Source organism: Chlorogloeopsis sp. ULAP02, from assembly GCF_038404745.2.
Classification (GTDB): Bacteria; Cyanobacteriota; Cyanobacteriia; order Cyanobacteriales; family Nostocaceae; genus Chlorogloeopsis.
Genome location: NZ_JAYKTT020000044.1, coordinates 1 through 184468, shown reverse-complemented (window position 1 = coordinate 184468; position 184468 = coordinate 1). Strand labels below are relative to the sequence as shown.

The 184468-nt window shown below is 40.2% G+C and carries 176 protein-coding genes and 6 pseudogenes; 96 read left to right on the top strand and 86 right to left on the bottom strand.

Translation table 11 applies throughout. The annotated features are described in order from the left end of the window. The 9 genes from U2718_RS15785 to U2718_RS15745 form a co-directional block, all read right to left on the bottom strand. On the bottom strand, positions 1-1463 hold a 1463-nt coding region (locus U2718_RS15785; RefSeq protein ID WP_411813301.1), incomplete at its 3' end, for an ABC transporter ATP-binding protein. A gap of 47 nt (positions 1464-1510) precedes the next feature. Beyond that, complete coding sequence (locus U2718_RS15780; protein ID WP_341998747.1) at positions 1511-1669, bottom strand: hypothetical protein; 159 nt, start codon at positions 1667-1669, stop codon at positions 1511-1513. Positions 1670-1818: 149 nt separating this feature from the next. Beyond that, entirely contained in the window at positions 1819-2283 is a 465-nt protein-coding gene (locus tag U2718_RS15775) for a GNAT family N-acetyltransferase (protein WP_341998749.1), read from the bottom strand. A gap of 31 nt (positions 2284-2314) precedes the next feature. Further along, positions 2315-3313: an aldo/keto reductase gene (locus tag U2718_RS15770; protein WP_341998751.1), complete on the bottom strand. Its 999-nt coding sequence runs from the start codon at positions 3311-3313 to the stop codon at positions 2315-2317. A gap of 62 nt (positions 3314-3375) precedes the next feature. Then, complete coding sequence (locus U2718_RS15765; RefSeq protein WP_341998753.1) at positions 3376-3999, bottom strand: GDSL-type esterase/lipase family protein; 624 nt, start codon at positions 3997-3999, stop codon at positions 3376-3378. Positions 4000-4012: 13 nt separating this feature from the next. Then, complete coding sequence (locus U2718_RS15760; RefSeq protein ID WP_341998755.1) at positions 4013-4663, bottom strand: dienelactone hydrolase family protein; 651 nt, start codon at positions 4661-4663, stop codon at positions 4013-4015. A 77-nt stretch (positions 4664-4740) separates the two neighbouring features. Then, entirely contained in the window at positions 4741-6174 is a 1434-nt protein-coding gene (locus U2718_RS15755; RefSeq protein WP_341998757.1) for an NAD(P)/FAD-dependent oxidoreductase, read from the bottom strand. Positions 6175-6279: 105 nt separating this feature from the next. Next, positions 6280-7818 carry an amidohydrolase family protein gene (locus U2718_RS15750; RefSeq protein WP_341998759.1) on the bottom strand — a complete coding sequence of 513 codons (1539 nt, stop codon included), beginning with the start codon at positions 7816-7818 and terminating at the stop codon, positions 6280-6282. Between the two features lie 126 nt (positions 7819-7944). Further along, a complete protein-coding gene (locus U2718_RS15745) occupies positions 7945-9309 on the bottom strand; it encodes an LLM class flavin-dependent oxidoreductase (protein ID WP_341998761.1) in 1365 nt (454 codons plus the stop codon). Between the two features lie 669 nt (positions 9310-9978). On the opposite strand from U2718_RS15745, the gene U2718_RS15740 reads away from it, so the two are divergent. The 15 genes from U2718_RS15740 (at position 9979) to U2718_RS15670 (ending at position 23063) form a co-directional block, all read left to right on the top strand. Further along, positions 9979-11028, top strand: a complete 1050-nt coding sequence (locus tag U2718_RS15740; protein WP_341998763.1) for an LLM class flavin-dependent oxidoreductase — start codon at positions 9979-9981, stop codon at positions 11026-11028. Between the two features lie 27 nt (positions 11029-11055). After that, on the top strand, positions 11056-11220 hold the full coding sequence (locus tag U2718_RS15735; RefSeq protein ID WP_341998765.1) for a hypothetical protein: 165 nt from the start codon (positions 11056-11058) through the stop codon (positions 11218-11220). A 187-nt stretch (positions 11221-11407) separates the two neighbouring features. After that, a complete protein-coding gene (locus U2718_RS15730) occupies positions 11408-11635 on the top strand; it encodes a hypothetical protein (protein WP_341998767.1) in 228 nt (75 codons plus the stop codon). Between the two features lie 38 nt (positions 11636-11673). Next, complete coding sequence (locus tag U2718_RS15725) at positions 11674-12555, top strand: MetQ/NlpA family ABC transporter substrate-binding protein (protein WP_341998768.1); 882 nt, start codon at positions 11674-11676, stop codon at positions 12553-12555. Positions 12556-12772: 217 nt separating this feature from the next. Continuing rightward, positions 12773-13750 (top strand): methionine ABC transporter ATP-binding protein, encoded by a 978-nt coding sequence (locus U2718_RS15720; RefSeq protein ID WP_341998770.1) that lies wholly within the window; start codon positions 12773-12775, stop codon positions 13748-13750. After that, on the top strand, positions 13750-14406 hold the full coding sequence (locus tag U2718_RS15715) for a methionine ABC transporter permease (RefSeq protein ID WP_341998772.1): 657 nt from the start codon (positions 13750-13752) through the stop codon (positions 14404-14406). The genes U2718_RS15720 and U2718_RS15715 overlap by 1 nt, the downstream gene beginning before the upstream one ends. Positions 14407-14479: 73 nt before the next feature. Next, positions 14480-15337, top strand: coding sequence for a MetQ/NlpA family ABC transporter substrate-binding protein (locus U2718_RS15710; protein ID WP_341998774.1), 858 nt, complete (start codon positions 14480-14482; stop codon positions 15335-15337). Between the two features lie 21 nt (positions 15338-15358). Further along, positions 15359-16219 (top strand): MetQ/NlpA family ABC transporter substrate-binding protein, encoded by an 861-nt coding sequence (locus U2718_RS15705; protein ID WP_341998777.1) that lies wholly within the window; start codon positions 15359-15361, stop codon positions 16217-16219. Between the two features lie 329 nt (positions 16220-16548). After that, positions 16549-17622: an aliphatic sulfonate ABC transporter substrate-binding protein gene (locus U2718_RS15700; RefSeq protein ID WP_341998779.1), complete on the top strand. Its 1074-nt coding sequence runs from the start codon at positions 16549-16551 to the stop codon at positions 17620-17622. A 136-nt stretch (positions 17623-17758) separates the two neighbouring features. Further along, a complete protein-coding gene (locus U2718_RS15695; RefSeq protein ID WP_341998781.1) occupies positions 17759-18868 on the top strand; it encodes an LLM class flavin-dependent oxidoreductase in 1110 nt (369 codons plus the stop codon). Between the two features lie 92 nt (positions 18869-18960). Beyond that, positions 18961-19614 carry a cysteine dioxygenase family protein gene (locus tag U2718_RS15690; RefSeq protein ID WP_341998783.1) on the top strand — a complete coding sequence of 218 codons (654 nt, stop codon included), beginning with the start codon at positions 18961-18963 and terminating at the stop codon, positions 19612-19614. Positions 19615-19619: 5 nt separating this feature from the next. Beyond that, entirely contained in the window at positions 19620-20381 is a 762-nt protein-coding gene (locus U2718_RS15685; RefSeq protein ID WP_341998785.1) for a class II aldolase/adducin family protein, read from the top strand. A gap of 123 nt (positions 20382-20504) precedes the next feature. After that, entirely contained in the window at positions 20505-21536 is a 1032-nt protein-coding gene (locus U2718_RS15680; protein WP_341998787.1) for an ABC transporter substrate-binding protein, read from the top strand. 21 nt (positions 21537-21557) lie between these two features. Beyond that, positions 21558-22754 carry an acyl-CoA dehydrogenase family protein gene (locus tag U2718_RS15675; protein ID WP_341998789.1) on the top strand — a complete coding sequence of 399 codons (1197 nt, stop codon included), beginning with the start codon at positions 21558-21560 and terminating at the stop codon, positions 22752-22754. 63 nt (positions 22755-22817) lie between these two features. Next, positions 22818-23063 (top strand): hypothetical protein, encoded by a 246-nt coding sequence (locus U2718_RS15670; protein WP_341998791.1) that lies wholly within the window; start codon positions 22818-22820, stop codon positions 23061-23063. 74 nt (positions 23064-23137) lie between these two features. On the opposite strand, the gene U2718_RS15665 is transcribed toward U2718_RS15670, so the two are convergent. Further along, positions 23138-23398: a hypothetical protein gene (locus U2718_RS15665; RefSeq protein ID WP_341998793.1), complete on the bottom strand. Its 261-nt coding sequence runs from the start codon at positions 23396-23398 to the stop codon at positions 23138-23140. 554 nt (positions 23399-23952) lie between these two features. On the opposite strand from U2718_RS15665, the gene U2718_RS15660 reads away from it, so the two are divergent. The 10 genes and pseudogenes from U2718_RS15660 to U2718_RS15615 all read left to right on the top strand — a co-directional run. Then, the gene (locus U2718_RS15660) at positions 23953-25002 is read left to right on the top strand and encodes a sulfonate ABC transporter substrate-binding protein (protein ID WP_341998795.1); all 1050 of its coding nucleotides are present in this window, start codon (positions 23953-23955) and stop codon (positions 25000-25002) included. A 131-nt stretch (positions 25003-25133) separates the two neighbouring features. Next, positions 25134-26843: a fumarate reductase/succinate dehydrogenase flavoprotein subunit gene (locus U2718_RS15655; protein WP_341998797.1), complete on the top strand. Its 1710-nt coding sequence runs from the start codon at positions 25134-25136 to the stop codon at positions 26841-26843. Between the two features lie 44 nt (positions 26844-26887). Further along, positions 26888-27298: a VOC family protein gene (locus tag U2718_RS15650; protein WP_341998799.1), complete on the top strand. Its 411-nt coding sequence runs from the start codon at positions 26888-26890 to the stop codon at positions 27296-27298. A gap of 16 nt (positions 27299-27314) precedes the next feature. Further along, entirely contained in the window at positions 27315-28097 is a 783-nt protein-coding gene (locus tag U2718_RS15645) for a class I SAM-dependent methyltransferase (protein WP_341998801.1), read from the top strand. A 19-nt stretch (positions 28098-28116) separates the two neighbouring features. Next, positions 28117-28578, top strand: a complete 462-nt coding sequence (locus U2718_RS15640; protein ID WP_341998803.1) for a GNAT family N-acetyltransferase — start codon at positions 28117-28119, stop codon at positions 28576-28578. Between the two features lie 9 nt (positions 28579-28587). After that, positions 28588-29097: a GNAT family N-acetyltransferase gene (locus tag U2718_RS15635; protein ID WP_341998805.1), complete on the top strand. Its 510-nt coding sequence runs from the start codon at positions 28588-28590 to the stop codon at positions 29095-29097. A gap of 23 nt (positions 29098-29120) precedes the next feature. After that, a complete protein-coding gene (locus U2718_RS15630) occupies positions 29121-29348 on the top strand; it encodes a ferredoxin family protein (RefSeq protein WP_289792265.1) in 228 nt (75 codons plus the stop codon). A 105-nt stretch (positions 29349-29453) separates the two neighbouring features. Next, on the top strand, positions 29454-30428 hold the full coding sequence (locus U2718_RS15625; protein ID WP_341998809.1) for a HEAT repeat domain-containing protein: 975 nt from the start codon (positions 29454-29456) through the stop codon (positions 30426-30428). Between the two features lie 19 nt (positions 30429-30447). Continuing rightward, positions 30448-30603: a DUF4058 family protein gene (locus tag U2718_RS15620; protein WP_341998811.1), complete on the top strand. Its 156-nt coding sequence runs from the start codon at positions 30448-30450 to the stop codon at positions 30601-30603. 69 nt (positions 30604-30672) lie between these two features. Beyond that, positions 30673-30879, top strand: a pseudogene (locus tag U2718_RS15615) (Uma2 family endonuclease); the annotation flags it as partial. A gap of 34 nt (positions 30880-30913) precedes the next feature. On the opposite strand, the gene U2718_RS15610 reads toward U2718_RS15615, so the two are convergent. Next, positions 30914-31933 (bottom strand): isopenicillin N synthase family dioxygenase, encoded by a 1020-nt coding sequence (locus tag U2718_RS15610; RefSeq protein WP_341998813.1) that lies wholly within the window; start codon positions 31931-31933, stop codon positions 30914-30916. A 111-nt stretch (positions 31934-32044) separates the two neighbouring features. Between U2718_RS15610 and U2718_RS15605 the strand changes: the two genes are divergently transcribed. After that, positions 32045-33103 carry an Mrp/NBP35 family ATP-binding protein gene (locus tag U2718_RS15605; protein ID WP_341998815.1) on the top strand — a complete coding sequence of 353 codons (1059 nt, stop codon included), beginning with the start codon at positions 32045-32047 and terminating at the stop codon, positions 33101-33103. Here U2718_RS15605 and U2718_RS15600 read toward each other — a convergent pair. From U2718_RS15600 to U2718_RS15555, 10 genes and pseudogenes are all read right to left on the bottom strand, one after another. Beyond that, positions 33075-33749 carry an HAD family hydrolase gene (locus tag U2718_RS15600; protein ID WP_341998817.1) on the bottom strand — a complete coding sequence of 225 codons (675 nt, stop codon included), beginning with the start codon at positions 33747-33749 and terminating at the stop codon, positions 33075-33077. The two genes, U2718_RS15605 and U2718_RS15600, sit on opposite strands and share 29 nt — an antisense overlap. A gap of 27 nt (positions 33750-33776) precedes the next feature. After that, complete coding sequence (locus U2718_RS15595) at positions 33777-34631, bottom strand: ABC transporter permease (RefSeq protein ID WP_341998819.1); 855 nt, start codon at positions 34629-34631, stop codon at positions 33777-33779. An 86-nt stretch (positions 34632-34717) separates the two neighbouring features. Next, the gene (locus tag U2718_RS15590) at positions 34718-35536 is read right to left on the bottom strand and encodes an ABC transporter ATP-binding protein (protein ID WP_341998822.1); all 819 of its coding nucleotides are present in this window, start codon (positions 35534-35536) and stop codon (positions 34718-34720) included. After that, positions 35511-36593, bottom strand: coding sequence for an ABC transporter substrate-binding protein (locus U2718_RS15585; protein ID WP_341998824.1), 1083 nt, complete (start codon positions 36591-36593; stop codon positions 35511-35513). Before U2718_RS15585 ends, U2718_RS15590 begins: the two co-directional genes overlap by 26 nt. Positions 36594-36775: 182 nt before the next feature. Then, the gene (locus U2718_RS15580) at positions 36776-37690 is read right to left on the bottom strand and encodes a hypothetical protein (RefSeq protein ID WP_341998826.1); all 915 of its coding nucleotides are present in this window, start codon (positions 37688-37690) and stop codon (positions 36776-36778) included. Between the two features lie 322 nt (positions 37691-38012). Further along, positions 38013-38561: pseudogene (folE, locus tag U2718_RS15575) on the bottom strand (GTP cyclohydrolase I FolE); the annotation flags it as partial. A 117-nt stretch (positions 38562-38678) separates the two neighbouring features. After that, the gene (locus U2718_RS15570; RefSeq protein ID WP_341998829.1) at positions 38679-38969 is read right to left on the bottom strand and encodes an aldo/keto reductase; all 291 of its coding nucleotides are present in this window, start codon (positions 38967-38969) and stop codon (positions 38679-38681) included. Between the two features lie 2 nt (positions 38970-38971). Beyond that, a complete protein-coding gene (locus tag U2718_RS15565) occupies positions 38972-39283 on the bottom strand; it encodes a hypothetical protein (protein WP_341998831.1) in 312 nt (103 codons plus the stop codon). A gap of 150 nt (positions 39284-39433) precedes the next feature. Further along, positions 39434-41263: a vanadium-dependent haloperoxidase gene (locus tag U2718_RS15560; protein WP_341998833.1), complete on the bottom strand. Its 1830-nt coding sequence runs from the start codon at positions 41261-41263 to the stop codon at positions 39434-39436. A gap of 737 nt (positions 41264-42000) precedes the next feature. Then, a pseudogene (locus tag U2718_RS15555) lies at positions 42001-42658 on the bottom strand (dienelactone hydrolase family protein); the annotation flags it as partial. Positions 42659-42810: 152 nt separating this feature from the next. Here U2718_RS15555 and U2718_RS15550 point away from each other — a divergent pair. The 6 genes from U2718_RS15550 to U2718_RS15525 all read left to right on the top strand — a co-directional run bounded on the left by U2718_RS15550 (position 42811) and on the right by U2718_RS15525 (position 46309). Next, complete coding sequence (locus U2718_RS15550; protein WP_341998835.1) at positions 42811-44094, top strand: MFS transporter; 1284 nt, start codon at positions 42811-42813, stop codon at positions 44092-44094. 96 nt (positions 44095-44190) lie between these two features. Further along, positions 44191-44796, top strand: a complete 606-nt coding sequence (locus tag U2718_RS15545; protein WP_341998837.1) for a GNAT family N-acetyltransferase — start codon at positions 44191-44193, stop codon at positions 44794-44796. Then, entirely contained in the window at positions 44777-45049 is a 273-nt protein-coding gene (locus U2718_RS15540) for a hypothetical protein (protein ID WP_341999073.1), read from the top strand. Before U2718_RS15545 ends, U2718_RS15540 begins: the two co-directional genes overlap by 20 nt. Next, positions 44989-45150 (top strand): VOC family protein, encoded by a 162-nt coding sequence (locus U2718_RS15535; protein WP_341999061.1) that lies wholly within the window; start codon positions 44989-44991, stop codon positions 45148-45150. Before U2718_RS15540 ends, U2718_RS15535 begins: the two co-directional genes overlap by 61 nt. Before the next feature lie 14 nt (positions 45151-45164). Beyond that, positions 45165-45581, top strand: a complete 417-nt coding sequence (locus tag U2718_RS15530; protein WP_341998839.1) for a VOC family protein — start codon at positions 45165-45167, stop codon at positions 45579-45581. Between the two features lie 8 nt (positions 45582-45589). Continuing rightward, entirely contained in the window at positions 45590-46309 is a 720-nt protein-coding gene (locus U2718_RS15525) for a 2-phosphosulfolactate phosphatase (RefSeq protein ID WP_341998841.1), read from the top strand. Here U2718_RS15525 and cutA read toward each other — a convergent pair. Continuing rightward, entirely contained in the window at positions 46275-46631 is a 357-nt protein-coding gene (cutA, locus tag U2718_RS15520; RefSeq protein WP_341998843.1) for a divalent-cation tolerance protein CutA, read from the bottom strand. The genes U2718_RS15525 and cutA overlap by 35 nt on opposite strands. Positions 46632-47125: 494 nt before the next feature. Between cutA and U2718_RS15515 the strand changes: the two genes are divergently transcribed. Beyond that, positions 47126-47482: a DOPA 4,5-dioxygenase family protein gene (locus U2718_RS15515; RefSeq protein ID WP_341998845.1), complete on the top strand. Its 357-nt coding sequence runs from the start codon at positions 47126-47128 to the stop codon at positions 47480-47482. Positions 47483-47533: 51 nt separating this feature from the next. Here the strand turns inward: U2718_RS15515 and U2718_RS15510 are convergent, their stop codons facing one another. After that, positions 47534-47692 (bottom strand): hypothetical protein, encoded by a 159-nt coding sequence (locus U2718_RS15510; RefSeq protein WP_341998847.1) that lies wholly within the window; start codon positions 47690-47692, stop codon positions 47534-47536. 137 nt (positions 47693-47829) lie between these two features. Between U2718_RS15510 and U2718_RS15505 the strand changes: the two genes are divergently transcribed. The 3 genes from U2718_RS15505 to U2718_RS15495 all read left to right on the top strand — a co-directional run bounded on the left by U2718_RS15505 (position 47830) and on the right by U2718_RS15495 (position 50291). After that, entirely contained in the window at positions 47830-48612 is a 783-nt protein-coding gene (locus U2718_RS15505; protein ID WP_341998849.1) for a sulfite exporter TauE/SafE family protein, read from the top strand. Between the two features lie 382 nt (positions 48613-48994). After that, the gene (locus U2718_RS15500; protein WP_341998851.1) at positions 48995-49831 is read left to right on the top strand and encodes a sulfite exporter TauE/SafE family protein; all 837 of its coding nucleotides are present in this window, start codon (positions 48995-48997) and stop codon (positions 49829-49831) included. Position 49832: 1 nt separating this feature from the next. Beyond that, positions 49833-50291 (top strand): DUF1634 domain-containing protein, encoded by a 459-nt coding sequence (locus tag U2718_RS15495; RefSeq protein WP_341998853.1) that lies wholly within the window; start codon positions 49833-49835, stop codon positions 50289-50291. Between the two features lie 23 nt (positions 50292-50314). Here U2718_RS15495 and U2718_RS15490 read toward each other — a convergent pair whose 3' ends face one another. Then, positions 50315-50500, bottom strand: coding sequence for a hypothetical protein (locus U2718_RS15490; RefSeq protein ID WP_341998855.1), 186 nt, complete (start codon positions 50498-50500; stop codon positions 50315-50317). Positions 50501-50800: 300 nt separating this feature from the next. On the opposite strand from U2718_RS15490, the gene U2718_RS15485 reads away from it, so the two are divergent. The 8 genes from U2718_RS15485 (at position 50801) to U2718_RS15450 (ending at position 57875) form a co-directional block, all read left to right on the top strand. Then, positions 50801-51412, top strand: a complete 612-nt coding sequence (locus tag U2718_RS15485) for a hypothetical protein (RefSeq protein ID WP_341998857.1) — start codon at positions 50801-50803, stop codon at positions 51410-51412. Between the two features lie 189 nt (positions 51413-51601). Then, on the top strand, positions 51602-52348 hold the full coding sequence (locus U2718_RS15480) for a TerC family protein (protein ID WP_341998858.1): 747 nt from the start codon (positions 51602-51604) through the stop codon (positions 52346-52348). 43 nt (positions 52349-52391) lie between these two features. Next, entirely contained in the window at positions 52392-53399 is a 1008-nt protein-coding gene (locus tag U2718_RS15475; protein ID WP_341998860.1) for a prohibitin family protein, read from the top strand. A gap of 1 nt (position 53400) precedes the next feature. Then, a complete protein-coding gene (locus tag U2718_RS15470; protein ID WP_341998862.1) occupies positions 53401-54102 on the top strand; it encodes a cadmium resistance transporter in 702 nt (233 codons plus the stop codon). A gap of 461 nt (positions 54103-54563) precedes the next feature. Beyond that, positions 54564-55238 (top strand): cadmium resistance transporter, encoded by a 675-nt coding sequence (locus U2718_RS15465; protein WP_341998863.1) that lies wholly within the window; start codon positions 54564-54566, stop codon positions 55236-55238. 283 nt (positions 55239-55521) lie between these two features. Further along, on the top strand, positions 55522-55803 hold the full coding sequence (locus U2718_RS15460; RefSeq protein ID WP_341998864.1) for a hypothetical protein: 282 nt from the start codon (positions 55522-55524) through the stop codon (positions 55801-55803). 243 nt (positions 55804-56046) lie between these two features. Then, positions 56047-56682, top strand: coding sequence for a pentapeptide repeat-containing protein (locus U2718_RS15455; RefSeq protein ID WP_341998865.1), 636 nt, complete (start codon positions 56047-56049; stop codon positions 56680-56682). Between the two features lie 389 nt (positions 56683-57071). After that, on the top strand, positions 57072-57875 hold the full coding sequence (locus tag U2718_RS15450) for a prohibitin family protein (RefSeq protein WP_341998867.1): 804 nt from the start codon (positions 57072-57074) through the stop codon (positions 57873-57875). Between the two features lie 44 nt (positions 57876-57919). On the opposite strand, the gene U2718_RS15445 is transcribed toward U2718_RS15450, so the two are convergent. Further along, the gene (locus U2718_RS15445) at positions 57920-58348 is read right to left on the bottom strand and encodes a hypothetical protein (RefSeq protein ID WP_341998869.1); all 429 of its coding nucleotides are present in this window, start codon (positions 58346-58348) and stop codon (positions 57920-57922) included. A 148-nt stretch (positions 58349-58496) separates the two neighbouring features. Further along, entirely contained in the window at positions 58497-59282 is a 786-nt protein-coding gene (locus U2718_RS15440; protein ID WP_341998871.1) for a phosphatase PAP2 family protein, read from the bottom strand. Between the two features lie 350 nt (positions 59283-59632). Here U2718_RS15440 and U2718_RS15435 point away from each other — a divergent pair, with 350 nt between their 5' ends. Next, positions 59633-60424 carry a sulfite exporter TauE/SafE family protein gene (locus U2718_RS15435; RefSeq protein ID WP_341998873.1) on the top strand — a complete coding sequence of 264 codons (792 nt, stop codon included), beginning with the start codon at positions 59633-59635 and terminating at the stop codon, positions 60422-60424. A 93-nt stretch (positions 60425-60517) separates the two neighbouring features. Here the strand turns inward: U2718_RS15435 and U2718_RS15430 are convergent, their stop codons facing one another. Then, positions 60518-61168, bottom strand: coding sequence for a cadmium resistance transporter (locus U2718_RS15430; RefSeq protein WP_341998875.1), 651 nt, complete (start codon positions 61166-61168; stop codon positions 60518-60520). 65 nt (positions 61169-61233) lie between these two features. Here U2718_RS15430 and U2718_RS15425 point away from each other — a divergent pair, with 65 nt between their 5' ends. Next, the gene (locus U2718_RS15425) at positions 61234-61926 is read left to right on the top strand and encodes a cadmium resistance transporter (RefSeq protein WP_341998877.1); all 693 of its coding nucleotides are present in this window, start codon (positions 61234-61236) and stop codon (positions 61924-61926) included. 72 nt (positions 61927-61998) lie between these two features. Here the strand turns inward: U2718_RS15425 and U2718_RS15420 are convergent, their stop codons facing one another. Further along, complete coding sequence (locus U2718_RS15420; protein WP_341998879.1) at positions 61999-62934, bottom strand: LysR family transcriptional regulator; 936 nt, start codon at positions 62932-62934, stop codon at positions 61999-62001. 434 nt (positions 62935-63368) lie between these two features. On the opposite strand from U2718_RS15420, the gene U2718_RS15415 reads away from it, so the two are divergent. From U2718_RS15415 to U2718_RS15405, 3 genes are all read left to right on the top strand, one after another. Then, positions 63369-64121 carry a cadmium resistance transporter gene (locus tag U2718_RS15415; protein WP_341998881.1) on the top strand — a complete coding sequence of 251 codons (753 nt, stop codon included), beginning with the start codon at positions 63369-63371 and terminating at the stop codon, positions 64119-64121. Between the two features lie 110 nt (positions 64122-64231). After that, complete coding sequence (locus U2718_RS15410) at positions 64232-64858, top strand: hypothetical protein (protein WP_341998883.1); 627 nt, start codon at positions 64232-64234, stop codon at positions 64856-64858. Between the two features lie 401 nt (positions 64859-65259). Further along, entirely contained in the window at positions 65260-65685 is a 426-nt protein-coding gene (locus U2718_RS15405; RefSeq protein ID WP_289792198.1) for a YidH family protein, read from the top strand. 148 nt (positions 65686-65833) lie between these two features. On the opposite strand, the gene cysK is transcribed toward U2718_RS15405, so the two are convergent. The 7 genes from cysK to U2718_RS15370 all read right to left on the bottom strand — a co-directional run bounded on the left by cysK (position 65834) and on the right by U2718_RS15370 (position 72326). Then, positions 65834-66796: a cysteine synthase A gene (gene cysK, locus U2718_RS15400; RefSeq protein WP_341998886.1), complete on the bottom strand. Its 963-nt coding sequence runs from the start codon at positions 66794-66796 to the stop codon at positions 65834-65836. Positions 66797-66814: 18 nt separating this feature from the next. Further along, the gene (locus U2718_RS15395) at positions 66815-67285 is read right to left on the bottom strand and encodes an Rrf2 family transcriptional regulator (RefSeq protein WP_341998888.1); all 471 of its coding nucleotides are present in this window, start codon (positions 67283-67285) and stop codon (positions 66815-66817) included. A 338-nt stretch (positions 67286-67623) separates the two neighbouring features. Then, positions 67624-68643, bottom strand: coding sequence for a sulfate/molybdate ABC transporter ATP-binding protein (locus tag U2718_RS15390; protein ID WP_341998891.1), 1020 nt, complete (start codon positions 68641-68643; stop codon positions 67624-67626). A gap of 329 nt (positions 68644-68972) precedes the next feature. Further along, a complete protein-coding gene (locus tag U2718_RS15385) occupies positions 68973-69260 on the bottom strand; it encodes an NIL domain-containing protein (protein WP_341998893.1) in 288 nt (95 codons plus the stop codon). 72 nt (positions 69261-69332) lie between these two features. Beyond that, positions 69333-70184, bottom strand: coding sequence for a sulfate ABC transporter permease subunit CysW (cysW, locus tag U2718_RS15380; RefSeq protein WP_341998895.1), 852 nt, complete (start codon positions 70182-70184; stop codon positions 69333-69335). Further along, complete coding sequence (cysT, locus tag U2718_RS15375) at positions 70171-71073, bottom strand: sulfate ABC transporter permease subunit CysT (RefSeq protein ID WP_341998897.1); 903 nt, start codon at positions 71071-71073, stop codon at positions 70171-70173. The genes cysW and cysT overlap by 14 nt, the downstream gene beginning before the upstream one ends. Positions 71074-71222: 149 nt before the next feature. Next, positions 71223-72326 (bottom strand): sulfate ABC transporter substrate-binding protein, encoded by a 1104-nt coding sequence (locus tag U2718_RS15370; protein WP_341998900.1) that lies wholly within the window; start codon positions 72324-72326, stop codon positions 71223-71225. 274 nt (positions 72327-72600) lie between these two features. Here U2718_RS15370 and U2718_RS15365 point away from each other — a divergent pair, with 274 nt between their 5' ends. The 13 genes and pseudogenes from U2718_RS15365 (at position 72601) to U2718_RS15305 (ending at position 86062) form a co-directional block, all read left to right on the top strand. Further along, the gene (locus tag U2718_RS15365) at positions 72601-73452 is read left to right on the top strand and encodes an ABC transporter ATP-binding protein (RefSeq protein ID WP_341998901.1); all 852 of its coding nucleotides are present in this window, start codon (positions 72601-72603) and stop codon (positions 73450-73452) included. Then, positions 73409-74263 carry an ABC transporter permease gene (locus tag U2718_RS15360; protein WP_341998903.1) on the top strand — a complete coding sequence of 285 codons (855 nt, stop codon included), beginning with the start codon at positions 73409-73411 and terminating at the stop codon, positions 74261-74263. The genes U2718_RS15365 and U2718_RS15360 overlap by 44 nt, the downstream gene beginning before the upstream one ends. A 19-nt stretch (positions 74264-74282) precedes the next feature. After that, positions 74283-74744 carry a MarR family winged helix-turn-helix transcriptional regulator gene (locus tag U2718_RS15355; RefSeq protein WP_341998905.1) on the top strand — a complete coding sequence of 154 codons (462 nt, stop codon included), beginning with the start codon at positions 74283-74285 and terminating at the stop codon, positions 74742-74744. A gap of 395 nt (positions 74745-75139) precedes the next feature. Beyond that, positions 75140-76081, top strand: coding sequence for an SPFH domain-containing protein (locus U2718_RS15350; protein WP_341998907.1), 942 nt, complete (start codon positions 75140-75142; stop codon positions 76079-76081). Positions 76082-76084: 3 nt separating this feature from the next. Further along, entirely contained in the window at positions 76085-76261 is a 177-nt protein-coding gene (locus U2718_RS15345) for a hypothetical protein (RefSeq protein WP_016875675.1), read from the top strand. Between the two features lie 9 nt (positions 76262-76270). Beyond that, complete coding sequence (locus U2718_RS15340; protein WP_341998911.1) at positions 76271-76969, top strand: ATP-binding cassette domain-containing protein; 699 nt, start codon at positions 76271-76273, stop codon at positions 76967-76969. Between the two features lie 5 nt (positions 76970-76974). Next, entirely contained in the window at positions 76975-77772 is a 798-nt protein-coding gene (locus U2718_RS15335; protein ID WP_341998913.1) for an ABC transporter permease, read from the top strand. Positions 77773-77844: 72 nt separating this feature from the next. Beyond that, positions 77845-78186 (top strand): annotated as a pseudogene (locus U2718_RS15330) (DUF4351 domain-containing protein); the annotation flags it as partial. A 664-nt stretch (positions 78187-78850) separates the two neighbouring features. Then, positions 78851-79870: an AraC family transcriptional regulator gene (locus tag U2718_RS15325; RefSeq protein ID WP_341998915.1), complete on the top strand. Its 1020-nt coding sequence runs from the start codon at positions 78851-78853 to the stop codon at positions 79868-79870. 222 nt (positions 79871-80092) lie between these two features. Beyond that, positions 80093-82651, top strand: a complete 2559-nt coding sequence (locus U2718_RS15320; protein ID WP_341998917.1) for a TonB-dependent receptor — start codon at positions 80093-80095, stop codon at positions 82649-82651. A gap of 226 nt (positions 82652-82877) precedes the next feature. Next, positions 82878-83878, top strand: a pseudogene (locus U2718_RS15315) (iron-siderophore ABC transporter substrate-binding protein). Then, entirely contained in the window at positions 83856-84740 is an 885-nt protein-coding gene (locus tag U2718_RS15310) for a ferric iron reductase (protein ID WP_341998919.1), read from the top strand. Before U2718_RS15315 ends, U2718_RS15310 begins: the two are co-directional and overlap by 23 nt. Beyond that, a complete protein-coding gene (locus tag U2718_RS15305; RefSeq protein WP_341998921.1) occupies positions 84740-86062 on the top strand; it encodes an MFS transporter in 1323 nt (440 codons plus the stop codon). Before U2718_RS15310 ends, U2718_RS15305 begins: the two co-directional genes overlap by 1 nt. Positions 86063-86076: 14 nt before the next feature. On the opposite strand, the gene U2718_RS15300 is transcribed toward U2718_RS15305, so the two are convergent. Together U2718_RS15300 and U2718_RS15295 are read right to left on the bottom strand one after the other, a co-directional pair. Then, the gene (locus U2718_RS15300; protein ID WP_341999063.1) at positions 86077-87906 is read right to left on the bottom strand and encodes an ABC transporter ATP-binding protein; all 1830 of its coding nucleotides are present in this window, start codon (positions 87904-87906) and stop codon (positions 86077-86079) included. A gap of 189 nt (positions 87907-88095) precedes the next feature. Then, positions 88096-89856 (bottom strand): ABC transporter ATP-binding protein, encoded by a 1761-nt coding sequence (locus U2718_RS15295; protein WP_341998923.1) that lies wholly within the window; start codon positions 89854-89856, stop codon positions 88096-88098. Between the two features lie 266 nt (positions 89857-90122). Between U2718_RS15295 and U2718_RS15290 the strand changes: the two genes are divergently transcribed. Further along, the gene (locus tag U2718_RS15290; RefSeq protein ID WP_341998925.1) at positions 90123-91166 is read left to right on the top strand and encodes an AraC family transcriptional regulator; all 1044 of its coding nucleotides are present in this window, start codon (positions 90123-90125) and stop codon (positions 91164-91166) included. A gap of 133 nt (positions 91167-91299) precedes the next feature. Here U2718_RS15290 and U2718_RS15285 read toward each other — a convergent pair whose 3' ends face one another. Further along, positions 91300-91527 (bottom strand): hypothetical protein, encoded by a 228-nt coding sequence (locus U2718_RS15285; protein ID WP_341998927.1) that lies wholly within the window; start codon positions 91525-91527, stop codon positions 91300-91302. Positions 91528-91610: 83 nt separating this feature from the next. On the opposite strand from U2718_RS15285, the gene U2718_RS15280 reads away from it, so the two are divergent. From U2718_RS15280 to U2718_RS15265, 4 genes are all read left to right on the top strand, one after another. Continuing rightward, entirely contained in the window at positions 91611-94214 is a 2604-nt protein-coding gene (locus tag U2718_RS15280) for a TonB-dependent siderophore receptor (protein WP_341998929.1), read from the top strand. Between the two features lie 33 nt (positions 94215-94247). After that, entirely contained in the window at positions 94248-95255 is a 1008-nt protein-coding gene (locus tag U2718_RS15275; protein ID WP_341998931.1) for an iron-siderophore ABC transporter substrate-binding protein, read from the top strand. Between the two features lie 78 nt (positions 95256-95333). Further along, the gene (locus U2718_RS15270) at positions 95334-95741 is read left to right on the top strand and encodes a DUF1636 domain-containing protein (protein ID WP_341998932.1); all 408 of its coding nucleotides are present in this window, start codon (positions 95334-95336) and stop codon (positions 95739-95741) included. A 385-nt stretch (positions 95742-96126) separates the two neighbouring features. Then, complete coding sequence (locus U2718_RS15265) at positions 96127-96336, top strand: sucrase ferredoxin (protein ID WP_411813304.1); 210 nt, start codon at positions 96127-96129, stop codon at positions 96334-96336. 509 nt (positions 96337-96845) lie between these two features. On the opposite strand, the gene U2718_RS15260 is transcribed toward U2718_RS15265, so the two are convergent. Beyond that, positions 96846-99878 (bottom strand): zinc-dependent metalloprotease, encoded by a 3033-nt coding sequence (locus tag U2718_RS15260; protein ID WP_341998934.1) that lies wholly within the window; start codon positions 99876-99878, stop codon positions 96846-96848. Positions 99879-100396: 518 nt separating this feature from the next. On the opposite strand from U2718_RS15260, the gene U2718_RS15255 reads away from it, so the two are divergent. Continuing rightward, complete coding sequence (locus U2718_RS15255) at positions 100397-102037, top strand: pentapeptide repeat-containing protein (RefSeq protein WP_341998935.1); 1641 nt, start codon at positions 100397-100399, stop codon at positions 102035-102037. A 20-nt stretch (positions 102038-102057) separates the two neighbouring features. Here U2718_RS15255 and U2718_RS15250 read toward each other — a convergent pair whose 3' ends face one another. From U2718_RS15250 to U2718_RS15240, 3 genes are all read right to left on the bottom strand, one after another. After that, a complete protein-coding gene (locus tag U2718_RS15250; RefSeq protein WP_411813303.1) occupies positions 102058-102741 on the bottom strand; it encodes a Uma2 family endonuclease in 684 nt (227 codons plus the stop codon). 352 nt (positions 102742-103093) lie between these two features. Beyond that, positions 103094-103303 carry a hypothetical protein gene (locus U2718_RS15245; RefSeq protein WP_016875646.1) on the bottom strand — a complete coding sequence of 70 codons (210 nt, stop codon included), beginning with the start codon at positions 103301-103303 and terminating at the stop codon, positions 103094-103096. Positions 103304-103449: 146 nt separating this feature from the next. Further along, complete coding sequence (locus tag U2718_RS15240; protein WP_341998939.1) at positions 103450-104121, bottom strand: hypothetical protein; 672 nt, start codon at positions 104119-104121, stop codon at positions 103450-103452. Positions 104122-104346: 225 nt separating this feature from the next. On the opposite strand from U2718_RS15240, the gene U2718_RS15235 reads away from it, so the two are divergent. Continuing rightward, entirely contained in the window at positions 104347-105177 is an 831-nt protein-coding gene (locus U2718_RS15235; protein ID WP_341998941.1) for a CARDB domain-containing protein, read from the top strand. A 58-nt stretch (positions 105178-105235) separates the two neighbouring features. Here U2718_RS15235 and U2718_RS15230 read toward each other — a convergent pair whose 3' ends face one another. The 3 genes from U2718_RS15230 to U2718_RS15220 all read right to left on the bottom strand — a co-directional run bounded on the left by U2718_RS15230 (position 105236) and on the right by U2718_RS15220 (position 108402). Then, positions 105236-105676 (bottom strand): hypothetical protein, encoded by a 441-nt coding sequence (locus tag U2718_RS15230; RefSeq protein WP_341998944.1) that lies wholly within the window; start codon positions 105674-105676, stop codon positions 105236-105238. Between the two features lie 41 nt (positions 105677-105717). Continuing rightward, positions 105718-107313 (bottom strand): nickel-dependent hydrogenase large subunit, encoded by a 1596-nt coding sequence (locus U2718_RS15225; protein WP_341998946.1) that lies wholly within the window; start codon positions 107311-107313, stop codon positions 105718-105720. A 126-nt stretch (positions 107314-107439) separates the two neighbouring features. Beyond that, positions 107440-108402: a hydrogenase small subunit gene (locus tag U2718_RS15220; protein WP_341998948.1), complete on the bottom strand. Its 963-nt coding sequence runs from the start codon at positions 108400-108402 to the stop codon at positions 107440-107442. 915 nt (positions 108403-109317) lie between these two features. Here U2718_RS15220 and U2718_RS15215 point away from each other — a divergent pair. From U2718_RS15215 to hypB, 11 genes are all read left to right on the top strand, one after another. Next, positions 109318-110280 carry a hypothetical protein gene (locus U2718_RS15215; protein ID WP_341998950.1) on the top strand — a complete coding sequence of 321 codons (963 nt, stop codon included), beginning with the start codon at positions 109318-109320 and terminating at the stop codon, positions 110278-110280. Between the two features lie 65 nt (positions 110281-110345). Then, positions 110346-110585 carry a hypothetical protein gene (locus U2718_RS15210; RefSeq protein ID WP_341998952.1) on the top strand — a complete coding sequence of 80 codons (240 nt, stop codon included), beginning with the start codon at positions 110346-110348 and terminating at the stop codon, positions 110583-110585. 8 nt (positions 110586-110593) lie between these two features. Beyond that, positions 110594-110818 carry a hypothetical protein gene (locus U2718_RS15205; protein WP_276745333.1) on the top strand — a complete coding sequence of 75 codons (225 nt, stop codon included), beginning with the start codon at positions 110594-110596 and terminating at the stop codon, positions 110816-110818. Positions 110819-110990: 172 nt separating this feature from the next. After that, positions 110991-111467 (top strand): NifU family protein, encoded by a 477-nt coding sequence (locus tag U2718_RS15200; protein ID WP_341998956.1) that lies wholly within the window; start codon positions 110991-110993, stop codon positions 111465-111467. Positions 111468-111495: 28 nt separating this feature from the next. Then, positions 111496-112704 (top strand): hypothetical protein, encoded by a 1209-nt coding sequence (locus tag U2718_RS15195; protein ID WP_341998958.1) that lies wholly within the window; start codon positions 111496-111498, stop codon positions 112702-112704. A 138-nt stretch (positions 112705-112842) separates the two neighbouring features. Continuing rightward, on the top strand, positions 112843-115194 hold the full coding sequence (hypF, locus tag U2718_RS15190; RefSeq protein WP_341998960.1) for a carbamoyltransferase HypF: 2352 nt from the start codon (positions 112843-112845) through the stop codon (positions 115192-115194). A gap of 159 nt (positions 115195-115353) precedes the next feature. After that, positions 115354-115608: a HypC/HybG/HupF family hydrogenase formation chaperone gene (locus tag U2718_RS15185; RefSeq protein ID WP_016875632.1), complete on the top strand. Its 255-nt coding sequence runs from the start codon at positions 115354-115356 to the stop codon at positions 115606-115608. A 124-nt stretch (positions 115609-115732) separates the two neighbouring features. Beyond that, the gene (gene hypD / locus U2718_RS15180) at positions 115733-116878 is read left to right on the top strand and encodes a hydrogenase formation protein HypD (RefSeq protein ID WP_341998963.1); all 1146 of its coding nucleotides are present in this window, start codon (positions 115733-115735) and stop codon (positions 116876-116878) included. A gap of 218 nt (positions 116879-117096) precedes the next feature. Beyond that, positions 117097-118200 (top strand): hydrogenase expression/formation protein HypE, encoded by a 1104-nt coding sequence (hypE, locus tag U2718_RS15175; RefSeq protein WP_341998964.1) that lies wholly within the window; start codon positions 117097-117099, stop codon positions 118198-118200. Between the two features lie 64 nt (positions 118201-118264). After that, a complete protein-coding gene (gene hypA, locus U2718_RS15170) occupies positions 118265-118606 on the top strand; it encodes a hydrogenase maturation nickel metallochaperone HypA (protein WP_341998966.1) in 342 nt (113 codons plus the stop codon). After that, on the top strand, positions 118597-119457 hold the full coding sequence (hypB, locus tag U2718_RS15165; protein ID WP_341998968.1) for a hydrogenase nickel incorporation protein HypB: 861 nt from the start codon (positions 118597-118599) through the stop codon (positions 119455-119457). Before hypA ends, hypB begins: the two co-directional genes overlap by 10 nt. A gap of 301 nt (positions 119458-119758) precedes the next feature. Here the strand turns inward: hypB and U2718_RS15160 are convergent, their stop codons facing one another. The 3 genes from U2718_RS15160 to U2718_RS15150 are packed head-to-tail and all read right to left on the bottom strand — an operon-like array spanning position 119759 to position 127453. Further along, the gene (locus U2718_RS15160; protein WP_341998969.1) at positions 119759-122815 is read right to left on the bottom strand and encodes a hypothetical protein; all 3057 of its coding nucleotides are present in this window, start codon (positions 122813-122815) and stop codon (positions 119759-119761) included. 28 nt (positions 122816-122843) lie between these two features. Further along, positions 122844-125597 (bottom strand): tubulin-like doman-containing protein, encoded by a 2754-nt coding sequence (locus tag U2718_RS15155; protein WP_341998971.1) that lies wholly within the window; start codon positions 125595-125597, stop codon positions 122844-122846. A gap of 20 nt (positions 125598-125617) precedes the next feature. Next, a complete protein-coding gene (locus U2718_RS15150; protein WP_341998972.1) occupies positions 125618-127453 on the bottom strand; it encodes a vWA domain-containing protein in 1836 nt (611 codons plus the stop codon). A 464-nt stretch (positions 127454-127917) separates the two neighbouring features. On the opposite strand from U2718_RS15150, the gene U2718_RS15145 reads away from it, so the two are divergent. The 3 genes from U2718_RS15145 (at position 127918) to U2718_RS15135 (ending at position 131087) form a co-directional block, all read left to right on the top strand. Next, positions 127918-128097 (top strand): heavy-metal-associated domain-containing protein, encoded by a 180-nt coding sequence (locus U2718_RS15145; protein ID WP_341998973.1) that lies wholly within the window; start codon positions 127918-127920, stop codon positions 128095-128097. 43 nt (positions 128098-128140) lie between these two features. Beyond that, positions 128141-130402 carry a heavy metal translocating P-type ATPase gene (locus U2718_RS15140; protein WP_341998975.1) on the top strand — a complete coding sequence of 754 codons (2262 nt, stop codon included), beginning with the start codon at positions 128141-128143 and terminating at the stop codon, positions 130400-130402. Between the two features lie 145 nt (positions 130403-130547). After that, positions 130548-131087: a cupredoxin domain-containing protein gene (locus tag U2718_RS15135; RefSeq protein ID WP_341998977.1), complete on the top strand. Its 540-nt coding sequence runs from the start codon at positions 130548-130550 to the stop codon at positions 131085-131087. On the opposite strand, the gene U2718_RS15130 is transcribed toward U2718_RS15135, so the two are convergent. The 3 genes from U2718_RS15130 to U2718_RS15120 form a co-directional block, all read right to left on the bottom strand. Beyond that, positions 131088-132470: an aminopeptidase P family protein gene (locus U2718_RS15130; RefSeq protein WP_341998979.1), complete on the bottom strand. Its 1383-nt coding sequence runs from the start codon at positions 132468-132470 to the stop codon at positions 131088-131090. A 180-nt stretch (positions 132471-132650) separates the two neighbouring features. Continuing rightward, positions 132651-132998, bottom strand: a complete 348-nt coding sequence (locus tag U2718_RS15125) for a hypothetical protein (protein WP_411813300.1) — start codon at positions 132996-132998, stop codon at positions 132651-132653. Between the two features lie 71 nt (positions 132999-133069). Next, positions 133070-134050 carry a methyltransferase gene (locus tag U2718_RS15120; protein WP_341998983.1) on the bottom strand — a complete coding sequence of 327 codons (981 nt, stop codon included), beginning with the start codon at positions 134048-134050 and terminating at the stop codon, positions 133070-133072. 520 nt (positions 134051-134570) lie between these two features. Here U2718_RS15120 and U2718_RS15115 point away from each other — a divergent pair. The 3 genes from U2718_RS15115 (at position 134571) to U2718_RS15105 (ending at position 138029) form a co-directional block, all read left to right on the top strand. Beyond that, positions 134571-135866 carry a hypothetical protein gene (locus U2718_RS15115; protein WP_341998985.1) on the top strand — a complete coding sequence of 432 codons (1296 nt, stop codon included), beginning with the start codon at positions 134571-134573 and terminating at the stop codon, positions 135864-135866. A 109-nt stretch (positions 135867-135975) separates the two neighbouring features. Continuing rightward, positions 135976-137400 (top strand): FAD-binding oxidoreductase, encoded by a 1425-nt coding sequence (locus U2718_RS15110; protein ID WP_341998987.1) that lies wholly within the window; start codon positions 135976-135978, stop codon positions 137398-137400. Between the two features lie 188 nt (positions 137401-137588). Next, on the top strand, positions 137589-138029 hold the full coding sequence (locus tag U2718_RS15105) for a DUF4332 domain-containing protein (protein ID WP_341998988.1): 441 nt from the start codon (positions 137589-137591) through the stop codon (positions 138027-138029). Between the two features lie 77 nt (positions 138030-138106). On the opposite strand, the gene U2718_RS15100 is transcribed toward U2718_RS15105, so the two are convergent. Continuing rightward, positions 138107-138721 carry a TetR/AcrR family transcriptional regulator gene (locus U2718_RS15100; RefSeq protein WP_016875426.1) on the bottom strand — a complete coding sequence of 205 codons (615 nt, stop codon included), beginning with the start codon at positions 138719-138721 and terminating at the stop codon, positions 138107-138109. A 139-nt stretch (positions 138722-138860) separates the two neighbouring features. Between U2718_RS15100 and U2718_RS15095 the strand changes: the two genes are divergently transcribed. The 3 genes from U2718_RS15095 (at position 138861) to U2718_RS15085 (ending at position 144013) form a co-directional block, all read left to right on the top strand. Continuing rightward, positions 138861-140435 carry a pitrilysin family protein gene (locus U2718_RS15095; protein ID WP_341998989.1) on the top strand — a complete coding sequence of 525 codons (1575 nt, stop codon included), beginning with the start codon at positions 138861-138863 and terminating at the stop codon, positions 140433-140435. A gap of 61 nt (positions 140436-140496) precedes the next feature. Continuing rightward, positions 140497-141996, top strand: a complete 1500-nt coding sequence (locus U2718_RS15090) for a pitrilysin family protein (RefSeq protein ID WP_341999067.1) — start codon at positions 140497-140499, stop codon at positions 141994-141996. 532 nt (positions 141997-142528) lie between these two features. Continuing rightward, on the top strand, positions 142529-144013 hold the full coding sequence (locus tag U2718_RS15085) for a HAMP domain-containing sensor histidine kinase (RefSeq protein WP_341998992.1): 1485 nt from the start codon (positions 142529-142531) through the stop codon (positions 144011-144013). Between the two features lie 113 nt (positions 144014-144126). Here U2718_RS15085 and U2718_RS15080 read toward each other — a convergent pair whose 3' ends face one another. From U2718_RS15080 to U2718_RS15040, 9 genes and pseudogenes are all read right to left on the bottom strand, one after another. Beyond that, positions 144127-144630 carry an ABC transporter substrate-binding protein gene (locus tag U2718_RS15080; protein WP_341998994.1) on the bottom strand — a complete coding sequence of 168 codons (504 nt, stop codon included), beginning with the start codon at positions 144628-144630 and terminating at the stop codon, positions 144127-144129. A gap of 14 nt (positions 144631-144644) precedes the next feature. After that, the gene (locus tag U2718_RS15075) at positions 144645-145241 is read right to left on the bottom strand and encodes a TonB-dependent siderophore receptor (protein ID WP_341998996.1); all 597 of its coding nucleotides are present in this window, start codon (positions 145239-145241) and stop codon (positions 144645-144647) included. 6 nt (positions 145242-145247) lie between these two features. Then, positions 145248-145772: an IS630 family transposase gene (locus tag U2718_RS15070; protein WP_411813302.1), complete on the bottom strand. Its 525-nt coding sequence runs from the start codon at positions 145770-145772 to the stop codon at positions 145248-145250. A gap of 37 nt (positions 145773-145809) precedes the next feature. Beyond that, the gene (locus U2718_RS15065; protein WP_341998998.1) at positions 145810-146319 is read right to left on the bottom strand and encodes a helix-turn-helix domain-containing protein; all 510 of its coding nucleotides are present in this window, start codon (positions 146317-146319) and stop codon (positions 145810-145812) included. A 54-nt stretch (positions 146320-146373) separates the two neighbouring features. Continuing rightward, positions 146374-147060, bottom strand: a pseudogene (locus U2718_RS15060) (AMIN domain-containing protein); the annotation flags it as partial. A gap of 77 nt (positions 147061-147137) precedes the next feature. Continuing rightward, positions 147138-148463 carry an MFS transporter gene (locus U2718_RS15055; RefSeq protein WP_341999000.1) on the bottom strand — a complete coding sequence of 442 codons (1326 nt, stop codon included), beginning with the start codon at positions 148461-148463 and terminating at the stop codon, positions 147138-147140. Position 148464: 1 nt separating this feature from the next. Beyond that, a complete protein-coding gene (locus U2718_RS15050; protein ID WP_341999002.1) occupies positions 148465-149355 on the bottom strand; it encodes a ferric iron reductase in 891 nt (296 codons plus the stop codon). Then, positions 149352-150314 carry an iron-siderophore ABC transporter substrate-binding protein gene (locus tag U2718_RS15045; RefSeq protein ID WP_341999004.1) on the bottom strand — a complete coding sequence of 321 codons (963 nt, stop codon included), beginning with the start codon at positions 150312-150314 and terminating at the stop codon, positions 149352-149354. The genes U2718_RS15050 and U2718_RS15045 overlap by 4 nt, the downstream gene beginning before the upstream one ends. Before the next feature lie 278 nt (positions 150315-150592). Continuing rightward, positions 150593-151441 carry an iron-siderophore ABC transporter substrate-binding protein gene (locus tag U2718_RS15040; protein ID WP_341999006.1) on the bottom strand — a complete coding sequence of 283 codons (849 nt, stop codon included), beginning with the start codon at positions 151439-151441 and terminating at the stop codon, positions 150593-150595. A gap of 681 nt (positions 151442-152122) precedes the next feature. On the opposite strand from U2718_RS15040, the gene U2718_RS15035 reads away from it, so the two are divergent. Beyond that, positions 152123-152296: a hypothetical protein gene (locus U2718_RS15035; RefSeq protein ID WP_341999008.1), complete on the top strand. Its 174-nt coding sequence runs from the start codon at positions 152123-152125 to the stop codon at positions 152294-152296. Between the two features lie 55 nt (positions 152297-152351). On the opposite strand, the gene U2718_RS15030 is transcribed toward U2718_RS15035, so the two are convergent. The 12 genes from U2718_RS15030 to U2718_RS14975 form a co-directional block, all read right to left on the bottom strand. Then, a complete protein-coding gene (locus U2718_RS15030) occupies positions 152352-153368 on the bottom strand; it encodes an AraC family transcriptional regulator (protein ID WP_341999010.1) in 1017 nt (338 codons plus the stop codon). A gap of 260 nt (positions 153369-153628) precedes the next feature. Beyond that, positions 153629-155293, bottom strand: a complete 1665-nt coding sequence (locus tag U2718_RS15025; protein WP_341999012.1) for a DICT sensory domain-containing protein — start codon at positions 155291-155293, stop codon at positions 153629-153631. 171 nt (positions 155294-155464) lie between these two features. Continuing rightward, positions 155465-156955: a UDP-N-acetylmuramoyl-L-alanyl-D-glutamate--2,6-diaminopimelate ligase gene (locus tag U2718_RS15020; protein WP_341999013.1), complete on the bottom strand. Its 1491-nt coding sequence runs from the start codon at positions 156953-156955 to the stop codon at positions 155465-155467. Positions 156956-157343: 388 nt separating this feature from the next. Beyond that, on the bottom strand, positions 157344-157622 hold the full coding sequence (locus U2718_RS15015; RefSeq protein ID WP_341999015.1) for a glutaredoxin family protein: 279 nt from the start codon (positions 157620-157622) through the stop codon (positions 157344-157346). 292 nt (positions 157623-157914) lie between these two features. Continuing rightward, positions 157915-158076, bottom strand: a complete 162-nt coding sequence (locus U2718_RS15010; RefSeq protein WP_341999017.1) for a hypothetical protein — start codon at positions 158074-158076, stop codon at positions 157915-157917. 80 nt (positions 158077-158156) lie between these two features. Further along, on the bottom strand, positions 158157-158297 hold the full coding sequence (locus tag U2718_RS15005) for an AbrB/MazE/SpoVT family DNA-binding domain-containing protein (protein WP_341999019.1): 141 nt from the start codon (positions 158295-158297) through the stop codon (positions 158157-158159). A 65-nt stretch (positions 158298-158362) separates the two neighbouring features. Further along, positions 158363-159481 (bottom strand): DUF6745 domain-containing protein, encoded by a 1119-nt coding sequence (locus U2718_RS15000; protein ID WP_341999021.1) that lies wholly within the window; start codon positions 159479-159481, stop codon positions 158363-158365. A gap of 304 nt (positions 159482-159785) precedes the next feature. After that, positions 159786-160430, bottom strand: a complete 645-nt coding sequence (locus tag U2718_RS14995) for a hypothetical protein (RefSeq protein WP_341999023.1) — start codon at positions 160428-160430, stop codon at positions 159786-159788. A gap of 666 nt (positions 160431-161096) precedes the next feature. Next, positions 161097-162794 (bottom strand): NAD+ synthase, encoded by a 1698-nt coding sequence (locus U2718_RS14990; RefSeq protein ID WP_341999025.1) that lies wholly within the window; start codon positions 162792-162794, stop codon positions 161097-161099. A 156-nt stretch (positions 162795-162950) separates the two neighbouring features. Next, the gene (locus U2718_RS14985) at positions 162951-163697 is read right to left on the bottom strand and encodes an NUDIX hydrolase (protein ID WP_341999027.1); all 747 of its coding nucleotides are present in this window, start codon (positions 163695-163697) and stop codon (positions 162951-162953) included. Continuing rightward, the gene (locus tag U2718_RS14980; RefSeq protein WP_341999029.1) at positions 163658-164257 is read right to left on the bottom strand and encodes a nicotinate-nucleotide adenylyltransferase; all 600 of its coding nucleotides are present in this window, start codon (positions 164255-164257) and stop codon (positions 163658-163660) included. Before U2718_RS14980 ends, U2718_RS14985 begins: the two co-directional genes overlap by 40 nt. Before the next feature lie 194 nt (positions 164258-164451). Continuing rightward, on the bottom strand, positions 164452-165831 hold the full coding sequence (locus tag U2718_RS14975) for a nicotinate phosphoribosyltransferase (protein WP_341999031.1): 1380 nt from the start codon (positions 165829-165831) through the stop codon (positions 164452-164454). A gap of 669 nt (positions 165832-166500) precedes the next feature. Here U2718_RS14975 and U2718_RS14970 point away from each other — a divergent pair. Continuing rightward, a complete protein-coding gene (locus U2718_RS14970) occupies positions 166501-166653 on the top strand; it encodes a hypothetical protein (RefSeq protein WP_016875001.1) in 153 nt (50 codons plus the stop codon). 99 nt (positions 166654-166752) lie between these two features. On the opposite strand, the gene U2718_RS14965 is transcribed toward U2718_RS14970, so the two are convergent. The 3 genes from U2718_RS14965 to U2718_RS14955 all read right to left on the bottom strand — a co-directional run bounded on the left by U2718_RS14965 (position 166753) and on the right by U2718_RS14955 (position 170217). Next, on the bottom strand, positions 166753-168366 hold the full coding sequence (locus U2718_RS14965; protein WP_341999032.1) for a hypothetical protein: 1614 nt from the start codon (positions 168364-168366) through the stop codon (positions 166753-166755). A 180-nt stretch (positions 168367-168546) separates the two neighbouring features. After that, entirely contained in the window at positions 168547-169158 is a 612-nt protein-coding gene (locus U2718_RS14960; RefSeq protein WP_341999033.1) for a hypothetical protein, read from the bottom strand. 360 nt (positions 169159-169518) lie between these two features. Next, entirely contained in the window at positions 169519-170217 is a 699-nt protein-coding gene (locus U2718_RS14955) for a hypothetical protein (RefSeq protein ID WP_341999035.1), read from the bottom strand. Positions 170218-170534: 317 nt separating this feature from the next. Here U2718_RS14955 and U2718_RS14950 point away from each other — a divergent pair, with 317 nt between their 5' ends. After that, a complete protein-coding gene (locus tag U2718_RS14950; RefSeq protein WP_341999037.1) occupies positions 170535-171044 on the top strand; it encodes a hypothetical protein in 510 nt (169 codons plus the stop codon). Positions 171045-171058: 14 nt separating this feature from the next. Here U2718_RS14950 and U2718_RS14945 read toward each other — a convergent pair whose 3' ends face one another. Next, the gene (locus U2718_RS14945) at positions 171059-171754 is read right to left on the bottom strand and encodes a diacylglycerol/polyprenol kinase family protein (RefSeq protein ID WP_341999038.1); all 696 of its coding nucleotides are present in this window, start codon (positions 171752-171754) and stop codon (positions 171059-171061) included. Positions 171755-171827: 73 nt separating this feature from the next. On the opposite strand from U2718_RS14945, the gene yidD reads away from it, so the two are divergent. After that, positions 171828-172067 (top strand): membrane protein insertion efficiency factor YidD, encoded by a 240-nt coding sequence (yidD, locus tag U2718_RS14940; RefSeq protein WP_341999040.1) that lies wholly within the window; start codon positions 171828-171830, stop codon positions 172065-172067. A 960-nt stretch (positions 172068-173027) separates the two neighbouring features. Continuing rightward, positions 173028-173351, top strand: coding sequence for a hypothetical protein (locus tag U2718_RS14935; protein WP_341999071.1), 324 nt, complete (start codon positions 173028-173030; stop codon positions 173349-173351). A 71-nt stretch (positions 173352-173422) separates the two neighbouring features. Here U2718_RS14935 and U2718_RS14930 read toward each other — a convergent pair whose 3' ends face one another. Continuing rightward, a complete protein-coding gene (locus tag U2718_RS14930; RefSeq protein ID WP_341999042.1) occupies positions 173423-175522 on the bottom strand; it encodes a tetratricopeptide repeat protein in 2100 nt (699 codons plus the stop codon). 302 nt (positions 175523-175824) lie between these two features. Here U2718_RS14930 and U2718_RS14925 point away from each other — a divergent pair, with 302 nt between their 5' ends. Next, positions 175825-176532 carry a rhomboid family intramembrane serine protease gene (locus tag U2718_RS14925; protein ID WP_341999044.1) on the top strand — a complete coding sequence of 236 codons (708 nt, stop codon included), beginning with the start codon at positions 175825-175827 and terminating at the stop codon, positions 176530-176532. 9 nt (positions 176533-176541) lie between these two features. Here U2718_RS14925 and U2718_RS14920 read toward each other — a convergent pair whose 3' ends face one another. From U2718_RS14920 to U2718_RS14900, 5 genes are all read right to left on the bottom strand, one after another. Then, positions 176542-177348, bottom strand: a complete 807-nt coding sequence (locus tag U2718_RS14920; protein WP_341999046.1) for a methyltransferase domain-containing protein — start codon at positions 177346-177348, stop codon at positions 176542-176544. 37 nt (positions 177349-177385) lie between these two features. Beyond that, a complete protein-coding gene (locus tag U2718_RS14915) occupies positions 177386-178936 on the bottom strand; it encodes a tetratricopeptide repeat protein (RefSeq protein WP_341999047.1) in 1551 nt (516 codons plus the stop codon). Between the two features lie 456 nt (positions 178937-179392). Further along, complete coding sequence (locus U2718_RS14910; protein ID WP_289790686.1) at positions 179393-179593, bottom strand: hypothetical protein; 201 nt, start codon at positions 179591-179593, stop codon at positions 179393-179395. A gap of 140 nt (positions 179594-179733) precedes the next feature. Beyond that, complete coding sequence (locus U2718_RS14905; protein WP_341999049.1) at positions 179734-180432, bottom strand: Uma2 family endonuclease; 699 nt, start codon at positions 180430-180432, stop codon at positions 179734-179736. 86 nt (positions 180433-180518) lie between these two features. Further along, a complete protein-coding gene (locus U2718_RS14900; RefSeq protein ID WP_341999051.1) occupies positions 180519-180728 on the bottom strand; it encodes a hypothetical protein in 210 nt (69 codons plus the stop codon). Between the two features lie 135 nt (positions 180729-180863). Between U2718_RS14900 and U2718_RS14895 the strand changes: the two genes are divergently transcribed. Next, on the top strand, positions 180864-181235 hold the full coding sequence (locus U2718_RS14895; protein ID WP_341999053.1) for a hypothetical protein: 372 nt from the start codon (positions 180864-180866) through the stop codon (positions 181233-181235). A 103-nt stretch (positions 181236-181338) separates the two neighbouring features. Here the strand turns inward: U2718_RS14895 and U2718_RS14890 are convergent, their stop codons facing one another. From U2718_RS14890 to U2718_RS14880, 3 genes are all read right to left on the bottom strand, one after another. Continuing rightward, positions 181339-182124 (bottom strand): DUF4058 family protein, encoded by a 786-nt coding sequence (locus U2718_RS14890; protein WP_341999055.1) that lies wholly within the window; start codon positions 182122-182124, stop codon positions 181339-181341. Between the two features lie 104 nt (positions 182125-182228). Then, positions 182229-182756 (bottom strand): SH3 domain-containing protein, encoded by a 528-nt coding sequence (locus U2718_RS14885; RefSeq protein ID WP_341999057.1) that lies wholly within the window; start codon positions 182754-182756, stop codon positions 182229-182231. Positions 182757-182805: 49 nt separating this feature from the next. Next, positions 182806-184314: a UbiD family decarboxylase gene (locus U2718_RS14880; protein WP_341999059.1), complete on the bottom strand. Its 1509-nt coding sequence runs from the start codon at positions 184312-184314 to the stop codon at positions 182806-182808. Between the last annotated feature and the right edge of the window lie 154 nt (positions 184315-184468).

Genomic DNA, 184468 nt, shown 5'->3' with positions numbered 1-184468 from the left:
ATAAAATCGTGAGCATAGGCTTTGCGTGCTGCTTCCATCACTTCCTCATCGGTTGCTTCCAGTCGTCCATAACGAATATTTTCCAGTAACGTGCGATGGAATAAAGATGGATCTTGGGGAATCAAGCTGATCTGGGCGTGGAGGGCATCTTGAGTCATGTCTCGAATATCCATCCCATCAATGAGAATCTGTCCGGATTGGGGATCGAACAGACGCAAAATCAAATTGACAAAAGTAGATTTTCCAGAACCAGAAAAGCCTACCAATCCGACGCGCTGACCTGGTTGGATGGTAACAGAAAGATTTTGAAAGACTTTTTTCTCAGAAGAATAATTAAAATTTACTTGCCGAAATTCAATTCTGCCTTTACTGATTGGGTGAGCGATCGCGCTATCTCGATCAATTAACTCGTGGGGTTGAACAATAGTGTAAACTCCATTGGCAATATTACCGATGTGTTCAAATATTTCTAGAAACCGTCTACTTAAATTCCGGGCTTCACTGATAATTAACAACGATAAACTAGTTGCTACCACAAAGTCAGCAGCAGCGATCGCTCCTTGACTCCACAGAGAAAGCGAGTAATAAAGAGTACCTATTTTCAAAATTGCTGCCGAGATAAACTGAAACCAGCGAATTCGCTCCGAGTACCAGTTAGACTTTCTTACTTCCTTAAGTTCGCGCCTTAATCGCTCATTTAAATACCGTCGTTCAAAACCCAGACGCGCAAACAGCCGACTACTAGTAAGATTTGTAACTGCATCTACGATGATGCCAGCTGTCTCACTTCTGGCTGCTGCGGCTTTGCGGGAATAAATTCGGCAGCGAGTTGCTAGCCAGAAGGAAATACTGATAAACAGAACTGCCCATACTCCCACAAGCAAGGCTAGAGGCGGATAGGTACGATACAGTAAAACTGTAGCGACTATATAGACGATGATTACTGACATAAATTCAGAAATCAGCATTTGCATCGTCTGGGTAACACCAAAAGCGGCTTCGCTGATGCGCTGTGCCAAAGCTCCAGCAAAACTACTACTCAAGTAGCGATGGGAATGTTGTTGTAAGTAGGCATATAGGGAGCGAATGATATGCTGTCGGTGGATAGGATGGAGAATAGTCAACAATAGTCCTGACGATCGCCCAAATACCACTTCACCCACACTCAAGGCGGTAAACAGCATCAAGGGTTGGGTAATAGCATCAAGAGTGGGCTTGCTATCACCCGTCGATTGTGTTACGTTGCGGATAATCTCGCCAATGGCATAGGGCAACATAATGCCACAAGTCGCGTGCATCACCTCCAAAATCACAATTGCTATATACCACCAACGAAATTGATTGACAAAATAGCAAATAAACCTGAATGAAGTCGCTGGTAGCTTGGGTGCATCCGCAGCACGTTGGAACGATTGAGATGAACGAGGGCTTTTGATTAAAGAACGGCGATCACGTCGTATCACTTCAGCTTCTCCCTAATGGTGCTGTTCCCTTGCTAAAAACCAAATAGTCATGAGTCGCACGAATAGTCAATATAAATTTTGTCTGCTAAATATTTTCGGAGTTTCTGCCAATCTTGATTATCCATTGCATTGGCAATACCAACAATGACATCAATAATATTGCCACGCTCTATCATCCACCGAATCTCTGATATTTCAGATGCCATGAGTTAGGTTGATGTCAGTATGATTAAGAAAAATTATTATCAATAAATTATTACGATTCATCTTACGAATGACAGCAAAAAGTGTTCAATGACTTTCTTTGAACTGCTTCAGGATAGAAGGAATCTCATTGAATTCATTGATCGTTGCATCAGTCGTACTGTGCCGCGATCAATTTACGATAGGCTTGTTGTGCGGTTGGCCGCCGACGCATTAGAATGACATTCATTCCTCTAGAAGTGTAGTTATTAAATCGCTCATACAATAAGTCTGGAACCTCAATCGGTGAAACTTCTTGAAACCCTACTTGTTGATAGAACGATTTCAAATGCTGCCACGGAATACAGTAACCAACTCGCTCGACAAGTTGCTCGGTACAGGCTTGAAGTAGCTGCGTGCCAACACCCTGACGCTGAAACGGGGCTAATACCTGCATCCCCCGAAGCACAAAGAACCCAGTATTTGGACACAAACGTACTGCACCAACAATTCTCTCCTCCAATTGAGCAATGAATATTAAGGCTTCCTCACTCAGATCGCCTCCATAATCACACTGTTTGTAAAAAGCTTTAACGTTTTCAGCATGATACAATTTTGCTTGGCTAATTTTTAGCATATCGCTCTATAAAATCGCTGGGTTAGCAATCTTAGCGCACAGCATCTCCCTTACGATATTCAACGGTGATATCATCTAGCTTTTGTTTTAAATTGTCATCAAGTTTTACTTCCACCGCTTTAAGAGTGTCAGTAAGTTGTTCTGGACGGCTAGCGCCAATAATCGGGGCAGTGATAATTGGATTCGCCAAAACCCAAGCCAATGATAGGGTAGTAAGTGACAATCCTGCCAAATCTGCAACTGTGCGTAACTCCTCAACAGTATTAAACTCGCGATCGTGCCAATAACGTTCTTGATAAAGTTTAGCAGCTGCACCCAAGGTAAAACGAGTTCCGTCGGTAGGCCCTTGAGCAAAATTGTGTTTACCAGTCAGTAAACCTCCTGCCAACGGATTGTAGGGAATTACGCCCAGTCCTTCTTCTTGCGCTAGGGGTAAAAGTTCTCGCTCAATTTCGCGGAACAACAAACTATAGCGTGGCTGAATCGAGACAAAGCGAGTTAAATTGCGAACATCGGCACGACCCAAGGCACGAGCGAGTCGGTATGCTAAGAAGTTGGAAACCCCAATATAACGTACCTTCCCAGCCCATACGATTGTATCTAATGCTTCTAGTGTTTCATCGAGCGGGGTTGAGGCATCATCAGAGTGTAGTTGATAAAGGTCAATATAGTCAGTTCCTAAGCGTCTTAAGGAAGCATCGATCGCATCCAAAATATGTTTGCGTGAAGCACCTTGATCCCAAGGTGCAGGGCCAACTTTACCTACAGCTTTGGTAGCCAGGATAAAATGTTCGCGTTTACCTTTGAGCCAGCGTCCAATGATTTCTTCGGTACTTCCTGCCGTAGCTAATCCACCCCCCAAAGGATAAACATCAGCTGTATCCAGAAAGTTGATACCAGCATCGGCGGCAGTGTCGAGAATTACCCTAGAAGTTTCTTCGTCTGTCTGCAATCCAAAAGTCATGGTGCCAAGAACAAGGCGCGAAACAGTCAATCCAGTTTTACCGAGTTTAGTTGTTGGTAACGTCATGGTGATCTTGGTTGTTATTGATTGAAAGTAAAATTTTTAAATAGAATGCGTATACGCAACGATTAATCAGGCGTGAACCAATTTAACCAACCTTCCCAGTTTTGTACGATCGCTGCAAATTCTGCATAACCATCTGCTTTTGGGTGAGCACCATCATTGGCTTTTGCTTCTGTTAGCCAAATCGGTGACTTCAGCAAACCGGAAAACACGTCAAGATAAGGAACATTTAGTTCATGACAAACTAAGGCAAATTCCTGTGAGAGATTTGCGATAATTTGATTTCTTTTGTCTTGATCCACATCACCACAAGGCGGTGGCCCAATCATCAACACAGGATAGAGTTGTTTTGCTTCAGTCAAGATGCTACGAGCATTTGCGATCGATTCTGAAAGTTCGATTGCTTGATTTTTTCCCGCCCATCCTGAATCGTTTACCCCAAAGGAAAATACTACTCGACCATCGGATTCAGGAGGGAGACGATAGGAGACTTCAGAATGCCAACGTTGTTTAAGATACCGACTTGTCTCAGCCCGTACCCCTAAGTTATAGTGAGTGATTGCATATCCTTTTGACTCAGCATGACGGCAAACTCTACCTGTCCAACCGAGAAACTCAGGATCGCCTGTGCCATTGACAAACGATTCACCAATAAAACAAATTCTAATTTCTTTGCGAGAGTCTGACATTAGCTAAATTGCTTCAGATGGCTACAGAAGTGCGACGGCTTTGTGAAATCAGCCATTGTTGCAATTTCGGATCGGTGTAAACTTCATCAGCAATAAAATGATCTCCTTCAGGTAATACAGTAAAATCTGTTGTACCGCCAGCTGCTTGCAAAGTATCGACAATCTGCTGTGTATCCTCAATAGCCAGTTTTTCGTCTTTTGCTCCTTGGAATATCTGAATGGGAATTTCTTTTAGTGCTGCTAATTGGGGTTCTTCTAACGAGGTCGGTACACGACCAGACACTGCTACCAAACCAGCGAAGCGTCGAGGATGGGAAGCAGCAATGTGCCAAGCCCCAGCCGTACCTAAACTGAATCCTGATAAGATGACACGGGCAGGATCGATGGATTGAGAAACGATCAGATTATCCAACAAAGCAATCACATCTGCTTCACGTTCTACCCAAGTTTGTCCTTCAGGAAGTTGGGGCGCTGCAAAGAAATAGGGTAAGGGACTTGATTCATTCACAAAACGAGGTAGACCCCATTTCAGCAGTACATTTAAATCATTACCACGATCGCGGGCTCCATGCAAAAACAACACGAGGGGTGCGGGTTTTTTGGTATCTTCAGAGACGCGGGATAATAAATAAGGCAATAAACCAGAACGGCGTTCGATAGACATAGCGATAATTCCTCAAGTGTGTGTTTTGTTTAGGAAGCGGGGATTAGATTTTCTAATCCCCATGTACAGCAAACGTCTTAACCAACTGGTACTTTCTGCTTCCACACTGCGGCTGCGTACAGTAAGTCATCGAAGTCGGGCGCAATGTTGTCGCTGGTGATGCGTGCTTCGTGCTGCTCCCAGTCAGCAAAAAATAAGTTGTGGCTGATACGGGATACTATTGTCGGCACGTCGCGGCGAATGCTCGGTACATCACCAATTGGCAGTCCGAAACTGACAAAACCAGCAGGGTTAAATACGTGAATGTCTTTCAGGTAGGGCGCAGTACCGGGTACTTTCTCTAGGTATTCGTGGGCGTTGCCGAGGTAAGGGTGCGTTCCTAGATCGTCGTCGCGTTGATCTGCTGGTGGCTCGTAGCGATCGCGCCACAGGGCAATGTGCTGGGCAAAGTCGGCTAGTTCGGGGCGCTTTGTTGGATCGACGAAGTAGCCAGTACCTGCGATCGCAAAATCAAACTCGAAAATATCATCGTTCACCTGGGCAACAATACGTCCTCCCTTTTCCTGCGCTGTTCTCCAAGGTGCAGACAGGTGCAGGTGGAAATTGGGAAAGGCGATCGCTCGCTCAATTGCGTCGGGTGGTGGTGTGGAGCCTACTTGGCGAAAGCGCCAAGCCTGGAACCAGCGAGCGGCATCAGGCAGTTGTGGATAGTTGTAGTAAGCACCAGGATAACCCCGCACCCGAATCACTGGCAAAGATGCGAGCGCTGAACGCCGTGCGAACAGGTGTACTGTCTTCGCTCCCGATTCCAGGGCTACCCCTGCTGCATCGAAAGCTGAGGCTGCCGCACCTATCACCGCCACATTTTTACCGCGCAATACATCAAAATCGATGGCATCAGCAGTATGTGCATACAGCGTGCGTGGTAAGTCAGCTAGTACTGGTGGTATGTATGGGCCACCTGTACCAGCGACACCGTTAGCGAAAATAATCTTACGTGTAGTCTCCACCTGCGGAACACCATTTACCTCAAGGTGTAGACGAAAGAACCCTTCAGCTGGCTCAATCCGCACCAACCTCGTCTGGTAACGAACTGGAATGCCGAGAAACTGCCGATACCAGCTAAGGTACTCAGCCCACAGCAATCGGGGAATCCGGTCGATTGCTGCGTAAGCCTCAGCACCGTGCCGCGCTTCGTACCATGCTTGAAAAGACAATTCTGGGATGCCTAATTCCGGGCCGGGCAGGTTCTTCGGTGTGCGGAGCTTTTTCATCCGCGCTCGTGTCAGCCACACGCCTGCATGAGCTTCGTCCTCGGCGGCGTCAATCACTGTCACGCGGCCGATCCCGGCACGCCGTAGCGCAAATGCAAAGGTACTACCGCTGCCGCTACCACCTATGATCGTGACGTTGTGGTCGATGCCTGGGCGATCGCTCACCCAGTTTTCCGGATCGGGGCCAATTAGGCGTAGTGCCTCACGAGCGCCGAAATCAGGGTCAGTTGTTGTCATATCGATTTCCCGTTTTGGATTGAGGACTAGAAAGGAAGGGGATGAGGAAGACAAAGAGAATTGTGAACTATGCCCCATACCCCACGCCTAATATCCAACAAAGTCTTACACTCCCACTAAGCTTTTATCTACTTGTGGGGATTCGAGGTTACTTACCTTGGATTCAATCGCCGTACCCTTGAAGAAATTAGGGTTAGCTTCAGTGTAAAATTTGTAGGGATTAGTAAATACATAGGCCTTGAAGTCAGCTTCGGAAATCACGCCTTCTTTAACGAGATCCCAACTTTCCGCAAGAGGAACTGTGAGATCGGGTACATCCCAGTGACCTACATCCGAAGAATAGATGGCATTGATTTTCACACCCAAGGGATTAGCTTTGTCGTTGAATGCTGCTGCGATAGTGCGGTCATCGGACTCGGAACCAAAGAAGAAATTGTTTACCCAGCGATCGCGGATGTCCTCAATTGTTTTAATACCTGCTGCTGCAAAATCTTCCAGTTCGCTACCAACTGGTTGACGGCTATGACGGCTGAAGGAAGAACCCAGCACACTCTTAGTCAGTTCTTCTTTGCTGAGGGAATGCCCTTGAGTAATTTCGCCACCGTAGCGCTCAAACAACTCAAATAGTTCATCGGCATTGGTGAGATCGGGGTTGTAGTTTTGGAGTGCTTCCAGATTGCGCTTGGAAAAACGATCCACTAAATGAATGTAGGTGTGTGCGCCCCAATCTGCACCACCTTCGAGCATGGCTACGCGCAACTGTGGAAAACGTTTAGTTACACCACCAAAGAACAATGCTTTAGCAAATGCCTGTGAGCCATCGGCAAAGTGACCAATATGGTTGTTCATGTAGTTACTGATGGAAGAACGACCAGTCCAACCTTGACTACCGTAGTGGGTAGTAATGGGGACTCCCAATTCCACGGCTTTTGCCCAGAATGGATCGTAGTCGTATTCACTATCTAATCCATAAAAGTCAATATAGGAAGCATATTTGGCGATTTCAGGAAATTGATCTGCTGGATACTTATCAGCGATCGCCTTAATTGGCCGTTTTACGCCACCAGGAATATTTGCTACTTTTAAACCTAGTGTTTTTACAGCAAATTCTAACTCCTCAACAGCTTCTTGTGAGGTTGTCATGGGAATCCCAGCTACTACCGTCAGGCGATCGCTATATTTGCGATACAAGTCAGCATGATAGTGATTGACAGCGCGTTGCAATGCTTGGCGATTCTCAGGACTAGCCCCGGCTGGTGCAAGGACGTTATTGGGGAATAATACCGAATAATCTGAACCTTGCTCCGCCTGACGCTCATAAAACAGTTCCGGCAAAGTATAAGTTGCTAAATCTAGGGTATTACGGGTAACTCTAGCCCACCAAGGCGATCTAATTGTGCGGTAGGATTGTCGTTCTTCAGGTGTTTGTTGATACCAGTCTTTACCATTGACTTTAGAATTGAGTCGAGAGTTTTCCGCCTTGCGTAATTCGTCTACAAGTTTCGATCCACCGTAATCAGCGATGTAATCCTCAAGAGCGGGTGTAAAATCATTGGTGTGAACATCGGTGTCAATTACCGGATAATCAAGGGTTGCTTTGATTGCGGCAGAGGGCGAAGTCTTCAATCGGCTATATTCAGTCATGTTTCTTTCCTTATTTTTGGCTAATATTTTGAGGCTATATAGAATATCAGGCACACTTTAAACCGGAGGCGATCTACAAAAAGCACGCTTCAAAAGGTTTGGTTTAGCCATCTGTGAAAAACTTATTTACGCCAAAACCAATTTTTCATCCACTTGTTGAGCAGCAAAACGATTGCCCGGACGACGCAGCCCCAGGTTTTCACGCAAAGTACTACCCTCGTATTCAGTACGAAAGAGTCCGCGTTTTTGGAGGATGGGAACGACTAGATTGACAAAGTCATCCAACCCTGTAGGCAAGATTGGTGGCATGATATTAAAACCATCTGCCGCACCATTGTTGAACCATTCCTCTAATTGATCGGCAATACTTTCAGGAGTACCAATTATGGTGCGATGACCTCTTGCAGTAGCTAGAGCAAGATACAACTGACGTAGTGTCAGAGTTTTGCGAGTAGCCAAATCCCTAACTAGTTTGAGACGACTCTTGTTGGTGTTGGTGTCACTGGGTAGTTCGGGAGCTAAATCATTTAGAGAGTATTTAGACAGATCTACACCTTTGTAATAGTTTTTCAAAATACCCCAGGCGACATCGGGATGAATCAACGATTGCAGAAATTCGTATTTTTCCTGCGCTTCTGACTCGGTACGGCCAATAATTGGGAAAGCGCCAGGCATGATTTTTAGATCGTCTGGAGAGCGTCCATATCTCGCCAACCTACCTTTGACATCAGCATAGAATTCCTGTGCATCAGCTAGGGTTTGATTAGCAGTGAAGATTACCTCGGCAGTGCGTGCTGCCAAGTCCCGTCCTGCTTCGGAGGCTCCTGCCTGTACAATCACTGGGTAGCCTTGGGGCGGACGACCGACGTTCAAAGGCCCTTTGACAGAAAAATGTTTGCCCTTGTGGTTGAGTGTATGCAGTTTCTTGGGATCGAAATAGATACCAGATTCTCTGTCACGGATAAAAGCATCATCTTCCCAGCTATCCCATAGTCCTTTTACGACTTCCACAAATTCTTCAGCACGTTCATAACGCTGACTGTGTTCTGGGTGATGCTCAAGTCCGAAATTAGCTGCGGCATTATCATTGCCTGTGGTAACTACATTCCATCCTGCTCGTCCTTTACTTAAGTGATCTAGAGAGGCAAACTTACGTGCTAAATTGTAGGGTTCTTCATAGGTGGTCGAGGCAGTGGCTATGAAGCCGATATTTTGGGTCACTGAAGACAAAGCACTGAAGAGAGTAATCGGCTCAAAGTGGACAATCTTACCATTGCGAATTTGATTTTCGGGAGTACCGCCCCAAACTCCTGGGCTATCTGCTAGAAAAACTGCATCGAACAAGCCACGTTGGGCGGTCTGGGTAATTTCTTTGTAATGCTCGAAATTGAGACCAGCATCTGCTTGTGAATCGGTGTGCAGCCAAGCACAGACATGATGTCCTGTGGCTTGAATGAATGCACCTAAACGAAACTTGCGTGTTTTGTTCATATACTTTTTTCTTTTCCGTAGTGCGTTAGCGAAGCTTACAGTCGGTACGCTGATTTGCTTATGGCTAATGGCTTTTCATGTAAAGCCATAATTTATGTATTACATCTTGGTCAAAAGCCTATGGCTTTGGGGCAAGTGACTTAATTGAGATAACCTTATTAGACTTTCAACCCTCGACATCCGCCCAAAAAATACTCAGATACAGTATTGATAAAATTCTTTTTCCATAAAGCTTTGAGGTACTGGTATCAGCCTCTTAGGTATTCACCTTTTGCTAGACGCTGAAACTCATGGTGGATTTACTGTAAATCACAATATCATGAAATACTAATTATTAGGTTATCTAACATTAAGGATTGTAAAATACCCCCACTGTTCTGGCCATTCTCCTAGAGCGAAAGAACGCATACTGGAACTATCTTTAGATAATTTGCAACGCGATCGCACTGGGCAATCTCTACGTCATGTTGTGGATAAAAGAGCAGGTTATTAGATTTATTTCGCTGACCCATTGCTTTTGCTAGCTATTTGTGGAATTATTATATATTAATACTACGGTAAATCTATCAATAAATAGTATTTTGTTGATATAGTAAATCATGTGTTCAAACTCCTACTAACTTTAATTTCCAGAAGATATTAGCCTCTAGTCAAAGAGGGTATACAGATATGTCTCAGCCACGCTACGGGATCTGGATTCCAGTTTATGGTAATTGTGGCGCGATGAACCACCCCCATGAACCCCGTGATGCCACTTACAAAAGGGCAAAGCAACTTATCCAACTAGCAGAAGCATCTGGGTTTACTACTACTCTCATCGCCGAACACATTATCAATCCGAGGAATCAAGAATTAGATCAGCTAGAGACTTGGACAACCGCAGCAGCGCTTGCGGAAGCAACTGATTCTATTGAAATCATCGCCGCAGTTAAGCCTTTGTTATTTCATCCAGTAGTTTTGGCAAAGATGGCATTAAATATTGATGCCATTAGCAGCGGACGATTCGCAATTAACCTTGTTAGTGCTTGGTTTATGCCGGAATTGCAAAAATCTGGTATTCCTTTCCTACCACACGATGAGCGTTATCGCTATTCCCAGGAGTGGATTGAGGTAGTCAAGGCGCTGTGGAGTGGGGAACGAATTAACTTTCAAGGTAATTACTTTCAAATCAACGACCTTTGTTTGCATCCGCGTCCAATAGCACAACCCCATCCCCGTATATATTTGGGCGGAGAGTCAGATGCTGCAAAAAATCTAGCAATGCAAACAGCAGATGTATTTTTCCTCAATGGACGTCCTTTGGAAGCCATACGAGAAACTATTGCTGATGTCAAAAAGTGGGAACGGACGAAACCTAAACCATTACGGTTTGCTATGTCAGCTTTTGTCATTGCCCGATCTACTGACGCAGAAGCTCAAACAGAATACGAATATCTTCTGGAACTTGCTAAACAGGATGATAGAACTGAACTGATGAAAGGCGTTGAGCCAGAAGTAGTAATGTTCAAGAATATGGCGAAATATCCTGGTGTAGGAAGTAACGGTGGTACAGCAGCCGGGTTAGTTGGCAGCTATGATACTGTAGCAGCAACAATAGCAGATTTTGTTGGTACAGGCATTGATACTTTTATGCTGCAATTCCAACCTTTTGCTGTGGAGATGAAACGCTTTCATGAAGAAGTAATGCCACGAGTGCGTTCTTTAGAATTGGTAGCTTAATCTGCAATCTTAATGAAGGAAGACTTTATGACAGCAACTTTAACTCGTCCAACTTGGACAACTGAGTTTGAAATCGAAACTATTGATAAACTGATTGCCCAATACGCTCCTCATTTTCCTACCACCCGTTTACAAGAACCTCTTGATATCCCCATTGCTCAACTTTCTCGTCTTGTAAGTGTGAGTGAGTGAAGTTTCCTACTTTTAGTTTTCTTCTCTGTCGCTCCCCCCTGGGGAGCTTTTTGGAAACTAGTACGTTGAGTAAAACACAGGATTGAAATTGAAACGCAGAGGGGCGCAAAGGAAAGCGCAGAGGGGCGCAAAGTTTGTTTCTTTCTATTGTTGAGAAATGATGCTATTTAGTTTTAAGGAAAGTTTTATGAGTGCTACCTTAATTAGGACGGTAATAAGCTGGTTAGATGGAATTAACTTTAGGTATCTTCTAGAGTCATTAGGTATTCACACTTTTACTTTTTTATTCATGATTGGTTTTGGTTTAGGTTTCATTATTGCTTTTGTACAAAACAATCCTTCAAATCATTCTCTATTCAAACAAGATTTACATCCCAGTATTTTATCTATGCTGAAAAATAGAAATCATCAATAGCTGCTGCAACAAAGTCAATATTTAATAGAGGCGATCGCATGAATAAAATTAACCGCCGCTTTTTTCTCATAACGGTTGCATCATTTACCGCTACAATATTTAGCAGTTGTACTTCACTCCAAAATAATGGTACAGCTAACACAGCAAATAGTCCCACTGCGACAACGGCTGCAAATACGATTGCAACTGGAACAAAAGAAAAAATTAAAGTAGGCGTTTCACCCGTACCTGCTGGAGAGATTTTAGAATTTGTGAAAAAAAATCTTGCACCCCAAGCAGGATTAGATATTGAAATTGTCACATTTAATGATTCTGTGCAGAATAACACTGCTTTAAAGGAAGAACAAATTGATGCTAATTACTTCCAACATATCCCATTTATGGAAGATTTTGGCCAACGTAAAAATATTAAAATGTATGCTTTTACTCCACAAATTCATTTAAATCCTGTAGGAATTTTTTCTAAAAAACATAAATCGCTTGCAGAAGTTCCTCAGAATGCTTTAGTGTCAATTCCGGATGATGTCAGTAACGCTCATCGCGCATTGAAGGTATTAGAAGAAGCTAAATTAATTAAACTCAAACCAAATGTTCAACCAGCCAGTCCCAAAGATATCATTGAGAACCCTAAAAATCTACAAATTCGAGAAATACCTGGAGCGCAAGCAATTCCCACTCTCCCGGATGTAGATTTAGCCGGAATTACAGGTAATTGGGTTGTGCAATCGGGTATGAAAACAGATAAAGATGCTTTAGCAATAGAATCGGCACAAAATCCACTTTATGCGGTAACACTCACAACATTAGTAGGAAAAGAAAATGATCCCAGAATTCAAAAACTCTATAAATTGCTACGCGATGACCAAGTAAAACAGTTTATTAAAGACAAGTATCAAGGTGCTGTACTTCCTATTCCTTAATTAAATAAAAATTGCAGAAACATACTATAAAAATTTTTCTTCTTCGTGTTCTTTGTGTCTTTGTGGTTTAATAATTCTTTTCTAATCACTCAAACATAAATGTAAAAATAGATTCCAATTTTTTATTTTATTAGATTATTCATTCATCTTAATATAATTAGTTCCATTTTCTTATTTGAATTTTCTAAAAAATGTATGTTTATGGAGAAACTCATTGATGATTGAATTTATTAATGTACATAAAATATATCATCAAAGCGAGCAAAAAGTAGTAGCTTTAGATGGTGTGAATCTGCACGTCAAAGCAGGTGAAATATTTGGGGTTCTAGGACAAAGTGGGGCAGGTAAAAGTACTTTAATTCGCTGTGTCAATCAGTTAGAAAAGCCAACATTGGGTTTTGTCAAAGTCAACGGTGAAGAGATGACAAAACTTTCTGGTGCTGCTTTGCGTCAAGCACGCCAGCGTATTGGCATGATTTTTCAGCACTTTAATTTACTTAGTTCTAGAACTGTAGCAGAAAACATTGCTTTTCCCTTAGAAGTGATTGGTGATAGCAAATTGAAACGCAAAGCAAAAGTAGAGGAATTACTGGCGTTAGTGGGTTTGGAAGGTAAAGCAAATGCTTATCCAGCCCAGCTTTCGGGTGGACAAAAGCAACGGGTTGGAATTGCTAGGGCGCTAGCGGGGGAACCTAAAGTCTTACTCTCAGATGAAGCTACCTCAGCCCTTGATCCCCAAACTACCCGCTCAATTCTAGAACTGCTACGCGATCTCAATCAGCGCATGGGACTGACGATTTTGCTGATTACTCACGAAATGGGTGTAGTCAAGCAAATTTGCGATAGTGTGGCGATTCTCCATGCTGGCAAGATTGTGGAACAAGGACGTGTTAGCGATCTGGCAGCGCAACCTGATTCATTGTTAGCTCAGGAGTTTTTTCCCCGTTGTAAAGGCTATGCACCACGTTCTGGGGCTGTTTTGGCAACGGTGGCATTTGCTGGCGATGTGGCGAGAAATCCGATATTTACTACCTTGGCACGTCGCTTTGATGTGGATGTGAATATCCTCAATGGTAGCGTCGAAACTGTAGGCGATCGCCGTGTTGGTCAATTTCAAGTCGAACTTGCGGGAACTAAGGTAACACAAGCATTGGAATACTTACACAAATCAGAGTATGCAGTTGAGGTACATTGATGCAAGGATGGGAATTGCTTGATAGTTTGTGGCAAGCAACACTGGAAACTTTTTACATGGTGGGAATCTCTGCTTTAGTAGCTGTTGTCTTGGGCTTGCCTCTAGGTTTATTGTTGGTCATGACTAGTCCTGGCAACATCCTCAACTCTCCCAAATTCAACCAGGTACTAAGTGCAGTAGTAAATACCGGTCGCTCTTTCCCTTTTATTATTTTACTTGTAGTTCTCACACCGCTAACCCGATTGATAGTTGGTACTTCTATCGGTAGTACCGCCGCCCTTGTTCCTTTGACTTTGGCAGCAATTCCCTTCTTTGCTCGCATCGCTGAGACTAGTATTCTCGAAGTTGATAAAGGGTTAGTAGAAGCAGCAGAAGCTATGGGCTGCAACTATTGGCAAATTATCCTCAAAGTTCTCATTCCAGAAGCATTACCTTCCATCATTTTAGGTATCACAATTTTAATTGTCAGTCTCCTCAATTCTTCTGCTATGGCTGGGGCTGTTGGTGGTGGTGGCTTGGGTAATTTAGCTATTCAATATGGCTATCAACGCTTTGATGTTGGAGTTATGTTTGCCACAATTGTAGTGCTGATTTTTTTAGTACAATTTATCCAGCTTTTAGGCGATTTGATAGCACGGCAGTTGAGAAAAAAATAATCTTTTTCAGCATTTTAACGGCGGAGAATCTTAGATTTTTTAATATTTAATTTAAAAAGATTGTAATTTCCTTATGAATGATTACCATAATTTAGCTCCTTTAACAAAAACTGGTCGTCGTTTTGTTCTGACATCAGTAAGCATATTTATTGCATCAATCATGTTTGCTGGTTGTAGCCGAATTTCAGGAACAGTATCCTCCAATAGCCAAGAGGATATCATTAAAGTCGGAGTTACTGGCATAGTCTCTGAAGATATTTTGAATTTTGTTAATAATAATCTTGCTAGTCAAGAAAATCTAAAAATTGAAGTTGTAAAATTTAATGATTGGATACAGCCAAATACAGCATTAAGAGACAAAGTAATTGATGCTAATTTTTTTCAACACAAGCCTTTTATGAATAATGCTATTAAGGAAACTCAAATTAAATTAGTAGCATTAAATACAATTTATTTGAATACACTTGGTCTTTTTTCCAAACAGTTAAAATCGGTGAATGAAATCCCCCAGAATGCTACTGTGTCAATTGCCAACGATGTCATTAATAACGACAGAGGACTAAGGTTATTAGCAGCTAACGGACTAATTCAGTTAAAAGAAAATGCTAGAGAATTTGTTACTCAAAGAGATATTGCTGCTAACCCTAAAAATTTGCAAATCAAAGAAGTAGAAGGTGTACAAGTTGTCCGAGCTATTAATGATGTAGATTTCATTGTATCCACAGCTCAAACTGTTGCTTTAGCAGGAATAGAACCCAATTCGATGGGAGCAGAAACAGCTAAGGACAAAAAATATGCTCTGGCATTAGTGACATTACAGGGTAGAGAAAATGAGGTGAAAATTCAAAAATTAAATAAACTGCTCGTTCATCCCCAAGTCAAAGATTTTATTAATCAAGAATATAAAGGAAGAATTATTCCTGTTTTTTAAATTTAGAAATTTTAAGTTAATATGAAACGTCGATTTTTAATAATTACTGGAAGCTCATTTACAGGATCTATTATCTTTTCTGGATGTAATAATAATCAGAATCAAAATTCTGGTAATTCTCCTGCAAATACAACAGCTTCTCAAGTTCAAAATAATCAACAACAAGAGGTGATTAAAGTTGGTGTATGGGCAGTTATTTCTGAGGATATTTTAAGGTATGTCAAAGATAATCTGGCGGCAAATGAAGGTTTAGATATCCAGATAGTCAAATTTAATGACTGGATACAGCCAAATACAGCACTTCGAGATGGGGAAATAGATGCTAACTATTTTCAACATAGCCCTTTTATGAAAAATGCTTCTAAACAACTTAACCTGAATTTGGTCATGCTCAATCCTGGCTTTTTAACACCACTTGGCATTTATTCCAAACGGCTTAAATCTCTGAGTGAAGTACCACAAAAGGCAACGATCGCAATCTACCAAGACAGAAGTAATGGCGATCGCTCTCTAAGATTACTTGCAGACCAAGGTTTAATCAAGCTCAAGGACAATGTAGGAGAACTCACCACAGTTCAAGATGTTGCTGCAAATCCGAAAAATCTACAATTTCGGGAGTTAGACGGGCCTCTGCTCGTGCGATCGCTCGATGATGTAGATTTGACTGTATTCTCTGCTGGTTTGCGTTTGCAAGCTGGATTGCAACTACAACCTCTTGTCCAGGAAACATTAGCTCAAAAACATTATGCTGTGGGACTAGTCACCTTGCAGGCAAAAGAAAAAGATCCAAAAATTCAAAAGCTGAATAGACTGCTAGTTGATAGCAGAGTCAAAGATTTTATCAATCAAAAATATCAAGGTGCTGTCTTAGCTGTTTTTTAGGATTAAAAAAATAGGCGTTGCATAATTGCGGGATGATTTTGGAATTTGCATCAACCATAATCCCCGCGTTTCCGTGTCTTTGCGTCCCCGCGTCAGCCTCAATCATCCCCTTATTCAGCAAGGCCAAAAAATAATACCCCGTACCCAACGGATAGTTCAGTTAATCAGAAATAAAGAAATATTGACTTGATTTTTGTTGTCAATCAAAAAATGGTATGCTTAGTTTTGTTAACTACTGTAAATTGATAGATTTATAGTAGATTAATGTTAATACAAAAATATGGCTGCTGTTTCAACTCCTAACAATTCAGATGAAGGAGTAAATTGTGGTGAATTATTTAAAACAGCACAGCTTTCGGTACAAACAAGTGCAACCTGCTAAAAGAACTTTTCTGGTTGTGGCGTGTATTGGTTTCGTAGTGTCTGGTTGCAATCAACAAACGACAGTCAATGGTGCTGCTAACTCATCGAATTCTGCTTCAAAAGCTCTAAGTAGCAATCAAACGACACAAAAAACTAACTTGATTCGGTTAGGATACCAAAGAGGCGGGATTATTCCCATCGCACGTCAGCGCGGCGAGTTAGAACGTCAGCTATTAACTCAAAATATTAAAGTTGAGTGGAACGGAGCATTTGACCGTTGTGCAACCCTTCTGGCTGCTCTGAATGGAAATCGAGCAGATATTGGTGGGTGTGGTGATATTCCTTCCATCTCCGGAATAGCTGCTGGACAGCCTCTTTGTATTGGCTCTGTACAGCGCCCTAAACCAGATGCTTTGGGTAATGCCATTTTAGTTCGTGGTGATTCTTCCATCCGTAACCCTGCTGATTTAGTTGGTAAAAAAGTAGCTGTCAATCAAGGAGGCGCAGGTGAGTATCTGCTATTAAAAGTTTTAGAAAAAGAAAATATTCCCAAAGAAAAAGTTCAGCGAGTTTATCTCTCGCCAAATGATGCTGCACCGGCTCTCTATCAAGGTTCTGTTGATGCTTGGGCAGTTTGGGAACCTTATATTTCCATCGCTGAACTAGAGCATAAAGCTCGGAGAATCACTACCACACACCCTGCTCCTACTTACGGCATTATGGTTGTCCGCACTGATGCAGCTAAAGAAAATCCCGTAACAGTAAAAGCTGCCCTCACAGCTTTAAGCCAGGATGGTGAATGGCTTAATCAGCATACTGACGCTGCTGCAGATTTTATGGTCAAAGAGCTAAAAGTCTCTAATGCTGTAGCCAAGCAAGCGACTAAAAATCGAGGGCCAGAGTCCTACGCTTTTCCTAATACTGAAGATATCGCCAATCTCCAAAAAACTGCCGACTGGTTACTAGAGCAAAAAATTATTCCCCAACGAGTAGATATTGCTGCGGCAGTGTGTCCTTTGGAAACTACTGCTGCGAGGTAATAAACTGGGCGTTGTTCTTACAGGTAGGTTTAAAAGATAAATTATCAGTTTTACCAGCAAAATTATTAGCAAAACCCGCCCCTACCAACCACTAACCACTCACAACTAACTAATAAATGGGAGCGACATTTCAGATATGCCTGTAGAATTTATCGGCATGATTGGAACGCGAAAAGCGTCAGAATTACACGGCCCTACCGTATCACTAACGGGAGGAAGTGTAGATCCAGAATATGTCCGCAAATTTGCGAAAGTCCATGAAGATGGTGGCTTTGACCGAGTGCTAGTCGGTTATAGTTCTACTGGGCCTGATGGTTTCAGTGTAGTTAGTTACGCGGCTTCGGTGACAGAACGACTCAAGTTTTTACTAGCACATAGACCAGGGTTTGTGACTCCTACTCTCGCTGCACGTAAGCTGGCAACTCTAGATCGCTTTACTAATGGTCGTGTTGCTGTTCATATCATCACTGGTGGCAGCGATGCTGAACAACAACGAGATGGTGATTGGCTTGATCACGATACACGCTATCGCCGCACGGATGAATATCTCAACATTTTGCGGCAAGTATGGACAAGTGAGGAACCCTTCAATTATGAAGGTGAGTTTTACCGACTCAAAGGAGCATTTTCGGAGGTAAAACCGTTACAGAAACCCTATATTCCAATATATTTTGGTGGTGCTTCTGGTGCTGCTGTTGGTGTGGGCGTAAAACACAGCAATGTATACGCCTTTTGGGGTGAACCGCTAGCAGCTATTAAACAACGTATTGCCGAAGTCAAAGCCGCAGCACCACCAGGAGTTGAGTTACGGTTTAGTATTTCCTTACGTCCGATTTTGGCTGAGAAGGAAGAAAAAGCATGGGAAAAGGCGCGTTATATTCTCTCACGTATCAAAGAAACTCGTGCTAAGGCGGGAATTCAACTACCACCTGGTACTTCCGCACGACCCCAAGCTGTCGGTTCATTACGGTTACTAGAGTTTGCAAAAGAAAGCGAAATTCATGACAAACGTTTGTGGACACCGATCGCTGCTGTGACGGGAGCCTATGGTAATACTACTGCCTTAGTAGGAACTCCAGAACAAGTGGCAGAATCGTTGGTTGATTATTACAAAGCTGGGGTAACAACACTATTAATTCGCGGTTTTGATCCGGTAGAAGATGCGATCGCCTACGGTAGAGATGTGATTCCCTTGGTACGTAAACAAGTGCAACTACTAGAACAACAAACATTAACCGTCGCCTAAAATTAAAAACCGCAAATGCGGAAAATATAAAGAAAAGGGGAGAATGCGTAAGCCTTAATCCGTACTTTTTGCATCCATAACCTTAAAATCCTATGCCTTACACAAATGTTCTTGAACTTTTAGAAGCAGATCAATGGTTTATTGATAGTCCTGACTTACATGAGTTTGTTGCTATTGCTAAAGAAATTATCTCTAGCACGACTCATAACCACACAGAAACTCTCAATACCCTTGAACCCCATTTCGCTGCACTATTAAAGAAACAGAATTGGCTACCAGAGCATTTCGCCCAAGCAAATCTTGATAGTGGTTTGGGGGGAGGTATCGGACAATGGTTGCTCTATCGTTCCCAGGATCGTTCGCTTACCATCTTTAGTTTGGTGATTCCCCCTCATTCGATCACCCCTGTACATGACCATTTATCTTGGGGACTTGTAGGTTTATATAAAGGCAAACAAGAAGAAACTGTCTATCGTCGCGTAGATAGCGGTGAGTTAGAAGGACAAGCTCAGTTAGAGATTGTTGGTATCTATCAAGTCAAAAGCGGTGACATTTATCGTTTGTTACCTCCTGAAGGAGATATCCACTCTGTAAGAGCCAGCACAGTATTTACTCCTTCTATCTCAATTCATGTCATGGGAAATGACACTGGTAGCATTTGGCGAAACCAGTATAACCCAGAACAAGGAACTGTGCAGTTGTTTCGCTCTGGATATGCCAACGCACCTGTTAGCAAACAAAAGTAAAAATCATGCCGAAATTTGATAGACCTCAACCACCTGTTTTTGAAAGAGTTGAAGAAGAACGCCTTTACCGCAAACAACGCCTAGCAGCTGCATTTCGTGTGTTTGCTCGTTTTGGTTTCAGTGAAGGAACAGCAGGTCATATTACTGCCCGCGATCCAGAATTTACTGACCATTTTTGGGTCAATTCATTTGGCAAGTACTTCGGTCATATCCGCGTGTCTGACTTGATTTTAGTAGATAGAGAAGGGGAAGTTGTCAAAGGAGATGCGCCTGTAAACCGCGCTGCTTTCGCTATTCATTCCCAGATACATGAAGCGCGACCTGATATCGTTGCAGCTGCACACGCCCATTCCCTTCACGGTAAAACTTGGTCAAGTCTTGGTCGCCTTCTTGATCCGTTAACTCAAGATGCTTGTGCTTTTTATCAAGATCATGCCCTGTTTGATGACTATAAAGGTGTGGTTTTAGATACGTCGGAAGGGAAAAGAATTGCTGAAACTTTAGGTAACAAGAAAGCTGTCATCCTCAAAAATCATGGCTTTTTGACAGTAGGGCAGACAGTAGATGAAGCAGCTTGGTGGTATGTAAGTTTCGAGCGTTCAGCTCAAGCACAACTGTTAGCGGAAGCAGCAGGAAAACCCATTCCTGTTGATCGCGACATTGCTACTTTAACCCATAGCCAAGTAGGAACACACTCTGGCGGCTGGTTCAGCTTCCAACCGCTCTATGACAGAATTGTGCGGGAAGAGCCGGATTTATTGGAATAGTCATTAGTTGTTCTCCCTGCTCCTTTGCTCCCCGTGTCCCCGCATCGATCCAAACGCGAAATCTAAAAAACCTACACCTGTCATTTCTCTGCGTTCGCCTGTCCTCTATCCCTAAAAATCAACGTGTCTATCAAGTGGCGACAGCTAAATTTTCTTCTAACTGTGGGTTGCTTATCGATAGCAACAGTAGCTTGCTCACAGGTAAAATCTACCAAATCTACAACTAATACTGATAATTCTAGTCAAAATGCTATTGCAGTATCAAATAACATTGAACTACGGGTGGCAAAGTATAAAGGTGGATGGGACTTAGATTTAAAGTTAGCCGAACTGGATAATTTCCCTTACAAAATTCAGTTTACTGAGTTCACCGGGGGTAATTTGATGGTACAAGCAATTAATGCTGGTGCGATCGACCTCGCCTCTGCTAGTGAGATTCCACCCATTTTTGCTATCGAATCTAAGGCATCTGTAAAAATTATTGCTACCAGAAAAGGGCCTACTGTTGGTCAAGTTGTACTTGTACCCAAAAATTCTACAGCAAAAACGATCGCCGATCTTAAAGGTAAGAAGGTGGGTTACGTTAAAGCCACAACTGCTCACTATTTCCTGATTAAGATGCTGGAAAAAGTCGGGTTAACAATGAAGGATATCACTGCGGTTCCTTTGTCGATACCTGATGGACTTTCTGCTTTTCGTAAGGGCGATCTTGATGCTTGGGCTACCTACGGTTACTCTATCCCGCAAGCAAAAAAAGAAGGAGCATGGGTGCTTGAATCTGCAAAAGATATTTTGAGCGGTAACTTTGTGATTATCGCTGCTCCCAATGCGATCGCCGATCCCGAAAAGAAAATTGCGATCGCTGATTTCCTCTGTCGTCTGCAAAAGTCCCAAGTTTGGCGGGAAACCAATCTCAAACAATGGTCGAAGAGTTACGCAACTGCTATCAATGTTGATGAAAGCATCGTTTACGAAGATGCCCAAGAAGGACAACAACAGCGCCGCCAACAGTTGCTTCCTGTCTCTGATGAAGCTATTAATTCTCAGCAAAAAGTGGCTGATACCTTTTTCAAAGCGGGTGTCATTCCAGCAAAAGTTAATGTCAAACAACTTTGGGATAGTACTTTCAACGAAGATATCGCTAAATGCAATTAGAAAGCAGGAGTAAACAGTCAAATGTCAAAATCACCTGTTTTAGAAGCATCTGCTACCACAACAGCACAGTCTTTTTCCGATCTATTTGCATTAGTTGAATCCCTAGCAGATGACTTTGCTACTCGCGCTGCTGCTCATGATCGCGATGGCTCGTTTCCTTTTGAGAATTTCCAGGCACTCCATCAAGCACAACTATTAAATCTGACTATCCCACCGGAATTTGGCGGTCAAGGTGTAGGGTATGCTACGGCTTGTCGGGTGATTGAAAAGATAGCAAGTGGCGACGCATCTACTGCCTTAGTACTAACAATGCACTACTTACAACACGTCAACGCTGCCCGAACTCGGCGCTGGCATCCGGCTGTTTACGAAAGGCTATGTCGAGAATCAGTACAAGGTATTGCTTTACTCAATGCTGCACGTGTGGAGCCGGAATTAGGCACACCTGCTAGAGGTGGATTACCTGCAACGATCGCCAAACATACACCTGATAGTTGGCTAATTACTGGCCATAAACAATACACTACAGGCAGCCCGATTCTGCGTTATTTCGTAGTTTGGGCGCGGACAGATGACAACGATCCCCAAGTGGGCAGTTTTCTTGTGCCTCGCAATCTCCCTGGTGTCAAGATTGTAGAAACTTGGGATCATTTAGGGATGAGGGCAACAGGTAGCCACGATTTAATTTTAGAAGATGTCTGCATCCCAACAGAGTATGCCTTAGATGTCCGTCCCCTCAAAGCTTGGTCATCGCCCGATCCATTAATGCTAGCGGGTGGTAGTTTATTTTTGAGTGCATTGTATCAAGGGGTAGCGACAGCAGCGCGAGATTGGTTAGTTAAGTATTTAAATGAGCGATCGCCTACTAATTTAGGTGTAAGTCTGGCAACTTTACCCCACTTTCAAACATCTTTTGGTGAAATTGAAGCATTACTATACACCAATGATCGCCTAATCTACACTCTGGCTGCTGACATTGACGAAGGTGAACACAATCCAAATGTTCATTTGCAAGCACAAACGGTTAAATATATGGCTACAAACAATGCCATTCGTGCAGTAGAAATCGGTTTAGAACTAATTGGTAATCCAGGTTTATCTCACAAAAATCCTCTAGAAAGATATTATCGAGATGTTCTTTGTAGTCGTATCCATACACCACAAAGGGATGTGATTTGTTTGTCTTTAGGAAAAGTAGCATTGGCAATTAAAAATTAGAAATCAAATGTTAAATTCAAAGTTTTATTTTTAGAAAGTTCACTTTCTAAAAGGGGTAAAGAGATGTTCAATGGACAAATTGAAAAAGGATTGTTTGATGGAGAACCCTGGTCACCGGGACTACAGACAAAATTACCAATTCATCTTCAGTTGTTAGTAGAAAAAGAACAGGGAAGACAAGATGTTTGGGAGTTGCCGAACCTAGAATATGAGGATGCTACAAATAAAAAGTTCACAAGTTCAAAACTCATGCATAAACATCCTAAATTCTCATTTTTTAGATTCTTTCGGAGATTGTTTTTTAACTAACTTTTGAAAGTTACACAAGACTTTTTTGAGTTTTTTCAACTTTTGCACTCTTGAAGTTTTCGCTTGGCTGCTACTTAGCGTCTTTTTTTCGTGTAAGTTTTTGTTTTTGCAATGCACGACGCACATCGTACTTTTACTGAGCCAATGATGATAATTTGTCCCCAATACTCAGAGTATTCTGCTAATGTTGCATCTGGGTATTGTTCAACCATTGCCGATAATTGAGCCTCATTTCCATCCAACTCCCCCTTCATTACTCCACCTTGTTGTCTTGGTTCTACGTGACCTTGAGAGGAATTATCTTTTGTGTAAGCTTTGACTATTTTTTCTCGCAAGTCGATAGAGTTAAAGCTTCATTTTACCAGTTTGTGTACTCTCATTACTGTACCTCATTTACCTGCGATCTGCTGTAAATGCCAGTCATTGGTATAACCATCAGTGCTGGAATATTGACACATGGGTGACACTGCAATCCGATTGCGATAAGTGACAGCACCAATAGCAAGGGGGTAAATAAGTAGGCCATCTGAAGTATGAAGGGTAAGGTGTAAAAAAAGATTTACACAAATTTAGAAAATTAAGCCTTTAACAGCAGATTTCTAGACTTTGTATTCAAGTTGATTAATAAAGCATTTTATGTCATTATCTACCGATATAGCAGTTAAATACTATAAATCTATCAATTTTTAGTATTTAGTGATTTTTTACACTTTAATTATGGTTTAATATTTTAACAAAACTGCTATTAAAAAGAAATTTTTGACGTAAATCCACATTTTGAATCCATATGACAAATAGTAATATTGATTAAATTATGTGTATTTACTTAAGAATTAGATAATGTTCCCTACTTCCGTGTTTACAGTGTCTATCTATGTCAATTCAGTTCTTGAAGACCATAATTTTTAGTATTTGGCAATTTTTCACTGCTATTTTGCAGCATCGCAAAACCCGTACATTATCTTTACTGTTCGCTGTTGGATTGGGTATTAGCTTGGTAGTTTCTGCCTGTTCTTCAGGTGCCACTAACCCGCAAGCCAATACCTCTGCTAATAACCAGAGTACTGCTCGTGGTATTACAGTCAACATCGGATATCAAAAGGCAGCTACTGTTCTTAATGCTCTCAAGAACCGAGGTAGTTTAGAGCAAGCTTTAGCTGCTAGTGGTGCATCTGTGAGGTGGACAGAATTTCCTGCCGGGCCACCAATGCTGGAAGCCATGAACGCAGGTAGTATTGATTTTGGGTACACAGGTGAATCACCACCCATCTTTGCCCAAGCCGCAGGTGTTCCTTTGCTTTATGTTGCTTACGATCCTTGGAGTCCTAAAGCAGAAGCGATTATTGTGCCGAAAAATTCAGCAATTAAAACTGTCGCCGAACTCAAAGGTAAAAGAGTTGCTTTTGCTAAAGGTTCCAACACTAACTATCTCGTTGTTAAAGCTGTAGAATCTGCCGGATTAAAGTATAGTGACATCCAGCCAGCATATCTTACACCAGCAGATGCCCGTGCAGCCTTTGAAGGTGGTAACGTTGATGCCTGGGCAATTTGGGATCCTTACCTAGCGGCAGTTGAGCAAGCAATAGGTGCTAGGACTCTCACAGATGCAACAAATTTAGCACCCAATCGAGGTTACTATCTTGCTCGTAAAACCTTTGTAGATTCTCACCCAGATGTGTTGAAAACTGTCTTAGATGAAGTCACCAAAGTAGACAAATGGGCTGCAAGCAATCCAGAGGAAGTTGCTAAGTTTCTCGAACCAGAATTAGGTATTAAAGCATCTGCACTAGAGATTGCTGAAAAGCGTCGAGAGTATGGTGTTTTACCTCTCACAGATGAAGTCATCACTCAACAACAAAAGATTGCTGATACTTTTCAAAAAATCAACCTCATTCCTAAGCAAATCCAAGTCAAAGATATCGTTTGGAAGGGTAATTAATAGAAGGCAGGAGGCAGACGGCAGAAGGTTTTTCTCCTACACCCCTGTACCCTTACGCCCCTACACCCTCTTTCAAGTCAGCGGGAATCCTATTCATCTGTTGTACTTTTCCATTTCACAAAGGTATGGTTATGGACATAAATACCCAACGGATAAAAACTGATGTGCTTGTCATCGGTGGCGGTACGGCGGGAACGATGGCAGGTATCAAGGCAAAACAAGCAAATCCTAATGCTGAGGTGCTGATTTTAGAAAAGGCTAATATTCGCCGCAGTGGTGCGATCGCAATGGGTATGGATGGGGTGAATACTGCTGTGATTCCCGGTCATTCTACCCCTGAGCAATACGTCCGCGAAATCACCCTGGCTAACGATGGCATTCTCAACCAAAAAGCAGTATATCAAACAGGCAAATTAGGTTATGAAGTCATCCAAGAATTAGAAAGCTGGGGTGTGAAGTTTCAAAAAGATGCTCAAGGCAACTATGACTTGAAACAAGTACATCGTGTGGGTAAATATGTCCTACCCATGCCAGAAGGTAAAGACTTGAAAACCATTCTGACCCGGCAAGTTAAACGTCACAAAGTTAAAGTTACAAATCGTGTCATGGCAACCCGCGTGTTAGTTAAAGCAGGACGCGCGATCGGTGCAGTGGGATTTGATGTTAGAAACGGCGATTATATTGTCATTCAAGCGAAAGCCGTCATCCTCTGTACAGGTGCTTGCGGCAGATTAGGATTACCTGCTTCTGGCTATCTATACGGCACTTATGAAAATCCTACTAATGCCGGGGATGGCTACTCAATGGCATATCATGCAGGTGCAGAACTCAGCAACATTGAATGCTTTCAAATTAATCCCTTAATTAAAGATTACAACGGCCCCGCTTGTGCCTATGTTGCCGGGCCTTTTGGCGCTCATACAACCAATGCTGAAGGAAATCGCTTCATTAGTTGCGACTATTGGAGTGGTCAAATGATGTTGGAAATCTGGAAAGAATTAAACTCTGGTAAAGGCCCAGTCCAACTCAAAATGACCCATCTTGATGAAGATACAATCGCTGAAATTGAATCCATACTTTGGGCGAATGAACGACCAAGTAGAGAACGCTTTCATCAAGGCAGAAAGGAAGACTACCGTACCCACGGCGTAGAGATGCATATTTCCGAAATAGGCTTATGTAGCGGTCACAGTGCTTCTGGTGTGTGGGTAAACGAAAATGCCGAAACAACTGTCCCAGGTTTATATGCAGCCGGAGACATGGCCAGCGTTCCCCATAATTACATGATTGGCGCATTTGTTTTCGGTCGTATAGCCGGAACTCATGCCATTGAATATATTCAAGATTTAGATTTTCTAGAACCAGATATAGAGTTTTTAGAAACAGAAAAAGCTAGAATTTATGCCCCTTTAACTCGCCCTAACGGTATACCTCATACCCAGGTGGAATACAAATTAAGACGCTTAGTGAATGATTATCTACAACCACCAAAAACAGGTAACAAAATAGAAATTGGTTTGAAACATTTTGTTCAATATCAACAAATATTAGATTTAATGGGTGCTCGCGATCCCCATGAATTGATGCGTTCTATAGAAGTGCATTTTATTAGGGACTGTGCAGAAATGGCAGCCAGAGCATCATTATATCGTCAAGAAACTCGTTGGGGACTTTATCATTACCGCTTAGATTATCCGGAAAAAAATGATGATGAGTGGTTTTGTCATGTCAACTTAAAGAAAGATGAATCAGGACAAATGGTATTGTTTAAGCGTCCTGTAGATCCTTATATTGTAGAAGTAGATGTAGTCAAGGAAGTCTACAATGTAGCTGTACAGTAATATATTCAATAACTGATTGATTCTTAATCGTAAATAATTTAAAAATGATTACTGGAGTTAACCACATTACTTTATCTGTCAGAAATTTAGAGGAATCTGTAACTTTCTATACCAATGTGCTAGATTTTCGCTTACTGGCAAAATGGCCTAAAGGTGCTTATCTTTCAGCTGGTGACATTTGGTTGGCATTGATTTTAGATCAGAAAGTTCGAGAAAGCCCTCTACCTGAATATACCCATATTGGTTTGACTGTTTCTGTGGAAGATTTTCCTATTCTTAGCCAACGCATTCAACAATCAGGAGCAAAAATTTGGCAAGAAAATAAAAGTGAAGGTGCTTCTTTGTATTTCCTTGATCCAAACGATCATAAGCTGGAAATTCATGCTTCTGATTTAGATACTAGAATCAAAACTGCTAAAGCATCTCCGTGGGAAGGGTTAGAATTTTTTATTTAAAGTTCATTTAATAAAAATGTCTATCTATAATTCAATTGGAAAACAATACTCAAAAACTCGCATTCCTGATGTCCGCATTGTCAATCAATTAATTGATTTACTAAATTTACAAAAAGGCAGTATTATCGCCGATATTGGGGCTGGTACTGGTGGTTACAGCCTAGCCCTAGCTAACCAAGGATTTTTTGTTCATGCCGTTGAACCTTCTATAGTGATGCAAAAACAAGCAGTAGAGCATCTACAAGTTAAATGGTTTACTGGCTATGCAGAAAATTTACCTCTACCAGATAAGTCTGTTGATGCTGTTGTCAGTATTCTGGCAATTCATCACTTTACTCATCTCGAAAAAGCATTTCAAGAAATGTACAGAGTTATTAGAGATGGGACAATAGTTTTACTAACTTTTGATATTAGATTTGCTCAGAAAATATGGCTTTATGATTATTTCCCGTTTTTGTGGGAAGATGCTTTACGATTTTTACCACTTAACGAACAAATTAATTTAATTCAGAATAATACTAAAAGGCGTGTTGAAGCCATACCTCTTTTGTTGCCACATAACTTGTCTGATTTATTTGCAGCAGCAGCCTGGAGAAAACCAGAGTTATATCTTCAACCAGAGGTACGTGCCGGAATCTCATCTTTTGCTTTAGCAAATCAAGATTTAGTAGAGCAAGGATTACAGTTATTGTCAGCAGATTTAAGGAGTGGAGAATGGACTAAAAAATATGGTGACATTCACAATTTTAAAGAGATTGATTTAGGCTATCGCTTTATCCGCACAACACTGGATAATTAAATAATTATAATTGAAAATTATGAAAAATAAAGTCACTATAGGTGAGCAAATTAAAATTAGACAAGCTGAGATTAAAGATGCAGAACAAATTGCTAATCTTTGCGAACAACTTGAATATTATGTTACAAATCAAAAATTAAAGCAGCGCTTTGACAAAATCCAAAGTATAGATTCTCATATTGTGTATGTTGCAACTTTAGCAAATGAATATATAATTGGTTGGGCGCACGCTTATATTAGTGATTTATTAATTATTCCAACTCAAGCTATTCTTTTGGGATTAGTGGTAGATAAAGATTATCGTTATCATGGAATTGGACGTCTTTTAATGCAGCAAATTGAACAGTGGGCATCTCTATCTGGATGTGATGGTGTTATGTTACGTTCTAGTATTAGACGTAAAGAGGCACATTTATTTTATGAAAAAATTGGCTATACCAATATAAAACAGTCTTTGACTTTTCATAAAAAATTACTGTAGTAAAAGTATATGCAGTTAATAGAAACATTTACTACTCATCGTCTGGTAGCTGTACCTCTACAATTGCAACATTTGAATGAACTTTATCGTATGCACCAAAATAAACAAGTTATGGCAACTTTAGGCGGTGTTCGTTCTGATGAAGAAACACGGCTTTTTATATTAAATAACTTAAATCATTGGCAGCAGTATGGATTTGGTTTATGGGTGTTTAGAGATAAAGTTAATAATCAGTTCGTTGGTCGCGCTGGTCTACGCAAGACTCATGTAGCAGATAAGGATGAAGTAGAATTAGCTTATGCCTTAATGGCTAAATTTTGGGGAAAAGGATTAGCTACAGAAATGGGCGAAAAAATCCTAGAAATTGGTTTTAAACTGCTAAATTTACGGGAGGTAGTTTGCTTTACTCTCACAACTAACAAAGCCTCACAAAGGGTGATGGAGAAATTAGGATTTAAATACGAGGGTGAGATTATTCACGCAGATTTACCACATTTATTTTACCGTTTAATAGTTTAATTGCAACTTCATGGAGTAGGTTTATGGCTTTAATCAATCAAAGAGTAGATGCTCCTGTCATTGTTGATGAATCAAAATGTTTAGAAAAATGCACAGCCTGTATTGAAGTTTGTCCTCTCGATGTACTAGCAAAAAATCCAGAGACAGGTAAAGCTTATATGAAATATGATGAATGTTGGTTTTGTCTACCTTGTGAAAAAGAATGTCCTACCAATGCAATTACTGTCCAGATTCCATTCTTGTTACGCTAATTTTAGCGATGATAAATGATTCATGAAATTATATCTTTGCTGATTTTACTAATTGGCTTTTTGTTTATGTGGTTATTAACAAACGAAGAATAAAAATAAAAAATAATGAATATTGATACTGATTCTGAATTAAACCAGTGGCTAGAATTGTTGCGATCGCCTGATGTAAATGACCGTCTAGTAGCTGTTAAAGCTTTACAACATCTAGGTGATGAGGAAACCATAGACGCATTAATACTTGCTTTGAAGGATGAGCATATTGCTGTGCAAAAAATAGCAATATCTGCTCTTTGGGAAATTGCCAACCCTGTTGCTATTCCTGCTTTAATTGAATGCCTTAGTTCAGCAGATAGAGATGTTTGTAATGAAGCTGTATCAGCTTTAAATGAGTTAATTACACAAGATGAATTATTACTTTTATTAGATAAATTACAAAGTAATAATATTAATCTTCAATTAAATATTTTAGTACTTTTACGGAAGATTCATGATATTCAATCTTTACCGTATATTTTACCATTTTTAGAAGCAGAAAATCCTCAATTAAGAGAAGCAGCTGTTACTACGCTGCGATATATCAATCAATTAGAAAAATGTCCCCAAGCTTTAAATTTAATCTTAGATCAAGAAGTAATTGTTCGTCGTGCGGCTACTTTAACTTTAGGAAACTTAAAAGATACAGAGGTAATTACAAAACTTGCTCAAGCACTTACAAATGATAGCGACTGGCAAGTTCGTCGTAATGCAGCTATATCTCTGGCTATTCATGAAAATTCTCAAGCAATTTCAGCATTAGAGATAGCGTTAAGTGATAAACATTGGCAAGTCAGGAAATCAGCAGCACAAGCTTTGCAAAAAATTCCAGATACTCAAGTGATGCCGAGATTAATTCAAGCATTAACAGATGAATATGCAGATGTCCGCAAAGAAGCTGCGATCGCACTTGGTAATTTAGGGCATCACGATGTGATTAACCCCTTGCAACAAGCCTTAGACGATCCTGATAAAGAAGTGTCTATCCAAGCGCAACGGGCAATTCAGAAAATTCAAACAGATAAAATAGTCTCAAGGGAGAAGTAAATGATTAGGGGAAAACGCAATGGAAAATCAATTTCCTAGAATGAACCCGTACTTGGAACAGCCTAAACTTTGGCATCAAGTTCACAATCGTTTGATTGTAGCGATCGCCATAACAGGATGCTTGCATACGAGAAATTTTGGAGAGGATCTAAACAAGAGCGATCGCACTTGGTAATTTAGGGCATCCTATAGAATAATTACAATAAAAGAAGCCGTGCAACCAAAATCTTTAAGGAAAACTTACATGCTACAAACACCTGCTCAATTTCTTACACTAGAAGAATTTTTGCAGTTGTCAGAAACTAAGCCTGCCAGCGAATATATTGATGGGCGTATCATCCAAAAACCGATGCCGCAAGGAGAACACAGTGCAATTCAAACTGAGTTAGCTCCCGCTATCAACTCAATCCTAAAAACCAAAAAGATTGCACGAGCTTTTTCAGATTATCGTATTCAGCATTAGAATAACAGTATCTGCAAAATCCCTACAAAACCACACGCCGCAACTCTGGGAAAACCTTTGATACTTTACTCAAGACATAATCGCCATACGTCCCGTAAAAATCATGAACGCTAGCGCCATCCCAGCGTTCTTTGCAATCGTCATTTATCACGCCACCTAATTCAATCGGTTTTACTTCAACATTGAAATTGGGATCGAAAAAGAAGGGAAATGAAAGGCGATCGCGTCTCGACAAGTTCTGAACCCGATGAGGTGTAGAACGATACAAACCTCCAGTCATTTTATCTAGCATATCGCCGATATTACATACAAAAGAACCGGGAATGGGAGGTGCAGCAATCCAACCAGACTTTGATTTTACTTGCAACCCACCTGAATCATCTTGCTTGAGAATAGTTAAAATTCCATAGTCGGTATGTTCGCCCACTCCCCAACTATCTTCAGCATCCGATGGCGATGAATAAGCAGGATAGTTAAAAATACGGAATAATATTAATGGGTCTGCTGTGTAGCGATCGGCAAAGTAAGATTCTTCCAATCCCAAACTGAGAGCAATACCAGCCATGAGTATATGTCCAAGTTGCGTCATTGCCTGCATATATGCAAGTACTGTCTCGCGAAAGATGGGAATATTGGCAGGGAAAAGGTTGGAACCATGCAACGGAGTATAAGCTTGTACTAGTGGGTGTTCCTCTCCCAATTCCGCACCAAAGTAAATTCCTTCCTTGCGATCGGGTTTACCGGAAGTTAGTTCATCTCCCACTGGGAAATACCCCCGCCATGCTTTACCACCCAAAGCCATGCGGATTTTGAGTTTAGTTTCCAAATCTTGGGCAAAAAACTTTCGGCTGAGTTGTTCTAAACTTTGTTGTAAATATTCATCTACGCCATGTCCAACGATATAGAAAAACCCGCACTCACGACACGCTTCCCCAATTTGGGAGGCAACGGTATGGCGTTCATCAGTTCCAGAAACCAAAGCACTAATATCAATGATTGGAACCGACGAAAACTCTTGAGCTACAACTGGCGAGATTTTCATGCTATTGTCCTCCTCGTTGTGCGCAGTCAACGCTCTTATAAAAAGAATTATGACGCACTCATCGATTGAACAGGTGCGAGATTTAGCAAGAATATTTTTGTGGAGTTCTGAATGTCTAGCCATCAATCTCCCTTTCAGCACCCAGAAGATAAGGTGCAGCCCAATTCACGTCAGCAACAAGTTGTCCAAATTCTCAAACAAATCATCGAACCCACTGTCAAAAATGACATCGTGAGTTTGGGAATGGTACGAAATTTACGTATAGTTAATGACTATGTTTACCTGCGTTTCTATATTGGTTCCCATCAGCACCAATTACAGGCAGAAATAGAATCTGCATTATCCTCTTTAGCGTGGTGCAAAAAAACTTACATTCAACTCTGTACAATTCCCGGCATTAAAACAACCCTAGCAGTTTCTAGTGGTAAAGGTGGCGTGGGAAAATCCACCACAACCGTGAATATAGCGGCAGCTTTGAGATTGCAAGGTGCAAAAGTCGGATTGTTGGATGCTGATGTCTACGGCCCAAATGTACCCCAAATGTTGGGATTAGGACAAGCAGATATTCAAGTGATTCATACTCCCGCAGGTGATAAGTTTTTGCCCCTAGAAGCCCAAGGAATAAAAGTGATGTCAGTAGGTTTACTAGCAGAAGCAGATCGTCCTTTGGCATGGCGAGGCCCAGTGTTACACAAAATTATCACTCAATTTCTGCAAGATGTGGAATGGGGCGAATTAGATTATTTATTGATTGATTTACCGCCAGGAACAGGAGATGCTCAAATCACGATTATTCAAGAAAGCCCAATTTGTGGAGTAATTTTGGTAACAACTCCCCAACAGGTGGCGATCGCAGATGTTCGACGTAATATCCATATGTTTCGCCAAGGTGGTGTTCCTGTGCTTGGCATCATTGAAAATATGAGCTATTTAATCTGTGGAGATTGTGGTTCACGCACACCAATTTTTGGTAGTGGTGGCGGCGAGCAACTTGCAGCAGAATTACAAGCGCCTCTGCTGGGACAAATTCCTATTGATGCTCGTATTTGTCAAGGTGGCGATATCGGAAGTCCGATTGTAATGAGCGATCGCACCTCACCAGCCAGTCAAGTTTTTACACAAATCGCTGCTGCATTGAATACTACCTTTGCTTGGTATAGCTTTGGATGATGGCAGGGAGCATGGATAAATCCTCAATAATTTCATCAGCTTCAGCTGAATATCCCCAGTAACTATCGCGTTTCCAAATTGTTTTCATGCCAATATTTTTGGCTCCTAATACATCAACTTTTGGATGATCTCCAACAAATACACTCTGTTCTGCTTTTACTCCTAATTTCCGTAATGCTCTAGAAAAAATCTCTGCCTCTGGTTTTCTAACTCCCTCACTCTCAGAAATTAAGATAGCCTCAAAATAATTTTCAATTCCTAATCCTTGTATTGAGTTTTGCTGAAACTTTTCACGACCATTTGTAATAATTCCTAATAAATATCCTGCTTGCTTCAGAGCTTCTAGAGTGGTTTGCAAGTGAGGAAAAGGAACACAAGAAAAAATAAATTGATGTTCGTAATCTCGTAGTAAGTCTTGCCAACTTAGTTTTTCAATGGAAAACTCAGATACCAAGCTTTGATAAACTTTATCTTTCCAAACATAACCCCGACAATCTAACTCAATGAATCTAGAAATATAATTGTCTTTAGGAATGCCATGCAGTGCAAAGTCAAAGCGATCGTATTGAGTGGAAACAAATTGCTTGAGTGAAGTCTCTCGATCAAGTAGAGTTCCATCCAGGTCAAAAAGAATTGCCTTAATCATTAAGCTTTCAGATTCCTACCTATGATTTTATAGCTCCCTCGCGGTTGTTCGCCAACGTAAAATGTGGGCTTCCAGCCGACGAATCGACCAATCTAAGAAAACTCCTATCACTACTAGAACAACCAAAACCGCCCATGCCCGATCAACATTCAATACACCTTGAGCTGCCATCAATAAAAATCCCAGCCCTTTGGTAGAGCCAACGTATTCAGCCACAATTGCTCCCACCAATGCCATGCCCAAACTAGTGCGAATTCCGGCAATTACCCAAGTCATCACTGCTGGGAGTATCACCATCCGCAGAATTTGTAGCCGACTTGCTCCCATAACTTGAAATGCATCTACTAATTCCTGCTCAATACTACTTAGTCCCTGGTAGGTGGTAAAAAAGATAGGAAAAAAGGCGGTTAAGGCTGCCAAAATTACTTTTGAGGTTAAACCGATGCCAAACCAGACAATAAAGAAGGGAGCTAAAGCAATTCGGGGAATAGAATTTAAGATTTGAATGTAGGGTAACGTTAATAAAGCACTTTGGCGAGAGTAGGATAGTATAATCCCCAGGCTCACTCCAGCAGCGATCGCGACTGCTAATCCTCCCAGTGCTTCTTGAAATGTCACCCACACATGAATCAAAATATCGCCACTGGCTACCAGTTGAATCAGTTCACTAGCAATTCCACTTAGCTTACCTAAAACAGCAGCTTCTAGAAACTTAAAGCGATCGCTCCAACTACCGCTAGCAAGTTCCCAGACAAACAGAATTATAAGCAATGGTAGTATCTGAAGTCCCAATCTGGAAAATTTTGCCAGTCCTTGAATACTAGGTTGTCTAAAAATTTTCTGCCTTTGAGTAGCCCGTTCGATAAGGAGTTTGTTGCTCACTGATACCCTCCCAGTTATGGCGGTTTCAATTCCAGTTGAATCCACGTTGCTCTAGCGAATCTGTTATTTTGTCTATAGTGAGAAAGCTATTGTGCATAAATCCCGACTAGGGATTGGAATAAATCCTGCCATATTTCTCTTTGGAGATTTTGAAACTTGGGATCGGTGCGGATTGTCAAAGCGGAGCGATCGCTTGGCAGTGGTATTGAAAATTCTCGCACTAATCTACCCGGACGCACCCCCAACAAAAAAACCCTTTGGGAAAGGACAATAGCTTCTTCTAAATCATGAGTAACTAATATAAAAGTACATCCCGTATCCCGCCAGATGCGCAGAAACTCATCTTGCAAGAGTACGCGGGTTTGAGCGTCTAAGCTACTAAGTGGTTCGTCAAGTAACACCACATCTGGCTGATAAATTAATGTCCTAATGAGCAAAACTCGTTGTTGCATTCCGCCTGAAAGTTCACTGGGGTAGCTGTGTTCAAAGCCTTGCAGCCCATACTTTGCTAATAATTCCAAACCTTTATTTCGCCGTTCTATTTTAGGCACACCACGAATTTCTAGAGGTGCAACCATGTTCTCCAAAACTGTACGCCACGGCAGTAAGGTTTGCTTTTGGAACAAATAGCCGAGTACTTGATGGCGGGGACGTCTAATTTCTCCATCGAGTTCTACCCCTGCTCTGCTAATACCTGCCAGTGCGTTCAATAAAGTACTTTTACCACACCCACTAGGGCCGATCAAACTCAAGAATTCTCCTGGTTTTACGGCAAAGCTAATATCTTTGAGAGCTTCAACTCGTTTATGTTTACTCCAATAGGTAATAGAAACGTGCTGTGCTTCCAAAGCGTAAGGACTAGGTGAATTCGACTCACGATTAAGCCCGATTTCCAGCTGCGGCATCGTATACACCCTCTTCATACGGCACTAACTTCGTGACAATTTTAGTGTCTATAAATACTTTCTGGTCAGCTAAATAAGCATTTTTACTAATAGAAGCGTTATCAGGAATGGCTCTTTTAATATCTCTTTTAATACTCTCAGTCAGTACGGGGAGAGGAGTTCCTTCGTAGCGCTTGGCAACTGTCTCGGCTACTTCTTCTGGACTTTTAGTATGTAAATATTGCATCGTCTGGTTGACAGCCTCAACCAATTTGGCGATCGCATCTGGTTTCTCTTTCAAAATACGCTCATGGGCAAGCCATGCCCTAGTCATTGCCTCTGAGGCTCCAAAATATTCTTGGTGTACAGATGGCTCTGTAGGATCTACTAAGGTAAAACCTGCCTGCTCTTGGATCAAGCGTGTCAAATCTGGTGGTGGAGTTACTGCTGCATCAACTTGACCACTCTTAACTAAGGCATAATTTGTACTAGACTCACTGGCAACATATTTGACATCCTTACTTGGATCGAGTCCGTGATGTTGCAGGTACTTTTGAGTCAATGCCCAACTCCAACTGCCAATTGCTCCCACAGAAATGCTTTTACCTTTGAGATCCAAGACTTGTCTAGTAGAGGCTTCTAAATCTTTGCGAACAATTAGCGCTGCATCAACAATATTTCGACGATTAGCAACAACTTTTAGAGGTATGCCTTTGAGACGAGAAAGATAGACGTGCAGTGGAGCCTGAGCACTAAAATCAATTTCTCCTGCTACTAAAGCATCCCGCATCTTTGTGGCACTCTTAAACTGGATAATTTCTGCTTCTAATCCAGCTGCTTTGAAGTAGCCCAAATCATAAGGAATCCAAACATCGATAGAATTGATCCCGGTAACTGCCCCTAACTTAACAGTAGTTTGGCTTTTGACGGCAGGATTTTTACTAGAAGTAGTAGTGGAGGCATTACTATCCTGGTTCTCTAACTTTCCAGTTGAGTTGGAATCCTGACAAGCGATGAGTGTCAAAGCAGTCACAGTTCCCAAAGAAAAATTTTTTAAAAAACGTCGGCGTTTTACCATTGCAACTATCCTTTAGGAAAATATTGAACTAGTGCAGTGGGCGGAAAGAAATATCTAGAGAAAAGGCGGGAGAGATGCGCTTAAGACATCCCTCCCAACTTCAGAGGAGACACAAGGTTTAGTTGCACGAAAGCTGCCAATTTATGAAAGCAAACTTAGTTTGTAACCTAACTTCAGATGGTTCAAGCAGAAACAAGTTGCGTATCAACCACTTGCTCATAAGTCGCGTTTGGAGCAATTAGTTCTCGCTCTACCATCCAGCGATAGGTACTGTCAAATCCTTCTCGACTCAGAGGCTCTGGTGGTAGATAACGTGGCACTTTAATTGCTGCCCGGACTTTGTCTATTGTCTGTGCATCAATGCCATCCTTAACTAGGATATTAACAAGTTGTTCTTTATATTTTTCTGGTTGTTGGTTAATTTTATCTACAGCTTTGGCGACTGCTCGGTAAAAAGCTTCTAATGTTGGTTTATCCAGCTTTTCACTTCCAACCCAGCCACCGCGACCAGGGTATTCTAGAAGAGGACGGAATCCCTTGACTTGTGCCAATGTGCTGTAAGGTTCCATCAAGGAACTAGCTTCTACCTGAGCAGTAAATAATGCTTCCGCCCGCTTGATGGGTGCACCAAAGTGAATCAGCTTGATTTGATTGCGGGGTATACCGTGATTTTCCAAAGCTTCATATGCTGCAAAGTAGGAGCCTGAGTTGAAGTTAACAGCAATTGGTACTCCAGCCAAATCTTTTGGTGTGTTCAATCCAGAGTTTTCTCGCACGTAGATGGTGTGAACCATGCCAACCGTGCGCCGATTACCAATAATTTTTCCAGACTGGAGTTCTACTACACGCTTAATAATGCCCCACTCACAGGCTGAATAAACATCAATATTACCAGCACATAGATTAGTTTCTTTGTAGCTCTTAGTCAGATCCGCAGTGGATTGACGCAGGGCTTCTTCCGTGCGTTCTCCTTCTGTGAACTCAACACTAATACCTTCCTCAGCAAAGAAACCTTCCTGGTGTGCAACTTGCCAAGGCAATACCCAACCGCCTGAGTCAAACAATCTTAAATGAGTCGTGATGGAATTACTACTCATGGTAATTTTGTAAAATTTTGTAATGAGCGTAGGAGAAAATTTAATAAGCTTTGATAGTTGCAATTGCTTAAACTATGTAGTCAAGTTTTGTTTTCAACTAGAGCTACATTCTTAAGAGCTTTGCTTCAACTAAATTTTCTCTCTTGCTAAACTACGGTAAACTGGTAGATAAACCGTATTTGCTCTTAAAAGAAAATATCTCATAGTTTTTTGTAAAAAGCAAGCTTATAAAATTTCACGGATATTTCTTAAGCGTCAAATATATTGGAGCTTAGATAGCGCGATCGCATGGTTTGCCTATGTAAAAGCTGCTATCTTCTACCTAAAACAACTTTGCTTGATGACTAATTAAGTTGAAAAATTCTTCACGAGTTTTTTGCTCTTGAAATACACCTACCATTGCACTAGTGACAGTCCAAGAACCAGGCTTCTGTACTCCCCGCATCACCATACACATATGAGTAGCTTCAATCACAACCGCAACACCCTGTGGTTCGAGAATCGTCTGAATAGCTTCGGCTACTTGTTTGGTTAATCTCTCCTGCACTTGCAAGCGACGGGAATACATTTCGACGATCCGGGCAAGTTTGCTTAATCCCACGACTTTTTGATTGGGGATATAAGCAACATGAGCTTTACCCATAAACGGCAACATATGGTGTTCGCAGAGGCTAAAAACATCAATATCTCGTACTAGTACCATCTCGTTATGACCTTCGTCAAAAATGGCACCGTTAATCAATTCTTCTAGAGATTGGTGATAGCCACTGGTGAGAAATCGCATTGCCTCTGCTACTCGCTTGGGTGTTTTCAAGAGTCCCTCACGATTGGGATCTTCTCCCACGTCTAGCAGTAGTGTTTTGACAGCAGACTCAATTGGCTGTAAGTGCGATCGCTCATCATTTAGGGTTGTGGAGCAGAATTGGTAATTAAGCTCGATTGTCATTGGCACTCTAACCTAAAAATATTTTGTGATTACACTAATTTTTTAGCGATGCCCTAAGATGGGATGAGGTTTGTATGGTTCCTCAAGCAACTTGCGTTCTTCCTCAGCAAGCACCAAATCCACAGTTTCAACTGCTTCTTTGAGATGTTCTATCTTACTGGCACCAATGATAGGTGCAGTCACTCCCGGTTGATGCAACAACCAAGCTAGGGCAATTTGCGCTGGTTTAACGCCCCGTTTTTGCGCTAAATCGACTACGCGATCGACTATTTGAAAATCCTGCAATTCCCCCTGAGCATGAGCTATCATTCCACGAACAGCAGGTAAAATCACCTCTAACCAAGTTGCTTGTACATAGCAATGGCAGCTAGATAGAGTTGTTCGCGTTCGTTGGCGTCAGCAAGATGTGTTTTAGCAGCATTAAGATAATTTGCCGCCTGGGCGAAAGTATCGCTAGTGCCAGAAAACAGATAGAAAGCTGCTGCATAAATATTGGCAAGGGTAGAGAGTGGATCTGCTTCAACGGCTTTTAGGATAACCTTAGCGTTGTTGCCAACGCTCAATAATTGCTCGCAAAAGCCATTAATGGCATTTAGAGCCTCTAATGAGTTAGTACTAACAGCCAGATTTTGAGAGTCTTTTAGCATCGCTGTTTCCAAACGATTGCGTCGCTACATTTATTTCTGTCTTTTATCTTTAAAATACGGTAACTCTATCGAGTTACCGTAATGAGTAGCCGCAAATAAGACTTTCGCACAAATAGCACTCGCATTGCAAGCACTTTTCTGTAATTAGCTTTAGACGGTTATCTGTGTGCCATCAAACTTAGTAAACGTGAAGCCGTTAAATTTTTCGTTATACCCCAGTCTTTCGTCTCTGAGGATGCTAATGGCAACTTCTTCTCCCAAAGCCAAGCCAGCTGCACCATCCGAACGCCAATGAATACCGCCATGACCGCGTCCAATATAATAATTAGCTGCTAGCTTGTTCAATTCACCACCGACTGTAAGTGGTGCTCCACTGTAAGGAATTACTTTTGTTGGATCGTTAGGATCGGGTACTACAGGATCGGGGATAATAAAATTCTCGTCAAAAAAGGCTTTCAAAAGGGTAGCTTGTACACCCGCAATAGAAGCAGCACCACCAACATAGGAAGGATGGAAAGGTGCGCCTTCAGGATAGGCATGGGGTAATAGATAGGTGCCAAAGGTGCTAAAAGTTTGAGCTAAAGCTGTGGAATTTAGAACTTCTGAATTAATCGGATAGTCAGTTTTATTGACAAGGTTATTGTAGATTAACCCACCATACGCTTCCGGTCGTAAACGCCGATGTACATAAAACTTTTGCCAGTAACCAACTCTAATGGCTCGTGAAGGAGCTAGGTTAAGTAAAGCTTGAAAATGTGCTGGTGCAAACGTAGCAGCAGAACCTAGTTGAGTCTTTGAGTTGAGATAGGGATTACCTGGGTTTAAGGGTGCTCTAATTCCACCACTAAGAATCAAGAAGGCTCCAAAGAACAAAGCCCCACCGATATGTGCTAATTCACTTAAATCCCGAACAGTGAATACAAAACGACGTGTTGGATCATACTTAATGGACTTACCAGAACTGCCTCCATTCTGAACAGTTAGCCATTCTTCGTAATTAGTGAGGAAGTCATTTTCCTTACCAGCAAGAGCAGTACGGATTAGGGGTGAAATAACCTGGGTATTGTAAGGAATCTCCCGTAACAGAAACTGTGAAATATAAGGGCCTTCTGTCACTCCAGGTGGGATGATATGTTTTGCCGTTCTACCTGAAGAATCGCTTTCATCAACATAGATGACACTACCGCGAAATAGGGTTTGGGGAGTAACACTACCATTCTGTTTTGGCCCTTTAAAAGCTGAAAGATTATTGAGTTCTGCGATCGCTGCCGAGACTTTCGGATCGTCCTCAAATCTATGAAAAGGTACATCTCTCAATAAAGCCTGCCAGTAGAGTTCAACTGCCTCTACTGCTTGTTCTGGACTATCTAGAGTGGGCGCTGGCGGAATTCCCACCTGAGATGCATTGATCCCTTCTAAGCTAATTGCCAATGGGCCTTGAGGGTTGACTAGTTTCCTCGCCCCACCCAGGATAATATTTTCATAGTCATCCGGGTTCTGTGTTGTCAGTGCTCTAATCAAAGAATCATAGGCTTTAAGATCAACTTCGCCTTGCTGGTTGTGCGGTAGTCCCCTAGTGTCAGTGGCGATTTTATTGGAGTAGCGTTCTTCATCACCGTTAGTTGGATGTGGTGGAATCTCAATCTGCTGATTGGCTCGTGCTGCTTCCAGACGCACTTGAAAGGCTTTCTGGCGAAACTGAACATAGTTGAACTGTCTAACAGGATTCCCAGCTTGAGCAATTTCTTGTGCCTGGACAATCCCTTTTTTCTTAGAGAAAGAAGAACCCACCACCCCTGCAACAACGCTAGTAACAGTAAAGATACCAGTATGACCGAGAAATGAGCGTCTTGTAACGCCGCTGCCTAATAAAAATCTGCCACGCTTCCTTCCTGTACCACGAGATTGAAGATTTGTTGTTTCGTTTTGTACTTGTCTATCTTCTTGGGAAGCTTGATGAGAATTGCGATCGGGTTGCATGAGATTATCTCCATTATTAGAAAGTGAAATATCAGAATTGCACTACAAAAGGGTAGGTTCTCTGTAACTAATCCGTCAGCACAGATGCAAAGCAATCTCCGGCAAGAGTAGTTCCAAGATTAGGAAACTTACCCAATACCTGCGTTAAAGTATTGCTAGTAAAGGAAAACAGTCAAAAAACAAGCACGTAAACTACTATCTATGCATATACCGACTAGGACTCTTGAACTAAGAATTTGAGTTCAGAAGCACTACTTGAAACACCTTTTAGAAAGCTTCCTTAAGATACTCCTAACCTGGCATATGCAGTTCAAAGTTGAGAGCCGATCTGCTTATGCTTAGTGAATAAAGTACTTTAAATCGATTAGTTTACCGTATTTGATGCTAAGATAGAATTTTACACAAATATATTTCAAAAGCAAGAGTTGTTATAAAATTACATAAACTTTAGATTCAGAGATATTTAGAAGCTATTCTTCTGACAATATTTTTGTCTAGTTTTAGTAACATCAAAAAAGTCACCAGTCATATTCAAGCTAATGACTAATGACTAGGAAAACAGTTGTATGCTAACTAAACCCACAATTACTACATTCCAATACAGTTCATTTAAGCTTGCAGACTCAAGCTTGAGGGGATTGGAACCAAGTCTGCATTTGCAGGCTTTACCTGTATAACCGCACCTTAAAAGTGTGGGCAATCATTAACTGAACCGTATTACACTATATGCAAAAGATTTAGACTGTCTGAAGCTGGTTGTTAAATAATTCCTTTACTTTGCTCCAAGCGTCAGCAGCAGCTTCTGGATTGTAACTACCACGATGATTGCAGAAAAAACCATGCTCGGCAGGATAGCGGAAGACTTTGTGAGGAATTTGATATTTTTTTAACTCTGCTTCAATTTGCTCTGTTTGCTCTTGAGGAATTCCTGGATCTTGAGTACCAAAGAAGGCGTAAACAGTACCCTTGAGATCTGGGGTACGGGTAATGGTGGGCGCACCACCACCAGGAGTTGAGTTAACAATACCACCACCATAGAAAGATGCTGTAGCCTTAATTTCTGGAAGTGTTGCAGCCAAGTATACAACGTGTCCGCCAAAGCAAAAACCAATAGAAGCGATCGCATCACCATTCACGTTTGGCAAAGTTTTCAGATAGGTAATAGTCGCTTGAATATCACTTAAGATTTCATCTGCTTTGGTTTGTTCTTTGTATTTTCTGCCAATCTGGATATCTTCAGGGGTGTATCCAGCCTGGAAACCAGGAGCAAGGCGCTGAAAAATTGCAGGTGCTATAGCTACATACCCTTCATTAGCTAATCTTTCTGTCACTTCCCGGATGTGAATGTTCACTCCAAAAAATTTCCTGGATCACAATTACTGCTGGAAAAGTTCCTTGAGCAATACCACTGTATACCTACCGATTAACCGTAGTTAATTAATTGTCTTGACATTCTTGTTCCTATATATTTAGATATACTAAATATATGTAAATCTAAGTTTTAGTGTACTTAAATAAGTAAAACTTATAATTTCCCGAAAGTACAAATGCAACAAAGTAATAAACAAGGTTCTGCAAAAGACAAGCATCTGTTTAGTTTCTTTCAGATCCCACCAGCTCTAAAATCTCCAAATGTTTGTTGTTTCGTAATAGGAGAAAGTGTATCTTTTTTTGGCTCTTGGATGACTCAAATTGCCTTGGTATGGATGGTATATCAATTAACTAATTCAGCCATGTTAGTTGGCGTAGCTGGATTTACTAATCAAGCTACAGGTTTAATTATTACTCCTTTGGTGGGTGTGTTACTGGATCGCTGGAATCTACGATATGTTTTATTAACTACTCAGCTAGTCTCTATTTTGCTATCCTCTACTCTAACTTTTCTAACTCTTAGTAATCACATCAGCTTTGTATGGATTATTATCATCGGTATACTTCAGGGAACAGTCAAAGCTTTTGATTTACCAGCACGTCTTGTAACTATTCCCAGACTTGTGGATAACAAAGCAGATACTTATAGCGCCATTTCCATACATTCATTTTTAATTAATACAGCTAAGTTTGTTAGCCCAATGATTGGAGGTTTACTAATTGCTAAAACTGGAACTGCTTCGTGTTTTTTAGTAGATAGTGTCAGCTATATACCATTTATTTTGGCTATCTTAACTACTCAAATTAATTCATTACCTAATCAGTCTCGCACTAAAAAAGATAATATTTGGAAAAATTTAAAAGAAGGTTTTGTATTTGCATATAACTTTTTACCAATAAAATATGTTTTCATTTTGCAAATTGTAATTTGCTTTATGGCAATGACTTATATAAATTTAATACCCATTTTTGCTAAAAATATATTAAATGGTAATGCTGAGACGATGGGATTTCTCATGACAGCCTCAGCACTTGGTTCTATAGTAGCAGGTCTTTATCTAATTCTTCGTAAAGAAGCTACAGGCTTAGGGAAAATAATAGCTCGTTCTGCCATGAGTCTTGGTTTAGGTTTAATACTTTTTTCTCGTTCAGCAAGCTTAGAAACTTGCCTAGTTTTGATTTTTATTGTTGGAATGGCTAATACTCTCACTCTTGCTGCAATTAGTAATTTTATTCAATTAATTCTTGTTGATGAAAATAAAAGAGGTAGAGTTACAAGTATATTTACAACAGGTTTTTTGGGAATACTACCTTTTGGAAATTTATTTTTTGGTGGACTAACAGGTCAAGTTGGAGTTGCTAACGCTTTACTATTTGGTGGTATCTGTTGCTTTATAGGAGCTTGTTTTTTTGCTAGAAAACTACCTAAAATTAAAAATATACTATATCCTATATATTGAGATATGGTTTTGATGTCACAAGTTAAATAAAATATGAGTTTATCTTTTATATTATTAAAGTAATTTCTATTTTCATCTAGTACTGAACTATCTGAAATGAGTAGCAAACAGGAACCTATTATTTATCGTGTCAGTATTGATGGCATTCTACCTTTACACCAAATTCTGATTGCTTGTGGACTAGATTTACAAGCAAGATTTGGTTTAACTCATTGGCTTGCTCCAATATACCCTCTAAAGAGTATGCTTAAAGATGCGGAAAAACTAGAGGTTTATGCTATTAAAGTTGGTAAAAATCTAGTCGGTACTTTTACTTTAGAGTTTGCAACAAAAGTACCTCTCAACTACGTCAAATATGGAAACATATGTTGGCAAGTTGCGAACGTGCCTGCCGTGTATGTGCATAAACTAGCTGTGCTGCCAGAACAACAACAAAAAGGACTAGGTACATGGTGTTTAGGCACTATTGAAAAGTTCGCACTTACACGGAAATATCATGCTGTACGAGTAGATGCTGTGAAAACTCATTCCAAGCTCTTATCTTTCTATAAAAGTCGAGGATATCAGCAGGTAGGAGAGCTAATTTACAATTCTGATACCTGGGTTGATGCCTTTGTTTTTGAAAAAGTTTTGACAACAGAAAATAGTGTCAAAAATCTCATCAAAACTGGAGACAGTAATTATGTGGTTGAATGGGATTAATCATATTCAAGTGACATCTTCCCCGGAAGCAGAAGATGCAATGCTATTTTTCTATAGCAAAGTTTTGGGACTTACTGAAATAGATAAGCCTAAAACAATTAAAGATAATGGAGGGGCTTGGTATGTTTTAGGAGATATTCAAATTCATGTCAGTATAGAAAAAATCCTGATAACGCAACATCTAGACGACATATTTGTTATTCAGTACATGATTTACAGGCTTTTCAGGAACACTTACAAAAGCATCAAGTAGAAATAATTCTTGATAAACAACTCAGACTAGAACGGAAACGTTTCTTTCTTCGCGATCCTGCTGGGAATCGGATCGAAATTGTACAGTTTAAGCATAAATAGAAGGAATTATTGAAATGTTTCGCCCAATCTTTCATATTGCTTTACCTGTTCGAGATCTCGAAGAAACTAAGAACTTTTATGTCACTACTTTTGGTGCTAAAGTTGGTCGTGTACGTGACAAATGGCTCGACATATTTCTTTTTGGAGGACAGGTTACTTTTCACGAACTGCCTTCTGAAGTGTTACCTACGGATAAACATGGTGTGCGTCACTTTGGTGCAATTTTAGCGTGGCAAGATTGGGATATTCTTGCACATCGTTTTAATCAAATGAAAGTTAAATTTAAGATAAAGCCAAATGTTTCTTTTATGGGTACTGACGCAGAACAAGCGAAGATGCTATTGATTGATCCAAGTGGAAATTTGATTGAAATCAAGGCATATAGAAACCCATCTATAGTATTGGAAGTGGAAGACTTGCAACAGCATTAGTAAAAACAATGATTTTTGATCAAGAAGAATTTGAAATACGTTGTGAGTGGGGTACAAAAGGAGCCTCTCAACTTGCACCCATTAGTGACATAATTATTATTGTTGATGTTCTATCTTTTTCAACTGCAACAGAAATTGCTACAAATAATGGTGCAATTATTTATCCATATCAATGGCGTGATGACTCTGCACTTGAATATGCAAAGTCTGTGCAAGCAGAATTGTCAAAAAGTCGTTTCGCCAAAGATGGCTATTCACTTTCCCCTGCATCTCTGACTAAAATTCCTGTGGGAACTAAGCTGGTGATCCCATCACCCAATGGTTCTTCCCTAACTTTACTAACTGGAAAGACTCCTACTATCGCTGGTTGCTTGCGAAACTGTGAGGCGGTAGCAAAATTTGCTCAAAAATATGGATCGAAAATTGCAGTGATTGCCGCAGGTGAAAAATGGGAAGATGGTAGCTTACGTCCAGCTTTTGAAGATTTAATTGGTGCTGGAGCAATCCTTAGTTTCTTGAATGGTAATTTCTCTCCAGAAGCAGAAACTGCTGTAGCAGCATTTAATTATTTTAAAAAAGATTTGCTAGCACACTTAAAAAATTGCAGTTCTGGAAAAGAGTTGATTGCTAAAGGTTTTGAATTTGATGTTGAATTAGCAGCAGCTTTAAATATTAGTGATTGTATACCTTGGTTTAGTGAAAATGCTTACAGTAATTGCCAGATATAAGACTGAAGTTTTTAATTAAAATGGGAACTTCAGCGTTCAGCCATTCCAAGAAGTTTTGATTAATTTCCGCAGGTAAAATTTCTGCAATAAAGTTAGTGTAGTTAATGTACTGGTTAATTACCTTTTCAATCTCATCCCGATAACCTGATTGAGTTTTCACAATTAACACCACCTCTGGTTCTTCTTTAACTTCTCCTTGCCAAACGTAAGCGCAGGTAATCGGAAACCAGTTAACACAAACGGCTAGTTTTTGCTCTAACAAAACACGTCCGTTCTGACGCGCTTCATCTGAATTATTTAAGGTAATGTAGTATAGTTTCATATATAAGCAAGAAAGTAAATTTTATCAATAATGTTTCTGATTACAGTGCTGACACTAATGTAGTGATTCATGTAAAAATAGGAAAATTATCATGTGCTTTTAGCATAAACATAACTATCGGCAACATTAAAATTTAAAATATGGCGATCGCTCTGTTACAAAAGTTCTATTAGTATTCCCACATTCTTTATTTCTATATCTTTATTTTAAATCTACACTAAATTGATAGATTTTTAGGAGTAAATTAATTAGAGTATTACATAAGTTGTATTACGAGTGCCTTGGTTTCAAAATTGATGATGTTGTTAGTATGGGTAAGCGTTTGTGAAGTGATGGTGCAACGCACCCGCCTTCTTGCGATCGCACTTGATAAAATTTGAACACAAGAATTCTCCTTCTATGCTTGCATGGCAGGCTCGAAATCTTACTTAAAATGCAAGTATTCCTAATCCAAAATCGAAAATCCAAACCGGGTAAAAGTAGAGCTAAAACTTATGCAATATAACACTGTTAAAATCACTGGTTTTCACGCCCATATTTACTTCGATACTACAACTCGTGAGGCGGCTGCACATATACGCGAAGGATTAGGCGCTGATTTTAATGTACAGCTTGGACGCTGGCATGAACAGCCCATCGGCCCCCATCCAAAAGCAATGTATCAAGTTGCATTCTCTCCAGAGCAGTTTGGTAAGGTTGTTCCCTGGTTAATGCTCAATCGTGCAGGATTAGATATTCTTATTCATCCGACAACTGGCGATGATGTAGCAGATCATACAGACTATTCTCTTTGGCTAGGAGAGAAGCTAAAGTTAAATATCGAGTTTCTACGACAGGTAAGAGTAACTTGACAAAGCCAAAAGGGGCGATCGCTAATAATCGGTAAAGCTGCGCCATTACCATCAATTAAAATAATCTGCCAGTAGCCTCAGATGAAAATCAACAGCTTCTTGAACTGCTGAAATGTTGCCATCTACTGCCAAAGCTTGCACTCCAGAATTTTTGAGAATATCTGCGACCATAACTTCTCGATTATCGCTCAGTCTCTCAGCTGCTTCCACTCTAAATTGAATTTTCTCGCTATCTGCTGGGGAATTTTTAAACGCAAAGGCACGCTGAGTAAGCGCGGAGAATCAGTTTAGTAATTAAATTAATACTAAAATGACTTTAAACTATTTACTAATAGTCAAAATAAATTATGGACATTTATCAAATAGTATTTCTTAGTGGAATCTTTTTTATAGCCAGCATTGTTAGCGTTATTGCTGGTAGTACATCTTTGATAACTGTGCCTTTGATGCTTGAATTTGGAGTAGAGCCACGTACTGCGATCGCTACTAATATGCTTGCACTAACGTTAATGAGTATTGGTGGAACTTTACCTTTTATTGGTAAAAGAATCATTCAGATCAAACGACTACCATTACTGACGTTATTAACTATAGTAGGGTCATTTTTGGGAGCACTACTTGTACTGATTTTGCCTTCCAAATCAATGCCATTAGTAATTTCTATTTCAATGATAATAGTGACGATATTATCAGTGATTACTCGTAATACTCAAGGTACCAGAATTGAAGTGATACCTCCACGTATAGGAGAAATTGCAGGCTATGTAGCTACTTTCATCCTTGGTATCTATGGTGGCTTTTTTAGTGGTGGTTATGTAACTCTACTCACGGCGGCTTATGTCATGCTGTTTCGGATGACATTTGTGGAGGCGATCGCAACTACTAAGTTTATTAATATTTTTTCATCCTTGATAGCCACAAGTATTTTTATATATCAAGGAATAGTAGATTATTATTTGGGAATAATCCTTGGTATTACGATGTTTTTAGGTGGGATAATTGGAGGTCAGATTACTCTCAAATTGAGTAATGTATGGTTACAGCGTATTTATCTAACGGTAGTTGCTATCCTGGCATTTATCACATTGCGAAAATATCAAGAACAAAATCGCTCATCTAGTACAATCTAGTTCTTAACACCTTCAGTTTAGTAAATAAGTTTTATTTCATCAAATTAAATTTAAAAATCGGTGATTAAAACAATTTTCTGATATATTTTCTAGGCATTACTTTTAATTATTATTCTGAAAAAAATAGTATTTGATTCTTTCTACTAATAAATTTAGAGTAAAACTAGGGTTTTTGATATATTACACCATTTTCAATCCGAGCTAGAGGCTCTAATTAGCGTTTCTAGGTTAAATCCAGAAACAAGATTGGTGGGCTATCACCTTTCAAAATTTAGTAATAGTTTTTACCAAGTTTGGTATTAAAATTAGCTATTTCTATTTAATAAAAACTAGTAATTGAGAAAACCACAATCTTTTTATACATTTATTTGGGGGATGAACGGTGAATATCCTAGAATTTTCCCTGTTAATTTTTATTGGCTCATTCCTGGCTGGCTTTTTAGGGGCGCTAACTGGATTAGGGGGTGGAGTTGTCATTGTACCCTTGTTAACTTCAGTTTTTGGAATTGATATCCGATATGCAATTGGTGCTTCACTGGTGTCTGTAATTGCTACTTCTTGCACGGCTGCATCTACATATATCAAGAAAGGCTATACTAATCTGCGGTTAGGAATGTTTCTAGAAGTAGCAACCATAGGCGGAGCGTTAATTGGAGCTTTAATTGCTTCTTTCATTTCTATGAAAGCACTCACAGTTGTACTTGCGATCGTTCTACTTTATTCAGCTTACCTATCAGGACGACCAAAGTCTAAACATGATGAGAATAACTCACCCGATCCTCTAGCTATAAATCTCAAACTCAATAGCACCTATCCAACTTCTAATGGGCTGATGTCTTACCAAGTTAATTGTGTACCAATTGGGTTTTGCATCATGTTTGTAGCAGGAGTGCTTTCTGGGTTACTTGGCATTGGTTCCGGTGCATTCAAGGTTTTGGCAATGGATCAGGCTATGGGTTTGCCGTTTAAAGTTTCCACAAGCACCAGTAATTTTATGATTGGTGTGACAGCAGCAGCATCAGCGAGTTTGTACCTAGCATGGGGTTATATCGAGCCAGCGGTAACAATGCCCGTGATGTTGGGCGTATTGCCTGGTGCTTTATTAGGGGCAAAAACTTTAGTAGGGGCTAATACTCAAACTTTGAGAATTGTCTTTAGTTTAGTACTTGTGGTCATGGCATTAAAAATGGTTTACAACAGTTTAGCCGGAGGATTTTAAGATGCATCTATCTAATTTTCATCATTTTGGTAGTGGTGATAATGATGAACAAAGTATGTCTAAATCTGCGTGCCAGGATAATTACGCAAAAACATCTAACGAGCAGCAATTTGAGCAGTTAATCAGCAGCTTATTAAAATATGGTGTTCTTCTTGCTTGTTCTACAGTTTTGGTAGGTGGAATTTTATATTTAATTCGCTATGGTACAGAACCTGCTAACTACCAATTTTTTGAAGGACAACCATCTGTGTTAGATGCTCCCAAGCTTGTATTCAGAGGCATTTTGTCATGTAGCTACAACAGTATCATTATATTTGGGCTTCTACAATTAATTGCTATTCCTGTAATTCGTGTTGCACTTTCAGTATTTGCTTATATGTGGCAAAAAGATTTTACTTATACGATGATGACGCTTCTAGCACTTTCTGGGCTAATTTATAGCTTTATAGCAGCATATTAATCAAGTAAATCAACACAAATACATTAAAAATGCAGTTCTCCGACTTCTTGACAAAGTCGGAGAAATGAGAGTGCATATTTTTTGGCACTGCTAGTTTTAGTCTTTTTAGAGATTGCTTTAGCTGCTGTCAAAGCGATCGCTCTGACTACGATGCTTTCAAAGACTAAAAGACAAACAGCAAAAGGTAAGTCAAAACTGTTGAAATTCATCTCTCTCGATTAAGCGAATAGAGCCATAGGTTTTGGCGAGCAGTATTGGTGCGGGAAGAATATCTAAGTGAGTTTTATTGGCTTTTGCAAACTTCAATTACTTCTGGTTATTGTTTCAAACAAAAAATACGTTTGACCGTATCAGCGAGAAAATCTAAAGTAAAACCAAGGTTGCCAATGAACTCAGGCAACAACAGCAGACGATAAATTATTCTGTTAACACAGCCTTACCTAGATATCAAACATCTAGTCTGCCTAAAAGTTTGCCAAAAAATCTCTAGTTATCAAAGGAGAAAAATCATGAAACTTCTGAAAGTTGCACTTGTAGTTGCAGTTCTGTTTGTTAACTTACTTGTCGCCCAACCCTCTTGGGCAGATCCTAGCTACAAAAAAAATCCAGACTACATCGAAGTCACAAAAACTATCAAAGAATTGAAGAAAAATACTGAAGGTACAATTTCCGCAGATTTACAACGTCAAATTGATGAATTAGAGTTTCAAAAAGCAGCGATAGAGTCAGGGATAGCTTGGGGACAATGTCGCAACGAGACTGGCAGTAACTTGGCAATTTACGGTAATGCTGGCGAAGAGTCAGAAGAATCTGAGAGCAATCAACTTTACTTTCTAGCCAACGGGCAAACTACACCAGATCAATGGGATTGTCAGGGTGTTTACCTGCCTGGTGATGTGAAAATTGCAGGATTGGATAAAACTGGTGCTGTTGCCATCAAGATTATGGATGGGACACAACTTTTAGTCAAGAAAAACCCAGATACTTCTAAATTAGAATTCAATCTTCCTAATGCCAAGTTTGTTAAACCTGGTGAAAAAGATTGGTTTATCCCGAATGTATCGCAAGCTTTTGTTGATTCTCGCATTCCCAATACATTGACAAGTGGAGATAATGGCTAAGTTCGAGATTGTAACAAAGTTAGTCAAATCGATATTGAGTTAATTTTTTGGGTGATTAAATAGGGCGGGAACTAATAGGAATTTTGATTTTAGATGCAGATGTTGAAATCCTCAAGCCTAACCCTATTTTCATTAAAATAAATTTTCATAACTCAATGTCTAAGTATGGGAATTACTGGAGAAATCAGAATGTTAGAACAGCTAACTGGACACTTGGTTGCAGATTTATCTATTAAAACCTTTAGTCTTTTACTGGTATTAGTCGCTTTAGAAACTGTTCTGTCTGCTGACAATGCAGTTGCCTTAGCAGCAATAGCTCAAGATATTGAAGATCCACAACAACAACGTCAAGCTCTAAATTGGGGATTAATTATTGCCTTGGTTCTACGAATTTCCTTACTTTTTACAGCAACGTGGGTGATCCAGTTTTGGCAGTTTGAGTTGGGAGGAGCACTTTACCTTTTGTGGTTATCTCTAAAGCATTTTTGGAACTATTTTTACCCGAATATAGCAGAAGAGCAAACTGTTGACTCTCCAAAAGATAAAAATTATCAATTTGGGCAAATTATTCTTTTAATTGCTTTTACAGATTTGGCATTTTCTCTAGATAGTGTCACAGCCGCAGTTGCAGTCTCTAGTAAAACATGGTTAGTTTTGACTGGTTGCATTATTGGTATTATCACCCTGCGATTTATGGCTGGCTTATTTGTACACTGGCTGTCTGAGTTTACCTATTTGTTAGATGCTGCTTATTTAACAGTATTTGGTGTAGGCGTGAGATTAATGTTTAAAGCTTTAATACCAGACCATGTACCGCCTCAGTGGTTGATGCTAACTTTAATTGTATTTTTGTTTATCTGGGGATTTTCTAAGCGAGTTACACCAGAAGCTCAGGAAATATTAAATATCGATATTTGTGAAAAAACAAGAAGATGAACTGAATTTAAATCAAGATGTTTTTATTAGGAAAGATAAAACTATGAACTTAGAATCGGCGACGAGTATTCACAAACAAAATTTAGCTCACAATCCAAATTTTGTTGAAGAGACTAGAGAAATTAATCTAGAATCTGCAAAGACTATTAATAAACAAAATTCGGCATCAAAACAAAATAAAGATATTCAAGCGATTGTAAGAATTGTTTTGTTGTTGTTAGTTTTGACCATTATTTGCAGCTTTTTTGTGATTGTCAATCCTGGACAGCGAGGAGTTTTGATGCGTTTTGGTGAGGTGCAACCAGAAATTCTCACTGAAGGAATTCACCCAGTAATCCCAATTGTTAATACTGTCGAACAGCTAAGTATACGAGTGCAAAACCAGGAGATTTCTGCTGAAGCTTTATCTCGTGATCTTCAGAATGTTTACACAGATGTGGCATTGAATTGGCACATTGCTCCAGAAAAAGTCAATATCATTTTTCAACGTATAGGAAATCAAAAAGCTGTTGTCCATCGTATTATTAACCCTGCTGTTAAAGAAGTCTTAAAAGCAGTGATGGCAATGTATACAGCTGAAGAAATAATTACCACACGCACAGAGGTGAAAGCTGAGGTTGATCAAGCCTTAACCTCTCGATTGGCAACTTACAATATAGAAATAGATGATATTTCTCTAGTAAATATTCATTTCACAGAGCAGTTTAATAAGGCAGTAGAAGCAAAACAAATTGCCGAGCAAGAAGCTAAACGTGCAGGATTTATAGCTATGAAAGCAGAAAATCAAGCAAAAGCAAAAGTAAATTTAGCTAAAGGAGAAGCCAAAGCACACCAATTAATTATGGAATCGCTGACACCAGCAATTTTACAACGACAGGCGATCGCTAAATGGGATGGTAGAATGCCTTGGATTTCAGCAGGTGGTGGTGATAATACTAGACTCTTTCAATTAGAGTTAGATGAAATTGTCAAAGCAGCTCAGAAAAACCCTAATCAAGTAAGAGTAGAATCTCGCTCTGAACTGACTTCTGCACTTTTAAAAGATAAATAAAATGAATGACTTTTTCACTGCAATTTCAACTGGATTTGCTGCCTTCGCCGCTACTAATTTGGATGATATTGTAGTTCTGCTACTGTTTTTCTCGCAAGTTAATGCAAACTTTCGGCATCAACATATTGTCATCGGACAGTATTTAGGTTTTACGGCACTCGTGCTTGCCAGTTTGCCCAGTTTCTTTGGTGGTAGGCTTTTTCCAGAAGCTTGGATTGGACTTTTGGGTACGGTTCCAATTGCCATTGGTATTAATCGTTTGCTTAATCCAGAGAGTGATGAGGATGAAACCCCACTAGAACCCGAACAGTTCCACAATTCCTGGCTAGCTAGCCTGTTCTCACCTCAAGCTTATGGGGTTGCAGCTGTAACCATCGCTAATGGCGGTGATAATCTCAGTATCTATGTGCCGTTATTCGCTAGCAGTACATGGGAAGATTTGGGAGTGATTCTGACAGTCTTCTTTTCTTTAGTTGCGGTTTGGTGCTATGCCGCCTATCGATTTACTCAAGTTCCTAAACTTACTAAACTCTTCACTAGCTACGGCAGTTATTTTATTCCTTTTGTCTTAATAGGATTGGGTATCTTCATTTTGCTTGATAGCCACACTTTAGAAAATCGTGGTTTAGCTGTACTCACTGTGGCAATTATCGGTTTCTGTTTAATGACGGAGGCTAGAGATGTTTTTGGAGATTCTACATAATCTTTGCTAATACGATTTCCCTAAATTTTGGCTACAGATGGAAAAAGGTTTGTAATTGCGCTTAAGCGCTACTACAAACTATGTGTAGCCTTAATTTGGAAAATTGGTATAAAGCTTGCAACCGGAAACCTTGGTTCTGTGTCATTTGCCCTTTTTGATAATCAAAAATTATTCTCCCGTTTATACTGTGGTATTTGCGGTGAATTTCTATTTATAGCTAATTTAAACTAATTATTTTTTAATAAATTTAATTTATTATTTTCAAAACAAAGAATATTTGCTCTTATCTGACCAAAATCATAATATTAAGAACAAGCTACCTGGCGAAGAAAAAATTTGAATTAAATAAATGGCGATCGCCATCAATAACACAAAAATTGAACTAGATTCTGAACTGCCCTCACTTCTAGAAGCAGAGAAGGATTTCAATCAACAAACTTGAAATATTGTGAGCAACAATTATGGATTGGCTAACTGGTACATTAGTTATTGGAATTTCTGCTGCCTTTGCAACTACTTTTGATGACAATATATACTTGACGGCTTTCTTTGGAAAAGTCAATCATGCCTTTCGTCCCAAACATATTATCGTTGGTGAATTTGTTGGATTTACCGCGCTAGTATTTGCTAGTTTGCCTGGTTTTTTCGGTGGTTTAATTCTTCCAGAAGCTTGGATTGGTTTGCTAGGAATACTTCCAATTTCTATTGGTATCATTAATCTCATGAGTCGAGATGATGATGGAAACACCATCCAAGATGTGTCTATTGACTTTAATCATTCAGTCAAATCTAGACGTCGTAAAAAATCATTACTCGCAACTCTGTGCGATCCCCAGACTTACCGTGTTTCAACAGTAACTATTGCTAATGGAGGAAACAATATTGGTATCTATGTACCTTTGTTTGCTAGTAGCAATCTTCCAAGTTTGGGCGTAATTTTATGTGTTTGTTACTTGACTGTCGGACTGTGGTGTTTCCTCTCTTATAATTTAACTCGTAATCCTCTCATGGCACCGCTTTTGGCTCGTTATGGTCGAAAAGTTTTCCCGGTAGTGTTGATCTGGCTTGGTTTCTCCATCATGATGAAAAGCGGCACATTTCAACTTTTTCCCATTGTGGCAACACTTTTCAATTAGAGATGAGGTGATCGCGCCTTAATGAAAAGCATATTACCTTCATCTAATTGGGAAAACTGCTAGTGTATTTCTACTAGTGATTAGTCAATGTAAATTCTGGCTATCTCCACCCATAAATTAATTGATAAATCAGGGAAAATGCCAAGCTATAAACAACTTTCAGGGATGCTCTTAAATGAATTATACAAAAGTAAAATTCCGCTTGCTTTTCAGTTGATAGTACAAAATTGATTGCAAGTGTGTATAAATTAGGTATTGAATACCTGATACGGATGTAATGACGATGAAATTTTTCCAAATAGCTTTAATAATCTTCATGCTTTTGCTCAACTTAGTAAGAATTTCTCCCGCTTGGGCGGATGAAGAATCGCAATTAAGCAAAAATCATAAATATTTTGTGGGTGAAAGAGTTGTTTGGCTTTATAAAGCTCGTTCTGACTCAGATCATATCCAAAGAATTCCCGCCGAAGTAATCAAGCTAGGTTCTAAACAAGTACAAGTCAGGGTACGTAAACAAGATAACAAGTTCGTCAATCGTTGGGTAAATACAGACAAGCTGGAATAATGATAAGAAATGACAAGAATAGCTAATAGTAAGCAATTATATTTAGTATTTCCAAACATAATTCAACAATTAGAAATAAAAAGCTAAAAAAATAGCTGATCAGAGCAAAAGTAAATCATCACTTTTATCTATTGTTAGGAAAAATAATAATGTTTGCTTTGAGAGTTTGATTGGTTTTATCTTAAAGTCAAGGTGAATTAAACGCAAATAATAAAAATTAACAACTCTAAGAGGAAGAGACTAATGAACAAACTAACTTCAAAAAAATTAGCTTCTTGGATTTTAAGTGCTGTATTTCTAGCATTTGTTGCGGTATTTTCTCTGTTAGATCAGCCTTATGCTCTAGCTCAGTCTCAATCAGAAACTCTACCCACGCCTACTGAATCTGTACCTCCAACCGTAGTATCTCCCGCTCCAGCCACACCCCCAACAATGTGGGCTGTAGATCCTGTTGCAGCAAATGTTAGACGCCTCTTAACAACCAATGAATGTGTTGGATGCAACCTCTATGAGGCACAACTAGAAGGGGCTAATCTGCAATCAGCTAATTTAGAGGGTGCAAACCTGCAAAAAGCAGAATTAGAAAAGGCTAATTTGCAGGGAACAAACCTACAAGCAGCAGATTTGCGGGAGGTAGATTTGAGTAAAGCAAATATTGCAGGAGCAAATCTCGCTGGGGCAAACTTGTATGATGCAGATTTAGAAGCAGCGAATCTACAAGGAACAAATCTCTCTGGAGCAAACTTACAAAAGGCAGATTTACAAAAAACAAACCTTGCAACTGCCAATATACAGGGAGCAAACCTGCTAGGAGCTGATTTGGAAGATGCAGTAGTACCTCCAGGAATGATGGCTCAGTATCCGTATCAGTATCAGTAAGTAACAGTAATCTGAAATCAAAGCTAACTGTATAAATGCTTAAGCCAGGGATTACCCCCTGGCTTAAGTTTTTTAAATTTGATAATTCATATCAAGTCTGGCTAATCACTTACGATTAAAATTTCTCCGCGTCTTTGTGTCTCCGTGTCGCCGTGTCCTCTTCAGTACGCAGTTCATGACGGCTACTTAATCTAAATTGATATAGTTGCATTTCGCAAAATATTCGCTCCCACAGTAGAACCACTTAAGCCACTGCCCATGATAGCGATCGCGCAGAGAGAAACAGTCTGGTTCAAATTTATTAACTACTTTAACCCCATCAATGTAATGTATTTAATATTATAATTTTTAATAAATTCTAAAAACACAATAATAATTCTCTTGATAATATGAAAAAAATTAAATTTACTAATAATGCTGGTAAACTAACTGCATTATTATTTCTAATCACAATTTTGCTGACACCTTTTGTGGTTGTAAATGCAGGAGAACGCGGTGTATTGATGCAGTTTGGCAGAGTACAAGCAACAATATTGGATGAGGGAATCCATATCATAATTCCCATTGTTAATACAGTCAAAAGAATTAGTGTGAGAGTTCAAAAACAAGAAATATCTGCTGAAGCCTCTTCTAAAGATTTGCAAGATGTATTTACAGATGTAGCATTAAATTGGCATATTATACCTAAAGAAACTAATGTCATTTTTCAAGAGATTGGTGATGAAAAAGACGTAGTTGAAAAAATTATTAATCCCGCAGTAGAAGAAGTTTTAAAAGCAGTGATGGCAAAGTATACAGCAGAAGAAATTGTCACTAAACGAGGAGAAGTAAAATCTGGAGTAGATAACACATTAACAACAAGATTACATGGATATCATATTGCAGTTGATGATATCTCATTAGTTCATATCAATTTTTCAGATAAATTTACTGAAGCAGTAGAGGCAAAACAGATTGCTGAACAAGATGCTAAACGAGCAGATTTTATCGCACTGAAGGCAGCTAAAGAGGCAGCGGCTAAAGTAAATTTGGCAAAGGGAGAAGCAGAAGTAAATAAATTACTACGTGATAGTTTGACTAATGAAATTTTAGAAAGACAAGCGCTAGAAAAATGGGATGGTAAATTACCTTTAATTATGACTAAAGATGCTCCTAAGCTTTTAAATATACATGAAATTTTAAAAAGGAAATAATTGGATTATATTAAAAAACCCAGTTTTAAAGACTGGGTTTTTGATTAGCTACCAGAGAATAAATTAGGAGTATCGATGATTTTAAACTGGATTAGAGCCAGAATTAAAAAGGTATAGGCAGTTGAAGAAACTAAACCTGTCAGTAATTCCTTTTTTAAATTACGTTCTTGAGATTCTTTTTGAAACATATCGATTGCACCTGCTTGCATCAAGAGAATCCCAATAATATTAGATAGCCAATAACCAACTATGACACCAGGCATAAGTAATTTAGGAGCAAAAAGACTACAAATATAGCCGAAAAAATAAGCTATTGGTAAATTGAATATTAAATCATTCCACCAGCACAATGGTGATAGTAGATATCCAATCACTAAGAAAAATCCACCTCTAAGCTTCTGCAATAAGGTTTTGGGTAAATTCTCTGAAGTTTGTGATAACAACTCTTGTTGGCTCTTTTTGCTACTAATCATGTTTGTACAGTAAATCTATCCACTTTATGTACTTTAAAAGAAAAAATTAAAAAAGTCTACCCCTTAAACGAAATTTAAAACATAAAAATATAGGGTTTACACGTATCTAAATTGTATGAAAAAGACCTATACTAAAAACTAAAAAATTTCATTCCTCATTGATTAAATGTTGTTCTTCAGGAAGCAATTTTGTTTCACTTACTGGCTGTTCACTGATCGTATTTGCTGACTGTGATAAAGGTCGAATAATTAAACTCACGTCCATTGCCCAAGCGATCGCTACCATCCAACCTGCAATAATGTCACTAGGAAAATGAACTCCTAAATATAGACGCGTCCAGCCTATCACCAATATAAATACACCACCCAAAATTACTGTCAGCCAGCACCACATACTACCCCAAGTTAAAACTACCAAAATGGCAATCAAGGTCATACTTGTCATGGCATGTCCACTGGGGAAAGAATAATCAAACTCTGGTGCAATAGAATCCCATAGATGGGGACGTACTCTATGCCAAAACTCCTTGGCTGTGCGATTGATAGTCAGACTACCAGCAGCAGTAATCAGTAAATAAGTCAGCGATCGCCAGCGACGTTGCATTAGTAAAATTAGTGCGATCGCGCTGAGGATGGGTAATACATTCCAAAACGAACCCAGTTTAGTTAACATTGCAGCAAATACGTCTAACTGGGGCTGGGCTACAGAGTGAATCCTCACCAAAATCGGTAAATCCCAAGGAAAGCCGCCCTCATTTTGCCGTACCTCTAACGCTAGTAGTCCAAAAAATTGTAGTGGTAAATACACCCCAACGAACAGCAGTAACAAAGAACGCCAATGAGTAACTAACAGTTTCTGCACAAACTCCATAACCAATTGTGGCTTTAGGCGCAATGTTTGATTCTCATTGTTGATTTTGTCTAACTCTGTCATCTTAAGTACAGTAATTTGTAGTAGTTAGTGTAGTTTTTTGTAAAACTAGTGTATTTTTACTACTGAAGTGTAGATACAGCCTGGCAATTACTTTGCCACACAAAGCGGCTAAAGCGTATGTGTAAAATTTTATCAACATTTTGTATCTCTTCACAGAAATATAGACTTTTACGATATTTTAATCTTAAAATACGGTAAGTCAATCAGGTTTTAGTGTTTTATGGTGATTTTCGAGCAGTCGATTAAAAGTTGCAGTTGCGCGAAACGTTCTGTACAAGAGCGTTACAACCAATCTTTTAGTTTCAGCTAAACAAAGCCGCATTGAGAAAACCCCGGTCAAGGATAGGAGTATGGATTTTTTATTATTGCCTCTGTTCAGCTTTCTAGTTGGTATTTTTGTTGGTTTGACGGGAATTGGTGGTGCTTCCCTAATCACCCCAATGTTGATTTTTGTTTTTCAAGTACCACCTGCCGTAGCTATTAGTTCTGATGTCGTTGCAGCAACACTCATGAAAGTTGTTGGTAGCATTAAACATTGGCAGCAACAAACCCTTGATGTGCAGGTAGTGAAATGGCTAGCTTTGGGAAGTGTTCCTGGTTCTCTATTCGGGATAGGCATACTGCACCTGATTAAACACAAGGCAGAACATAACCTGAACGAAATCATGCTGCACCTGTTAGGTATGACGATTCTGTTAGTTACAGTTTTGGCGTTGGTGCAAATGCTGCTGTTGACTTTCTTCCCAAAGCTTCAATTACCTGAATTACCAAAATTTGATTTAACAACCCAATTAGGATGCTTGCAGACTGTAAGTATAGGAGCATTTTTAGGTTGTATTGTCGGTTTAACCAGCGTCGCTTCCGGTTCAATGTTTGCCTTGGTGCTGATTGCTTTTTTCCGCTTAGATGCACGAAAGTTAGTTGGTACAGATATTTCTCAAGCTGCAATTCTTTTACTGTTCACCGCTTTTGGACATCTTACCTTGGGAACAGTTGACTGGGGTTTAGTCTTACCAATATGGCTTGGCTCAGTACCAGGAGTATTACTAGGGGCTAAAATTTGTCAAGCTGCGCCGCAGAAACCATTGCGGTTTATGATTTACTCTATATTGGTGATGGTAAGCTTAAAGCTAGTTTATTAGATGCATTTGCATGGGGCATGGCTATTAATTAGCAAAGTATGACAATACTAGATCAGAGTTGGGATATTCCACTTTACTATTAACTTATTATTTCTAAAGCAAGAGAGAAAATGTACCTCTTTCATACATAATGTATAAACCTAAGCCAATCAATATAAAGGGTACAGCAGTTTTACCATAGCGACTTAAAACTTGAGCTACTTTTTTTTGACGAGCTAATAAATAAGTAACGGTGTACCAAACACCTTTCATGATTAGAAACACTATAATAATTACTAATAATTCTACTAATCTATAACCAGCAAATAAAGGAATATAAATACCAACATTATCACCACCATTCGCAAAGATAATTGCAGCAACTTTATAAGTTTGAGGGCTAAAAATACTCAAAATAAAATTTATAACTGGATTTTTATTAGTAGATGGATTGAAATCAGTAGTTACAGTCTGAAGTTCTGAATCTTCTACTTCTTGACTCACTAATTGCTTAATACCAATCACTATGGGTAGTATTCCCAACAATCCTATCCAGGCTCTTGGTACTACTAAACCACCTAAAAAACCTGGTAAACTAACAATAATGATAGCAATAAAACCAAGATATTGACCGATGAAAATATGGCGACGACGAAATTGATAATTTAGCTGTGAAAAAAATAGTAGTAATATAATAAAGTCGTCAATATTGGTGGCAGTAAAAGCAATAATTGCCTCAGTAATAATTGTGGTAATATTAATCATGCGGTATTGTCAAAAATCATTACAGAACAATAAAATATTAAGCAAACAAATCAGGATATACTGAGATGAGTGAGTTGTTTACTACACTCTTAGTCGGAATATCAGCTTTCATAGCCACTAATATTGATGATATCGTTATTTTATTGCTACTGTTTTCTCAGTTAAACTCTACCTTCCGATCTAAGCATATTGTTGCTGGCCAGTATTTAGGCTTTACAGTGTTAATTATTGCTAGCCTGACTGGATTATTTGGTGGATTAGTCATACCACCCAACTGGATTGGATTACTGGGATTAATACCAATGGCGATGGGTATTAGCAGTTTGATCAATCGAGAAGAAGATGAAACTCAAGAGGCAGCGCATTGTGGTGAGGTTGTAGTTCCCACAGTTGAGTATCAAGATTTAAATACTACAAGTCTTTTCAATACACAGACTTACAGCGTTGCAGCCATCACTATCGCCAATGGCAGTGATAATATTAGCGTTTATGTGCCATTATTTGCTAGTGGTGATTTAGGCAATTTTCTGATTATTGTTGGTGTATTTTTTATACTAATAGCAGTGTGGTGTTATCTAGCTTATAAATTTACTTCTCAAGCAAAAATTGCCAATATTTTAAGTCGATATTCTAGCTATATTTTTTCCTTTGTATTAATAATCATAGGTGCAATCATTATTTTAAAAACAGAATCTTTAAGCTTGCTTAAGCTAGCAGCAAGTTGTGCATGTCTGGTGATTTTAGTTAAACGTAACTGAAAATCAAGCTCCCCGACTTTTCTAAAAAGTCGGGGAGCTATGCCTTTTAATTTTCATAATTTTATCTACTAATTAAGCTACTTGCACCTTATCCTCCATCAGGAGATTTTCAAAAGCTATCATTACTCGTGTATGAAAACGTTGACGGTGTTTCAGTTTCCAAACAGGCTGAACAATTTCTAATTTTTTACTAGATTGTTTTTGGGGATCGATAATTTTCACGGCGTGCAATGTCCCTAGTAGCAATTCTTTTTTCACCATAAATTCTGGAATTGCTGCCGCACCAACACCACTTTCTACAACTGCCTTCACCATTTCGCTAGTATTTAAGTTAATTACAACATTGAGGTTGCTGGGTTCAATTCCCCAATTTTGTAAGGCATGATCAAATATTTGTTGTGCACCGGAGCCAGACTCACGCATCACCCAACCTGTATTGAGTAATTCATCTAGATAAATCTCGCTACGTTGATACCAAGGGTGAGATTTGCCAACAACAATTTGCAGGCGATCGCTTCCTACTTCTTCCTTTTCTAAACATTGCTGCAATGATGCTTTAATTTCCCCTGTCACTAAACCCAAATCATACATACCGACAGCAGTACCTTCACAAATTTCCTCAGCATTTCCCAGCTTACAGTTGATAAAAATACCAGGATATAACTGCTTGAACTGGCTGATTTTTTCAGGTAGCCAATAGTTACCAACCGTAAGACTTGCACCTAACTTCAACTCTCCCCGTTGCAGATTATTTAATTCCTTTAAGCAACGTTCTGTTAACTCTACATGATCAAGAATTTTCTGTGCCTCACCCTGCAATAATTTTCCAGCATCTGTGATTTCAATATGCCTACCAATGCGATGAAATAACCTAACACCATATTCTGTCTCTAGGCTTTGGATCGCAGCACTGACTGCTGGCTGAGTGATGTAAAGTGCTTCAGCTGCACGGGTAAAGTGCAATACTTCTGCCACGGCTAAAAAAATTCGCAACTGCTCCAGCGTCATTTTGGCTCTGTACAGGCTTGAAGATAGTGATTGTGAAAACCTTGAAAGTATTATACGGTAAATTAGGCGGAAATATGTAGATTATTTTATATATTCTTGATGACATTGTTGCAGTTATATCTGCATATCAATAAATTACGTCTATGAATTTGACAAAAAAGAATGTTTGCTTTTATTGATGGAGAGCCATAGAGTGAAACTATGGCTTCGGTACAAGCTTCTTGGGTAAAGCAAAGCACCAGTTCGATTCATGAGTTTATTTGCTGATGACTACAGAATTTAACTGCCAACAATCAATGATCGCTTCTGTGTTACTACACAATCACTAAGCAATACTATATTCACAACTCACAACCTCCATGTCAATAAGCACCCAACTAGATACTGATACAGACGGTTGAGAATCACTACCCTTGAGGAGACAAGATACAAACATGAGTGGATTACTGACTGCTATCCCTACAGGACTCACTGCTTTCATTGCTACCAACCTTGATGATATTGTTGTCCTGTCACTATTTTTTTCCCAAGTCAATGCTTGCTTTCGCCGTCGCCACATCGTCATCGGTCAATATTTGGGTTTTAGTCTCCTAGTGATTGCAAGTTTACCCAGTTTTTTTGGCAGATTTATCTTTCCAGAATCCTGGATTGGGTTACTTGGTATTGCTCCTATCATCATTGGGATCAGTCGCTTATTACATCCAGAGACAAACGAGCAAGAAGATTTAAACAACCCCGAATCTTCTCAAGCTTGGTGGTACAACTTCCTTTCACCCCAAACTTACGGTGTCGCAGCGGTTACCATTGCCAATGGTGGAGATAACATCAGTATCTATATGCCAATGTTTGCCACTCATACATGGGATAGCTTACTAGTGATTTTGGCAGTTTTCTTTGTGATGGTAAGTGTGTGGTGTTATACAGCTTATTGCTTAACTCAGGTAAGTGCGATCGCATCTGCAATTTCTCGCTACGGTAATCCTTTAGTTCCCTTTATCTTGATGGGATTAGGTGTTTCCATTTTGATAGAAAGTCACACTTTAGAAACTCCTGCCTTAATTTTAATCACTGTTATATCTATTGCTTCCTATCTCTTAATTGTAGGCAAGAATGCATGGCAAGAAGTTTATGGATTTTCTTTGGGATCACCTGAAACCGAAGTATTGTCTAGGCTGAAACAAAAATAAATTTTTCTCATATGCAAATTGCATCAATAGACAGATGAGGAATTGTACGTAATATACCCTAAATAAGGTAGTTAGTATCTGTAAAAAAATCATTTTTCTCAGGAGAAAATATGAAACTATTCAAAAATACTCTAATTAAGATTACTCTTGTTTGCTTATTAATACTAGCAAACTTGATGTTCACTCAACCATCTTGGGCAGGTAAGAAAATCAGTGACGATCCAGATTATGTAGAAGTCACCAAATTATTAGAATCTGCTTTGCAAGATAAACAAACTCAAGGTTCTACATCAGAGCTTGACCAAGCGATCGCTAATTTAAAATTCCAAAAATATATTTTGGAAAATAGCAAAGAACCTGTTGGAATTTGTCGTAACGAAACAGATAAGACTCTGTTAGTCTATGGTAAAAAACCCAAAAAATCTAGCTCAACCTACAGTAATCAATTATATCTTTTACCTAGTGGTGCAGAAACTGATGACGAGTGGGATTGTCAAGGCGTTTATATCCCTGGGCAAACTGCCGCAGAAGGGCAGGAAGCCACACCAGCTCAAGCTTTTAAGATTGTTCATGGAACTCGCTTAGTTGCTACAACCAATCCCGAAACTGGAGAAACTGAATTCAATCTTCCTCCTCTAAAACTTATCCAGTCTGGCGACAAAGATAACTGGTTTATCCCTGAAAATTTACAAGCCGCACTTGATGCTGGATTGACTACTGCAACAATTGACGATTAAGTAATATAAGATTCCCGACTGATTGTGAATACCAGGAGGCTAGGGTAAAAGTCGGTAATCTAATTATTCATAAAATTGAGAGAGTTTTAATTAAAAAATCTCCAATTTGTAGGGTGCGTTAGGATTATCGTCCTAACGCACCATTAATCTACAACAATGGTTGGTTACGCTGTCGCTAACCCACCCTACATTGATTCAGCGGTAGTCTTTTAATTGATTTTAAGAGGGTGCTAAAGTTAATAACAAGTTAGTAGTCTATCAATTTTTGTATTTTAATAAAAAAAAATTATTGATTTTCATTTGAGATAAATGTTGATTATGCAATTTTTTATCTAGAAATTTTATAAAATAACATTAATTAAATATAAGTATTTTGACGGTTCCTTGAAGACGTAAATCTGATGAAGACAGACGTAGAAAAATTAGAAGTCAAGACTTTAGAAAAAAAGAAATACAGATCAGATCGAGTTCGAGATCACTTGGCTAATGAGCGTACCTATCTAGCTTGGATGCGGAGTGGGATTGCGCTTATGGGTTTTGGTGTTTTGATTGTGCGCTTGCGGATCATCCGCCCTCCATTAGCACCACAACCTCCTGGTAATGGTTGGAAGTTAGGTTTAGCATTTGCCTTGGTAGGTATATTAACAGTGTTACTTTCAACTCAACATTATTTTGCTGTTCGCCAAGACATTGACGAGGATACCTATCAACCTCCAGATCGTTGGATACTACTGGCGAGTTTAGCTGTAGTTCTTCTGGGTGTGGGAGTACTGTATTACGTATTTACGGTTCCTCTAGATTATTTACAGACTTTTATATTGGAGTAATAGAGTGTAGGTTTGTAGCTGACTAGCTTGAAAAATAGGGCTGGCAGAAGTCAGGGAGGGAGAGATAAGGAGACAAGGGGCAAGAACGTCATTCAGATTTCCCCGTGTCCCTTTGTCCTCTTCTTCCCAATGCCCAATTCCCTATTGACTAATTGAATGCAGATAATTCCAACTCCACTAAATCCTTGAATAGCGAAGTACTCAAGTAACGTTCGCCAAAGCTAGGTTGAACTATGACAATTAACTTACCGCTATTTTCTTTTCGCTTGGCTACCCCAATCGCAGCAGCTAAGGCAGCACCTGTAGAAATACCCGATAATAAACCTTCTTCTCTTACTAATCTGCGGCTATAGGCGATCGCATCTTCATCAGAGACTGCAATCACCTCATCAATCAATTCTAGACGGCAAATTGCTGGAATAAATCCCGCACCAATTCCTTGAATTTTATGCGCTCCCGATCTCCCTCCGGAAAGAACTTGACTATTACTTGGTTCTACAGCAATAGTTTGAAAACTTGGCTTGCGTTGTTTAATCACCTCGGCTACACCAGTCACGGTTCCGCCTGTTCCAACTCCCGCCACCAAAATATCTACCTTGCCATCGGTATCTTCCCAAATTTCTTCAGCAGTTGTCTGACGATGTACCTTTGGATTAGCTGGATTATTGAACTGTTGTAGCATATAGGCATTGGGCAATTCCGCTACAATTTGTTCAGCTTTAGCGATCGCTCCCCGCATCCCTTCTATACCAGGGGTTAATTCCAATTGAGCGCCATAAGCTCTCAACATTGCCCGTCTTTCTGTACTCATCGTATCTGGCATAGTTAGAATCAAATGATAGCCTTTAGCAGCAGCCACCATAGCTAAGGCGATACCCGTATTTCCAGAAGTAGGCTCTACTAATACCGTCTTTCCAGGATGAATTAAACCTGCCTCCTCTGCGCTTTCCACCATACTTACGCCAATTCTGTCTTTCACAGAGGCAGATGGGTTCATGCTTTCTAACTTGATCACAATATTTGCTACAGCTCCCTCTTGTTGAGGAATCCTATTCAACTGCACCAGTGGAGTACGTCCGACTAACTCTGTAATATTTTTGGCAATTTTCATAACAGTATTCTTATGTTATTAAATGTAATACATCTGGCCTTTCTGCAACCGTGCTTCTCGCTGCTCAAATAGATCTTGGATGGTATATTGGCTCAAAATAGCTTGTGCAGCTGAATCTGCTTGCTGCCAAATGTTATGCACCAAAATTTTTTCTAAATTTTCTTCACCAGGAAATTCTTTTTCTTTCTGTTCTCCATCCAACATAATCACAACCTCCAACAAAGTAAGTTGTCGAGGTTCACGCAATAAAACAAAGCCACCTTTAGAGCCACGTTGACTCTGCACTACACCAGAGCGCCGCAGACTTGTGAGAATTTGCTCTAGATATCGCTCTGGGATCGGATGCTTGGCAGAAATATCACTCATAGTGACAGGAGTTTTTTGACCAAAATTGTTAGCTAGTTCTAAAAGTGCTATGAGCGCATATTCCACTTTGGCAGACAGATCCAGGAGGCCATACTTTTGTTTTCTTGAACTCTCATTTATCATACTACGGTTAGCTGATAGGCTTATTGTACATTAAGTGAGAAAACAGTTAAAAATAATGTTTACTCCGATACAATTTACTAAAATCTCATTAAAGTACTATAAGCTTATCAGATTACCGATGTTTAATTCTCAAAATCTTGATTTGAGTATGAGACTGGACTAACCTAATCGCAAAAATGTGCTGTTACCTCACCTAAATTAAGATTTATGAACGTGATTCCGCAGCCCATAATTTGCCAAAGATTCTATGAATAATTTTTAGATGAGGCAGTAATTTGAATACATAAAAACCGGATTTTTATAGAAACCCGGTTTCTATAACCAAATATTTCTCATTCCTACCTTATGGCGTAAGCAGCTGGAAATACCTTTGTTTGTTTAGGTTGGATGTAGACACGTTGTCCTTTTTCTAGCTGAAGCTGATAAGATTCTTCTCGACTGAGATAAGCATTGAGTGTTTCACCAGAGCGCAAGATTAATTCCACACGAATCTCCCAACCAAGATGAATAATTCGATCAACGATCGCAGATGTACTGTTGTCGTCGGCATTCGTCTTAATCAAGATATCGTGTGGTCGTAAAAACACTTTGTCACTAGGAGAAACTGTATTCTTGTTGGGTACGAGACCAACATTACCAGGTAGAACATTCACAGGGCCAATAAAACTCATCACAAATGGTGTGGCTGGATTGTCATAGATTTCCGCCGGACTACCAACTTGTTCTACCCTTCCTTGATTCATGACCACAATGTCGTCAGCAACTTCCATTGCTTCCTCTTGATCGTGGGTAACAAATACAGTCGTGACATGAACTTCTGAATGCAGATTGCGTAACCAAGCACGCAAATCCTTACGGACTTTGGCATCTAATGCACCGAAAGGCTCATCTAGTAATAAGATTCGGGGTTGTACAGCCAGGGAACGTGCTAATGCTATCCGTTGTCTTTGGCCACCAGAAAGCTGAGAAGGATAGCGATCGCCAAATCCTTGCATCTGTACCAATTCCAAAAGTTCTTCAACACGTTGGTGAACCCGGTTCTTAGGATGCTTACGCAGATTCATAGCGAAAGCGATATTTTCACGCACTGTCAAGTGTTTAAACAGAGCGTAATGCTGGAAGACAAAACCAATGTTACGTTCTTGAACGCTGTGAAAAGTAGCATTTTCACCCACTAACCAAATTTCACCAGCATCAGGTGCTTCTAAACCAGCAATTATTCTTAGTAATGTAGATTTTCCTGAACCTGAAGGGCCTAGTAAAGCCACCAAAGAACCTGTTTTAACTTCCAAATTTACGTTGTCTACAGCATGGAAGTTTCCGAAATGTTTGGAAATATTTTGAAGCACAATTCCCATAGTTTTGCCTTCCTCTAAATTGGTCTATCTCAACTCAAATACTAATTACCTATCAATATTTAGTATTTTTCTCTAATAATACTAAATTTCTAGCCTGATGATGATGTTATTTCTCCTTAAAATTACTTAAAAATTCTTGAACTTATTGAATTAGCTTGTGTTAGCATCATTCTTGCTATACATAAATTAATACGGTTCACTCAAGCCTATAGGGCGGCTTACCAGAGGGTATTAAGGCTATTACAAATCAAGCGCTGCGAAGTCGGCTTCGGCTTTGTAGCGGCAATTTTAAGTGTCAGCGACCTCCAACATTTGTTTGTTTTCAAAACTTAGCAATGCCAGCTATCGCCGTCCGTATTTGGTTTACCAAAAATCTTGATATTTAATAATTCCAAGTAATTTAAACAATTACCAATTTGAGATAATGAACCCCGTAGTTCTAAGTCAAAACAACCTTGATGATGAGTATGATTGTCCAACTCTGCCCTCATAATATTAATTGTTAAACCATGACGAGAAATCATCTGTGAAATTATAGGTTCTTGCAAATAACATTGAGGAATATGTAAACGTACACGCAATCGCGTGCTACTGCTTTCAAAAACGAATGAAGTCATAAAATAACATTCGATGTATGCAGATGAAAATTAGATACAGAACATTCCACACACCACAGCAGAATCGCAGCATCAGTGTACACGTCGAGTTGAATGGGTTCTGCGCTCCAAAATTTCCTTCAATATCACTGTCACCACCGCCAACAGTGCCAATAGAACTGCTGCTGAGAAGGCAGCTTGAGTTTCGTACTGTTTATAGGCATCTTCAATAAACAGAGGTAAACTCTGAGTTCTACCACGGATATTGCCCGATACTACTGCAACAGCGCCAAATTCACCCATTGCTCTCGCGTTTGTCAAAATTAATCCGTAGAGGACTCCCCAACGGATATGAGGCAAAGTCACACGCCAAAAAATCTGCCAACCATTTGCTCCTAGTGTTTTTGCAGCTTCTTCTTGATCTTTGCCCATTTCTTCTAATACTGGAATTACTTCTCTAGCGACAAAAGGCATACTGACAAATGCTGTTGCTAGAACGATTCCAGGGAAAGCAAAGACGACTCTAATGCCTTGCTCCTGTAAAAAATCACCAAACCATCCTTGTCGTCCATAAAGTAGGATGATCATTAACCCAGCCACAACAGGTGAAATCGAAAACGGCAAGTCAATCAGACTTAAGAGGAAAGCGCGTCCGGGGAATTGATTACGAGCGATCGCCCAAGCCGCACACAGTCCAAAAATGGTGTTTAAAGGTAAGGTAATGACAGCTAGTATAAAGGTGAGCCAGGCAGCATGAAGAAATGCTGGAGTAGTCATATTGGCAAAAAACGGGCCAATTCCATTCCGAAAGGCAAAATAAAACAGATTCAGCGTTGGGATATACAGAATGAACAATAAATAGATGATGGAAATCCCAATCAAAATGGTAGGAGCCAAATTTCGTTGCTTTTTGGTTGAAAGATTGGTTTTATCACTTAACGTCATAACGTCTACCCCAAGCTTGTAAAAGATTAATGCACAGCAGCATAATCAATGAAATCAACAACAACACTACGCCAATCACAGTTGCGCCAGAATAGTCATACTGTTCTAGACGCTGAAAAATTAACACAGGTGCAATCAAATCTCGAAAAGGCGTGTTAGAAGCAATAATGACTACCGAACCATACTCACCAACAGCACGGGAGAAACCCAGGGCGACACCAGTTAAAATTGTCGGAAACAGGGGTGGAAATATAACTTTCCAGAAAGTCTGCCATTTGGAAGCGCCCAAACTCCAAGCAGCTTCTTCCACTTCCCTTTCCATTTCCTGGAGAACTGGTTGTACTGTGCGAACAACAAATGGTAAGGAAATAAATGTCATGGCGACTGCTACCCCTAAACGGGTAAAAGATACCTTGATACCCAAAGGTGCTAGCCAAGAACCAATCCAGCCATTGTCACTATAGACTGTCGCCAAAGTTAAACCCGCAACTGCTGTCGGTAAGGCAAAAGGTAAATCGAGAGAGGCATCAATGAAATTTCTAATTGGCAGAGTGAATCTACCAATAGACAAGTTAAAGTCGTAGCGTACTAAAACCCAAGCTAGAATGCTACCAAAGACGCCGTTAAGCAAAGCACTAAAGGTAGCAGTCACAAAAGTGACATCATAAGTCGCCAAAGCGATCGGGCTAGTAGCAATTCTCCAAATATTCTCAGGACTTTCAGCAGCAGCTTTGGTAAACATCGCTAGCATCGGTACTAGCAACATAATACCTAAATATACGTAAGTCACTACCCATGTCCAGGGAATCTGAGCTATTGTCTCTAGCAGTGACTGACGCTTAGGTCTGTAATTGCGAGGGAATTGTTGTGAATGCGAGGATACAGTCATAGCTATTCTAGGAAATGGGCATCGGGAATTGGGGATTGGGAAGAAGAGGACAAGGTGACACGGAAGGGGAGGCAAAGACGCGGAGAATAAAGGGGACGAGAAGAATTTTTCCTTACTCTCCCACTCTCCCTAATCCTTAGCCTTTTAAATCACCTTCTCTTCGACTGAATTTGGTCAAAAATTGCCCCATCGTCAAAAAATTTCTTCTGAACAGCATCCCAGCCACCGTAGTCTGCTACTGAAGCTAATCTTTCCACTTTAGGATATTTGTCAGCCAATTCCTTTGTTTGCAGTTTTGCCTCATCTACTGGACGGAACCCTATTCTGGCAAATTCTGCTTGGGCTTCGGGAGTAAACAAATATTCCACAAAAGCTTGTGCTACCTCGCGGGTTCCGTGTTTATCAACGTTTCGATCAACCACAGCTATGGGGTTATCAATCGAAATATTTACAGATGGGATAGTGTAGTTAACTTTTTGTCCTTGTTGGGATGCCAAGAGAATTTCATTTTCATAGTTAATCAAGGCATCGCCTTGACCTTGCTTGAAAAAGGCGTCCGTAGCTTCACGGGCATCCTTAGATAACAAAGGTACGTTTTTGGTGTAAACCTTAGTAACAAAATCTAGGGCTTTTTCTTCCCCACCCCCAGATTGAATTGCTGCATTCCATAAAGTCAGGAAGTTCCAACGCGCAATTCCAGAAGTTTTCGGATCAGCAGTAATTACCTGCACACCATCTTTACCTAAATCGTCCCAGGTTTTGATGTTTTTAGGATTACCTTCACGAGTAATTAGAGCTGCTACAGACTTTGAGACAATCCCATTGTTGGCAACTTCCTTCTCCCATCCTGGTTGAATTAATCCAGCTTGCTCAATTCGTTTCACATCCAAAGCTAGAGCCAGATGTACAATATCAGCTTCCAAGCCATCAATTACAGCACGAGTCTGGGAGCCAGAACCACCGTAACTTGGTCTAAACGTGACGTTTTGGTTGTGTTCTTGCTTCCACTTTTCTACAAATTTGGGGATGATCGCATCATGAGCTGCTTTTGTCACAGCAAAGGATACTAAAGTCAGTTCAACATCTTGCTTGCTGGCTGCTACTGGACTGGCTCCACTACCATTAGTAGTTGTCGCATTCTGTCCACCCCCACAGGATGCGATCGCTACACTCAGAATAACTCCTACCAAAAACAGCGAAACAAAGCTTCTCAAAGACGTGCGTTTCCATCGATTCCAGATATCCGGCCACATACTGACTCTAGGCTCCTTACTTTAATCTACAGTTAATCAGTAGGGTATTAGTATTTATGGTTTAGTAATAGATACTACAGATATTTAAATGAAATAGCAAGACCAATCACCATAATCCCAGTCAAGAATGTGCAAATTTTATGACTTTAATAAAAATTTATAGAAATGCAAGCTGACTACAAACTGAGGAGCATAAACTTGACTTTGAGATAAAATATGAGAGTCTAATAATTAGACTAACTAAATATTTTACAAACGGAAGTACATTCTGCTCATGAGAAAATTGACAGGAACAAAACACTCAATCACACCTGCTACCATTCCAAAGTCGCTGATATTAACAACCCAAGAACTGACGCGCCACTTTGATAAATTCACAGCCGTTGATACTTTAAATATCTGCGTAGGTAGGGGAGAAGTATTTGGCTTACTTGGGCCGAATGGAGCAGGTAAAAGTACGGTAATTAAAATGCTGACTACCTTACTACCACCAAGCAGTGGACAAGCAACCATAGCTGATTATGATGTCACCCATCAATCCACTGATGTCAGAAAAGTTATCGGTTATGTACCTCAAGCTCTTTCTGCCGATGGTAGTCTGACAGGCTATGAAAATCTTTTAATCTTTGCCAAGTTGTATGATATATCGGTCAAGCAACGTCAACGGCGTATCCATGACGTATTGGAGTTTATGGGTTTGGATGAAGCAGCTCATCGCTTGGTAAGAAACTACTCTGGTGGCATGATTCGCAAATTGGAAATTGCCCAATCCATCTTGCATCGACCGCAGATTTTATTTTTGGATGAGCCAACAGTCGGACTAGATCCAGTCGCACGTACTCAGGTATGGCATCTAGTCCAAGAACTCTGTGCTAACTACGGTACAACTATATTTCTAACTACCCATTTTTTAGAAGAAGCAGATCATCTGTGTAACCGAGTAGCAATTATGAATCGAGGTAGAGAGATTGTGACTGGCGCACCCGCAGAATTAAAAACTACTATAGGTAAACCTAACGCAACCTTAGATGATGTTTTTATTTATTACACAGGGGATGAATTAGAATCGGGAGTTGGTTATCATGACACCGCAAAAACCAGACGTAATGCTCAACGGTTGGGTTAAACCTCAACGCTCAAAATTAGGTAATTTTATTTATGCGATCGCAGAACTAGTAAACAAAACTTTTGTGATTGCTGAACTAGAAGTGCGTAAACTCCGTCACGATCCAAGTGACTTATTGATCCGGGGTGTACAACCGGCATTATGGTTATTGATTTTTGGACAAGTTTTCACTCGTACTCGTGCCATTCCTACAGGTAGCTTATCCTATTTGGATTTTATGGCTCCTGGCATTTTGGCTCAGAGTGTGTTGTTTGTGGCAATTTTTACTGGTGGCATGACATTGATTTGGGAGCGAGATTTGGGAATTGTGCATAAATTCCTTGCTAGTCCCATACCCCGCGCGGCAATGGTGTTGGGTAAAGCCCTTGGTTGTGGGATAAGATGTTTACCACAGGTAGCAATTATTTACGGATTGGCGTTGCTTTTGGGTGTCAAACTTAATTTTCATCCCTTAGCTTTACTCCAAGTCCTAGTGATTGTGCTGTTAGGGGCGGGTTGTTTTTGCGTTTTTTCATTAATCATTGGCTGTCTTGTCAAAACCAGAGAAAGGTTTACAGGAATTGGACAATTATTAACAATGCCGTTGTTTTTTGCTAGTAATGCCATTTATCCCATCTCACTCATGCCAACATGGTTGCAGTTTCTCTCCCAAGTCAATCCCTTAACTTATCAAGTTGATGCCTTACGCGGTACAATGCTAGAAAATGGTTCCAGCCTTTATGGATTTAGTCTAGACTGTATCATTCTCTTGCTAACATTAATAGGCTTGACTATTATCTGTGGACGGCTTTATCCACGGGTGGCGATGTAATCAGGAGAATAATAACCCAATGAAGCTCGGTAAACCATCTCAAGAATGTGCAGCAAGAGTGATGGATACTATCCCATTATTGATGCGGTTTATTCGAGCAGATATGCGTACTCACAGTGCTGATTCTCTGTCCATACCTCAGCTGCGATCGCTAGCATTTCTCAAACGCAATCCTGGTGCTTCTTTATCTGAGGTGGCAGAACATCTTGGTGTTACCTGTGCTACGGCATCCACAACCATCGAACGATTAGTACAGCGCAATTTAGTACAACGCACAGATCATCCCCAGGAACGGCGGCGAATTGTTCTGAATTTAACTCAGCAAGGAAAACAGCTTTTAGAGGAATCTCAAGACAAAACTCGTGCTCATATTGCCAATATTCTAGAGAATTTGACACCGGAACAAGTATCACAAATTGAAGAAGGTTTAACTCTACTCAAAAATGTCTTCGAGCAAACAGATGTTCCAAAAGCTCTTTGAAGCTGGAGCTATAAGATATGACTCTTTGCTGGTATAAATTTAGGTGCTACAAGCTCTCCAATTCTACATCCCATATAATTCAATATTGATAACCGAACTAGATCAAAAAACGCGGTGCGTCTTTAGCAGTAGCAATTTCTCTACCCCAGGAGCACAGGCGCGATGTATCGCGTCTCTACAATGATTTTGGGATTACACAAAATAATTTTCACAGCCAAATCAGCAACACCAAAGCATCTAGAGTGTAAAAAAATATACAAATAAATATCTAAGATTTACAGGTACATACTCGTGAGCGATCGCTTGACTCTTCCTCATATCAGACCGCTATTTTTTTAGTATTATAATGATATCATTTTGATATAAATTTAGATAAAGTAGCCATTGTAAAAACTATGAAAGAAAAAATAAAGGAATTTCCGGCGTTCAAGCTCAACGGCTTCATAATATTGGCTGTGGTGGTGGCGATCGCGCTGGTGGGAGGATGGTATATTTGGTCTAGCGTGCAGGGGTTAGAAGCTTTACTGGCAAGGGGTTTGAAAGTTACTGATTTTATCGGTGGTGATGATACCGTGGCAGAGATTATTGCTTGGTTGGCTGCTACACTCCTGGTGATTGTCATCCCGTCTTTGTCAGGCTTCTTTACTGTTGAGCCTAATCAAGCGGTGGTGTTGGTGCTGTTTGGAAAATATATGGGAACCGTTCGGGAATCTGGCTTTTGGTGGACAAATCCCTTTGCTAGCAAGCAAAAGATTTCACTGCGGGTTCGCAACTTCAACAGCAAAATCATCAAAGTCAACGATGCCGAAGGAAGTCCGATTGAAATAGCTGCGGTTGTCGTCTGGCAGGTTTTCGATTCAGCTAAGTCAAGGTTTGCAGTGGATGACTATGAAGAATTTGTCGCCATCCAAAGCGAAACTGCGATTCGCTCTTTAGCAATTCGATATCCCTACGACAGCCCCGATGAAACAGAAACTCCTTCGCTACGGGGAATTCCTGATGAAATTGCTCACGCCTTACAAAAAGAACTCCAAGCCCGCTTAGAAGTAACCGGTGTAGAAGTGATTGAAGCACGGCTCTCGCATCTTGCCTATGCACCAGAAATTGCTCAGATGATGCTACGACGACAGCAAGCAAAAGCCTTAATTGATGCGCGGCGACAGATTGTTGAGGGTGCAGTGGGGATGGTGAATGAAGCGTTGAATCGTCTCAGCCAAGAACAAATGGTTAATTTGGATGACGAGCGCAAAGCTTCTATGATTAATAATCTATTGGTTGTCCTCACCTCTGAGCAAACTGCCCAACCCGTCATCAATGCTGGCACACTTTATAACTAGCACATGGGACAAAAAAAACGATTTTTGTTGCGTTTAGATGAGAAACTTTACGAGATACTGGAGAAATGGTCGGCAGATGAACTAAGAAGCGTGAATGCACAGATCGAGTATCTGTTGGCTGAAGCTGCGAAGAAAGCAGGGCGTTGGAAGGAAGACAAGAGCAAATCGGAGGAGGAGTGAGAGCTAAACATGATGAAATATCAGCTTACCAAAAGCCAGACTACCGAGTTAGAACTGTCTCCCAACCACCCGATTCTTTCTGTACAAGATTTAGGTAGAAGAGTTGAGGAAGAGTGGATCTGGAGTAATCTAAGTTTTCAATTGTTTCCAGGGGAGCGAGTCGCGGTGGTGGGTGCTTCTGGATCGGGTAAAAGCTTGCTCCTGCGGGCATTAGCTGGACTAGATCCAGTTCAAGCTGGGCAAATTATTTTTCAGCAAAAGCCTATGAATTCCTGGTTTATGCCTAGCTATCGTTCCCAAATTGTCTACTTGCACCAGCGCCCTGCCCTTTGGGAAGGAACTGTAGAAGAAAATCTCCAGCGAGTTTATAAATTAGCAGTTCACCACAATCAGGTTTACAATCGTCAGTCAATTCTAGATTATCTGCATATTTTGCATAAAGGAGCAGATTTTTTACAGCGTCCGATTAGAGCTATTTCTGGTGGTGAAGCACAGATAGTTGCCTTTTTGCGAGCTTTGCAACTTTCACCTGCTGTCTTACTACTAGACGAACCCACTGCTTCGCTAGATACTGAAACTGCCCAAAGTTTAGAGGCTTTAGTCGCAGTTTGGCAAAATGAAAACCCACGCAGAGCCTATCTTTGGACAAGTCACGATCGCAAGCAGTTAGAGCGCATTACCAACCGCCAAATTACTTTAAAGGACTAAGATTAATGGCAAGCAGTTATATCCAAATTGGTTATGGACAAGTAGCTTTGGCAACTTTGTTTATTTTGATCAATATGGGGCTTTCCTTTGGTTTGCGGTTGGGATTAGAGCAAAGCTTGGGGCTAGCCGCTTTCAGGATGGTAGGACAGTTGTTGTTGGTGGGGTATATCTTGCAATGGATATTTACCCTGAGCAATCCTGTATTAGTGATACTTTTGGCTTTGGGTATGACAGCGATCGCTGGTGTATCTAGCGTTAACCGCACGCGTAGACGGTTTGCCAGTATTTATTGGAATAATTTTATTTCACTTTTAAGTAGTTCTTTTTTAGTGACGGGGATCGTAGTGAGTGGGATTTTGCGCGTTCAGCCTTGGTACGAGCCTCAGTATCTGATTCCCCTTTTGGGAATGGTTTTAGGTAATGCTCTTACGGGTACGTCTTTGAGTTTAGATCGGTTTATGGAGGACTTGACTAGTCGTCGGGACGAAATAGAAACGTTACTGGCTTTGGGTGCTTCTCGTTGGGAAGCTGCACATCAACCGATTCGGGAGGCTCTGAGAATCGGCATGATTCCTACCATTAATTCGATGATGGTAATGGGATTAGTTAGCCTACCGGGAATGATGACTGGTCAAATTTTGGCTGGGGCAAATCCTACTGATGCTATACGCTACCAGATTGTAATTATTTTTGCACAGGCAGCAGGAGTTGCGATCGCCACAATGGGTGTTGTTATTTTAGCTTTTTTGGTTCTATTTAATCGAGATCATCAACTCGCAGACTTATTACGCAAGCTTGATTAAAATGCAATATGTCATAGGACTGCGCAGATTTAAGAAATAAATAGAAGACTTCATGCGTCGAGACTCAATATTTTATTAACCAGAACTCACCAAGAAGTCTCATCAGAGGCGAGTCACGCCATAATAGAGATGATTACGACGATTATGGTATACAAGTTTGAACAATTGAGCAGAAAGGAGGTTGAGTCAATGCTAGGAATCACGCTCAAGGAAACGAGAGTTTACCGAGAAATCAAGGAAGAAGCAACTGTTAATCTTGTGATTCGACAGCTAACTAAGCGATTCGGAGAACTTTCTGAGGAAATGCGCTCCTCAATTTCTAGTTTACCTTTGCCTGTGCTAGAAGATTTGAGTGAAGCACTGTTAGATTTTACCAGTTTGGCTGATTTGCAGGCTTGGATTGCAGCAAGATAAATGAAATTGGGGCGAGTTGCAAGTCTGGAAAAGTTGGGATAATGGTGATTGTTTAATTTGTCTAGCTTGCAGAGTTGATGAGAGTTTCTACTTGTGCTGGTTCAGCTAACACCACACCAAAGAGCATCAACCAAAAGATTAACCCAAAAATAGGCGATCGCTTAATCATTCCCGCACTCCCCGTATACACCTGACTTATGGAAAAAGCTTCTCAATTAGGCTGTATAACAAAGTCTAGGGATTTTCTATAATCTGGTCTATCCGAAAAAGAGGGATAATTATCCAAAAAAGTCAGTTTGTCAGTATTTTCAGATCCCTGGCTTCTTGTAGATGTCGGGGATCTGGTAGACAACGTATACCCTTGCGGCAATCACTAGGTGAAATTCCAAATCTGCGTTTAAAATTCTAAAATATTTTTTGCATGATAGATGCCTTCAGCCAGATGCCGTCTTAAAGTCTGTTTGGGATAAAAAATTGTCTCCCTTATCATATCTTGTTGCAGCCGTAATATCAGAGCATGATGAGGCGACTGTATAGTAAGCACAGCCACTAATGAAATAAATTCTTTATTGCAAATATTCCTAGAATTGCTGTAAATTAGACTATAGCGGTTTTCATAGTTAAGAATAACTTGCAATTTGCTGTCTAAAATTGCTGTCAAAATATGACAAACATCCTCACAGAAGAACAAATCGATGAAATTGAACAGGAAACTCTAGAAAATTTAGAGGTCTCATATAATACTCAAGGCTTTGACAAAATTAAGAAATCGCGTAATAGCTTATATGAGAGTTATTATCAAATAGTTGAATTTCGTCCAGGATTAAGTCTAGAAATTTTTGATGATAATTATTACGAACAAGTAAGTTGTAAAATTAATCACTACGATTTTTATGCACTAACAGCCAAATTTTATCTAGCAGGCAATCATAGAGTCATTTGTCCTGGTATTAAAAAAGACAAAGAAAATTATCGAGAAACTGTAGGGAATAATTACTTATTTTATCTGCCAGATATTGAAGAGATTGAGCAATTTTTTGCAGGCGATCGCATCTATTTAATTAGGATTGTTTTAGAAATAGACTTTCTCAGATCCTTCATAAATGGATTAGAGTATTTACCAAAACAATTGCAGCCTTTGTTGGAGAGTGACTCTCCACCCCTTTTTCATCGTCCTGTAGGCAAAATTACACTGGCAATGCAGACAGCTTTACAGCAAATTATTAATGTACCTTATCAAGGAATGATACAAAGAATGTATCTCGAAGGCAAGGTACTAGAATTACTGGCCTTGCAGTTTGCCCAATTGTTAGAGGCTGAAGGAGATAAACAACCCTTGATTAATCTCAAAGCTGGTGATATTGAAAAAATTTATCAAGCCAAGGATATTTTAACCAAAAACTACGATCATCCACCCTCATTAATTGACTTAGCGAAAAAAGTTGGTATCAATGACAACAAACTAAAGTACGGTTTTCGTGAAGTGTTTGGCACTACAGTATTTGGATACTTGCGTGATTATCGTTTGGAAATAGCGCGAAAGTTGCTACAAGAACAAAAGCAGAACGTAAGAACTGTAGTGAATATAATTGGTTATGCAAATCAAAGTCACTTTGCTGCCGCATTTAAGCGTAAATTTGGTATCACTCCTCAAGATTGTCGATTAGGAAGAAAAGTTGTTTAACTGCGTTTAGATAATTACAGAGTTAGCCTAGTAGGTTTTTGCTTGTTAGCTATTTGCTGCTTACTTGCAGGTTTATCTCAGAGCTTAACAAAACTCTCCCGCGATGGTTCAAAACTCTCCGTCTACTATATAGACTTATCATTCGTAAATTACGTAAACTCTTTCCACAATAGTTGCTAATTATTCGCATTGTTTCAGTTTGCATTTTGTGGAGTGAGGGGTATGGAGTCTCGGCAATCAAAAGAAATTATTTCAGTAGGGATTTTGTTGGCATTCATGTCATTACTTGTACAACCAGCTGTTGCGAAAACTGAGTTGCATAATTCCACTAGTCAGCCACAGTTGCTAGTGCAACAAAAAGATGTATCAGTTGTCAAGGTTACAGGTGTGAAAGTCAATTCCACGGTTAAGGGTATCGAAGTCATCTTAGAAAGTACCCAAACGGAAGTACTTAAACCCATAATTAAAACCGAAGAAAATAATTATATTGCAGATATACCCAACGCTGTGCTATCACTGCCCGAAGGTAAAGAATTTAGCGTTGCTAATCCCATGCCAGGGATTGTGTCTGTGAGTGTTATTCAAGCTGATGCTAATACTGTGCGGGTAACAGTGACGGGTGAGACGGGTTTACCCACAGCAGAGTTATTTGATAGTGATGAAGGTTTGATTTTTGAACTTGCACCTGTTGCTGAAGCAACACAACCACCGCAGCAATCAGAACAGCCGACGAGTGAAACACAACCAGAGCAACCAACGGCGGAGAGTGATGAATCTATTGAATTGGTTGTGACAGGTGAACAAGACAGCTATCTAGTACCCACAGCCAGCACCGCAACTAAAACAGATACCCTCCTGCGTGACATACCCCAAGCAATTCAGGTGATTCCTCAACAAGTACTACAAGATCAACAAGTGAGGCGCTTGAATGAAGCTTTACGAAATGCACCAAGTGTCATAGCCGATAACTCGGAACGTTCTGCTTTTGAAGGATTTACCATTCGTGGTTTTAGTAACCGTAATATCATTCGTAACGGTCTGAGAGACGATACTAACATCACAAGTAATGTGATTACTGATAATATTGAACAGATAGAGGTTTTGCGGGGGCCAGCTTCGGTTCTGTTTGGACAAGGTGGAACCGGAGGTACAATTAATATCGTCACGAAACAACCTCAAAGTATTCCTTTTTATTCAATTGAGGGAACCATTGGTAGTTTTGACACCTATGGTGGTTCTATAGATTTTACAGGCCCGTTAAATGATGACAGAACTTTACTGTATCGCTTGAACGCATCTATATTTAGGACAGACACATTTGTTGATTTTTTTGACACAGAGCGTTACTTTATTGCCCCCAGCTTAACTTGGCTGATGGGTAAAAACACTCAATTAACTTTAGAAGCTGAGTATTCAGAGCAACGGCAACCAAATGACCGGGGTTTACCTGCTGTTGGTACAGTCTTACCCAACCCCAATGGTAAAATACCAATCAATCGTTTTATTGGTGAGCCTTTCTCTGAAATTGACAAAAATAATCGCCGTCCTTTGCGAATTGGCTATAATTTTGAACATCGTTTTAATGAAAACTGGCAGTTACGTAATGCCTTTAATTTTTCCTACCTGAGTGTAGAACAAAATTCTTTGTTTCCATCAGCGCTTTTAGAAGATAATCGCACTCTCGAACGGGGTTTAGTTATATCAAAATTTGCACAACAAGCCTACAATTTAGATACAAATGTCGTGGGCAATTTCAAAATAGGTAGTGTTGATCACAAACTATTGTTTGGTATTGACCTGTCGAGAGATGTTTCTTATAACGAAGGCAGAGTCTTTTTTCGAGAACTTGACCCCATAGATATTTTTAATCCCATTTATCGACGTGATAGTGCTGGTGCAGACCTTGAAGAAATTCCTAATGAACCTACAATATCTGAAGGTTTAGGAATTTATTTACAAGACCAGATTTCCTTATTTGATAATTTGAAATTGGTTCTAGGTGGGAGATTTGATATTGTCACCCAAACACTAGAAAATGCTCAAGGTGAAACTACTTCTTTTCAACAAGATGAAGCATTTAGCCCTCGTATTGGTCTTGTCTATCAACCAACTCAATCAGTTTCTCTATATGCTAACTATAGTCGTTCTTTTCAACAGGTTACAGGAACAAATTTAGACAGAAGACTTTTTGAACCAGAACGGGGAACTCAGTATGAAGTTGGCATGAAAATAGATTGGACAAATAATCTTTCTTCAACTCTAGCGTTATACCAAATTACACGCTCTAATGTTCTCACATCTGACCCTAGAGATCCTAATTTTTCTATCCAGACAGGAGAACAAAGAAGTAGAGGAATTGAATTAGATATAACAGGTGAAATTGCACCAGGTTGGAAAATAATTGGTGGCTATGCCTATACTGATGCACGAGTAACTAAGGACAATGATATTCCAGAAGGAAATCGCATCAATAATGTTCCAGAACACGCTTTTAGCTTGTGGAGTACCTACGAAATTCAAACAGGAAATCTGCAAGGCTTAGGATTTGGTTTAGGACTTTTTTATGTAGGAGAAAGAGAAGGAGATTTAGACAATAGCTTTAGTTTACCCAGTTATTTACGTACTGATGTAGCCTTGTTTTACCGCAGAAATAACTTGCGAGCGGCTCTGAATGTGCAAAACTTGTTTGACAATGAGTATTTTGAAACAGGTGAAAGCGATCTGCGTGTTTATCCTGGCGCACCGCGTACTGTAAGATTTACATTGGGTTGGCAATTTTAATTGCAGATGTAAATAGCAATTTTTGTAAGGTGGGTACTGCTTAACTTTTCTCAAGCGCTTATTTTATGTTATGGACAGTGCACACCTTACGGTTACATACAAAGTCCAAATTAGGACTTATACATAGCCCTGGAATTGCACTAGAGCAGTTTCATCTCCAAAGTTATCACTAAAGTACATAATGATAAGGAAATGCTGGTATAAACACATCAAATTATTCTTGATCGTGACCTTTACTGCAATCTTTCTCAAGGGTTGCTATAGTTTTTTCCAGCAAAAAGTATATTCGCCAACAGCAAAGCTCATAACATCTGAATGTCGAATTATTAAGCATGAACTAGGAGAAAGCTGTATTCCTCTTCATCCTCAACGGATTGTAGTGACGGATCAAGATATTTTAGAAGTAGTAGTGGCTTTGGGTTTAAAACCAGTAGGAGCAGTTCGAGCAAATATTGTGGGTAGCAAAGCGCGTGTATTAGCTGGAAAAGTTGATGACATAACTTATCTTGGAAAAGAAAGCCAACCAAATATCGAAAAAATGCTGCAACTGCATCCAGATTTGATTTTAGGATTTGGAATTGATCCACAAAACTATAATTTATTTTCTCAAATTGCTCCTACAGTTTCCATTGAGTTTGCTCAACATAATATTTGGAAAAATTATTTGCGACGTATTGCTGAAATCCTAGATAAAAGTGAAGAAGCTGAAAAATTACTTGTCCATTATCAACAAAGAGTGCAACAGATGCAAATAGCTATGGGTAAAAGATTGAGTCAGCTAGATATTTCTGTAACTCGATTTTATGCAGGACATAGTTTTACCCAATTTCAAACTCAGCTATCATTTCCTGGAAGTGTTTTAGAAGATTTAAATCTTTCCATACCAGCCAAACAACTTCAAGTGAGCCAAGGTAAAAGTTCAGATCATACCTATATACAAGTTAGTCTAGAACGCCTAGAATTGCTGGATGGAGACATTTTATTCGTAGCACTAGACCCAGGTGCAGAAGGGAATTTCAACAAATATAAAAATAGTTCTTTATGGCAAACCCTACACGCAGTTAAAAATGAACGAGTTTATCTTGTTGATTCCGGTTACTGGATTTTTGGCAATATTCTCTCAGCTCATGCGATTTTAGATGACCTTTTTAAATACTTAGTGAAAGCCTCATAAAAGTTATTCATAATGAGAGAAATACTACAAATGTCACAAAAACTAAATTATAGTCGTGAGTATAATCTTTTAGAAGATATATTTACTCTTGCTCAACGCAATTTAGCTCGTTTCTATACAGACTGCATTATTTTAACTCAACCTCCCGATCGCACTGAAGTTATCTCACTGAATGATTATCTACAACCAGAGAGACTTTTATCTGATTGGAAAGCAAGCGACATATACCAAAAAAGTCAAGATATTCGCATTACTGCATCCATCTGGAACCAAGTTTATAGTTGGACAACACTACCAGGTATTTTAGCCTTGATGACTTGGGCTGGAGTCGGGCTGGATGCTGGGCTTGACAATGTAAGTTTTGTTTTAGAAGACGGCGAACCCAAAGCGCTATGGTTTGATGACCTTAGTCAAACTGTAATATATCCTAAGCGATCGCCTATTCCAATTCCCAAAGACTACCCAGGCACAATAGTAAACAGTGTTGAAGCCTTACACCAAGCTGTCTTCACTAGCTTATTCCAGCGTAATCTAGCACCAATGATAAACCGCGTTCATAGCCTAACCAAACTCTCCAAAAAAACCATGTGGGGTAATGGGGTTAATGCTTCCCAAGGACAATTTGCCGAACTCAGTCAATGTACTAGCCTAGAAGCGATACAAACAGATTATTCAGTCTTGTATGAACAAGCCTACAGTTCAGTCATGCCAGGACGCAATCCCCTCTACAACTTGATACGCACTGAACAGATTGACGAACCCGATTTACCTGCCACAACCACAGTTAGACTTACCTGCTGCTTGTATGCTTTTATTCCTCCATACGATGAAAAGTGTACCAACTGTCCTCTGATGCAACCACAACAACGAATTGCCCAAATCAAAAAATACATGGCAGAAGCTGAATCACACTAATGCCACAACAACCAAACCCCACCACTATGCGTAATTTTATAATTGTTTGGCTTGGTCAGCTAGTTTCTACCATCGGTAGCAGCATGACTAGCTTTGCGATTGAAATTTGGGCATGGGAAATTACAGGTAAAGCAACTACCCTCACTCTGGTAGGTTTTTTTAGTTTACTTCCCAGCATTATCATTACCCCTATCAGTGGTGTAATTGTAGACAGATTTAACCGGAAATTATTAATGATGGTGGGTGATACAGTTGCTGTGCTCACAACAATTATCATTCTGCTACTTCATCTCACCAATAATTTACAAATTTGGCACTTTTACCTTACAGGTGCGATTGTCGGAACTTTTAATCAATTTCAGTCTTTGGCGTATTCAGCATCAGTATCGCTGATGATTCCCAAACAACACTATACCCGCGCTAGTAGTCTAGAATTTATTTCTGGTTACGGAAGTAATATAATCGCACCCGCTTTGGCAGGATATCTCTATACAGTCATTGGTTTTCTGGGAATTTGGCTGATTGATATCTTTACTTTTGCGATCGCAATTAGCAGTTTATTGTTAGTCAGTATTCCTCAACCACTACCAACGACGGAAAATGAAACAATAGTCGATATTTGGCAAAATTTGGGATTTGGTTGGCGCTACATTACCACCCATAAAAGTTTACTGGCGCTGTTAATAGTTAACTTACTCTTTTGGCTACCCCATGACATTGGAGATTCCCTATACGCACCAATGATTCTCTCACGCACTGATAATAATACTTTAGTGCTAGGTAGCTTGGCTTCTGCTGCTGGTTTTGGTGGTGTGACGGGAGCAATAATTGTGAGTACTTGGGGTGGTTTTAGAAAGAAAATCAAAGGTGTTTTATTGGGAATGATCGGTGCAGGCTTAAGTAAAATAGTTTTTGGTTTGGGTAGAACACCTTGGGTTTGGATTCCGGCTCAATTTTGTTCGTCTTTCACTTTCCCTTTAAATGGCAGTTCGGATACTGCTATTTGGTTAGCTAAAGTACCACCAAATGTGCAAGGAAGAGTTTTTGCTGCGCGATCGCTCATTTTGCAGCTAGCTTCTGCGGTAGGCTACTTAATAGCAGGGGCTTTGGCAGATCGTATTTTTACACCTGCATTGCAATCTGGGGGTGTGCTTGTCGGTATTTTGGGAGGATTATTTGGTACTGGCAATGGTGCGGGGATAGCACTTTTATATGTGATATGTGCAGTGTGTATGTTGCTGGTTGGTTTGGTTGGTTTTTCTGTACGCTTACTGCGGGATGTGGAAAATATTGTGCCAGATCATCATATCGAACATACATAGCCAGCAAGCAAACCTTAAAAAATCCAATCAGCTTGCTCATCTCCTAAAATCTCATCAAAATTCCCTTGTGCTACAACTCTACCAGCTTTGATGACAATAATTTGGTCAGCGCGACGTAAAACAGAACGGCGATGCGACACTACAAGACAGGTTGGTATCCAATTGTTTTGTTCCTGTTCATTTTTATTCGCAAAAATCCGCGACCATAATATTAATTCTGTTTCTACATCCAAAGCACTAGAAAGATCATCAAATACAAGTAATTCAGGTTGACGTACAAACATCCTGGCTGCTGCTACTCGCTGTATTTGTCCACCAGAAAGTCGAACACCTTTTGTACCTACCAAAGTTTCTAGTTGTTGATTCATAGTTGCTAAATCTTGTTCAAACACAGCCATTTGTAGAGCTGTTTGGATATCAAGATCATCTTTAGACAAGCCCAGTAGAATATTTTCCCTTAAAGTGTAGCTAAAAAGTTGAGGAATTTGGGGAGTATAAGCACTTCGAGGTGGAACAAAAAAATTAGCAGGATCTGCAACTATGCTCCCATTCCAATAAATTTCCCCGCTTTGTTTGGGTAATAATCCTAATAAAACCTGCAATAATGTAGTTTTACCAGAACCAATTCGACCAGTAATTACAGTCAAACTACCACGCTGGATCTCAAAGCTAATATCTGTAATTCCTTGATTAGTACTTGGATAGCAATAACTTAAATTAGATACTTTTAATGTTTGTAGGCGATCGCTTCCATGCTGCAAAGATTGTTCTAATCGGGGCAGAGCTTTTTTAGATTTGCCTAAATCTTTAATATACAGAGGTTGAGGAGCTACTAAAGTATCTGCTGATGCGCCAGAAATTAAAGCAGCCATGCGTTCAAAGGAGACTTCTGTTTGTTTGTAAAAAGCTATAAATCTGCCTAAAGAATTAAAAAAGCCAGTTACAAATGAAAGATTATAGACAAACAAAGCAAAGTCACCAACTGTTAGCTTACCAACACCACTTTGCATCAAAAAAGAAGCCATCAGTAAAATTAAACCTGTTCCCAAATTCACCATATTTTGAAATAGTGAATTGAGAATGGCATTTAGTAAACTGTCTTTAACCACCATCTGACGGCGCTTGTCGTTCAGGTTCCGAAAATACTCCAGCACGTTTTGTTCTGCACCAGCAACTTTAATTGCTTGCACCGAGCTAAATATTTCCCCTAAAATACCTGTTACTTTCTCAGTGGCTTGACGGCTGGCGATGCGATAGCGTTTGATGCGAGTTTCTGTTTGTTGAATAATTACTACCATCCCTACCAACGGCAGAAAAACGAATAGCGTCATTTGCACATTGACACTCAATAAAATGACTAAACAAAAGATGGCAAATATCCCTTCCCCCAGAATTTCTGATACCCATGCTACATTATCTTCTATTTGCTCGGCATCATCACGAAAATAACTAATTACCTCACCTGGTGATACACTTTTTGCAATTTCACCGCTAGCCATCATCGGCTGCGCATGAGGATTATTTAAAAGGCGTTCTAATAAATTGCGTCGTAATAATGATCTCATGGTAAAACGGTGCTGGGTTTTGGTAATCCGCCCCACAAATATCGCCGCTATATGTCCCAAATTCAAAGCCAGCAAAAAAGCGATTAATGCCCACGGTGATAAACCAAATTGAGCTTTACCTGTCAGACTGTTGAAAAATTCCCGGATTATTAACCCAGGTAGGGCAGGTAAGCCCATAATCAAAATCCAGAAAAAAGTGTCAATCAAGTAGAGTTTTGGTTGGTAGCAAATCAATTGCCATAATAATTTCCAACCTTGTAGCTTTTTTGTGGCTGACATCATAACTAATTCGTAATTTAAATATAGTACTACTCTGAAAGTAAGGCAGAAGGCAGTTCCAATGAAAAAATTTCACCGCCAGGCATGAAAATATCTTTCTCCTACACCCCTATACCCTTACACCCACTTTCAAGACAGACGGCAGAGGATAGGGGAAAAGACTAATGACTATTGACAAATGACTAACCACTAAATTAATAAATCACTTAAACCAGCCTGTAATAATTGAGCAAACCGTGAGCGAGGATTTTTGACTAATTCTTCCCGTTGACCGTATTCAGCAACTCGACCTTTTTCTAAAATTAAGATTTGATTGGCTCTTTCTACTGTTGCCAAGCGATGGGCAATAATAATGCCAGTACGTCCGATTAATAACTTGTCTACAGCCCTTTCAATCAGTTTTTCTGTGATCGGATCGAGGCGGGAGGATGCTTCATCTAGAATTACTAAGCCAGGATCTTTGAGAAAAACGCGGGTAAATGCTAGTAACTGCGCTTGCCCAGCCGATAAACCACTACTGTCTGCTCCCAAAATTGTGTCTAAACCGTTGGGTAATGAGTGCAACCATTCTGACAATCCCAACATTTCTAAGGTTTCGTGGATGCGATCGTCACTGATATTTTGGTTAAAAAAGGTTAGATTGTTGCGGACTGTGGTTTGAAAAAGTTGTACATCTTGAGTGACTAATCCTACAAGTCTTGGCAATTCTGTTAAGGGAGTTTGCTTGATAGGTACACCTCCCAAACAAATGGAGCCGAATTGTGGATCATATAACCTCAGCAATAATCGCGCCAAAGTCGTTTTACCACTGCCAGTACGTCCCAATAATCCCAAGACTTGGGCAGGAGGTAAATAGAAGGAGATATCTTGCAAAATCAAGTTCTCATTCCCCGGTTTATGCTCACCATAGCTAAATGAAACATTCTCAAAACCGATAGAAAGCGCACCATGAGGAATTGATTTATTTCCACCTGCACTTAATTGAGACTGAATGTGTAATAACTCTGTTATGCGATAGATGCTAGCATCTGCCTGCTGAAGGTCTTCAAACTGGTTGCGAAGTTGTTCAATCGGTTCGCTCAAAAGAGTAGTGTAGTAATACAAAAGGTATACCGTACCGATGGTAATTGCTTGTTGACTCCATAGGTAAGCACCTACCGTTAAAGCGATGATGCTGCCTAAGGTAAAAACACCGTTAGTTGTACCCCAAAGAATTGTATCGGCAAATCGGGCTTTATGAAAGACAGGTAACCAGCGTCGCAAGATTTTGTAGAAGCGATGCATGACATAATTTTTGGCTCCATTAGCTCGGATGTCTTCCATTCCTGTTAGCTGCTCACCCACGAAGCCGAAAAACTCTGCACTCACTTGGCGATAGCTTCCCCAATGAGGAACAGCAATACTACGCAACCGAATCAGAATGAATAAAGCTATCAGAGCAAAAAATAAAATAGCTAAACCTGCTCGCCAATCTTCGTAGAAAAGAATCACAATTACACCCAAAATCAGGAGCAAATTGCCCAAGATATGTACAGTGAACTTAGAGAAAAACTCAGACAAATTCTGAACATCACCGTCTATGCGTTCAACTAATTCGCCGGGTGTGCGGCATTTGTGAAAAGATAAATCTAGCCTCAAGCAATGCTCTACTAAGTCTGCACGCAAAGCATTAGTAGCTGTCCAAGCTACATTTTCACCGTAATATGTCGCAATAATTGAGATAATTTGTGTGATTAAAGCTATACCGATAAACAGTAAGGCAGCTAAGAATAATTTTTGACTAGAGCCACCAGCAACAGCCGTATCGATAAAGTAACGCAGAATTTGGGGGTTGAGTATTTGTAAGCCGATACTAGAGAGAAGGGCGATCGCAAACTTGACAACCCTTGTCTTTTGTGGCTTTAGATACTCTACGAGTAAGTTCCAGTATTGCTGTAGTCCAATTTTCATAAACCTTTTGCTATCAGCAAGAATTTTCTTAAGATGGCGAAAGAATTCACAGTAATTGAGAAATTAGTGCAAAAAAGTTGTATGCTTAATAACAAATTGATGGTAGAAAAATAGGTTATTCTCATTATGCTAGCGCTAATTACTCTCAATAAACTGTTACTTGCTACATTTAATCACAAATATTGCTCAAACTGACTTTGGATTCATAATTTACCAAAATATATTGTTAATAATTAGCAACAAATCAAAACTTATTGCTATTAAGTATGACAATCACAATTACACAACAAGCTTTTTGGGATTTATTCACAGAGGTAGCAGAAACAGAAAAAAAATGTGGTGGACATAACCCAATATTAGATGAATGCTGGAATATCTTTGACACCATTTATCATTTCCCAAAAGAATTAGGTCAAGGATTTTGTGGTGAGATAGAACTACGGGATGATTTATATTTAGAAATTTCAGAATATCAATTATATGATGATCTGATTTTAAAACTTCCCGAACGACAACATCCTTTAGAATATAGTTTTTATCTAGCAGGATATCACCAAGACAAGCATTTTTCTGCTGGTAACGGACAAAACAGATTATGGGGTAGTGGACTAGCACCAACAGATAAATTTAAATCATTCAAATCAGAAAAAATAATCGAGCTTAATGTTCATATGGAACCGGAGTTATTTCAACTTTTTATAGGTAAAGAAAAAAAGCAGCTTCCGGAAGAATTAACTCATTTAGTTAGACAACCTCATCAAGAATATTATTCTCGTTCTGGTACTACAACTCCAGCAATGCAAGTAGTATTACAGCAAATTTTAAATTGTCCCTACCAGGGAATCATGAAAAGGATGTACCTAGAAAGTAAGGTTTTGGAACTAATGGTCTTGCTGATTGAAGAAGATGTAGCAGCACGTCAAGGTAAAAATGATATGTTTGCTCTCAAGCATGATGATGTAGAACGCATTCACTATGCCAAAGAAATTTTACTACGTAATTTAGATAATCCTCCTTCTTTAATAGAATTAGCTAGACAAGTAGGCTTAAATGACTGTACCCTCAAAAGGGGCTTTCGTTTAGTGTTTGGTACAACGGTATTCGGCTATTTACATCATCATAGATTAGAACAAGCACGCAAATTGTTAGCCACAGGAGAAACAAGTATTTCTCAAGCAGCGCGTAGTGTTGGTTTTACTAGCCGTAGCTACTTTGCCACCGCTTTTAGAAAAAAATTTGGCATCAATCCCAAAGAATTCTTAATAGCTAATTCACGGTCATATATAGAACTTAATGAATTGATAGGGTAAGAACAAGACAATTGAACTATTTTATTTTTAATATCAAAAATTTATGTAGAAATTTAAATATGTCAAAGTAATCATAACCTGATTTAACAATTTAAAAATTTAAAAATTCCGTCTAGCATTCAAAAAATTCCGTCTACCGTTCAAAGCAGTCATCCACGCCCAAAAGCTTTACTGTAAGCTTCTTGATAGTAATTACTATTTGCAAAAGTACCAACTTGGAGGCAGCAGCCCACAAATCCTCCTTACCAGGTTCAACCTGGTAAGGGGAACTAGAAGATGCTGGGGATTGGATTTTTTCTATCCCCCTTGCCCCATGTCCTTGTTTTTGTATCTCCGTGTCTCCTTGTCCCCGTGTCCCCACCTCCCCGTATCTCCGTGTCTCCTTGTCCCCGTGTCCCCACCTCCCGTGTCTCCTTGTCTTCTTCTTGTATTGTGAGTAGAGTGATGTCAAATCAGTTGCAAAAATTAGCTTGGGCGATCGCTTTGGCTTTGGTATTGGTTAACCCACCTGCATCGGCTGAAAATAACCAAAAACCAACATCTAAAATTTCTCAATTGAGTGATATAGAAAAACCTGCGAAGAGTATTCAACAGTGGCTTGCCCAGTCTCTTGTTCAGGTAACAGGTGTCAAGTTACAAGCAACAGACAAAGGCATAGAAGTAACTTTAGAAACCAATCAATCAGAGCAACTGCAACTCACAAATAAGAGTGAGGGGAATAGCTATGTTGTTGACATTCCCAATGCCCAATTAAAGCTACCTAGTGGTAATACATTCCGTCAAGAAAAACCCACTACAGGAATCACTGAAGTTACAGTTACTAACCTGGATGCAAACACGATTCGCGTGACGGTAACTGGTGAAACTGGTACGCCGCAAGTTGAGTTATTTGATGGTGATGAAGGTTTGATTTTTGGAGTTGTGCCAAGTATGACTACTACTGAGGCGCAACCGCAGAATCCCACCCCACCTACAACACCCCTTCCACCAGACACTACAACAGAAGAGTCACAACCATCGGCACAAAATGAAGAACCAGAAGAACCGATTGAATTGGTAGTGACAGGTGAACAAGGTGGATACCGTGTAGAAGAAGCATCAACCGCTACTAAAACCGATACGCCTCTCCGTGATATTCCTCAGTCTATTCAGGTAATACCTCGCGAAGTTCTCAAAGATCAAGGCACAGTTCGCGTTCAAGATGCACTGCAAAATGTGAGTGGTTCTACTAATGCTGGTTATTACCAAGGTTTTAGTGAGTATCTTGCTTTACGTGGTTTCCGTGCAAATGTGTTTCGGGATGGAATTCGTTCCTACCAAGATTATGGTGGCTTGATTGAAACTGCTGATATTGAACGTCTCGAAGTACTTAAAGGCCCAGCATCAGTATTATTTGGAGATGCTCCTCCAGGTGGTTTAGTTAATTTAGTTACTAAACAACCTCTAGCTCAACCATTTTATTCTTTTGAGGGAACTGTTGGCAGTTTTAGCACTTATCGAGGTGCTATTGATTTATCGGGGCCACTAAATGATAGTAGAAGTATACTTTCTCGTTTCAATGCTTTGTATGAGAATGCTGGAAGTTTTCGTGACTTTGTAAATTCAGAGCGTGTGTTTCTTGCTCCTAAATTTAAGTTTGCACTTGGTGCTAACACAAATTTAACTATAGATGGTTCTTGGCTTCAGGAAACACGGACGGCAGATGATGGAACTGTAGCAATAGGTAATCGTCCGGCAGATTTACCACGAGAACGTTTTTTAGGTGAGCCGTTCCAAGATGTGGAAGTAAATGTGACTAATTTTAGTTACTTATTTGACCATAAATTTAGCGATCAATGGTCAATTAGAAATACTTTCCGCGCTCAGTTCGTAAATTTAGAACGTTACTATCCTCTACGAGATTCTCTGGATGAAGAAACGGGTGAATTAAGTAGATTGAAATATTTTTCTCAGCGTCGAGATAATGCTTATTCAGTGCAAACGGATGTGGTAGGAAAATTTTCTACAGGCTCAATTAAACATCAATTATTGTTGGGATTTGATTATACCAAAATCACTGAAGATGGAACTTTTGGAGATTTTGAACCTTACCCATCTATTAATATATTCAACCCCGTTTATGCTCGTTTAGAGTATCCAAAGCGAGATATATTAAATATTTTCCGTGATGATACGCTCGATAAATATGGATTTTATATCCAAGACCAAATCGAAATTATTCCCCAACTTAAATTCCTTGCAGGCGGTAGATTTGATATTTTTGAGCAAAATCGTACTGTACGCAATTTGGGTGAAGAAAGGGAAGAATTTTTCCAATCTGATAGTAACTTTAGCCCACGTTTGGGAATAGTTTATCAACCATCTCAAAATATCTCGCTTTATGCATCTTATGCAACCTCTTTTGAACCTAGCTTTGGTCAAAGTCGCAATGGCGATGGAGAGCCATTTAAACCGGAAACAGGTAGACAATTTGAAGTGGGTGTGAAAGCTGATATTACCCGCAATTTGAGCGCAACTTTAGCATTGTATGACCTCCGCAAGCAAAATGTTACTGTTGATGACCCCAATTCAGCCGATCCTAACGACCAAATTCAAACTGGGGAACAGACAAGCAGAGGTATTGAATTTGACATTGCTGGGGAAATTACCCCTGGTTGGAAAGTGATTGCTTCTTATGCTTACATTGATGCGTTTATCAGCAAAGATACCACCGATTTAGAAGGTCGCCGTCGAGATAACATCCCAGAACACGCAGCAAGCTTGTGGACAACCTATGAAATTCAACAAGGAGGTTTGCAAGGGTTAGGATTTGGATTAGGATTATTTTTTGTTGGCGATCGCTTCGGGGATTTAGACAACAGTTATGTTTTACCAAGCTATGTCCGCACCGATGCGTCGATATTTTACAGACGTAACAACTGGAGAGCTGCCTTAAATATTCGCAACTTGTTTGACAAAACCTATTTTACTGGTTCTGAGGGTAGTCGTTTAGGTGTCTACTATGGTGAACCTTTAACATTCATTGGTTCGTTTGCAATTGAATTTTGACAAAAATTAGGGTGTAAGGTATGAAATACCATCATGAATGACAGTTATATCAAAATAAAAAGCTTTGCTCGCTGGTTCCAATTTGGAATCGTAATATTTTGTACTCTACTTTTGGCTGTAGCTTGTCATCATGGTGGTTCTATACCTGCTAATTATCAAAGTACCAACCCAGCTTGTCGTCTGTTTGAACACGCTGCGGGAATCACCTGTATTCCGAAAAAGTTTGAGCGACTTGTAACTCTAGATGATGCTTCGTTTGAAAATGCGATCGCATTAGGTATTAAACCTGTTGGTAGCATTTTCTTCGATTTCTCTTTTTATTTACAAGATAAGGTGATCGGAGTGAAAAACATTGGTAAGAATGGTGAACCTAATTTAGAAAATATTCTCGCACTCAAACCAGACTTAATTTTGGGTTCAGACTATCAGCGATATATATATAATCTATCTTCAAAAATTGCCCCCACAATTTTATTTAACTTTGAACATAGTGGTAAATGGAAAGATGTGTTTACCAATGTTAGTGTGGCGTTAGGCAAGGAAGAAACTGGTCAACAAGTCATGGGAAATTATTATCGTCGTCTCGAAGAATTTAAGCAGCGCATGGGTGATAATTTATCAAAACTCAAAGTGTCTGTAGTGCGAGTATATCCAAATAATATTAATATTTATCTACGTGATTCCTTCTGCGGTATTGTTTTGCAAGACGCTGGGTTATCTCGTCCAGACTCACAAAATCTCAGTGCATCAGAGGGAGAGAAGTTATTTGGTAATTCGATTCAAATGTCTATCGGTAATGAATTAATAGAAAAAGCAGACGGTGATGTTATATTTATCTGGACGGCTGAAAATAGTACCCAAGTAAACCAAACAGCAAAAAATAAATTAGAGCAACTCAAATCCAATCCATTGTGGCAAAATCTAAAAGCTGTGCAACAAAACAAAGTTTATTTAGTTTCGGACTACTGGATTGGAAGTGGTATTTTAGCTGCAAACGCGATTATTGATGACTTATTTAAGTACCTTATAAATACACCCTAAAATTACTCTAAAATAGTTAGTTTGATATAAAATAATGACTGAAAATTTTGTTGAGATACTTTTTATAAATCCCTAACTATGACACTTCATACCTTATATGTTTGTAAATCGTGCAGTGCTATTCTTGATCACGAAGAAGCAGATGATCGCGCAGAAGGAAATCAACTGCTCCTCAAGCTGCTGGAAGCTCAAAAAAATAATTCCATTTACAGCACTCTCAACATTCAGTCTGTGGGATGTTTATGGAGTTGTATTGAAAAACGCTCTTGTGTTGTCAGCTTTGTTTGTCCGCAAAAATATACATACCATTTTGTAGACATAACACAGGATAGTGCAACTGATTTGTTGCAATTCAGCCTGCTTTATCAAGAAAGCCAAGACGGATATGTTTTACCCCCCAAGTTACCTGGAACACTGCGATCGCATCTGCTAGCACGCATCCCTCCTACACCTGAGGTAATTCCATCCCAACCTGTCGATTCTTAGCATTTGACAAGCAATTAGTAAAATTTACTAAGTTATTTTTTGCAGTCCGCTGACGTGGACTTTGTTTGTGTAGTTCCTTCAAAAGGCAACCAAGGGCTAAAGAGGTTGCTATATTAAGAGCGATCGCCAGGACTTAAGGCAGGATGATTGAGAATAAAAAGCCTCAGCTAATTAGCTGAGGCGAGAGGAGAAGTACGAATGACAATTGTAAATATCAATACAGAGGTCAAAAAGTTACAGATGACATCCAAATCTATGCAGAATTCAAGTTTTATAGCGTAATTATTAGAATTTTTTGATTTGTGTAAATTAATATAACAATAAATATTACAAATAGTCAATAGTGATTGACACAAAAATAATAATCAACTACAGATGATGCCGAATTAGCAACAATAGTGAGGGAATTGGGAGCAAATTTGGTTATCCGATTTCTCAAAAATTGCGTTCTCAGTATGCAACTGGAACTGGAAGTATAACAAGCTTGCGTGTTTGGCGATGCAGCCATTTTGGCGGACATCAGTTTGCACCTACCTTAGTTGATTTACTCCAAAAACGCTACTACGGGCATTTGCAACCAGAAATTTTGGATTGATTAGTTTGGGGAAATGGTTTTGTTAAACAACTGTATCCGTACTACCGGGGCTGGGGTGGTTTATCTAAGTTTGAGCAAATCGCGGAACGAGAAATATGGATGCAGGAGGGTTGGAGTTGGCTGGAATATTAGCAATCAGGACTAGTTTTAGCTCACGATCAAATTAATCAAGAATGGGCAGATATTCGTATTGATTTCATCACTCAAGATGAAAGCAGCAGTGCTTATGAAGCCAGGGTGGAACTCAATGGTTATGTAATAACGGCTTTTTGTTCAGGAGAAAATGAACCTTTACAACAAATCAAGCAGTATCGCGTCAGCCACCTAGTAAAAGTGATGTAAGTAAGTTAGGCACAATTGAATTCATTCGTGGAGGTAGGGAATAGGGAACAGTAAAACAATGTGTGTAGTTAATTCTGTCTGAGTACTTATGATGCCCAAGTTTGTATCGTGAATCACGTTAATTACTCTTAGAGCTTTTTTTCTAGTTCCTAGTCCCTAGCCCAGAATTAATTTGCTTGCAAGGGTGCTTCTAAAACTTTCTTGATGCGATCGCGTGTTTCGAGTATGTGCGCTTTGGTATATTCGTCGTCAGAGTTCACGTTTGCCAGTTTTTCATCTAGTTGGCGAATTTTATACCAAGCTAGCGTGCGAGCATCTTCTGGAACGTGTTTTTTCCGCAACACCATACTAGTCAACATATCGAGATATTGGCGCTGTAAGCCACGACGCAAGCTAGAAATCTTGATATTCTTGTCTTTGGATTTTATTACTTCCGTCCAAATACCTTCTTGCAAGGTATCAAATAATTCAGGTAGTGTCAAAGCTTTTCCTGTCTCAGTTTTAAGTTCAATATCCTTGAGACGGGAGAGGCGATCGCCAGAGAGCAAATCCGATAAAACGATACTCTGCACAAATAATACTAAATCGTGAATGGGGTAATCTAAACGACCAATGCGAGGACTGCTACCCCAATGCCGCCAACGTGAAGGTGCTAATTTATTCAATAAATCTGGTGAAAAATTAAAGGCGTCTTCAGCAAAAACATACTTTTGCAGCATTGCTAGCGCCTGCCGTTGTTTATCTGCGGATACTGGTTGAAAAGGTAATTGTCCTTGGTTGTTGCCAGCATGAACTCGGAAGAAAGACTGTCCGCCAATATATTTTGTGGCGTAATAGATGTTTTGGAAGTAATTACCGAGTACAGTGCCAAACCGTTCTCTGACATCACTATAACTTTCTCCTTCTACTGGAAAACGTTTGTCCAGACGTCCCCACATTACCCGTGCGTTATCCAATTGCCACTGCGAGTAAACAAGGACATTACCGCTATTATCCCAAGCATCGGCAGTGGGATCTAAATCGTACACATCCTCATCGGTGGCATAACTATACTCAGGTTTGTAAGATTGCTGGGCGATTTTATCCAAAAATGGTTTTTCAGCGTTTGTAGTTGCCGCCGCAATTGGTGTATATCCGTACTGAATTGCCCAGCGATCATAAGGCCCTACCATATTAGGAAAATAATCTCCCTGCTTACTACCTTGGGGGGCGATATTTGGTGGAATGTAGTCCATCACGGATGAAACCAGACCTTTTTGGCGGGTAATTTCTGGATTGTTCAGTTCCTCTGGTGATAAAAAGGTGCTACCACGGAAATTGTGTCGCAATCCCAGCGTATGTCCAACTTCATGGGCAATGATCAAGCGTAAATATTGATGAATATATTCTTTCATCTGCTCGTTAGTAACAGGTTTGTCTGACAATAGCGACATTGCCACAGAACCATAGGTAAATTGGTTAGCAGCTTCCATGCCATAACAAAGGTCATACTCTCCTGCTAGTCGAGACAATCGTTTTGTGATTTTATGTTGCAGTTCCTGCTGTTGGGTAGAAATTTCGTCGCTTTTTGCTTCTAAACCATTGGCGCAAAGCAGGCGATTTTGCATTAAGGCTGTTAAAGAAGTTCGATTTTTGAGTTGATTGGGTTGGATAATTTGGCGATACTCATTTTTAAGGGCGCGGATAAAACTGGCATCTACCAAAATGGTGGCGTTTAAAATCTCTCCTGTTAATGGATTGACACGAGATGGCCCCATGGCAAAATATCCATCTACCGTGTTAATCCAGCGAATAGTGTTATAACGAATATCGGCAGAATCCCATTTGGCGTCATTCGGCATTTGCTGTACTTGAATTGCATCTTTAAATCCCGCTTTTTCAAAGGCTGCATTCCACATCAAAACGCCCTCTTTAATCGTATCGCGGTACTCTAGGGGAACGGCGTTGTCAATCCAAAAGACGATTGGTTTTTTGGGTGGAGAAATATCAGCCTTGGGATCTTGTTTTTCTAGATGCCAGCGATTAATGTAGCGGACAAAAGGTTCTTTGCGCTCCTCGTCGGATAAGTCTTGATAGGCAGTAATGAAATAGCCAATGCGATCGTCTGCCAACCGAGCTCGGTAATTGTTGTCTGGTAGCTGGGACAAACTATAATGAACGCGCAAAGTAAAGCCACGATTATCAGCTAGGGCTGTAAATTCTGGTTTTTCGTCTTTTCCACTGCCGGAGTAATTGAAAACTGACTCTACTTCAATATTTTGTGGAAATGCTTTAGCATTACCAAAATAGGAATTGTCTGTACTGCCTGAGATCCCCAAACTTGCAGACAATCCTGCTAGATCTGTAAGTAGCAGTTCGCTTAAATCGATGAGAATAGATTTGCGCTGTGGATGAATGCTTTTAATCTCAATACTATACAAAACCGAATCACTAAATGACCGAGCTAGCGATCGCGCTTGGGGATCTCCTTCATGAGTACGAAAATTGACATTACGAACAATAAAGTTCAATTTGTTGTTTACCTGTTGGAAGTAAAACAAAAAATCTTGCAAAGGCATTCCGCTATAGATCCCAGCTTCACCTATACCTGATTCAAGTGTTGCCGTAGCAAGGTAATTTTGATTCAGTTGCTCTTGTTTAATCTCTAAATAAATTTTATTCTTTTCCTTATTTCGGTATAGGGTAAATAATCCTTCTATTTTTTGAGTATCTTTTACTACTTCACTAAATGCCTCTAAATCGTCCTTTTTGGCAGGTTTGGAAGTAGAGTTAGGTTTTTCGTCTGGTTTTTCTGGTTTATCTTTTACTGGTTGATCTGGATTTTTCTCGACTAGCAAAAAAGGTTGCTGATCAGCTTGCTTAGTATCTTTCCCTATCCAAATGAAAGGTTTTTGCTGTAATTTTTGGTTGCGATCAAGAACCCACACTTTTGATCTCGCCCACTGAGGAAGTGATTTGGAAGACACACTTTCAGAAGAGGCGGAGAATCTCTCAACAATATTCCCCGTGTTTGGGTGTCTTTGCGTCCCCGCGTCCTCTTTCTCCGTGTCCCCTTGTCTCCTTATTCCCTTGTCCTCTTTCCCGGCTTCTATAGCAACACTGTTTGACACTACTTCAGTGGCAAGTAACTTGGTGTTAGCAGTTGTTATTCCTAGCAATAAACCATGTAAAGCAATTACATAAAAAGTTAATCTGTTCATTCAAACTTTCCCTGGGTCGTTTCCTATATAAAATTTCTGCTATCTTCTAAATCTTTATATAAAGACTGATGCTAATTTCCTCACCCCACTACTGGCTGATCACAGCACTACCAAGCTGTTCAAATATACGACAGTAGATTGTTTATATCGGTTATTACTAAACTTCTTCAGCTTTATTACATTTTTTTTCAGCTTTGTTGCACTTCTTTACCTAGTACTTTTGCCAATAATGGCATCTGTAGCAAACAGTACGTATTATTTTTACATCTAACTAGAATAAATGCTGACAAAATAGTATAACAATTTAACCAGAATGATTGAGGTTATTAGACATCAAAAAACTTTTACAGCAGATACTTTTAGTTTAAACACTAGAACGAAAGTCAAGCAATATTTTAATTATAAAAATGTAACTAAAAATACTAATTTTTTTATGAATAGCGATCGCTTTAGTTAATCCAAACTCCTTCAGTTAAATCTCAATCAAAAAGGATTAAATAGTATTAATGGATACAAGTATGGCACAGTTATCTCAAGTATGGAAGCGTTTGATAACTTATGTCAAGGGATCGCAAATCAAAGCTAATCAGACTCAAAACAATAGCGGAGAATTGCTATATCTGGAAAGGTTGCAACAAAGCTTAGAAGAATGGGCAAAACTTGATAGTGAGTTGAGTTTTAAGATAGGCGATCGCCAATTGCACGAGCAGATATATGATTTGATGGGCAATTGTGCGCTCAAGCCGTATATTGTAGAAGCAGTAATGCAGAAGCTAATTGCTAGCGAGCAATTTTGTCCAGTGCTGTTATTTCAGCGCTTAGAAACTTTTTATCAAGGCTGGTGTCAAGGGGAATTTATCGATGCTGCACCTACAGACAACTTGCCACAGCAAAAGATGTTACAGTTACAAGCACAAAATCTTGCGATCGGGCTGCGCCAGGTAGATATTAATACAGGATTGAATGTATTAATTTTGCTGTTAGAGTTACACCGCTATGGACAACAGCAAGACCACCTGAAAGAAAAAATTATTTTTTATCCCTCTGGACAACAACATACAGGCAACTTTTTTACATCACAATTACTTAGGACAATTAATTATAGCGATGCAATTGAAATTGGCAATTTTAGTAATATTGTTGGCGAATTTCTAAAAGGAGGTAACTTTAGCGGTGCTTACCTTAGCGATGCCAACCTCACTGGTGTCAATTTCAGTGGTGCCAACCTCAATGGTGCCAACCTTGGTGATGCTAACCTGACTGGTGCTAATTTCAGTAATGCCAACCTCAATGGTGCCAACCTTAGTGATGCTAACCTCAGCAGTGTGAATCTCAGCGGTGCTAACCTCAGAAGTATTGACCTTAGTAGTGCTAACCTCAGTGGAGCCAACTTCAGTGGTGCTGACCTTTATCGTGCCGATCTCAACAGCGCCGATCTCAACAGTGCCAACTTTAGTGGAGCCGATCTTAGTCACGCCAATCTGACTGGTGCCAACCTCAGGGATGCCAAACTCAGTAGCAGCTATCTCAGTCATGCTATCCTTTTCAGTGCCAATCTCAGCGATGCGAATCTTAACGGCGCTAATCTCAACTATGCTGATCTGTGCCGTGCGGATCTCAGTGGTGCGAACCTCAATCATGCTACCCTCAAAGGCGCAAACCTAAGCGACACTATCCTTTTTGGTACCAACCTTAAAAGCGCTATTCTCATTGCTGCTGACCTAAGTTATGCCAAACTTAATGGTGCAAAACTCCACGGTGCTAACCTGCAAAGCGCTATTCTCTTAGGCGCAGATCTCAGCGGTGTAGATTTAGGTGGCGTTATTCTTATTGAAGCAGATCTCAGCAGCGTCATTCTCAATCAAGCCAATCTTAGTGATGCTGACATCAGCGATGCAATTCTCTTTGGCACCGATCTCAGTTATGCAAACCTCAGTAGTGCCAACTTGAGCGGTAGTAACCTTAGCGGTGCTATTTTCTATGGTGCGGATCTCAGCCACACCAACCTTAGCCAAACAATTCTCGGTGGTGCTGACCTTAGCAACGCTAACCTGGAGAAAATGACTTGGAGTAATTACCTTGAGTGGAAGGGTGTGCGTGGTTTGGATAAAGCCGTGAACGTACCAGAAGGGTTAAAACAGCAACTGGGGTTGAGGTAAGACAAGAGGAAAATGGTACTTCATAAAGCATTGGGATCTTCTCCCAACTCCCTTAACCTAGCAGCTAAACGCTCGGCTCTTTGGTGTTCGGCTTCTTCTGGTAAAAGCACTAAATTGCCAGCTTGATCGTAAAAACGCAACCACAATGCCGTCTCCCGTTCTATTGTTCCCTCCCAAGTTCCCAACCAAAAGCCCAAGGTCTGACACCAAAGCCATCCCCGTTCATTTGGCACTATAGACTGATAACGAAGGTTAGCATCTAACCGCCATCCTTGTAGGGAAGTCGGTTCAAAAGGGTCAAATACAAAATAATCCCGTGTCCTGAAGACTCGTTCGTAAATATCTTTTTTTGTCCCCGTATCAGCTTCAGCAGTTGAAGGCGACATCAATTCCACAATTACATCCGGGTAACGACCGCCTTCTTCCCAAACCACCCAGCCTTGCCTAGATTTAGAACCATCAACATCCAGCACCACAAAAAAATCTGGCCCTCGAAAATCCCGGTTACGAACTTGGGTGCTGCTGTAGTAAACAAACATATTGCCACCAGCAAAGAAGTCATTGCGATTTGCCCAAGCTTGCTGCAATGACCGAATCAGGATATTCATGGCAATGCGGTGGCGATTTGTTTCCAAAGGTTCTCCATCATCAAAAATTAAATCTTGTGGCGGCGTCGGAAGTTGAGGCACCACAACCGCGCTCATTTGGGATATGGTTTCAAAATCCTTCTCGCTTGCCATCACACTAACCCTGAAGAGTTGATTTACTGAATAATGTAGCTTTTCTATTGTTCTAGTGCCTAACCAAAAGTTTTTTGAAATTTATTGTGATTACTAACTGTTAGATAAACAACTGTTGTAAATGCGATCGCTTTGATGCAGGCAAATATATTGATAAAAGCTTCTGTTAAATCATGTATCGCAATACTTGTGTTGCTTGGACATAGTAGTTAGCCCAAGAGATTATTTAGTTTGCTTGGGACAAACCACAATACTCACAGCGATCGCCCGCTCTTTGAATAACTAATTGACGCAAGGCAGCGGGAATTTTTGACATTTATCCCTGCTTCATCACACGTTGCGACCTTAAGCTAAGTAGAGATAAAAATTCTGCCAACTCAACAAGTCCTTCTGCTTCTCGCCGTTCTGTTTGATTTAACTCTTCGCCTGCATCCTGACGATCCAGCAGAAACTGAAGGCGCTCTTGAACAGCTTGAGGAAGCTGAAATTGAGCCAGTTCAATAGGTATCTCAATTATCTCAGGCATATAGGGAGAAATTTTAACTACTTGTAGAGCCAGTGTAAACCAAAGTTAGTCGAGACGGTCTAATGCTGTTTACTCACCTGTTGTAAATGCGATCGCTTTGAGTGGGAATGGTAGTAATAGTACTTTTTGAATTGAATTGGCGTTGCCTATCCACGCAAGAATGTAAATGAATTCACCACTTGATCAAATGCCTTTTGGTAGATAGCGTCATTATTTCCGTAGCCAGTTTTTCCAAATGTAATAACGATAATGTTAGAACCATTGGGACTTGTGAAGACAACGTGCTCATTCTCGTATAAGCCACTGGATTGGAAGGCGATCGCATTTTGTCCGGCAATTTTTGTATCTTTTAATGCACGAGTTACGCCAAACTGATTACTTTGTTGTACCCATTTCTGCAATGGCAACTTTTGAGGGTTATTCGCTACTGTGACGCTGACATTTGCCGGATATTCTGTTCCCCCTTCATACGCACCCGAACGAATTTTCTTGGCGTGTTCTTGAGTCCAGATTTCAATAGCAGCTAACGGAGCATTATTACTAAAGGGTATTTTTGCTTTATCATCTACCACAAAAATATTAGAAGGATAACTAAACTGAAACCCAAAGCGATCGCTTTTGTAGATGGCTTTGTTTTGGGGAATGGGTTTTGGAGTAGATGGTTTGGATGGAGAAACCTCTCGATTGGAAGCGGGACTTGCTGGCGAGGAACTCACTATTGGAGATTCAGACTGACAGGCGATCATACCTGCTACTACCAAGCCTAACGCAACTGGATGCAAAACCCATTTTTTCAGTTGCTTGTGATTAACTCTCATCATTCACTCCTCTCAAACGTGTAATTCTATAGCTTCAATAGATTCAGCGTTTGCAAGACCAGTTCCATAGTTTTTTGACTTTTCCGCAAAAGATTCAATAGAAATGCCATAATTAAGCCAATTCAAGACGTAATGAACCTTGTCTTGGCTACACTTGAGCATTTAGCTTCGTTTTCGCAGAAATGGCACTTCCAATATGTTGTAACGATACGGAGTGTGTCCAATATGAAAAAAATTCTGTTTTTGCTTCTGCTTAGTGTTGTGTTGATACGTCCGGCAAAGGCTCAGGATACGGGTATTGGAGTGGGACTGAGCTTTGATGTCGAATACATCATGCCTCAACGGTACAGAGAACCTGGTGGTAGAACACGGGCATTGTTTCCAGTCAAATATGTCTGCGGCGAAACACAACCCACCGACAGGCTAGTACCAGGTACTTATAGGACTGTGATCAACGTGCTTAACCTGAGTACGTTTGCTACTGAAGTTGGTTGGAGGTTTTCCTCAGGATTTGGCAGACCTGGAATCGTGGGTGCTAGGGCGAGAATTGAGAGATTCGGCTCTTTCTTCATGGACTGCCCGTTTATCATTCGTAATCTCCAGAGGGCGGGCGTGGAAGTCGGTTCGTTCATCGAGGGATTCGTCACGATCGAGGATCTGAACGATGCCAGGACAGAACGCACACCCACGAGAGTTGCAGCGACATACTCGGTGTTGCACAAACAGGTACACAACTTGCCTGACTTACTGCCAATTCAAAGAGAACGGACATGGTGTCGGCTCGATAACCAAGGACGCCTAATTGTAACGATTAGGAATCAGGGAGAGGCTTCTGCGCCTTTATCGATTACAAGGGTTGCAATTGATGCAGGTGCGTCTTTTAGTAGAATCACGCCTACGCTTGCGCCTGGTTCACAAGCTGACCTCGCACCGATTCCTCTACCGAGTGGTGAAGGCACGGTTGTATTCACCATTACTGCGGATGCCCCTGCTGCCATCCGCGAAATGAATGAAACTAATAATAGTGCGATCGGGGTATGTGTGTTGGTGGAATAGACATCTCCAAAAAACTCCCAAAGCCAGTCTGAGCATTTGGAGACTAAGGGATAAATCTTCAAATTTCTACGTTATATTTTTTAGCAATCTCACGTAGTTTATCTAACTGCTCTTGTGATGCTTGAGCTAATTTTTCGTCTACGGGTAGTGTATTATTCTTGCCTTTTGGAACTAAATACTTGACGTAAAGAGAAATAAAATCAACTACGATTGGTATGCCTTTGAGAGCATTTTTATCAGCTTGCGTTCCTGCTAATAAAGCTGCTAAACCGCCTTCAATTGTATTTCTTGTCGCTTTGACGAACTGATCGACAAGTTCTTCAATGTAGTAGGCTCCTTCCAGATCCTCTAGCTTTTTGTGATCTGGAGTGAATTCGTATCCAGCTGCGATCGCCTGCTCAAAAATACACCAGTCTGTAAATTCTTTCAGTGCTTCGTCAGGAAGACGAGAAAAATAGTTGTGTAATTCCAAATCAGACATTAGATTATCTTGTGACATTCTTTCACCTGAAGATGTAGAGATTTTTAGAAATCTAGAAATTATGCTGTCCGGAAACGTGCCAGTTCTTCACCCGTCTTGGCATCGTGGGCGTGAACGGTACACACCAAACAAGAATCAAATGACCTTGCCACATGACCAACTTCGATTGGATCGGTTGGATCGGCAATGGGTATGCCAATCAAAGCTTCTTCAATCGGGCCGCGCTTTTGTTCGGCATCACGAGGCCCCACGTTCCAAGTAGTAGGGGCAATGACTTGGTAGTTCTTAATTTTGCCGTCTTCTAGTTCTACCCAGTGACATAGAGAACCTCGCGCTGCTTCTGTTGCACCCCAACCACGTCCATCTTTTTCTTTTGGTTTGATATACCAGGGATCGTTTAATTTGAACTCACGCAGACAGTGTTCGGCTTGGCGATACAATTTCACAATTTCGTGAACTCGTGCCAATTGACGCACATGAACGCTGGGGCCACCCATGCGTTTGAAGACATCTAAGATAAATCCGTCGTAGTGCTGCCAAGATTCGCCATGCCTACCACCCGCTACCAACTGCCGCGCTAAGGGGCCTGCTTCTAAACGTCCGTAGTCTATATGACGTACTGCTGTTGACCAAGAATAAGCGTGATTGAAGTCTTTATCATTCTTTTGGATTGGGTTAGTAGTGCGATCGAAGGGGTGAATATCTTCTGTGCCTTCGTCGTACCAAGAGTGAGTGGTATTCTCGCGGGCAAAGGTATGATCCATCAAGGTATGAGTGTCGCTGAAACTGTCATACACTCCACTCTTCATAATCATGGCGGCATTTCGCCCTTCTATCGTTGGCTTTTGGTATCTATCTTCATGAGGTAAATATCCCCAAGTGACATATTTACCCACGCCGCCACCAAATTTATCTAGACCAATATCTAAACCCATGCGCCAATAAAAACCCAAGTCAGACTGGCGATGATTGCGGTTTTCGTGTAGCCACGCCATAAAGTCATCATAGGTTTGGATTTGTTCGTAACGTTCCAATGAACAACCCAACCATATTGGTTCTAACCAATTGGTACGGAAATATTCCAGGATTGACCAAGCACGGGTGATGTCTGTGAGGGTGGGGGCGCACATGACGCCACCGGGAACCATGTAACTAGAATGAGGCCATTGACCGCCTAAAAGAGCATAAATTTCGACTGGTTTGGCAGAAATTGTGACACCGATTTCATAATGCTTACCAGTGAAAGCGGCAAAGCGACGGACAGCTTCGTTATAGTAGCAGCTATGCTGGTATTTTTGATGAGTCAAATCAATCGCAAATAGCCCGTAAAAATAGCGGGGTATGCTTTGAATTGTTTCAACAAGTTGACCGAGATTTCTTGCCAAAATCGCATTGCGCGGAACTTCTGTTTCCCATGCCGTATCTAATGCCCATGATGCACAAGTCAGGTGAGAACCTCCACAAATTCCGCAGATACGAGGTGTGACAATTAATCCGGCTTGCGGATCTTTGCCGCGCAGGATAACTTCAAATCCTCGAAACAGTTCGGCATGAGTCCAAGCGTTGACTACCTGCCCATCTTCAATTTCAACTCGCACATCTAAATCGCCCTCGACTCTACCAACGGGCGAGATATCTAATGTTTGGATACCCATAATATTTGTCCTTTGTCATTTGTCACGTGTCCTCTCTTACAAAGTTCTGAGCGCCGGAAGCCGGCGATCAGACTTTGCGCCTTGTCATTAGTCATTAGTAAATGACCAATGACTATTGACCAATGACTAAACTGTAAAAATATCTTCATCTGCCCAATCTGGTGCTGCATCTTTGGCGACTACTGTGAGTAAGGCATATTCTTTTTTCTTCATGCCTGGGGGTATTTCTTTGGGAACGCCCATCACAGTTTGTGTTTTAAATACTGTTCCCGGTTTGAGATCGTAGAAGGGAAATTCTGGTTCAGTGCAACCTAAACAAGGCATCCCCGCGCGGGTTTTGGAAGAAACGCGATTCCACAAAATCCGGTTGCAGGAAGAATGAGTCATAGGGCCGCGACAACCCAAGTCATAGAACAGACAACCTTTACGCTGACCGAATTCGGCGGTTGTGGCTTTGTAGGCAAAGTGAATGTTGCGGGTACAACCTGTTTGGGTAAAGGTTTTAAAGAAGGTTTGGGGACGATTGAGTTCGTCAAGGGTGATATCATCTAAACGACCTGTGGCGATCGCAACTAATATCTGCGTTATCCAATCTGGGTGGGCAGGGCATCCGGGAATATTAATCACGGGTAGTCCAGCTTTGGATTTGTAATCTGCCCCTAAGAAGCCACCCTTTTGACGTTTGAGAAATTGCAATCCTTGGGATTCACTGGGGTTGGGTGCCATTGCCGGAATTCCACCCCAAGTAGCACAGTCACCCACAGCTACTACAAACTTAGCTACTTTTGCTAAGTCGCTTACCCAGTCTTTCATCGGACGGTGTGCAAAGCGATTCCATTCTCCCGTACCGTTGGGAGCATTAACTACTGTACCCTCGAATACCAAAATATCTAGGGGTATTTTGCCGAGAACACAATCCCACAGCATTGCTTGCAAACTGTCCCCTAGCTCCAGTCCCAAGGAAGGATGCCACAGTACCTTAATACCGAAATCGGCAATTAAATCGCAAACAGTTGGTTCTTCAGCATTTAAAAATGACATGGTGTTGCCTGAACAAGCACCACCTTGTAGCCAGATTACGTTAGTCATTGGCTGCGCATTTGTGTTGTTTAGAATACAAAAATTAGGAAGTTTAACAGTGTAGTGAGTGCTTGGTATTTGGTACTAGGGAGTAGGAAGAGGAGGGGGAGAGTGGGAGTGGGAGAAGAAGAGATGAGGGAGATGGGGAAGAATTTACTCTTATCACTTCCTCACCTCCCTCAACTCCCTCAACTCCATGTCTCCATGTCTCCGTGTCTCCGTGTCCCCGCGTCCTATTCTTCACGATCCCCAGTCCCCTTTACTATCAATGGCTTTTCGTTTCTATTGTAGACATTTAAATAAAAATTAACGTATTTATGAAAACTAAAAAAACATAATTTTCTGGTTGAAACGTTATAGTAAATACATTCTCCAAAGTACAAATAACTATCTTGTTATTACGTATTTATTACATTAGCAAAAGCTCAAATCCTTTTGAAGAAGTCACTAAAAATTTATATACAAGTTAGATTACCTAAAATCAAATATGAAAAATATACTCTCACAAGTCAATACTTGTTTAAATTTTAAATATGATGAGTATTTAATTAAGCAGTTATGATTACCTAATATTTAGATGTAAATTAAAAATATAGAGCCACAAAAACAGATCCTTGAATGCTTTGAGAATTCGAGGTTTGATGATATTATTTAAAAATGTAACGTCTAGTAACTAGATTTTTGGTTGTATTTTGTTTTATATTAAAAGTAGAAAAGCTAAGGTGAATTCAATAAAACTGACGAAAACTTTTAGTAACAATTTAGAGATTTACTAAGAGCCTATCTGACTGATGAGCGGCTAAAAAAGCCACAATTTGTATAAGTTTAAACATGATTTGCAGGTAATCTGGTTAAAGATTTTGGTTGATTACTAGTTAGCATAAAGTTAAAAGCTGCCTTCCTACTTGCAACTCTACATCTGACATGATACCAACTATTACTGATGCCGCAGTGAAAGCAGCGATCGCTGCTATTGCCTCTGAATCAGCATCAACAAAAGACAAAATTGAAATGTTGATTGAGATGGCACATGGCTTTGTGAAAAAGCCGAAAACAGCTCAAGATTTGTGGAATGCGATCGCGCTATACGAACAGGCAGAAGAATTATCTGGTGAAGATTACCCTCTTTTGAAGGCGCGGGCGAAAGTAGGGATAGGAGGGGCGCTGCGGGCAATCCCAGATGGTACAGAAGAATTGCTGCTGCAAGCGAAAGTAATTTACACAGAAGCTTTGCCGATATTGCAAAAGTTGGCATCTCCTGAAGAAGTTGCCGAAGCCCAAATGAACTATGGCTTGATATTGCAGTCTTTAGTACCGTTTAATTTGGCAAAGGTAGCAGACAGCATCCAGGCGTATCAAGAAGCCTTGCGGGTATTTACTTGGGATAAATATCCACAGGAATATGCAATCTTACACAACAATATAGCGATCGCCTACCTTTCCATGTCTGGTGGTTCGCAGCAGCAATATTTATTTGAAGGCTTGGCTGTACAGTCTTTTGAGGTAGCACTCAAGCGAATAAACCTGATCGAACACCCTAGAGAATATGCAATGTTGCAGAACAATTTAGGTAACGCATTGCAATACTTACCATCTGCCCATCCTGTAGATAATTTAGTTCGGGCGATCGCAGCTTACAACGAAGCATTAAAAGTACGTAACTCCAGAGACACACCTTTAGAATACGCCAACACCATTTCTAACAAAGCCAACGCCTTATTCAATTTACCCGATGATTTGGAGAAGCCAGAAATCGGCAATCCTCAAAATCTCTTGCAAGCGCGTGGATATTTTCAACAAGCTTGGGAAATTTTTACACAGTACGGACAAATAGAACAAGCTGAAGTTGTAGCCCAAACATTGCAAGAGTTAAAAGTTAATAGCTAATGGTTAATGGTTAATGGCTAATAGATTATTGTAATTATCAATGAAAAATATGAGGAGAATAAAAAATGACTGAGATATTTACAAGTTTAGCAGGTAATGACATTAATTTAGTTACAGGTTTGATTTACTTAGTAATAGCAACTGTATTATCTTTAGTTGGTGGTGCGATTGGTGGAATTTTATTAGCGGGTGAAGAATTAGGTAATCAGTTTGCTGCGATGATAGGTGGATTATTTGGCCCTGCTGGTGTGATTCCCGCGATAGTATTAGGATTAATTTTACTAAATTTTTGTCCTAAATTTTAGGAGGTTTCATGTTAGAAATAGGCTGGTTTTCTGCCAAATTATTTCTTAAAGGCAAACTAATACGTGAGCCACAATATTTTTGGCGGCAAGTTGGAATTGGTACTAGTATAAGTTCATTACTACTATTTTTACTTTTATTCTTGAAATTTCCGCTTTGGCTAACAGTGGCGGCATCTAGCTTAACAACGGGTACTATTATGCCGTTTCTACTCAAAGATTTCAAAATGAAGTAATTTATTAATTACTAATTGTCATAGGGATTAGAAACATACGGCTAATAAAATTCGCAGCTACACAAACCAAGTTCGCCGATGTGGATTGATGTTGAGCCTGCGGAGGCAGGATTTATTTTTATAGCCCCAGACTTCCAGTCTGAGGGCAATTATAAACAATAACAAAAATATAATGGTTACTCTTGAGGAATTGGTACAAGAAATTAGTCGATTTGAGGCAATTATATCTGAGTGGGATGAAAGCAAAAGAGGCGTAGCTATAGGGTTGAAAAGGGCAATAGAAGAATTACATAAAGAAGCTTTAACCCGCTTAATCAAGAGTATAAAACAAGAATCCATGCCAGCACTGCGTAATGCCGTTAAGGATGAGGTAGTCTACGGCGTATTGCTTTATCATGAATTAGTCAAACCACCAACACCACCTTTAGCAAAACGCATTCAACAAGCCTTAGATGAAGTCCGCCCAAGTTTGAAAAGTCATAATGGTGATGTGGAATTAGTAGCTATTAAAGAACCAGATACAGTAGAAGTTAAGCTAATTGGTGCTTGTGGTAATTGCCCTGCTTCAACATTAACTTTATCTCAAGGAATTGAACAGACAATTAAAATCTATTGTCCAGAAATTATTAATGTAGTTGCCGTTAAATAAAGGCTAAAAGGTTAACTTCTCTTAAAGAATGAACACCCGTATCAAAATTACGTCCCAATCGAATTTCCAAACTCAAGCAACAGACATTCCTCAAAATTTTCCTCTTTCATCAGAAGGTGCAGAGATAATTTTAGGAAGGATGATGGCACCAGGGGAATTGGCAACTCCTCTTGCACCTAGTAATATTGAAATGTTTGGCCCTCGTGCAGCTTGTTTAAAATCAGAAAAAGGGCCTTTATGGGTTTCGGATACGGGACATCATCGCTTATTAGGATGGCGGAATATACCTACTCAAGATAGCCAACCTGCTGATTGGATAATTGGGCAACCAGATTTTCATAGTGAAGGACAAAATGCTAAAGGTACACCAGAAAGTAATACTTTTAGTGTGCCGACTGGCATTTGTTACTGTGGAGAAGGAATGGCAGTAGCAGATGCATGGAATCACCGCGTTTTAATTTGGAAAAAAGTACCAGAAGATAGCAATGTTCCAGCAGATTTAGTATTAGGACAAGCTAATTTTAGTGAGAACGAACCAAATCGGGGTAAGCAAGAAGCACAAGCAAATACTCTAAACTGGTGTTATGGAGTTTTCTATCATAATGGGCGGTTATTTGTAGCTGATACAGGTAATCGGCGCGTGTTAGTTTGGCATCAATTACCAGAAGAAAATAGTCAACCAGCAGATCTAGTTTTAGGGCAACCAAATATGACATCACGCAATGAAAATGGCGGCGGTACTCCTTCCGCATCGAGTATGCGTTGGTGTCACGATATTACCTTTTGGAGAGACAATCTGGTTGTGACTGATGCGGGAAATAACCGTGTGATGATTTGGGATGGAATACCAACAGAAAACAATACACCTTGTACTGTAGTATTAGGACAAAAAAGTTTTGATGTTGTTGAAATTAATCAAGGAGTTTATTTCCCAAGTTCTAGCAGTTTGAGTATGCCTTATGGTGTGGATGCTGCTGGCGATTGGTTGTTGGTAGCAGATACTGCTAATTCTCGAATATTAGGTTGGAAAAAGCCTGAGTCTATTTTATCTTTACAAGAAACTGCTGCGGATGCGATCGCCGGACAAAATAATTTTCTAAGTAAGAGTGAAAATCGTGATTTTGGGCAGCCAAGGCGAGATAGTCTAAGTTGGTGTTATGGAATCAAAATTTGTGGCAAGACGGCGGTAATTGCTGATTCGGGAAATAATCGAGTTTTACTTTGGGAATTAAGATAAATATTTATTTTCTTAAATAAGAAAGTTTTCATGAAACAAACCACAAAGTACACGAAGTACACAAAGAAAGAACGCATATAAGAAATTAGTAATTTTTAATCAAGATATTTAAATGTTTTGAGGGTGAGATTCTGCAAAATGACTGTTGAAGAAATTCGAGTGCGAGGTACTGTTCAAGGTGTAGGATTTCGCCCTACTGTTTATCGTCTGGCAAAAGCCTGCGGTTTGCATGGCGATGTTTGTAATGACGGTGAAGGCGTCGTAATTCGTGTATCTGGAACTGATGCATCTATAGAAGAATTTATTCGCAAATTGCAGCAAGAATGCCCACCATTAGCAAGAATTAATGAAATTAAGCGCAAGCGTTATGAAGGGGAAGTTTCCTTTGATGATTTTGTGATTTCTCACAGTTTTAGTAGTGTAGTAAAAACAGAAATTAGTCCCGATGCTGCCACTTGCGTGCAATGTAAAAAAGAAATTTTTAATCCCTACAGTCGCTTTTATCGTTATCCCTTCACCAATTGTACGCATTGCGGCCCCCGTTTAAGTATTATTCGTGCCATTCCTTACGATCGCTGCAATACGAGCATGGCTAGTTTCAACCTGTGTTCGGAATGTACTAGAGAATATGATGATGTGGAAAATCGCCGCTTTCATGCTCAACCAGTAGCTTGCCACGTCTGCGGCCCCAAAGCAACTTTAGAACGTAGCGATCGCAAACCAATTACAGCTTCGATGTTTTCTATGCTCGATGATGTCGATGCTGTCTGTACTTTGTTACAAAGAGGCGAAATAGTTGCCATTAAAGGTATCGGTGGAATTCATCTTGCTTGTGATGCCACGAATGAAACTGCTGTGCAAAAACTCCGCCAGCGCAAGCAACGATATCATAAACCTTTTGCTTTAATGGTGCGGGATATTGAGATAATTGAAAAATACTGCACTATTAGCGATAAAGAAAGAGAATTATTAGAAAGTTCTGCCGCGCCGATTGTATTACTGAAACAAAAGGCTTTATCTTCCCCTCTTCCTATCGCCCCATCTGTAGCACCAGGGCAAAATACTCTGGGCTTCATGCTACCTTATACACCTTTGCACCACTTAATCCTGAAGCGGATGAATCGCCCGATTGTCTTAACAAGTGGCAATCTTTCTGATGAACCGCAATGTATTGACAACGAAGAAGCACGAAAAAAATTAGGCAGTATTGCTGATTATTTTCTCTTACATAATCGAGAGATTGTTAATCGAGTAGATGATTCCGTGGTACGAGTAATTGGTGATAAAGTACAAATGATTCGCCGTGCTAGAGGATACGCACCAGCACCGATTAATTTACCACCTGGATTTAATAATTTTCCGCATATTTTAGCAATGGGTGGTGAGTTAAAAAATACCTTTTGCTTGTTACGAAATGGACAAGCAATTCTATCTCAACATTTGGGAGACTTAGAAAATGCTGCTGCTTTTGCCGCCTATCAGGATACATTGAACTTGTATTTAAATTTATTCGAGCATAAACCAGAAGCGATCGCCATCGACAAACATCCCGAATATTTGTCAACCAAACTCGCTAAAGAACTAGCAGTTGCCAATCTAATTCAACTTTATTCCATCCAACACCATCACGCCCATATTGCCGCTTGCATGGCAGAAAACGGTATTCCTCTGGATTCACAACCCGTATTAGGTATTGCTTTAGATGGCTTGGGTTATGGCGAAGATAATACACTCTGGGGCGGAGAATTTTTATTAGCAGATTATCGCCATTTTCAAAGACTAGCAAAATTTAAGCCAGTGCCAATGATTGGCGGAGAAAAAGCCATCAAACAGCCTTGGCGTAACACATATGCTCAATTAACTTCAGCTTTTAGCTGGGAAGATGTAAAAAATCAATATGGAGAATTAGAAATAATCAAATTTCTTGAAAATAAACCGCTAAATATTCTCAACCAGGTTGTATCAAAAAGTATTAATTCTCCCTTAACTTCCTCAGTAGGACGACTGTTTGATGCTGTAGCTGCTGCTATCGGAATTTGCCGAGAAGAGTGTAGCTATGAAGGGCAAGCAGCAATTGAAATGGAAGCTTTAGTCGATACCAACTTCTTAAATAATCATGAAGAAACACTAAATTATTCTTTTAATATCGGCATTTTAGATAATATTTACTGTATAGACTCGCATCCTATGTGGCAAGCCTTACTAAATGACTTACAGCAGCAAATCTCGCCATCAGTTATAGCTGCTAAATTTCATAAAGGTTTAGCTCAAACAATTGTAGAAATGGTTAACATTATCTGCAAACAGAATGTAATCAAAAATGTAATTTTAACAGGAGGAGTTTATCAAAATAGTATTTTGTTAGAGCAAGTTAGAAAGCGCTTACAAAAATTGGATTTGAACGTATTAACACATAGTATCATTCCCTGTAATGACGGAGGATTAGCACTTGGGCAAGCAGTAATTGCAGCTGCACAATATTATCTTTGAAAAACTCTGCGTTCCTCTGCGTTTTCTTAGCGTTCCTCTGCGTTTAAAACACTATATTTTAAGCTTTACTCAGTTTTCTTATTTTATCTCGGATTTAAAAATCTTTCTCAGTGCTCTCTGTGCCTCTGTGGTTAATTTTACTTATAAAGGAAATCAATAATGTGTTTAGGTATTCCTGGTCAAATTATAGAAATAACCGACGCAAATAACAAATTAGCTATTGTTGATATCGGCGGTGTAAAACGTCAAGTTAATATTACTTGTATCATTGATGAACAACACCCTCCAGAAAAATGTGTTGGAGATTGGGTACTAGTTCATGTCGGATTTGCCATGAACCGTATTAACGAAAAAGAAGCAGCAGAAACATTAAACTTACTACAAGAAATTGCAGAAGTTATGTCTACTGGTTAGTAGATACTACTACCTACTAACTACTGTACGGGCGGGTTTAGAAAATAAATTGTCGGTTGTAACCGAAAGATAATCAACAAAACCCGCCCCTACTATCTACTATCTACTAACTACTAAAATTTATATGAAATACGTTGATGAATTTCGCGATCCTCATAAAGCAGAGGCATTACTCTGGCAAATAGAAAAACTCTGCCACAGACTAGAAAAACCTATTAAAATCATGGAAGTTTGTGGCGGTCATACCCATTCTATTTTTAAGTATGGCATTGAAGAAATTTTACCCAAAGCAATTGAATTAATTCACGGGCCTGGTTGCCCAGTGTGCGTCATGCCAAAAGGTAGACTAGATGATGCGATCGCTATCTCTCAAAATCCCAACGTCATCTTTGCCACCTTTGGCGATGCAATGCGAGTGCCGGGTTCCAAAACAAGCCTGCTGCAAGCAAAAGCCCAAGGCGCAGATATCCGCATGGTTTATTCTCCCTTAGATAGTTTGAAAATTGCCAAGGATAACCCTGATAAAGAAGTAGTATTTTTTGCTTTAGGCTTTGAAACCACAGCCCCCAGTACCGCTTTCACCATCTTGCAAGCAGCCGCAGAAAATATCACTAACTTTAGTATGTTTTGCAATCACGTCCTTGTGATTCCCGCTTTGCAGGCACTACTAGATAATCCTGACTTGCAACTGGATGGATTTATCGGCCCCGGTCATGTCAGTATGGTAATTGGCACCGATCCATATCAATTTATTTCCCGGCAGTATCACAAACCGATTGTAATTTCAGGCTTTGAACCTTTAGACATTCTCCAATCAATTTGGATGCTATTGCAGCAACTAGTAGATTGTCGCTGCGAAGTTGAGAATCAATACAATCGACTGGTAGAGAAAGCAGGGAATAAAGTAGCGATCGCTGCCATGAATAAAGTTTTTGAAGTGCGAGAAACATTTGATTGGCGCGGCTTGGGTGACATACCTGATTCAGGATTCAAAATTCGTTCTGAATATGCTCAATTTGATGCCGAAAATAAATTTACCATTCCCAATATCAAAGTTGCCGATCATAAAGCTTGTCAGTGTGGAGAGATTCTTAAAGGAGTATTGAAGCCTTGGCAATGCAAAGTTTTTGGTACAGCTTGCACTCCAGAAACTCCAATAGGAACTTGTATGGTTTCCTCAGAGGGTGCTTGTGCAGCTTACTACAAATATGGGCGCTTTTCTCAGGTGGTGAAGGAGAGAGAGACTGGAAAAGAGAGGGTAAAGGTATAGGATTTGGAGGTGCGTTACGGCTAATTTTCACTCTCTTAAACTCTCAAATCCTTGCATAGCCGTAACACACCCTACTGCTGAATATATTTAAATGAACCACAAAGGACACAAAGAAAGGGAAGCTATTATGTTATTTGTCACTGTTCAAATTGCCAAAGATAAATATGCTGGGAGACACGTTTAGAAAGGTGTATAAAGTTGATAATGATTGATTAAATATGAATATTTCCTCTGCTAATTCCTCAGCAAATTCACTTTTCCAAAAAATTGAACAAGTTCGCCGTCGTCGCAGCAAAGTACACGATACCAATATCACTCTCGCGCATGGTAGTGGTGGTAAAGCTATGCGCGATTTAATTGATGATATTTTTGTCAGTAGTTTTGATAATCCGATTCTCTCACAATTAGAAGACCAAGCAACCTTCAATTTAGCGAGTCTCATGCAACAAGGCGATCGCCTTGCTTTTACTACTGATTCTTATGTCGTCGATCCGTTGTTTTTTCCTGGCGGTGATATAGGAGAATTAGCAGTAAATGGCACTATTAATGATTTAGCGGTGAGTGGAGCCAAACCTTTATATCTCACCTGTAGCGTTATTTTAGAAGAAGGATTACCAATAGAAACCTTACGGCGTGTTGTCAATAGTATGCAAGCTGGCGCTAAAAAAGCTGGCATCCAAATTGTCACTGGCGACACCAAAGTAGTACATCGCGGTGCAGCCGATAAATTATTTATTAATACAACAGGTATTGGCGTAATTCGTCCGAGTATTTTTATTTCTGCTCATAATATTCAACCAACAGATGTAGTAATTATTAATGGTGAATTGGGCAATCATGGCACAGCAATTTTAATTGCTCGTGGAGAATTAGCATTAGAAACAGATATCGAAAGTGACTGTCAGCCATTAAATGATTTGGTAGAAACAATTCTCGATATTTGTCCAGAAATTCATGCCATGCGCGATGCTACACGTGGCGGTTTAGCTACTGTTTTAAATGAATTTGCCCTCAGTTCTAATGTAGCAATTCGCATCAACGAGCAATTTATACCAATTCGAGAAGAAGTCAAAGGCGTCTGCGAAATATTAGGTTTAGATCCTTTATATCTAGCCAATGAAGGTAAATTAGTAGTCGTAGTAGGGCGCGAAAACGCTGACAAAGTTTTATCAGCAATGCAATCTCATCCAGCCGGGAAAAATTCTTGCATTATTGGCGAAGTTATTTCCTCACCCCCAGGTATTGTTTTGTTAAAAACTATTTTTGGTGCAGAACGAATTGTAGATATGCTTGTCGGCGATCAGCTACCACGAATTTGTTAGTTTTTATCTTGAAACTCTCACTTATTCTCCTCCGTGCTCCCTGTGTCTCTGTGGTTAATTAAATATGCACGAACTAGGAATCACCCAAAACATTATCGCAATTGTAGCCGAACACGCTCAAGGTTCAAAAGTGCAACGAGTATTATTAGAAATAGGCAAGCTATCAACTATCATGCCTGATGCCATACAATTTTGTTTTGATGTCTGTTCTCAGGGTACAGTTTTAGAAGGAGCAAAACTAGAAATTTTAGAAACTCCAGGCATGGGAAAATGTCGCGATTGTGGGGCAAACATTCCTCTAGAACAGCCTTTTGGAAAGTGTCAGTGTGGCAGCATACAAATAGATTTAATAGCTGGTGAAGAACTAAAAATTAAGGAAATAGAAATAGAGGAAATATGTGTGTAACCTGTGGTTGTTCTGATGATAGTAACGCCAAAATCGCTAATTTGGAAACAGGTGAATCAGTAACAATTCATGTCAACGGGAATAGTCATCACTCTCACACCCACACTTTACCAGATGGTACTGTGATTACCCATTCCCACAGTCACGAAGATAATCATGAAGCATCACAAATTCATGCCAAAATTCATGGTAAAACTATCTCCTTAGAACAAGATATTTTAGCAAAAAATAATTTAATAGCAGCTCAAAATCGTGGATGGTTTAAAGGTCGAAATATTCTTGCTCTTAATCTCATGAGTTCTCCAGGTGCCGGTAAAACTACTCTCCTAACCCACACGATTCATGATTTAAAAAATAATTTAACAATCAGCGTCATTGAAGGCGATCAAGAAACAATTAATGATGCTAAAAAAATTCAAGAAACAGGTTGTAAGGTTGTACAAATCAATACAGGAACAGGTTGTCATCTTGATGCCGCAATGATAGAAAGGGGATTGCAACAACTGAATCCGCCCTTAGATTCTGTAGTGATGATTGAGAATGTCGGCAATCTTGTTTGTCCGGCGTTATTTGATTTAGGAGAAAATCTGAAAGTAGTAATTCTCTCTGTGACAGAAGGAGAAGATAAGCCAATAAAATATCCTCATATGTTCCGTGCTAGTGAGATTATGATTCTCACTAAAATTGATTTGTTACCTTACGTACAGTTTGATGTACAAAAGTGTATAGAATATGCTCAACAGGTAAATCCTCATATTCAAATTTTTCAAGTTTCTGCACTCACCGGAACCGGATTAGAGAATTGGTATGAGTGGTTAGCCAAAAGGGTGGCAAATATGTCAAATATTTGAAACTCAAATATTAAACGTTAGCTATGAAATCTAGTGAGATTTTTCAAGATGGTAACATGTTTCATATTAAGTATTAATAAAATTAAATGTGAAACTTGCTCTATTAAGTGGTTAGGCAAAATTAAAGTTATGGGTAGAGGCAAGGGAATAGGGAACTCTTAACAGGGAACAGCAAAAAAATGTGTAATTAATTTTGTTTAGATACTTATTAATAATCTCAGCTTCTTAAATAAGTTAGGTTTTATATTTTAAGTTTATTTATGCTGACTTACTTTTCTATAAATTACCAATATGAAAAATATTAATTCAGAGGATTGTACTTTGAAAGTAGATTATCTAACAGCTTACGTTCATAAGGAGATAAATCTTTTGCAGATGCTCCTATCTCTTGCAATTTAGAGTAAATTAAATCATGCTCATGTGCTTCTATACGTTCTTGTAATTCTCCGTAGAATTCTTGAAAACTGAATTCCGTTGCTAAAGCCAAGGAAATTTGTTCTCTTTCTCTACCAAGTGATTGACTATTAAACTGATAATCTCCTTGAGCATTTTGAGATAATAATCCAAGGGAATAAGCTAATAGTAAGGTTTGATAAGCTAGCCTCACTTCTTTACTTGAGCCAATTTCCTCTGGTATTAAATCAGGAATATTTTCATCTTGCTTTATTTGTTCGCTCTGAGTGCGCTCATAGCAGTCTCGATAAAATTCAATCTGACTGAGAAAATAAGCTGGAAAACCTAATGAACGAGTTAAAATACACAAACGTTGCTCGTCTTCCCCTACTAGTACTGTCAAAGTGCGGCTAATGCGACTGTAATACGCAAAAATTTGTTCTTTATCTTTTGCTGACACCCACAAGGTAAGCTCTCGTTGAGAAGTCGGGTTTAAATTCACATCAATATCTTGAAGTCGCAGCAACAGATTAGCACTATCATGAAGCTGATTCATACGCAGGGTAGCAGTGTTGGGCGCAATTATATTTGGTTGCTTGAGTGCTTCTCCAATCGAGAAATTACTCAAATGCTCAAATTGTTGGTAAGTAAAGCTAATTAGCTGATTCTCAAATGCTTCAGAAGGAATTTGCCATGACTGAGAACGGCTAACTTGTTCTTGAGTAAATCTATCAATTGCTAATTTTGCAAGGACATTTTGATAATAAGCATCAATATCCGCATCAGTCAGAACTGTAAGCCGAATTTCTGAGAATTTTGTTGTAGCTTGCTCCCGTTGAGCAATTAATTTATTGTGTATTTCAGAAAAGTTGGATAGAGTTTGACGTAAAGTATCAACTCTTTGTTTAGCTGTTTTAATAAGATGATTTAACGCCTCAATGCGGAGATTGTGGACGTATACATCGTACTCTAACTTTAATTGCTCGTTATAACTGCGTCGCAATTCTACTGCTGTTGCTTTCAAACTGCTTTCCAATCGTTTAATTTGTTTTTGAACCTTTAAGATGCGATCGCGAATATTAGTATTGTACTTCAGCCAAACAATACCTAAATATGTCAAAACTATTACCGCAGTTCCCAGCACATGATGAGTTAAGTTACCCCACACCTGTTGCAATAATAGCCACAGAGTCGATTGACTGAAAATTCCAGTCAGAATCAACAAACCAAGTAAGGCAACAACCATCAGCGTTGGATAAATAACTAGATACTGAGAGCGAAAACGGCTTTCTTGTGCTAGCAGTTCATTGAGATTGTCTGTGGCTGTTTCCAGTTGATTTTCAATCGCAGTTAAGTTTTTTTGAGCTACAATGATCGCCGTCTCCACTTGTTCGCGAGCACGAGCGATCGCCATAAATCTAATTTGTCGAGCTTGTTCGATTTCTGTATTTAACGCTTGTCGATATTCAGCAATTGCCGTTTCTAGCTGTTCTTGAATTGTTTGTAGCTCTTGTAGTTGTTGCTCGGATTTTCTTTCATCTGAACTATCTTGTAATTGTTGTCGTCGTAATTTTAAGGATAAAACTTGCTTAAGTAGATTTTGCGTCGCTTCTCGCTCAATCGTGACTTGTAATCTTGAGTCAAGGAACGCTTCAGCCGCCCGTAATTCTGTAATCAGATTCTGAGGTTTATCGTTAATCGAATCAGTTTTGAGTTCCAAATATACATCAGTCAATATATTTAATAATCTAACTCCTTCATGTAAGCCTTGAGGTGTAGCATCAACATAGCGATTTATGCTGCGATCTAAAAAGGTAGTTAATCCTGCCTGTACTTGTTTGCAACAAATTTCTAGTGTGCGTTTATACGCTAGTAATTCTTTATTTTCAAATTGCAGATAAGCACGCTGCAATTCAATTCCATATTCCTGAACCTTGCCAGCACGGATATCAAGGCGTGGATTAAAATCTTGCCAAACTGGTTTGCCATTATCTCGTTCTAATTGTAGAAAAGCACTGCTAAACTCATCACTGAGTAGAAATTCTTTAGCATCTAACAACCATTTGCGATTTGCCTCTAAAGTGAATTTTACTTGTGGTAAAAACTGCTCTATGAGAATTTCGGCAGCTAAGGCAGCACTCAAACGCTTAATAATTATTTCTCCTGAAAAAAACAGTTCTCCATAGCCAAAAGTACTGTAAGCAGGAACTTTTCCCCGCACTTTGTGTGTGCCAATCAATAATCCGCTTGTCTGTGGTTCTACAGTGAGAAAGCCTGCAAAAGCATCGGCATAGCTAGGTAAATTAGCTTTTAGTTCCCCAATTCGTTCATCAATCAGCCAGCAGTTATCAAAAGGGGATACTTTTTGACTACCTGCAACCACAACTCCACTAGTCATTTTGTAATCTAGCTCCTTTAAGAGCGCGTAGGCTGCACCGTAGTCAGTAGTTGTGGCTTGGGTAAATAAACCTGGTAATAGTAATAACGCCTCCAAGCAGTGAGGAATATCTGTAAAGTACTTAGTAAATAACCAACGCATCAAGCGCACTAACTCAAAAACTACTCCCCTAGCAAAATGATTGCTAGCTGAGAACATGAGATATACTCTATGGCTGCTGCTAATGTCTACTCCTTGGCGTTTAGTAGATATTGCTTCTTGTGATTGATTAGCTCCTTTTAGTAAATCAATTAGCTGAGTTTGCAATTTACCCGTGGCTTGTGAGAACTGAGTGCGGATTTCAAGAATATGAGTTTGTTTGCTGTGAGTTTGAGCCAAATCAAAACTCGTGTCAGCAACCCGATTTAACTCATCACTAAAGTTAAAAGCTTCACCATTCCAAGTGAGGGCATAAATCTGAATTAAGCGGCTTTGGGCAGTGTTTAATTCTTGAAGTTGGTGTTGAATGGCTGCACAAAAAGCAGCACTATGAGGATCGAGTGCTATTAGGATAGTTGGTTTGGGCATAGGATATTCTTAGGTGCAGATGACTGGATTAGATAATTACATCCAAATCTTCCAGGTATGCTTCAATTTCCTGGATTTCCATTTCAACCTGTTCTTTAATTTGGGCATCAACCTTGCCCTCTTTTAAAACTTGATCAAGATGCTGGATGTAACTCTCTAGAGAAGATTTGGCTTTGTTCTGATCTTCATGGGTAATATGCTCGACTTTATCAGCTATTTCTTTGACTAAAGACAAGTTACTTTTAAATGCTCTAAATGCTGACTTGCGATCGCTTCCTAAAGGCAAAACTTGTCCTTCTAATTTTTTCGCTTGGCTTGTATAAACAGAATATTGCCGCCTTTGATTAATAATTAGTTTATATGGTTCGGGTGCCAGAGCTAAAGCAAACCAACGCAACGCCCCGCCATCATCTTCTGGTGGAATTATATTAGGTAAGTTTGTCCAATTGCGGTCTAAGTGCTTAAAGACTTTATCTGGATCTAGATAAGCTAGTTCCATATCCTTCATGCCGTTGAAGGCAAATAAAGGTACACCAATTTCAACTCGAAATAGAGTCATCTTGTGGGGTTCACCCGTAGGCACAAAAGACGGACTATTTTTTCCTTTCGACACTCGGCTAGAAAGAGGTGGACTACTAAAAACTGTTTTGTTACTCTCTACTCCGTAGTAGTAAAATTCCGTAATCATATGTTGTTGCTTCATCGGAATTTCTGTTTCTTGGTACTGCCACAGAGGAACTGCTAGTTTGCCAAGCTGTTCTAAATCTTTGCCGGCATCTTCTGGGTTACTGTCTGCTAATACCTGCTCAACAGTCATATTGGTGAGTGGAAGGTAAATTTCATTTATAAATGCCAGAATTTCATTCTTCACATTTTCAGCTTTTTTCTCAGCCCAATTAGTTAAAGTTTGAGAATGTTCGCGATACCAACGGATGAAGTCTTCACCTGTAACCTTTGGGCGTTTCGATTGCAGATTAACGCGTTGAATGGTGTGAATAAAAGGATTGTCACTTGTTTCTTGACGGTTTACCTCGGTATAACTCTGTTCTATGTCTCGATAAACCTTATCTAGGTTGCTGTGAAGATGCTGACACTTTTGTTGAATTTCTTCTACCCTATTTCGCAGCACACCGTAGAGTTCAGATGCCTTATCACATCGCTTCCAATGTAAATAAATTTTCCACTTTTGATCGGCTCGTTCTTTGTATCTCTGACAAGCAGCTTGAATATTGTTTTTATTGGAAAAGAAAGCTTCTGTGGCTTCTTTAATTTTTTCTTCTTGTGGTTCTAATTTTAAAGTATTAAAACTTGATTGCGCCTCTTGTGACTTACGTTGCACACTCTGCTGTAATTCATCCAATTTTTGGAAAATTTTAGTTAAAAATCGTAGGATATAAGCTAAACCATTGGGGCGATTTATACCCCGTTCCCACGAAGCAGAAATGGCAGTATTTATTGTCTGTTCTAAGCGAGAAAAATTTGCTGCTAATTCTTTCGCCGTTCGTTGCTCAAATTGATCCAATTGCCGCTTGTAGAGCTCTTTTATGGTTGGCAAAGCAGTGCGATCAAAACGCATTTCGCCAATTCTGAATTCGGGTTTGATTTGTCCACCATGATTGCTTTCAATGAGTGTATTAAGTACAGTAGTAGATTCTGCTAAATTGCAATCCTGTAGAAACCGCTCGATATCACTTTCTATATCAAGTGTTAGATTAGACGCCATCAACTCATTCTTGAGCAAGTTTTGAGCGTCTTCTAGTTTCATCCGCTCATATTGCTGTACTGGCAGAGTCAAGGTGGCAAAGCCAAAACTACAATAATTTACATTCCTTCCTCGGACTTTCTCACCTGTTGCTAGATAAGCGCGAATGTTATCAGCAACGTTAGCAGCGTCTAAACCTATTTGAGAACCAATCTGGATATACAAACCATCTGCAACTAAATTTTGCAAATCGTCAGGACGGTTCACTACAGTTCCTTTTTTGTTAATGCCATCAATCAAAAATACCGCATCGAAAGGAGGGCGATCGGCTCTAAATTTAGAAATACCATAATCAATCTCCATTGCATTTGATGGTGATAATCCCCAAAAGTATTCAATCTCTTTGAGAGCGCCATAGGCATTCGATTTCACCAGATGAGTTTGAGGAAGATTGGCAAAGACTCTAGGTAAAACAAATACCCCCGTAATATTGGAGAAGCTATTGAGATATTGCCGTGCTAAAAATGCCACATCTAAGAAAGTACCGCTACCCGTCCCACCAGCTAAACTGCCAATAATAAAAATTTCCACACCATCACGACTAGAAACTTGAAAGTTATCTGAAAATGTTTGTTTACTAGTGCGAATTTCGCGTACAGCATTAATTGCTTGAGCAATTAAACTGTTAATATCTGCTACTTTGGCAAATAATGCTAACCGTCCCCGCGCCCGAATCTGTCCTGCACCACTGATTAAACTGGATGTTGGAATTTCTTTAGGCCACCATTCATCGATGTGCTCATTACGTCCCCCTACTAAGGATGTTGGGTTGGCGACTGAGATTGCATAAAGCTCATTCGGCTCTAAAACAACCCTGCTGCCGTCAGGTGATTTTTCTCGTTCTTGGATATTTTCTGTGGTATCAATCGAAAGAAAACGAATAATTTCTGGTACTGAGCCGTAAACGTCTATGAATCGCTTTTTAAGCTTGACTACAACTTCATAACCCGTTCCTCCTAACCCAATAACTACTGTGGGACGAAAAACAACCGTAGGACGCACATCTGTGGAACTAGACATTAACTCTCCTGTGACATCTTTCAAAAGTTTGTTTGCCCACTGCTTGGCTCAGAGGGTCTTTGGCGCTCAATCCAGTTAAATTGGAGCTTAACGTTATTAATCTCGATGATGTCCTCATCGTAAAGTTCTTCTGTATTTATTTTTTTAGTATTGACAAAAATTACACCTTTCAAACAACGTAAATCTATATTTTTTTTGCCTGCTCGCCAAACTGTGACTAACTCAGCATCAAAATTAGTCGCATCGATTGCTGATATCAAATTACTCAACAAAATTTTACTCTTGTGTAGTTGAGTTAGACTAATCTCTTCGTCTTCCAATAATTTTGGTAGTGGCTCTAAGACTACCAATGCTCCTTCTAATTTTTTGCGGGTGCGGATATCTTGGAGTAATTCCAAAGGGGTTTTACGTTGAATCAAACAAATTGTCATCAAAGCAATTAACAACACTAGCAGCACTAAGAGCAACCAAGTAATGATTTTTCGTCCCAGTGGCATCAAAATAGCTAGGTGAACTTCTGCGCTGATCGGATTTGCGATCGCATTATCTGGGATAAGTACCAAGGTGAAGGTGCGTTTACCTTCAGAACTGCTATCAGCAACCCCTAACTGCACAGGAATTTTAGTTTCCCCAACTTGCAAGGATATAGCTGCTGAGGGTTGTGCTATGGAAATGTCTTTGGAATTGCCTTGCAGTTGTAATTTAGCTGTTACGGGTATATTGCTTTTGACTACTAAAGTTTGGATTTCAGTTGTTTTACCTACTTTTATGGAGCCAAAATTTATCTGTGTAGGTTGCAATTCTAGCCTTGGTTTAATGGTTACAGGCAAGTCTATTGTAATGGGTGCGATCGCTTTGTTTGTAGCCGTCAACACCAAGCGCAAGCTATGAACTCCTCCTTTTGCTTCTGGCGGTATCTGCAAATGCACGGGAATGACTGTAGGTTTATTTGCAACTAAGTCGATTGTGTTCTTGGGTGGAATTAAATTAATGCCACTTTGGTTTAAGTCTTGCAATTGCAAATTGATTGTAGTGTTGACATTACTAATGCTATTAAAATTGAATGGTTTAGTAGTTGTTCCAGGCAATACTGGTTGCGAGTTGATTTTGGGTAACTTGAGATCAAGCTTGGGTTGAACCAGTACAGGTCGAATATTTTGGGCTAGCTTATTAAGCTGAACACCTCCAGGATCTCGCAATACTTGACCTTTGCTACAAAGTGCTGGGTTGTTGGCAAAGTCATTCAGTTGCTTTTCATGTTCTTTTAGTCCTAAAGATACAAAAAATACATATGGTTTGCATTGTTGCTGAGGTAAAAGTTGGGTATTACTAGGAATAGAAACTGGATTATGAATACCACGTACATCTTCTAATCCGTCTGTCAAAAATACAATACTAACAGTACGACCGAGAGCATCAGCACGTTGATTTAATAATGCAGAATGTTGTAGCGCCTTCTGCACCGCTTTACCTGTGTGAGTACGCACACCTTGAGCCTGGAGTGAGTTAATTGTTTGCTTAAGTTGACCTCGCTCAGGATTACTGCTAATGGCGATACTATTGGCATTTAAAGTTACATCTTTATCAAAAGAATAAATAGTAACCGTATCACCCAATCTAGCAGCATTTACAAATTCAGTCATAGAATTCTTTACTTGATCAAAGATATTTTTTGTTCCGCCTACACCACGCATGGAAGCAGAAGTATCTATGACCAAAATCCAGTCAATACTCCCTTTAGGTGTATTTTGAGCAAAGGCACTAAAGTAGGGAAGAGTTGATATTATAGCTAAAGCAACAACACTTTGGATGGAAGTAAAACTCAACCAATGCTTGAAGTATGTATTAAAACTCATTGATAAAGATCTCCAGCCATATTTAAGGCTTACAATTTTGTTTTTATAAAAATTAATAGTTGTTTAAGTACCAATAGTCATTACTAAAATATTTAAATTAATATTCAATTTTTTCTCATTTTGATAGAGTAAAAGTTAGTAGTATTGAAAATTTGGAAAATATTTTTGTAGTTAATAGCTGGACTTGGAAATAATACTACTTGCTTTAAACTTAGAAAATTAAGGCAGTAGGTCTAAAATTTAAAATCCAAAATCGTTTCACAATTGCTATGTCAAATTATATATTAACTACTTAATTTAAAAACGTCATCTTTTTGACATAGAGTACAGCAAATAAACGGAAGCCATTAGTGGAGTTATGAAGTTTTGTTTGTACCCTCAAAAATTTTTTCTCACTACCCCTTGACTCTCCAGCAAGATGGAGATTTCAAAATGGGATTAATTGATCAAGTAGAGTACATCAGATGACACTTCAACTCAAAGTTCCTAATATCCCTTGTTCTGGCTGTAGAGAAAGCATTACAAAAGCGGTGAAAACTATCGCTCCCGCCGCAATTGTTCAAAGTCATACCAAAACTCAAGCAGCAGAAGTTGCGATTACAGAAGCAATTACAGGCGCAGGTTATACAGTTACCCACCACTAAATTCTTTTAAAAGCAGTTCAGAACATCGTTAGGAGGTTTGACAATGGAAAATATAAATCTGAAACTGCGGGGGATGAGTTGTGCCTCCTGTGCCAAAAATGTTGAAGACGCTATCCAATCGCTTCCTGGTGTGAATGCGTGCAGTGTAAACTTTGGGGCAGAGCAGGCTACTGTTCAATACAATCCTCAGCAAACTAACCTGGAGGGCATTCAACAGGCAATCAAAGAAGCGGGGTACTCTGCCTACCCCCTCCAAGAACAAGAGATAATGAGCGCACAAACAGATGCCGAACAAGAAGCTCGTCAGGCGGAATCACGAAAACTGAAACGAAGACTCATTTTGGGGGGGGTGATTACAACTATTCTAGTCATTGGAGGATTACCAATGATGACTGGGATACATATACCGTGGATTCCGGATTGGCTACACCACCCTCTACTTCAGCTTGTTTTAACAGCCCCCATCCAATTTTGGAGTGGTGAATCTTTTTATCAAGGAGCTTGGAAAGCTTTCAAGCGGCATACTGCGACTATGGATACATTAGTTGCTTTGGGAACCAGTGCTGCTTTTTTCTATTCACTCTTTCCAACCTTTTTCCCCGGATTTTTCCTCAACCAGGGATTATCACCCGATGTGTATTACGAAATCTCTGCGGTGGTGATTACCCTGATTCTGCTCGGACGATTGTTAGAGAACCGTGCCAAAGGACAAACCTCCGAAGCTATTCGTAAGCTCATGGGCTTGCAAGCAAAAACGGCGCGAGTTATTCGCAATGGGCAAGAGATTGATCTGCCCATTGCAGAGGTGGTTGAGGGCGATGTCATTCTCGTGCGTCCGGGTGAAAAAATTCCGGTAGATGGTGAGATTGTTGACGGTTCCTCTACCATTGATGAGGCAATGGTAACGGGTGAAAGCCTTCCTGTGAAGAAACAACCGGGTGATGAAGTGATTGGAGCCACAATTAACAAAACTGGTAGCTTCAAATTCCGAGCCACACGAGTGGGTAAAGATACATTTTTGGCACAGATTGTCAAGCTAGTGCAGCAAGCCCAAGGGTCGAAAGCTCCAATTCAAAAACTAGCCGATCAAGTTACAGGATGGTTTGTACCAGTTGTCATTGCCATTGCCATTGCTACGTTTATCCTCTGGTACAACTTCATGGGCAATGTAACGATGGCGCTAATTACGACAGTCGGAGTCCTAATTATTGCATGTCCCTGTGCCTTAGGACTAGCAACTCCAACCTCGATTATGGTTGGTACAGGCAAAGGTGCAGAGAATGGCATCCTTATCAAGGGTGCAGAAAGTCTAGAAATGGGACATAAACTACAAACAATCGTCCTCGACAAAACGGGTACAATTACCCAAGGTAAGCCCACCGTCACCGACTTTGTAACTGTCAGCGGTACAGCTAATGGCAATGAGCTAAATCTTCTGAGCCTTGCAGGATCTGTCGAACGCAATTCAGAACATCCTTTGGCTGAGGCAGTTGTAAATTATGCTCAATCTCAAGGTGTGGAATTGAAGGATGCACAGGATTTTGAAGCGATCGCTGGTAGTGGTGTACAAGGGTACGTGTCAAATCAATGGGTACAAATTGGCACCCACCGTTGGATGAATGAGTTAGGCATTGATACACAACAATTGCAGGAAGATTGGGATCGTCTGGAATATCTCGGTAAGACGGTGATCTGGATTGCAGTAGATAACAAAATCCAAGGGATTATGGGCATTGCTGATGCGGTGAAACCATCTTCTGTAAACGCGATTCGCACATTGCAAAAAATGGGATTGGAAGTAGTGATGTTGACAGGAGACAATCGCCGCACTGCCGAAGTGATTGCTCGTGAAGTGGGCATCAAAAGAGTTTTTGCCGAAGTTCGCCCAGATCAAAAAGCGGAGACTGTTGAGCAAATTCAGTCGGAAGGCAAAATTGTAGCAATGGTTGGGGATGGCATTAATGATGCCCCAGCGTTAGCTCAAGCTGATGTCGGGATCGCAATTGGCACAGGAACAGATGTGGCGATCGCGGCTAGTGACATCACCCTCATCTCTGGAGATTTACAGGGGATTGTTACCGCCATTCAACTTTCTCGTGCCACGATTCGTAACATTCGCCAGAATCTGTTTTTTGCCTTTATTTATAACGTCGCTGGTATTCCAATTGCAGCCGGAATTCTTTTCCCCTTCTTCGGTTGGCTGCTTAGTCCCATTATTGCAGGTGCAGCAATGGCGTTTAGTTCCGTCTCTGTAGTGACGAATGCCCTGCGTTTGCGTAATTTCCAACCGAGAACAATTGGTTGAATAAATTACAAGGAGTAATAACGATGCTGAAGACAGTGATATTTTTTGGAACCTTGGCAGGATTTGGATTTTTACTTGGAGCTATTTCTGGCGCGTTAGCGTAGCTTGCAATGTAGTTACATTCGCCAACGGAGATGTTTAAATAATGAACAAAATAGCAATCATTGGCAGTGTTGCAAGTTTGGGATTGGTGTTTGGAATTGCTTCTAACAAAGCAGTTGCACAAATGCCCCACGAACATATACAACCATCTCAAACGAAGCAAACAAGTCAGTTCCGTCGCATTGAACAACCCTTATGGGCAAAAACAGCCGTTACTGCTGGCGGATTGGGATTGATAGGACTGGAGTTATGGTGGTTTTTGCTGAGTAAGCCAAAATCGCAAAAAGCACAATCAAAGCAGGGCATTCAACAGGTAACAATTACCGTTGATGGTGGGTATGAACCAAGCCAAGTTGTAGTTAATACAGGTCAAAAAGTGCGGCTCAACTTCTACCGTAAAGATCCTAGCAGTTGCCTTGAAGAAGTCCGATTTCCTGATTTTCATATTGCCCAAGAGCTACCCCTCAACCAAGTTACTCCAATTGAGTTCACTCCCAATCAGCCAGGAACTTATACCTTTACCTGTGGCATGAATATGTTTCGAGGCGAAGTTAAAGTCGAAGCTGGGCAAGTTCAATTGTAGTTAACCACTGACTAATTCCTCTACAGCACTGGCATCATTCGGCAAAGCAACTGTTAAAACTTCGCCACCATGCACAGTTACTAATACATCATCTTCAATGCGGATACCACGTACATCAGGAAATTGTGATAAACGTTCCCAATTAACTGTATATTGATATTTAGAGCGTAAACTTGGCTCATTTAAAATCGCTGGTACTTGATAAAAACCAGGCTCTATTGTTACTAACATTCCTGCTCGTAGTGGGCGATTTAAACGCAGGTAGCTTAAACCAAAGCGATCGCTCCTTGTACGTCCCTGTTCATATCCGGCTAAATCTCCCAAGTCTTCCATATCATGAACATCCAAGCCGACGAGATGGCCGATACCATGAGGGAAAAACAGTGAATGAACATCCCGCTCTACCAAATCTTCGGGTTTTCCTTGCAAAATACCTAAATCCACTAAACCTTCAGCAATAATAGTACACGCCAACAAATGAATCTCTCCATACTCAACACTAGGGCGGATTTTAGCAATACAAGCATCATGAGCCGCTAACACTACATCATAAATATCTCGTTGGGTAGATGAAAATTTACCAGTTACAGGCCAAGTCCGAGTAACATCTGCTGCCCATCCCATCTCTGTTTCTGCCCCAACATCGGCAAGCAGTAAATCACCCGGTTGTAGAGGGTGGTGATAATGCTCATTATGCAGAACTTCACCATGAACAGTGACAATACTGTTGTAGGAAGTAGTCATATTATGAGCGATGATGACTTTTTCCATTGCTGCACGCACCTGCGCCTCTATCTTGGCGTTGGGTGTTGCCGCCATACCAGCCTTATGGGCTTCAACAGTAACAGCGGCAGCTTTTCGCAGTTCAGTTAATGCTTCTTCATCGTGGATGAGGCGCAATTCAACAATAGCCTGAGCTAATTCTAAATCAATTCCCTGTAGCTGATTTTGCGGTAAAACCCACCTGTTTAATAGCTGTGATTGTTGTGTCCAAGTGGCAGCATCCTGCACAGCAATTGTGGCTGCCCCTTCTAAGTCTGACTCTAGTTCTGCCATTGGGAAAGCTGCATCTGCTCCAATCGCCTGGGCAATTTCCTCACGCTTGGGTATTTCTCCATGCCAAAGAGCGCTGCTAGGTGCAGGATCGTCCATAAATAATGTTAGCTTGCCTGCTTCGAGACGAATTGCCGCATTAGGCACGGGAAGCCCCGCAAAGTAGAGAAAGTGACTGTTCGCACGAAAGCGATATAAATTGGCTGGATAGTTGCGCGGACTGCTACTTCCTGACCAAAAAATTGCAGGAAAATTTATACGGGTAGCTAATCTTTGCCGTCGCTGACGGAGAGTATCGATAAAAGAACTAGAAAAGTTGTGTCTATTCATAACTGATAAGGAATCAAAAGTTTTCATAACAAATTTCATTTATTTCAACCACTATTTTTTTAGGGGCGGGTTTAGCAAATATACTTTCGACTTGAGCTAAAGAAACAAAACCCGCCCTTAGAGTATCGTGTGGTCTACCTATCTGAAAATAAGTCTTATTTACATAATAATTGCAGACTTTTAATCATCATCGTCATCGTCTCTATTTTCCTGTCGATTTCTTCTTTCGTTGTTATCATCATCGTCATCGTCTCTGTTTTCCTGACGATTTCTTCTTTCGTTGTTATCATCGTCATCAGAGCGACGTGGATTTTCATAATCCTCTCGTTCTTGTTGACTTTCACCTGCTGGGTTTACTCTACCTAAGTTGCAACTAGCTAATCCTGTTGCAAATATTATTAAGCTAGCAACAGCAAGAATGCTTCCCACAATGTCTTTTTTCTTCAAGCCCTTAGTTGTGCGGAACATAATTTCTATCCTTTGAAGAAAAACATTTATTTCTACAGTACTGCGAGAATGTATGTTCAAAATATAAATCCTCGACTTCTGTTAAGAAGTCAAGGATTTGACTGTGCGATTTAAAGTGTTATCTTGAGAATTTATTTCACACCTACTACTATTGAGTCTGGGCCGATTAAGTGTTCTACTCGCGTTTCACGAAATCCAGCTTCTTTCATCCATTGACAGCACTCGGCTCCTGTATAGTCGAATCCCGCTTGGGTTTCAATGAGCATATTTAAGCTCATCAACAAACCGAACAGATTCTTAGATCGTTCATCATCAATCAAAGCATCGTAAGCGACTAAAATCCCATTTTCAGGAAGAGATGCATAAGCTTTACGAATCAAGATTTTCTTCTCTTCCAGACTCCAATCATGCAAAATATGACCCATCAGAATTACATCAGCATTGGGCAAATCATCCTTAAAGAAGTCACCACCGATAAAACGGATGCGATCGCTAAGAGCGTGCTCGGCGACATAATCCTCAAATACGGGAGCAACCACAGGCAAGTCAAACCCAATCCCGTTCAGATGGGGATTAGCTTTGGCAATCTGCATGGCTAAGTCACCTTGGGCTGTGCCAACATCCACAAAGGACTTATAGTTAGACCAAGGCAAACGCTCGGCAATACAAATATTTGCGCCACGGCTGACGCCAGACATAGCCCGAAGAAATTCCTTGAGGCGATCACGATCAGCATAAAGTGTTGCAAAGAAATTTTCTCCACCCTTGGCTTCGTTTTGCATCTCGCCTGTTTGTAATGCCTCTGTTAAGTGTTCCCAGAAACCGAACAAGCGATTGTTTGCCATTTCCAGTATGCCACCGATATAAGAGGGTTTTCGTTTATCCAAAAACATATCGGTATCAGGGCTGTTGTGGTAAATTTTACCTTCTCGATACAGGAAACCCATAGCAACCAGCGCATCCAGAAAATCCTGCGCCGATCTTGGATGCAAACCAAGCCGAGTCTTCAACGTCTCAAGATCCCCAGGCTCTTTAGCCAGTTCAGTGAACACCTCTATTTCTACAGCACTCAGTAGCACCTTGGAGGCCCAGAACCCAAATCCAACCTCCATAATTCTTTCAGCAGTAGGGGGCAGCAAGTGATTACTCCTAAAACCATCTATAAGAGATAACTGATACAGCTAAATCAGCCTAATTGATAGTGGCTTGCTAACTATCTATACAATTCAACGGCAGTTGCATTCATGAAGGCAGGAGACAGAAAGGAACTCACGTGCTGTGTCGTGGCTGTAACATGTACAGTGGCAAACCAATCATAAAGATAGAACTTAATAAATATAGCCTCAAGATAGATGAAAAAATTAGTAAAGCAATTCAAAACAGAATCAGCTAGGCAGAGTCATAGTTAGTAGCCCTTGTCAAATTGTGTACAGAACAGACACGGGGAAATCTGAATGACGCTCTTGTTCTTTGTCCAAGTCTTACCTTTTGCCCTCTGCCTTGAAAGAGGGTTTAGGGGTGTAGGAGAAAAAACCTCTTTTATCTTTGACAGGTGAAACTTGTTTGATAGGGACTGCCCTCTGTTTTTTTCAATCAGCTTATTAACCTAACAAATTTTAGACACATAAATATATGGATACAAAAATATACCCGCGTGGTTTGAAAACCGCTTTAGAATTCCCCTTAATAGAAGCGTTATTTGGCAGACGCGCTCGGCGATTTTCTTTGGGTGCCTCAATTCCTGATGGTTCGTTAGCGTTTACGTCTCGTCATCAGCCCTTTCCCCTTTCCGAGCTAGAGCAAATGATGGTTTTAACGGCAGCAGCTGGCAATACCGGATGGCACCACATGATTACGCGTCATGCCAGATATGCTCCCCATCTGTCCAACTATTCTGCTGCTGCCGGAGGGCGTACTTTTCCTTCAGCTGCGGGTTTCCACACCAGTGAAATCTTTTTTACCAACGACGATGGCATCTACTTCTTTCCAACCCGCGATGCACACGCTTTAGTAGAACGACAAGCAGACGAAAAAATAAATCTGGATGCTCTCCTAGAAGCCCATCGCAAAAGAATTCGCAAATTAGCTAACCATCGGTTGTATATTCCACCAGCCGAACCTTACATGGAAGGACACAATACCTGGTGTGTCAATCGTCGGGGCAGTCTTTTGATTATTCCGGTAGCTGATATTGCCCAGCATATGATTGCGAATCTCTGCTTTTTGGTACAGAACGGCTATTGTATCTATGACGATGTCAATCACGAGCAAATTCCAGGACTAGAAAAATTCAAACATTTAGTGAATTTAGACGAACCCTTTCCTTTGACCTTTATTGAACAGTATTCCCTGACAGAATCAACAGCTGAACTTTCGACCTGTTGCTACGCAGGTATGCTGATGCTGCAAGCGATGGGATTGGGTGGCTGGATGTTTGACGGCATAGATCGCCATGTTGTATTAGGTGCAAGTGGAAATTCGGAAGTATCGGGTTTAGGTTTTCGCTACGACACCGATGAACGCTGGTCACTTCCCAACCCGACTGGCTTACCGGGTGTATTCGAGGCTTTTTGTCCGCCCCACTATCCCAATATGCGTGCTGCTGTGGAAGCTTTTGCCAAGCGGAAGTTCGGTGTAGGCGGGCCATTTCACTCCGATACAAAAGGCCCTTGGAAAGAAAGTGCCAAGATCCGAGCAAGTGCAGAGATTCATAGTGAAGAATTTAAAGACTGTGTGGCTGTGATGGCACAATACATCTACGATCGCTTCGGTAAGTTCCCCGGTACAGTACCTAGCGTGTTTATTCTCACTTATCTCCAGGCTCATCATTTAGATTTAGAGTTCTACGACCATTACTTCCAGCCGGGAGCATATTTAGAAACTCACGCTCAACATATGGCTAATTGGCATTCAGCTGAGGAAATGTAGCTCGGCTACCGTGAAAGCACGCAAAAGACATATCCGTAAATTAGGTTTTCGCCCTTGATTCATAAGGTATATAGGTTAATTCACGGAGCAACCTAGAAGGAGGAATATTATGGTCAGCCTACATATTGCCACCACCACAGGTGAAGAAACTATTCTGGAGGAAGCAAGAGTCACAGCATTCAAATCTAATCTGCGCGGAGAGTTGCTCTGTTCCGACGATGAAGGCTATGAAAACGCCCGCAAAGTCTACAATGGCATGATTGACCGACATCCTTGCTTGATTGCCCGTTGTGCAAATGTGGCAGATGTCATCAATGCTGTCAATTTTGCCCGCGAAAACAAACTCCTGCTTGCAGTTCGAGGTGGCGGACATAATGGTGCAGGTTTAGGAACTTGCGATGATGGCTTGGTCATCGATCTCTCGCGCATGAAGGGCATTCGCATTGACCCGCAGGCTCGCACGGTGAGGGTCGAAGGCGGCTGCACCTTAGGGGATGTGGATCATGCAACCCATGCATTTGGTCTGGCTATACCTAGTGGAATTAACTCTACTACCGGTGTTGCTGGACTGACCTTGGGTGGCGGACACGGCTATCTGACTCGCAAGTATGGCTTAACTATTGATAATCTTCTGGAAGCAGATGTAGTACTGGCAGACGGTAGTTTTGTTATTGCCAATTCGCAAGAGAACGAGGATCTGTTCTGGGCAATCCGTGGCGGTGGAGGTAACTTTGGTGTTGTCACCTCCTTTTTATTCCAGGCACATCCCGTTAGCACGGTTTATGCTGGGCCGACGCTGTGGCATTTAGATCGGGCAACCGAGTTGATGCAATGGTATCGGGATTTTATCACCAACGCACCAGAAGACCTGTATGGCTTTTTTGCCTTCCTAAAAGTGCCACCTGGGCCACCATTTCCCGAACACCTGCACACCAAGACAATGTGCGGCATAATTTGGTGTTATGCCGGAGCGGAGGAAAAAGTAGAGGAAGCATTCCAACCAATCCGCAATTTTGCTACTCCGGCATTTGAACACATTGGCCAAATCCCTTATTCTGCTTTGCAAAGTATGTTCGATCCGCTGATGCCAACAGGGATGCAGTGGTATTGGAAGGGTGATTTTGTAAATCAGTTGAGTGACGAGGCGATCGCCCTACACGTAAAACATGGTTCGCACCTCCCAACTTTGCTTTCAACCATGCATCTATATCCGATTGATGGTGCAGCCAACCGAGTCGGCAAAAATGACACGGCTTTTAGCTTCCGCGATGCAAAATGGTCGATGGTGATGGCTGGCATAGATCCAGATCCGGCAAACGCTGAAAAGATTACTACCTGGGCGAAGGAATATTGGAGTGCGCTGCATCGTTATACTTGTGGCGGAGCATACGTAAATTTCATGATGGAGGAAGGACAAGAGCGTGTTCAGGCAACTTACCGTGACAATTACGAGCGTTTAGTTGCTATTAAGAACAAGTACGATCCGACTAATTTGTTCCATGTTAATCAAAATATCAAACCAACTCAACAGTAGTTTTTTGCTCCTGCTGAGAATCGTATTAACCTCTTTAGGAGTTTGACAAACAATGGTGAGCGTACGAGCGGGGCTAGCTGCAACAAAAGTGCCTTTTTGCCCTCGCCGTACTGCTCATAAAAATAGCCAATGTGGTCAGTGCATTTGTCACAATATTTAAATCACCCCCTCATTTCTTTGTTCCAGAAATGCCTCCTAAACCTAAACTGCCAGTTAACGTCTTACAATCATGTGACTGGCCGATTGAACAATTGCCCGGATTATCTCCAGAAGAAACCTCTCAACTCAAAAATTGTGGCATTACAACCACAAAAGTGCTAGTTAAACAAGGCAAGACTCCACAGTCTCGGCTGATGCTGGCAAATAAATTACAAGTCCATTTACAGTATGTAAATAAATGGATAGCTTTAGCTGATTTAGCACGAATTCCTAGCGTTGGTACCCAATATTGCGGATTATTGCTTCATGCTGGTGTGGGTTCTGTCGCCCAACTGGTTAATATTCCTACCCACAGATTGCATCAACAAATTTTGCGCTTGCAAGTAGCGACAATGCAGCGGCGAGATTTATGTCCGACTGTTGAGCAAGTGCAGCAGTGGAGCCAGCAGGCAAAGTCGATTAGAGGCTAGAGGCTAGAGGCAAAAGAGGACACGGGGACGCGGTGACACGGGGAATAGTTCTCTCTCCGCGTCTTTGTCCCTAGTTCCTAGTCCCTAACTAGTACACCGTTGAGGAAGATATCAGCAAGCCCTTCTGCCATTTCCTGCATTTTTTGGGGAGAGGCATCTGGTTCCATTAATGTGTTGTGGGAGAAGCCTGCTACTGCAAACATTCCCAAGAATACCTTTGCCACCAAATTTGCATCCATTTTGCGATAAATACCTTTATCCATCGCAGTTTGAAAGAAGGCTTCGGCAACATCTGTCATTTTGGCAATTACTTCCGACTGAATGCGATCGCGTAAATCTGGATGAAACTGCGCCTCCATAAAACACACTCGCATCAGATCGGCATTTTTTTGCATATTCCACATCCGGCGGCGCATTACTTGAGCTACTGCCTTGTAGCTGCCCATTTCACTCAGTTCTGTCAGTAAATCAGTGAGAATCTCCACCCATCCTTGAGTAGCTACCTCAACTAAAATCGCTTTTTTATTGGGAAAATGGCGAAATAGTGTCCCCTCCGCAACGCCTGCTGCCTGTGCTAAGTCGCGGGTGGTGGTACCATCAAATCCTTGGGAGGCAAATAAGCGTCGTGCCGCTTGTAAAATACGACTACGCGTTTGTGCCTCGGATGGCGGAGGAGAGTTAAAGACACGCATAACAGTTATAGTGAGATATCCGGAACAGGACTCGTAGCATTATTGTCTTACGACAAGTACAAAAAGCACAGAAAGCTTAATACAAGATTAACGCCCTACTCGATACTTGGGTAATGAAACTTTACTTTCATTTTCGCTTATGAACCAGCTTGATTGCATATACCCACTGAAAGTCAAAAAAACAGCTAGTCGACTCATCGTCGTGTTGCTTTTAGTACTAACTTTGAGCTGGGGATTGATACCAGAAGTTGCTTGGGCTAGAACTAAAACTCCATCAGCTACTCAAAGTTCAATTCAACCCTATTTGGATCGGGTGATTAAGCAGTTAACGGAATTTCGCCTCGATAATGGGATGAAGTTTCTTGTCTTAGAACGCCATCAAGCACCAGTTGTTTCTTTTCTTACCTATGCTGATGTAGGTGGCGTAGATGAGCCAGATGGTAAAACTGGTGTAGCACACTTTCTAGAACATTTAGCCTTTAAAGGAACAACACGAATTGGTACCATAGATTACAACTCAGAAAAACCACTACTAGATCAGTTAGATCAGTTAGCTGCTCAAATTAAAAGGGCAAAAGCTACCGATAATAAAGATGAAGTTGCCAAATTAACAGCCCAATTTGAGAAAGTGGAAGCGCAAGCTGCCAAGCTAGTCAGGCAAAATGATTTGGGACGCATTGTAGAACAGGCTGGAGGTGTAGGCTTAAATGCCAATACTTCTAGTGAAGCCACTCGCTATTTTTATAGCTTTCCTGCTAACAAGTTGGAGTTGTGGATGTCGCTGGAGTCGGAGCGATTTCTCGAACCTGTATTTCGGGAGTTTTATAAAGAAAAAGATGTGATTTTGGAAGAACGACGCCTGCGGGTAGAAAACTCACCCATTGGGATGATGATTGAAAAGTTTAATGATGCGGCGTTTACCGTTCATCCTTACAGACGCCCGGTGATTGGTTACGACGAAGATATCCGCAATTTGACAACAGAAGATGTACAAAAGTTTTTTGATACACACTATGTACCGAGCAATTTAACCATCGCTGTTGTCGGAGATGTCAACCCTGCTGAAGTCAAAAAACTCGCACAAGTTTACTTTGGGCGCTATAAAGCCAAACCCAAAGCAGAGGAGCAGATACCAACAGAACCGAAGCAAACACAAACACGAGAAGTGACTTTAAAGTTAAATTCTCAGCCCTGGTACTTAGAAGGTTACCACCGCCCAGCAATTACTCATCCAGATAACGCAGTCTATGACATTATCGGTAGATTGCTCAGTGACGGAAGAACGTCACGGTTGTATAAATCTTTAGTAGAGCAACAGCGGCTAGCACTTTCAGCACAGGGCTTTAGTGGTTTTCCAGGCGATAAGTATCCAAATTTGATGTTGTTTTATGCTCTCACAGCTCCCGGTCACACAGTTGATGAAGTGGCAGTAGCTTTGCGCAAAGAAATTGACTCTTTGAGAACTGAGCCTGTGTCGGCGACTGAGTTAGATCGAGTCAAAACACAAGCTAGGGCAGAATTATTGCGATCGCTTGATTCTAATATGGGCATGGCACAGCAGTTGTTGGAGTATGAAGTAAAAACAGGCTCTTGGCGAAATTTGTTCAAACAGTTGAATGAATTAGAGGCTGTAACAGCTGCTGATGTTCAGCGGATAGCAAAGGCGACGTTTACGCCCCAAAACCGTACAATTGGCAAGCTGTTGTCGCAGTAAAAGTCAGGGTATGCCAAGGAATATAAATATGAACAGGTATAAGGAAACTGGCAAAAGGCAGATGAATATCCAGAATTTGAAGTTCAAAATCCCAGATCGGAAAAGATTTGTGTATGCATTGATTGCTGCTTTTGCCTTTGTACTTTTGACTTTTAATTTTTCTTGGGCGGCAACAGCGGCAAAGCATTATACAGAGTTGGAGTTTGCTCCACTACCTGAGGTGAAGTTGCCAAAGTATGAGCGATATGTGCTCAACAACGGTATGGTAGTTTATTTGATGGAAGATCGTGATTTACCACTAATCAAAGGTACAGCACTTATTCGTACAGGCGAGCGCCTAGAAAGCTCAGATAAAGTTGGTTTGGCAAAGTTAACGGGCGAGGTAATACGCACTGGAGGAACTGCAAAGCATAGTGCCGACGAACTTAACCAAATGTTGGAACAACGAGCCGCTTCAGTGGAAACTAGTATGAATGAGGTTGTAGGTAATGCTAGTTTCGATTCCCTCAGTGAAGATGTAGAAACAGTTTTGGGGTTGTTTGCCGAAGTATTGCAAGAGCCAGTATTTGCTGAAGATAAGCTGCAACTAGCAAAGACTCAAGAACGTGGTAGGATAGCACGTCGCAATGATAACCCAGATACTATTGCTCAACGGGAATTTAAAAAATTAATCTACGGACAGGATAGCCCCTACGGACGAACCACAGAGTATGCAACATTGAATCAGATTTCCCGCGAAGATTTGGTGAAGTTTAAAGGGCAGTACTTCTACCCCAACAACATGATTTTGGGGATTGTGGGAGATTTTGAACCCAAGAAAATGAAAGCGCTGATTCAAGCCAAATTTGGTGATTGGAAACCCAACCCAAATCTAACTAAACCTCAATTGCCAAAAGTAACCCAAGCTAAAACCAGCGGCGTTTTTGTTGTCAATCAACCACAATTGACTCAAAGTAACATTCTGATTGGGCATTTAGGTGGACAGTTTAACAGTCCTGACTATCCGGCACTAGATGTGTTAAATGGTATATTAAACGGGTTTGGGGGACGTTTGTTTAATGAGGTGCGATCGCGCCAAGGTTTAGCTTACTCGGTTTATGGCGCTTGGAGTCCCCGCTATGACTTTCCTGGTATGTTTATAGCTGGTGGACAAACGCGATCGGATGCTACTGTACAGTTTGTGAAAGCACTGCAAACAGAAATCAAGCGTTTGCAAACTCAACCAGTAACGCCTAAAGAATTGGCTTTTGCAAAAGAGTCTACTCTCAACTCGTTTGTTTTCAATTTTGAAGATCCTGCTCAAACGTTGTTACGATTGATGCGATACGAATATTATGGCTACCCTAGTGATTTTCTATTTCGCTATCAAAAAGCCGTAGCAGCAACCACAGCAGCAGATGTGCAGCGAGTAGCAAAGCAATATCTCAAGCCAGAAAATCTGGTAACTCTAGTAGTGGGAAATCAAACTGCTATTCAACCGCCGCTAACACAGTTAGCTACGCAAGTAACGCCGATAGATGTGACAATTCCTGGTACGACACCACCTCAGGCAAAGAATTGATAGAGTTTACTTTTTAAACCAAAATTCAACGCAAAGAATTTCCCGCATCTCTGTTTTTTTGTATAGAACCCCTCTTCTAAGTTGAAGGGGGTGTTCTTTTATTAATGTCTTGAAAATAGGGAACTCTTAACAGGGAACAGAAAAAGAATATTTTCATTCCCTCGTTGTGTGATTTATCATAATAACCGTCTGTCTTGAAAATAGGGAACAGAAAAAGAGATTTTCATTTCCTCGTTGGGTGATTTAATCACATGGGTGTAAAAGAGTGATCGCCAGAGTGTCAATTTCACTCCTAACAAATCCAATCATCGCTGCTATTCAATACGAAATTAGTGCCATACTGTATATATAGTTACTCGCAAGAATTAAGAAATTTATTGAGTAGGGATTGACCAAGATCAACGGGAATTCCACCTTTATTGTTCGGTTCTACGACTTTCATCAGCACCCAAATACGGATAACCTCGTAATTAAGTAGTGAAAAGCCTGCCAAAATGCTGAATGTCGCTGTTGAATTAAGGGGTGAAAACCTGTGTACAAATGGATCTTGCCGAGTCTGAGCGAAGTATTAAACAATAGTCAATCAACTGCGGCTGTGTGTTCATCTCCAAAGGCACAGCAACAGTGGCGTATCAGCCTGGCAGCCACAGAAAATTTATTATTAAAAAACCTAATAACTGTTTCATCTGATGTTAAACAAGGATTAGTGTTGGCTGCACCTGCACCTGTCTTCAGTAATTCTCAATTAAACCAACGCTTGCAATCAATCACTTTTACAGCACAGCCATTTAACCCATTAGCACTAATGCCCTTTGAAATGCCCAAGGGGGAAGTAGCGATCGCCGATGTCACTGCTCCTAATGAGTCTATATTGCCATTGCTGAAAACAGATCCATTAGCAACAGAACAGTTTTGCCTGGTTTTTACAGATAAATTTAGATTAGTACTGGTGTTGGCAGAAGAAAAGGACGGCAAAAGAGCGTTTCTATTTTCTTTCGATCCAGAGGTAGCTCAACAAGCATGGCAAGCCTTGGGCGCACGGGTAATGTTGAGTAATCCAGATTTGTTTACGGAATTAGAAGAACTAGTACAAAAATACTATCCTAAGACACCAGACTATCGTATGGTTGTGCAGTTTAGTCAACTGCTACTAGCGGAGTTACCAGAAACAGAAGATGTAGTGACGGGAGGATATACAGAAGCACAGAAGACTACTTCTACTTCCTCACATACTCCTTCTTCGCCTTCTTCGACTCCCCCTTCTTCTCGCTCTGATGTGGAATTATTACAAGCTTTTGCTCACGAAGTTCGCACTCCTTTGACAACCATTCGCACGATCACTAGATTGCTACTTAAACAGCGCACCTTACCTGCTAATGTAATTCAGCGCTTAAAAATAATTGATCGCGAGTGTACCGAACAGATTGATCGGATGGAACTGTTGTTTCGGGCGGCTGAATTGGAAACTTCTGCCACAAACAAACCTACAAGCACTCAGTTAACGGCAATGTGCCTAGAGCAAGTGTTGCATTCAAGTATTCCCCGTTGGCAAGAAGCGGCAAATCGGCGTAACTTAACGTTGGATGTGATTTTACCTCAACATCTACCAACTGTAGTCAGCAATCCGGCGATGCTAGATCGAGTTCTGACTGGCTTGATGGAAAATTTCACCCGCAGCTTACCTGCTGGTAGCCATATTCAAGTACAGGTAATTCCGGCTGGCGATCAACTCAAGTTACAATTACTGCCCCAGCCTCAGTTAAAAGATACGGGTGCAGTCACAACATCTACCTGTACGCCACCAATTCGTAAAGCCCTTGGTCAACTACTGACCTTTCAACCAGAAACAGGTACCATTAGCTTGAATCTTGCTGCCACTAAGCATCTATTTCAGGCAATTGGTGGTAAATTAATCGTGCGTGAGCGTCCTCAATACGGAGAAGTATTGACTATTTTCTTACCTTTGGAAGGAGAAGAAAAGAAAGAAAATTCTAAATTAAAAATTAATAAAAATTAACAAGCGTCCCTAAAGAAATTTACGCTGAGTGATGGGATTTGTGGCACTCAATCTAGCTTTTAGGCACTGTCTAAGCATTGGTTTTCCTCTTGATTTCCTGTGAACATAAAACATTAAGTTTTGTCTTCTACAAGATACTTAAACAGGTCATCTAGCACGGCATTGGCACCTAGAACACTGCCCCAGAGCCAGTAACTTCCATCAACCTTAAAAATTTGATTAGTTTGAACGACCTTTAACTTCTGCCACAGCGGATTTTTCAAATATTTTTTGAAGTATTCTTCTGAATCAATACTCCTACTAATTACGGCAAACATAATATCTCCATCAAGTAAATCCAGACGCTCAAGGCTAATACTCATTGAGGACGAATGTGTATCAACTTGACGTTGTTTAATGGGTATAGAAAAGCCGATGTCCTGCAAAATACAGCCAGCGAAATAAGAAGGATGGTTTTGAGTATCCGTTCTGCCATCCCAGTAAAAGCGAGCAATAGAAACCTCTAAATCATTTAGACGCTTACCTAATGCTGTTTGCATTGCTTCCACTCGCTCTTGATAGTCATTGAGCAATTTTATAACCTGTTGACTTTTACCTAGAAGTTTACCAATACGCACCTTCCGTTAACTCATTAAAATTGCACCGAAAGCGTCCCCAAGACAGTAAACGGCGCACCTGGGTTAATATATGCCCTGTTGACTGTACTCTCAAAATATCTTTCATCAAATAGATCGACTTGGATAGAAAATTCAGGATCGTTAGGATCTTCGGTCAGGACGTTAGTTTTGGTAATCTGATAAGCGGCTAAGGTTGTGGAAAGGCGATTGTCTAAAAAGTCCCCTTTGATGCCTACTTCGTATTGAGTACCTTGTTCTGGTTTGAAGGGGCTGCCACTGCGATTCCTGCCAAACTGAGGAGAGAAAGATTGGCTGAAACTAGCATAGAGAGAGATGGGTTCAATGGGTTGATAGACAATCCCTACACGCGGTGAAAATTGACTAGCTTCTGAGATACTGTTGAGTGAAGGCTCGTTAAACTTACTCTCATAGTTATAACTATCGAATCTTCCGCCAATTAAGAGCTTAAGGTTATCAAGCAACGCAATCTGATCTTGTAGATAGACACCAACAGTGTGTGCCTTCGCGAAGCCATCATTGAAAGGTTCATCTTCATAGATGGGAGAAAAGTTGTAGACAGGATTAAAAATATCAATCGAGAGGTGTGTCATACCAATTCACGAAAAATTTGATGCAAATAAAGCATCAAGAATAAAATCCCAACCTGTAATAGAAGCAACAATTGATGTGTTTAATTTTTCCAAACGCTTCCAGATAAATTCCCTTAATTCATCTAACGCTCCAAAGCTCTCCCATGCTAAATGTCTTTTAACTTCCTCCCATAATCGCTCAATTGGATTAACTTGCGGCGTATGTGGAGGTTGGAATAATAAAATTATATTCTCTGGTATCTGAAGATGTTGGCTAAAATGAAAAGCACCATTGTCTAACTGAATAATGTGTATATCTTGGGGATAAGTGGCAGAAAACTTTTCTAAAAAAATCTGAACACAAGCTGCATTTAAATGAGAGAATTCCCAAATAAAATACTCACCAGTTAATGGTTCTACTAATCCATATAAATAAAAATTATCTCGCTTCCATTGCATGATGCCAATCGGCTTGGTACCTTTTGTGGTAATTAATCTGCCGGCTTCAGTTTTCAACCCCACACGGCTTTCATCCTCACACCAGTACCTAATTCTTCTGTTTTTATCTATCGGTGCAATAATGTGTTTTTTAATTACTTCTAAGTATTGGGGGAGTTTTTTTAAACTCTGATTCTGCTTCGGGGTTGTGTTTTATCCCTACTGCTCGCGGCACTTTTAGCTTCGCTTTCATTCGATCACGCACCGTGTCATGTACTACCTTGTATGAAGCTTCTACACCCTCTACCGCTTTTAACCATGTTCGGATTTCTTCATAACTTTTAAATCCCTGCGGGTCATCCAGTTCTTTTAAAAGTTGCTCTTTTACCTCCGTGTTAATGATTGGTGGCCGCCCTGAACCCTTTTTTCTTGATACCAGACTGGCGATTCCCGACTCTGTATAAGCCTTTAACCACCTTTGTACTGTCGCACTCCCTCTTCCCAACACCACCGCCAAATCTTGTATTGTTTTTACCTGCCCTATCTTCAGTAAATACAAAGCTTGAATCCGTTCTTTACCTAATGCTGTTTTCTGTTTTCTCAACAGCTCATGTAATTCCTCGGCTGACTCTTTTATTTTTACTTTGCTGACTCCTGCCATGAACTTCTGCTCATATTTCTTCCTTAACTATCTTTATCATTTTTTTAGTGAAATGGTATCAGTTCTAGTCGCGGTTGATGTTTCTGGTACAGTATATCCATCTTGCTCACCTGTTACCACCAACTCTATTGGCTCATCATCTTCTGCGCTGGGTGTCTCTAGCTGATCTGGTTCAGGAATTGGTTGTGTTTGAGGTGGTTGCTGTGCTGATGATGTAGCAGGTGTAAAACCAAAAATCAAACCTTCATCACTATCAAATAACTCAACAGTTGGTAGACTCGCCTCACCTGTTACCGCAACTCGGATTGTGTTGGCATCAAAATTTGTTACCGCTATCTGGATAATACCCGCAATTGGCTTGTCTGAGCGGAATGTGAACGCCTCACCATTGGGAAGGCGCAGTTGAGCATTGGGAATATCAGCGATAAAGTTATTGTCAGTACTGCGATTTATAGTTTGTAACTGTTGTCCTTGAGATGTCTGCAATATTACTTCCACACCTTTGTCGGTGGGGTTCGCCTTCACTCCAGTAACTTGTATTACTTCTAATGAAGGCGCTGTTGGGAGTGTTGGTGCTTGGACTAGCTTTTGAGCGCTAGTGATCGGACGTTCTATTTCACTGAGTCGCGGAATTTTTCTGCTGGATGTGCTTTGTACTTCCTCAGCAGTAGCAGGATTTGTGATTAAAACCCAAACAGAACTTGTAATCAACAGAATTGAAAGTAATTTTTGTAGCTTCATAATATTTGCCCCACACCTAATTTTGAACAATGATTAAGACAAAATAAGTTATCAAAAAAGTCATCCAATCAATCTTTCTAATTAGTACTTGCTTGGTGATCTGGCAATCTATCCTCTGCATCGCGCAGTACAGGAAAGGCATAACTACCCAAACAAATCAGGACGACGATAAAAGAGAACAGGGCAAATTGCAGTGCCATGCCACTACCTGTACCCGTACCAAATATGTTGCCGAAGATGGGAACCAGCATTCCTCCAGGTTGCATAGCAGGTTCAAAGAATCTGTCGGCAAGAGGCCCTGAAATCAACAACCCCAAGGGGACAACTAGTCCGGTAAGCAGTGAACTAGCAGCAAATACACGTCCTTGACTGGCTGGTTCTACTTTGGAAAGCCAGATGGCTTCTTCACAGCTATTGGCTAATGGCTTAAATAAACCTGCACAGAAGTTGGCACCTATCCAGAGTGAGGGCGATCGCCAAATTCCCAGCATTGTCTCAAAGCCAAAAACAAAGGCTCGACCAATCAAGAGTCCGTGAATGCGTCGTTTTGGCCCGCCCCAGAGCATCATTAAGATACCGCCAATTAAGCCGCCGAGTCCCATCGCTCCACCCACCATTCCCAATACAGCCGTATTATTATTGCTTCGTGCCAAAATCATCGGTTCACCAACAGCAGAAGCAGTGTCAAAGAAAATGAAACTCAAGGAAAATAGTTGCAATGCCATCAAACTAGGACGTTGCCAAAGATAGCGAAATCCAAAGGTTAACTCTTGCCAAACTCCTTCTACTTTCGACTCATGATTTTCTATTTCTCTTTGCAGTTGGGGAATTTGGACGATCCAAAGTGTGCTAACTGCAATGGCAAATGTAGCAATATCAATCAGCAAAATACCAATTAATCCCACAATGGGATACAACACACCTGCTAATGCTGGAGCTATGACACCAGAGCCAAAGGTTCTAATCGATCCCATTGCGCCCACTCTGACATAGTGTTGTTGAGAAACGAGCAGAGCTTGAGAGGCAGAGAAGGCTAACCCGTGAAAGTAGCCAAATAATCCGTTGATTGCACCAATGACGTAGAGATGCCGAATAGCCAGCTGGTTGGTAAAAAATAAGATCAGAACGATGACAGTAGAAAGTGCGGCAACAGTATCACCACCAATCATGATGAATTTGCGATTGTAGCGATCAACAAAAACCCCGGCAAAGATGGAAGCAATCAAAATCGGAACTTCTGTGAAAAAAGCAATTAGAGACAGTGGAGTGGCTTCACCTGTTTGCTGCCATGCCCAGATAGTAAGAGCAAAACTCGTCATATTAGAGCCAATCAAAGAGGCGGTTTGTCCTAGCCAAATAACAGTAAAGGTGCGTAAACTTTTGGGCTGTTGCTCTAATGTCATATCAATGTGCCTGAGCCAGTTTTTTCTTCATGCGGGCAATGCGATCGCCTGGTTTCAATAGAGGGCAGTTGCCACACTTGGAATAATCTGGAGGAATTAGAGCAATTAAGCAGCAAGTTTTTCGGACTTTCATCTGGGTAGGTAAACCAGGTTCATTAAATTTTTCGGTGCGGATCAAGTTGTAGAGAGGATTTGGTTTCTGAAGTGTCTCCTGCACAGAATTGGACAGAACTGAACTATAGGGCTGTTCAAATAACACCGAATAATCCATTGGGATTGCTTCTTTTTTTGCATATCCATCCAAATCCTCGAATATTCCATAAGCAGCATTGACTGCATTTCCCCAAAGTGTCTTTTTGGATACTTTGGTTAAGGCGTGGAGGCAGTCAATCAGAGGTGATAAATGACGTTGAAATAAGCCCGTAAATACCTCATTGTGCAGTTCATCCACAGTGTTTACTAATTTACCTAGATAGTCATTAGGAATGGGAATTGGACATCTTTCTGGATAAATTACACTACGGCCTAGATCCTGAAACCACAACCCTTGCAATTCACCGTCTTTGAAAACAAAACTCACGTTATCAAGTGAGGCATCAAATCCCACACCAGCCCAAGTCATGAACGCTAAGACACCCGGTAAAGGTATCCAGCTATAGGCTTTGTTCCACAACGATGCGGCAACGCGAAGATCCTGAGTCTTTTGATATTCCGGACTAGCTTTGAAGATGGATAGTAGATTATCTGGTTGCAGATATTGAATAGCTGGAATTACGTCCACATCATTGGCAGGTGTTGTCAGAAGAATACTATCTGTGTAGAAGCTATCCAACTTCTGTTGAGCATGAGTATATATTTCTTCTACAAAATTAGATTGTAATGTTTTTATCATCGATAATTCTCCTTAACTAGATATCTAAAAAGATCGTCAAGAATGCGATTTGCTCCACCGATATTGCGTTGTGCAACCCAAGTGGCATAATGCACGTTGTAAACTTTGCTCTGTTTAACCACATTCAGTCGAAACCACAACGGATTTTGCTTTAGTTGTGTCAATGTAGATTCTTCAGGTTTAGGCGTCACGACGAACATGACATCCCCCTCAATCAAGTCAAGTCTTTCAATTGAAACATCTGCTGTGAAACCATCTTTTATTTGTGCAACTGGTCGTTTTAACCCTGCTTCCTCAATCACCGAACCCATGAATGATCCTCTCAAGTAGATTCGGGTTGGATAATTTGGCCCATAGTTAATAGTGGCGATGATGGAAACTTCGGTCTCGTTGAGCCTGTCACCCATTCTTTTATGAAATTCTGCAATTCGCTGATGGTAATTGTGCAAAAGTTGCTCGGCTTCTTGAGTTTTATTCAATGCATCAGCATAGATTTTTAAATCTTCCTTCCAGTAGTCTTTCCAAGAATTACTTTCGGCAGCATTTCCGCTTGCAGCGACGACAGTTGGCGCAATCTGCGATAGCTGATTGTAGATTTTTTTAACGTAAAATTGGGGACTCAAAATTAAGTCAGGCTTTAGGAGGGCAATTTTTTCAAGATTGGGTTGTAAATCTCCACCAATAACTGCAATTCCTTCTGTCTGTTCTTTTGGATAAACATTGATTTGTTTAAGATCATCAAATTCTGTAGCCCCTATCGGTTTTAGTCCCAACGTCAAAACCGCATCGAGTGGGCTGGTATCTAAAACAATGATTCGTTGCGGGTTGATGGGAACGCAGCTTTCCCCCATTGAATGTTTAACGATTCTGCATTCTGAGGCAATAAGTGAGGAAAAATTTGAAGAAGGTTGAGAAAATTTGCCATAACAAGCACAAGTCAATGTCAAGGTAATGATCATCAGTAAAAATAAGTTTAGCCACCGAGCAAAACACCACAACCGTAACTTCAAGCTGTTCCTCACACTATTTACCGATTAAACTCCAAAGCAAATCTTGCTCTATTCAGCTACACTTGGGGTTGCTGCTTGAGCAGATGACTCAATCTGATTCCAGAAAAAGCTGAGAATCTTTATCAAAAAGCTTACAGGGAACAACAAACCGATTGGAAGTACTTTGCTTGTTCCAGACGGAATTTTTTTTGTTCCAAACGGAATTTTTTGAATTAAGTTTCAGATCGTCAGAACTTTTCTTGCTCAACCAAGTACTTGAACAGATCGTCAATGACTCTATTTGCAGCAAGGATATTTCGAGAGCGCCAGGTACTGTGATCTACGATATATGCGCGGTTTTGCTGCACCACTTTCAGTTGTTTCCACAAAGGACTGTTTTGAAGTTGCTTCAAGATTCGATTCGCCTCTTGATTGCGACTGGAGAACAGAAAAAGTGCATCTCCATCCATCAAATGAATCATCTCTGCACTGAGATCAATTTGATAGTAGTCTTTACCTACAATATTTTGGGCAGGTGGGCGGCTAAGTCCAGCATCATCTACAATGGAGCCAGCAAAAGAGTTTTTGACATCAGAACGAACGATCGCTGAACCATCTCCCGCCAGATAAGATAGAGAAACCTGAAAATGCTCTAACTGACTTCCTATGGCTGTTTTGAATTCTTGAATGCGCTGGTTGTAATCTGCCAATAACTTTTCAGCTGCTTGAGTTTTATTTAATGCTTCAGCCAACAACATCAAATGCTTTTTCCAAGCTCCCGCCTCATCCCATTCAATTAATACAGTTGGAGCAATGTGTGACAATTGGTCGTAGTTAACAAAGTAGTTAAACCCAACAATGAGATCGGGTTTGACTAGCATAATCTTTTCTAGATTCGGCTGCTCTTGAGTTCCAATAGATTGAATTTTCTCAGAGTCAATTTTGCCTTGTAGAAATATGGGAATTTCGATGCCAGAGGTTGTAGTACTTGCAACACTGCCAACAGGGTGGGTACCCAATGCGATCGCATTAGCTAGAACAGTTTCATCTAGCACAACCACTCGCTGGGGAGTGATGGGAACGCAGCTTTTTCCCATTGAATGTTTGATGGTTCTGCATTCTGAGGCAATGGATGAGGACGATCTTAAAGAAGATTGAGAAAATTTGCCATTACAAGCACAAGTCAATGTCAAGGTAAAAATTACTAGTAAACACAAATTAAACCACCGACCAAAACACCACAACCGTAACTTCAAACTGTTCCTCACGCAATTTATCGATAGAAATCCAAAGTGAATCTTGCTCAATTTAACTACACTTGAGGTTGCTGCCTGAGCAGATGATTCGATATTATTCTAGAATAAACTGAGAATTTTTATCAAAAAGCCTACAAAGCTTGCGTTAGGCGATCGCTTTCGCAAACTGTAGCAATTTCTAGCTACCAGATTAAACTTAGTTACTAGGCTTTGATGGCTCTGCCTGGTGGATCTGTAGCAATCAAATCACATTGCATCTGGGTGAACATGAGGAATTATCATGCTAATCGCGATCGCTATATACAAAAGCTATTGAAAATTAGTAGCAATAACTTGAATTGTTTGTTAGATTGTTTTTTGTATAGATACTATGACCTCCAACATCAGCTTTGATTGTGGGAGATTCACTCTCCCGCATATTTTTCTGATTGGACAAATCTCAAAAAATCAAGATAGCTATTGAATTTAGTGTCAATAACTAAAGTTTATCAATTTAAAATTTAGCGACGCCTTAATTTAAATATGAGTGACTGCCCTTGCTGTAATCGAAAACTTTTGCAACATATTCGTAGTAGTGGAGTTTATTGGTTTTGTCCCGATTGTCGCCAGGAGATGCCAGATATGAGTTCGATAGTTCATGCTAAACGCCTATCTTCCGCGATGTTGTCAGCAAAAATAGGAAGGAATTTACGCTAATGTTTGCGATGAAAATGCTTCTATAGCTTACGAGTTAATAATGCTTTCCAAAATTTCAAATTACCTTGTGGCGATTTGCAGCAAGATGCGTGCCAGGATTCATCCCAAACTTTTTGCGAAACGCAGCATAAAACGAACTGGTACTAGCATAGCCAACAGCACGTGCAACTTCCTGAACACTCATTGTTTGCGCTTCCAGTAGTTTTCTGGCTCGATTCATGCGGTAGTCGTGCAGATAACCAAATACCGTTGTTCCAAAAACTTGTCGAAATCCTCGCTTTAAAGTGCAGTCATTCATCCCCACTTGTCGCGCTAACTCTAACAGCGAAGGGGGATGCTCGGCGTGTTGGAGCAAAATATCCTTAGCTTGGTGAATACGATCAATGTCATCTAATTGCAGCTTTACTACCAATTTTGATTTCTGCTGTGACATCATCGAATCGAGATACAGTGCCAGAATTTCTACTGATTTGCTCTCTAGATAAAGCTGTTTTGTCAACCCCTGGTAGGGACAGTTGAGGATTTGCTCTAAAACAAGGTGCATGGCAGGAGTTGTGGTTTGGAGTGATGAAAAAGGTAAGCTCTCATCACCCTCAACCATACGCTGTAACTCAGAGGGTAGCAAATGAAAGTGCTCTCCTGCCAAAGTCCTAAACAATTCCGGCTGAAGATGAATATCAACTTCGATTCTGGGATCGCGGGCAATATCTAGACTTTCACCACCAGGCATCAATATCCCAGCTACATAATGCTGTCCATCGGTAACGAAAGATCCATCCCAAAACTTCCAGCTAGAGGAGAGATTGAAAACCCACTCCAAACAACCTGCTTCACACGCTTGTCCATCTACGGTAATTACATCCTCATGGAAGGTGTAGCGATGAAGCGTTAGATCAATGCCGTTACGTAAACTGATATTTCGCTTATAGCCCTTGGCAAGCCGTGTGGGATACTCTCCAATCAGATCAGAACTATCCAACGGATCTATGTTGCGAGCATTTTGCCAACTTTCGTCCCAAAGTTCACGCCAACTTGCCGATGAGAGGATGATGCTCATGTAAAGTAAGTTCAACGTTGTTGATTAAATTTGTCATGATTAAAAGTGTAATATCTAGTAATATCAGTAAACTGAAAACTTTTGCGTTCACGTTCTCAACGGGTGCCAAATGGCATCAGTGCAGTTGTCAAGAATGACTGGGAGAACAGCGAAGCGATTACGTCTTTGGCGTATTGCTGATGCTCATGTCGAGGAGGCTATACAGCAAGGGTAGTGCGAGAATTCTAGATTGCCATTTCTTTAGACACAGCCTCTCAACAATATTATTACTGCTATTATGAAGTGGCTTTTTTACTACCTCTTGCCAATTGCACAGTAAAAGTCGAGCCTTCTGAGGGCTTGCTCTTGACAGCCAAAGAGCCACCACACCGCTCTAGTAATTGCAGCACAATTGTTAACCCTAAACCTGAACCTCCTTGCTCTTCACTAGCTACTGAGCGCACTCGATAAAAGCGATCAAAAATTTTGGAAATTTCACTCTCAGCAATACCAATACCAGTATCGCGAAATTCTAGTAGGACAGAATCTCCTTGAGTACGAGCTTTTACCCATACTTGACCGCCACGAGGGGTAAACTTAATGCTATTAGAAAGTAAATGAATCACAATCTGTCTTAGCCCTCCACTAACGCACCAAACAGGAGGAAGTTCGGTAGATACGGTGTAAGCTAGCATGATCCCTTTTTCTTGTGTTAAAGGCTGGTAGGTACTGACTACGCCAGGTACGACATCTGCCAAGTTTAATAATTCTAAGGTTGTTTCCTCCAAATCTTGTTCAATTTGCATCAGTTCTCGTACACCATTAATTAGAGAAGTCTGGCGATCGCATTCTTGGTTGAGCATTTGTAAATAACGTTGTCGCTGAGAATTTTTCAGATTTGGAGAATTTAATAAACTCAGCGCTGTCTTCATATGGGTAAGAGGTGTACGCAGTTCCTGACAGACATTGTTCAAAAATTCATCTTTGAACTGCAAAGTGCTATTTAGCATTTGTTTTTGCCGTTTTAGCCTGACTATTTGCTTTAGTTTAATTTCATGATTGATTTCTTTCTGTCGCTGGAGTTGTTTTACCAACAGTTGATGAATAAGTTCTGATTCAACTATTTTTGGGCAGATAAAATTAACGAGTGGATTACTTGTTAACGAACCCGTTGTGATTGCCTGTTGGATTCCATTTAAAACTGGCTGAATAATTTTCTCCTCACTAGTATTAACAACCAGTAAGCTTTGTTGGCTTTTGATGACTCGATGAGCCACAGTTAAACTGCAAAACCGCGGCGACAAAACAATCAGAAAATATTCCCGTTGTATCTTGCTATCTGGTGGAAATAGTACGTCAATCCGATTTGGGTTTGGGGATTGTGGTACAGAAGCCCCAGCGGTATTTTCTGTCTGTGCAAATATCACACTTTTGTCTTTGTTGTAGACATCTACAGGATAAGAACTGGTGTGATTTTCATCCTGTAGACACTTGTGGGGTACAACTGATGTAGACGTGTTTTGGGCGGTTGTTTGTAGAGTACTCCGAAGGGGTAACTGCTTATCCTGTTGACTAGATACCTGATAGGCACCTGGTGCACGGCTTCTCTTAGAGTGGGCAACTTCTCTAAAAGTAGAGCTTCCTATAGGATGCGAACTACTGTCAGGAGATGGAGAGAAATTGCTCTGTTCTACTTTCTCACTATTGGCGACATGACAAGTATAGATAGCTACTGAATCACCAAATTCTTCCTGATAGCGCTGAATTTCTGAGTGCCAAATTTTTCCTGGTGGTAGTTTTACCCAAAAAGTGGCTGCTATCTGCTGCTCAATTAGTAAATCAATTTGCGCCCTCAGCAGTGATAGTAAGTTAGAAGAACTTAATGATAAGGTTGGAGGAGGCGTTTGCACGCTAGAAGCCAGATGATAAATCGACAGTTTCTGAGCTAGATAAAAGTTCATGAGCCGAGCCTATTAGGGCAATACCAAGAATGATAAAGCAATAATTAATACTGCCTAGTGTTTTACTGTAAGTATTTATTTTTAACAATATAAATTGAAAATAGTTAGTAGTTAGTTATAAAAACTACACTACTAACCATTAATGTACAGACGCGAGAAACCGAAGCGTATCTAACTCATCCTTTGTGCTAAAGCATCGCGTGCGTGTTCCCTGTCATCAAAGTGAATTTTTTCAGTTCCAAGAATTTGGTAATCTTCATGACCTTTGCCTGCGAGCAAGACACCATCTCCGGGTTGTGCTTGTAAAATAGCATTACGAATGGCAGTAGCGCGATCGCATATAACTACTGGTTGTACTGTTTGGGGTATCCCTGCCAAAATATCTTGCAAAATTCGCTCCGGCTCTTCAGTACGGGGATTATCAGAAGTTACAACTGCTACATCTGCTAATTCAGCCGCTATTTTACCCATTTTTGGACGTTTTGTCCGATCTCTATCTCCACCGCAGCCAAACACGCAAATCATCTTACCGGGGATAAATGGACGTGCAGCTTTGAGCAAATTCTCCAAGCTATCTGGGGTGTGGGCATAATCGACAATCACGCTGATATCTTGCTCTTGGCTAATCTGCACTCTTTCCATCCGTCCAGGTACTCCAGGAAACTCAGGAATGGCACATGTTACTACATCTAAATCTAATCCCAGGTGTAAAACTGCTCCTACTGCCGCCAGTAAATTTTCGAGGTTATATTGACCAACTAACGGCGAACTAAAAGCTGCATCTCCTTTTGGTGTATGTAGGGTACCACTAACACCAGTTGGTTCGTAACTTAAATTACTCATCCACAAATCAGCTGTGGAATCGCTAACACTATAGCTCCAAACCTTATCTGTATCTAAAGATGATATTAATCGCTTGCCGTAGGAATCGTCGGCGTTAATTATCGCCCGTCCTTTGAGATAATTCGGACTGAATAGTAAAGCTTTGGCTGCAAAGTAATCTTCCATATCACGGTGAAAGTCCAGGTGATCTTGGGTAAGATTGCTAAACACCCCTACTTCAAATTGGCAGCCCAGTACTCGCCCCTGTGCTAAAGCGTGGGAACTGACTTCCATCACGCCGTATTCATTACCAGCAGCAACAGCCTCAGCTAGCTGGCGTTGTAAATCTACAGCAAACGGTGTTGTATGTACAGCAGTTTGCGTAAATCCTGGCCAACGAGTATAAAGAGTTCCCATTAAAGCAGTGATTTTATTGGCTTTACTTAAGAAATACTCAATTAGATGGGTGGTTGTAGTTTTGCCATTGGTACCCGTAACACCGACAAGTTTGATTTTATGCCCTGGATATTCGTAAAAAGCAGCTGAGATTTGAGCGCAGGCTTGCGTCATGTCAGTAGCACTAATTACACAAGCTTCTGGTGTGGGAGGGTGTTTTTGAGCTGCACCAGGAGATACGATCGCTGCCACAGCACCCGATGCGATCGCGCTTTGCCAAAAGTCTCCACCATCAACACGAGTGCCAGGCATACCAATGAACAAATCTCCCGGATTCGTGGCATGGGAATTTGTTGCCAGCCCTTTCACCTCACTATCTAAGGCTGGATGTTCAGGTAATTGCAAAATTCCCTCTATAGTAGCGATTAACTCCCGCAGTTTCATGTTGTGAACCTCGTTAAAAAAGGGACTAGGGGCTAGGAGAAAGACGCAAAGAAGTTGAGACGCGGTGAAGAAGTCGGAGTCTTGGACGCCACTTCCTACCCTACGGGAAGTTGCCTTCGGCGCCTACAAGTCGGCAGAGCGCAAGGGCAGAGTGGCTCCGTTTTCCGTCGAGTCCGTTCGTCCGAAGGACGTGCGGGAGGCGTTCCCGCAGGGTACCCGAAGGGCGACGCAAAGAGAGAACTATTCCCCGTGCCACCGTGTCCCTGCGTCTGGGTGTCCTCTTGATTCTCCGTGTCCCCGTGTCTGCTTGTCACCTCTAACCTCCAAATTCTAGCCCTTAGTTTCTTGCGCTTTATTCTGCACTATATTTCTTGTTTCTACAAAGAGCTTATAGATACTTTTGCAGTATTTTTTCTAGCTGCTGAACTGTCGCACGGGGAGAAGGACGAGGTATAAGTTGCATATTCTCCTCTTTTGCATCCTGTTTCAGTACAAATAACACAGGAACTTCATACTGATAAGCGCCAAACCAATCTTCACGGGTGGTAATATCCCGAATTTCCAATTCTACAGACGCGAAATTTTGCGTCTGTAAAATTTGTTCTAGCTTTTCCTGCAAACCCTCACATAAGTGGCATCCTGGCTTGCTGTATAAAATTAATTGCATTTTTCCACTAATTTTGGCTGTATCCACCAAATCCTTCTGCCTAAGTTTTGAAATAAATTAAATCATAAGTTGTTGAGAGTTATCTCTAATCCAGATTGCTAAGGTATCTTGATTCTCCGTCCCTTCCACCAAGCCAAGTATCATCACTACAGCCTCGGCTTCGGGTGCTGTCAACCTATAGCCATTTAATCGTAAAAATACATCTATAACAGCAAGAGAAATGCGTTTATTGCCATCTATAAAAACATTGATTTTTTGCCAAACTGTAACCGTAGGCAGCTGTTAAGTCAAATCAGGTTGCATTATCACTGTAACAAAATAAATGTTTAGGTCTAGCTAGAGTACTTGAAAGTAACCCTACATCTCTCAATCCTGGTGCGCCTCCATGTTCAGCAATTAAAGCTTGTTGGATGGCTATTACAGCCAACTCTGGAACCCACCGAGGTTCTTTCATTTTGCTAATTCACGTAAAGCGTTACGGTAGTTTTTACGAGTTTCAGCGAATGCTTGCATTGCCGCTTCAAAATCTGGATCCTATGGAGTGATTAAGAACCCATCTGTTGTTTCTGTAAGATAAATTGTGTCGCCTTCCTTAAGATTTAACTGATGTAAAACTTCTTTAGGTAAGGTGACTCCAAGAGAATTACCTATTTGTCTAATTTTAATAGTATGCATACTATCACCTTTGAAACTAAGTAGTTATCACATATGTTATAATATGTTTTCTGGCAAATTAGATTTCAAGTTTGCACCGTAAATTCTTCGGGTGCAATGCCCCAATTCACCCAAACTATGGCTTCCCGCGCCGATTTTATATCCGGTGGTACGCGTAATACATGAATGAATCCTGTACTGGGACAAGTCATTTTTAATAGATAAATTGCCTCGACATCAACTTCATTTTCTATTTTTAATAATGTATATTCTTGATAGGAATCTAACTCTATAGCTTGCAATTGTTCGATGATTCGAGCATAGCCAATACCCTGAATTAATACGCGCCTGAGTTCAGCATTTTTTTCCTCTAACAACCACGAAGACTGCCATTGATGTGGGTGTAGTTTACCGTATTTTTCCGGTAAGGTGACACCATGATGGGCGTAAAGGCTGTATCCGTCTGCAAACTGGATGGCTGGTTCACCTTCGGCATGGAGACGATTTTGATTGTCGAAACGGATGTTTGTGGGGCGATCGCACACTACTGCTACCCTTTGGTAAGGGAATATCCAACCACAAGACTCTGCTACTAATTTAAAGATGTGTAATAGTTTTTGATCACCTTTGTAATGTAATGCAGAGCTCCAAAAATCTAACCAACTACAGTAACTACAAAAGCTAGCAGCGGGAATAAAATTACTATCATATTTTTCTCCCAATTGCTCTGTTAATTGATGATATAATTCTGTAATATTAGTGTCTATTTGTAACTCTATAGTATCTGCTAAGTCTATTTTTAATTGTTGAGCTATATACTTCATTTGTGAAATGAATTTAAAATATAATGTTGTTTGAATATGTGTATGGATATCACTAGAGCGTCTAAGAGCTAAATTATCTATATGAATTTGTCTTTGTACCGAAAAGAATTTTAAAACACCTAAACGCAACTGCAAAAAAATCCAATTTAGTGGTTGAAGAATTAGATGTTCCAGCTTCGGTAACGTCTTACTCATCGCTTCATAAGGACTTTCACAAAAGATAACTTCTGGCTCATCAAGATTGCATAATTTATAAATTTCTTTTACTGCTTTAGTAGCTTGTTGCCTATTAATTCGCTCGGTTGAAAGTGCTATTTTTCTCCACTTTTGCCGATAGAATAAAATTAAATTCTCTTGTTCTGGAGTTAGCTGATCTAACATACTGTTATCAAAAATATATTTACTTTAACAATAACTTCAGAGAGAAAAATTTACTAGGGATAGGGCTTTTGCAATACTCATTCCATTATCTACCCATACCGTACACTTGCATTGAATTTTGATTTTGCGGTGATGCAGTTGCAATAAATTATTCTGTGAAAACATAACTATAATATCTGCATCAGGTATGCCGATATCCTTCCAGAGTGCATGGCTGTCGCCACAACAAAGCGAAGCCGACGACTCCGAAAGCTCCTACTATGTCTATGACTGTATAAACTTAGCCTGCCCAGAGGCAGACTACTTAATTGCAGAATATGTTGGAATATCCAGAGCGAAAAGAATGCACGCTTTCTTTTTCTGGGTGAAATTGATGTCGCCAAATGCAGCCAGTATCATTCCCAAGGACGTGAATAGACACTGAAGGGGCAAATACTGTTGTTGTTTTTATTGCATGGATATCATCATCTGGGGGTAGAAGTTTGTAGATATCACCAACCTTAAGTTGTCGCACTTCCATTACTTCTAGTTGGGCATAGCCTTCTATATCGCCTCGATCCACACGGCGGTAAACAGTTTCTTCTTGTTTACCTTTATACAAACCAACTAATCCCCAAGCCAAATGATCGTAAACAGGAGTAGTTGAATTAGGAGGGATTACCAAACTAAATACGCTCAATGAACGATCCTTGGAACGATACAGTAGCCATTGCCCAATGCCACCACCCATTCTACTGTCAGGATTCGATTGAACAAAACGTTCCGGTAGCCAATTTTGTGTTGTCAGCAGTTGCTTGAAATAAGGTTCAAGCAGACTAAGAGTTTCAGCGCGATCGTAATTTGTACGAGAGCTAATCTCATGAACTACGGTAACAAATTGCCGCAGTTCAGAGCTATCAATAAACCATTGGTCTTCTGCAAGCGGTTCCTGAATGGTAGTGTGATTCATGGGAAATTCCAATGAAAAAACGAAAGAAAAATGTCAATTCAAGATTTAAAATTGACAAGTGTTAAATCTTTGAATAAGCAAAAAGTTAGTTGCTGTTTATCAGTTGTTTTGTTGGATTTCTAACACACACCAGCAGGATGAAATCTCAACCTTTGTCGATAGCATCAAAGTAAAAAGGCTCACCTCTTGCATTTAGGACAAATCTTTATACTTGTAGAGCCATTTACTTGCATTTAGTAGTAGCTCAAACAGCTACCCTATTAATTGTTATAGCATAGCCACACATCTTACCGCTCTTACTTTCTGGCCCTTGTACCACAACTCGTTTGTTTACTGCTGGGCATTGACTATTGGTACTTTATCAACTTTGCTCAAGAAGAATTACAGTATATTGATGAATAAACTGTAGTACCTGAAAATGATAGTTCCATAAATATTGCCAGAAAGCAACAGTATTAAGTTATATCAAAATTTATATGCAGCAAAAACGCGCCTTCTTTACTTTCTAGCTTCTGCACTATTACTAGAGTCAAACAACTAAGAACTAAACTAAGGTATATTCTTTACTCAGGCTAGAAGTCAATGTAATTTCATCATTCGTTTGTGACGAAATTTTATCGTTTCTAGCCTAACAGCGCTTGTGAGGAAATAGATACTTAATATTACTTAACTTTTTACGAATCGCCTGAAAGTATTTTTAACAGTTAACCAATTACTGGCAATGGGCATCCGCCAACCAGTACTAAAAGCGCGATCGGTTATTTTTAAGCCAGGAGGTGCCTGGCGCCGTTTGAATTCTGCACGGGCTACCATTTGAATTATTCTATCAACTACTACTGGATCGTGACCGTCAGAAACAATTTGGGCAGGTGATTGGTGATTTTCGATCAGGCGTTGGAGTATGTCATCTAAGACATCGTAGGGGGGCAAAGAATCTTGATCGACTTGATTGGGTTTGAGTTCGGCACTAGGTGGTTTAGACAAGACGTTTTGGGGAATGATTTCGTTATTGCGATTTAACCAATGGCAAATTGCATAAACGCGGGTTTTGGGAACGTCAGCAATCACTGCTAACCCACCATTCATATCGCCGTAGAGGGTACAGTAACCGACTGCCATTTCTGATTTGTTGCCAGTGGATAAAAGAAGATTGCCAAATTTGTTAGAAATTGCCATCAACAAGTTACCCCGAATCCGGGATTGAATATTTTCCTCAGCTAGTCCAAACTCGGTATTGGCAAATAAGTCTGCTAAGGTGTTGTCATATGCTTGCATTAATTTCTCTATTGGCAGGGTTGTAGTGTTGATGCCGAGATTCTCTGCCAAAGTCAAAGCATCTTTAATAGAATGCTGGGAACTGTACGGTGAAGGCATGAGCACACCAAAAACATTTTCTTTACCAAGTGCTGCGGTGGCGATCGCAGCTACAAGTGATGAATCAACTCCTCCGCTCAAACCTAGAACTACTTTAGAAAAGCCACATTTGCGGACGTAATCCTGTACGCCCAAAACTAAAGCTTGCCAAATTTCTTCTTCTTCGCACTCATACTTAGGTGCAATAGAACTTAGCTGTAAATCCCGCTCCTCTTCGTCAAAATCTATGATGACTAAGTCGGTTTGAAAACCGTGGGCACGACAAACAATTTCACCTTGCCGATTCAATGCAAAACTTCTGCCATCAAAAATCAAGTCATCATTGCCACCCACTTGGTTAGTATAAATAATTGGTTGCTGAAAACGCATTGCACTATGACTGAGCATTGCTTCGCGAAATCGCTGTTTGCTAACAGTGTAGGGAGAGGCAGACAAATTGACAATCAAATCTACACCCAAAATTGCTAAATCGGCAATGGGATTGGCAGTGTAACTACGTTTACCCCAAAATTCCTCATCATTCCATAAGTCTTCGCAAACTGTGACGCCAATGTCAACACCATCTAAGGTGAAATAATTTGCTTGCAAGCCTGGTTCAAAATAACGGCGTTCGTCAAAAACATCATAAGTAGGTAAAAGCCGCTTGTGGAAAACTTGTTGTACTTTGCCTGCTTCTAACCAGGCGATACTATTGAATAGGTTTTTACCACCGGTAATGTGGGCTTGAGTATTGTCTTCTACAGTTCCGACTAAAACAGCTAAATGGGGCGGCAAATCTATTGCTAACTGTTGCAAGGTAATAGTCATTGCCTCTACAAAACTAGGATTTAACAATAAATCCCGTGGAGGATAACCACATAAAGACAGTTCTGGCGTCAACAACAAACGCGCACCTTCTGTTACTGCTTGTTGTGCTGCTTCTAGGATTTTTTGGGCGTTTTTAGGTAAATCACCAATGGTAGGATTAAGTTGAGCGATCGCTATTTTCATTTTCCAGTTCAGACTTGGGTGTTTCGAGTTAAGATTTGGGAGCAAAAGTGAGGAATAGAGCAGCGTTTTTGTAGTGGATATAACGGATAATTAGTTTTTTGCAAGTTACAGATTAATAATCAGTTATATCTGTGATTCTGTTCGTTGCAAAGTTAGTTAAATAAATACCAAAGGTTTATCCTTAAATGGGGCAAAAGCTTCAGCATTGAATTTATATAAAGTTGCTGGACGCCCTGCTCCTCGCGACACTTTGATTCCGGTATCGCACAAAAAACCTAACTTGAGTAGACGTGCTCTAAAATTAGAATAATCGGAAAAATTTTCCCCTAAAACTGTAGTGTACAACTGATATAAATCATTCAAAGTAAAGGTTTCTGGCAAGACTTCAAAAGCTACCGGACTGTACTCCAATTTATTTCTTAGACGTCTGTGTCCATAAGCCAGAATCTCGTTATGATCAAAAGCCAATTGTGGTACTTGCTTGACTGGATACCAAGCAATACCAGCTACTTTATCAGCAATCAATTCGGCTTCTTCAAACCGCACTAAGGCAAAGTAACTGACGCTAAGATAACGTACTCCATAACTATCTGTTGCTTCGCGAGGATCGCGTTTTGGCCCACCGAAGGTATATAACTGTTCTAAATAAAGATTGTTAACCCTAATTTTTTCAGCCATGATCCGATATGCCGCATCTTCTAGCGACTCGCCTTGACGCACTAAAGTACCGGGAAGTCCCCAATAATTTAAAAAAGGTTCTTGCTGTCGCATTACCAATAGTACTAACAGCCGATTTTGGGCAGTATCTACAGAAAAAATTACGTTATCAACGCCGACCTTAAAATCTGCCAAAGGTTGTTGATTTAGCGAATCTGCAAGCTTTTTTGGGATGCGTCCTGGCATTTGTACAAATGCTGTTGGTGAATGTACTCAATTACGGAGGGTGTTAGAGCTTCGGGATCTCCACTTTCACGATACGCCGTTGAGGATACTGGTGGCCCTGTTAACTCAGCGATCGCTATTTTTGCTCCCAGGTTTTCTAGTGTTTGCAAGCTAGATTGATCTATCACATATCCCGGTCGCGGTACTACCAGAAGTTGTATTTGTTGCAACAAATCTTCAACTTGATACCAACGAGGCAGCTGAGTTAATAAATCTGAACCTACTACCAGAGTAAACTCTGTATTTTCTCCCCAACGTTCTTTTGCTTTTTCCACTGTTTCCAGCGTTCTCAAACTACTTAATTGCTGTTCCAAGCTAATATTGTGCCGTGGCGAATCTATATTGGCAATTAATAGTTGTAACATTGCCACCCGATGCTCTAACGGTGTTTGGTGAGCTTTAAAGGGATTATCTGCTGACCATACTACAACCTGATCGTAATGCTGTGATAACCATTTAATAATCGCTTGATGTCCCGCAGTCGGAGGATCGGCACTTGTTCCAAATAAGGCAATTTTCATTTTGTTGTTGGTTAGTAGTTAGTGGTGAGCCAGCACTGCGGGAGGGTTTCCCTCCGCAGGTGACTGGCGAACCCGGAGGGTTAGTAGTTAGTAGGGGTGGTTTTTGCTAATGATTTTTCGGTTGAAACAGACAATTTATCTTCTAAACCCGCCCGTACAGTAGTTGATTGCTATTAGCCATTAGCCATGAGCTATTAACCATTAACCAATATTGGTTTTTTATGTGTTTTCTCAGTCAATTCCCGCAAGCGATCGGAAATTGCCATCGGCACTGGAACAGGGTTATCTAGAAGTCGAGTTTCTGCGGGTAAACTTTTGACTGAGTTGGCGGTACGTTGTCGGATAGTTGTCAAAGTTTCAGGTGCTTGCATTCTTTCGCCTGCTTGCATGAACAATTGCAATAAAGGTTGTTCTCCTAGAGGACTTTCATCTGCCAATCCCAAACAATCTGCTTTCACTTTTTCTCCCACAAACGAACGAAATATCTGCTTGCGCCCTGGATAAGTCATTTTTCCGCTCGACTCTTTCATGACGGGAATGCCATCAATTTCTACCAATTTGTAAACTCCGTTTACGGGTTTTCCCGTTACCAGTCGCGTTCCCACCCCATAGGCATCGATTTCGGCACCAGCAGTTTTTAGTCTTTGAATTTCCTGCTCGTCTATGTCACCACTAGCAACAATGGAAACACCAGGCAAAAGCGATCGCACTCGTTTTGACAAAGTTACTAAATCCCCAGAATCCAACCTAACTCCTGCTAATGTCATTTTTCCTGAGCCTACCTTTACAGCTAATCTTTCGGCAGCAGCGATAGTATCGTAAGTATCTATTAGTAATGGCGCACCAGGAAAATATCGATGAAACGCCTCAAATGCTTCGTCTTCACTACCTTCGGTTGCTGCCAGTGCCATCACCAAAGCGTGTGCCATCGTACCACTAGGTTTTTCGCCCAGTTGTAGCGCTGCTAACACGTTTGATGTTGCATCAAAACCTGCTGCTAAGGCTGCTCGTGCTGCCCACAAGGAGGCTTGAGGACTAAATGCTCGTCTGGTACCAAATTCCAGTAGCTGTGCTTGCTCTCCTGCGACATCACGCATCCTGGCTGCTCGCGTGGCAATGAGAGTTTGGTAGTTCAGGGTATTGAGTAAATAAGTTTCCACTAACTGCGCTTGCCACAAAGGTGCTTCCACTCGCAAAAAAGGCTGATTTGCAAAGACTGCTGTTCCCTCTGGTACTGCCCAAACATCCCCACTAAAACGTCCCGATTCCAAAATCGACCAAAAGCGATCACTTACATGAGCAAAAATTCCTGTTGCTTGTAAAGCCCCGATTTGAAATGAGGTAAAGCGGAATTTTTCCAAATATGCCAGCGCCTGTGCCAACCCCATCGCGATTAAATAACCAAAACCCTCTGGCAATTTCCTGACAAACAATTCAAAACTTGCCTGTCGTTGCTCCAAACCTTCACCCGTGTAACAAGCTGCCATTGTCAGCTGGTACAAATCGGTCAGCAGGCTGTAGTCATCCGCAGAGAGTGTCAATTCCTGGTTCTCCGTACCTGGGAAACGTGTCATGCGATCGCGCCTTTTCCAGAATGCTTCCTCTATTTATGGTAATTTTTACCATAAATAATGTCAACTTATAGGCAACAATTGTAGAAATAAGTTGAATTAAAGTCTTTTTACAGATATATTAATACAATTTTTACCCAATATTTAATTTTTTTTAATAGTTAGAATTAGCAATAGTTACGTTTCTTTGATAAAGGAAGAACTCAAAACGAGGCTTTCGTTTAATTTGTCCTTTGTGACTTTATATTTTGCACCAGCTTTTCATCCCGTTAATAAATAAATTTCTTCGCTGATAGCTTAAGTCAGATAAATGTGACTACAGCAGTCTTTGAGTTCGTTTTAACTGAAATTTTGCACTATTCTCAATAACAGTAAGGTGGGCACTGCCTAACCTTCCTAAAACCCTTATTTTGACGTTGTAGACAGTGCCCACCCTACCAAAATTGCAATCTAATCACCAATGACTAATGACTAATAACGAGATACTTAGCTCTGTTACAATTAGAATCAAATGGAGAAGCTCGGCATTTTTGACAAATTTAAGCTTTGCAAAACTCTATCAAAAAATATTGCAGACAGTGTAAATATATTGAGACTTTGAGAAAGTTAAAAGCGTTAGAATTAAAGTATAGACATTCCCCTTGAAACAACTAAAAAATGGGAGTCTAAATTATGAGGGCTATCTCTAAACTTCTAGCTAGGCTTACCCAGTATATTACTGAAGCAGCAATTCGGATTTTTGGCCCCAGTGATGATGCGTATCCTAATACTGGAGTACAACCCTTTAGTGGCGATCCTTATAAAGAAAGAACAGCCAATTGGTAGATGAGATATAAAATTAAGTCAATTAAAATCAAAATTCGGTGGGAAAAAATACTAAATCCACCGATTTTTTTTACTGAACTACTAATTAATGATTAATTATTATTTTTCTACTGGGATATTAAGATTTCTTTTACGCCCACCTAGCCAGTAAATAATCTGATCAGCCCAACCATTAAAAAAGTGTTCAGTTAGGGTATCCTTTCCACCCCAGATAGGAATTTTGGCTCCGATTCTGGTGAAAAAGTCATATACGATAAATTGAGCCACTTTGTCTTGATTGATTGCTGCTGAATAAATCATTTGACAGGGATAAGCCAGAGTACCAACACTAGGAAGTAATCCAACTAACAATGCAATCCAAGGTATTTCTTGACGTTTTTTTACTGCTTGTATACTTCTAAAAGAAGTATAGATAGTTCTATATATTGGCCCATCGATAACTAACCAGGTTAAAGACATTATTTCATTGATTGCTCCAAAAGAATACAATATTGGTATTAAGACATAATCAAATAATGTAATAAAGCCTTTAATACCAATATGAACGCCGAAATCATTTAAATAAGCACTGGAATTTTCACTATACAAATTAGCTGATAAATCCTTAGCTGCTTCAGAAGTTATCTGTTTTCTTTTTTGCCATTTCTTGATTCTTTTTTCTACATAAATTCTTGCCATTTTTAATCGATAGCGGTGAGAGAAAAGAAACTTCCAAAATTGTTGGAAAAAACTTTTAAATCTAATTTGCTTGAACTTAATAAATATTTTTTTTGGTAGATAAATAAATAAAGTTTTTATAAATTGCGAAAATATTCTCTTTAATTCTCGACCGTACCAGTATAATCTATAGCGAGAATACCAATTAGCTTGTTGTTGAGTGATATAACCTTTTTGCAGATGATACTGAAGGCTTCTATGAAATCTTTTCAGAGACTTCCATTTTTTTTGATGATATTCTAAATAATCGATATGTTCTAAAAGCTCTAGATACTGTTGATTTCCAACTTTTTTTTCTAAAGCTATGTGATTTTTATTTATATATTGTTTTAATCGATTAATATCAACATCATCAAATAAAGGGCCACGATTTTTGAAAGATTGAGGTAAATAAAACGAGAACAACGTTAATATATTCAAGGGGAATAATGCAGGAACACCAGACTCCAAATCTATCCAAACAAAAAAATATTCTCCAGAAGCATCTTCTTGTAATAAAAAATTATTTAAAGCTGACGGACTACCTTTGCCAGCTTGCCATACTAAGCCATCTAAACCTGCTTGAATTAAGTATTGTTGCAAAGGAATCATGATCGAGTGAACTAATTCTTGCAACTCTTGGCTTTGATGTCGATAAGGCTGACGTAGGCTTACGTGTCTTCCTTCGATAAATTCTGTATCTAGCTGATATGCTTTAAATTCTTCATTCCATCCTCTGGAAATTGCATTTGAAACCTTCAACTGAGACTCAAACCAAAATGGTACTAATTTAGTAATAATTTTGCGACGATAGTAAGCACAGTTTAAAATATCTTCATTCCAAACATAGGGATTGGGAACACCAAAGAAAAAATAATGAACTAAATTAGCTAATTTGTCTTCAAAAAATACTTTTCTAGCAATACTCTTTTCTGGAGTTTGAATTAGAAAAACTTGTCCAGAATGCCCTGCACCCAGTAACTTTCTTACTGGTGAGCGACGTCGTAAGTAAAACATAAAGTACCTCGATTTTCAGATTTTTATGCAGAACAGTTAAGTGTCACTTTTAGCAAAAACTTTTGCAAGACAATTGCTATGACACTTATAACTATGGTGAATAAGTACTCTGTAAAATTTTTCTTTAATTATTACTAATAAAAGTGACGCAAAAGTGACGATTAAAAAATTAGTTTTAAATTACTGATGATCCCATTCAAATTCTGCCAAAATCAGCAAGCATAACACCATTACAGTACCTGTATAAATAAATTGCCATTCCCTAAAAAAAGGTAAGAATAAAATTCCTAAAAGGTGAATAATGCTTGTGACAATTAGAGTACGCGATCGCACGCCTAAACCAGTACAAAAATATCCTAGAGCGCTTAAACCTAACCATAGCGGACATAGATTTAATAGCACTTTTGTCAACCCGAAGAAAACACCCAAATCAGTTAATATCACTCCGAGCAGCATTAGCGCTACCCAGCAATACAACACCCAGTTCACTTGTCTACGCTTAACCCAGTACTGAGTCAAAATCACCATGATTACAGTACCAATAATACTGATAATTGACCATACAGTCGCCTGTAAATTCCAACTCACAGGTAGAAACTGGGCTGTTGCAAACATGGGTACAAGTAAGAAAGCCCAAAGTATAAAAGCTCTATCTAAACGGGTATAGTAAGTCGAATAAATTTTTACTTTGCCAATTTGCCAGTCAATGTGCCAAGATCCTTCTAGATCGTGAATGTCTAGAGTTGCTTGTTTGCGACGTAGTAGCGGTACAGAATTATTAAAGAACTTCATTTGAGCGTTGCTGATTTTTAAGAAAAATTAAGCTTTTAAGCTTGAAAAATGTCGTATTTATTTTTTATCTATAAGTCAGCAACGTCGTATTGCTACTCTGCCTTCAGCATTGGTTTTAGTTAGTTTATACTAAATCTTGCGGCATAATTATGTTATGTTTTTTACATTCAATTCAAAACACCATAAATACGCTGAAATGACAATATCTCAAGTAGGATAGGAATTGAACAAATATTTAATAAAAAATCTGTGCTGTAAAGCGACAAACTTGTTTTGAATGTTTGTGATTGTCTGATGACAGACGCCAGAAGCTATGCTGATTGTTTTTTGGCTTTTCTGGTAGCTGCAAAGAGTTCCCTGTTAAGCAATATCTCTAGAAGTACGGTACTGATATTGTTGTCGATTAAATTGTTTTTGCTCTGGTGTTAACACATTGTAATCAATTGGTGGGCGCATATTCCACTGCCATTCAGCCAATATTAATAAACTACTTGACATAACAATACCAGTAGTTAAAAACTGCCAACCGCCACAGTAGGGTAAAACAACAATACCAGCCAAATGAATTACAGCCATCACTAAAAATGTGTGCGATCGCACTGCCAAAGCTGTAAATAAGTAGCCAATCGCACTTAATCCCAACCACAAAGGACACAAGCGCATTAATACATCAATCCAGCCAAAAAAAATGCCCAAATCAGTGAGGACAACACCTCCTAACATCAAAATCACCCAGCAATATAATAGCCAACGCAGCTTTTCTACACTTACCCAAAACCATGTTAAAAAAATCATGATTATGGTACTGGCTAGGGTAAGAATTGTCCAGAAAACGGCTTGTGTATACCAGCTAATTGGTAAAAATTGCGCTGTGATAAAAATTCCAGCGCTGGCAATACCCCAAAGGATAAATACCTGATCGATACGGGTATAAAAACCAGACCATAAACTGAATCTACCGATTTTCCAGTTTACGTGCAATAGACCTTGTAAATCTTGAAAATCTAACTGTTGTTGTTTTTCGCGTAGCAGTGGTTGAGATAAGGGTAGAAAAGCCATCCAGAAATCTTTAACTTTAACTATTTAATAGTTTTTACTCAGGAAATGTAAACTTATGTAAAAGTTTAACAAATAATTAAAGTTTTGCAGAAAACAAATAAGCGATCGCTGAGAACTCTCTTGCAGATCCGCTTCATGGTAATTGTTTTCTTACAGTACAGGTGGAATCTAAAACTAGCCATGTTCTGGCATTGGCTATGAACTGCGTAAAGCTCCAAAAATAACAAGGCAAATCTTCAAACTTGTCGAGAAACGAAAGAAGTTTGAAATAAGTGCCTCATGAAAGCCAAAAATCGAGAAATTAGGAGCGCCAATTCATGTTTTGGAAGTTCGTGGTTAGTGCTTTAGTATTACCACTGAGCCTGGGATTAGAGGTAGCCGCCGCATCTGTCACGGGATCTGTAAAAGATGAAGTTCTTACTCAATCCTCTACTCAGCTACAGGCACATCAAGGTTCGGTTAATCCCATCGTTTCAGATCAACAAGCCAATCCGGGAGAATTGAAACAGACTATAGACGAAAATAATTACCAAATTAGTCACCATCGGCGACACTACAGACGACGCTATTACAGACGATACCATTACAGACCACGCCACTATAGAAGGCATTACTACAGACGGCATTACTACAGGCCGCATTATTATAGACGACATCACTACAGGCGGTACTACCATAGACCATATTACCAAGGGGTTTATTATCGTAATTGCCCGAATAACCACTATTATCGACGCGCCCGTTACCGCAGAGTTTACCGCCACGGAGTTGGTTACCCCCACTATTACAATGGTAACTATCGCAGAAACTACTACTACCACAGATAGATAGCGATCGCGTCTTAACTAGCCATTAACTGGGTTAGTAAAAAAGCCAGGGCTGCGCTACCCAATGGAACTGTCAAATTATCAATACCCAGAAAAGAAAAAGTTTCTAAACCAGTAGCAACAAGAGCTACGCCTAGAGAGATAAACCAAGTTTGCCAGATATTACCTTGAACACTAAGTAAAATTAAACTAATAATCAAATAACTAACCACAGCCATTGTCAAAGAGCCTTCCCAGCTTTTTTGCCCTCCAAAGACTTTGTACTTATGTTTACCAAATCGTTGTCCAATTAGTGCAGCCAATCCATCTCCCCATGCCATCACCAAAATACCTAGTGCAGCATAATGAGGTTGTTGTATGTGCCAAAACCAAGCAATTAAAATACCTATACTTACAGCATAAAAGAAAGTTCCAAAGCTCTGGCGACCTACACTATTAATACCGGGAAGAATGGGAAAGCGGTAAGACAATAAGGTAACGCTACTCGCTACAATCGAAGCTGTAATACCTGCAATCACAGGAATCTTTAGCCACCAGGCTAGCAAAATTACGTTACCTGTGCCAATATGCACTATCTTCCGCACAATCTCTGGATCTGCCTTGAAAAAACGATGAACTCCCCAAGCACTCAAATTCACCAGAGATAACCAAACGGCAACACTGGTAAGTTGTAGCCATGGAGGGATTGACTCTAAATTAGAGGAAAGCAAAATTAGTAACTGTTAAAAATACAACTAGAAAATTTCGACCTTTAATCTCAATTTATTAGAAAAACGTAACTTTATGAAAATATTATTGATCTGGTTAATTCGGTTCTACCGAACTTTTATCTCACCCATGTTTCTTCCGACGTGTCGCTTTCAACCTACTTGTTCTGCGTATGCCCTTGAAGCGATCGAAAGATTTGGGGTATGGCGTGGCTCGTGGTTAGCAATTAGACGTATCTCACGCTGCCATCCATTTCATCCTGGTGGTTATGATCCAGTACCAGAACCAACAGAACAAACAAAACATCATTGTTGATTTGAGATAGTTGTGATCGCTACCATAAAAATTTTTGTCAAAAACTATACTAAAGACTTTTAATGTGATATTAAAATAGCAACACCCTCACTTTAGGATGAACCTGTGAGTTTCTAGTGGAAACTCGCAGGTTTTCCCATTACATCTGGTAGAAATACTTTGTTTTTGGTAAGTCGGCGAGAATAAACAGAACTATGTTGCTAAACGTAAATAGATTTGAAACTCTTGCCAATGACTAAGGAAAAATGACGACTGTTTGTGTCAACTTCTCTAAAATATCTTTCCATAGCAAGGTTAAACTTGCTTGTCTGTATCTGTAAGATTGATTGAACAAGCGATTAAAAGTAGGTGTAACAGAGTAATTATGCCTAACAATAGGTAGATAGACATATAAAATCCCTCCAAAAACTAGATAAGATTTAGCTTTTGACTTTTACTTGAAAAATGCACAGCAGATTAGCAGCATTAAATCAGATTCATTCCACATTTATTGAAAATATTAAATATGTTAAAGTTATCGCCTGTTATCAAGTAAAGAAATATTTCTTTTCCTTTTTCTATAGCCTACTTATCCTTAGATAATGCTTCTAAGTTACGGGAATCCGAACCTTTACCCGTCTGTGAAAACTTTGTTGTATTTATATGTTTAATCTTTGCTTTATATTCATTGAGAGTATTTGCTCTCTGAATTTGTTGCAAAATATTCATCTGATCTCTGCTAAGTAAAGTTTATTTTCATTCACTGCGAGAATAATCAAAATGCTGTTAGTCTGTTAAATAAGAAAAAAGCTATTCAAGAGCTATTACAGATATATTTTCACCTTAACAAAGCTTAACAATTATCTCTAAATAGCTAGTTTTCAAAGGCTTAATGATTTGTCAAGATTAACGAGCAGATTTACATTAATTCATCCTCAAAAAAATATGCGAAACCTTCTGAATCGAATTGGCAACATGAATATGAAACATTACTGTGATACATGGATTGAAGAATGGTGCCAAGAAAATGGCTGGACAGATTTATTTATTGAGCGCTGTAATAGTTACTGGGCTTTTCCTCCAGGAGCGGTAATGCCAGAGCCGATTCCCATGCAAGTTCTCAGAGTAATTAAAGCAGAAAAAGGACTAACTGTAGAGGAACGTTATTGGTCGTTTACCGCAGTAATAGCAACCATGATTGCGGCTTTTGTCACATATTGGCTGAAATGTCCGATTCCCTTAGTTGCAGCTTTTGCTTTTAATGCTGTGACAGTGGCTCAACTAGAGGTTGAGGATGCTTATTAAAAGGGCAGAAGGGGTAGGTTTCATATCAATCGAAGAAGGTGTTGCTCCAGCAACACCTTCTTTTGTTATAGCTAGCGTATAATTTTGGGCAGAATAAATGTACTTTGACTTTCGCGTGGTAACAAATTTTGGGCTTGCTCGCGGGCTTGGATTGCTTGTTGATAGTCTGGCTTGAGTTTAATTGCTTGATTATAAGAGGCGATCGCTTCAGGGTAGCGTTGTAAATTCATTAAGGCATTGCCTTTAGAAAACCAACTTTCATGGTGATTTGGTTTGTAGCGTGCGGCTCGGTTGTATGAGGCGATCGCCTCTTCGTATTTCTGTAAATTGTATAGTGAATTTCCTCGGTTATACCATACTAGATAGTCATTGCGTTTAAATTGCGCCGCTTTATCATAGGATGCAACAGCTTCTTCATAGCGTTGCATTTGATGTAGTGACCACCCTTTACCATACCATGCTTCAAAGTTGTTAGGGCTATATTTAATTACTTCATTAAATGATTCCAAAGCTTCAGGATAGCGTTGTAAATTTATTAGGATATTACTCCTAGATAACCACCCCGAGGAATAATTCGACTGGGATTGTACCGCTTTGTCATAAGCTGTAAATGCATCTTGGTAGCGTTGTAAATTTACCAAGGCATTACCCCGGTTGTACCATGCTTCTGCATAGCTGGGTTTAATTTCTAAAACTTTATCATATGCAGCTATTGCATCTTCGTACCTTTTTAAATTCTGTAATGCTAAAGCCTTATTATACCAAGCCTCGTCATTATCTTTATGCGAATTAATTGCTTCTTCATAAGCTTGAATTGCTTCATCATATTGCTTTAAATTACTAAAAACTTCTCCTTTGGCATTCCAGACTTGTGGAGATTTACTATCTAATTCCAAAGCTTTATCAAAAGAGGCAATTGCTTCTTGGTTACGCTGTAAACTCTTTAATACAAAACCCCTACCTATCCATGCCTCTAAATAATTTGGCTGAAGTTGAATAGCTTTGTCATAAGCGGTTAGTGCGCCTTTATATTCTTTCAACTTAAACAGTACTTTGCCTTGCCCATTCCAAGCTTCAGCATAATCTGGTCTAATTTTAACTGCTTTTTCATAAGTTGATAAAGCTTCTTGATAGCGCTGTAAATCATACAATGTATTTGCTTGCTTATATAATTCTGTAGAATTGACGGAATTGATAGTATAAATAGTGTATATAGTTGCTGCTGTAACTAATCCCACTAAAAATCCTGTTGTCAAAATTTTGATAAATATATTTTTTTTACGTTTATTAATTTGAGTTAGATTTTGATTGAATGGGCGAGTATGTAATGTAATTGTTTGAGAAATGGGGTTACTTAAATCTTTCAAAGCTTGTAAAGCTTCCGTTGCCGAAGGGTAGCGTTGACGAAAGTCATAGCGCACCATTCTATCTATAAAATATGCAAGCTCATGACTGACTTGGGTTTGGTTTTGCCAAATAATTTCATTTGTCTCTGTATCTTTTTCGAGTTGATCGGGAGATAAACCAGTCAGGGCTTGAATGCCAATTATCCCGACTGCATAGATATCGCTGCTGTATTTAGGGTTGCCTTGGGCTTGTTCGCCAGGAATATATCCAGGAGTACCGATCGCAACGGTAAATTTAGTTTTACCATTGAGGCTTACTACCTGAGTCGTAATTTCTTTAACTGCGCCAAAATCAATTAAAAATAACTTGCCATCTTGCTTGCGTCTGAGTAAGTTACAAGGATTAACATCGCGGTGGATCACCTTTTGTCGATGAACAAAGTCTAAGATTTGCAAAATTTCTTGCACAAGAGATATTACTTGGTCTTGACTAAAAGTTTTACCTGGTGTTATCTCTTGGCTAAGATCGTGACCTTTAATGAATTCCTGGACAAGATAAAATTCTTCTTTTTCTTCAAAGAATGCCAAAAGTTGGGGAATTTGCTGATGCGTCCCTAATTTATAAAGAACTTGAGCTTCCGTATCAAATAAGCGTCTGGCTGTTTGCAATGCAACTGGATCTGTTGCCTGAAGTTTAAGCTTCTTCACAACACATTGAGGATTGCCAGGTAATTGAGTGTCACAAGCGACATAGGTTTCACCAAATCCCCCTCCTCCCAAGTGCTTAAGAATTTGGTATCGTCCAACAAGTGTGTTTCCCAGCATCTGGTTTTTCTAGTTGAATAGATTACAATCTGATTCCGATCTTGCCACAGTTCAATGACAGGAGCAGGGGAGGGGGAGACAAGCAGATAAGGGGAGTAATAAACACTTGCACAGACGCGATTAATCGCGTCTGTACCTACTAAATACTGTACGGGCGGGTTTAAAAGACAAATTGTCGGTTTTATCCCAAAGATAATCAGCAAAACCCGCACGGCAGTCGCTACAACCGGGGGAACCCCGGCAAAGCACTGCCTCCCCTACTAACTAATGACTATTGACAAATGACAAATGACTAAATCCCAATGATTCCTATTAGCGATAACATTTTTATTTTTACACGTAGAAAACCAATTATTGTTTATTGCCTCATTGGTATTAACATTGCTTTATTTTTATGGGAACTAAAACTAGAAATTAGTGGTGAACTAGGTAATTTAATTAACAGTTGGGGGTTAATTCCAGCACAGATAAGTGAGCCGATCGCATACGTACAAGCTGGTAACTTCGCTGCTGGATTATTTGTACTCTCACGTTTTCATTCACTGCTATCAGCGATGTTTATCCACGGTAGTTTTAGCCAAATTTTAGCAAATTTGATATTTTTATGGGTTTTTGGCAAAAACTTAAACAATATCCTTGGACAACTCAAATTTTTAGGACTTTACTTAATTGGTGGCATTCTCACACAGGTAATCCAAATTCTTGTTAATCCTAGCTTAACAGTACCACTGATTGGAGCAAATGGCGCGATCGCATCAATTTTAGGTGCTTATGTCTTCAAGTTTCCCAAAGTTAAAATTGACACTGTGTTGCCACTCCTAGTTGTATTTATACCTATTCAAATACCAGCAATTTACTATCTATTTTGGTGGTTTGTGCAACAGTTATCTTATGGTATCGGTAGTTTAAATATTCCTGGTGGTGTCAATCCCCATAGCATTAATTATTGGGCGCATGGTGTAGGATTAGCGATCGGTGCAATTGGGATGCGATTATTACAAAGACGTTAACTACAGTTCTTATTTTCGCGCCCAAATCTGTGTTACACGAGGGATACCAAATACTGTGTTTTCATCAGTAGCTAATGTCCTTATTTGGGCAACCATCTCGTCAATCTCCTCTGGTGTTGTTAGCCCAGCTTCGATAAAAGCATCTGCTGCTTCTGAAAGTGTTAAATCAACTAAACGTTTTTCTTCCCCACGTATAATAGTAGGTTGATACATCGAAACTTCTGATACAGTCAACCCAACTTCTTGAAAAATTCGGTATAACCTAATTCCCATACCAAAGTTCTGATTACGAATATCGCTGAGAGCCAAAAAAAGCTCGAAACGGCGATTGTAAGCAGGGGAAGGCGGATCGCAGAAAACACAGCTGAAGTCTGCTTCTTCGCACACAAGCACTCCATTTGGTTTCAGAAGCGATCGCATTTCATTAACTGCATCAGCCGGACGAGTTAGGTGCATTAGCAAGAAGCGGCAGTATACTAAATCAAAAGAGTTATAAGGTAATCCACTTTTGTAGGCGCTGGCTTCAACTAATTTGATGTTACTTAAACCGAGAGCCTCTGCATTGCGGCGTACTTGTTCTAGCTGTGCCGAGCTACTATCTACACCGAATACCAAACCACTAGAACCAACTTGCTGGGCAAGCCAGTTAGAGACATTTCCTGTTCCACAGCCAATATCTGCTACTTGCATTCCTTGCCTTAATCCGACTCTCCCAAAGAGAAATTCAGTATGGGGCATATGGATTCTATTTAGAATTTCCAGTCTATACGCGCCTAATTCCCCAGTGGCAAGTGTGTAGCAATCATCCTGTGTCATTTTGTCACCCAAGATATTACGAGTTGTGACTTCGACTCTAAAATTTTAAAATATCTAACGATTCTTCGATTTCTAAATCTAAAATTATTTCGCGTGCTTTTTTTTGTCCTGCTAAATTACCTTCTCGACGATAGATTTCTGCTGCTTGCCGAAAATTCTCAATTGCTGCTTGTTTATTACCTAAATTATAAAGAGCATTGCCACGATTAAAATAAGCATCAGCATCTTTGGAGTTAATATTTATTGCTTGGGTGTAATCGGCGATCGCTCCTTCGTAGTCTCCCAAGTGAGCACGAAAATTACCACGCTTTTTATAAGCATCGCTATCATTGCAGAGAATCTCAGTTTCATCAAAAACTTCAACTACTCCTTGATAATTTCCGATTGGAGAATAAGAGTTATGATTTTGAGAATTTGTAGAATCATCATGGGGATAAATTTTTCTTGCTTGAGTGTAATCCTCAATCGCTCCTTGATGATCTCCGATGAAATAACGCACATCAGCACGGTTTCTATATATGTCAGCGCTATGAGGATTAATTCTTATTGCTTGGGTGTAATCGGCGATCGCTCCTTCATAATCTCCTAGCTGGTAGCGTGCTAATGCGCTTTCTTTATAAGCTTTCATATAATTAGGATTAATCATGATTGCCTGAGTATAATCAGGAATTGCTCCTTCGTAGTCTCCTAACTGATAACGTGCCAATCCACGTTTGTAATATGTCTCAGCATGATTAGGGTTAAGTTGCAATGCTTCGTTGTAATGACTAATTGCTGCCTCATACTGTTCTTTGTTGCAGCATTCATCACCCAATTTTGTATAAATCCGATTTAAATCTTCACCCTGCTCACGTAAATATTCATTTGCAATTGGATAGGAGGAAGATTTGATGAAATTTTTAAGAGGTGATTTAGAGACTAGCTCTTGTCTAGTTTTGTTTTTATCAGTAAAAAGATTTTTTTCTTTATATAGATTGTAATTTATAGAAGATTGTAACTGTTCGAGATAACACTGTAAACCACCACCATAAAGCAATTGCTCTATCCCAAATGAGATTCTACCAGTCTTGAGCTTAATCATTTGAGTGGGGAGAAAACCAGCCAAGAAAAGGTGATATTCTGGTTGTGCTTCATTCACTTCTTCTTCAATCAAAACACAAACTACAACTGCATTTTTTTCAACTTCTTCTGAGCTAATTGACCATCTCACTCTATCAATGCTACCACAACGAGATTTAACCTCAACTCCAATTGATGAATCAGCAGTCAGTGTAAAATCAATGTTGCCATCTCCACCAAATCGTTTTTCATAATCTACTTCCGTAATCAAATCAGCTAGACGTTCCTTAACAACTTCCTCTCCTAATTTCCCTTTCAGATAGTTGAGAAAAACATCACGCACTGGCAAAACGCGTTTGTATTTTTCAGCCATCTGCCAGCAAAATTCTCGTAGTACTCTTAATCTTTCTCCAGAAATTATTGTTAATTCACTATACTGACCTTCAATTTCACAATGCAGCAGACAACCTGATGTTAACCTTTTGATGAAGTCAGATTGAAGCGATCGCAGTACGTTAATCCAGTCCATTGATATTTCTGCGAATCTTTTGATCAGGTGATTTTATCAATATAGCAGGGAATAGGGAACAGAATTGAAACTCTCTTGATGTCTGGCTTTGATCATAAGTTGATGTCCTAATCTACCTGGCAACTGCTTTATATCAAATTCATTCAACTTAAGATTGCAAATATAAAACCACACCGCGATCGCAGTGTGGCTAAGTGTAGTGTAACGCTTTTGATAATAATGATTGAAGTTTTAAAGATAATCGCGTCGTGTGATTGAAAACTACAAAGCCGATATATAGCATTCTGGCTATCTATCATGCAGATATAACTTTGAATGACAGCCTTAAGAACAAATTATTGATACCTAAAATCAAGCTTCGAGTGTACTTTTGCCTATTTCTTAGAGTACCGCACAAAAAAACGCTCTCTATTTGCTAATACCGCTAAGTAGCCCAAGATAAATTAAGTTTTTGCTTTACCTGAGGAGCCTTGTTACCCTAACATCATATTCAGTGCCTCGTGGATGGTCACTTTTAGCCTGGATAAATGCCATACCATCGGCTTTTTCTTTTGTCTCTGCGTCGATTTCGTAACGTGTCGTCCCGCGTTGAAATGTATTGCTTACCTGGTCAGCAAACTCTTTAATATCAACAAACACCTCGTAAGTGTGAACCATTTTGGGACCTCCTCGTGCTTGATGCACGAACGATGGAAATAGTTTCTAGTTGTATCTAGTGTATTAATATAAATAAGTCCAAATCTCACAGAAACATAATTCTTCTTAGACAATCACAATTCTTTATAATTTTGTTGCATTTAAACATCTGGTTCTATTCCCAAAGCTCTTAGTTGTGTAGCCAAAGCATCAGCGCGTTGTTGGGCTAATTCTTTCTGTTGGCGTTCAAATTCTGCCACTTCTAAAGGTGTAGGAAGAATTTGTCCCTCTGCGGTAAACAAACGCAGCTTACGTTCGTGAACACCCAAGTACAACTGCAACTGCTGACTCCATCGCCATCCTTGGGGTAATGGTTCCAACTGTTGGTATTGTCCATCAACTATATGGAACCCAGCAAATTCTAACGTTTCGGGATCAAACCAGAAATAATCTGGGGTGCGAAGAACATCTTGATAAATTTGCTTTTTTAATCCCTTATCTACATCAGCAGTACTCTCAGAGAGAATTTCCACAATCAGATTCGGAGTTTTGCCTCCTTCTCCCCAAACTACCCAGCTTCTGCGCGGTTTGCGTTCAGTTCCCAGCACTACAAAAAAATCTGGCCCTCGAAAGTCCCGCGATTTAAGTTGGTCTTGATTATAATAAATTGTTAAGTTGCCGCTAGCGTAGAAATCATTGCGGTTTTGCCAAAAGCACTCCAAGGAGTCTATCAACAGCTGCATTTGCTGTCGGTGCAAATCACTTTCCAAAGGCAGTTCATCACTCCATAAGTCTGTGGGTGGAATGATAATATCTTCGCCGATATCTTCTGGGATCTCAAAATCTCTAGCAAGGGACATAACTGCTGGGTGATTAATCTGCGTTGTTGCTATGAGTTTATCCTAAATAAATTATCTGTTCCCCCAAACCCCAACCCTGTTCCCTCTTAATGATAAATCCGTCGGAGTTCTTCTAGAGTATTTACGGTTTTGATACTGGTGAGAATCGCCCTTAATATATCCACGTCCTGTATCTGAGAGATTTCTGGTAATATTGTTAGCCCCTCGCTGCCAAATTTTAGTTCCAATCCTATTGCAATGCCTTCAAGCAGTCCTTTTTTGATCCCAATTCTTTCTACACTAGTGACATATGGCATTTTCTTTTCCTCCTCATATTGAGTCACTTCCGGATTTACATCAGATTAGTAGGTGGTAAAAGTCTGATTATGCCAGAGTTTTGAGAATTTGGGGGAGGTGCAATTGCAGTCGGTGGTTTGGGTATGGCGGGTGGAATGGCTGTGATTGTTGGTGGTGGTGCAATTATTGGTACTGGTGCTGGTACTGGTATTGGATTATTGTTTGCTCAGTCACCAGATTTAGCTGTCCGCGAAGCTGCAAAATTTGTAGTAACCTTTAATGATATAGTTTTGCAACAAAAAGATGTTGACAAACAAGAAATTGCTCAAAGCGCTAGAGAGATAATTAAAAGACTAAGAAATACAATTAATGATCTCGAAGAGCAAATCTTGGAAATGCAAATGAAGAGAGATAGTAATTCAGAACAGATAAATAACTTACAAAAAGTAGTAAAATATTTTAGAAAGGCTTTAGAAATTTGTCAGAAATTGTTAAAAGAATTTTTGCAAAGATATGGGCTAGACTAAAATAGCAAAAAAATTCTCTCTCTTTTTTCGTTGTTAATAAGGTAAAGAGATTGGGTTATATCTTTATATATTTACCAATTATTATTTACAGCTTCAAAGCAACTTACCTCAACCCCTTCTCCCGCAACAGCGCATCAGCCCAAACCGCATCTTGTTCTGACAACGCTGGCACAGCTTCTTGACTGTAATCTACCACCAAATCATAACCAGATACGTCATATACTTCATTTAATAATGCCTGCAAATCTATAATTGGTTCATTATCTCCAGAACGTAAAGGTAGAGGAAAGTTCGGAATCACATCTTGCACATTAAAAGCATATAAATCAGCATAGGGACGCTGATCGCCCCGACAAACTAAAATCCGATAATGACTGACAATTCCATTATCAAAAAACGGCATTGGTTTGCCTTTACGTAGCAAATCAATTTCAACAAAATTAGTGCGACTTCCTAATACTTGTTCGCGCTTTTCCTCATACATCTGTCGTCCTTTTCCAGTACGCTTATTACTAGGATAAATAATTTCGATGGTAGTAATTAATGCTTCTGTTCCTACTTCTCTTACCTCTAAATAACCTTCTCTAATAGTTAAAGGCATAGGAATTGTAACCCTCATGGGTTGTGTTGTTGGTGCAGCAATTGCCACATTTGTTGTTTTCTCATCTGTTGTAGTCTGCCGACTTTTGACTGTCACATCAGGAATACCAACAAGCAGAGAATTTTCATCTGTTGTTTCATACATTCGCACTTCTACTGCAACGCGATATTTAGGACGCAGTTGTGGAGATAAAAACCTTGCAATTTCAATAATTAGCCAGTGATATAATCCTGGAAATAATTCAGGATGTTCTAAATAAGGGTTCATTCCTGGAAATGGAGAAGCCATAAAAGTATCTCCCTGAAACATTCTCTTGTTGGTTCTTCTGCATCTCTATAGTTATTTTCTCTCTCTTACCCCCTCTCATGTCGAACAACAGTGGGAGGTGTAATTCAAGAACAACTAGTCAGCGCAGCACCACATTGATCTTCCCTTGCCAACCAACCCTTAATACCTTGATATTCTACCTGCGCCCATTGTCCCTGACAGCCTAACAATTTGACATTAACGTTTGCCGGAACTCTTCCCAATTTCTTGCTTTTACGATCGCTACTAGCATAAAGATCCACGCCTTCGGTACCATAACCCCGCGCTGATACACCTAAGGTAGGCAAATAAACCCATCCCCTTCCTTTAAAACCGCCGCTTGCATTAGTTATTTGCACCCATTTTCCTAAAATAGCAATGATTTGCACTGTTTCATAGGTGGGTATTTTTCCCACAATCTTGTAAGTGGGACTTGCACCACTCCGCACCTTTAACCCTTGCGGATGTTGATGAATGATGTAGGCGTAAATATCGCACTTTTGTTGTTTGATTGTTTTTGCTAAGACACTGTCATTACCTATGTCCGTATTAACAAGCACACTCGTACAACTAAATATCAATCCCACTACTAGCCTGGATACTCGATTACCCACAAATTTTCTCCATTATTTTTGACACCAGCAATAAAGCTGGTATCTGATTTTACCTCACATCATACCCAAACAAATTCGGATCAACTTCTCCCAACTGCAAATCAGCTAAACCATATTCTGCCCATCTTGTCTCAACCATCTGCGCTACTTGCGGATCTGACTCTAACGGCGCACCCCATTCATGTTCGGTTTCTGGCGGAATCTTGGTGGTGGCATCAATTCCCATCCGTCCGCCCAAACCAATTTTCTCGCTGGCAAAATCTAAACTATCAAAGGGAGTGTTCGGCAGAATAAATACGTCTCGTGTGGGATCGACTTTAGAACTAATTGCCCACACTACTTGACGCGGATCTCTGATATTAATGTCTTTATCTACTACAATCACAAACTTAGTGTAAGTAAACTGCGGTAATGCACTCCAAAATGCTAAAGCTGCCCGTCGTGCCTGCCCTGGATAGGCTTTATCAATAGAGATAATTGCCGCTTTGTAACTCAAAGCTTCCATTGGCAAGAAGAAATCCACTATTTCTGAAACTTGTTGGCGCAAAATAGGAGTGTAGATCCGATTGAGAGCGATCGCCATCATTGCTTCTTCTTTAGGTGGGCGTCCGCTAAATGTGGTTAAATAAATCGGATCTTTGCGGTGTGTCATGCAATGGAAGCGAATCAAAGGCGAATCTTCTACACCACCGTAATATCCCATATGATCGCCAAACGGCCCGTCTGGCAATACTTCTGTTGGGGTAATTGTTCCTTCGAGGACAATTTCTGAATCTGCGGGAACTTCTAAATCTACAGTTTTGCACTTTGCCAGCTGCACGCCGGAACCACCATAAAGCCCAGCAAATAGCCATTCTGATAAATCTACCGGAATTGGTGTCGCCGCAGCCATGATAATTAAGGGATCTACACCGAGAGCGATCGCTACTTCTAATTTTTTGCCACGTTCGGCTGCTTTGCGTAAATGCCTTGCCCCACCCCGCACCGATAACCAGTGAACGGTCATTGTCTTTTGAGATTGTAGTTGCAGGCGATACACGCCTACATTTGGTGTTCCTGTCTCGCAATCCTTTGTAATGACTAAACCTAGCGTGATAATCTTGCCAGCATCACCATGATATGGTCGTATCAAAGGTAACTTATTCAAATCCAAATCTTCGCCTTGAATCACCACTTGCTGACAAGCAGGGAAAAAATCACGTCCTGGTTTCGCTTTCAGTACGTCAAACAGCACCTTACCAAAATCAATTGCCTGGGAAATTTTCTTTGGTGGTTTTGGTTGCTGAAGCAGCGCCAACTTTTTTCCCAGTTCTTCTAACTCCTGGGGATGCTGCATATTCATCGCCCAGCAAATCCTCTCTACCGTTCCCATCAGGTTAATCGCCACAGGTATAGATGAACCTTTGACGTTTTCAAATAATAAGGCCGGGCCACCTTTTTGCAGCATCCGATTAGAAATTTCGGCAATTTCTAAATCCGGATCGACGGACGCTGTAATTCGCCGTAATTGCCTCTTTTCTTCCAGAAGTTTAATAAATCCGCGTAAATCTCTTGCCATCGTCTTAGAAAAAATAAACCTTTAAGAACTGTGAAGCGCTTTTTATATTAATGGTATCAGCAAAAATTTCAGTCCACTTGAGTGGACTTGCGCTATTAGCCTAGAACTTAAGTTCGGGGCGACACCAATAAAGTGAGATGTTAATTAAGTTAAG

What these genes read in the sequence shown, in the direction of transcription:
- U2718_RS15335 (WP_341998913.1), top strand. Translation starts at nt 76,975, where the DNA reads ATGGCAAGCAGTTATATCCAAATTGGTTATGGACAAGTAGCTTTGGCA.
- U2718_RS14930 (WP_341999042.1), bottom strand. Translation starts at nt 175,522, where the DNA reads ATGCTGGGAAACACACTTGTTGGACGATACCAAATTCTTAAGCACTTG.
- U2718_RS15410 (WP_341998883.1), top strand. Translation starts at nt 64,232, where the DNA reads ATGAAACTATTCAAAAATACTCTAATTAAGATTACTCTTGTTTGCTTA.
- U2718_RS15485 (WP_341998857.1), top strand. Translation starts at nt 50,801, where the DNA reads ATGAAACTTCTGAAAGTTGCACTTGTAGTTGCAGTTCTGTTTGTTAAC.
- U2718_RS15340 (WP_341998911.1), top strand. Translation starts at nt 76,271, where the DNA reads ATGATGAAATATCAGCTTACCAAAAGCCAGACTACCGAGTTAGAACTG.
- U2718_RS15490 (WP_341998855.1), bottom strand. Translation starts at nt 50,500, where the DNA reads ATGAATTTCAACAGTTTTGACTTACCTTTTGCTGTTTGTCTTTTAGTC.
- U2718_RS15365 (WP_341998901.1), top strand. Translation starts at nt 72,601, where the DNA reads ATGAGAAAATTGACAGGAACAAAACACTCAATCACACCTGCTACCATT.
- U2718_RS14970 (WP_016875001.1), top strand. Translation starts at nt 166,501, where the DNA reads ATGAGGGCTATCTCTAAACTTCTAGCTAGGCTTACCCAGTATATTACT.
- U2718_RS15075 (WP_341998996.1), bottom strand. Translation starts at nt 145,241, where the DNA reads ATGACACACCTCTCGATTGATATTTTTAATCCTGTCTACAACTTTTCT.
- cutA (WP_341998843.1), bottom strand. Translation starts at nt 46,631, where the DNA reads ATGAAACTATACTACATTACCTTAAATAATTCAGATGAAGCGCGTCAG.
- U2718_RS15235 (WP_341998941.1), top strand. Translation starts at nt 104,347, where the DNA reads ATGAAAAAAATTCTGTTTTTGCTTCTGCTTAGTGTTGTGTTGATACGT.
- U2718_RS15415 (WP_341998881.1), top strand. Translation starts at nt 63,369, where the DNA reads ATGAGTGGATTACTGACTGCTATCCCTACAGGACTCACTGCTTTCATT.
- U2718_RS15090 (WP_341999067.1), top strand. Translation starts at nt 140,497, where the DNA reads ATGAATATCCAGAATTTGAAGTTCAAAATCCCAGATCGGAAAAGATTT.
- U2718_RS15245 (WP_016875646.1), bottom strand. Translation starts at nt 103,303, where the DNA reads ATGCCTGAGATAATTGAGATACCTATTGAACTGGCTCAATTTCAGCTT.
- yidD (WP_341999040.1), top strand. Translation starts at nt 171,828, where the DNA reads ATGAAAATATTATTGATCTGGTTAATTCGGTTCTACCGAACTTTTATC.
- U2718_RS15215 (WP_341998950.1), top strand. Translation starts at nt 109,318, where the DNA reads ATGATACCAACTATTACTGATGCCGCAGTGAAAGCAGCGATCGCTGCT.
- U2718_RS15650 (WP_341998799.1), top strand. Translation starts at nt 26,888, where the DNA reads ATGATTACTGGAGTTAACCACATTACTTTATCTGTCAGAAATTTAGAG.
- U2718_RS15695 (WP_341998781.1), top strand. Translation starts at nt 17,759, where the DNA reads ATGCCTGTAGAATTTATCGGCATGATTGGAACGCGAAAAGCGTCAGAA.
- U2718_RS15130 (WP_341998979.1), bottom strand. Translation starts at nt 132,470, where the DNA reads ATGAATAGACACAACTTTTCTAGTTCTTTTATCGATACTCTCCGTCAG.
- U2718_RS15480 (WP_341998858.1), top strand. Translation starts at nt 51,602, where the DNA reads ATGTTAGAACAGCTAACTGGACACTTGGTTGCAGATTTATCTATTAAA.
- U2718_RS15620 (WP_341998811.1), top strand. Translation starts at nt 30,448, where the DNA reads ATGGAAAATCAATTTCCTAGAATGAACCCGTACTTGGAACAGCCTAAA.
- U2718_RS15000 (WP_341999021.1), bottom strand. Translation starts at nt 159,481, where the DNA reads ATGTTAGATCAGCTAACTCCAGAACAAGAGAATTTAATTTTATTCTAT.
- U2718_RS15610 (WP_341998813.1), bottom strand. Translation starts at nt 31,933, where the DNA reads ATGAAAATCTCGCCAGTTGTAGCTCAAGAGTTTTCGTCGGTTCCAATC.
- U2718_RS15260 (WP_341998934.1), bottom strand. Translation starts at nt 99,878, where the DNA reads ATGAACAGATTAACTTTTTATGTAATTGCTTTACATGGTTTATTGCTA.
- U2718_RS15005 (WP_341999019.1), bottom strand. Translation starts at nt 158,297, where the DNA reads ATGCATACTATTAAAATTAGACAAATAGGTAATTCTCTTGGAGTCACC.
- U2718_RS15055 (WP_341999000.1), bottom strand. Translation starts at nt 148,463, where the DNA reads ATGACATTAGAGCAACAGCCCAAAAGTTTACGCACCTTTACTGTTATT.
- U2718_RS15735 (WP_341998765.1), top strand. Translation starts at nt 11,056, where the DNA reads ATGACAGCAACTTTAACTCGTCCAACTTGGACAACTGAGTTTGAAATC.
- U2718_RS15065 (WP_341998998.1), bottom strand. Translation starts at nt 146,319, where the DNA reads ATGGCAGGAGTCAGCAAAGTAAAAATAAAAGAGTCAGCCGAGGAATTA.
- U2718_RS15440 (WP_341998871.1), bottom strand. Translation starts at nt 59,282, where the DNA reads ATGACAGAGTTAGACAAAATCAACAATGAGAATCAAACATTGCGCCTA.
- U2718_RS15600 (WP_341998817.1), bottom strand. Translation starts at nt 33,749, where the DNA reads ATGATTAAGGCAATTCTTTTTGACCTGGATGGAACTCTACTTGATCGA.
- U2718_RS15255 (WP_341998935.1), top strand. Translation starts at nt 100,397, where the DNA reads ATGGCACAGTTATCTCAAGTATGGAAGCGTTTGATAACTTATGTCAAG.
- U2718_RS15715 (WP_341998772.1), top strand. Translation starts at nt 13,750, where the DNA reads ATGCAAGGATGGGAATTGCTTGATAGTTTGTGGCAAGCAACACTGGAA.
- U2718_RS15280 (WP_341998929.1), top strand. Translation starts at nt 91,611, where the DNA reads ATGTCAAATCAGTTGCAAAAATTAGCTTGGGCGATCGCTTTGGCTTTG.
- U2718_RS15100 (WP_016875426.1), bottom strand. Translation starts at nt 138,721, where the DNA reads ATGCGTGTCTTTAACTCTCCTCCGCCATCCGAGGCACAAACGCGTAGT.
- U2718_RS15750 (WP_341998759.1), bottom strand. Translation starts at nt 7,818, where the DNA reads ATGACTGAATATAGCCGATTGAAGACTTCGCCCTCTGCCGCAATCAAA.
- U2718_RS15205 (WP_276745333.1), top strand. Translation starts at nt 110,594, where the DNA reads ATGTTAGAAATAGGCTGGTTTTCTGCCAAATTATTTCTTAAAGGCAAA.
- U2718_RS15635 (WP_341998805.1), top strand. Translation starts at nt 28,588, where the DNA reads ATGCAGTTAATAGAAACATTTACTACTCATCGTCTGGTAGCTGTACCT.
- U2718_RS15290 (WP_341998925.1), top strand. Translation starts at nt 90,123, where the DNA reads ATGACAATCACAATTACACAACAAGCTTTTTGGGATTTATTCACAGAG.
- U2718_RS15780 (WP_341998747.1), bottom strand. Translation starts at nt 1,669, where the DNA reads ATGGCATCTGAAATATCAGAGATTCGGTGGATGATAGAGCGTGGCAAT.
- U2718_RS15765 (WP_341998753.1), bottom strand. Translation starts at nt 3,999, where the DNA reads ATGTCAGACTCTCGCAAAGAAATTAGAATTTGTTTTATTGGTGAATCG.
- U2718_RS15675 (WP_341998789.1), top strand. Translation starts at nt 21,558, where the DNA reads ATGTCAAAATCACCTGTTTTAGAAGCATCTGCTACCACAACAGCACAG.
- U2718_RS14925 (WP_341999044.1), top strand. Translation starts at nt 175,825, where the DNA reads ATGATTCCTATTAGCGATAACATTTTTATTTTTACACGTAGAAAACCA.
- U2718_RS15460 (WP_341998864.1), top strand. Translation starts at nt 55,522, where the DNA reads ATGAAATTTTTCCAAATAGCTTTAATAATCTTCATGCTTTTGCTCAAC.
- U2718_RS15640 (WP_341998803.1), top strand. Translation starts at nt 28,117, where the DNA reads ATGAAAAATAAAGTCACTATAGGTGAGCAAATTAAAATTAGACAAGCT.
- U2718_RS15275 (WP_341998931.1), top strand. Translation starts at nt 94,248, where the DNA reads ATGAATGACAGTTATATCAAAATAAAAAGCTTTGCTCGCTGGTTCCAA.
- U2718_RS15630 (WP_289792265.1), top strand. Translation starts at nt 29,121, where the DNA reads ATGGCTTTAATCAATCAAAGAGTAGATGCTCCTGTCATTGTTGATGAA.
- U2718_RS14920 (WP_341999046.1), bottom strand. Translation starts at nt 177,348, where the DNA reads ATGACACAGGATGATTGCTACACACTTGCCACTGGGGAATTAGGCGCG.
- U2718_RS15605 (WP_341998815.1), top strand. Translation starts at nt 32,045, where the DNA reads ATGTCTAGCCATCAATCTCCCTTTCAGCACCCAGAAGATAAGGTGCAG.
- U2718_RS15495 (WP_341998853.1), top strand. Translation starts at nt 49,833, where the DNA reads ATGCATCTATCTAATTTTCATCATTTTGGTAGTGGTGATAATGATGAA.
- U2718_RS15020 (WP_341999013.1), bottom strand. Translation starts at nt 156,955, where the DNA reads ATGAAACTGCGGGAGTTAATCGCTACTATAGAGGGAATTTTGCAATTA.
- U2718_RS15295 (WP_341998923.1), bottom strand. Translation starts at nt 89,856, where the DNA reads ATGAAAATTGGACTACAGCAATACTGGAACTTACTCGTAGAGTATCTA.
- U2718_RS15135 (WP_341998977.1), top strand. Translation starts at nt 130,548, where the DNA reads ATGAACAAAATAGCAATCATTGGCAGTGTTGCAAGTTTGGGATTGGTG.
- U2718_RS15225 (WP_341998946.1), bottom strand. Translation starts at nt 107,313, where the DNA reads ATGGGTATCCAAACATTAGATATCTCGCCCGTTGGTAGAGTCGAGGGC.
- U2718_RS15670 (WP_341998791.1), top strand. Translation starts at nt 22,818, where the DNA reads ATGTTCAATGGACAAATTGAAAAAGGATTGTTTGATGGAGAACCCTGG.
- U2718_RS15705 (WP_341998777.1), top strand. Translation starts at nt 15,359, where the DNA reads ATGAAACGTCGATTTTTAATAATTACTGGAAGCTCATTTACAGGATCT.
- U2718_RS15145 (WP_341998973.1), top strand. Translation starts at nt 127,918, where the DNA reads ATGACACTTCAACTCAAAGTTCCTAATATCCCTTGTTCTGGCTGTAGA.
- U2718_RS15435 (WP_341998873.1), top strand. Translation starts at nt 59,633, where the DNA reads ATGGATTTTTTATTATTGCCTCTGTTCAGCTTTCTAGTTGGTATTTTT.
- U2718_RS15210 (WP_341998952.1), top strand. Translation starts at nt 110,346, where the DNA reads ATGACTGAGATATTTACAAGTTTAGCAGGTAATGACATTAATTTAGTT.
- U2718_RS14980 (WP_341999029.1), bottom strand. Translation starts at nt 164,257, where the DNA reads ATGAAAATTGCCTTATTTGGAACAAGTGCCGATCCTCCGACTGCGGGA.
- U2718_RS15095 (WP_341998989.1), top strand. Translation starts at nt 138,861, where the DNA reads ATGAACCAGCTTGATTGCATATACCCACTGAAAGTCAAAAAAACAGCT.
- U2718_RS14910 (WP_289790686.1), bottom strand. Translation starts at nt 179,593, where the DNA reads ATGGTTCACACTTACGAGGTGTTTGTTGATATTAAAGAGTTTGCTGAC.
- U2718_RS15420 (WP_341998879.1), bottom strand. Translation starts at nt 62,934, where the DNA reads ATGACGCTGGAGCAGTTGCGAATTTTTTTAGCCGTGGCAGAAGTATTG.
- U2718_RS15025 (WP_341999012.1), bottom strand. Translation starts at nt 155,293, where the DNA reads ATGAACTTTTATCTAGCTCAGAAACTGTCGATTTATCATCTGGCTTCT.
- U2718_RS15710 (WP_341998774.1), top strand. Translation starts at nt 14,480, where the DNA reads ATGAATGATTACCATAATTTAGCTCCTTTAACAAAAACTGGTCGTCGT.
- U2718_RS15325 (WP_341998915.1), top strand. Translation starts at nt 78,851, where the DNA reads ATGACAAACATCCTCACAGAAGAACAAATCGATGAAATTGAACAGGAA.
- U2718_RS15585 (WP_341998824.1), bottom strand. Translation starts at nt 36,593, where the DNA reads ATGGTAAAACGCCGACGTTTTTTAAAAAATTTTTCTTTGGGAACTGTG.
- U2718_RS15430 (WP_341998875.1), bottom strand. Translation starts at nt 61,168, where the DNA reads ATGATTAATATTACCACAATTATTACTGAGGCAATTATTGCTTTTACT.
- U2718_RS15525 (WP_341998841.1), top strand. Translation starts at nt 45,590, where the DNA reads ATGATTTTTGATCAAGAAGAATTTGAAATACGTTGTGAGTGGGGTACA.
- U2718_RS14990 (WP_341999025.1), bottom strand. Translation starts at nt 162,794, where the DNA reads ATGAAAATAGCGATCGCTCAACTTAATCCTACCATTGGTGATTTACCT.
- U2718_RS15720 (WP_341998770.1), top strand. Translation starts at nt 12,773, where the DNA reads ATGATTGAATTTATTAATGTACATAAAATATATCATCAAAGCGAGCAA.
- U2718_RS14890 (WP_341999055.1), bottom strand. Translation starts at nt 182,124, where the DNA reads ATGGCTTCTCCATTTCCAGGAATGAACCCTTATTTAGAACATCCTGAA.
- U2718_RS14955 (WP_341999035.1), bottom strand. Translation starts at nt 170,217, where the DNA reads ATGGCTTTTCTACCCTTATCTCAACCACTGCTACGCGAAAAACAACAA.
- U2718_RS15690 (WP_341998783.1), top strand. Translation starts at nt 18,961, where the DNA reads ATGCCTTACACAAATGTTCTTGAACTTTTAGAAGCAGATCAATGGTTT.
- U2718_RS15270 (WP_341998932.1), top strand. Translation starts at nt 95,334, where the DNA reads ATGACACTTCATACCTTATATGTTTGTAAATCGTGCAGTGCTATTCTT.
- U2718_RS15425 (WP_341998877.1), top strand. Translation starts at nt 61,234, where the DNA reads ATGAGTGAGTTGTTTACTACACTCTTAGTCGGAATATCAGCTTTCATA.
- U2718_RS15185 (WP_016875632.1), top strand. Translation starts at nt 115,354, where the DNA reads ATGTGTTTAGGTATTCCTGGTCAAATTATAGAAATAACCGACGCAAAT.
- U2718_RS15010 (WP_341999017.1), bottom strand. Translation starts at nt 158,076, where the DNA reads ATGAAAGAACCTCGGTGGGTTCCAGAGTTGGCTGTAATAGCCATCCAA.
- U2718_RS15195 (WP_341998958.1), top strand. Translation starts at nt 111,496, where the DNA reads ATGAACACCCGTATCAAAATTACGTCCCAATCGAATTTCCAAACTCAA.
- U2718_RS15300 (WP_341999063.1), bottom strand. Translation starts at nt 87,906, where the DNA reads ATGTCAGCCACAAAAAAGCTACAAGGTTGGAAATTATTATGGCAATTG.
- U2718_RS14880 (WP_341999059.1), bottom strand. Translation starts at nt 184,314, where the DNA reads ATGGCAAGAGATTTACGCGGATTTATTAAACTTCTGGAAGAAAAGAGG.
- U2718_RS15755 (WP_341998757.1), bottom strand. Translation starts at nt 6,174, where the DNA reads ATGACAACAACTGACCCTGATTTCGGCGCTCGTGAGGCACTACGCCTA.
- U2718_RS15770 (WP_341998751.1), bottom strand. Translation starts at nt 3,313, where the DNA reads ATGACGTTACCAACAACTAAACTCGGTAAAACTGGATTGACTGTTTCG.
- U2718_RS15445 (WP_341998869.1), bottom strand. Translation starts at nt 58,348, where the DNA reads ATGATTAGTAGCAAAAAGAGCCAACAAGAGTTGTTATCACAAACTTCA.
- U2718_RS14995 (WP_341999023.1), bottom strand. Translation starts at nt 160,430, where the DNA reads ATGAATCACACTACCATTCAGGAACCGCTTGCAGAAGACCAATGGTTT.
- U2718_RS15560 (WP_341998833.1), bottom strand. Translation starts at nt 41,263, where the DNA reads ATGCAACCCGATCGCAATTCTCATCAAGCTTCCCAAGAAGATAGACAA.
- cysK (WP_341998886.1), bottom strand. Translation starts at nt 66,796, where the DNA reads ATGAAAATTGCCAAAAATATTACAGAGTTAGTCGGACGTACTCCACTG.
- hypB (WP_341998968.1), top strand. Translation starts at nt 118,597, where the DNA reads ATGTGTGTAACCTGTGGTTGTTCTGATGATAGTAACGCCAAAATCGCT.
- hypD (WP_341998963.1), top strand. Translation starts at nt 115,733, where the DNA reads ATGAAATACGTTGATGAATTTCGCGATCCTCATAAAGCAGAGGCATTA.
- U2718_RS14985 (WP_341999027.1), bottom strand. Translation starts at nt 163,697, where the DNA reads ATGCCAGGACGCATCCCAAAAAAGCTTGCAGATTCGCTAAATCAACAA.
- U2718_RS15545 (WP_341998837.1), top strand. Translation starts at nt 44,191, where the DNA reads ATGAGTAGCAAACAGGAACCTATTATTTATCGTGTCAGTATTGATGGC.
- U2718_RS15240 (WP_341998939.1), bottom strand. Translation starts at nt 104,121, where the DNA reads ATGAGAGTTAATCACAAGCAACTGAAAAAATGGGTTTTGCATCCAGTT.
- U2718_RS14965 (WP_341999032.1), bottom strand. Translation starts at nt 168,366, where the DNA reads ATGTTTTACTTACGACGTCGCTCACCAGTAAGAAAGTTACTGGGTGCA.
- U2718_RS14900 (WP_341999051.1), bottom strand. Translation starts at nt 180,728, where the DNA reads ATGCCATATGTCACTAGTGTAGAAAGAATTGGGATCAAAAAAGGACTG.
- U2718_RS15015 (WP_341999015.1), bottom strand. Translation starts at nt 157,622, where the DNA reads ATGCAATTAATTTTATACAGCAAGCCAGGATGCCACTTATGTGAGGGT.
- U2718_RS15155 (WP_341998971.1), bottom strand. Translation starts at nt 125,597, where the DNA reads ATGTCTAGTTCCACAGATGTGCGTCCTACGGTTGTTTTTCGTCCCACA.
- U2718_RS15625 (WP_341998809.1), top strand. Translation starts at nt 29,454, where the DNA reads ATGAATATTGATACTGATTCTGAATTAAACCAGTGGCTAGAATTGTTG.
- U2718_RS15385 (WP_341998893.1), bottom strand. Translation starts at nt 69,260, where the DNA reads ATGACTTCATTCGTTTTTGAAAGCAGTAGCACGCGATTGCGTGTACGT.
- U2718_RS15405 (WP_289792198.1), top strand. Translation starts at nt 65,260, where the DNA reads ATGAAGACAGACGTAGAAAAATTAGAAGTCAAGACTTTAGAAAAAAAG.
- cysW (WP_341998895.1), bottom strand. Translation starts at nt 70,184, where the DNA reads ATGACGTTAAGTGATAAAACCAATCTTTCAACCAAAAAGCAACGAAAT.
- U2718_RS15120 (WP_341998983.1), bottom strand. Translation starts at nt 134,050, where the DNA reads ATGGAGGTTGGATTTGGGTTCTGGGCCTCCAAGGTGCTACTGAGTGCT.
- U2718_RS15050 (WP_341999002.1), bottom strand. Translation starts at nt 149,355, where the DNA reads ATGATAAAAACATTACAATCTAATTTTGTAGAAGAAATATATACTCAT.
- U2718_RS15345 (WP_016875675.1), top strand. Translation starts at nt 76,085, where the DNA reads ATGGGACAAAAAAAACGATTTTTGTTGCGTTTAGATGAGAAACTTTAC.
- U2718_RS15740 (WP_341998763.1), top strand. Translation starts at nt 9,979, where the DNA reads ATGTCTCAGCCACGCTACGGGATCTGGATTCCAGTTTATGGTAATTGT.
- U2718_RS15305 (WP_341998921.1), top strand. Translation starts at nt 84,740, where the DNA reads ATGCCACAACAACCAAACCCCACCACTATGCGTAATTTTATAATTGTT.
- U2718_RS15320 (WP_341998917.1), top strand. Translation starts at nt 80,093, where the DNA reads ATGGAGTCTCGGCAATCAAAAGAAATTATTTCAGTAGGGATTTTGTTG.
- U2718_RS15040 (WP_341999006.1), bottom strand. Translation starts at nt 151,441, where the DNA reads ATGGGAAAAAGCTGCGTTCCCATCACTCCCCAGCGAGTGGTTGTGCTA.
- U2718_RS15230 (WP_341998944.1), bottom strand. Translation starts at nt 105,676, where the DNA reads ATGTCACAAGATAATCTAATGTCTGATTTGGAATTACACAACTATTTT.
- U2718_RS15160 (WP_341998969.1), bottom strand. Translation starts at nt 122,815, where the DNA reads ATGCCCAAACCAACTATCCTAATAGCACTCGATCCTCATAGTGCTGCT.
- U2718_RS15580 (WP_341998826.1), bottom strand. Translation starts at nt 37,690, where the DNA reads ATGAGTAGTAATTCCATCACGACTCATTTAAGATTGTTTGACTCAGGC.
- U2718_RS15110 (WP_341998987.1), top strand. Translation starts at nt 135,976, where the DNA reads ATGGTCAGCCTACATATTGCCACCACCACAGGTGAAGAAACTATTCTG.
- U2718_RS15360 (WP_341998903.1), top strand. Translation starts at nt 73,409, where the DNA reads ATGACACCGCAAAAACCAGACGTAATGCTCAACGGTTGGGTTAAACCT.
- U2718_RS15140 (WP_341998975.1), top strand. Translation starts at nt 128,141, where the DNA reads ATGGAAAATATAAATCTGAAACTGCGGGGGATGAGTTGTGCCTCCTGT.
- U2718_RS15745 (WP_341998761.1), bottom strand. Translation starts at nt 9,309, where the DNA reads ATGAACAAAACACGCAAGTTTCGTTTAGGTGCATTCATTCAAGCCACA.
- U2718_RS14960 (WP_341999033.1), bottom strand. Translation starts at nt 169,158, where the DNA reads ATGAAGTTCTTTAATAATTCTGTACCGCTACTACGTCGCAAACAAGCA.
- hypF (WP_341998960.1), top strand. Translation starts at nt 112,843, where the DNA reads ATGACTGTTGAAGAAATTCGAGTGCGAGGTACTGTTCAAGGTGTAGGA.
- U2718_RS15645 (WP_341998801.1), top strand. Translation starts at nt 27,315, where the DNA reads ATGTCTATCTATAATTCAATTGGAAAACAATACTCAAAAACTCGCATT.
- U2718_RS14905 (WP_341999049.1), bottom strand. Translation starts at nt 180,432, where the DNA reads ATGTCCCTTGCTAGAGATTTTGAGATCCCAGAAGATATCGGCGAAGAT.
- U2718_RS15475 (WP_341998860.1), top strand. Translation starts at nt 52,392, where the DNA reads ATGAACTTAGAATCGGCGACGAGTATTCACAAACAAAATTTAGCTCAC.
- U2718_RS15115 (WP_341998985.1), top strand. Translation starts at nt 134,571, where the DNA reads ATGGATACAAAAATATACCCGCGTGGTTTGAAAACCGCTTTAGAATTC.
- hypA (WP_341998966.1), top strand. Translation starts at nt 118,265, where the DNA reads ATGCACGAACTAGGAATCACCCAAAACATTATCGCAATTGTAGCCGAA.
- U2718_RS15220 (WP_341998948.1), bottom strand. Translation starts at nt 108,402, where the DNA reads ATGACTAACGTAATCTGGCTACAAGGTGGTGCTTGTTCAGGCAACACC.
- U2718_RS15760 (WP_341998755.1), bottom strand. Translation starts at nt 4,663, where the DNA reads ATGTCTATCGAACGCCGTTCTGGTTTATTGCCTTATTTATTATCCCGC.
- U2718_RS15045 (WP_341999004.1), bottom strand. Translation starts at nt 150,314, where the DNA reads ATGATCATTACCTTGACATTGACTTGTGCTTGTTATGGCAAATTTTCT.
- U2718_RS15450 (WP_341998867.1), top strand. Translation starts at nt 57,072, where the DNA reads ATGAAAAAAATTAAATTTACTAATAATGCTGGTAAACTAACTGCATTA.
- U2718_RS15470 (WP_341998862.1), top strand. Translation starts at nt 53,401, where the DNA reads ATGAATGACTTTTTCACTGCAATTTCAACTGGATTTGCTGCCTTCGCC.
- U2718_RS14975 (WP_341999031.1), bottom strand. Translation starts at nt 165,831, where the DNA reads ATGACACGTTTCCCAGGTACGGAGAACCAGGAATTGACACTCTCTGCG.
- U2718_RS15200 (WP_341998956.1), top strand. Translation starts at nt 110,991, where the DNA reads ATGGTTACTCTTGAGGAATTGGTACAAGAAATTAGTCGATTTGAGGCA.
- U2718_RS14895 (WP_341999053.1), top strand. Translation starts at nt 180,864, where the DNA reads ATGGCTGTGATTGTTGGTGGTGGTGCAATTATTGGTACTGGTGCTGGT.
- U2718_RS15565 (WP_341998831.1), bottom strand. Translation starts at nt 39,283, where the DNA reads ATGCTAAAAGACTCTCAAAATCTGGCTGTTAGTACTAACTCATTAGAG.
- U2718_RS15105 (WP_341998988.1), top strand. Translation starts at nt 137,589, where the DNA reads ATGCCTCCTAAACCTAAACTGCCAGTTAACGTCTTACAATCATGTGAC.
- U2718_RS15465 (WP_341998863.1), top strand. Translation starts at nt 54,564, where the DNA reads ATGGATTGGCTAACTGGTACATTAGTTATTGGAATTTCTGCTGCCTTT.
- U2718_RS15150 (WP_341998972.1), bottom strand. Translation starts at nt 127,453, where the DNA reads ATGAGTTTTAATACATACTTCAAGCATTGGTTGAGTTTTACTTCCATC.
- U2718_RS15395 (WP_341998888.1), bottom strand. Translation starts at nt 67,285, where the DNA reads ATGATAAATGAGAGTTCAAGAAAACAAAAGTATGGCCTCCTGGATCTG.
- U2718_RS15655 (WP_341998797.1), top strand. Translation starts at nt 25,134, where the DNA reads ATGGACATAAATACCCAACGGATAAAAACTGATGTGCTTGTCATCGGT.
- cysT (WP_341998897.1), bottom strand. Translation starts at nt 71,073, where the DNA reads ATGACTGTATCCTCGCATTCACAACAATTCCCTCGCAATTACAGACCT.
- hypE (WP_341998964.1), top strand. Translation starts at nt 117,097, where the DNA reads ATGAATATTTCCTCTGCTAATTCCTCAGCAAATTCACTTTTCCAAAAA.
- U2718_RS15250 (WP_411813303.1), bottom strand. Translation starts at nt 102,741, where the DNA reads ATGAGCGCGGTTGTGGTGCCTCAACTTCCGACGCCGCCACAAGATTTA.
- U2718_RS15515 (WP_341998845.1), top strand. Translation starts at nt 47,126, where the DNA reads ATGCAATATAACACTGTTAAAATCACTGGTTTTCACGCCCATATTTAC.
- U2718_RS15455 (WP_341998865.1), top strand. Translation starts at nt 56,047, where the DNA reads ATGAACAAACTAACTTCAAAAAAATTAGCTTCTTGGATTTTAAGTGCT.
- U2718_RS15350 (WP_341998907.1), top strand. Translation starts at nt 75,140, where the DNA reads ATGAAAGAAAAAATAAAGGAATTTCCGGCGTTCAAGCTCAACGGCTTC.
- U2718_RS14915 (WP_341999047.1), bottom strand. Translation starts at nt 178,936, where the DNA reads ATGGACTGGATTAACGTACTGCGATCGCTTCAATCTGACTTCATCAAA.
- U2718_RS15370 (WP_341998900.1), bottom strand. Translation starts at nt 72,326, where the DNA reads ATGTGGCCGGATATCTGGAATCGATGGAAACGCACGTCTTTGAGAAGC.
- U2718_RS14950 (WP_341999037.1), top strand. Translation starts at nt 170,535, where the DNA reads ATGTTTTGGAAGTTCGTGGTTAGTGCTTTAGTATTACCACTGAGCCTG.
- U2718_RS15390 (WP_341998891.1), bottom strand. Translation starts at nt 68,643, where the DNA reads ATGGGAATTGTGCTTCAAAATATTTCCAAACATTTCGGAAACTTCCAT.
- U2718_RS15775 (WP_341998749.1), bottom strand. Translation starts at nt 2,283, where the DNA reads ATGCTAAAAATTAGCCAAGCAAAATTGTATCATGCTGAAAACGTTAAA.
- U2718_RS15550 (WP_341998835.1), top strand. Translation starts at nt 42,811, where the DNA reads ATGCAACAAAGTAATAAACAAGGTTCTGCAAAAGACAAGCATCTGTTT.
- U2718_RS15540 (WP_341999073.1), top strand. Translation starts at nt 44,777, where the DNA reads ATGTGGTTGAATGGGATTAATCATATTCAAGTGACATCTTCCCCGGAA.
- U2718_RS15590 (WP_341998822.1), bottom strand. Translation starts at nt 35,536, where the DNA reads ATGCCGCAGCTGGAAATCGGGCTTAATCGTGAGTCGAATTCACCTAGT.
- U2718_RS15530 (WP_341998839.1), top strand. Translation starts at nt 45,165, where the DNA reads ATGTTTCGCCCAATCTTTCATATTGCTTTACCTGTTCGAGATCTCGAA.
- U2718_RS15685 (WP_341998785.1), top strand. Translation starts at nt 19,620, where the DNA reads ATGCCGAAATTTGATAGACCTCAACCACCTGTTTTTGAAAGAGTTGAA.
- U2718_RS15355 (WP_341998905.1), top strand. Translation starts at nt 74,283, where the DNA reads ATGAAGCTCGGTAAACCATCTCAAGAATGTGCAGCAAGAGTGATGGAT.
- U2718_RS15725 (WP_341998768.1), top strand. Translation starts at nt 11,674, where the DNA reads ATGAATAAAATTAACCGCCGCTTTTTTCTCATAACGGTTGCATCATTT.
- U2718_RS15505 (WP_341998849.1), top strand. Translation starts at nt 47,830, where the DNA reads ATGGACATTTATCAAATAGTATTTCTTAGTGGAATCTTTTTTATAGCC.
- U2718_RS15035 (WP_341999008.1), top strand. Translation starts at nt 152,123, where the DNA reads ATGAGTGACTGCCCTTGCTGTAATCGAAAACTTTTGCAACATATTCGT.
- U2718_RS14935 (WP_341999071.1), top strand. Translation starts at nt 173,028, where the DNA reads ATGAAACATTACTGTGATACATGGATTGAAGAATGGTGCCAAGAAAAT.
- U2718_RS15310 (WP_341998919.1), top strand. Translation starts at nt 83,856, where the DNA reads ATGTCACAAAAACTAAATTATAGTCGTGAGTATAATCTTTTAGAAGAT.
- U2718_RS15730 (WP_341998767.1), top strand. Translation starts at nt 11,408, where the DNA reads ATGAGTGCTACCTTAATTAGGACGGTAATAAGCTGGTTAGATGGAATT.